Below are 225,019 nucleotides of genomic sequence, written 5' to 3'. Positions count from 1 at the left end.
ACGGCCTGCAACTCAAGCACCTGAGCCTGCGCCTGGGCGACGGCAGCGTGCTGCTGGAGCCCGCCGACCTGGCCCTGCGGGCCGGCGAGCACGTGCTGATCAGTGGCCCCTCCGGCGCCGGCAAGAGCACCCTGCTGCGCGCCATGAGCGGGCTCTGGCGCTACGGCGCCGGGCAGGTGCAGATGCCCGCGGCGCGCACGCTGTTCCTGCCGCAGAAGCCCTACCTGCCGATCGGCAGCCTGGCCACGGCCCTGAGCTATCCGGAGGAGCCCGGCCGGCACAGCCCCGAGCGCCTACGCGAAGTGCTGCGCCTGTGCCGCCTGGAGCACCTGGGCGAGCGCCTGGACGAAGCCCAGCACTGGCAGCGCCTGCTCTCGCCGGGCGAACAGCAGCGCCTGGCCATCGCCCGCGCGCTGCTCTACGCGCCGGCCTGGCTGTTCCTCGACGAGGCCACCTCGGCGCTGGACGACAACGACGAAGCCGCGCTCTACCAGACCCTGCTGGAGCAACTGCCCGGCGTGACCCTGGTCAGCATCGGCCACCGCGCCGACCTCAGGCGCTTCCACGAGCGCCAGCTGCGCCTGGAGGATAGTCACCTGCGGGAGGTCGAGGCGGTGCTCCCGGCCTGAGGGGAGGTGCCTACCTGTCGCGGGGTAGGCCTCCTTCGATAGGATTTTGGGAAAGATCGTGCTGTGAATTCCTTCAGATTTTGCAGGAAAGCTCGCAATTGATTGGCAGTTTTGGGGACTGCTGCATCGTTCCCGGACCCATACCCGGTACCCTCGACGGCTTTGCGGTAAACAGCCCGTCGCATTCGGATTCCGGATATCGCCATGCATGGTCTTTCCCCTTCTGGTCAGGCGTTGACGCGCGAGGCATTGTGCCTGGTGAACCCGCGCCGCTTCCTTGGCCTCGCGCTCGCCGGCGCCGCGGCGCTGGCGCTGCTGGCCTTCGCCGCCGGCCTGTGGCTCGGCCGCGTCATGGCGCCGCCCGCGCCGCTGGCCGAGGCCGCCCCGCAGCAGACGCCGGAGCAGCGCTTCGCCGTGGCGCGCCTGGGCGAGCTGGCCGGGCGCCTGCAAGTGCTGGAAAAGGACGCCGCCTACCTGCTGAAAGTGGTCGACGGCCACGAGGACATCGCCCGCAAGCTGGCGCGCATCGACCCCGGCCTGGTGCCGGAGCAGGCACCGGCACGCGGCGCTGACGGGGAGGGCGGCCTGCTGCTGCCGCCGCGGCCATGCCAGGCCGCGCCGCTGGTCGACGTGCAGCAGGGTACCGCGGCCGCCCGTTGCCTGCGCCGCCAGCTCGACCTGCTGCTGGACGCGGTGTCGCGGCGCAACGCCGACTTCCTCGCCATCCCCACCCATCGCCCGGTGGCCAAGGCGCGCCTGGGCTCGGCCTTCGGCAACCGGGTGGACCCGTTCAACCGCCGCCTGGCCTTCCACTCCGGGCTCGACTTCGCCGCGCCCGGCGGCACCGAGATCCAGGCCGCCGCCGGTGGCCGGGTGGTCGCCGCCGGCCCCTTCAGCTCCTATGGCATCCGCGTGGAAATCGACCACGGCAACGGCCTGCTCACCCGCTATGCGCACCTGTCCAGGACCGAGGTGCGCGTCGGCGACGTGGTGATGCCCGGCCAGCGCATCGCCGCCATGGGCTCCACGGGACGCTCCACCGGCTCGCACCTGCATTTCGAAGTGCTCTACCGCGGCGAGTTCGTCGACCCGCAGCATTTCCTTTCCCTCGGCGACATGGAGAAGGCCCTCGATGCGCTGGCGCAGGACTAGGCCGGCGACCACCCGCGAACTGCTGCGCGCCGAGCACCAGCCGCGCGCCCAGGTGGCGCGCAGCTACCGGCCGCTGCTCTGGGCCGCGCTGGCGCTGGCCATGGCCTTCGCCGCGGTGCATTTCTGGCGCGGCTCGCAGCAGGCCGAAACACAGCAGCGCATCGAAGCGCTGCAGGCCGGCAATGCCGCGCTGGCCGCCGACCTGCAGCGCCAGCGGCTGCTGACCGCCGAGGCCCAGGCCACGCGCGAGCAACTGCAGCGGCGCATCGACCAGATGTCCGGGGAACTCAAGAAGCTCAAGACCGACCTGGCGTTCTACCGCCAGCAGAAACCCGCCAAGTGATCCGCAGGAGGACGAACATGTTCAGCAGCAACAAGAAGAAGGGGCCGCAGGTGGCGGTGGACAGGTTTTCCAGCCTGCTGTCGGGCAACCTGGCGCTGGTGGGCGACCTGGAGTTCGAGGAGGGCCTGAAGGTCCAGGGCCGCATCCAGGGCAACGTGCGCCACAAGCCGGGCACCCAGAGCCTGCTGGCCCTGGGCGCGGAAGGGCGGATCGAGGGCTGCGTCAGCAGCTACGACGCGCTGATCGACGGCACCATCGTCGGCGACCTCTACGTAGAGCACCTGCTGGAGCTGCATTCCAACGCCCGCGTCATCGGCAATATCCACTACCGCCAGCTGAGCATGGAGAACGGCGCCAGCGTCGACGGCAAGCTCACCCGCCTGGACGAGCAGCGTCCGCTGGAACTGCCGGCGCCCGCGAGCCTCCGGGCACGTGCCGAGGCCGAGGAAGCGGAGCCCGCCTGAGGCAAATCGTTAGCACGCGAAGCACCGCCCCTTGCTATGATCGCCGCAGTTCTTCCGCCGGCGTTTCCCCTCCATGCTCGCACTGCTGTTCCAGACCCTCGGCATCACCGCGCCGGTGTTCTCCATGCTGTTCATCGGCGTGCTGCTGCGCCGCGTCGGCTGGATCGACCAGGGCTTCATCCAGACCGCCTCGGCCCTGGTGTTCAACGCCACCATGCCGGTGATGCTGTTCCTCGGCATCTACCATTCCGACCTGCACCGCGCGGCCAGTCCGGCGGTGCTGACGTTCTTCTGCCTGGCCACCCTCGGCGGCTTCCTGCTCGCCTGGGCCTGGGCGCACTGGCGGGTGCCGCGGCAGGAGCGCGGCGTCTACGTGCAGGGCGCCTTCCGCGGCAACAACGGCATCGTCGGCCTGGCCCTGGCCACCAGCCTCTACGGCGAGCACGGCCTGGCCCTGGGCTCGGTGCTCGCGGCCCTGGTGATCCTCTGCTACAACACCCTGGCCACGGTGGTCCTGGCGATCTACAGCCCGGTGCTCAAGTCCGACCCGCTGAGCATCGCCCGCCAGGTGCTGGTCAACCCGCTGATCATCGGCGTGCTGGCGGCCTTCCCGTTCGCCTGGTGGGGCATCGCCCTGCCGGCCTGGGTGCTCACCTCCGGCGACTATTTCGCGCAGATGACCCTGCCCCTGGCGCTGGTCTGCATCGGCGGCACCCTGTCGCTGCCGGCCCTGCGCAGCAGTGGCAGCCTGGCCCTGAGCGCCAGCCTGATGAAAATGGTCTGGCTGCCGGCGCTGTGCACCGCCGCCGCCTGGCTCTGCGGCTTCCGCGGCGCCGAACTGGGCGTGCTGTTCCTCTACTTCGCCAGCCCCACGGCCGCCGCCAGCTACGTGATGGCGCGCGCCGCCCAGGGCAACGCCGAACTGGCGGCCTCGATCATCGTCATCACCACCCTGGCGGCGGCGCTGACCACCAACCTCGGGCTGTTCATCCTGCAGTGGGGTGGGTGGATCTGAGGTGCTCAACCCCGAATCGCAACGTCAGCCGGCAAGTTCGTAGGGCGTATAACCGTTCGCGGTTATACGCCGCTTCACCTAACTCATGCCCGGCGTTGCGGTCGAGCCCGGAGTGTCCCGAAACAGGCGCTCCGTGGCCGAACCCGAAGCGCGCCTGGGATCGAGGTCAAACGGCGGATAACGCCGTAGGCGTTATACGCCCTACGCCCAGCCCTCCCTCGGCGTAGGGCGTATAACCGTTCGCGGTTATACGCCGCTTCACCTAACTCATGCCCGGCGTTGCGGTCGAGCCCGGAGTGTCCCGAAACAGGCGCTCCGTGGCCGAACCCGAAGCGCGCCTGGGGTCGAGGTCAAACGGCGGATAACGCCGTAGGCGTTATACGCCCTACGCCCTGGACAACCTCCCGATGGGGGGCGACCTAAGCAGAATCTGAATTCGCAGACAACATCACTTACTCTGCCCGAAGGCCATTTCAAGCCGTTTTACAGGCGGTTACACTGTCCCCCTTCCAACGCGCGACAAAGGATTGCTCATGCGTTTCCAGGATTCCGCCCGCAGCCTCGCGCTGCTGCTCGGCCTGCTCTGGCTGGCGTCGTCGTATGCCGGGCCGGGGGCCGAACTGTCCAGCCCGGCCGCCGGCTGGCGCTACTCGGGGTTGCTCGACGACCTCGACAGCCCGCGCGTGGCCTATCCGACCCCGCCCATCGACCGTGGCGGCCAGCGCGGCCGCAGCCTGATCGAGGGCGACCTGAAGAACCTCGCCGGCACCGACCGCGCCCAGCGCCTGGTGGTCAACGGCAACCCGCTGCCTCTATACACCGATGCCCAGGGCCATTTCGTCCGCCCCTACGCCTTCGGCGCGGGCTCCAACAGCATCGAGGTGGCCAGCGCCGACGGCCAGTCGCTCAAGCGCGTGCAGTTCTACGAGGCCAACGCCGGGCGCGTGCCGCCGCGGGTGCGCGTGGCGCTGGGCTGGGACGACCCCAAGGCCGAGCTGGACCTGCACATAGTCACCCCCGACGGCCAGCACGCCTTCTGGGCGCGCCCACGGCTGAACAACGGCGGCGGCCTCGACCCGGATGGCGTCGACGGCCCCGGCCCGGAAATGTTCAGCATGGCCGCGCCGCTGCACGGCACCTACCTGGTCTACGTCAACTACTGGGGCAATTTCGGCGCGCAGGGCTATAACTTCCAGGCCGGCGCCAACCAGCAGGACGTGATCACCGCCCAGGTCAACCTGGTGTTCAACGAAAACAGCGTCGACGAGAAGCGCGAGACCTTCGTGGTGCCGCTGCGCACCATCGGCGACCTGGTCCTGGTCAAGACCTTCACCTACTGAAAGCTGTCCCCTGCCAGGGATGAAACGGGATCGAGCAAGCATGAGCGACAACACCACTCCCAGCCCCACTCCTTCCGCCGAAGCCGCACCGGTGAAGCGCTGGCCGCTGATCTTCGGCGGCCTGGTGCTGGCCCTGCTGGTCCTCGGCGGCCTGTTGGCGCGCTACGTCTGGCTGGCGCCGCCGAGCGGCCCGCTGGCCGGGCTGGAGGCGCCGCCGGCCAATGCCCCGGGCCGCGACATCAGGCACCCCGACGCGCTCATCGAAAGCGCCTCGCTCGCCCGCCTGCCCAAGGAACTGCTGGAGGTGCCGCTGCTGCGCGACACCCTCACCGAGGACTTCGTCTTCTACTACGAGAACGACGGCGACCGCCTCGGCCTGTCCGGCAGCCTGCGGCGCATCGTCTACGAGCACGATCTGACGCTGAAGGACAGCCTGGTCGAGGAACTGCTCGACCAGCCGGCCCAGGTCGCCCTGTGGCGCGGCGCCGACGGCCGCCTGCGCGACTTCCTGGTGGTGATGAAGCGCGGCGGCCTGGCCAGGCTGCTGGAGCCGCTGGCGCACATCGCCGCCGACGACAGCCAGCTGCGCAAGGTCGGCGAGCTGAAGGGCGGCGCCAATGTCTACCGCCTGCGCTACAACGCCCAGAAGACCCTGCTGTTCGCCTCCAGTGGCGACTACCTGGTGCTGCTGTCCAACCCGAAGATGCTGTTCCCCGACGCCAGCGACGAGGAGCCTGGCGCGGCCGACGCCCAGGTCAGCGCCGACCTGGCCGCCCTGCTCGGCGGTGACGACGCCTTCCCGCGCGCCTTCGGCCTGGGCCCGCGCGGCGAGCTGAGCCAGCGCATCAGCCTCGGCGCCGGCGCCCTGGCCATGGGCTACCAGCGCTTCATCCCGGCCTTCGCCGGGGTGCGTTTCGACAAGGATGCCAAGGGCTGGAGCAGCTACCTGGCGCTGAACGCGGTGGAGCGCCAGCCGGACCTCGACTTCAGCCCCGTGTGGCAGGCCATGCCCATGGGTGCCAGCGCCTGCGTGGCGCTGCCGCTGACCCCGGGCCTGTACGACAGCCTGCTGGTGCGCCTGGGCGCCGAGCAGAAGATGGCCGCGGCCTTCTCCGAACACCTCTCCGGCGCCGCCGGCCTGTGCTGGTACGCCGACTCGCGCCTGTACACGCCGCTGCTGGTGGCCACGCTCAGCGCGCCGCCCGGCCCGGAACTGGACGCCGACCTGGGCAGGCTGTTCGCCAGCCTGGTGGGTGCCTACGAGGCCAACGCCGAAGGCGGCAACTTCCCGGTGGACGAGCAGAACCAGGGCGAGACCCACAAGTGGCTGCGCCAGGTCAGCTCCAATTTCGGCCAGTACGCCGCCGCCGATGCGGCCGACCCGGACGCCGTCAGCGGCCGCGGCTTCTTCCGCGTCGGCCTGGCGCGGCAGGGCAGCACCCTGCTGTTCTCCCTCGACGACCAGTTGCTGGACAAGGCCCTGGGCACCCTCGACAAGCGCTTCCCGCCGCTGGCCGACGTGCTGCCCAAGGACGCCCTGGTGCCGGCCTACCTGGCGCCGCAGTCGCTGTCCACGCTGCTCCAGCGCGAAACCCTGGAGAGCCTGCCGCAGGACATGGAGCCGGTGTTCCGCAACGCCGCCGACAGCCTGCTGCTGCCGCGCCTGAAGGCCCTGGCCGGGCACGGCGGCTACGCCCTCGGCCTGCCCGCCGGCAGCCGCGCCGAACAACCCTGGCAATGGCTGCCGCTGCAGTGGCGCGCGCTGTGACGGCACGCGCCCTGCTGCTGGCGTTCGGCCTGTGGGCCGCCCAGGCGGCACAGGCCGGTAGCGCGTCGCTCGACCCGCAGCAGTCCCAGGTGTTCCGCGCCTGGTTCGTGCGCATCGCCGAGGAACAGCTGCGCCAGGGCCCCAGCCCGCGCTGGCACCAGCAGGACTGCGCGGGCCTGGTGCGCTTCGCCGCCAACGAGGCGCTCAAGCCCCACGACGCCAAGTGGCTGCGCGCCAACGGCCTGTCCAACCGCTACCTGCCGCCGGAGCTGGCGCTGAGCGACGAGCAGCGCGCCCTGGCGCAGAACTGGCGGCAGGGCGGCGGCCAGGTCGGCCCCTACGTCAACGCCATCAAGCTGATCCAGTACAACAGCACCCTCGTCGGCCGCGACCTCAACCAGGCGCGGCCCGGCGACCTGATCTTCTTCGACCAGGGCGACGACCAGCACCTGATGATCTGGATGGGCCGCAACATCGCCTACCACACCGGTACCAGCACGCCGACCGACAACGGCATGCGCTCGGTCAGCCTGCAACAACTCATGACATGGAAGGACACCCGATGGATACCCGACCCTGCCAACCCCAACTTCGTCGGCGTGTACCGCTTGTCGTTCCTCGCCCGATGAAGCTGCTCGCGCTGTGCGCCGGCCTGGCCCTGGGCGGCCTGCTGGCGGGCGCGCCGGCGCAGGCCCGGGCCGACGACGAGGTGCCGGCAAGCAACTACGCGCCGATCAGCGGCGAGTCGTTCTTCCTGCTCGCCGACAGCAGCTTCGCCCCCGACGAAGAGGCCCGCGTGCGCCTGGAGGCGCCGGGCCGCGATTACCGCCGCTACCGCATGGAGGCCTATGGCGGGGGGGACATGCGCGTCTACCGCATCGACAAGCCGCTGGACTTCCTCAAGCGCCAGAAGAACCTGCACCGGGTGCTGGCCGAGGGGCAGTTCAAGGGCGAGGGGCTGTCCAACACCCTGGCCTACCTGTGGGACAACTGGTACCGCAAGTCGCGGCGGGTGATGCAGCGCGCCTTCTCCTACGAGTCGCGCAAGCAGGTCACCGAGGTGGTGCCGGAGCTGAAGATGGGCCAGGCCATGGCCGCGCCCACGCCCTACGACGCCCAGCCGCAGTACGCGCCGATTCCCGGCCTGCCGCTGGTCGAGCAGTTCCGCTATCCGCTGTGGGACGCCAAGCCCATAGAGCCGCCGGCCGACGTCAAGCTGGCCGGTTCCTCCAGCGAGTTCATCAACGTCTCGCCGGGCAACGTCTACGTGCCGCTGGGCAAGCTCAAGCCGGGGCTGTACCTGGTCGAGGCGCTGGTGGGCAAATACCGCGCCACCACCGTGGTGTTCGTCTCCAGCACCGTGGCGGTGAGCAAGATCGCCGGCAACGAACTGCTGGTGTGGTCGGCGCGCAAGCACGAAGGCACCCCGGTGCCGGATACCCAGGTGCTCTGGACCGACGGCCTGGGCGTGATGAGCAGCGGCCGCACCGACGCCGAGGGCCTGCTGCGCCTGCAGCACGCCAGCCCGGAGCGCTCCTTCGTGATCGGCGAAGACCAGGAAGGCGGCGTCTTCGTCTCGGAAAACTTCTACTACGACAGCGAAATCTACGACACCAAGCTCTACGCCTTCACCGACCGCCCGCTGTACCGCCCGGGCGACTGGGTGGCGCTGAAGATCTACGGCCGCGAATTCAAGAACGCCCGCGACTCCGCCGCGCCCCAGGCCGCGCCGGTGAAGCTGAGCGTGATCGACGCCGCCGGCACCACCCTGCAGACCCTCGACCTGCAACTGGACCCCAAGGCCGGCGCCAACGGCCGCTTCCAGCTGCCCAGCAATGCCGTGGCCGGCGGCTACGAGCTGCGCTTCGACTACCGCGGGCAGACCTACAGCAGCGCCTTCCGCGTGGCCGAGTACATCAAGCCGCACTTCGAGATTTCCCTCGACCTGGCCAAGCCGGACTTCAAGACCGGCGAAGCGGTGAAGGGCAACCTGATCCTGCTCTACCCGGACGGCAAGCCGGTGGCCAACGCCAAGCTGCAACTGAGCCTGCGCGCCCAGCAGCTGTCCATGGTCGACAACGAGCTGCAGTACCTCGGCCAGTTCCCGGTGGAGCTGAGCAGCACCGAGCTTGCCACCGACGCCCAGGGCCGCGCCGCCCTCGAACTGCCGGCGGCGGACAAGCCCAGCCGCTACCTGCTGACGGTGTTCGCCAGCGACGGCGCGGCCTACCGGGTGAAGACCAGCAAGGAAATCCTCATCGAGCGCGGCGCCGCGCGCTATCGCCTGGCCGCGCCGCAGCGCTTCAGCGCGGTGGGCGACAAGGTCGAGTTCAGCTACGCGGCGGAACAGCCCACCGAACTCAAGCCCAAGAGCTATCGCTGGGTGCGCCTGGAGGACCGCTCCACGGGCGACGGCGAGGCCGGCGACGGCAAGTTCGTCATCGCCTTCGACAAGCCCGGCACCTACAGCATCGAGCTGCGCGACGCCCAGGGCCAACTGCTCGGCGGCACCGGCCACGCGGTGAGCGGGGAAGGCGTGAAGGCGGTGCCCGGCACCGTGGAAATCGTCCTCGACAAGACCGAGTACCAGGCCGGCGACGAAGCCCTGGCGCTGATCACCTTCCCCGAGCCGGTGGACGACGCCCTGCTATCCCTGGAGCGCGACAAGGTCGAGGCCACCGCGTTGCTGTCCAGGGGCGGCGACTGGCTCAAGCTGGAGAAGCTCAACCCCACCCAGTACCGCGCGCGCATCCCGGTGAAGCCGGACTTCTCGCCGAACCTGACCTTCTCGGTGCTCTACACCCGCGGCGGCGACTACAGCTTCCAGAACGCCGGCATCAAGGTGACGGTGCCGCAGGTGGAAATCGCCATCGCCACCGACAAGGAACGCTACGAGCCGGGCGACACCGTGACCGTCGACCTCTCCACCAGTTACGCCGGCAAGCCGGTGTCCAGCCAGGTGGCGGTGGGCGTGGTGGACGAGATGATCTACGCCCTGCAACCGGAGATCGCCCCGGGCATCGACCAGTTCTTCTACCACCCGCGGCGCAACAACGTGCGCACCAGCGCCAGCCTGTCGTTCATCAGCTACGACGTGGCCCTGCCGGGCAGCGCCAGCGCGCCGGGGCGCAGCAACCGCAGCGAGCGCGGGGTGAAGGTGCTGGAGCGGCCGCGCCGCGAGGACGTGGACACCGCCGCCTGGGAACCCAAGCTGGTCACCGACGCCGAGGGCAAGGCGCGCTTCAGCTTCCGCATGCCCGATTCGCTGACGCGCTGGCGCATCACCGCGCGGGCCATGGACGGCGACGGCCAGGTCGGTCAGAAGAAGCAGTTCATCCGCTCGGAAAAACCGCTGTACCTGAAATGGAGCGGGCCGAAGCGCTTCCGCGCCGGCGACAGGCCGGACCTCGGCCTGTTCGTGTTCAACCAGGGCGAGCAGGCCAAGGCCGAGCTGCTGGTGCGCTACGCCGGCCAGGAGCAGACCCAGGCGCTGGAACTGGTCAAGGGCGTGAACTACGTGCGCCTGCCGGCCCAGGCCCTGAGCGACGGCGAGTGGAGCGCCGAGCTGCGCCAGGACGGCCAGGTGCGCGACAGCCTGGCCGTGCGCTTCGCCCTGGCCGCCGACGGCTGGCAGGTGCTGCAAGCGCGCAGCCTGCAACTGGCCGGGCAGAACAGCCCGCTGCAATTGCCGGCGGACGCCCGCGACATCCGCCTGCGCCTGGACGACAGCGCCAGCGCGCTGTTCCGCGGCAGCCTCGACGACCTGCTGGCCTACCCCTACGGCTGCGTCGAGCAGACCGCCAGCCGCCTGCTGCCGCTGAGCGTGGCCTACCCGCTGCTGGCCGAGGGCGAGCCGCGGGTGCGCGACCGCCTGCGCCTGATCATGCAGAACAGCCGCCTGCGCCTGGTGCAGATGGCCGGGCCGAACGCCTACTTCACCTGGTGGGGCGACAACACCGACAGCGACGCCTTCCTCACCGCCTACGCCTACTACGCCGACTGGCACGCCAGCCGCGCGCTGCAGATCAGCCTGCCGCCGGAGCACTGGCAGCGCGTGCTCGACCTCTACGCCAAGTTGGCCGGGCAGACGCCGCTGCTGCAACGCGCGCTGATCCTCGGCTTCGCCCGCGACATGCAGCTGCCGGTGCAGACCCTGGTCGGCGGCCTGCTCGACGACCTGGCCAAGGCCGGGGCGGGCGAGGACGCGAAACTGCCGGCCGACGCCGAAGTCAGCCTGGTGATGGCCGAGCCGGACTCCAGCCTCGGCCTGGCCGTGGCGCGGGTGCTGGCCGCGAACCTTGCGCAGCAGGCCAAGGTGCCGCTGCCGGCGGCCTTCGCCAAGCAGTTGGATGCCGCTCGCTTCAAGGTCAACAACAGCGACCAGCCGTTCGCCCAGGCGGTGCAGCTGTCGCTGGCGGCGCCCGACGTCAACCGCGCCCGCGCCCTGCTGGCGCGCCTGGGGCCGCAGCAGTCGACCCTGGAACGCGCCCTGGCGCTGACCTGGCTGCAGCGCGCCCTGGCCCAGGCGCAGGCTCCCGAACCGCTCAAGCCGGGCAAGGACTGGGCCGAGCAGCAGGGCCCCAGCGGCGAGCGCTACTGGCAGTGGCAAGGCCAGGGCGTGCCCGCCGAGCTGACCCTGCAGACTCCGCCGTCGCGCCCGCTCAATGCCTCGCTCAGCTACCGCAGCGCCGAGGCCCCGGCCAGCCAGTTGCCGGTGAGCATCAGCCGCCGCCTGCTGCGCCTGGTGCCGGGGGACAAGGCGTTCGAGTTCAAGGTCGAGGAACTGGGCGACAAGCCGTTGTCCAGCGACGAGCTGTACCTGGACGAAGTGACGGTCAAGACCGAGCAGCCCACCGCGCTGCGCTACGGCATGCTGGAAGTGCCGCTGCCGCCGGGCGCCGACGTCGAGCGCACCACCTGGGGCATCCAGGTCAGCGGCCTGGGCGGCACCGAGGCCACCAGCCTGGAACGCGCGCGCAACGAGCCGGGCGACCTGCACTACGGCATCCCGGTGGACAGCCTGGCCGGCGAACTGCGCTTCCGCCACCTGGTGCGCTTCTCGCAGAAGGGCGAGTTCGCCCTGCCGCCGGCGCGCTATGTGCGCATGTACGCGCCGGCGGAGCAGGCCCTGGAGCAGAACCCGGCGCTGGCCAAGGTGAAGGTGCAGTAAATGGGACGGCGCCTGGCCTGGCTGCTGCTTCTGCTGCCGTTGTGCGCGGCGGCGCAGGCGCCCGTCGAGCTGGCCTGGCGCAGCCCCCAGGGCGACCTGCTGCTGCGCCTGGACCAGCAGCAGGTGCTCGCCCGCGAGCCCCTGCCGGCGGACCTGCGCACGCCGCTGGGCAGCCTGTGGAAACTCTTCGTCTTCGCCTGGCTGGTGGACAACGACCGGCACGAGCCGGAGTACGCCTGCAAGGGCCAGTCCCGCGAGGAGGTGTACTGCTGCTCGGCCGGGCAGAGCATCGGCCGCGACCAGGCGCTGGTGAAGTCCTGCGGCCTCTACTACCAGCCGGCGCGCCTCGGCCTGGACGCCGCCACCTGGCGCCGCTACTGGCAGGAACGCCAGGCGCCTGCCTGGCTGCTCGACCTCGAGCGCCTGCAACCACAGACCGAAGTGCCGGTGGCCGAACTGCTCGACATGCTGATGCGCCTGCCGGCCCAGGCCGAGGCGCGCCAAGTGCTGCTCGACGTGGTGGTCAACGCCGACGACGGCCGCGCCCTGGCCAGCCTGGGCGGGCGCCTGCGGGTGAAGACCTGGAGCTGGCTCGACGAGCACGACCCGCAGTCCCGCCGCGGCGGCTTCGCCGGCTGGCTGGCGGACGGCTCGGCGGTCTGGGCCTCCGGGCCCGGCACCAGCAAGACGGTGCTGGCGCACTACGCCGAAGCCCTCGGCGCCGCGCTGCCGGCGCCCTGGCCGCGCGAGCCGGGGCGCTGCGTGGCGGTGGCGCTGTTCGAGCGCTACCCGCTGCGCGAGGTCTTCGACGTCCAGGGCCGCCCGGCGGCGGCCGGCGGCCTCAGCGGCAGCTACCGGGCGAGCTTCGCGAACGGCAACGACCTGGATATCCACAGCGACGGCGAACTCTTCCTGCAGCGCGACGGCAAGCCGCAACTGGTGGCGCGCCTGGACCGCGAGGAATACGTTGCCCGGGTGCTGCAGCGCGAAGCCGCGGCGACCCCGGTCGAGGCCGCCCGCGCCCTGGCCGTGGCCATCCGCAGCTACCTGCTGCAGAACGCCGGGCAGCGCGGCGAGTGCCTGAGCATCGCCGACAGCAGCCAGCGCCAGCGCGTCGCGCCGCGCCCGGCCACGGCGCAGATGCGCGCCGTGGCGGCCTTCACCGACGGCCTGGTGCTGGCCGGCAGCCCGGTCACCTACCACGCCGACCAGGCCGGCCCGGCGAAACTCTCCTGGCAGGACGCCAAGGCCCAGGCGGTCAACGGCCTGCGCTTCGACGCCATCCTCGCCCGCGCCTTCCCGCAGGCCAGCCTCAGCGCCTGGAACAACCCGGTGGCCGCCTGCCAGCCGCTGCCGGCGGCCGAGGACTGGCTGCGCAAGCAGCGCCGCGCGTGGCGCACGAAGCTTGACGGTGAGCCGGGCTACGAGGAACTGCAAAGCTTCGCCGTGTGCCAGCTGTCCTCCGGGCGCCCCTACGTCGACCGTGAGCGCCAGCGCATCTACGTGCGCGGCCTGTACTCGCTGCAGGACCGCCTCGACCTCACCCACGAATACCTGCACCTGGCTTTCCAGGCGCACCCCAACGGCCAGGACGAGGGCTTCGTCGAAAGCCTCGCCCGCCGCCTGATACTGGAATGACCGCCATGAAGCTGCGTCCCTGCCTGCTCCTCCTCCTCATCACCGGGCTCGCCCAGGCCGCCGAGCCGGGCATCCGCCTGGACGCCCCGCTGGGCGGCTGGCGCCCCGGCAACGGCGAGGGCGCCAACTTCCGGCAGAGGGTGAACTACCCGGCGGCCTCGGTGAACACCCCGGCCGACCAGGCCATGACCGCGAGGATCAAGGGCGAGATCGCCAACGCGGCGAAGGACAAGCCGGCCACCCTGGTGGTCAACGGCGTGTCGATGCCGCTGAAGATCGGCGAGGACGGTGGCTTCGACCGCCCCTACGCGTTCCCGGCCGGCAGCAACAGCCTGGAAGTGATCAGCCCGGATGGCCAGCAGCGCAAGCGCGTGCAGTTCTACCACGGCGGTGGCGGCGGCGAGGTGCCGGCCAAGCTGCGGGTGATGCTGTCCTGGGACAGCGACAACACCGACCTCGACCTGCACCTGGTGACCCCCGACGGCGGCCACGTCTGGTACGGCAACCGCAGCCTGCCCAACGGCGCCACCCAGGACGTCGACGTGACCACCGGCTACGGCCCGGAAATCATCGCCACGCCTACGCCGCTGAAGGGCGCGTACCTGGTCTACGTGAACTACTTCGGCGGCGGCTACAGCCAGGACAGCGAGAGCGGCGACGTGGAAGCCGCCCAGCCGCTGACCACGGCCAGGGTGACGATAGTGACGGAGGAGGGCACGCCGAACGAGAAGCAGGAGAGCTTCCTGGTGCCGATGCGCCAGCCGGGGGAGCTGACGTTGGTGAAGCAGTTCAGTTATCCGTAAGGGCGGCTGGAGGCTGGAGGCTGGAAGCCGTAAGCAAAAGCGTTCCCTACGAAAGCGCCGGGGTTGCCGGCTGACTCTTGACCTTGAGCTTGCTCAGGACAGGCTCCCTCTCCCTTCAGGGAGAGGGCTGGGGAGAGGGTTACGGACTTCGCCCACACACCTCTGCCAACCCTGACTCCGCTCCCTCTCCCTAACCCTCTCCCTGAAGGGAGAGGGGACCGTCCGGAGCGAGCTGGAATCGCGGAGCTCCCGGTTATCCGCCATTGGCCCTGTCTCCGGCGTTCCGGCTGTCGTGGGAGCGAGCTTGCTCGCGAACGGTTTTGCTGCGAGGCGGGTTCGCGAGCAAGCTCGCTCCTACGAAAGCGCCGAAGTTGCCGGCTGACTCTTGACCTTGAGCTTGCTCAGGACAGGCTCCCTCTCCCTTCAGGGAGAGGGCTGGGGAGAGGGTTACGGACTTCGCCCACACACCTCTGCCAACCCTGACTCCGCTCCCTGAAGGGAGAGGGGACCGTTCGGAGCGAGCTGGAATCGCGGAGCTCCCGGTTATCCGCCATTGGCCGCGGTCTCCGGCGTTCCGGCTGTCGTAGGAGCGGACCTTGTCCGCGATAGCTGGACGTATCGGCGCGATTCGCGGATGAGATCCGCTCCTACGGGCTGCCCCAACACCATGCCCATGTAGGAGCGCGCCCTGCGCGCGATTCGCGGGCAAGGCCCGCGCCCGTCAGGCCTGCCGATCCGCCTGCCACGCCTCGATCACTTCCTGCGCCGCGCGGAAGGCGTCGATCGCCGCCGGCACCCCGGCGTAGACTGCGCAATGCAGCAGCGCCTCGCGGATTTCCTCCACCGTGCAGCCGTTGTTCAGCGCGCCGCGCACGTGGCCTTTCAGTTCCTGCGGGCATTTCAGTGCGGTGAGGGCGGCCAGGGTGATCAGGCTGCGGGTCTTGCGCGGCAGGCCGTCGCGGGACCAGACGCTGCCCCAGGCGTTTTCGTTGACGAAGTCCTGCAGCGGCTGGGTGAAGTCGGTGGCGTTGTTCAGGGCGCGGTCGACGAAGGCGTCGCCCATCACTTCGCGGCGAACCTGTTCGCCGGCCTTGCGCTTGTCGGTCATTCGGACTGCTCCTAATCGATGGCTTCCAGGCGCACCGGGGCGGTGCCGCTGCGCAACATGTCGAGGCGTTCCGCGGCCGCCCGCGACAGGTCGATGATCCGCCCGCGGCCGAAGGGCCCGCGGTCGTTCACCCGCACCACCACGCTGCGGCCGTTGTCGAGGTTGGTGACCTTCAGCCGCGTGCCGAACGGCAGGCTGCGGTGCGCGGCGGTCAGGGCGTGCTGGTCGAAGCGCTCGCCGCTGGCGGTTTTCTTCCCATGGTGCGCGCGGCCGTAGTAGGACGCGGTGCCCTCGGCGCGGTAGCCGCGCGCCGAGCCGCTTTCATAGGACGAGCTGGCGCAACCGGCCAGCAGGGCCAGGCCGCAGAGCAGGGCAGGCAGGGCGAGGGAACGCAGCATCGAACCTCCGGACGAAAAAACGCCGGGCAAGCCCGGCGTCAGGAAGAGTGGGCTCAGCCTTCGAGCTTTTTCTTCAGCAGTTCGTTCACCTGGCCGGGGTTGGCTTTCCCCTTCGAGGCCTTCATGGCCTGGCCGACGAAGAAGCCGAACATCTTGCCGCGCTTGGCTTCGTCGCTGGCACGGTACTGTTCGACCTGCTCGGCGTTGGCCGCCAGCACTTCGTCGAGCATCTTGTCGATGGCGCCGGTGTCGGTGACCTGCTTCAGGCCCTTCTTCTCGATGATCTCATCGGCCGAGCCTTCGCCGGCGGCCATGGCCTCGAAGACCATCTTGGCGATCTTGCCGCTGATGGTGTTGTCCTTGATGCGCAGGATCATGCCGCCCAGCTGCTCGGCGGAAACCGGCGACTGCTCGATCTCCAGGCCGTCCTTGTTGAGCAGGCTGGAAAGCTCGCCCATCACCCAGTTGGCCGCCAGCTTGGCGTCGGCGCAGATGCCCTGCACCTGCTCGAAGTAGTCGGCCATCTCGCGGCTGGCCGAGAGCACGCTGGCGTCGTAGGCGGACAGGCCGTACTGGCTCTCGAAGCGCTCGCGCTTCTGGTCCGGCAGCTCCGGCAGGCCGGCGCGCAGGTCGTCGAGGAAGCTGCGCTCGATCACCACCGGCAGCAGGTCCGGGCAGGGGAAGTAGCGGTAGTCGTTGGCTTCTTCCTTGCTGCGCATGGAGCGCGTCTCGTCCTTGTTCGGGTCGTACAGGCGGGTTTCCTGCACCACCTTGCCGCCGTCCTCGATCAGCTCGATCTGCCGCTGCACTTCGTGGTTGATCGCCTTTTCGATGAAGCGGAAGGAGTTGACGTTCTTGATCTCGGCGCGGGTGCCGAACTCGGCCTGGCCCTTCGGCCGTACCGAGACGTTGCAGTCGCAACGCAGCGAGCCCTCGGCCATGTTGCCGTCGCAGATGCCCAGGTAGCGCACCAGCGCGTGGATCGCCTTGACATAGGCCACCGCTTCCTTGGCCGAGCGGATGTCCGGCTCGGAGACGATCTCCAGCAGCGGCGTGCCGGCGCGGTTCAGGTCGATGCCGCTCATGCCGTGGAAGTCTTCGTGCAGGCTCTTGCCGGCGTCCTCTTCCAGGTGCGCGCGGGTGATGCCGACGCGCTTGACGGTGCCGTCTTCCAGGGTGATGTCGAGGAAGCCCTTGCCGACGATGGGGTGGTCCATCTGGCTGGTCTGGTAGCCCTTGGGCAGGTCCGGGTAGAAGTAGTTCTTGCGCGCGAAGACGTTGCGCTCGGCGATTTCGGCGTTGATCGCCAGGCCGAACTGGCAGGCCATGCGCACCGCCTCGGCGTTGAGTACCGGCAGGGTGCCGGGCATCGCCAGGTCGATCAGGCTGGCCTGGGTGTTGGGCTCGGCGCCGAAGGTGGTGGCGCTGCCGGAGAAGATCTTCGATTGGGTGGCGAGCTGCGCGTGGATTTCCAGCCCGATCACGGTTTCCCATTGCATGTGCGTCGTCCTCAGAATCCAGCCGGTGCTTGTTTGTGCCAGTCGGTCACCTGTTGGTACTGGTGCGCGACGTTGAGCAGGCGGCCTTCCTGGAAGTACGGGGCGAGCAGCTGCACGCCCACCGGCAGGCCATCGACGAACCCGGCGGGCATGGACAGCCCGGGGATGCCGGCGAGGTTGGCGGTGATGGTGTAGATGTCTTCCAGGTACTGGGCGACCGGGTCGTCGTTCTTGGTGCCGAGCTTCCAGGCCGGGTTCGGCGTGGTCGGGCCGAGGATGACGTCGACGTCGGCGAAGGCGCTGACGAAATCGTTCTTGATCAGCCGGCGAATCTTCTGCGCCTTCAGGTAATAGGCGTCGTAGTAACCGGCGGAAAGCGCGTAGGTGCCGACCATGATGCGGCGCTTCACCTCGGCGCCGAAGCCTTCGGCGCGGGAGCGCTTGTACAGGTCCTGCAGGTCCCTGGGGTTCTCGCAGCGGTAGCCGTAGCGCACGCCGTCGAAGCGCGACAGGTTGGAGCTGGCCTCTGCAGGCGCGATCACGTAGTAGGCCGGGATGGCGTGCTGCATGTTCGGCAGGGAGATGTCCTTGACCTGCGCGCCCAGTTGCTTGAGCTGCTCGACCACGGCCAGCACGGCGTCGGCGATGCGGCTGTCCAGGCCGGCGCCGAAGTATTCCTTCGGCAGGCCGATGCGCAGGCCGGCCAGGGGCTTGCCCAGGGCGGCCAGGTAGTCGTCCAGCGGCTGGTCGACGCAGGTGGAGTCCTTGGGATCGAAGCCGGCCATGGCGCCGAGCATCAGCGCGCAGTCCTCGGCGGTGCGGGCCAGCGGGCCGGCCTGGTCGAGGCTGGAGGCGTAGGCGATCATGCCCCAGCGCGAGACGCGGCCGTAGGTCGGCTTGATCCCGGTGAGGTTGGTCAGCGCCGCCGGCTGGCGGATCGAGCCGCCGGTGTCGGTGCCGGTGGCCGCCGGGATCAGGCGCGCGGCCACGGCCGCGGCTGAGCCGCCGGAGGAGCCGCCGGGCACGCGGCTGGTGTCCCAGGGGTTCTTCACCGCGCCGTAGTGGCTGGATTCGTTGGCCGAGCCCATGGCGAACTCGTCCATGTTCAGCTTGCCCAGGCTCACGGCGCCGGCGGCGGCCAGGCGCTCGACCACGGTGGCGTCGTAGGGCGAGACGAAGTTGTCGAGGATCTTCGAGCCGCAGCTGGTGCGCACGCCCTTGGTGCAGAACAGGTCCTTGTGGGCGATGGGCGCGCCGAGCAGGGCGCCAGTCTCGCCATTGGCGCGCCGTTGGTCGGCTGCCTTGGCCTGGGCGATAGCCTGGTCGGCGGTGACGCTGATGAAGCTGTTGAGCTGCGGGTCGAGCTGCTCGATGCGGCTCAGCAGGGCACGGGTCAGCTCTTCGGCGGAGAACTGTTTGTCGGCGAGGCCGCGGGCGACTTCGGCGAGGGTCAGTTGGTGCAGCATGGGTCCGTGTCCTTCCTTATTACTCGATCACTTTCGGAACCAGGTACAGGCCGTCTTCCACGGCCGGTGCGATGGCCTGGTAGGCCTCGCGCTGGTTGCTTTCGGTCACCAGGTCCTGGCGCAGGCGCTGGGTGGCTTCCAGGGGGTGGGCGAGGGGTTCGACGCCGTCGGTGTTCACCGCCTGCATCTGGTCGACCAGGCCGAGGATGTTGTTCAGGGTCGCGGTGGTCGGTTGGACGTCGGTTTCCGCCAGGCCCAGGCGGGCCAGGTGGGCGATTTTTTCCACGTCGGAGCGGTCAAGCGCCATCGGGGGTCTCCAGGCTAGAGCTGCCAGCGTCGATCGGACGCATGGCCGGACGAAACGTAGGCGGGGGAACGGAACCCGCGGCGGACGGTCCCAGGGACCGCGGGGACAGGCCTCAAAGGCACTGAAAGTCAAGCAATTTAACACAATGCCGCCTTGCCCAAAATCCCCGTCGTTGTTAGAGTTTGCCGCACTTTTTTACCCGCGCATTTTTCACCCACGCATCGTCCAGGGTTCCCTTTCCATGTTCAAAAAATTGCGTGGCATGTTCTCCAGTGATCTGTCGATCGACCTGGGCACTGCCAATACCCTTATTTATGTGCGCGAACGCGGCATCGTCCTCAATGAGCCTTCGGTAGTGGCCATCCGCAACCATGGCAACCAGAAGAGCGTGGTCGCCGTCGGCACCGAGGCCAAGCGCATGCTCGGCCGCACCCCGGGCAACATCTCGGCCATCCGCCCGATGAAGGACGGCGTCATCGCCGACTTCAGCGTCTGCGAGAAGATGCTGCAGTACTTCATCAACAAGGTGCACGAGAACAGCTTCCTGCAGCCCAGCCCGCGCGTGCTGCTCTGCGTGCCGTGCAAGTCCACCCAGGTGGAACGCCGCGCCATCCGCGAGTCGGCCCTCGGCGCCGGCGCCCGCGAGGTGTACCTGATCGAAGAACCGATGGCCGCGGCCATCGGCGCCGGCCTGCCGGTCGAGGAAGCCCGTGGCTCGATGGTCGTCGACATCGGCGGCGGCACCACCGAGATCGCCCTGATCTCGCTGAACGGCGTGGTCTACGCCGAGTCCGTGCGCGTCGGCGGCGACCGCTTCGACGAAGCCATCGTCACCTACGTGCGCCGCAACTACGGCAGCCTGATCGGCGAATCCACCGCCGAGCGCATCAAGCAGGAGATCGGCGCGGCCTTCTCCGGCGGCGAAGTGCGCGAGGTGGACGTCCGCGGCCGCAACCTGGCCGAAGGCGTGCCGCGCAGCTTCACCCTGAACTCCAACGAGGTCCTGGAAGCCCTGCAGGAATCCCTGGCGACCATCGTCCAGGCGGTCAAGAGCGCCCTGGAGCAGTCCCCGCCGGAACTGGCCTCGGACATCGCCGAGCGCGGCCTGGTGCTGACCGGTGGTGGCGCCCTGCTGCGCGACCTGGACAAGCTGCTGGCCCAGGAAACCGGCCTGCCGGTGATCGTCGCCGAAGACCCGCTGACCTGCGTGGCCCGTGGCGGCGGCAAGGCGCTGGACATGATGGACCGTCACTCCATGGACCTGCTCTCCACCGAGTGAGGTGGGAGCCTTGAGGGTGGTTGACGTTTTGTCGCGCGCGGCGAAACATCAACCGCCTTCAATCAGCTAGGAGCTGGTCATCAAACCGCTATTCTCCAAAGGGCCCTCGCTGGGCGTGCGCCTGCTGGTGCTCGCCGTGCTCTCGGTGGGCCTGATGGTGGTCGACGCGCGTTTCGACTACCTCAAGCCCGTGCGCAGCCAGATGGGCCTGGTGCTGACCCCCTTCTATGGCGTGGCCGACCTGCCGGTGCGCGCCTGGGAAGGCGTGCGCGACCAGTTCACCAGCCGCAGCGAGCTGCTCGCCGAGAACGAACGGCTGAAGGCCGAGTCGCTGCTGATGCAGCGCCGCCTGCAGAAGCTGGCCACTCTGACCGAACAGAACGTGCGCCTGCGCGAGCTGCTCAACTCCGCCGCCCTGGTGGACGACAAGGTGCTGGTCAGCGAGCTGATCGGCGTCGACCCCAACCCCTTCACCCAGCGCATCCTTATCGACAAGGGCTCGAAGGACGGCGTGTTCCAGGGCCAGCCGGTGCTCGACGCCAGCGGCCTGATGGGCCAGGTGGTCGAGGTCATGCCCTACACCGCCCGCGTGCTGCTGCTCACCGACACCACCCACAGCATCCCGGTGCAGGTCAACCGCAACGGCCTGCGCGCCATCGCCGTCGGCACCGGCAACCCGGAACGCCTGGAACTGCGCTTCGTCGCCGACACCGCGGACATCAAGGAAGGCGACCTGCTGGTCAGCTCTGGCCTCGGCCAGCGCTTCCCGGCCGGCTACCCGGTGGCGGTGGTCAAGGAAGTCATCCACGATTCCGGCCAGCCGTTCGCGGTGATCCGCGCCGTGCCCACCGCGAAGATGAACCGCAGCCGCTACGTGCTGCTGGTGTTCAGCGACAGCCGCACCCCCGAACAGCGCGCCACCGAGGCCGCCGAAGCCCAGGCCGAGGCCGACCGCAAGGCCGCCGAGGCCGACGGCCAGGCACCGGCGCCGAGCGCGCCTGCGCCTGCCGCTCCAGCCACGCCTGCCGCTCCGGCTGCCCCGGCCCAGGGCGCCGCTCCGGCACCCGCACCCGCCGCTACCCCCGCGCATCCGCCGGCGCCGGGCCAGGCCGCGTCACAAAGGAACCGTCACTGATGCCTGCCCAAGGACCGCGCAACGGCTGGCTGATCTGGGTCAGCCTGCTGCTGGCGCTGCTGCTGTCGGTGGCGCCGATGCCCAGCTTCACGGAAATCGGCCGGCCGCTGTGGCTGGCGCTGTTCCTCACCTTCTGGGTGCTGATGGTGCCGCAGCGGGTGGGCATGGTCACCGCCTGGGTCTGCGGCCTGGCCGAGGACGTGCTGTACGGCAGCCTGCTCGGGCAGAACGCGCTGATCCTCAGCTTCATCGTGTTCCTGGTCATGGCCCTGCAGCAGCGCCTGCGCCTGTACCCCGTCTGGCAGCAGTGCCTGGTGCTGATGGTGGTCTACGGCCTGGCGCAGCTGGTGCAGCTGTGGCTCAACGCCCTGACCGGCAACCGCCCGCCGACCCTGGCCTTCCTGTTGCCGGCGCTGGTCAGCGGCCTGCTCTGGCCCTGGGTGCTGGTGCTGCTCAAGGGCCTGGGCCAGCGCCTGAAGGTCTACTAATACCCGTCCCGCCGCTTCCCACCTGGCACGGGCCGGGGGAGGGGCGGCCGGGACTCTTCCGGGAGTCGCAGATGCCCCAGCTTTACCTGGCCTCCAGCTCGCCGCGCCGGCGTGAGCTGCTGACACAGATCGGCCTGTCCTTCCACCTGGTTTCCGGCAACATCGACGAAACCCCGCAGGACGGCGAGACGCCGGCCGCCTACGTCGAGCGCCTGGCGCGCGGCAAGGCCCTGGCCGGACTGACTATGCTTGCCCAGAGGCCCGACGTCTGCGTGCTCGGCGCCGATACCGCGGTGGTGCTCGACGGCCGCATCCTCGGCAAGCCGGCGGACCGCGAGGACAGCCTGGCCATGCTGCGCGCGCTGTCCGGCCGCCAGCACCAGGTGCTGACCGCGGTGGCGGTGGCCGACCGCGACCGCTGCGAGGTGCGGGTGGTGACCAGCCTGGTATCGTTCCGCAATGTTTCCGAGGCCGAAGCCGAGGCCTACTGGGCCACCGGCGAGCCCCAGGACAAGGCGGGCGGCTACGCTATCCAGGGGCTGGCGGCGATCTTCGTCAACCGCGTCGAGGGCAGCTACAGCGGGGTGGTCGGCCTGCCCCTGTGCGAGACCGCGGAACTGTTGGCTGACTTCGCGATCCCTTGCTGGCAGTCTTGAAGAAGTAGCGCTGCACACGGGCGCGATAAGGAAGGGCGCATGAGCGAAGAGATCCTGATCAATATCACGCCGATGGAATCGCGCGTGGCGGTGGTGGAAAACGGTGTCCTTCAGGAAGTCCACGTCGAGCGCACGCTGCGCCGCGGGATAGTCGGCAACATCTACAAGGGCAAGGTGGTCCGCGTGCTGCCGGGGATGCAGGCGGCCTTCGTCGACATCGGCCTGGAGCGCGCGGCCTTCATCCACGCGGCGGAAATCTCCACCCGCGAAGGCAGCGCGGTGGAAAGCATCGGCGCCCTGGTTCACGAGGGCCAGAGCCTGGTGGTGCAGGTCACCAAGGACCCGATCGGCACCAAGGGCGCGCGCCTGACCACGCACCTGTCGATCCCCTCGCGCTACCTGGTGTACATGCCGCGCACCAGCCACGTCGGGATTTCCCTGAAAATCGAGGACGAGCAGGAGCGCGAGCGCCTCAAGCAGGTGGTGGCCAAGTGCGTCGAGGCCGAGGGCATCGTCGAGAAGGGCGGCTTCATCCTGCGCACCGCCGCCGAGGGCGCCGGGGAGGACGAAATCCTCGCCGACATCCGCTACCTGCGCCGGCTGTGGGACCAGATCGACGCGCAGATGCAGACGGTCGGCGCGCCGACGGTGATCTACGAGGACCTGTCCCTGGCCCAGCGCACCCTGCGCGACCTGGTCAACCCGCGCATCGAGAAGATCCGCGTGGATTCCCGGGAGAACTTCCAGAAGATCACGCAGTTCGTCGACGAACTCATGCCGGAAATCGCCGACCGCCTGGAGCACTACCCCGGCGAGCGGCCGATCTTCGACCTCTACGGCGTCGAGGACGAGATCCAAAAGGCCCTGGAGCGCAAGGTGCTGCTCAAGTCCGGCGGCTACCTGATCATCGACCCGACCGAGGCGATGACCACCATCGACGTCAACACCGGCGCCTTCGTCGGCCACCGCAACCTCGAAGAGACCATCTTCAAGACCAACCTCGAGGCCGCCACCGCCATCGCCCGCCAGCTGCGCCTGCGCAACCTCGGCGGGATCATCATCATCGACTTCATCGACATGGAGGACGAGGAGCACCGCCGCCAGGTCCTGCGCACGCTGGAGAAGCAGCTCGAGCGCGACCACGCCAAGACCAACATCATCGGCATCACCGAGCTGGGCCTGGTGCAGATGACCCGCAAGCGCACCCGCGAGAGCCTGGTGCAGGTGCTCTGCGAGCCCTGCCCGTGCTGCCAGGGGCGCGGCATGCTGAAGACCCCGGAAACCATCTGCTACGAGATCTTCCGCGAGATCCTCCGTGAGGCCCGCGCCTACCAGGCCGACTCCTACGTGGTGCTGGCCAACCAGAAGGTGGTCGACCGCCTGCTCGACGAAGAGTCGGGCAACGTCGCCGATCTGGAGATGTTCATCGGGCGCACCATCAAGTTCCAGGTCGAGCCGATGTATTCCCAGGAGCAGTACGACGTGGTCCTGCTCTGAGGCGCGCGGCTGAGATGGACCGCTTCGGCCGCCTGTTCGCCCGCCTGCTGCGCCTGCTCCTGGGGCTTTGCGCCCTGGGCCTGGTGCTGCTGGCGCTGTACGTCAGCCTGGGGCGCCAGTTGGCGCCGCTGGTAGCGGAATATCGCGACGACCTGGCCGAGCAGGCCAGCGCGCGGCTGCACATGCCGGTGCGCATCGGCGCCCTGGAAGGCAGCTGGCGCGGCTTCGGCCCGATCATCACGGTGCGCGACATCCAGCTCGGCGAGGGCAGCGACGCCCTGCGCCTGGAGCAGGTGCGCCTGACCCCCGACCTCCCCGCCAGCCTGCTGGCGCGCCAGCCGCGCATCGACAGCCTGGAGCTGCAGGGGCTGCACCTGAGCCTGCGCGAGGGCGAGGACGGCCACTGGCAGGTCGAGGGCCTGCCGGCCAGCCCGCAGGGCAGCGACCCGCGCCAGCTCGTCGACCTGCTGCTGACGCCGCGCCGCCTGTCGCTGCTGGACAGCCAGCTGAGCCTGCTGCCGCGCGAGGGGCAGACGCTCAACCTGACCTATCTCGGCCTGACCCTGCACAGCGGCGTGTTCGGCCAGCGCCTGGATGGCCGCTTCAACCTGCCCGACGGCCAGCCGGTGGCGCTGCGGGTGGACACGCGCATCGACCGCGAGGACTGGAAGCGCAGCTCGGCCGACGCCTACCTCAGCCTGCCGCAGAGCGACTGGGCGAAGTGGCTGCCGGCGAGCCTGACGCGGCAATGGCGCATCCAGCGCCTGGAGGCCGGCGGCGAGTTCTGGGCGCGCATCGACAAGGGCCAGCCCAGCGCGGCGGTGGCCAGGCTCAATGCGCCGCAGGTGCAGGCCTCCTTCGATGGCCGCGAGGCGGTGAAGGTCGGCGACCTCGGCGTGGGGCTGTACTTCCAGCGCCAGGGCGAGGAAATGAGCCTGCGCGTCAGCGATCTGGCGGCCAACCTCGGCGAAAAGCGCTGGGGCGAGGCGGAACTGGAGTTGAACCGGCAGACCCGCGGCGAAGACCACTGGCGCCTGCGCGCCGACCGCCTGGACCTGGGCCCGCTGCTGCCGGTGGTGGAAAGCCTGGCGCCCTTGCCGGACAAGGCTGTGGAGTGGCTGCAGGGCCTGGCGCCGCAGGGCGTGCTGCACCACCTCAACCTCGATTACTGGCCGCAGCGCCAGGGCGCCGAGCGCCTGGCCTACGGCGTGAACCTGGAGAAGGTCGGCGTCAGCGCCTTCCACGAGGTGCCGGCGGTGGCCAACGTCGATGGCACCTTCAGTGGCAACCTCGGCGGCGGCCAGTTGGACGCCTCGGCCAAGGACTTCATGCTCCACCTGGCCGCCCTGTTCCCCGAGCCGTGGCGCTTCCGCAGCGCCAACGCGCGGCTGTTCTGGAAGTGGGACGACGAGGCCTTCACCCTCGGCAGCCACCTGATGAAGGTCGAGGGCGACGTCGGCCGCCTGGGCGGCGACATGCTGATCCGCCTGATGCACGACCACGACAAGGAAAGCTACATGGACCTGCGCGTGGGCCTGGAGGACGGCGACGGCAGCTACACCCCGCAGTTCCTGCCCACGGTGCTGCCGGAGATGAACAAGGACCTGGCCCGCTGGCTGGCCAGCGCCATCAAGGGCGGGCGCGTCGAGCAGGGCTACTTCCAGTGGCAGGGTTCGCTGAAAAAGGGCTCGGCGCCGGAAGACCACGCCATGAGCCTGTACTTCAAGGTCCACGACGGCGAGCTGGACTACCAGCCGGGCTGGCCGGCGCTGAGCCAGGCCGAGGGCGAGGTGCTGGTGGAGGACAGCGGCGTGCGCATCCGCGCGCAGTCCGGGCGCATCCTGCAGAGCCAGGTCCGCGACGTGCAGGTGGACATTCCCCACGTGCCCAAGGGCGAAGTCGCCCACCTGCATGTCGATGGCGACGTCGACAGCAGCCTGGGCGACGGCCTGAAGATCCTCCAGGACTCGCCCCTGGGCGTGCAGCAGGTCTTCGCCGGCTGGGAAGGCGAGGGCCCGCTCAAGGGCCACCTGAACCTGGACATCCCGCTGGCCAAGGAACAGGCGAAGCAGGCGCGGGTGGTGGTGGACTTCGCCACCGAGGGCGCGCGCCTGAAGATCGCCAAGCCGGCCCTGGAACTGGCCCAGCTCAAGGGCGACTTCCGCTACGACACCAACAGCGGCCTGAGCGCCAAGGGCCTCAGCGCCCAGGCCCTGGGCAGCCGCGTCAGCGGCAGCATCCGCGCCGAGGGCGGCCCGGGCAAGCCGCGCACCCGCGTGCTGGTGGGCGGCCAGGTGGCGCTGAAGAGCCTGCTCGATTGGGGCGGCGTGAAGCAGGCCGTGCCGGCCGCCGGGCGCCTGCCGTTCCAGCTCGACCTGCTGCTCGACGGCCATGACAGCCAGTTGCAGGTCAACTCCGACCTCAAGGGCCTGGCCATCGACCTGCCGGCCCCCTTTGGCAAGGCCGCCGACGAGACCCGCGCCAGCGACTGGCGCATGACCCTCGAAGGCCCCGAGCGGCGCTACTGGGCCAACTACGACAAGGTGGCCAGCCTGGCCTACGCCGCCCCCGCCGACAAACCCCTGGGCGGGCGCGGCACCCTGCGCCTGGGCGGCGACCCGGCGCTGCTGCCCAACTGGACCGGGGTGCAGGTGCGCGGCAGCCTGGACACCCTGGACGTCGAGCAGTGGCAGGCGGTGCTGAAGAAGTACGGCATCGGCAGCGTGCCCAGCGATAACCAGGGCCTGTTGCGCGGCGCCGACCTGCAGATCGGTCACTTCCGCGGCTTCGGCGCCAGCCTGGACAACTTCAAGCTCGACCTGGCGCGGGTTTCCGGCGGCTGGCAACTGGGCGTCGACAGCGCCCCGCTGGCCGGCCAGGCGGTGTTCCCGGACAGCGGCCAGCGGCCGATCCAGATCAACCTGGCGCGCCTGGACCTGCCGAAGAACCCCACCAACGACCTGGCCGCCGCGCCGACCATAGCCCCCGACCCGCTGGAAAAGGTCGACCCGCGCAGTATTCCGGCGATGGACGTGGCCATCCGCCAGATCTCCCAGGGCGGCAAGCCCATCGGCGCCTGGAGCTTCAACGTGCGCCCGACCACCAGCGGCATCGCCTTCAACAGCCTCAAGCTCGACCTGCGCGGCCTCAAGGTCGGCGGGACGCTGCGCTGGGAAGGCCTGGTGGGCTCCACGCGCAGTACCTTCCAGGGGCGCCTGGAAGGCAAGAACCTGGCCGACGTGCTCAAGGCCTGGGACTTCGCCCCCACCGCCACCAGCGACCGCTTCAGCCTGGACATCGACGGCAACTGGCCCGGCTCGCCGGCCTACATCAGCCTGCGCCGCTTCGGCGGGCGCCTGGAGGCCGACATGCGCAAGGGCCAGTTCGTCGACGTCGAGGGCAGCGCCCAGGCCCTGCGGGTGTTCGGCCTGCTCAACTTCAACGCCATCAACCGCCGCCTGCGCCTGGACTTCTCCGACCTGTTCGGCAAGGGCCTGAGCTACGACCGCGTGCAGGGCGTGCTGGGCGCCACCAATGGCGTCTACCTCACCCGCGAGCCGATCAGGCTCACCGGGCCGTCCAGCAACATCGAGATGAACGGCACCCTGGACCTGGCCCACGACCAGATCGACGCCAAGCTGCTGGTGACCCTGCCGCTGACCAACAACCTGCCGCTGGCCGCGCTCATCGTCGGCGCGCCGGCGGTGGGCGGCGCGCTCTTCGTGGTGGACAAGCTGCTGGGCGACAGGGTGGCGCGCTTCGCCAGCGTGCAGTATCGCGTCAAGGGCCCCTGGCAGAACCCCGAGATCGCCTTCGACAAACCGTTCGAGAAACCGCGGTGAGCAGAGCCGGCGGGCATCGGTTAGGATGAATCGCATCTGTCGTCGGAGAAACGCATGTCCCTCGCCGTGATCCAGATGGTCAGCCAGGACGACGTCCCGGCCAACCTCGCCGCCGCCCGTCGCCTGCTCGAACAGGCCGCCGAGGGCGGCGCGCGCCTCGCCGTGCTGCCGGAGAATTTCGCCGCCATGGGCCGCCGCGACCTGGCCGAGCTGGGCCGCGCCGAGGCCCTGGGCGAGGGCCCGATCCTGCCCTGGTTGAAAAGCGTCGCCCGCGACCTCAGGTTGTGGATAGTCGCCGGCACTCTGCCGCTGCCGCCGGACGGCCAGCCCGAAGCCAAGGCCAACGCCTGCTCGCTGCTGGTCGACGAGCGCGGCGAGCGGGTGGCGCGCTACGACAAGCTGCACCTGTTCGACGTGGACGTCGCCGATGCCCGCGGCCGCTACCGCGAGTCCGACGACTACGCCTTCGGCGGCCAGGTGGTGGTGGCCGACACGCCGGTCGGCCGGCTGGGCCTGACGGTGTGCTACGACCTGCGCTTCCCCGAGCTCTACACCCGGCTGCGCGAGGCCGGCGCCGAGCTGATCACGGCGCCCTCGGCCTTCACCGCGGTGACCGGCCAGGCGCACTGGGAAGTGCTGATCCGCGCCCGCGCCATCGAGACGCAGTGCTACGTGCTGGCGGCGGGGCAGGGCGGCACCCACCCGCGCGGCCGCGAGACCTGGGGCCAGTCGGCCATCGTCGACCCCTGGGGGCGCATCCTCGCCGAGCGCGACAAGGGCGAGGCGGTGCTGCTGGCCGAACGCGACAGTGAAGAACAAACGGCGCTCCGGCAACGCATGCCGGTGGTCCGCCATCGAAGATTCTACCCGCCGGCCGTACCCGGACCGGCGCCTACGGAGTAGCCATGAGCGAGTTGTTGTCATCCGTCAGCCAGCACCTGCTGGCCCCCGGCGGCCTGGACGTCGACGGCCTGCAGCCGATCCTGCACGAGCTGAGCGGCCCGGGCATCGACGCCGCCGACCTGTACTTCCAGAGCCAGGTGTCCGAGTCCTGGATGCTCGAGGACGGCATCGTCAAGGAAGGCAGCTTCCACATGGACCAGGGCGTGGGCGTGCGCGCCCAGTCCGGCGAGAAGACCGGCTTCGCCTACAGCAATGCCATCACCCCCGATGCGCTGTCCCAGGCGGCGCTCGCTGCGCGCTCGATCTCCCGGGCCGGGCAGAACGGTAGGGTGCAGGCGTTCAAGGCGGTCGCGCCGACGCGCCTGTACGCCGGCGAGAACCCGCTGGACGTGCTCAGCCGCGCCGAGAAGGTCGAGCTGCTGAAGAAGATCGACGCCGCCACCCGCGCCCTCGACCCGCGCATCCAGCAGGTCACCGTGAGCCTTGCCGGCGTCTGGGAGCAGGTCCTCATCGCCGCCGCCGATGGTTCCCTGGCCGCGGACATCCGCCCGCTGGTGCGCTTCAACGTCAGCGTCATCGTCGAGCAGAACGGCCGCCGCGAGCGCGGCGGCCATGGCGGCGGCGGGCGCACCGACTATCGCTATTTCCTCTCTGAAGACCGCGCCATGTCCTACGCCCGCGAGGCGCTGCGCCAGGCTTTGGTCAACCTCGAAGCGGTCCCCGCGCCGGCCGGCACCCTGCCGGTGGTGATGGGCGCCGGCTGGTCCGGCGTGCTGCTGCACGAGGCGGTGGGCCACGGCCTGGAAGGCGACTTCAACCGCAAGGGCAGCTCGGCCTACAGCGGGCGCATCGGCGAGAAGGTGGCCTCCAGCCTGTGCACCATCGTCGACGACGGTACCCTGGCCGGGCGCCGCGGCTCGCTGTCGGTGGACGACGAGGGCACTCCCACGCAATACAACGTGCTGATCGAGAACGGCATCCTCAAGGGCTACATGCAGGACAAGCTCAACGCCCGCCTGATGGGCGTGGCGCGCACCGGCAACGGCCGCCGCGAGTCCTACGCGCACCTGCCGATGCCGCGCATGACCAACACCTACATGCTCGCCGGGCAGAGCGACCCGGCGGAGATCATCGCCTCGGTGGAGAAGGGCATCTACTGCGCCAATCTCGGCGGCGGCCAGGTGGACATCACCAGCGGCAAGTTCGTCTTCGCCACCAGCGAGGCCTACCTGATCGAGAACGGCAGGATCACCCGCCCGGTGAAGGGCGCGACCCTGATCGGCAACGGGCCGGAAGTGATGAGCCGGGTGTCCATGGTCGGCAACGACATGGCCCTGGACAGCGGCGTGGGCACCTGCGGCAAGGATGGCCAGTCGGTACCGGTGGGCGTCGGCCAGCCGACGCTGAAGATCGACGGCATCACCGTGGGCGGGACCGGCGCCTGAGGCGCCGGGGAGCATTTGGAAAGTCTGCTCACGGCCTCGCGAGCTAGAGCAGAACAAGGCAAAAACAGGTGAGGAAGCGCAGTTTACTGATGCTAAATGAGCATTTCTCACCTGTTTTTAACGCAGTTATGCCGACGCGCAGCAGGTCGTGGGTAGGCTTTCAGCGGAGGCCGCGCTTGAGCTCGTCCAGTTCGCGGATGTATTTGAAGATTTTCCGCGCCGCGGCCGGGGGCTTGTCGTGAGCGGCCTCGTGCTGGGCGTGGCGGATCAGCTGCAGCAGGTGCTGGCGGTCGCTGTCCGGGTATTCGGCGAAGAAGGCGGAAAGGGCCTCGTCGCCGCCGGTGACGAGGCGGTCGCGCCAGCGCTCCAGGGCGTGGAAGCGCTCGTTGTACTGGCGCGTGGAGCTGTCGAGCTGGTCGAGCAGGGCGACGATGGCGTCGAGGTCCTGGTCGCGCATCAGCTTGCCGATGAACTGCCGGTGGCGTTTGCGGGCGGCATTGGCCTTGTGCTTGGGCGCCTCGTCGATGGCGCGGCGCAGCGGCTCGGTGAGCGGCAGGCGGTCGAGCATGTCCGGCTTGAGCGCGGTCAGGCGCTCGCCGAGGTCCTGCAGGGCGTGCAGCTCGCGTTTTACTTGCGACTTGCTCTTCTCTTCGAACAGCGAGTCGTCGTCTTGATATTCAGCCATGGCGGTGGTCCAGTGGAAAACGCCGCCATGATAACGAGTCGAGGGTCGCTTGTCCGGCCCGCCCGCGATGCCACGGGGCCCGTCGCCCCGTCCGCGGAACAGAACAGGAGAGTTTGGCAATGAGCGAACAGGCCAAGGCAGTCGGCCCCGAGGCACTTCCGGCGCTGCGCGAGCAGGTCGAGCGGATCGTCGCCGAGGCGAAGCGCCAGGGCGCCACGGGCTGCGAAGTGGCGGTGTCCCTGGAGCAGGGGCTGTCCACCAGCGTGCGCCAGCGCGAGGTCGAGACGGTCGAATTCAACCGCGACCAGGGCTTCGGCATCACCCTCTACGTCGGCCAGCGCAAGGGCTCGGCGAGCACCTCGGCGACCGGCGACGAGGCCATCCGCGAAACCGTGGCGGCGGCCCTGGCCATCGCCAGGCACACCTCGGAGGACGACTGCGCCGGCCTGGCCGATCCCGCGCTCATGGCCCGCGACCTGCCCGACCTGGACCTCTACCACGCCTGGTCGCTGACCCCGGACCAGGCCGTGGAGCGCGCCTTGGCCTGCGAAGCCGCGGCCTTCGATGCCGACCCGCGGGTGACCAAGGCCGACGGCACCACCCTGAACATCCACCATGGCTGCCGCGTCTATGGCAACAGCCATGGCTTCATCGGCGGCTACGCCAGCACCCGTCACAGCCTCAGCTGCGTGATGATCGCCGAGGGCGAGGGGCAGATGCAGCGCGACTACTGGTACGACGTGAAGCGCCGCGGCGAACTGCTGGATAGCCCGGAAAGCATCGGCCGCCGCGCCGCCCTGCGCGCCGCCAGCCGCCTGGGCGCGCGCCCGGTGCCGACCGCCGAGGTGCCGGTGCTGTTCGCCCCGGAAGTCGCCGTCGGCCTGTTCGGCCACTTCCTCGGCGCCATCTCCGGCGGCAGCCTGTACCGCAAGTCGTCGTTCCTCGAAGGCTGCCTGGGCCAGCGCCTGTTCCCCGAGTGGCTGACCCTCGACGAACGCCCGCTGCTGCCCGGCGCCCTGGGCAGCGCCTCGTTCGACAACGACGGCCTGGCCACCTACGCCAAGCCCTTCGTGGAGAACGGCACCCTGGTTTCCTACGTGCTCGGCACCTACTCCGGGCGCAAGCTGGGCATGCCCAGCACGGCCAACGCCGGCGGCGTGCACAACCTCTTCGTCAGCCACGGCGACGAGGACCAGAAGGCCCTGCTGCGGCGCATGGGCCGCGGCCTGCTGGTCACCGAACTGATGGGGCAGGGCGTCAACCTGGTCACCGGCGACTACTCCCGCGGCGCCGGCGGCTACTGGGTGGAGAACGGCGAGATCCAGTTCCCGGTGCAGGAAGTCACCATCGCCGCCAACCTCAAGGACCTGTTCGCCAGCATCCTGGCCATCGGCAACGACGTGGAGAACCGCGGGAACCTGCATACCGGGTCGGTACTGGTGGAAAGGATGATGGTGGCTGGTAACTGATAGCAGGCTGTGGTTCTGGAGAACGCCGTTTCCTGCAGAGGGAAGCGGCGTTTCTTTTTTCGTGGGAGCGAGCTTGCTCGCGAATGGCGTTCTGCCGGCTAGGCTCGGCGTTTGCTCCAAGAGCGCCCTCTCCCCAGCCCTCTCCCTGAAGGGAGAGGGGGCAGTCCGTGCCGAGAGGAGGAATGGTTTCAGCCGGTCATCTCTGTGCTAGCCGGCTAACGCCGAAACATCAGCATCTGCCCAACGGTTCCCTCTCCCTTCAGGGAGAGGGTTAGGGAGAGGGGCGGCCTTGATCCAATGCACCTCAGCCACCAGCAACTTCCCTTCGCAAGCAAGCCCACTCCTTACCATACGATCAGGCACGGCTTCTCGTAGGAGCGAGCTTGCTCGCGAACACACTTCGCTGCGGGGCCCATTCGCGAGCAAGCTCGCTCCTACGAAGAGCACCCGGCGCATACCACCCCCGATTTGCCCTACTCCCTTGCTCTGACTTGTATTTTCTTTCTCTCGTAACGATAATCAATCTCATTATCGTTCGAGAGCCAGCCATGTTCGTCGAAACCCACACCTCCCTGCTCGACCGCTGGTACCGCCTGGGCACCCGCATCCGCTGCGCGCTGGAGCCCGACGAGCCGCGCCTGCTGGAGCTTTACCTGTTCGAGACGCGCTACCTGGTGGCCTGGGAGCCGCTGCCGGCCTGGCAGCTGTTCGAGAAGAGCTTCCAGTTGCTGCTCGACACCGCCGCCGACGTCGCCCTGCCGTGGCATTGGCGCGGGCTCTGCCTCGACCACGCCTATCGCCCGCTCTGCGACCTGCGCCGCCTCGCCGGCGATGCCGAACGCAGGCAGCGCCTGCAACAGCTTTCGCGCCGGCTGGCCACGCAGCCGATGGCGCCTTCCCTGACGTACCACGACCTGTAAGCGAGAAAGCAGAATGACTGACAGCCGTATCGAACGCGACAGTATGGGTGAACTGGCGGTGCCGGCCGCGGCGCTGTATGGGGCCCAGACCCAGCGTGCGGTGAACAACTTCCCGGTCAGCGGCCAGCGCATGCCCGCCGCCTTCATCCGCGCGTTGCTGCTGGCCAAGGCTGCCGCGGCGCGGGCCAACGTCGCCCTGGAGCAACTGGACGCCGAGACCGGCGCGGCCATCGTCGCCGCCTGCGAGGAACTGCTGGCCGGCGACTTCATCCAGCACTTCCCGGTGGACGTGTTCCAGACCGGTTCCGGCACCAGCTCCAACATGAACGCCAACGAGGTGGTGGCGACCCTCGCCGGTCGTCGCCTGGGCCGCGCGGTCAACCCCAACGACCAGGTCAACTGCGGGCAGAGCAGCAACGACATCATCCCCTCGACCATCCACATCAGCGCCGCCCTGGAAATCCACGAGCGCCTGCTGCCGGCGCTGCGCCACCTGCAGGCCACCCTCGAGCGCAAGGCCGGCGAGGTGCAGCAGTACGTCAAGACCGGGCGTACCCACCTGATGGACGCCATGCCGGTGCGCCTGAGCCAGGTGCTCGGCGGCTGGGCCCAGCAGGTACGCCAGGCCACTGCCAACCTCGAAGCCCTGCAGCCGGCGCTGCAGCAGCTGGCCCAGGGCGGCACCGCCGTCGGCACCGGGGTGAATGCCCACCCGCAGTTCTCCGCGCGCTTCTGCCAGGAACTCAACGGCCTGACCGGCCTGGCCTTCCGCCCGGGCGACGACTTCTTCGCGCTGATCGGCGCCCAGGACACCGCCGTGGCCGTCTCCGGCCAGCTCAAGACCCTTGCCGTGGCGCTGATGAAGGTCGCCAACGACCTGCGCTGGATGAACTCCGGCCCGCTCGCCGGCCTCGCCGAGATCGAGCTGGAAGCCCTGCAGCCGGGCTCCTCGATCATGCCCGGCAAGGTCAACCCGGTGATCCCCGAGGCCACCGCCATGGTCGCCGCCCAGGTGATCGGCAACGACGCCACCATCGCCGTGGCCGGGCAGTCCGGCAACTTCGAGCTGAACGTGATGCTGCCGGTGATCGCCGACAACTTGCTGCAGAGCATCCAGCTGCTGGGCAACGTCAGCCGTCTGCTGGCCGACAAGGCCATCGCCAGCTTCAAGGTCAACGAGGCGCGCCTGCGCGAAGCGCTGTCGCGCAACCCGATCCTGGTCACCGCGCTGAACCCGATCATCGGCTACCAGAAGGCCGCCGAGATCGCCAAGCAGGCCTACCGCGAAGGCCGCCCGATCATCGAGGTCGCCCTGGAGAACACCGATCTCGGCCGCGAGCGCCTGGAGGCCCTGCTGGACCCCGAGAAACTCACCGCCGGCGGCCTCTGAGGCCGCGCCACCATGGAGGTATGTGACATGCGCCATTGGCAACAGACCATCGAACTGGGCAACCGCTGCTTCATCCGCAACGAGTTGATCGATGCCCGCGAGCACTACCTCCACGCCCTGGCCCACGCCCAGTTGCTGCTGGGCCGCTGGCACGACCCGGACGAGGCGGTGATGGCTTTCGTCATCTCCCACCACAACCTGGGCGACCTGCACGTGCAGCTGGGCCAGCCGGAAGAGGCCGCCGAATACCTGTGCAACTGCCACGAGCGGCTGCTGGAGCTGAGCATCGACCCGCGGCAGAGCCGCGACATGCGCGAGGCCGCGCTGCGCCACAGCCGGCGCAGCTACCTCGAACTGCTCAACTTCATCGGCGAGCACGGCAACTACCCGCGCACCCGCGAGCTGCTGCACCAGCAGGGCGAAGTGGAGCTGCGCCCCGGCCTCTTCGCCACCCCGCAATCCATGCGCTACCACTAGGAGCGACCATGCCCCACAGTCTTCCCGCCTTGCCCTACGCCTACGACGCCCTGGAGCCGCACATTGATGCGCGGACCATGGAGATCCACCACAGCAAGCACCACCAGACCTACGTCAACAACCTGAACGCCGCGCTGGAGGGCACGCCTTTCGCCGAACTGCCGGTGGAGGAACTGCTGCAGCAGCTCAACCGCCTGCCGGAGAAGCTGCTCGGCGCGGTGATCAACAACGGCGGCGGCCATGCCAACCACTCGCTGTTCTGGCAGGTGATGTCGCCGACCGGCGGCGGCGAGCCCGACGGCGCCCTGGCCCGCGCCATCGAGACCGAACTGGGCGGCTACGCGGCCTTCCGCGAGGCCTTCACCAAGGCCGCGCTGACCCGCTTCGGCAGCGGCTGGGCCTGGCTCTGCGTCGACAGCCAGGGCCGCCTGAAGGTGGAAAGCAGCGCCAACCAGGACAGCCCGCTGATGCAGGACCTGATCCCCATCCTCGGCCTGGATGTCTGGGAGCACGCCTACTACCTGCAGTACCAGAACCGCCGGCCGGAATACATCGCGGCCTTCTACGAGGTCGTCGACTGGTCGGAAGTGGCGCGCCGCTACCGCCTGGCCCTGGAGCAGCGGGGGCTCGCCTGATGCCCGCCGCGGAAGTGAAGCCATGCGCCCGCTAGAGGCAAGCACGCGGCAGGGCGGCGCGCGCAGCCTGCGCTGGCTGCTCGGCCTGGGGATAGTGTTGCTGGGCAGCGGCCTGCTGTTCAACCACCTGTTGCTGCTGGCGCGCCTGCAATTGCCGGCGCCGCTGTACCAGGCGCTGAGCGGCGGCCTGATCTGCGCCCTGGGCACCGCCCTGGGCGCCGTGCCCGTGCTGCTGATCCGCAGCATGCCGGCGCGGGTCGCCGATACCCTGCTGGGCTTCGGCGCCGGAGTGATGCTGGCGGCGACGGCCTTTTCCCTGCTGCTGCCGGCCCTGGAGGCGGTCGAGGCGGGCGGACGCTCGCCGCTGTACGCCGCGTTGCTGGTCAGCTTCGGCATGGCCCTGGGGGTACTGGGGCTGATGCTGGCCGGGCGGATGCTGGACGATGCCCAGCATGACCTGGACGACGCGCCGACCCCCGCCATTCCCGCCCGCATCCTGCTGTTCGTCGCGGCCATCGTCCTGCACAACATTCCCGAGGGCATGGCCGTGGGCGTCGCCGCCGGCGGCGAGGTCCAGGGCGCCGGCGGCCTGGCGCTGGGCATCGCCCTGCAGGACGTGCCCGAAGGCCTGGCCATCGCTCTGGTGCTGGCCGGCGCGGGGATGTCGCGGGTGCGGGCGATGCTGGCCGGCGCGGCTTCCGGGCTGGTCGAGCCGCTGTTCGCGGTGCTCTGCGCCTGGCTGGTGGGGGTGTCGCGGATGCTGCTGCCCTGGGGCCTGGCCCTGGCGGCGGGGGCGATGCTCTACGTGGTGGTGCGGGAGATCATTCCCGAATCGCAGCGGCGCGGCTATGCCGGGGAGGCGACCCTGGGCCTGATCGTCGGCTTCTGCCTGATGATGGTGCTGGATACGTCGCTGGGCTAGCGCCCGGCGCTGTGCGGACAGGCGGTCACTCGCCTTCGTCGAAGTAGTTGTTGATCAGGTCGACGAGAGCCTGGAGGGCCTCGTCGGCCTGCTCGCCCTCGGCGTTCAGGTGCAGGTTGGTGCCCTTGCCCGCGGCCAGCATCATCACCGCCATGATGCTCTTGCCATCCACCGTGCTCTCCGGGCTGCGACCGACGCGGACCTGGCACGGGAAGCGGCCGGCCACGCCGACGAATTTGGCCGCCGCGCGGGCGTGTAGGCCGAGCTTGTTGATGATGGTGATCTCGAGGGCGGGCATCGCGAGGGGGCTGTCCTTTCGTTATCTGCTGCTAGCTCAGGTCGCGGTGGCGAATCTGCACGTTCTTCAGGGTGGCTTTCAGGGCATTGCCGATGCGCTCGGCGAGGTAGACCGAGCGATGATGGCCGCCCGTGCAGCCGATGGCAATGGTGACGTAGGCGCGGTTGCTGGCGGCGAAGCGCGGCAGCCATTTGTTCAGGTAGCCCAGGGTGTCCTGGTACATCTCTTCCACGTCGGCCTGCTCGGCGAGGTATTCCTGCACGCCCTTGTCCAGGCCCGACTGCTCGCGCAGCTCGGGTTTCCAGTAGGGGTTGGGCAGGCAGCGCACGTCGAACACCAGGTCGGCGTCCACCGGCATGCCGCGCTTGAAGCCGAACGACTCGACGAGGAAGGCGGTGCCCGGCTCGGGTTTGTTCAGCAGGCGCAGCTTGATGACGTCGCGCAACTGGTAGAGGTTGAGGCTGGTGGTGTTCAGCTTGAGGTCGGCGAGGTCGGCGATCGGGCTGAGCAGTTGCTCCTCGTCGGCGATGGCCTCGGCGAGGGAGCGGGTGTCGGTGGTCAGCGGGTGGCGCCGGCGCGTCTCGGAGAAGCGCTTGAGCAGCGTCTCGTCGTCGGCGTCCAGGTACAGCACGTCGCACTGGATGTGCTTGTCGCGGGCTTCCTGGAGCAGTTCGGGGAAGCGCTTGAGCTGGCTGGGCAGGTTGCGCGCGTCGATCGACACGGCCACCTGCGGGTGCATCAGCTCGGTGTGCAGCAGCGCGCGCTGGGCCAGGTCCGGCAGCAGGCTGGCCGGCAGGTTGTCGATGCAGTAGAAGCCGTTGTCCTCGAGGACGTTGAGGGCGGTGCTCTTGCCGGAGCCGGAACGGCCGCTGACGATGATCAGGCGCATGCTAGTGGCCGTTCTGCACTTCCACGACTATCTGGTACAGCGCCTCGCCATCGCTCGCGCGGCGCAGGCGTTCGCGCACCTCGGCGCGGTCGAGCATCGAGGCGATCTGGCGCAGCAGCTCCAGGTGCTCCTCGGTGGCGGCTTCGGGTACCAGCAGGACGAACACCAGGTCGACCGGAGCGCCGTCGAGGGCGTCGAAGTCCACCGGCGCATCGAGGTGAAGGATGGCGCTGATCGGCGCCTTGCAACCGGTCAGGCGGCAGTGGGGAATGGCGATGCCATTGCCGAAGCCGGTGGAGCCCAGGCGTTCGCGGGCCACCAGGCTTTCGAAGATGTCTTGCGCGTCGAGGCCGGGAAGGTCTTTCACGACCAGGTTGGCGATCTGTTCGAGTACGCGCTTCTTACTGCCGCCCGGCACGTTCACCAGGGAACGGCCGGGGGACAGGATCTGCTCAAGTCGGATCATAGGGGAGGGGGGTTAGCGGACTCCAACGCCCTGTTGGCGTTCGAGGTACTTTTCCTTGTGTTTGATCAGTTGTCGATCGAGTTTGTCGGTCAGCAGGTCGATGGCGGCGTACATGTCTTCGTGTTCTGCACAGGCCACGACTTCGCCACCGGAAATGTGCAGCGTGGCTTCGATACGCTGTTTCAGCTTTTCGACCTCCATGATGACCTGAACATTGGTGATCTTGTCGAAGTGGCGCTCCAGTCGGCCGAGTTTCTCGACCACGTAGTCGCGCAGGGCGTCGGTCACATCCAGTTGATGGCCACTGATGTTGACTTGCATACCGCTTTCTCCTTATTGCCCGTGTATAAGTGGCAGGTTATGGGGCCTGCCGCCGGAACACCTTGGCTTGGGTCAATCAGACCAGTCGCTTGCGCTCGCTCGATGGAGCTATTCCGAGAGATTCCCGGTACTTGGCGACTGTCCGACGTGCCACTTGAATGCCCTGTGCCTCCAGTAAACCAGCGATCTTGCTGTCGCTCAACGGCTTTTTCGGACTTTCTGCCGCGACCAGTTTCTTGATGATCGCGCGGATCGCCGTGGACGAGCATTCGCCGCCCTCGGAAGTGCTCACGTGGCTGGAGAAGAAGTACTTCAGCTCGAAGATGCCGCGCGGGGTGTGCATGAATTTCTGCGTGGTGACCCGCGAGATGGTCGACTCGTGCATGCCCACCGCCTCGGCGATGTCGTGCAGGACCAGCGGCTTCATGGCCTCCTCGCCGTACTCGAGGAAACCGCGCTGGTGCTCGACGATCTGCGTCGCCACCTTCATCAGCGTCTCGTTGCGGCTCTGCAGGCTCTTGATGAACCAGCGGGCTTCCTGCAACTGGTTGCGCATGAAGGTGTTGTCGGCGCTGGAGTCGGCGCGGCGCACCAGGCCGGCATACTGCGAGTTGACGCGCAGGCGCGGCACCGCTTCCTGGTTCAGCTCCACCAGCCAGCGCTCGTTGTGCTTGCGCACTATCACGTCCGGCACCACGTACTCGGCCTCGCCGGACTCGATCTGCGAACCCGGGCGCGGGTGCAGCGACTGGATCAGCTCGATGGTCTCGCGCAGCTCGTCTTCCTTGAGCTTCATGCGCCGCATCAGCTGGGTGTAGTCGCGGCTGCCGAGCAGGTCGAGGTGGTCGGCGACCAGGCGCAGGGCCTCGCTCAGCAGGTGGGTGTTGGCGGGCATCTGGCGCAGCTGCAGCAGCAGGCATTCGCGCAGGTTGCGCGCGCCGACGCCGGCCGGCTCCATCTGCTGGATGCGCCGCAGCACCACTTCCACCTCGTCCATCTCGATGCCCAGCTCGGGGTCGAGGGAGGTGAGGATGTCTTCCAGGGACTCTTCCAGGTAGCCGTCGTTGTTGATGCCGTCGATGATGCTCAGGGCCACCAGGCGGTCGCTGTCGGACATGGGGCAGAGGTTCAGCTGCCACAGCAGGTGGCTCTGCAGGCTTTCGCCGGCGGAGGTGCGGGCGGTGAAGTCCCATTCGTCGTCATCGTTGCTGGGCAGGCTGCTGGCGCTGGTCTGGTAGACGTCTTCCCAGGCGGTGTCGACTGGCAGCTCGTTGGGGATGCGCTCGGCCCACTGGTCTTCGTCCAGGCTGTCGGCGCTGGGCGTGGTGGTTTCCTGGAAGCTTTCGCTCTGCGAGTTGACGTTGGTATTGGTGGGGGTTTCCGCGCCCTCGGCGTAGGGGTCGCTACCGTCGAAGTCTTCGCCTTCTTCCTGGCGCTCGAGCATCGGGTTGGATTCCAGCGCCTCCTGGATCTCCTGTTGCAGATCCAGGGTGGAGAGTTGGAGCAGTCGGATGGCCTGTTGCAGCTGCGGAGTCATCGTCAGCTGCTGGCCCATCTTGAGGACGAGCGATGGTTTCATGGCTGGAACTTGGCACCTTGTCCGCGGGCGTGTAGCGCACCCAATCCACGACTACGGGCGCCTGGACCCAAATTCCCGGACGCCGCTAGGAAGCAAATTATATGCCTGAATTCTCAGACTTTGCCTAGGGGCGTTTGCGCATAATTCGCTGCCTGTCCGTCGGCGCGACATGAGGTTGCGCCCCGGCGCGACGGCCGGGGCAGGACTTCAGAGGCGGAACTCGTGGCCCAGGTAGACTTCCTTGACCAGTTCGTTGGCCAGAATGGCCGCGGAATCGCCCTCGGCGATCAACTGGCCGTCGTTGACGATGTAGGCCGTCTCGCAGATGTCCAGGGTCTCGCGCACGTTGTGGTCGGTGATGAGCACGCCGATGCCCTTGGCCTTGAGGTGGTGGATGATCTGCTTGATGTCGCCCACCGAGATCGGGTCCACGCCGGCGAAGGGTTCGTCGAGGAGGATGAACTTCGGCGAGCTGGCCAGGGCGCGGGCGATCTCCACGCGGCGGCGCTCGCCGCCGGACAGGCTCATGCCGAGGTTGTCGCGGATGTGGTGGATGTGGAACTCCTCCAGCAGGCCCTCCAGGGCCTCCTTGCGGCCGTTGCGGTCGAGGTCGGCGCGGGTTTCGAGAATGGCGCCGATGTTGTCCGCCACCGACAGCTTGCGGAAGATCGAGGCTTCCTGCGGCAGGTAGCCGATGCCGGCGCGGGCGCGGCCGTGCATGGGCAGGTTGGTGACGTCCTGCTCGTCGATGCGGACCACGCCCTGGTCGGCGCGGACCAGGCCGACGATCATGTAGAAGCAGGTGGTCTTGCCGGCGCCGTTGGGGCCGAGCAGGCCGACGATCTGCCCGCTGTCGATGCTCATGCTGACATCGCGGACGACCTGGCGACCCTTGTAGCTCTTGGCGAGGTGCTGTGCGGTGAGCGTGGCCATTACTGGGCTTGATCCTGCTTCTTCTTGGGCTGGATGACCATGTCGATGCGCGGGCGCGGGGTGGTCACCTGGGTGCCGGTGGCGCGGCCGGCGTTGACGATCTGCCGTTCGGTGTCATAGACGACCTTCTCGCCTTCGAAGGTGTTGCCTTCCTGGATCACCTTGGCCTGGTCGATCAGGATCACCCGGTTCTGGGTGACGAAGTACTGGATGGTCAGGCCGTAGGCCTTGGTGATTTCCTTGTCCGGCGCCGGCTTCTGCTCGAAATAGGCGGGCTTGCCGACCGAGGTGACCACCTCGATCTCGCCGTCCTTGTTCTGCTTGAGGGTGACGGTGTTGCCGGTCAGCTTCATGCTGCCCTGGGTCACCACCACGTCGCCGCGGTACACGGCGACGCCCTGCTTGTCGTCCAGCTCGGCGCTGTCGGCCTGCACGCGGATCGGTTGTTCGCGATCCGTCGGCAGCGCCCAGCCAGCGCTGCTGCCCAGGGCGGCGACGAGGCCGAGGAAAAGGGGGAAGGTTTTAACGAACCTCATGCTGACCTCTTACGTTGGACAGCAGGGTCATCCGGCTGTCTTTCAGATACGCTTTCATGCCTACCGCCGTGGTCACCCCTTGGGGCTCGGTGATCTTAACGGGTTGACTGGTCTCGGCATAATCCTTGTCCGGGAACACCGTCATGCGCGTGGTGGTGAGCAGCAGGGTGCGGTTCTGCGCGTCGGTGCGCTGGACCCGGACGTTGTCGATCAGTTCGACCTGCTTGCCTTCCGGGCCGACCTCGGCGCGCACGCTCTGCACGTGCCACGGCTGTGGCTCGCCCTCGCGGAAGAAGAACAGGTCCGGCGTGGTGACGTTGGTGACGTCGGTGGCTTTCATGTGCTCCAGGCGATCGGCGGTCATCTCGTAGGCCAGGCTGCCATCCTCGCGGTACTGCAGGCTGTGGGCATTGGCCGCGTAGAAGTCGATGGCGTCGTTGCTCGGCGCGACCTGGCGCTCGTTGAAGTCCAGGCGCACGTTCCAGTAGTAGCCCAGTGCGACCAGCAGGACCGCGATCAGGGCGAGGAGGAGCTTCTGGCGAAGGGTCTTCGGCATGTCTGGCTCTACAGGTAGGCGCTTTGCGCCGCCTCGAGGTTGCCCTGGGCGCGCAGGATGAGTTCGCAGAATTCACGGGCCGCGCCTTCGCCGCCGCGCGCCTGGGTCACGCCGAGGGCGTGCTGGCGAACGAAGGCGTCGGCGCTGGCCACCGCCATGCCCAGGCCGACCCGGCGGATGACCGGAAGGTCCGGCAGGTCGTCGCCCAGGTAGGCGACCTGTTCATAGCCTAGCCCGAGTTCGGCGAGCAGTTGGTCGAGGACCACCAGCTTGTCCTCGCGGCCCTGGAACAGGTGCTCGATGCCCAGGTTCTGCGCGCGGCGCTCGACCACGGCGCTCTTGCGGCCGCTGATGATGGCGGTGCGCACGCCCGAGGCGATGAGCATCTTGATGCCGTGGCCGTCGAGGGTGTTGAAGGTCTTGAACTCGCCGCCGTCGGGCAGGAAGTAGAGCTTGCCGTCGGTCAGCACGCCATCCACGTCGAACACCGCCAGGCGCACGCCACTGGCGCGTTGCAGCAGGTCTGCGGTCATTCAGATGACTCCGGCGCGGGTCAGGTCGTGGACGTGCAGCACGCCGACCGGGCGGTCGTCGCCGTCGACCACCACCAGGACGTTGATCTTGTGGTCGTCCATGATCTTCAGGGCTTCGGCGGCGAGCATGTCCGGGCGCACGGTCTTGCCGTGCGCGGTCATCACCTGGTCGATGGTGGCGCTGCGCACGTCCACGCCCTTGTCCAGGGTGCGGCGCAGGTCGCCGTCGGTGAACACGCCGGCCAGGCGGCCGTCCGCGCCGAGGACGATGGTCATGCCCAGGCCCTTGCGGGTCATTTCCAGCAGGGCGCCGCTGAGCGAAGTGCCGGGGGAGACCTGCGGCAGTTCTTCACCCACGTGCATGATGTTTTCCACTTTCAGCAACAATCTCCGGCCCAGGGCGCCGCCCGGATGGGAGAAGGCGAAGTCCTCGGCGGTGAAGCCGCGGGCTTCCAGCAGGGCCACGGCGAGGGCGTCGCCGAGCACCAGGGAGACGGTGGTGGAGGAGGTCGGCGCCAGGTTCAGCGAGCAGGCCTCGTGTTCGACGCTGGCGTCCAGGTTCACCGCGGCGGCCTTGGCCAGCGGCGACTCGGGGTTGCCGGTCATGCTCACCAGGGTGATGCCCAGGCGGGCGATCAGCGGCAGCAGGGTGATGATCTCGGCGGTGGAGCCGGAGTTGGACAGCGCCAGGACCACGTCGTCCCTGGTGATCATGCCCATGTCGCCGTGGCTGGCCTCGGCCGGGTGCACGAAGAACGCCGGGGTGCCGGTGCTGGCCAGGGTGGCGGCGATCTTGCGGGCGATGTGCCCGGACTTGCCCATGCCGACCACCACCACGCGGCCGGTGCAGCCGAGCAGCAGTTCGCAGGCCCTGGAGAAATCGGCCCCGATGCGTGGCAGCAGGGCATCCACCGCATCGCGCTCGAGGCCGATGGTGCGTTGTGCCGACTGGATGAAATCGTGATTCTGGCTCATGTTCCGATCGCGTGGGGCGAAGTGAAGGGCGAGATTATAACGGTAAAGCGGTCCGGGCTTCACCCTGCCGATACCGGATCTTGCACAGGGAAAGCTGAATCCGAGCTGAATCGCCGGCGGCGGGCCTTGGGCCGCCGCGCGCGCCAATGCTATAGTTCGCCGCCGTTCGGCCTGTCTTGCGTTACCGTGTTCCGACGGTTCGACGGGGCATTGCAGGGACAGGGCCGTCATGCAAGGAGTTCTATGAGCACCGATGAAAAATACGCTGTCGAGCTGAAGGGGGTCACCTTCAAGCGCGGTACCCGCGCCATCTTCGACAACGTGGATATCCGTATTCCGCGCGGCAAGGTCACCGGCATCATGGGGCCGTCGGGTTGCGGCAAGACCACCTTGCTGCGCCTGATCGCCGCACAGCTGCGCCCGGTCAAGGGCGACGTCATGGTCAACGGGCAGAACCTGCCGAAGCTGGCCCGCGCCGACCTGTTCGACCTGCGCAAGCAGTTCGGCGTGCTGTTCCAGAGCGGCGCGCTGTTCACCGACCTGGACGTGTTCGAGAACGTCGCCTTCCCGCTGCGGGTGCACACCGACCTGCCCGAGGAGATGATCCGCGACATCGTCCTGATGAAGCTGCAGGCCGTGGGCCTGCGCGGGGCGCTGGAGCTGATGCCGGACGAGCTGTCCGGGGGCATGAAGCGCCGCGTGGCGCTGGCCCGGGCGATCGCCCTGGACCCGCAGATCCTCATGTACGACGAACCCTTCGTCGGCCAGGACCCGATCGCCATGGGCGTGCTGGTGCGGCTGATCCGCCTGCTCAACGATGCCCTGGGCATCACCAGCATCGTGGTCTCCCACGACCTGGCGGAAACCGCCAGCATCGCCGACTACATCTATATCGTCGGCGACGGCAAGGTGCTGGGGCAGGGCACGCCGGCGGAGCTCAAGGAGCTCGACGATCCGCGCGTGCGCCAGTTCATGAAGGGGATTCCGGATGGTCCGGTGCCCTTCCACTATCCCGCGCGCGACTATCGCGCCGACCTGCTGGGGGAACGCTGATGCGCAAGACTTCACTGCTCGAGCGGATTCGCCTGCTCGGGCGGTCGGGCCTCGACGTGCTCGAGGCGCTCGGCCGTTCCACGCTGTTCCTCGGCCACGCCATGCTCGGCCGCCGGGTGCCCGGCGGCATGGGCCAGCTGCTGGTCAAGCAGCTGTACTCGGTGGGCGTGCTGTCGCTGGCGATCATCGTGGTTTCGGGCGTCTTCATCGGCATGGTGCTGGCCCTGCAGGGCTACAACATCCTCAAGGACTATGGTTCGGAGCAGGCGGTGGGGCAGATGGTGGCCCTGACCCTGCTGCGCGAACTGGGCCCGGTGGTGACCGGCCTGCTGTTCGCCGGCCGCGCCGGTTCCGCGCTGACCGCCGAGATCGGCAACATGAAATCCACCGAGCAGCTCTCCAGCCTGGAGATGATCGGCGTCGACCCGCTGCGCTACGTGATCGCGCCGCGCCTGTGGGCCGGCTTCATTTCGATGCCGCTGCTGGCGGCGATCTTCAGCGTGGTCGGCATCTGGGGCGGCGCCGCCGTCGCCGTCGACTGGCTGGGCGTATACGAGGGTTCCTTCTGGTCGAACATGCAGAACAGCGTGCAATTCGGCGAGGATGTGCTCAATGGCGTGATCAAGAGCGTGGTGTTCGCCTTCGTGGTGACCTGGATCGCCGTGTTCCAGGGCTATGACTGCGAGCCGACCTCCGAAGGGATCAGCCGCGCAACGACTCGAACCGTGGTCTATGCCTCCCTGGCGGTACTGGGGCTGGACTTCATACTGACCGCTTTGATGTTTGGAGACTTCTGATGCAAACCCGCACCCTGGAAATCGGTGTAGGCCTGTTTCTTCTCGGCGGCCTGCTGGCCCTGCTGCTGCTGGCGCTGCGTGTCAGCGGCCTGACCATCGGGCATTCCAATGACACCTACCAGCTGTATGCCTACTTCGACAACGTCGCCGGCGTGACCGTGCGCGGCAAGGTGACCATGGCCGGCGTGACCATCGGCAAGGTGGTCGCCGTGGACCTGGACCACGACAGCTACCGTGGCCGGGTGACCATGGAAATCAACAAGAGCGTCAACAACCTGCCGGACGACTCCACCGCGTCTATCCTCACCGCAGGCCTGCTGGGCGAGAAATACATCGGCATCAGCGTCGGCGGCGACGACAAGATGCTCACGGACGGCGGCGTCATCCACGACACCCAGTCCGCGCTGGTGCTGGAGGACCTGATCGGCAAGTTCCTGTTGAACTCGGTCAACAAAGAAGAGCCCAAGAAGCAATGAGGATGATGAGGATGAACGCCATGCTGACTCTCCTGCGCCGCGGCCTGCTGGTCCTGCTCGCAGCACTGCCGCTGATCGCCAGCGCTGCGCCCAATGCGCAGCAAGTGGTGCAGCAGACCGTCGACAACCTGCTGTCCGACCTCAAGGCCAACAAGCCGGCCTACCGTGCCGATCCCAAGCAGCTCTACGCCGCCCTGGATCGCATCCTCGGCCCGGTGGTGGACTCCGAGGGCATCGCCAGGGGCGTGATGACCGTCAAGTATTCGCGCCAGGCCTCCCCGGAGCAGATCAAGCGCTTCGAGACGGTGTTCAAGAACAGCCTGATGCAGTTCTACGGCAACGCCCTGCTCGAGTACGACAACCAGGACATCCGCGTGCTGCCCTCCACCGGCAAGCAGGACCCGGAGCGCTCCAGCGTGAACATGGAGATCCGTGACAGCAAGGGCACCGTCTATCCGGTGCAGTACACCATGGTCAACCAGTCGGGGACCTGGCGCCTGCGCAACGTGATCATCAACGGCATCAACATCGGCAAGCTGTTCCGCGACCAGTTCGCCGACTCCATGCAGAAGAACGGCAACGACCTGGAGAAGACCATCGCCGGTTGGGACCAGGTGGTCGCCCATGCCAAGGATGCCGCCAAGGGCAACCCGGACGAGGGTGGCGCGCAATGACCAGCGCCGCCAGCATCAGCGAGGGCGCGGCCGGCGAGCTGCGCCTGGCCGGGGTGCTCGACTACCGCAGCGGCACGCAGCTGCGCGAGCAGGGCAAGGCCCTGATCGCCGCGAGCGGCGCCCAGCAGCTGGTGGTGGATTGTTCGGCGGTGGAGAAGTCCAGCAGCGTCGGCCTGTCGCTGCTGCTGGCCTTCCTGCGCGATGCGCAGCAGGCGGGCAAGAGCCTGCAGGTCCGTGGCTTGCCGAAAGACATGCAAGACATCGCCAAGGTCAGCGACCTCGACGACATCCTGCCGCTGCAGGGCTGATCGGGGCGCTCGAAAGGCCCTCCGTCCGCGACTTCCCCTGGCGGGGTTCGCAGGCGGGGGGCTTTTTTGTATCATTGCCGGCCCGCGCGCGTTGAGCGCCGATCGAGGTCGAGCATGCAGGCGATTGAAGTCAAGAACATCCTGGAAGCCAAGCTCCCGGGTACCCAGGTCGAAGTGGAAGGCGAAGGCTGCAACTTCCAGCTGAACCTGATCAGTGACGAACTGGCCGGTTTGAGCCCGGTGAAACGTCAGCAGCAGATCTACGCGCACCTTAACGAGTGGATCGCCAGTGGCGCCATCCATGCCGTGACCATGAAATTCTTCAGCCGCGCCGCCTGGGCCGAGCGTTCCTGAGCCGCCGGGGATATACCTGCTATGGACAAACTGATCATTACCGGCGGTTCCCGTCTCGACGGCGAAATCCGCATCTCCGGCGCCAAGAACTCCGCGCTGCCGATCCTTGCCGCCACCCTGCTGGCGGATACTCCGGTCACCGTGTGCAACCTGCCGCACCTGCACGACATCACCACCATGATCGAGCTGTTCGGTCGCATGGGCGTGCAGCCGGTGATCAACGAGAAGCTCAACGTCGAAGTCGACGCCAACAGCATCAGGACCCTGGTCGCGCCTTATGAATTGGTGAAGACCATGCGCGCCTCGATCCTGGTGCTCGGCCCCATGGTCGCGCGCTTCGGCGAGGCCGAGGTGGCCCTGCCCGGCGGCTGCGCCATCGGCTCGCGTCCGGTCGACCTGCACATCCGCGGCCTCGAGGCCATGGGCGCGCAGATCACCGTCGAGGGCGGCTACATCAAGGCCAAGGCCCCGGCCGGCGGCCTGCGTGGCGCGCACTTCTTCTTCGATACCGTGTCCGTGACCGGCACCGAGAACATCATGATGGCCGCGGCCCTGGCCAACGGCCGCACCGTGCTGGAAAACGCCGCCCGCGAGCCGGAAGTGGTCGACCTGGCCAACTGCCTGATCGCCATGGGCGCGCAGATCCAGGGCGCCGGCACCGACACCATCGTCATCGATGGCGTGAAGCGCCTGGGCGGCGCCAAGTACAACGTGCTGCCCGACCGCATCGAGACCGGCACCTACCTGGTCGCCGCCGCCGCCACCGGTGGCCGCGTCAAGCTCAAGGACACCGACCCGACCATCCTCGAGGCGGTGCTGCTGAAGCTGGAAGAGGCCGGTGCGCACATCAACACCGGCAACGACTGGATCGAGCTGGACATGAAGGGCAACCGGCCGAAGGCGGTGAACATCCGCACCGCGCCGTACCCGGCGTTCCCCACCGACATGCAGGCCCAGTTCATCTCGCTGAACGCCGTGGCTGAAGGTACCGGCGCAGTGATCGAGACCGTGTTCGAGAACCGCTTCATGCATGTCTACGAGATGAACCGCATGGGCGCGCAGATTCTCGTCGAGGGCAACACCGCCATCGTCACCGGCGTGCCGCAGCTCAAGGGCGCCCCGGTCATGGCCACCGACCTGCGCGCTTCCGCCAGCCTGGTGATCGCTGGCCTTGTGGCCGAGGGCGACACCCTGATCGACCGCATCTACCACATCGACCGTGGCTACGAGTGCATCGAAGAGAAGCTGCAACTGCTCGGCGCCAAAATCCGCCGCGTACCGGGCTAGGGCTGACCAGACATGCTGACCATCGCCCTGTCCAAGGGCCGGATCCTCGATGACACCCTGCCGCTGCTCGCAGCGGCAGGCATTGTGCCGACCGAGAACCCGGACAAGAGCCGCAAGCTGATCATCCCCACCAGCCTCGACGACGTGCGCCTGCTGATCGTCCGCGCCACCGACGTGCCGACCTACGTCGAGCACGGCGCCGCCGACCTCGGCGTGGCCGGCAAGGACGTGCTGCTCGAATACGGCGGCCAGGGGCTGTACGAGCCGCTGGACCTGAAGATCGCCAACTGCAAGCTGATGACCGCCGGCGCGGTCGGCGCGGCCGAGCCCAAGGGGCGCCTGCGGGTGGCCACCAAGTTCGTCAACGTGGCCAAGCGCTACTACGCCGAGCAGGGCCGCCAGGTCGAGGTGATCAAGCTGTACGGCTCCATGGAGCTGGCGCCGCTGGTCGGCCTGGCCGACAAGATCATCGACGTGGTCGACACCGGCAACACCCTGCGCGCCAACGGCCTGGAACCCCAGGAGCTGATCGCCCACATCAGCTCGCGGCTGATCGTCAACAAGGCCTCGATGAAGATGCAGCACGCGCGCATCCAGGCCCTGATCGACACTCTGCGTGAAGCGGTGGAGTCTCGACACCGGGCGTAATTCCCTGCGCGGCCTTCCCGCCGCGCCCGCCTATCCGTGTCATAGCCAAATTTTCTCGGGTGCCCGCACGGTGGGCTTGCTAGTCTAGCGGCGCCCGAGATCACGCCAATTTTAAGAGGCCAGCTATGACCGCACCCTTCGCCATCCGTCGACTCAACGCCGCCGATCCGGACTTCGCGCGTCATCTGGACCATCTGCTGTCCTGGGAAAGCGTGTCCGACGACGCCGTGAACCAGCGCGTGCTGGATATCATCGCCGACGTGCGCAGCCGTGGCGACGCCGCCCTGGTGGAGCTTACCCAGCGCTTCGACGGCCTCGCGGTCGCCAGCATGGCCGACCTGATCCTGCCGCGCGAGCGCCTGGAACTGGCCCTGACGCGCATCACCCCGGCCCAGCGCGAGGCGCTGGAAACCGCCGCCGAGCGCGTGCGCAGCTACCACGAGAAGCAGAAGCAGGACTCCTGGCGCTACACCGAGGCCGACGGCACCGTGCTCGGCCAGCAGGTCACCCCGCTGGACCGCGCCGGCCTGTACGTGCCCGGCGGCAAGGCTTCCTACCCGTCCTCGGTGCTGATGAACGCGATTCCAGCGAAGGTCGCCGGCGTCGCCGAAGTGGTGATGGTAGTGCCGACGCCGCGTGGCGAGATCAACGAGATCGTCCTCGCCGCCGCCTGCATCGCCGGCGTCGACCGCGTCTTCACCATCGGCGGCGCCCAGGCCGTGGCCGCGCTGGCCTACGGCACCGAGAGCGTGCCCCAGGTGGACAAGATCGTCGGCCCGGGCAACATCTACGTGGCCACCGCCAAGCGTCACGTGTTCGGCCAGGTGGGCATCGACATGATCGCCGGCCCCTCGGAAATCCTCGTGGTCTGCGACGGCGGCACCGACCCGGACTGGATCGCCATGGACCTGTTCTCCCAGGCCGAGCACGACGAGGACGCCCAGTCGATCCTGGTCAGCCCGGACGCCGCCTTCCTCGACAAGGTCGCCGCCAGCATCGAGAAGCTGCTGCCGACCATGGAGCGCGCCGAGATCATCCGCACCTCGCTGGGCAATCGCGGCGCGCTGATCCAGGTCGCCGACCAGGCCCAGGCCTGCCAGGTGGCCAACCGCATCGCCCCGGAGCACCTGGAATTGTCGGTGGCCGACCCGGAAAGCTGGCTGCCGAACATCCGCCACGCCGGCGCCATTTTCATGGGCCGCTACACCGCCGAGGCCCTGGGCGATTACTGCGCGGGCCCGAACCACGTGCTGCCCACCTCCGGCACCGCGCGCTTCTCCTCGCCGCTGGGCGTGTATGACTTCCAGAAGCGCTCGTCGATCATCTTCTGTTCGGCCGACGGCGCCTCGGTGCTCGGCAAGACCGCCTCGGTCCTGGCTCGCGGCGAGTCGCTGACCGCCCACGCGCGCAGCGCCGAATACCGGATCAAGGGCTGAAAAGCCGATAAAAACCGATAAAAGCCGCTGGAGGCTTGAGGCTGGACGAAGTGGGTTTCGCTTTTTCGTTCAGCCTCAAGCCCTCCAGCCTTCAGCGAATCTTTTAAAGGAGCGAGGGCGATGAGCAAGTTCTGGAGCCCCTTCGTCAAGGACCTGGTGCCCTACGTGCCGGGTGAGCAACCCAAGCTGGCCAGGCTGGCCAAGCTGAACACCAACGAGAACCCCTACGGCCCGTCGCCCAAGGCGCTGGCCGCCATGCAGGCCGAGTTGGGCGACGCCCTGCGGCTGTACCCGGACCCCAACGCCGAGCCCCTGAAGCAGACCATCGCCGATTACTACGGCGTGCGCCCGGGCCAGGTGTTCGTCGGCAACGGCTCCGACGAGGTGCTGGCCCACGCCTTCCACGCGCTGTTCCAGCACGACGGCCGGCCGCTGCTGTTCCCCGACGTGACCTACAGCTTCTACCCGGTGTACTGCGGCCTCTACGGCATTCCCTTCGAGGCGCTGGCGCTGGACGAGCAGTTCCAGATCCGCGTCGAGGACTACGCCCGCCCCAACGCCGGCATCATCTTCCCCAACCCCAACGCGCCGACCGGCTGCCTGCTGCCGCTGGACGCCATCGAGCGCCTGCTGCTGGCCAACCCGGACAGCGTGGTGCTGGTGGACGAGGCCTACGTCGACTTCGGCGGCGAGACGGCCATCGGCCTGGTGGAGCGCTACCCGAACCTGCTGGTGGCGCAGACGCTGTCCAAGTCGCGTTCCCTGGCCGGGCTGCGCGTCGGCCTGGCGGTCGGCCACGAGGACCTGATCGAGGCCCTGGAGCGGGTCAAGAACAGCTTCAACTCCTACCCGCTGGACCGCGTGGCCCAGGCCGGCGCCATCGCCGCCTTCGAGGACCGCGAGTACTTCCAGCGCACCTGCCAGGCGGTGATCGACAGCCGCGAGAAGCTGGTCGGCGAACTGAGTGGCATGGGCTTCGAGGTGCTGCCGTCGGCGGCCAACTTCATCTTCGCCCGCCACCCGCGCCACGACGCCGCCGAACTGGCCGCCGGCCTGCGCGAGCAGGGTGTGATCGTCCGCCACTTCAAGCAGGCGCGCATCGCCCAGTTTCTGCGCATCAGCATCGGCACCGAGGAGCAGAACCAGGCGCTGCTGGACGCCCTGCGCACGCGGCTCTGAGCCACGCCCGGCGGAAAAGCAACGGCGCCCTCGGGCGCCGTTCTTCGTTACTGCTGCTGCGGTTGCTGCACCGGCGGAGTGGGCGGCGGGCGCAGGCCCACTTCCGCCTCCAGGGTGACGTGCTTGCCGTTGCGCAGCACCTGGATGCTGATCTTCTCGCCCGGCTTGGTGCGCGCCACCTGGTTCATCGCGGTGCGGCCGTCGGCGGCCTTCTTGCCGTCGATGTCGAGGATGATGTCGCCCGGCTGCATGCCGGACTGGGCGGCCGGGCCGTCGCGGTAGACACCGGCGACCACCACCCCGCCCTGGTCCTGCAGGCCGAAGGACTCGGCCAGCTCCGGCGTCAGCGGCTGCACCTCGACGCCCAGCCAGCCGCGGATCACCGAGCCGTGCTCGACGATCGACTTCATCACCTCCAGCGCCAGCTTGATCGGGATGGCGAAGCCGATGCCCTGGGAGCCGCCGGACTTGGAGAAGATGGCGGTGTTGATGCCCACCAGGTTGCCGCTGGCGTCGACCAGGGCGCCGCCGGAGTTGCCCGGGTTGATCGCCGCGTCGGTCTGGATGAAGTCTTCGTAGGTGTTCAGCCCCAACTGGTTGCGGCCGGTGGCGCTGATGATGCCCATGGTCACCGTCTGGCCCACGCCGAAGGGGTTGCCGATGGCCAGGCAGACGTCGCCGGTGCGGATGCCGTCGGAGCGGCCGAGGGTCATCACCGGCAGGTCCTTGAGGTCGATCTTGAGCACCGCGAGGTCGGTTTCCGGGTCGCTGCCGACCAGGCGCGCCGTGGTTTCGCGGCCGTCGCGCAGGGCCACGACTATCTGGTCGGCGCCGGCGGTGACGTGGTTGTTGGTCAGCAGGTAGCCCTCGGGGCTCATGATCACCGCCGAGCCCAGGCTCGACTCCATGCGCTTCTGCTGCGGCAGGTTGTCGCCGAAGAAGCGGCGGAACAGCGGGTCGTCGAGCATCGAGTTGCCCGGCCGGCTGACCATCTTGGTGGTGTACAGGTTGGCCACCGCCGGCGCGGCGCGGGTCACGGCGTCGGCATAGGTTCCGGGGCCCTGCTGCAGGCGGCTGAGCAGGGGCGCCTGCTGCAGGTGGACTTCCTGTTCGGGCAGGCCGACCCATTCGGGGTTACGCTGGATGATCAGCAGCGCCAGCAAGACGCCGACAAGCGCGGGCCAGCCGAGAAAACGCAGGGCCTTCAGCATCGGAGGACGATCCTTGGGGGTTGCTCGGCCTGGGGAAGGCCGCTAGGGTGGCCGCCATTATACGGGCGGCGTGGCAAGAAAATAGCCGTCTCCCCTAATGCCTGGAGGAAATTCGATGGCGATCGATCTGACCGAGCTGGTCGAAGAGGCCGACCGCTACCTGGACGCCGCGCGCATTCAGGACTACTGCCCCAATGGTCTGCAGGTGCAGGGCCGGCCGCAGGTGCGGCGCATCGTCAGCGGCGTGACCGCCAGCCAGGCGCTGCTGGACGCGGCGGTGGCCGCGCAGGCCGATGCGGTGCTGGTCCACCATGGCTACTTCTGGAAGGGCGAGAACCCTTGCGTGGTGGGCATGAAGCAGCGCCGCCTGAAGACCCTGCTGGCCCACGACATCAGCCTGATCGCCTACCACCTGCCGCTGGACCTGCACCCGCAGGTGGGCAACAACGTGCAGCTGGGCCAGCAGCTCGGCCTGGACATCGAAGGCCCGCTGGAGCCGGGCAACCCGCGTTCCATCGTGCTGCTGGGCGCGCCCGCGGCACCCGTGGCGCCGGCCGATTTCGCCGCCCACGTGGCCCGGGTGCTGGGCCGCGAGCCGCTGCTGGTGGAAGGCGAGCGGCCGATCCGGCGCATCGCCTGGTGCACCGGCGGCGCCCAGGGCTACATCGACCAGGCCATCGCGGCGGGCGTGGACGCCTACCTCACCGGCGAGGTCTCCGAGCAGACGGTGCACAGCGCCCGCGAGAACGGCATCACCTTCATCGCCGCCGGCCACCACGCCACCGAGCGCTACGGCGTGCAGGCGCTGGGCCGCTACCTGGCCGAGCGCTTCGGCATCGAGCACCGCTTCATCGACTGCCCGAACCCCGCCTGAGCGCCGCGGGCGCTCACGGCGTCGAGGCGTAGCGGCGCCGGGCCTGGTCCACGGCCGCGCCGAGCTGCCAGACCGCCATCGCGTAGTGGGTGCTGTGGTTGTAGCGGGTGATCACGTAGAAGTTCGGCAGGCCGTACCAGTACTGGTAGTTGCGGCCCATGTCCAGGCGCAGCAGGCTGGCGCTCTGGTGCTTGCCCAGCGGCGCCTGCGGGCGCAGCCCGGCGGCGCTCAGCGTCTGGAGCGGATACTGCGTCTTGAAGCCATCCTCGAGCCCGCGCGCCTGGCCGCTGGCCGGCACGGCGATGCTGTCGTGGGTGACCCAGCCGTGCTGCTGGAAATAGTTGGCGACGCTGCCGATGGCGTCCTGCGGGTCCCACAGGTCGACGTGGCCGTCGCCATCGAAGTCCACCGCGTAGCGGGCGAACGAGGTCGGCATGAACTGGCCGTAGCCCATGGCGCCGGCGTAGGAGCCGCGCAGGGCCAGCGGGTCGTCGCGCTCCTTGCGCGCCAGCAGGAGGAACTGCTCCAGCTCGCCGGTGAAGAAGTCGGCGCGCCGCGGGTAGTCGAAGGCCAGGGTGGCCAGGGCATCCATGATCCGCGTCTTGCCCATCACCCGGCCCCAGCGGGTTTCCACGCCGATGATGCCGACGATGATCTCCGGCGGCACGCCGTAGGTCTTCGAGGCGCGTTCGAGGGCGTCTTCGTACTGGTTCCAGAAGGCCACGCCGTTCTGGATGTTGTCCGGGGTGATGAACTTCTTGCGGTAGCGCAGCCAGGCGCCGTTCGGCCCGCTAGGCGCCTGGTAGGTCGGCGCCTGGCGGTCCATCAGGCGGATCACCCAGTCCAGGCGCTGGGTGCGGCCCAGCACGTCCTGCAACTGCTGGCGATCGAAGCCGTGCAGGCTGACCATCCGGTCGACGAAGCGCTGGGCGTTGGGGTTGTTGGCGAAGTCGCCGGTCAGCGGGCGGATCGGCTGCACCGGGTTCGCCGGGGTGTACAGGCGCGTCGTGCCGGTGGCGGCGCTTTTCTGCGGGGCGGCTGCCGGCGTCGGCGCGGTGGGCTTGCTGCTGCAGGCGGCGATGAGGAGGAACAGGGGCAGGAGCGGAGCGATGCGGCGCATGGGAAATCTGCTGGGGCGTGGGGAATGAGGAATAGGGTAGCGCAGATGGGGGCGCTTACCGGGGCCTACTCTAGCGGAGGGCGGGATGCGCTTCCTCCTGAATCTGTTTCCGGGCTCGGAGCGGGTGGCGGCTTTGCGGGTGAAGGGCAGTTCGTCGGAGAGGCGGGCGTCTGTGGATATCTCGTTTCCAGCGGCGCGCCCCATCCGCCCGGCCAAGCCCGGGGCCTTAGTCTCCTGGGCGCTGGCGCGGTCTGACAAGTGGCTATATGGGTATATTCTTTCGGTATAAGTGGCCGCCCGGTTAGAGTCTGACGTTGTGGTAGAGTGCGCCCTCGTCTACGGCCCGAAGGCCGTCCATAAGCAATTCCGTGAGTAGCCATGGTCGACAAACTGACGCATCTGAAACAGCTGGAGGCGGAAAGCATCCACATCATCCGCGAGGTGGCCGCCGAGTTCGACAACCCGGTGATGCTGTACTCGATCGGCAAGGACAGCGCGGTGATGCTGCATCTCGCGCGCAAGGCCTTCTTCCCCGGCAAGCTGCCGTTCCCGGTGATGCACGTCGACACCCGCTGGAAATTCCAGGAGATGTACCGCTTCCGCGACAAGATGGTCGAGGAGATGGGCCTGGACCTGATCACCCACATCAACCCCGATGGCGTGGCCCAGGACATCAACCCCTTCACCCACGGCAGCGCCAAGCACACCGACATCATGAAGACCGAGGGCCTCAAGCAGGCGCTCGACAAGTACGGCTTCGACGCCGCCTTCGGTGGCGCCCGCCGCGACGAGGAGAAGTCCCGCGCCAAGGAGCGCGTCTACTCCTTCCGCGACAGCAAGCACCGCTGGGACCCGAAGAACCAGCGCCCGGAGCTGTGGAACGTCTACAACGGCAAGGTGAAGAAGGGCGAGTCGATCCGCGTCTTCCCGCTGTCCAACTGGACCGAGCTGGACATCTGGCAATACATCTACCTGGAACAGATCCCGATCGTCCCGCTGTACTTCGCCGCCGAGCGCGAAGTCATCGAGATGAACGGCGCGCTGATCATGATCGACGACGAGCGCATCCTCGAGCACCTCAGCGACGAGCAGAAGGCCAGCATCCAGAAGAAGATGGTGCGCTTCCGTACCCTGGGCTGCTACCCGCTGACCGGCGCGGTGGAATCCACCGCCACCACGCTGCCGGAAATCATCCAGGAAATGCTGCTGACGCGCACTTCCGAACGCCAGGGCCGGGTCATCGACCACGATCAGGCAGGTTCCATGGAAGAGAAGAAGCGGCAGGGGTATTTCTAAGCTTGAAGCTGAAAGCGGGAAGCTTGAAGCAAGAGCGGCAGGGATGGCTGCATGGATTTCGAAAAACTGGATGTGTGGAAGCGGGCGGCCCGGCTCTCGGCAAATCTTTATCGAGAACTGGGTAGCCTGAGAGACCTGGGGTTCAGGGACCAGATCACTCGAGCTGGGCTTTCGATTCCGAGCAATATTGCCGAGGGCATGAGCCGGGACGGGGCTCGGGAGAAGGTCAGGTTCCTGCTGATCGCGAAAGGCTCCTGTGCGGAGCTACGAACCCAACTGTACATCGGACTGGATGTTGGTTTTGTGCCGAGGGATTTTGCGCAGACCAGTATTCAGGAAACCCGGGAAATCGCCGCCATGCTGTCCAGTCTGATTCGCGTGATACGCCAAGACTGATACTGCGATGCGCTGTTGGCTTCAAGCTTCCAGCTTCAAGCTTCCAGCTCGGAGAATGCAATGAGTCACCAATCCGATCTGATCAGCGAGGACATCCTCGCCTACCTGGCCCAGCACGAGCGCAAGGAACTGCTGCGCTTCCTCACCTGCGGCAACGTCGACGATGGCAAGAGCACCCTGATCGGGCGCCTGCTGCACGACTCCAAGATGATCTACGAAGACCATCTGGAAGCTATCACCAAGGATTCCAAGAAGGTCGGCACCACCGGCGACGAAGTCGACCTGGCGCTGCTGGTCGACGGCCTGCAGGCCGAGCGCGAGCAGGGCATCACCATCGACGTGGCGTACCGCTACTTCAGCACCGCCAAGCGCAAGTTCATCATCGCCGACACTCCCGGCCATGAGCAGTACACCCGCAACATGGCCACCGGCGCCTCCACCTGCGACCTGGCCATCATCCTGATCGACGCCCGCTACGGCGTGCAGACGCAGACCCGCCGGCACAGCTTCATCGCATCCTTGCTGGGCATCAAGCACATCGTCGTCGCCATCAACAAGATGGACCTGAAGGACTTCGACCAGGGCGTCTTCGAGCAGATCAAGGCCGACTACCTGCAGTTCGCCGAGAAGATCAACCTGAAGACCAGCTCGTTGCACTTCGTGCCCATGTCGGCGCTCAAGGGCGACAACGTGGTCAACAAGTCCGAGCGTTCGCCCTGGTACACCGGCCAGTCGCTGATGGAAATCCTCGAGAGCGTCGAGATCGCCGGCGATCGCAACCTGGACGACATGCGTTTCCCGGTGCAGTACGTCAACCGCCCGAACCTGAACTTCCGCGGCTTCGCCGGCACCCTGGCCAGCGGCATCGTGCGCAAGGGCGACGAGGTCGTGGCACTGCCGTCGGGCAAGGGCAGCAAGGTCAAGTCCATCGTCACCTTCGAGGGCGAGCTGGAGCACGCCGGCCCCGGCCAGGCCATCACCCTGACCCTGGAAGACGAGATCGACGTCTCCCGCGGCGACATGCTGGTGCATGCCGACAACCGCCCGCTGGTCACCGACGGTTTCGACGCCATGCTCGTGTGGATGGCCGAGGAGCCCATGCTCCCGGGCAAGAAATACGACATCAAGCGCGCCACCAGCTACGTGCCGGGCTCGATCCCGAGCATCGCCCACAAGGTGGACGTGAACACCCTGGAAGAGACCGCCGCCAGCGAACTCAAGCTCAACGAGATCGCCCGCGTGAAGGTCAGCCTGGATGCGCCCATCGCCCTCGACGGCTACGCGCAGAACCGCACCACCGGCGCCTTCATCGTCATCGACCGGCTGACCAACGGCACCGTCGGCGCCGGCATGATCATCGCCGCGCCGCAGGCCGGCCAGAGCCATGCCAGCCATCACGGCCAGGGCGCCCACGTGAGCCGCGAGGAGCGCTCCGCACGCTTCGGCCAGCAGCCGGCCACGGTGCTGTTCAGCGGCCTCTCCGGCGCCGGCAAGAGCACCCTGGCCTACGCCCTGGAGCGCAAGCTGTTCGACATGGGCCGCGCAGTCTACGTGCTGGACGGCCAGAACCTGCGCCACGACCTGAACAAGGGCCTGCCGCAGGACCGCGCCGGGCGCACCGAGAACTGGCTGCGCACCGCCCACGTCGCGAGGCAGTTCAACGAGGCCGGGCTGATCAGCCTGTGCGCCTTCGTCGCCCCCAGCGCCGAAGGCCGCGAGCGGGCCAAGGCGCTGATCGGCGACGAGCGCCTGATCACCGTCTACGTCCAGGCCTCGCCGCAGGTCTGCCGCGAGCGCGACCCGCAGGGCCTGTACGCGGCCGGCCAGGACAACATCCCCGGCGAGTCCTTCCCCTACGACGTGCCGCTGGATGCCGACCTGGTGATCGACACCCACCACCAGTCGGTGGAAGAGGGCGTGAAAGCGGTCCTCGACCTGCTGCGCCAGCGCGGCGCGATCTGATCGCGACGGCGTTGTGAAAAGCCCCGCCTAGCAGGCTGTGTGAAAACCTCCGGATCGGTCCAGCTGGTTAAAAAACAACCTGGATTTCGCGTTTCTACGCGGATTCTGGGTTGGCTGAATAGCCAAGCCTTTTCAGATTTCACGTAGGAACGCACTCTTCGAAGAGCCGCTCGGGTTTTCACACAGCCTGCTAGGCGGGGCTTTTTCTTTGGTGCTCGGTGGGGGCCGGAACGCCACGCCTCACGGTGAGCTGTAGGAGCGGACTCCGTCCGCGATTCGCGCGCAGGGCGCGCTCCTACAAGGGGTGCGAAAGGTAGGATGTTGCGCTCCCTGGTTTGCCTGGCCTCTCTGTAGGACGCCCTGCTAAGACGATATTTGGTATCCGAAGGTCGTGTACTGGTTTGGCTACGAGTGCGTGAGTAGTAAGCCGATGGCCATTTGCCGAGGGTAGGCGGGGTCGGGGACTGGAAAGCATCCAGGTTAATGGTGTAATTTCACCCGGTTGATGGATGAATTTACACAATGTACCCACGCAAAATCCGCCAGTACACGCTTGAAGCTTTGGATGACTCTCCGGTCGTTCTGATCAATGGCGCCCGCCAGACAGGCAAGAGCACCCTGGTTCGAACTCTGGAGCAGGATGTCCGCTATTTCACCTTTGACGATCCGGCTGTGCTGGCGGCTGCTCAAGCCGACCCGTTCGGCTTCATCGGGGCGCTCGAAGGGGCGGTCTGCCTGGATGAAGTGCAGCGAGCTTCCGGGATTTTTCTGGCCATAAAGGCCGAGGTGGACAAGGATCGTACGCCCGGCCGTTTCCTACTGACCGGATCGGCCAACGTCCTGCTACTGCCCCAGATTGCCGATTCTCTGGCCGGGCGTATGGAGGTGCTGACGCTCTGGCCGCTGGCGCAGAGTGAAATTGCCGGCCGGCCAATCAGCATGATCGATAGGCTGTTCGACGGAGAGTTCCCGGATCGCTGTGCCTATCAACGCGATGACTTCATCGGGCGGCTGATGGCTGGGGGCTATCCGGAGGCATTATCGCGTACGAGCGAGCGCCGGCGCGAAGCCTGGTTCGACAACTACCTGAGCACCATCCTGTTGCGTGACGTTCGTGATCTGGCCCAGATCGAGGGGCTGACGGAGCTGCCCCGGTTGATGCAGTTGCTGGCCGCGCGTAGTGGTGGCCTGCTCAACGCTGCTGAGCTGTCCCGCGCCACAGGTATTCCGCAGACGACTTTGAAGCGCTACCTGACGCTGCTGGAAACACTTTTCCTGATTCGCCAGGTTCCGGCCTGGTCCTCCAATCTGGGCAAACGCCTGCAGAAGTCCCCCAAGCTATTCGTGACGGACTATGGGCTGATGGCTCACCTGCTGGGGGTGAGCAAATCCGGCGTATCAGCTTCGCTCGGTTTGCCGGGTGACCTAGTGGAGGCCTTTGTATATGCGGAGCTGGCCAAGCATCAGGCATGGGCGGAGATACGCACGACATTGATGCACTATCGAACTTCCACGGGGATGGAGGTCGACTTTGTCCTGGAGAACCGGCGGGGTGATCTGGTCGGGGTAGAGGTCAAGGCGGCTACCACGATCAGTGCGAAGGACTTCAAAGGCCTGCGTCACCTGCGTGATACGACCCCTCGGCAGTTCAAGCGAGGAATCGTTTTCTACACGGGGGAGCAGGTGGTGCGTTTCGACCAGCAACTGACGGCCGTTCCGCTTTCTCTGTTCTGGGGATGATTGGCTGAAACGGTTCTTCAGATGCGCAATTGCACTTCTCTTGACTGTCCATTGACCACACATTGCGCCTCCCCTGGCTCGTGGCTCGCTCAGGGACTTTTGCGGGGAACCGTCGGAAATCGTCTGACATTGTTGGGCATCGATTGCAGCGAGCGCCATTTTTAGTGTTTAAAAATCAAAGCCTTACAGTCTAAATGCGTAGATGGGGTGCATGGTGGGGGCGGCGTAGGACTTCATCCGTGATCCGCGCCGACATCTTCGATCATCGCGGACAAAGTCCGCTCGCTGTGCTCTGTCCATGAATCAGCCTCCGAGTGGAGGGCTGACTATCGCGGACGGAGTCCGCTCCTACAGGGGATGCTCGTCGCCAGTGCCTGTAGGTCGCTTCTGAAATGAAAAAGCCCCGTCATGGCGGGGCTTTTCTGCGGGCGCTGCGGGCTCAGAGCTTGCGCTTGAGGCCGTAGGTCTCGTCCAGGGTGCCGGGGCCTTCGCCGCTCTTCGGCGCGTAGTCCTTCGGCGCTTCCTGGCTGGCCGGCGGGGTCAGGCGCTCGCGGCGTTCGGGGTAGCCGTCCTCTGCGTGCAGGGCGGCCAGCAGGCGCTGCTTGGTCTGCTCGTCCAGGGCCAGGCGCTCGGCGCTCTCGGACAGGTGTTCCTGGACGTCCTGGTAGCTCTGAGTGAGCTTCTTCACCAGGCTGGCGGTGGTGTTGAAGTGCGTCACCACCTCGCGCTGGTAACTGTCGAAGCGTTCCTGCAGGTCATCGACCTGGCGTTGCATGCGGTTGGGTGCGGCGCTGGGCAGCAGGCGGGCGATCAGGAAGCCGACAGCGGCCCCGACGAGCAGAGCGATGACCGGGACCAACCAGGTGGTGAGGGACTGTTCCACGCGAATCCTTCCTCTATAGACGGCTTTGCTTTACGTTAGCGGCTTGCACCTGCGCTGTATACCACGGGGCGAGGCCTCGGTGTCTGCGCGGTATCGAGCTAGACGAGACGACCCGCTTCGGGGTCACGGAGTTGTTGTTTGTCCACCCGCGAAATCCCCCTGTTCATCGACGGCCCGGATGGCCCCCTGGAAGCCCTGCACCTGGACACCCCCGACGCCATCGGCGTGGCGCTGATCTGCCATCCGCACCCGCTGTTCGCCGGCACCATGCAGAACAAGGTGGTCGCCACCCTGCAGCGCATCGCCCGTGACGCCGGCTACGCCACCCTGCGTTTCAACTTCCGTGGCGTCGGCCAGAGCGCCGGCAGCTACGCCGAAGGCCGTGGCGAAATCGACGACGCCTTGGCCGTGGCCCGCTGGCTCGGCGAGCAACATCCCGGCCTGCCGCTGACCCTGATGGGCTTCTCCTTCGGCTCCTGCGTGGCCGGCAATGCCGCGGCGCGCCTGGAAGGGCAGGGCGTGGCCCTGCGTCACCTGTTCATGCTGGCGCCGCCGGTGGAGCGCTTCGCGGTCGAGCTGCCGCGGCAGTGCCCCATCACCGTGGTACAGCCCGAAGATGACGAAGTGGTGACCCCGGCCCGCGTCTACGCCTGGAGCGAGTCGCTGGCGTTGCCCCACGAACTGCTGCGCGTACCCGGGTGCAGCCACTTCTTCCACGGCAAGCTGATCGAGCTCAAGGACCTGCTGCAGCCCCGGCTCGCGCCGGCCGGCGCCGCGGGTTAACATCCAGGCCGCTCATTTTTCCCGCGCTGATTTCTGGTATCCCATGACGACCCGCATCCTCACCGGCATCACCACCACCGGCACCCCGCACCTGGGCAACTACGCTGGCGCCATCCGCCCGGCGATCGTCGCCAGCCGCGACCCGCAGGCCGACTCGTTCTACTTCCTGGCCGACTACCACGCGCTGATCAAGTGCGACGACCCGCTACGCATCCAGCGCTCGCGCCTGGAGATCGCCGCCACCTGGCTGGCCCTGGGCCTGGATACCGACAAGGCGACCTTCTACCGCCAGTCCGACATTCCCGAAATCCCCGAGCTGACCTGGCTGCTGACCTGCGTCACGGCCAAGGGCCTGCTCAACCGCGCCCACGCCTACAAGGCCTCGGTGGACAAGAACGTCGAGGCCGGGGAAGACCCGGACGCCGGCGTCAGCATGGGCCTGTACAGCTACCCGATCCTGATGGCCGCGGACATCCTGATGTTCAACGCGCACAAGGTGCCGGTCGGCCGCGACCAGATCCAACACGTGGAAATGGCCCGCGACATCGGCCAGCGCTTCAACCACCTGTTCGGCAACGGCAAGGAGCTGTTCACCCTGCCGGAAGTGGTGATCGAGGAAGAAGTGGCGACCCTGCCGGGCCTGGACGGGCGCAAGATGTCCAAGAGCTACGACAACACCATTCCGCTGTTCGGCAGCAGCAAGCAGCTCAAGGACGCCATCGCCCGCATCGTCACCGACTCCCGCGCCCCCGGCGAGCCGAAGGACCCGGACAATTCGCACCTGTTCACCCTCTACCAGGCCTTCGCCACGCCGGCGCAGCTGGCCGAATTCCGCGCCGCGCTGCTCGAAGGCCTGGCCTGGGGCGAGGCCAAGCAGCGCCTCTACGAGCTGCTGGAAGCCGAGCTGGGCGAGGCCCGCGAGCGCTACCACACGCTGATCACCCGCCCGGGCGACCTGGAGGACATCCTCCTGGCCGGCGCCGCCAAGGCCCGCCGCATCGCCACCCCATTCCTCGGCGAGCTGCGCGAAGCAGTTGGTCTGCGCTCCTTCCGCGAGCAGGTGCAGGTGGCCGGCGAGGGCAAGAAGAAGGCCGCCAAGAGCGCGCGCATCGTCAGCTTCCGCGAGGACGACGGCAGCTTCCGCTTCCGCCTGCTGGACGCCGCCGGCGAGCAGCTGCTGCTGTCCAGCGCCTTCGCCGACGGCAAGTCCGCCGGTGCGGTGAGCAAGCGCCTGCAGGGCGGCGAGGCGCTGGACCTGCGCGTCGAAGGCAATGCCTTCGCCCTGTGGCTGGATGGAGCGGCCGTGGCGCAGAGCCCCGAGTTCGCCGACGCAGCCAGCCGCGACGCCGCCATCGAGCGCGTGCGCGAGGCCCTGGCGCCCCAGGAGTAAGCCCGCACACGGCCATCCTCGACGGATGGCCGATTGCCAAGAAGCGGGGCCGTCGCTAAAGTGTCGGCCCCGTTTTCGTTGCCTTGCTACCGATCATGACGCCCCTTCAGCGCTACCAGGAAGACCTCAAACGTCCCGATTTCTTCCACGATGCGGCCCAGGCCAATGCCGTGAAGCACCTGCAGCGTCTATATGACGACCTGCTGGCGGCCGACCAGGCCAAGCCCGGGCTGTTCGGCAAGCTGCTCGGCAAGAAGTCCAACGGGCCGGTCAAGGGCCTGTACTTCTGGGGCGGCGTGGGACGCGGCAAGACCTACCTGGTGGACACCTTCTTCGACGCGCTGCCGTTCAAGCAGAAGATGCGCACGCACTTCCACCGCTTCATGAAGCGCGTGCACGAAGAAATGAAGACCCTCAAGGGCGAGAAGAACCCGCTGACCATCATCGGCAAGCGCTTCGCCGACGAGGCCCGGGTGATCTGCTTCGACGAATTCTTCGTCTCCGACATCACCGACGCCATGATCCTCGCGACCCTGCTGGAGGAACTGTTCAAGAACGGCGTCAGCCTGGTGGCGACCTCCAACATCGTGCCCGACGGCCTGTACCGCGACGGCCTGCAGCGCGCCCGCTTCCTGCCGGCCATCGCCCTGCTCAAGGAGCACACCGAGGTGGTCAACGTCGACAGCGGCGTGGACTACCGCCTGCGCGCCCTGGAACAGGCCGAGCTGTATCACTGGCCGCTCACCGAGCAGGCCGAGCAGGCCATGGCCCGCGACTTCCGCAAGCTCACCCCGGAATGCGCCGCGGCCACCCGCGACGACGTGCTGATGATCGAGAACCGCGAGATCCGCGCGCGCCTGACCTGCGACGACGTGGCCTGGTTCGAGTACCGCGAGCTGTGCGACGGCCCGCGCAGCCAGAACGACTACATCGAGCTGGCGAAGATCTTCCACGCGGTGCTGATCTCCAACGTCGAGCAGATGAACGTGGCCAAGGACGACATGGCCCGCCGCTTCATCAACCTGGTGGACGAGTTCTACGACCGCAACGTCAAGCTGATCATCTCCGCCGAGGTGGAGCTGAAGGACCTGTATACCGGCGGGCGCCTGGAGTTCGAGTTCCAGCGCACCCTGAGCCGCCTGCTGGAGATGCAGTCCCACGAGTTCCTCAGCCGGCCGCATCGGCCTTGATGGGGTCGTGCTGATGCGAAAAGGGCTGCCGGATGGCAGCCCTTTTTCGTTTCTGGCTCTACGAAAAGCGTTCAGCGCTGCGCCGTCTGCGCCTCCGCCTTCTGCAACAACTGCTTCGCATGCGCCACTTCCAGCGCCTCCATGGCATTGATCGGCTTGATCGCCACCGCTTTCCTCAACTGTTCCAGCGCCTTGTCCTGTTCGTCATCGCCATACACGTAGCCCAGCGCGTTGGCATATTCGTAGTGCCCGATGGGCAGGTCGTCGCTGGCGCGGAAGGAACGGGCGAAGTAGGTCTCCATCTTGTCCGCGCTGACGCCGTAGGTCATGCGCCCGACCAGCTTGCCGACCTTGCGGATCACCCCGGCCTCGTAGCCGCCGTACAGCGCCAGGGCGAAGGGCTGGCCGGGCTGCCTGGCGAGGATGGCGTCCAGTTCCCTGGGAATGTCACTGGTGTAGCCGCGCTTGAGCACCACCGGCACCGGCAGTTCCTCGGCGAGCCTGGCCTTGGCGTAGGCGCGGCCGAACTGGGCGATGGGGTCGGCGTTGAGCAGCGGGCCGGCCTGGTCGGTATAGCTGATCACCTCTTCCAGCAACTGCTGCTTGTCCGCCGCCGGGGCGAGGAACATGGCGTAGAGCACCTGGGCGAACATCGCCGGCACCTGGCCGCCGACGCCCAGGGCCAGGCCGTCCTGTTTTGCCTGGGCGAAGTCGCCGCGGAACAGCTTGCGCCAGACGTCCTGCAGCTTCTCGGCATAGGCCTGGGCTTCCTCGGGCTTGCCGCTGAAGCCGCTGCCGGCGGCGACGGTCTTCGCCACCGCGTCCGGGTGGGTGGCGGCCATCGTCGTCACCCAGGCGGCGTCGGGGAAGGGGTAGCCGCCGAAGCCGCGGGTCAGCCGTGGCCAGGCGCTGCGCAGCTTGTCGCCGGAGTAGTCGAAGGCGCTCTGGTCGTAGGGGAAGGGTTTCCAGTCGCCCGCGGCGAAGGTGGGCAGGCAGAAGCAGGCGAGCAGGACGAGCAGTAGGCGGCGCATGAGGGAATCCCGTGTTCTTGTTCTGGAAGGGCAGCCCCGATCATAGGGAGCTGCCCGCAGGCACGGGACCTATCCTATGGATAGCGTGTTTCAGGCCTCTTTCCGCCGGTACTGGTTGCGGTAGTGGTTGGGCGACAGCTTGGTGTGCTGGCGGAACAGCCGGGCGAAGAAGCTGGCGTCGTCGTAACCCACCTCGTAGCTGATGGTCTTGATGCTCTTGCGCGAGGTCGACAGCAGGCTGCGCGCCGTCTCGATGCGCAGGCGCTGCAGGTAGTGCAGCGGCTTGTCGCCGGTGGCGGCCTGGAAGCGGCGCATGAAGTTGCGGATGCTCATGCCGTGCTCGCGGGCCACGTCCTCGAAGCGGAACTTGTCCGCGTAGTGCTCCTCCAGCCACTGCTGGACCTGCAGGATGGCCGGGTCGTGGTGCAGCTTCTGGCCGCCGAAGCCCAGGCGCCCGGGGGTGTAGCTGCGCTGCACCTCGAAGAGGATGTCGCGGGACACGCCCTGGGCCACGCTGGCGCCGCAGAAGCGCTCGATCAGGTACAGGTAGAGGTCGCGGGCCGAGGTCACGCCGCTGGCGGCGTAGAGATTGTCGGCGTCGGTGATGTGCTTCTCGCGGTTGAGCAGCACCTTGGGGTAGCGCGCGGCGAAGTCGTCGAAGAAGCGCCAGTAGGTGGTTGCCTCCTTGCCGTCCAGCAGGCCGGCCTCGGCCAGCCAGAACACCCCGGTGGCCTCGCTGCCGATGGCGCTGCCGGCGGCATGGCGTTCGCGCAGCCAGGGCACCACCTGCGGGTAGCGCGCCAGGAGCTGGTCGAAGTCGCCCCAGAAGGCCGGCAGTATCACCAGGTCGGATTCCTCGAGGGCGCCGTCCACCGCCAGCAGGTCGCCGCTGAAGGCGCGCACCGGCTGGCCGTCGGGGCTGACGATGCGGCTTTGCAGCAGCGGCGTGAGGCCCAGGCCTTCCTGCCTGCCGAAGCGCAGGCTGGCCATGTGCAGGAAGTCCCGCGCCTGCATGAGGGTGGAGGCGAAGACACCGTCGGTCGCCAGGATGCAGACCCTTTTCAGGGAAGATTCGGATTGTTCGGACATCGTTCTTATCATTGTTGTGGAGGGCTGCATTCGACGCCTAACCGGTCAAATGGCGGCTGGATCGTCTTATTTTTTGGCGCAAGTGTCCAGTAGGCGCCGCTCGGCGGGCTGACCTACATTCGGCCCTCCAGCGAGGCGCCAGGAGGCGAGCATGATCCCCAGAACCCTGTTCAGTTCCGACCACGAGCTTTTCCGCGACAGCGTGCGCAAGTTCCTCGAGCAGGAAGCCGTGCCCTTCCATCACCAGTGGGAAAAGGACGGTCACATCGACCGCGCCCTGTGGAACAAGGCGGGGGAGGCGGGGATGCTCTGCTCGCACATCCCCGAGGCCTACGGCGGCATGGCCGCGGACTTCCTCTACAGCGCCGTGGTGATCGAGGAGATCGGCCGTTTCGGCCTGACCGGCATCGGCTTCTCCCTGCACTCGGACATAGTCGCGCCCTACATCCTGCATTACGGCAGCGAGGCGCAGAAGCAGCACTACCTGCCCAAGCTGGTTTCCGGCGAGATGGTCGGCGCCATCGCCATGACCGAGCCGGGCGCCGGCTCCGACCTGCAGGGGGTGAAGACCACCGCGGTGCTGGATGGCGACGAGTACGTGATCAACGGCTCCAAGACCTTCATCACCAACGGCTTCCTCGCCGACCTGGTGATAGTGGTCGCCAAGACCGATCCCAAGGCCGGCGCCAAGGGCACCAGCCTGTTCCTGGTCGAGGCCGGCACCCCGGGATTCGAGAAGGGCAAGCGCCTGGAGAAGGTCGGCATGAAGGCCCAGGACACCTCGGAGCTGTTCTTCCAGGATGTCCGCGTGCCCAAGGAGGCGCTGCTCGGCCAGCCGGGGCAGGGCTTCATCTACCTGATGCAGGAACTGCCCCAGGAGCGCCTGACCGTGGCCCTGGGCGCCCTGGCCTCGGCCGAGGCGGCGCTGAAGTGGACGCTCGACTACACCCGCGACCGCAAGGCCTTCGGCAAGGCCGTGGCGGACTTCCAGAACACCCGCTTCAAGCTGGCCGAGATGGCCACCGAGATCCAGATCGGGCGCACCTTCGTCGACCGCTGCCTGGAGTTGCACCTGGAAGGCAAGCTCGACGTGCCCACCGCGGCCATGGCCAAGTACTGGACCACCGACCTGCAGTGCAAGGTGCTCGACGAGTGCGTGCAGTTGCACGGCGGCTACGGCTTCATGTGGGAATACCCGGTGGCCCGCGCCTGGGCCGATGCGCGGGTGCAGCGCATCTATGCGGGGACCAACGAGATCATGAAGGAAATCATCGCCCGGGCGCTGTAAGCGGCAAGGCCCTCCTGCGAGGTGCAGGAGAAACGCCACCGTAGGATGGGTTGAGCGAAGCGATACCCATCGCCACCACCGCATGGGTTTCGCAGGCTCAACCCATCCTGCGAAGAGCGCAGTCGGCAAGACAGTCGCTCCTACAGGCGGCAGGCTCTTGCCTGCAGCCTATGGCTTGTAGCCTGCCGCCGCTTTTTCAGGGCGCCGGGTTCGGCTGGTCCTTGTGGATCGCCTCGATGCCGGCCAGGACTTCCTCGGAGAGTTGCAGCTGGAAGCTGGCGAGGTTGCTTTCCAGCTGCTCCAGCGAGGTCGCGCCGATGATGTTGCTGGTCACGAACGGCTGGCGGGTGACGAAGGCCAGGGCCATCTGCGCCGGGTCCAGGCCGTGCTCGCGGGCCAGGGCCACGTAGCGGGCGCAGGCGCGCTCGCTCTGCGGGTTGGTGTAGCGGGTGAAGCGGCTGAACAGGGTGATGCGGGCGTTGGCCGGGCGCGCGCCGTTGTCGTACTTGCCCGAGAGCATGCCGAAGGCCAGCGGCGAGTAGGCCAGCAGGCCGCAGCGCTCGCGGATGGCGATTTCCGCCAGGCCCACTTCGAAGCTGCGGTTGAGCAGGTTGTAGGGGTTCTGGATGGAGACCGCGCGCGGCCAGCCGCGCTCCTCGGCCAGCTGCAGGAAGCGCATGGTGCCCCAGGGCGTCTCGTTGGACAGGCCGACGTGGCGGATCTTGCCGGCGCGCACCTGCTCGTCGAGCACTTCCAGGGTTTCCTCCAGCGGGGTGAAGTCCTGTTCCTTGTGCTGGTAGCCGAGCTGGCCGAAGAAGTTGGTGCTGCGCTCGGGCCAGTGCAACTGATAGAGGTCGATCCAGTCGGTCTGCAGGCGCTTCAGGCTGGCGTCCAGGGCCGCGACCAGGTTCTTGCGGTCGTGCTTGAGCTGGCCGTCGCGGATGTGGCTGATGCCGTTGCCGGGGCCGGCCACCTTGCTGGCCAGGATCCAGTCGGCGCGGTCGCCGCGCTGGCGGAACCAGTTGCCGATGATCTGCTCGGTGCGCGAGTAGGTCTCCGCGCGCGGCGGCACCGGGTACATCTCGGCGGTGTCGATGAAGTTGACGCCGGCGGCCTTGGCCAGGTCGATCTGGGCGAAGGCCTGGGCCTCGGTGTTCTGCTCGCCCCAGGTCATGGTTCCCAGGCACAGGGCGCTGACTTTCAGTTCGGTGCGGCCGAGCGGGCGGTACTCCATGGCGTCTCCTCGTGAAATCAAGTGGTTAACAAGGTTGTAAATTCTGCCGGAATCTGCATAATTCGGCAGCCTTTCATCGGTAGGGGATGCCTAGCCTGCCGATTGATACATCTAGTCGTTACGGACGCACACTGACCCGAGCCCCAAATCGTGTCTGTTTCTGGCTGTCCTTGACTTGTCAAGGCAACCACTGTCCAGTAAGATTCGCCGTCTTATTTTCAGGCGGCCCCTGAGGCTATAACGAATGAAAACTTTCACCGCGAAACCAGAAACTGTTAAGCGCGACTGGTTCGTCGTCGACGCTGCTGGCCTGACCCTGGGTCGTCTGGCTACCGAAATCGCTACCCGCCTGCGCGGCAAGCACAAGCCGGAATACACCCCGCACGTTGACACCGGCGACTACATCGTCGTGATCAACGCCGAGCAGGTTCGTGTCACCGGCGCCAAAGCCACCGACAAGATGTACTACCATCACTCGGGCTTCCCGGGCGGTATCAAGTCGATCAACTTCGAGAAGCTGATTGCCAAGGCTCCCGAGCGCGTCATCGAGATCGCGGTCAAAGGCATGCTGCCGAAGAACCCGCTGGGTCGCGACATGTACCGCAAGCTGAAAGTGTACAAGGGTGCCAACCACCCGCACACCGCTCAGCAGCCTCAAGAACTGAAGATTTAACGGGATAGCTCATCATGTCGGCGACTCAAAATTACGGCACTGGCCGTCGTAAGACCGCTACCGCACGCGTATTCCTGCGTCCGGGTACCGGCAATATCTCCATCAACAACCGCAGCCTGGACGTGTTCTTCGGCCGCGAAACCGCTCGCATGGTCGTGCGTCAGCCCCTCGAGCTGACCGAGAACACCGAGAAGTTCGACATCTACGTCACCGTCGTCGGTGGTGGTGTCAGCGGCCAGGCCGGTGCGATCCGTCACGGTATCACCCGCGCCCTGATCGAATACGACGAGACCCTGCGCAGCGCCCTGCGCAAAGCCGGCTACGTCACCCGCGATGCCCGTGAGGTCGAGCGTAAGAAAGTCGGTCTGCGTAAAGCGCGTAAGCGTCCGCAGTACTCCAAGCGTTAATACGACGCTTCGAAAAAAACGCCCAGCGCCGAGAGGACTGGGCGTTTTTTTATGCCTAGGATTAAGGGGGCCGGTAATTTATGCGGCAAGGTGTCGCACGGTCTGGGAGCCGCATGGCGCAAGGGTTCCAGCTTCCTGCTCGGGGGTAATTACCTTGTCAGGTACAGGGCTTTTCTTTACCATTTGGCGAATTTTTCTGCGGCACAACTTTTACTCTAAGGCCCGAGAAGATAACGGGCTAAAGCTGATGGGAGACGACTGAATGAGTAATGACGGCGTGAATGCAGGCCGGCGTCGCTTCCTCGTCGCGGCCACTTCGGTGGTCGGCGCCGCGGGAGCTGTCGGAGCTGCGGTCCCGTTCGTGGGGTCATGGTTCCCCAGTGCCAAGGCCAAGGCGGCCGGCGCGCCGGTGAAGGTGAACGTCGGCAAGATCGAGCCAGGACAGCAGGTCATCGCTGAATGGCGCGGCAAGCCGGTGTTCCTGGTTCACCGAACCAAGGAAATGCTCGATGCCCTGCCGACCCTCGAAAGTCAGCTGGCCGACCCGGAGTCCAAGGCCTCCGACCAGCCGACCTACGTCGATCCCAAGCTGCGCTCCATCAAGCCGGAACTCGCCGTCATCGTTGGTATCTGCACCCACCTGGGCTGCTCGCCGACCTTCCGCCCGGAAGTCGCTCCCGCCGACCTCGGCCCGGACTGGAAGGGTGGCTACTTCTGCCCCTGCCACGGCTCCCACTACGATCTGGCCGGTCGCGTCTACAAGGGCCAGCCCGCGCCCCTGAACCTGCCGATTCCGCCCTATAGCCTCGATGGTGATGTGCTGACCATCGGTGTGGACCAGGAGAAAGCCTGATGAACAAGTTCATGGCTTGGGTCGATGCCCGCTTCCCCGCGACCAAGATGTGGGAAGACCATCTGAGCAAGTATTACGCCCCGAAGAACTTCAACTTCTGGTACTTCTTCGGCTCCCTGGCACTGCTGGTGCTGGTCAACCAGATCCTCACCGGTATCTGGCTGACCATGAGCTTCACGCCGTCCTCGGAAGAAGCCTTCGCCTCCGTGGAATACATCATGCGCGATGTGGACTACGGCTGGATCATCCGCTACATGCACTCCACCGGTGCATCGGCGTTCTTCATCGTGGTCTACCTGCACATGTTCCGCGGCCTGCTCTACGGCTCCTACCAGAAGCCGCGCGAACTGGTCTGGCTGTTCGGCATGCTGATCTACCTCGCCCTGATGGCCGAGGCCTTCATGGGCTATCTGCTGCCCTGGGGCCAGATGTCCTACTGGGGCGCCCAGGTGATCATCTCGCTGTTCGGCGCCATCCCGGTGGTGGGCGAGGCGCTGGCGCAGTGGATCCGCGGTGACTTCCTGATCTCCGGCATCACCCTGAACCGCTTCTTCGCCCTGCACGTGATCGCTCTGCCGATCGTTCTGCTCGGCCTGGTCGTGCTGCACATCCTGGCGCTGCACGAAGTCGGCTCGAACAACCCCGACGGCGTGGACATCAAGAAGAAGAAGGACGAGAACGGCATCCCGCTGGACGGCATCCCGTTCCACCCGTACTACACCGTCAAGGACATCCTCGGCGTGGTGGTCTTCCTGTTCGTGTTCTGCACCGTGATCTTCTTCTTCCCGGAAATGGGCGGGTTCTTCCTCGAGAAGCCCAACTTCGAGATGGCGAACCAGTTCAAGACCCCCGAGCACATCGCCCCGGTGTGGTACTTCACCCCGTTCTACGCGATCCTGCGCGCGGTTCCGGACAAGCTGATGGGCGTCATCGCCATGGGCGCCGCCATCGCCGTGCTGTTCGTCTTGCCGTGGCTCGACCGTAGCCCGGTGCGCTCGATCCGCTACAAGGGCTGGCTGAGCAAGATCTGGCTGGTGATCTTCGCGGTGTCCTTCGTGATCCTCGGCTACTACGGCTCGCAAGCGCCGTCGCCGCTGGGCACCACGCTGTCGCGTCTGTGCACCATCCTGTATTTCGCGTTCTTCATCCTGATGCCGTTCTACACCCGGATGGAGAAAACCAAACCGGTTCCGGAAAGGGTGACTGGCTGATGAAAAAGCAATTCGCAGCATTGATTCTGGCCCTGGTGCCCCTCTTCGGCTTCGCCGCCGAGGGCCATGGACCGGCCCTCGATCACGTCGACATCGACCTGACCGACAAAGCAGCCATGCAGGACGGCGCGCGTACCTTCGCCAACTACTGCATGGGTTGCCACAGCGCCAAGTTCCAGCGCTACGAGCGCGTTGGCCGTGACCTCGGGATTCCCGAGGAGCTGATGCTCAGCCACCTGGTGTTCACCGGGGCGAAGATCGGCGACCACATGGACATCGGCATGAAGCCGGCCGACGCCAAGGTCTGGTTCGGCGCCGCGCCGCCGGACCTGACCCTGGTGGCCCGCGTGCGTGGCACCGACTGGCTGTACACCTACCTGCGCTCCTTCTACGAGGATCCCAAGCGCCCGTGGGGGGTGAACAACAAGGTGTTCCCCAACGTCGGCATGCCCAACGTGCTGGGTAGCGTGCAAGGCCGCCAGGTTATCGGTTGCAAGCAGATTCAGGTCGTGGAAAATGGCAAGAAGCAGTTCGATCCGCTGACCGGTACGCCGCTGACCCACGAGGCCTGCGACCAGCTCACCGTGGTGCCGAAGACCGGCCAGCTGACCGAAGCGCAGTTCGACGAGAAGGTGAAGAACCTGGTGACCTTCCTGGCTTACTCGGCTGACCCGAACAAGCTGGATTCCCACCGCATCGGCACCTACGTCCTGCTGTACCTGGCCTTCTTCTTCGTGTTCGCCTACCTGCTCAAGCGCGAATACTGGAAGGACGTGCACTAAGCACAAGCCAGTTCCAAGCGTTGAAGCGCGCGCGCCCCACGGGGCGCGCGCGTCTTTTTAGCTCCCTGAAATGCTGTTGCGAGGAGGCCCGGCATGGCCGCAGTCAATAAGCTCACCTGTTACTCCGACCCTGCCGATCACTACTGCCATCGTGTGCGTCTGGTCCTGGCGGAAAAGAACGTCCAGGCCGACATCGTCGAGGTCCAGGCCGGGCGCTGCCCGCCGAAGCTGGCCGAGGTGAACCCCTACGCCAGCGTGCCGACCCTGGTCGACCGCGACCTCGTGCTCTACGAGTCGACGGTGATCATGGAGTACCTGGAGGAGCGCTATCCGCACCCACCACTGATGCCGGTGTACCCGGTGGCGCGGGCCAACACCCGCCTGCTGGTGCATCGCATCCAGCGCGACTGGTGCGCCCTGGTCGACCGCATCCTCGACGATCGTCAGAAGGATGGCGATCGCGCCTTGGCGCGCAAGGAGTTGCGTGAGAGTCTAACGGGTGTGTCGCCGCTGTTCGCCGAGAAGCCTTTCTTCCTCAGCGAGGAGTTGAGCCTGGTCGACTGCTGCCTGCTGCCGATCCTCTGGCGCCTGCCGCTGCTCGGCATCGAGCTGCCGCGCCAGGCCAAGCCGTTGCTCGACTACATGGAGCGGCAGTTCGCCCGCGACAGCTTCCAGGCTAGTCTGTCCTCCATCGAACGTGATATGCGCTAAGGAAACCGATGATGAATTCCAGTCGACCCTACCTCGTACGAGCCCTCTATGAGTGGATCGTCGACAACGGCTGTACGCCGCATATCCTGGTGAACGCCGAATATCCAGGGGTCAGGGTGCCGCCGGGATATGCCAGCGATGGCCAGATCGTCCTCAATGTGTCGCCCACGGCGGTGCGCCACCTGCAGATGGACAACGAGGCGGTGAGTTTCGAGGGGCGCTTCGGCGGCGTGGCGCAGAGCCTGTACATCCCGTCCCAGGCTGTGATGGCGGTCTACGCGCGGGAAAACGGCCAGGGCATGGTCTTCGACCTGGAGCCGCCGGTGCCGGCGGACGACGAGGAACTGCAGGACGACGACGGCCCCAGCGACGAGCCGCCACGGCCCAGCGGGCGGCCCAGCCTGAAAGTGGTCAAGTAGGAAAAAAGGCGATCCGAGGATCGCCTTTTTCATGCCCGCGCGGTCGCGATGGTTCGCCGCCAGGTGGCATTTCTCCGGTGTGCCAACGTCTACGGGTTATCCGCCGAATTGCGGACAGAGTCCGGGCAAACACAACGCCCCGTAGGATGGTGTTGAGCGAAGCGATACCCATCGCCACGACCGCATGGGTTTCGCCCAGGCTCAACCCACCCGTTGAGGCGCACCTCGGCGCGGCCTGCAGGACAGTTGCTCCTACGGTTCCAGGGAAGCACGGGTGTAGGAGCGGACTCCGCCCGCGATTGGTTTCGCCGGCCACGCCGGACACCTCGGCGGCACGGCCAACGGCGGATAACCGCGAACGGTTATTCGCCCTACGTTCCTGCCAAGGAAAAAGCCCCGCATGGCGGTAATGCTGTTCACTTAAGAAGGGATGCCGTTTCTCTGCCTGGGGGAAACGGTATTTTTCATTTGGGGTTATGGCTTGGCTCGCGAAGCTTGCCCCACTCCGGCCTTAACCTCGTCATTGCCGCGAACAATACTGAAGGGGAATAACCCAGTTGCCTTGGCTTGGGTGTTTCTGCGCCGCACCGAGTCTGCCCGACCGTCTTGTTTCGCCCCCTCGGGCGAGTCCCTTTTGTCAAACGGTGGAAGGCCACCCCCGCAAAAAGGAACCAAAAAGGCTTGCCCCGACATACGGGCCCGACACAGTCGGGCTACCCTCGCGAATTCCCCCGCCACGGAGGCCCGAACTAGGCGTCCCCCCCGAGCGTACGTCCCTGTAGCCCATCGGGGCTCTCGCGACATCCATGTCGCATGACCTCCTGAGCGCGGGTTTCGCTCGGCCTTCTGAAGGGGCGTTCCGGTGCGCTCGGGTATTTCTCTGGAAGTCCAAAAGCCAGAGCGAATGCGCTTTGGCTTTTCGTAGGAGCGAGCTTGCTCGCGAACCCAGGGTTCGCGTTCGCGGGAATGACGGGGTGGGGTTAGGCGTTTCAGGAAGACTCCGAGCTCTCCAGCCACTCAGGACAGCCCCCTCTCCCTTCAGGGAGAGGGCTGGGGAGAGGGTGCTCTTGAGTCCAGCACCTACGCGACCGACAAACCCCGTTCGCGAGCAAGCTCGCTCCTACAGGGAAGACGCCATGCCTTCCGCTGGACTGTAGATGCCCCGGTGGCACGGCCGACGGCGGATAACCGCGAACGGTTATGCGCCCTACAGCGGTCGCGGTAGCAAGAAAAAAGCCCCGCGTGGCGGGGCTTTTTCAACTGGCTGAAGTCGCTCAGTCGATGTACTCGAACAGCCGCACGATCTTCTGTACGCCATTGACGTTCTGCACCACCTGGGTGGCCAGGTCGCCTTCGCGGCGGGTCACCAGACCCAGCATGTAGACGATGCCGTTCTCGGTGACGACCTTGATGCGCGAGGACGGTACGTTGGCGTCGGTGAGCATCTGCGTCTTGATCTTGGTGGTCAGCCAGGTGTCGTTGTTGCGCGCCAGCAGCGAGGAGGGCTGCAGGACCTGCAGCTCGTTGTGCACGGTCTTGACCTTCTGCACGTTGCGCGCGGCCTGCTCGGCCTTGTTCTTCAGGTCGGCGCGCGGCGTCTGGCCGGCCAGCAGGACCACGCCGTTGTAGCTGATGACCACGATGTGCGAGTTGCGGTCCAGGTCCGGATCGGCCTTGGCGACGTTGACCGCGACCTTGGTCTCGATCAGCGAGTCGTCGATGGTGCTGCCGATGGTGCGGGTGCCGCGGTTGTCGTCGATGGGCTCCTCGCGGGTGGCGCTGAGGAAGCTGCTGCAGCCGCCCATGACCAGGGTCAGGGCAAGGAGGCCGGCGAGGGTCAGCGGACTACGACTCATTCTTCACTCCCGAACAGTTGACGATCGATGAGGTCGCACAGGCAGTGGATCACCAGCAGGTGCACTTCCTGGATGCGTGCGGTCACCTTGGCCGGCACGCGGATTTCGACGTCCTCCGGCAGCAGCAGCGAGGCCATGCCGCCGCCGTCGCGGCCGGTCAGGGCCACCACCACCATCTCGCGGTCGTGGGCGGCCTGGATGGCCTGGATGACGTTGGCCGAGTTGCCGCTGGTGGAAATCGCCAGCAGCACGTCGCCGGGCTGGCCGAGGGCGCGGATCTGCTTGGAGAACACCTCGTTGTAGCTGTAGTCGTTGGCGATCGAGGTGATGGTCGAGCTGTCGGTGGTCAGGGCCACTGCGGGCAGGCTCGGGCGCTCGCGCTCGAAGCGGTTGAGCAGTTCCGAGGAGAAATGCTGGGCGTCGCCCGCCGAGCCGCCGTTGCCGCAACTGAGGATCTTGCCTTCGTTGAGCAGGGCATTGACCATCACCATGCTGGCCTGTTCGATATGCGGAATCAGCACTTCCGTGGCCTGCTGCTTGGTCTCGATGCTGGCATGGAAGAGCTGGCGGATACGGGATTGCATGTCCATCAGGTGTGACCTTTCGTCGAGCGTCTGATCAGGTGTCAAAGGCGTTGGTGATCCAGTTCAGTTGAGCGGGTGGGGTTCCCGCGGAGGGCTGCACCGCTATTACGTCGAACCGGCAAGGGTGCCGGGACCAGCGGGCTTCCTGTTGCAGAAAATGTTCGGCGGCGGCGATCAGCCGTTGGCGCTTGTGCGCGTCCACGCTTTCCAGGGCGCCGCCCCAGGCCTGGTGCCGGCGGCAGCGAACTTCGACGAATACTACTGTATCGCCGTCCAGCATGACCAGATCGAGCTCGCCGCGGCGGCACCGCCAGTTCTGCGCCAGCAGGCGCAGGCCATGGCGCTGCAGATGCTCGCGGGCGAGCTGCTCGGCGCGGCGCCCGAGTTCCTGCGAGTCGCCGCGCCGTCCGCTCAAAGGCCGCCGTTCTCCAGCGGCTGCGCCTGGCCATTGCGGAATTCCGCCCAGGGCAGCTGGCGCTGGATGCGCTGGTTGGGCGCCAGGCTCAGGTTGCCGGTGAAGCCGTCGAGCTGCATGCTCGGCAGGGCCTTGAGTTCCGGCAGGCGCGGCGCCAGGCGATAGGCGTCGGCGCCCATGGCGTAGAGCCGGCCGAGGCTGCTGGCGGCCTGCGGCCACTGGGCCACGACCTGCTGGCGCAGCGGGTTGCCGGTCTGCAGCAGCCAGGGCGTCTCGCAGAAACGGATGCCGTTGAGGTCCTGGTCCTGCGCCGGGTTGTTCTGCCCGGTGTAGAGGTTGGAGGTGGCGTAGACCGGCAGGTCGCCGGCGTACTGGAAGGCCAGGGTCGGCTTGATCTGGCGCGCCTGCTGCGGGGTCGAGGCGAGGAAGATGAAGTCGATGTCCTGGCGCCGCGAGGGCTGGGTGTCGACGTTGCTGTCGAGCACGCCCTGCAGGCGCTTGGCGCGGCCTTCGCTCTGGCGCAGCTGGAGCAGGTCGGCGATCTGCTGGGCCAGCTCCACCGGCTGGTCGACGTGCTCGGCGGCGATCAGGGTGCCGCCGCGGGCCTGCCAGTCACGGCTGAAGGCGGCCAGCACGCGGTCGCCCCAGTCGCCGCGCGGCACCAGCGCCACGGCGCGGCGCATGCCGTCGTCCCAGGCCTTGCGGGCCACTTCGCGGGCCTCGTCCTCGGCCGACAGGCCGAACTGGAACAGCTGGGCCGGGCCGGTCTGGGCGCTGTCGGTGTAGTTCAGCGCCAGGGTGGTGATGGGCAGCTGCGGGCGGTCGCCGAGCTGCTTGACCAGCGGCTTCTCCAGCGGGCCGACCACCAGTTGCACGCCGTCGGCCTGGGCCTGGCGGTAGAAGTCGTCCAGCGAGCGCACCTGGCTGCTGTCGTAGAGCTGGATGGTCGGTTGCTGGCTGCCGCTCTGCTGGGCCTGGTAGTAGGCGGCCATGAAGCCGTCCTGCAGGGCTCGGGCGACGCCGGCCAACTGGCCCTGCTGGGGCAGCAGCAGGCCGATCTTGTTCAGCGGCTGGGCGGCCAGCGACTTGAGCTTCTCCAGGGCGTCCGGCAGTTGCTTGGCCGCCGGGTGCTGCGGGTTCTGCTGGCGCCAGGTGTCGATGTTGGCCTGCTGCTCCTGCAGGGTCGAGGCGCTCTTCACCACGCGGGCCAGCTCCATCCAGCCGTTCAGGTCGCCTTCGTTGGCCACGGGTTGCAGCTGCTCCACCGGCAGGCTGGAGACCAGGCCCCAGATGGCCTCGTGGTTGGCCTTGCTGGCCTCGGCGTTGAGCAGCGGGTCGACGAACACGCGTTCGCGGGCGGCGGCCAGGGTCTGGCCGTCGGCGGCCAGGGCCTGGGCCTTGACCAGGCCGCTGCGCGCCTGCTGTTCCACCGGCAGTTCGCCCAGGTGGGTGAAGCTGGGGTGATCGAAGGCCTTGAGGGCGGCCTTGGGCTTGTTGCGGGCCAGGGCGATCTGCGCGTCCAGGGTGCTGGCGAAGATCTGCTGCGCCGGCTTCAGGCTATCCATCGGGATCTGTTCGAGGATCTGCGCGGCGCGGCCGACGTCCTTCTGCTGGTAGGCCAGGTCGGCGGCCGACAGCTTCAGCAGCACGGCTTCCTCGGGCTTGGCGGTGGCGGCCTGCTGCAGCAGTTGCTCGATGCTGGCGTTCGGGGTGCGCGGCAGTTCGCCGAGGTTGGAAGAGGGCGAACTGGCGCAGGCGGCCAACAGGGTGGCCAGGCACAGGGCGGAAAGCGGACGCAGTCGAGCGATCATCATCGGGCTTCTCGTGGCGCATTCAAAAAGAGTCGGCAATTGTACCCAAGGCGGCTGGCCGAGGCGATGGCGGGTGCCGGAAACGGGATACAATGGGGAATTTTCCGGTTCGGCTTTAAGGAGTGCTGCGTGTCCCTCGGTACCTTGTATGTGGTGGCTACGCCCATCGGCAACCTCGACGACATCAGCGCCCGCGCCCAGCGCACCCTGCGCGAGGTGGCCCTCATCGCCGCCGAGGACACCCGCCATTCGATCCGCCTGCTGCAGCACTTCGGCATCGAGACGCCGCTGGCCGCCTGCCACGAGCACAACGAGCGCGAGCAGGGTGGGCGCTTCATCACCCGCCTGCTGGCGGGGGAAGACGTGGCGCTGGTCTCCGACGCCGGCACGCCGCTGATTTCCGATCCCGGCTACCATCTGGTGCGCCAGGCGCGCGCCGCGGGTATCCGGGTGGTCCCGGTGCCGGGGGCCTGCGCGCTGATCGCCGGGTTGTCGGCTGCGGGCCTGCCGTCGGACCGCTTCGTCTTCGAAGGGTTCCTGCCGGCGAAGACCGCCGGGCGCAAGGCGCGCCTGGAGGCGCTGCGCGAGGAGCCGCGCACGCTGATCTTCTACGAGGCGCCGCACCGCATCCTGGAGTGCATCCAGGACATGGTCGAGGTGTTCGGCGAGGCGCGCCAGGCGGTGCTGGCCCGCGAGCTGACCAAGACCTTCGAGACACTCAAGGGCCTGCCCCTGGGCGAACTGCGCGACTGGGTGGCGGCGGACGCCAACCAGCAGCGTGGCGAGTGCGTGCTGCTGCTGGCCGGCTGGGAGGCGCCTGAGGAAGAGGGCATCGACGCCGAATCGCTGCGGGTGCTCGACCTGCTGCTGGCGGAGCTGCCGGTCAAGCGCGCGGCGGCGCTGGCGGCGGAGATCACCGGGGTGCGCAAGAACCTGCTGTACCAGGCGGCGCTGGAGCGCAAGGCGGACTGAAGCGTCGGTTCGCGATTTTAAGACCTTCGTACCAGGCTGGCGGATTGCCCTTGCGGCTGGCCGCCGCTGTCGCTAACCTTGGCGGCGGAGAGTCGATTGGACAGTCGCTGCTTCGTGGTTCGCCACGGGGGGGAGGAAAGTCCGGGCTCCATAGGGCAGAGTGCCAGGTAACGCCTGGGAGGCGCGAGCCTACGGAAAGTGCCACAGAAAATAACCGCCTAAGCGCTACAGCGCCGGTAAGGGTGAAAAGGTGCGGTAAGAGCGCACCGCACGGCTGGCAACAGTGCGTGGCTAGGTAAACCCCACTCGGAGCAAGACCAAATAGGAATCCGTTGCGTGGCCCGCGCTGGATTCGGGTAGGTCGCTTGAGGCGTTCAGTGATGGATGTCCCAGAGGAATGGCTGTCCTCGACAGAACCCGGCTTACAGATCGACTCTCTCCTCTTTTCCCACTTCTTCCCACAACGACCATTTGTCGCGCGATGGAAGAAGCATAAATCTTAAGAAGTTGCTTTAAGTAGAAAAGCCCAGTGTTTTGAAAACACTGGGCTTTTTGCCTTTCAAGGTGGCGTCAAAAACGCTGCGAAACCTCTTAAAAGCACGCTAAATCTCCGTCCTATAAGGATTTTTCCCTCCAGCCTCGCCTTGACGGTGGGGAGCGCGCATTTCTATAGTGTGCGCAAGTGGTATGAAGTGGGTAAAAGTGGGATCAACTGGCAAGGAAAGCCAACCACCGGGGGAAACGCTGACGTGTTTCGCGGAGCTAACGCCATCAGTCTCGACGCCAAAGGGCGCCTCGCGATGCCGAGTCGGTATCGTGACGAGCTCGTTTCGCGTTGCAATGGCCAGCTCATCGTCACCATCGATGCCGTCGACCCCTGCCTGACCGTCTACCCCTTGCCCGAATGGGAAATCATCGAAGCCAAGCTCCGCGAGCTGCCCTCGCTGCGTGAAGAGACGCGGCGCTTGCAGCGTTTGCTGATCGGCAACGCGGTGGACCTGGAACTGGATGGCAACGGGCGTTTCCTGGTGCCGCCGCGGCTGCGCGAGTACGCCAAGCTGGACAAGCGGGCGATGCTCGTCGGCCAGTTGAACAAGTTCCAGTTGTGGGACGAAGACAAGTGGAATGCGGTGGCCGAGGCCGACCTCGCCGCCATCAAGGAACCCGGCGGACTGCCGGACGAACTACGCGACCTTATTTTGTGAGCCTGCCTGTGAACGCCACCTACCAACACATCACCGTACTGCTCGAGGAGGCCGTCGAAGCGCTGGCCCCAAGGGCGGGCGGCTGCTATGTGGACGGTACCTTCGGCAGGGGAGGGCACAGCCGGGCCTTGCTTGGCAGGCTGGACCCGGGCGGGCGGTTGCTCGGGTTCGACAAGGACCCCCAGGCGATAGCCACGGGTCAAGCACTGGCGGCCGAAGATGGCCGCTTCGTCGTTGTACAAAGGTCGTTCGCCGAGATGGGCGAAGAGCTGGCCGCGCGCGGCCTGACCGGTCAGGTCGACGGCGTTCTGCTGGACCTGGGCGTGTCCTCGCCGCAGCTGGACGACCCCGAGCGCGGCTTCAGCTTCCTCAACGACGGCCCGCTGGACATGCGCATGGACCCCAGCCGCGGCGTCAGCGCCGCCCAGTGGATCGCCAGCGCCGCCGAGGACGAGATCGCCCGGGTGTTCAAGGAGTACGGCGAGGAGCGTTTCGCCAAGCGCATGGCCCGCGCCATCGTGCAGCGCCGGGCGGAGAAACCCTTCGTGCGCACCGCCGACCTGGCCGCCGTGATCACCGAGGCCAACCCGGCCTGGGAAAAGGGCAAGAACCCGGCCACCCGGGCCTTCCAGGGCCTGCGTATCCACGTCAACAACGAACTGGGCGACCTCGAGCGCGGCCTGGACGCCGCCCTGGAGGCCCTGGCCATAGGCGGCCGCCTGGTGGTGATCAGCTTCCACTCCCTGGAAGACCGCATCGTCAAGCAGTTCATGCGCAAGCACGCCAAGGGCGAGGCGGACAACCTGCCGCGCGACCTGCCGATCCGCGCCAAGGCCTTTGAGCCGCGCCTGAAGCTGCTGGGCAAGCCGCAGTACGCTTCCGAGGCCGAGCTCAAGGCCAACCCGCGCTCGCGCAGCGCGGTGATGCGCGTGGCGGAGAAGCTGCGATGAGCCGCCTGTTCGCCAAGCGCCTGCCCACCGGCAGCTTCATCATGCTGCTGCTGTTCATCGGCGTGCTGCTGTCGGCGATTTCCGTGGCCTACAGCGCCTACTGGAACCGCCAGTTGCTGAACACCCTGTACACCGAGCTGAGCGTGCGCGACAAGGCGCAGGCCGAGTACGGCCGGCTGGTCCTGGAGCAGAGCACCTGGACCGCCTACAACCGCATCGAGACCCTGGCCACCGGCCAGTTGAAGATGCGCGTGCCGGACCCGGCGGAAATCATCATGGTGGCGCCATGAAGAACCTCAACGGCGCGCTCTACCCCTGGCGTTTCCGCGTCGCCGTCGGCCTGTTGCTGGCGATGGTGTCGGCCATCGTCTGGCGCATCGTCGACCTGCACGTGATCGACCACGACTTCCTCCAGGAGCAGGGCGACGCGCGCAGCGTGCGGCACATCTCCATTCCGGCCCACCGCGGGCAGATCACCGACCGCAACGGCGAGCCGCTGGCGGTGAGCACCCCGGTCGCCACCCTTTGGGCCAACCCCAAGGAACTGGTCCTCGAACGCGACAAGTGGCCGATCCTTGCCCACGCCCTGGGGATCAACCGCGATGCGCTGAGCGCACGGCTGGAGCAGATGGCCGACAAGGAATTCATCTACCTGGTCCGCGGGCTGACGCCCGAGCAGGGCGAGGCGGTGATGGCCGAGGTCAAGGCCAACAGGATTCCCGGCGTCTACTCCATCGAGGAGTTTCGTCGTTTCTACCCGGCCGGCGACGTCACCGCCCAGGTGGTCGGCTTCACCGACGTGGACGACCGCGGCCGCGAGGGCGTCGAGCTGTCCTACGACAGCTGGCTGGCCGGCGTGCCGGGCAAGCGCCAGGTGCTCAAGGACCGCCGCGGCCACCTGATCCGCGACCTGCAGGTCACGCGCAACGCCAAGGCCGGCAAGACCCTGGCGCTGTCCATCGACCTGCGCCTGCAGTACCTGGCCAACCGCGAGCTGCGCAACGCCATCGTCGAGAACGGCGCCAAGGCCGGCAGCCTGGTGATCCTCGACGTGAAGACCGGCGAGGTCCTGGCCATGGCCAACCAGCCGACCTACAACCCGAACAACCGCCGCGACATGCAGCCGGAGATGATGCGCAACCGCGCCATGATCGACGTCTTCGAGCCGGGTTCGACCATGAAGCCGTTCTCCATGAGCGCGGCCCTGGAAACCGGACGCTGGAAGCCCAGCGACACCGTCGAGGTCTACCCCGGCACCCTGCAGATCGGCCGCTACACCATCCGCGACGTGTCGCGCACCGAAGGCCCGGTGCTGGACCTCACCGGTATCCTCATCCGCTCCAGTAACGTGGGCATGAGCAAGGTCGCCTTCGACATCGGCGGCGAAGCCATCTACCAACTGATGCAGAAGGTCGGCCTCGGCCAGGACACCGGCCTTGGCTTCCCCGGCGAGCGCGTCGGCAACCTGCCCAACTACCGCGAGTGGCGCAAGGCCGAGACCGCGACCCTGTCCTACGGCTACGGCCTGTCGGTCACCGCTATCCAACTGGCCCATGCCTACGCGGCCCTGGCCAACAACGGCCAGACGGTGCCGCTGACCATGGTCCGCGCCGACCGCCTGCCGACCGCCACCCAGGTGATCCCGGAGCCGGTCGCCAAGACCATGCAGGGCATGCTGCAGCAGGTGGTCGAGGCGCCGAACGGCGTCTACCGCGCCCAGGTCCCCGGCTATCACGTGGCCGGCAAGTCCGGTACCGCGCGCAAGACCCAGACCGGCGCCAAGGGCTACGCCGAGAATTCCTACCGCTCGCTGTTCGCCGGCTTCGGGCCGATGAGCAACCCGCGTTTCGTGGTCGTCGTGGTGATCGATGAACCCAGCAAGGCTGGCTACTTCGGTGGCCTGGTCTCGGCCCCGGTGTTCAGCAAGGTGATGTCCGGCACGCTGCGCTTGATGAACATTCCGCCAGACAACCTGCAGACGACCCCGCAGCAGCAAGCCGATGCTGCGCCCACGAAAGGAGGGCGTGGCTGATGCCGATGAGCCTTAACCAACTGCTGCCGCAGGCCGAAGCCGGCGTGCTGATCCGCGAGCTGACCCTGGACAGCCGCGCGGTCAAGCCGGGCGACCTGTTCCTGGCCATTCCCGGCGCCCAGCATGACGGTCGCGCGCACATCGCCGATGCCGTCGCCCGTGGCGCCGCCGCCATCGCCTACGAAGCCGAGGGCGCGTCCGTCGCGCCCATCGGCGATACGCCGCTGGTCGCCATCAAGGGCCTGGCCGCCCAGCTCTCGGCCATCGCCGGGCGCTTCTACGGCGAGCCCAGCCGCGGCATCGAGCTGATCGGCGTGACCGGCACCAACGGCAAGACCAGCGTCAGCCAGCTGCTGGCCCAGGCCCTGGACCTGCTCGGCCAGCGCTGCGGCATCGTCGGCACCCTCGGCAACGGTTTCCACGACGCCCTGGAAAGCGGCAAGCACACCACGCCCGACGCCCTGGCGCTGCAGGCCACCCTGGCGCGGCTGAAACAGGCCGGCGCGCGCGCCGTGGCCATGGAAGTGTCCTCCCATGGCCTGGAGCAGGGCCGCGTGGCCGCCCTCGAATTCGACGTCGCGGTGTTCACCAACCTGTCCCGCGACCACCTCGACTACCACGGCACCATGGAAGCCTATGGCGCCGCCAAGGCCCGGCTGTTCGCCTGGCCGGGCCTGAAGTGCCGGGTGATCAACCTGGACGACGCCTTCGGCCGCCAACTGGCCGGCGAAACCCATCCCTCGCGCCTGATGGGCTACAGCCTGGAAGACGCCAGCGCCTTCCTCTATTGCCGCGAGGCGCGCTTCAGCGACGCCGGCGTCGAAGCCCTGCTGGTCACGCCCAAGGGCGAAGGCGTGCTGCGCAGTTCGCTGCTCGGCCGCTTCAACCTGAGCAACCTGCTGGCGGTGGTCGGCGCGCTGCTCGGCCTGGACTACCCGCTTGGCGACATCCTCAAGCTGCTGCCGCAGCTGCAAGGCCCGGTGGGCCGCGTGCAGCGCCTGGGCGGTGGCGACAAGCCTCTGGTGGTGGTGGACTACGCCCACACCCCCGACGCCCTGGAGAAAGTCCTGCTGGCGCTGCGTCCGCACGCCCACGGCAAGCTGCTGTGCCTGTTCGGCTGCGGCGGCGACCGCGACCGCGGCAAGCGCCCGATCATGGCCCAGGTGGCCGAACAGCATGCCGACGGCGTGCTGGTGACCGACGACAACCCGCGTAGCGAAGACAGCGCGCGGATCATCGACGACATCCGCGCCGGTTTCGCCAGGCCCGAGGCCGTGCGCTTCGTGCCGGGCCGCGGCCAGGCCATCGCCGAGCTGATCGCTAGCGCCAGCGCCGACGACGTGGTGCTGCTGGCCGGCAAGGGCCATGAGGATTACCAGGAGATCGCCGGCGTCCGCCATTCGTTCTCCGATCTGCAAGAAGCCGCCAAGGCGCTGGCTGCCTGGGAGGTGAAGAAAGATGCTTAAGCCGCTGCTGCTTAGTGAAGTCGCCGCCGCCCTCGAGGGCCGCGTGCTCGGCGCCGACGTCGCCTTCGACGCGGTGAGCACCGACAGCCGCGCCATCGAGGCCGGCCAGCTGTTCGTCGCCCTCGCCGGGCCGCGCTTCGATGGGCACGACTACCTCGCCGAGGTCGCCGCCAAGGGCGCCGTCGCCGCCCTGGTGCAGCGCGAAGTGGCGGATGCGCCGCTGCCGCAACTGCTGGTGGCCGATACCCGCGAGGCCCTTGGCCGCCTGGGCGCGCTGAACCGCGCCGGCTTCACCGGCAAGGTGGCGGCGGTCACCGGCTCCAGCGGCAAGACCACGGTCAAGGAGATGCTCGCCAGCATCCTGCGCACCCAGGGCGAAGTCCTGGCCACCCGCGGCAACCTGAACAACGACCTGGGCGCGCCCCTGACCCTGCTGCAGATCGGCCCGCAACACGCCAGCGCGGTGATCGAGCTGGGCGCCTCGCGCGTCGGCGAGATCGCCTACACCGTCGGCCTGACGCGCCCGCAGGTGGCCATCATCACCAACGCCGGCACCGCCCACGTCGGCGAGTTCGGCGGCCAGGACAAGATCGTCCAGGCCAAGGGCGAGATCCTCGAAGGGCTCGACGATACCGGCACCGCCGTGCTCAACCTCGACGACCGCGCCTTCGACACCTGGAAGAAGCGCAATGGCGAACGCCGCGTGCTGAGTTTCGCGCTGAACAAGACCAGCGCCGACTTCCACGCCCGCGACCTGCAGCGCGACGCCCGCGGCTGCGTCGGCTTCACCCTGCTGGGGCTGGCCGGCGAGGCGCGCATCCAGCTCAACCTGCTGGGCGAGCACAACGTCGCCAACGCCCTGGCCGCCGCCGCCGCCGCCCACGCCCTTGGCGTGCCGCTGGTCGGGATCGTCCAGGGCCTTGCGCAACTGCAGCCGGTCAAGGGCCGCGCGGTAGCCCAGCTGGCGACCAACGGCATGCGGGTGATCGACGACAGCTACAACGCCAACCCGGCGTCAATCTGCGCGGCCATTGATATACTCGCCGGCTTTTCCGGCCGGACCGTCCTGGTCCTCGGGGACATGGGCGAACTGGGCGCCTGGGCCGAGGCCGCGCACCGCGAGGTGGGCGCCTACGCTGCGGGCAAGGTCGGTGCGCTCTATGCCGTGGGGCCGCTGATGCGCAACGCCGTCGAGGCGTTCGGCGCGGCGGGCCGGCACTTCGCCGACCAGGCCAGCCTGATCCAGGCCCTGGCCGGCGAACCCTCCACCACCACCATTCTGATCAAGGGCTCGCGCAGCGCGGCGATGGACAAGGTCGTCGCGGCGCTGTGCGCGTCCCCCGAGGAGAAACATTAATGCTGCTGCTGCTCGCCGAGTACCTGCAACAGTTCTACAAGGGCTTCGGCGTCTTCCAGTACCTGACCCTGCGCGGCATCCTCAGCGTGCTGACCGCGCTCGCCCTGTCGCTGTGGCTGGGCCCGTGGATGATCCGCACCCTGCAGATCCGCCAGATCGGCCAGGCCGTGCGCAACGACGGGCCGCAGTCGCACCTGTCGAAGAAGGGCACCCCGACCATGGGCGGCGCCCTGATCCTCACCGCCATCGCCATCAGCACCCTGCTCTGGGCCGACTGGTCGAACCGCTACGTCTGGGTGGTGCTGGCCGTGACCCTGCTGTTCGGCGCCATCGGCTGGGTCGACGACTACCGCAAGGTGATCGAGAAGAACTCCCGCGGCCTGCCGAGCCGCTGGAAGTATTTCTGGCAGTCGGTGTTCGGCCTGGGCGCCGCGGTCTTCCTCTACCTGACCGCCGAGACGCCGGTGGAGACCACGCTGATCCTGCCGCTGCTGAAGAACATCGAGATTCCCCTGGGCATCTTCTTCGTGGTGCTGACCTACTTCGTCATCGTCGGCTCCAGCAACGCGGTGAACCTGACCGACGGCCTGGACGGCCTGGCGATCATGCCGACGGTGATGGTCGGCGGCGCCCTGGGCATCTTCTGCTACCTTTCGGGCAACGTGAAATTCGCCGAATACCTGCTGATCCCCAACGTGCCGGGGGCCGGCGAGCTGATCATCTTCTGCGCCGCCATCGTCGGCGCCGGGCTGGGCTTCCTGTGGTTCAACACCTACCCGGCTCAGGTCTTCATGGGCGACGTCGGCGCGCTGGCCCTGGGCGCCGCGCTGGGCACCATCGCGGTGATCGTGCGCCAGGAAATCGTGCTGTTCATCATGGGCGGGGTGTTCGTCATGGAAACCCTGTCGGTGGTCATCCAGGTCGCCAGCTTCAAGCTGACCGGGAAACGGGTGTTCCGCATGGCGCCCATCCACCACCACTTCGAACTCAAGGGCTGGCCGGAGCCGCGCGTGATCGTGCGCTTCTGGATCATCACGGTGATTCTCGTGCTGATCGGCCTGGCCACGTTGAAACTGCGTTGAGGGCAGAGCGAGCATGAGCCTGATCGCTTCGGACAATTTCCGCATCGTTGTCGGCCTCGGCAAGAGCGGCATGTCGCTGGTGCGCTTCCTGGCGCGCCAGGGCGTGCCTTTCGCCGTGGCCGACACCCGCGAGAATCCGCCGGAGCTGGCCACCCTGCGCGCCCAATACCCGCAGGTGGAAGTCCGCTGCGGCGAGCTGGACGCCGGCTTCCTCTGCCGCGCCAGCGAGCTGTACGTCAGCCCCGGCCTGTCGCTGCGCACGCCGGCGCTGGTCGAGGCCGCCGCCCGTGGCGTGCGCCTGTCCGGCGACATCGACCTGTTCGCCCGCCATGCCAAGGCGCCGATCGTCGCCATCACCGGCTCCAACGCCAAGAGCACCGTGACCACCCTGGTCGGCGAGATGGCCGCGGCGGCCGGCAAGCGCGTGGCCGTGGGCGGCAACCTGGGCACCCCGGCCCTGGACCTGCTGGCCGACGACGTCGAGCTGTACGTGCTGGAGCTGTCCAGCTTCCAGCTGGAGACCTGCGAGCGCCTGGGCGCCGAGGTCGCCACCTGCCTGAACGTCAGCGAAGACCACATGGATCGCTACGACGGCATGGCCGACTACCACCTGGCCAAGCACCGCATCTTCCGCGGCGCCCGCCAGGTGGTGGTGAACCGCGCCGACGCCCTGAGCCGGCCGCTGATCGCCGACTCGGTGCCGTGCTGGAGCTTCGGCACCAACAAGCCCGACTTCAAGGCCTTCGGCCTTGTGGAAGAGGGCGGCGAGAAGTACCTGGCCTTCCAGTTCGAGGCGCTGATGCCGGTGCGCGAGCTGAAGATCCGCGGCGCTCACAACCAATCCAACGCCCTGGCCGCCCTGGCCCTGGGCCACGCCGTGGGCCTGCCGTTCGTGCCCATGCTGCGGACCCTGCGTGAATTCGCCGGCCTGGCCCACCGTTGCCAGTGGGTCGGCGAGCGCGCCGGGGTGAGCTTCTACGACGACTCCAAGGCCACCAACGTCGGCGCCGCGCTGGCCGCCATCGAAGGCCTGGGCGCCGACATCGACGGCAAGCTGGTGCTGCTTGCCGGCGGCGACGGCAAGGGTGCGGACTTCAGCGCCCTGCGCGAGCCGGTGGCGAAGTTCTGCCGCGCCGTGGTGCTGCTCGGCCGTGATGCCGAGCTGGTCGGCGCCGCGTTGAGCGACGAGACGCCGAAGGTGCGCGTGCAGACCCTGGACGAAGCCGTGCGCAAGGCCGCCGAGCTGGCCAGGCCGGGCGATGCCGTGCTGCTGTCGCCGGCCTGCGCCAGCCTGGACATGTTCAAGAACTTCGAAGAGCGCGGCCGCCTGTTCGCCAGGGCCGTGGAGGAGATCGCCTGATGTTCTCCTTCCTGCGCCCATACCCGTCCCCGCTGATCAGCCGCAACGGCATCGATCTGGACTTCCCGCTGCTCGCCGGTTGCCTGGCGCTGCTCGGCCTGGGTCTGGTGATGGTGACCTCGGCGTCCTCGGAAGTGGCGGCGGCGCAGTCGGGCAACCCGCTGTACTTCTCGGTGCGCCACCTGATCTACCTGGCCATCGGTTTCGTCGCCTGCGGCGTGACCATGCTGACGCCAATGGAGACCTGGCAGCGCCACAGCTGGAAGCTGCTGGGCGTGGCCTTTCTGCTGCTGGTGGCGGTGATCACCCCCGGCGTCGGCCGCGAGGTCAACGGTTCCATGCGCTGGATCGGCTTCGGCCTGTTCAACATCCAGCCCTCGGAGATCGCCAAGGTCTTCGTGGTGGTGTTCATGGCCGGCTACCTGGTGCGCCGCCAGCACGAGGTGCGCGAGAGCTGGATCGGCTTCTTCAAGCCCTTCGCCGTGCTGCTGCCGTTCGCCGGCCTGCTGCTGCGCGAGCCGGACTTCGGCGCCACCGTGGTGATGATGGGCGCCGCGGCGGCCATGCTGTTCCTCGGCGGCGTCGGCCTGTTCCGCTTCGGCCTGATGGTGGCCCTGGCGGTGGGCGCGGTGGCCCTGCTGATCTGGACCCAGCCCTACCGGATGGCGCGTCTGACCAACTTCAGCGACCCCTGGGCCGACCAGTTCGGCGCCGGCTACCAGCTCAGCCAGGCGCTGATCGCCTTCGGCCGCGGCGGCTGGACCGGCATGGGCCTGGGCAACAGCATCCAGAAGCAGTTCTACCTGCCCGAGGCGCACACCGACTTCGTCTTCGCCGTGCTGGCCGAGGAACTGGGCATCGTCGGCGCCCTGGCCACTGTCGGCCTGTTCGTCTTCGTCGGCCTGCGCGCGCTCTACATCGGCATCTGGGCCGAGCAGGCCAAGCAGTACTTCTCCGCTTACGTGGCCTACGGCCTGGCGTTCCTGTGGATCGGCCAGTTCCTGATCAACGTCGGGGTGAACGTCGGCCTGCTGCCGACCAAGGGCCTGACCCTGCCGTTCCTCAGCTACGGCGGTTCCTCGCTGGTCATCTGCTGCGGCTGCCTGGGCATGCTGCTGCGCATCGAATGGGAGCGGCGCACCGCGGTGGGCAGCGAAGAGTACGAATTCACCGAGGAGGACTTCGCCGATGAAAGGTAACGTCCTCATCATGGCCGGCGGCACCGGCGGCCACGTGTTCCCGGCCCTGGCCTGCGCCCGCGAGTTCCAGGCCCGCGGCTATGCCGTGCACTGGCTCGGCACCCCGCGCGGCATCGAGAACGACCTGGTGCCCAAGGCCGGCCTGCCGCTGCACCTGATCAACGTCAGCGGCCTGCGCGGCAAGGGCCGCCTGGCCCTGCTGCGCGCGCCCTTCGACCTGCTCAAGTCGTTGTTCCAGGCCCTGGGCGTGGTGCGCAAGCTCAAGCCGGTCTGCGTGCTCGGACTGGGCGGCTACGTCACCGGCCCCGGCGGCGTGGCGGCGAAGCTGAGCGGCGCGCCCCTGGTGATCCACGAACAGAACGCCGTCGCCGGCACCGCCAACCGTGGCCTGGCGCCGTTGGCCAAGCGCGTCTGCGAGGCCTTCCCGGACACCTTCCCGGCCAGCGCCAAGCGCCTGACCACCGGCAACCCGGTGCGCGCCGAGCTGTTCCTCGAGGCCGATGCCCGCGCCGAGCTGGCCGGCCGCAAGGTCAACCTGCTGGTGCTGGGCGGCAGCCTGGGCGCCGAGCCGCTGAACAAACTGCTGCCCGAGGCGCTGCGGCTGATTCCTGCCGAGCAGCGCCCGGCCATTCGCCACCAGGCCGGTCGTCAGCATGCCGAAGTCACCGCGGAGCGTTACGCCCAGGCCGGTGTCCAAGCCGACGTCGCTGCGTTCATCGGCGACATGGCCGCGGCCTACGCCTGGGCCGACCTGGTGATCTGCCGCGCCGGCGCCCTGACCGTCAGCGAGCTGACCGCCGCCGGCCTGCCGTCTTTCCTGGTGCCGCTGCCCCACGCGATCGACGACCACCAGACGCGCAATGCCGAATTCCTGGTACGGGAGGGCGCCGCCCGCCTGCTGCCGCAAAAGTCTACCGGCGCCGCCGACCTGGCCGCGCAGCTGTCCGAGGTATCGATGCATCCCGAATCCCTGAAGCAGATGGCCGCCAGCGCCCGCCGCCTGGCCATGCCCGAGGCTACCCGCACGGTAGTCGATGCCTGCCTGGAGGTGGCCCGTGGTTAAGGAACCCAACGGCATCACCCGCACCATGCGGCGCATCCGCCGCATCCACTTCGTCGGCATCGGCGGCGCGGGCATGTGCGGCATCGCCGAAGTGCTGCTGAACCTCGGCTACGAAGTGTCCGGTTCCGACCTCAAGGCTTCGGCTGTGACCGAGCGCCTGGAGAAGTTCGGCGCCCAGGTATTCATCGGCCACCGCGCGGAAAACGCCGACGGCGCCGACGTGCTGGTGGTTTCCAGCGCGGTGAACAAGGCCAACCCGGAAGTCGCCGCCGCCCTGGAGCGCCGCGTGCCGGTGGTGCCGCGCGCGGAAATGCTCGCCGAGCTGATGCGCTACCGCCACGGCATCGCCGTTGCCGGCACCCACGGCAAGACCACCACCACCAGTCTGATCGCCTCGGTGTTCGCCGCCGGTGGGTTGGACCCGACCTTCGTCATCGGCGGCCGCCTGAACGCCGCCGGCACCAACGCGCAGCTGGGCACCAGCCGCTACCTGGTGGCCGAGGCCGACGAGAGCGACGCCAGCTTCCTGCACCTGCAGCCGATGGTCGCCGTGGTCACCAACATCGACGCCGACCACATGGCCACCTACGGCGGCGACTTCAACAAGCTGAAGAAGACCTTCGTCGACTTCCTGCACAACCTGCCGTTCTATGGGCTGGCGGTGATGTGCGTGGACGACCCGGTGGTCCGCGAAATCCTCCCGCAGGTGGCGCGCCCGACCGTCACCTACGGCCTGAGCGAGGACGCCGACGTCCGCGCCATCAACATCCGCCAGGAAGGCATGCGCACCTGGTTCACCGTGCTGCGCCCGGAGCGCGAGCCGCTGGACGTCTCGGTGAACATGCCCGGCCTGCACAACGTGCTGAACTCCCTGGCGACCATCGTCATCGCCACCGACGAAGGCATCTCCGACGAAGCCATCGTCCAGGGCCTGTCCGGCTTCCAGGGCGTGGGCCGGCGCTTCCAGGTCTACGGCGAACTGCAGGTCGACGGCGGCAGCGTGATGCTGGTCGACGACTACGGCCACCACCCGCGCGAAGTCGCGGCGGTGATCAAGGCCGTGCGCGGCGGCTGGCCGGAACGGCGCCTGGTGATGGTCTACCAGCCGCACCGCTACACCCGCACCCGCGACCTCTACGAAGACTTCGTGCAGGTGCTCGGCGAAGCCAACGTGCTGCTGCTGATGGAGGTCTACCCGGCCGGCGAGGAGCCGATCCCCGGCGCCGACAGCCGCCAGCTGTGCCACAGCATCCGCCAGCGCGGCCAGCTCGACCCGATCTACCTGGAGCGTGACGGCGACCTCGCCGCGCTGCTCAAGCCGCTGCTGCGCGCCGGCGACATCCTGCTCTGCCAGGGCGCCGGCGACATCGGCGGCCTGGCCCCGGCGCTGATCAAGAACCCGATGTTCGGCGGCGACGCCCCGAGGAAGGCGTGATGAACGACGCACTCAAATCCACCCTCGAGCCCCGCGCCTTCGGCCGCGTCGCCGTGCTCTACGGCGGCAGGAGCGCCGAGCGCGAGGTGTCGCTGAAGTCCGGCGGCATGGTCCTCAAGGCCCTGCAGGACGCCGGGGTGGACGCCTTCGGCATCGACGTGGGCGACGACCTGCTGCAGCGCCTGCTGAGCGAGAAGATCGACCGCGCCTTCATCATCCTCCACGGCCGTGGCGGCGAGGACGGCAGCATGCAGGGCCTGCTGGAAGTCGCCGGCATCCCCTACACCGGCAGCGGCGTGCTGGCTTCGGCCCTGGCCATGGACAAGCTGCGCACCAAGCGCGTGTGGCTGAGCCTGGGCCTGCCGACGCCGGCCTATGCCGTGCTGGCCAGCGAGGACGACTGCCGCCGTACCGCGGCGGAACTGGGCTTCCCGCTGATCGTCAAACCGGCCCATGAAGGCTCCAGCATCGGCATGGCCAAGGTCGACGGCGTGGACGCGCTGATCGCCGCCTGGCGCAGCGCCGCCGAATACGACTCGCAAGTGCTGGTCGAGCAGTGGATCAGCGGCCCCGAGTTCACCGTGGCCACCCTGCGCGGCCAGGTGCTGCCGGCCATCGGCCTGGGCACTCCGCACAGCTTCTACGACTACGACGCCAAGTACCTGGCCAGCGACACCCAGTACCGCATCCCCTGCGGCCTGAGCCCCGAGAAGGAGCGCGAGCTGCAGGACCTGTGCGCCCGCGCCTGCGAGGCCCTCGGCATCCAGGGCTGGGGGCGGACCGACGTGATGCAGGACGCCGAGGGGCGTTTCTGGCTGCTCGAAGTCAACACCGCACCGGGCATGACCGACCACAGCCTGGTGCCCATGGCCGCGCGCGCGGCCGGCCTGGATTTCCAGCAACTGGTGCTGGCGATCCTCGCCGACAGCGTCGAGGCAAGGGGGTAAGACCATGAACGGCGCGATGCTCCGCCACTCGCAACCCGGTATCGGCCGCGTGCCCGCACGCAAGCCGGTGCCGCGCGGCGCCAGCCGCCTGGTGGCGAAGGAGCCGATCAGCGCTCGCCTGCCCAGGCCCAGCTTCGGCTTCCTGCGCATGCTGATGTGGCCGGTGCTGCTGGCCGTGCTGGGCTTCGGCGCCTACCAGGGCGCGCAGTACGTGCTGCCCTACGCCGACCGCCCGATCGCCAAGATCAGCGTCGAAGGCGACCTCAGCTACATCAGCCAGCAGGCGGTGCAGCAGCGCATCGCACCGTTCGTCTCGGCCAGCTTCTTCAGCATCGACCTGGCCGGCATGCGCCAGGAACTGGAGCAGATGCCCTGGATCGCCCACGCCGAAGTCCGCCGCGTCTGGCCGGACCAGGTGGTGATCCACCTGGAGGAACAGCTGCCGGTGGCCCGCTGGGGCGACGAAGCGCTGCTGAACAACCAGGGCCAGGCCTTCGCGCCCCACGAGGTGTCGCACTACGAACACCTGCCGCGCCTGTCCGGCCCGCAGTTCGCCCAGCAGAAGGTGATGCAGCAGTACCAGATCCTCAGCCAGTTGCTGCGGCCACTGGGCTTCACCATCGCCAGCCTGGAGATGAGCTCGCGCGGCGCCTGGACCCTGGATACCGCCCAGGGCGTGCAGATCGTCCTGGGCCGCGACCACACGGTCGAACAGATCCGCCGTTTCGTGACCATCTACGAAAAGGCCCTGAAAGAACAGATATCGAAGATTGCGCGCATCGACATGCGCTACCCCAACGGCCTGGCCGTGGCGTGGCGCGACCCGCTGCCGCAGACGGACGTGGCCCAGGCCGCGCCCGCGCAGTGATTTGAGGAGACAGCAATAAACATGGCAAGCGTGCAGAGCGGCAAGATGGTCGTCGGCCTGGACATCGGCACCTCCAAGGTGGTGGCGCTGGTGGGCGAGGTCGCGGCCGACGGCAAGCTGGAGATCGTCGGGATCGGCACCCATCCGTCGCGCGGCCTGAAGAAGGGCGTGGTGGTGAACATCGAGTCCACCGTGCAGTCCATCCAGCGCGCCATCGACGAGGCGCAGCAGATGGCCGGCTGCCGGATCCACTCGGCCTTCGTCGGCATCGCCGGCAACCACATCCGCAGCCTGAATTCCCACGGCATCGTGGCGATCCGCGACCGCGAGGTGAGCCCGGCCGACATCGACCGCGTGCTCGACGCCGCCCAGGCCGTGGCGATCCCGGCCGACCAGCGGGTGCTGCACACCCTGGCGCAGGACTACGTGATCGACAACCAGGAAGGCGTGCGCGAGCCGCTGGGCATGTCCGGCGTGCGCCTGGAAGCCAAGGTGCACGTGGTGACCTGCGCGGTGAACGCCGCGCAGAACATCGAGAAGTGCGTGCGCCGCTGCGGCCTGGAAGTCGACGACATCATCCTCGAGCAACTGGCTTCGGCCTACTCGGTGATCACCGAGGACGAGAAGGAACTGGGCGTGTGCCTGGTGGACATCGGCGGCGGCACCACCGACATCGCCATCTTCACCGAGGGCGCCATCCGCCATACGGCGGTGATCCCGATCGCCGGCGACCAGGTCACCAACGACATCGCCATGGCCCTGCGCACGCCCACGCAGTACGCCGAGGAAATCAAGATCCGCTACGCCTGCGCACTGGCCAAGCTGGCCGGCGCGGGCGAAACCATCAAGGTGCCCAGCGTCGGCGACCGGCCGCCGCGGGAGCTGTCGCGCCAGGCCCTGGCCGAGGTCGTGGAGCCGCGTTACGACGAGCTCTTCACCCTGGTCCAGGCCGAGCTGCGCCGCAGCGGCTACGAGGACCTGATCCCGGCCGGGATCGTCCTGACCGGCGGCACCGCCAAGATGGAAGGCGCCGTGGAGCTGGCCGAAGAGATCTTCCACATGCCGGTGCGCCTGGGCGTGCCGCATGGCGTCAAGGGGCTGACCGACGTCGTGCGCAATCCTATCTATTCCACTGGCGTGGGCCTGCTCATGTATGGCCTGCAGAAGCAATCCGACGGCATCTCCATGTCCGGCGGCAGCTTCAGCGATGAACCCAAGACACCTGTTCTGGAACGGCTCAAACGCTGGGTCCAGGGCAATTTCTGATTTACCGGCGCGGTAAAACGTAGGCGACACAACTAGAAAGGAAGGAGAGGGGAAAATGTTTGAACTCGTCGATAACGTCCCACAAACGGCAGTAATCAAAGTCATCGGTGTCGGTGGCGGCGGCGGCAACGCCGTGAACCACATGGCCAAGAACAACGTCGACGGCGTGGAGTTCATCTGCGCCAACACCGACGCTCAGGCGCTGAAGAACATCGCGGCGCGCACCGTGCTGCAGCTCGGCCCGGGCGTGACCAAGGGCCTGGGCGCCGGCGCCAACCCTGAAGTCGGCCGCCAGGCCGCGATCGAGGATCGCGAGCGCATCGCCGAGGTGCTGGAAGGCGCCGACATGGTCTTCATCACCACCGGCATGGGTGGCGGCACCGGTACCGGTGCGGCGCCGATCATCGCCGAAGTGGCCAAGGAAATGGGCATCCTGACCGTTGCAGTGGTCACCCGTCCGTTCCCGTTCGAAGGCCGCAAGCGCATGCAGATCGCCGACGAGGGCATCCGCTCCCTGGCGGAAAGCGTCGACTCGCTGATCACCATCCCCAACGAGAAGCTGCTGACCATCCTCGGCAAGGACGCCAGCCTGCTGGCAGCCTTCGCCAAGGCGGACGACGTGCTGGCCGGCGCCGTGCGCGGCATCTCCGACATCATCAAGCGTCCGGGCATGATCAACGTCGACTTCGCCGACGTGAAGACCGTGATGAGCGAGATGGGCATGGCCATGATGGGTACCGGCGCCGCCAGCGGCCCGAACCGCGCCCGCGAGGCCACCGAGGCGGCGATCCGCAACCCGCTGCTGGAAGACGTCAACCTGCAGGGCGCGCGCGGCATCCTGGTGAACATCACCGCCGGTCCCGACCTGTCCCTGGGCGAGTACTCCGACGTGGGCAACATCATCGAGCAGTTCGCCTCCGAGCACGCCACCGTCAAGGTGGGCACCGTGATCGATCCGGACATGCGCGACGAACTGCACGTCACCGTGGTCGCCACCGGCCTGGGCGCACGCCTGGAAAAACCGGTCAAGGTGGTCGACAACACCGTGCAGACCCAGGCGGTCAGCAGCCAGGCTCCGGTACAGCGCGAGCAGCAATCGGTGAACTACCGCGACCTGGACCGCCCGACCGTGATGCGCAACCAGGCGCACGGCAGCGCGGCCACCGCGGCCAAGCTCAACCCGCAGGACGACCTGGACTACCTGGACATCCCGGCATTCCTGCGTCGCCAGGCCGATTGAGGCAATTTATCAGGAGTATGAATGTGATTGGTGTTCAGCAAAGGGCGGTTCTGCTATCATCGCCGCCCATTGTTGACAACAGTTCGCAACTTGCGCGAAAGCGGCCAAAGCCATGATCAGACAACGCACCTTGAAGAACATCATCCGGGCCACCGGCGTCGGTCTGCACTCGGGGGAGAAGGTCTACCTCACCCTGAAGCCGGCTCCGGTGGACAGCGGTATCGTGTTCGTCCGTACCGACCTCGACCCGGTGGTGGAAATTCCGGCTCGGGCCTCGAACGTCGGCGAGACCACCATGTCGACCACCCTGGTCAAGGGTGACGTCAAAGTGGATACGGTGGAGCATCTGCTCTCGGCCATGGCTGGCCTGGGCATCGACAACGCCTATGTCGAGCTGTCCGCCTCGGAAGTGCCGATCATGGACGGCAGCGCGGGGCCCTTCGTATTCCTGATCCAATCCGCCGGCCTGCAGGAGCAGGAGGCGGCCAAGAAGTTCATCCGCATCAAGCGTGAAGTGACCGTGGAAGAGGGCGACAAGCGCGCCACTTTCGTTCCCTTCGACGGCTTCAAGGTGAGCTTCGAGATCGATTTCGATCACCCGGTCTTCCGTGGTCGCACCCAGAAGGCGACGGTGGACTTCTCCAGCACTTCCTTCGTCAAGGAAGTCAGCCGTGCGCGGACCTTCGGGTTCATGCGTGACATCGAGTACCTGCGTTCGCAGAACCTGGCGCTCGGTGGCAGCGTGGAGAACGCCATCGTGGTCGACGAGTATCGCGTGCTCAACGAAGACGGCCTTCGTTACGAGGACGAGTTCGTCAAGCACAAGATCCTGGACGCCATCGGTGACCTGTACCTGCTTGGTAACAGCCTTATCGGCGAGTTCCGCGGCTTCAAGTCCGGCCATGCCCTGAACAACCGCCTGCTCCGCGCACTCATCGCGGACAAGGAGGCCTGGGAAGTGGTCACCTTCGAAGACGCGAGCACCGCGCCGATTTCCTACATGCGGCCCGCTGCGGCCGTTTGAGGAAACCTCCTCCTTTCAAGCTGTACATATTGAAGGCCACCCCCGGGTGGCCTTTTTTTATGCGCGCGAAATGGCGCGGGCAGGAGGCTTGGAGTTTGGAGGGGGAAAGTTCTCACGAGTTCATCGGCAAGCGCCGACGAGGGGCGTTATGAGACCGGCGGTAGGCGAGGGGTTCAGTCTTCGCGCGGGCGGCTGCGGCTGGCCAGGCGTTCCAGGGCCGCGCGCAGGCGCGGGTTGGCGATGCCTTCGGCGGCCTCCTGCAGGGCCTCGGCGGCGGCGGGGGAGAGCTGGTGGGTGTGCACCGGCGCCTGGCGCTCGACCTGGGGCTGGACCTTGAACAGGATGTGCTGCAGCCCGGCGAACTCGTCGAACATCTGCAACTGGCGCAGCAGGCGCTTCTGCTGGTAGCGCAGGCGCGTGGCCCAGTGCGCGTCGGTGAGCACCAGCAGCAGGTTGCCGCCGCGCCAGGAGGCGACCCGGCAATGCGGGCGCGCGGCCGGCTGCAGCTGGCTGTCGAGCAGCTGTTGCAACTGGGCGAGGCGCTGGGCCTCGTTGAACAGCGACTGCAGCGGCTTGGCTTCGCGCAGCAGCTTGGTGGTGGCCTGTGCGGGCAGCGGGCGGAACGCCATGGTGAAAATTCCGGGGTTGTTGAGCGCCGATGGTATCAGAATGCGGTCGTCGCAGGCCGTCGCGCCGACGCCCGCCGGCGCCGAGCCTTGAACTTTGCCGGCGCGACACAATATAAAGCAGGCGGACTGCCAGTCCTCCCCCGAGTTCCTGCCGGGCAATGTGCGCGCATGGAAAGTCCCCGGCATGACCTGGGCACTTCTTTCGTTCACGTTTCCGAGTAGAATGCCCCCTTTGCCGTCGATGCAAGCCGCGGCCAGCCAGTCGGGCAGCCCTCCATTCCCCAAGTTCGGATGACCCAGTCGATATGTTTGCGCCTTTGTTGAAAAAACTCTTTGGAAGCAAGAACGAGCGTGAAGTGAAGCGCATGGCCAAGCAGGTCCAGGCCATCAATGCGCTCGAACCACAGATGGTGGCGCTTTCCGATGAGCAACTGAAGGCCAAGACCGAGGAATTCAAGCAGCGCCTGGCCAAGGGCGAGACCCTCGACCAGATCCTCCCGGAAGCCTTCGCCGTGTGCCGCGAGGCGGGCAAGCGGGTGATGGGCATGCGTCACTTCGACGTCCAGCTGATCGGCGGCATGACCTTGCACGAGGGCAAGATCGCCGAGATGCGCACCGGCGAGGGCAAGACCCTGGTGGGCACCCTGGCGGTGTACCTGAACGCGCTGTCCGGCAAGGGCGTGCACGTGGTCACCGTGAACGACTACCTGGCCCGCCGCGACGCCAACTGGATGCGTCCGCTGTACGAGTTCCTCGGCCTCTCGGTGGGCATCGTCACGCCCTTCCAGCCGCCGGAAGAGAAGCGCGCGGCCTACGCCTCGGACATCACCTACGGCACCAACAACGAATTCGGCTTCGACTACCTGCGCGACAACATGGCCTTCAGCCTGCAGGACAAGTTCCAGCGCGAGCTGAACTTCGCCGTGGTCGACGAAGTGGACTCCATCCTCATCGACGAGGCGCGGACCCCGCTGATCATCTCCGGCCAGGCCGAAGACAGCTCCGAGCTGTACATCAAGATCAACAAGCTGATCCCGCGCCTGAAGCGCCACATCGAGGAAGTCGAGGGCCAGGTGACCCAGCAGGGCCACTACAGCATCGACGAGAAGACCCGCCAGGTCGAACTCAACGAGCAGGGCCACGCCTACGTCGAGGAACTGCTGAGCCAGGCCGGCCTGCTCGGCGAGGGCGAGAGCCTCTACTCGGCGCACAACCTCAGCCTGCTGACCCACGTCTACGCCGCGCTGCGCGCCCACACGCTGTTCCACCGCAACGTCGAGTACATCGTCCAGGGTGACCAGGTCCTGCTGATCGACGAGCACACCGGCCGCACCATGCCCGGCCGCCGCCTCTCCGAGGGCCTGCACCAGGCCATCGAGGCCAAGGAAAACCTGCCGATCCAGGCCGAGAGCCAGACCCTGGCCTCCACCACCTTCCAGAACTACTTCCGCCTCTACACCAAGCTGTCCGGCATGACCGGCACCGCCGACACCGAGGCCTTCGAGTTCCGCCAGATCTACGGCCTGGACGTGGTGGTGATCCCGACCCACCGGCCGGTCGCCCGTAAGGACTTCAACGACCTGGTCTACCTGACCCAGGAAGAGAAGTACGCCGCGATCATCACCGACATCCAGCAGAGCCAGGCCCTGGGCCGGCCGATCCTGGTCGGTACCGCTTCCATCGAAACCTCCGAATACGTGTCCAAGCTGCTGGAGCAGGCCGGCATCGAGCACAAGGTGCTCAACGCCAAGTACCACGAGAAGGAAGCCGAGATCATCGCGCAGGCCGGCGCGCCGGGCTCGGTGACCATCGCCACCAACATGGCCGGCCGTGGTACCGACATCCTCCTGGGCGGCAACTGGGAAGCCGAGATCGCCAGCCTGGAGAACCCCAGCGACGAGCAGATCGCCCAGATCAAGGCCGAGTGGCAGAAGCGCCACCAGCAGGTGATCGAGGCCGGCGGCCTGCATGTGATCGCCTCCGAGCGCCACGAGTCCCGCCGTATCGACAACCAGCTGCGGGGCCGTTCCGGCCGCCAGGGCGACCCGGGTTCCAGCCGCTTCTACCTGTCGCTGGAAGACAACCTGATGCGCATCTTCGCCTCCGACCGGGTGAAGAACTTCATGAAGGCCCTGGGCATGCAGCCGGGCGAGGCCATCGAGCACCGCATGGTCAGCAACGCCATCGAGAAGGCGCAGCGCAAGGTCGAAGGCCGCAACTTCGACATCCGCAAGCAACTGCTCGAATTCGACGACGTGGCCAACGAGCAGCGCAAGGTGATCTACCACATGCGCAACAGCCTGCTGGCCGCGGAGAACATCGGCGACACCATCGCCGAGTTCCGCGAGGAAGTGCTGAACAACACCATCAGCCAGCACATCCCGCCGCAGTCGCTGCCCGAGCAGTGGGACATCGCCGGCCTGGAAGCCGCGCTGTACAGCGACTTCGGCCTGAAGCTGCCGGTCCAGCAGTGGCTGGACGACGACGAGAAGCTCTACGAGGAGACCCTGCGCGAGAAGATCCTCGCCGAGCTGGTCGCCGCCTACAACGAGAAGGAAGACCTGGCCGGCGCCGAGGCCCTGCGCACCTTCGAGAAGCAGATGCTGCTGCGCGTGCTGGACGACCTGTGGAAGGACCACCTGTCCACCATGGACCACCTGCGCCACGGCATCCACCTGCGCGGCTACGCGCAGAAGAACCCGAAGCAGGAGTACAAGCGCGAGTCCTTCAACCTGTTCCAGGAACTGCTGGACTCGATCAAGCGCGACACCATCCGCGTGCTGTCCTTCGTCCAGGTCCGCCGCGAGGACCCGGCCGAGGAAGAGGCGCGCCTGCGCCGCGAAGCCGAGGAAATGGCCAAGCGCATGCAGTTCCAGCATGCCGAGGCGCCGTCCATCGACCAGGCCCCCGATGCCGAGGAAGGCGAAGAGGGCGAGCAGGGCCCGGGCCAGGTCGTGCCGCTGGAGCCGGTGCGCGCCGAGCCGAAGATCGGCCGCAACGAGCTGTGCCCCTGCGGCTCCGGCAAGAAGTACAAGCATTGCCACGGCCAGGTGAACTGATCCGCCTGCCGTCGTAACCCCCGACGCCGCGACCGGCCCTGCCGCTCGCGGCGTTTTTCACATTCGATCCACCCTTTTTCCTGAGGAGCACATCCATGGCTGTCGGTCTCGGCCCCATCTCCACCCTGCACCCGGTCCCCGGCTTCGAACTCGGCATCGCTTCCGCCGGCATCAAGCGCCCCGGTCGCAAGGACGTCGTGGTGATGCGATGCGCCGAAGGCTCCAGCGTGGCGGGTGTGTTCACCACCAACGCCTTCTGCGCCGCGCCCGTGCTGCTGTGCAAGCAGCGCTTCCTCGGGCCGGTGCGCTACCTGGTAACCAACACCGGCAACGCCAACGCCGGCACCGGCGAGCCGGGCCTGGCCAACGCCTCGGCGGTGTGCGCCAAGCTGGCCGAACTGGCCGGCGTGGACGAAAGCCAGGTGCTGCCGTTCTCCACCGGGGTGATCGGCGAGCCGCTGCCGGTGGCCAAGATCGAAGCCGCGCTGCCGGCCGCCCTGGCCGCCCTGGGCCCGGACAACTGGGCCGAGGCCGCCGCCGGCATCATGACCACCGACACCCTGCCCAAGGGCGCCAGCCGCCAGTTCGTGCACGACAGCGTCACCGTCACCGTCACCGGCATCAGCAAGGGCGCCGGCATGATCAAGCCGAACATGGCCACCATGCTCGGCTACATCGCCACCGACGCCAAGGTCGCCCAGGGCGTGCTGCAGGACCTGCTGCGCGACGCGGCGAACAAGTCGTTCAACCGCATCACCATCGACGGCGACACCTCCACCAACGACAGCTGCATTCTGGTCGCCACCGGCCAGGCCGCGCTGCCGGAGATCACCCAGGCCAGCGGCGCGCTGTTCAGCGCCCTGAAGCAGGCGGTGATCGAGGTGTCCATGGAACTGGCCCAGGCCATCGTCCGCGACGGCGAGGGCGCTACCAAGTTCGTCACCGTGCAGGTCAACGGCGGCGGCACCCACCAGGAGTGCCTGGACGTCGGCTACGCCGTGGCCCACTCGCCGCTGATCAAGACCGCGCTGTTCGCCTCCGACCCTAACTGGGGCCGCATCCTGGCCGCGGTCGGCTACGCCGGCGTGCCGAACCTGGACGTCAGCAGGATCGACGTCTTCCTCGACGAAGTCTGCATCGCCAGCCGCGGCTGCCGCGCCGCCAGCTACACCGAGGACCAGGGCGCGCGGGTGATGGCCCAGGAAGAGATCACCATCCGCATCGAGCTGGGCCGCGGCGACTGCAGCGAGACCATCTGGACCACCGACCTGTCCCATGAGTACGTGAAGATCAACGCGGAATACAGGACTTGATGGGAGCGGGAAGCTGGAAGCTGGAAGCTTGAAGCCGGAAGTGAAAGGCGCCACGCTCTCTAGCTTCTAGCTTCTAGCTTCTAGCTTCTAGCTTCTAGCTTCTAGCTTCTAGCTTCTAGCTTCTAGCTTCTAGCTTCTAGCTTCGTAGCGGAGAAACGAGCGATGAAACTGGTCATTGGCAGCAAGAACCTGTCGTCCTGGTCGTTGCGCGGCTGGCTGGCCATGCAACTGACCGGTGCGGAATTCGAAGAAGTGCTGATCCCGCTGGGCGGCGTCGACACTGCGCGGCGCATCCGCGAGCACTCGCCCACCGGCAAGGTGCCGGTGCTCAAGTGCGAGGACGGGGTGATCTGGGATTCCCTGGCGATCGCCGAATACCTGGCCGAACGCTTCCCCGAGGCGCACCTGTGGCCGCGCGGCGAGGCGGCCCGGGCGCTGGCGCGGTCGATCTGCGCGGAGATGCACAGCGGCTTCCTCGCCCTGCGCTCGCACATGCCCATGGACCTGCAGCGGCACAAGCCGCTGGCCAAGGTGCCGCCCGAAGTGCAAACCGACATCGCCCGCGTCATCGAGCTGTGGACCCTGTGCCGCCAGGGCTTCGGCCAGGACGGGCCGTTCCTGTTCGGCCACGCCAGCATCGCCGACGCCTTCTACGCGCCGGTGGCCACGCGCCTGCGCAGCTACGCCGTGGAGCTGCCGCCGCTGGCCAAGGCCTACGTGGACACCATCTACCAGTGGGCGGCCTTCCAGCCCTGGCTGCAGGCCGCGCTGGCCGAGCGCCCCTGAGCGCCGGCAACCGACGAGGAGTAATGCTGTGAAACGAGTACATGTCGCCGCCGCCGTGATCCGTGGCGTCGATGGCCGCGTGCTGATCGCCCGGCGCCCGGACGACAAGCACCAGGGCGGCCTGTGGGAGTTCCCCGGCGGCAAGGTGGAGGAGGGCGAGCCGGTGCAGGCCGCGCTGGCCCGCGAGCTGGAAGAAGAGCTGGGCATCCGCGTCGAGCGCGCCCGGCCGCTGATCCGCGTGGCCCACGACTACCCGGACAAGCAGGTGCTGCTGGACGTCTGGGAAGTCTCGGCGTTCTCCGGCGAACCCCATGGCGCCGAGGGCCAGCCGCTGGCCTGGGTGGCCCCGCGGGAGCTGCCCGACTACGACTTCCCCGCCGCCAACCGGCCCATCGTGCAGGCCGCGCGGCTGCCCGAACGCTACCTGATCACCCCCGACGGCCTGGAGCCGCAGGAAGTCCTGCAGGGCATCCGCGCCGCCGTGGCGGGCGGTATCCGCCTGATCCAACTGCGCGCGCCGAACATGTACAGCCCGGAGTACCGTGACATGGCGGTGGACGCCGTCGGGCTGTGCGCCGGCAAGGCGCAACTGATGCTCAAGGGCCCATTGGAATGGCTGGGCGACTTCCCCGCCGCCGGCTGGCACCTGACCGCCGAGCAACTGCGCAAGTACGCCCCCAACGGTCGCCCGTTCCCCCAGGAGCGCCTGCTGGCGGCGTCCTGCCACGGCGCCGAGGAACTGGCGCTGGCCAGCGCCATGGGCGTGGACTTCGTCACCCTGTCGCCGGTGCAGCCGACCGAGAGCCATCCGGGCGAACCGGCAATGGGTTGGGACGTGGCGCAGCAACTGGTGGAAGGCTTCAACCAGCCGGTATTCCTGCTCGGCGGCCTGGGCCCGCAGGACCTGGAACGCGCCTGGCAGATAGGCGCCCAGGGCGTGGCGGGCATCCGCGCGCTCTGGCCGAAGGCCGGGGCGTAGGCCGTCGTAGGTGCCGCTTTCTTTCCGGCTGCACCGGGGTGCTCTTCGTAGGATGGCTTGAGCGAAGCGATACCCATCACCATGGCCGATGGGTATCGCTTCGCTCAACGCCATCCTACGGGGCTTCAGGGAGACACGTTCGTAGGAGCGGACCTTGTCCGCGATAGCCGGACGTATCGGCGCGGATCGCGGATGAGATCCGCTCCTACAATCGCTCCCACGTCATTCCCATTGTAGGAGCGCGCCCTGCGCGCGAATCGCGGGCAGGGCCCGCTCCTACAGTTTCGACGTGAGGCATGGCGTTTCCCCGTAGGAGCGGACTCTGTCCGCGATAGCCGGACGTATCGGCGCGGATCGCGGATGAGATCCTACGCTGCCCCACCCATGCCATTCCCACTGTAGGAGCGCGCCCTGCGCGCGAATCGCGGGCAGGGCCCGCTACAGTTTCGCCGTGAGGCATGGCGTTTCCCCGTAGGAGCGGACCTTGTCCGCGATAGCCGGACGTATCGGCGCGGATCGCGGATGAGATCCGCTACGCTGCCCCACTCATGCCATTCCCATTGTAGGAGCGCGCCCTGCGCGCGAATCGCGGGCAGGGCCCGCTCCTACAGTTTTGCCGTGAGGCATGGCGTTTCCCCGTAGGAGCGGACCTTGTCCGCGATTAGCCGGAACCTCCGGCGCGATTCGCGGATGAGATCCGCTACGCTGCCCCACCCATGCCATTCCCATTGTAGGAGCGCGCCCTGCGCGCGAATCGCGGGCAGGGCCCGCTCCTACAGTTTTTTGCCGTGGGGCATGGCGTATCCCCGTAAGCGGACCTTGTCCGCGATAGCCGGACGTATCGGCGCGGATCGCGGATGAGATCCGCTCCTACGCTGCTCCACCCATGCCATTCCCATTGTAGGAGCGCGCCCTGCGCGCGATTTCGCGGGCAGGGCCCGCTCCTACAGTTTCGCCGTGAGGCATGGCGTTTCCCCGTAGGAGCGGACCTTGTCCGCGATAGCCGGACGTATCGGCGCGATTCGCGGATGAGATCCTACAACCGCCCCCACGCCATTCCCATTGTAGGAGCGCGCCCTGCGCGCGAATCGCGGGCAGGGCCAGCTCCTACAGTTTGTTTCAGGCGGGCTTTTCCGCCGCCTTCCACAGCACCTCGGCGACGCCCTGGCGCTTGGCGGCTATGCGGGCTGCCACGAACAGCAGGTCCGACAGCCGGTTCAGGTAGCGCAGCCCGGCGCCTTCCAGGGGCTCCTCGGCGTTGAGCTGCTGGCAGCGGCGCTCGGCCTTGCGCGCCAGGGCGCGGCATACGTGGATCTGCGCCACCAGCCGGGAGCCGCCGGGGAGGATGAAGTCCTTCAGCGGTTCCAGCTCCTCGTTCCAGGCGTCGATGGCCTGTTCCAGGCGCGCCACCTCGTAGTCGCCCAGGGCGCGGTATTCCGGCATTGCCAGTTCGCCGCCGAGGTCGAACAGGCGGTGCTGCACCGGCGCCAGCACCGTCAGCAACTGGTCCAGCGCGGCGCTGCGGGCTTCCTGCAGGTCGGCCAGCAGCAGCCCCAGCTGGCTGTTCAGCTCGTCCACGCAGCCGATGGCTTCGATCCGCGGGTGGTGTTTCGGCACCCGGCTGCCGTCGGCCAGGCCGGTCTCGCCGGCGTCGCCCGTGCGGGTGTAGATCTTCGACAGGCGATAGCCCATGCCTCAGAGCTCCTTGTTCTGCGGGGGCGGCAGCGCCACCGGCGCCACGGGCTCGTCGCCCAGCGGCAGGCGCAGGGTGAAGCAGGTACCCTGGCCGAGTTCCGATTGCACTTCCATCTGCCCCTTGTGGTTGTTGGTGATGATGAAATACGACACCGACAGGCCCAGGCCGGTGCCCTGGCCCACTTCCTTGGTGGTGAAGAAGGGCTCGAAGATGCGCTTGCGCACCGTTTCCGGCATGCCGCAGCCGTTGTCTTCCACCTGCACTTCCGCCCACGGCGGGTTGAGCCGCGTGCGCAGGACGATGCGGCCATGTTCGCCTTCCTCCTCGTCGTCGCGCAGGTGGATGGCCTGGGCGGCGTTCTTCAGCAGGTTGAGCAGCACCTGCTCGAACTCGTTGGCGATCACCGGCACCGGGCCCAGGCGCGGGTCGAACTCGTGGACGATCTCCAGCGACTTGAAGTCGAAGCCGCCGGCCAGGTCGAAGTCGTTGCCGGCGATCTCCACCGCCTGCTCGATCAGCGAGGGCAGTTCGCAGGGCGCCATCTGCCGGTGGCTGCGGCGGCTGAAGGCGAGCATGTGGGTGACGATCTTGGCGGCGCGCGAGCCGGCGTACTGGATGCCGTCCATCAGCTTGGGAATCTCCCGCGCCTCCAGGTAGTGGTTGAGGTCGTCCAGGGCGACGCCCACCTCGGCCGCCACTTCCAGGTTCTTCGGCAGTTCCGGCGACAGCCGCCGGCGAATGTTCTGCACGTTGTGCAGGATGGCCCCCAGCGGGTTGTTGATCTCGTGGGCCATGCCGGCGGCCAGGCCGCCCACCGAGAGCATCTTCTCCGACTGCACCATCAGTTCTTCCATGCCCAGGCGCTCGGTGATGTCGTCGATGCGGATCACCGCGCCGCGGCCGGTGCCGCCCATCAGCGGGTAGAAGGTCAGGGCGTAGTGCCGTGGCGAGTCGATCAATGCCCAGGTGACGCGCTCCACGCGTTCCACCTTGTGCTGCTCGGCGGCGCGGGTCAGTTGCAGCAGGAAGGGCTTGAGCGAGGGGAAGGCGAGGAACACCGGCTGGTTCACCGCGTCGTCCAGGCTGGTGCCGGAAAGCCGGCTGGCCTCCTGGTTCCACTGGGTGACGTAGAGCTGCTCGTCCACCGCGATCAGCGCCGAGGGCATGGAGTCGATGATGCTGTTGAGGTAGTGCTGGAAGCCGGTGAGCTTCTTCTCGATCTTGCTGCGCACCTGCACTTCCAGCTCCAGCTTGCGGTTGGAGCGGCGGGTTTCCTCGGCCAGGTCCTGGGCCTGGGCCATGGCGTCCTGGGCGTCGTCGCGGGCGCGCTTGAGCTGCTGCTCGCGAGCCTCGATACGGGTGAGCATGGTGTTGAAGGCGTCGGACAGGCGGCCGATCTCGTCGGCATTGCCGCGTTCGGCGCGCAGCGAGTAGTTCTCCTCGCGGGTGACCTGGCGCGACAGCTCTTCCAGGCTGCGGATCGGCCGGGTGATCAGGCGGCGGATCTGCCGGGCGATGAGCATCCACAGCAGCACGCTCACGGCCAGGATCGCCAGGCTGGCGGTCAGCGTGCCGGTGTAGAAGGCGCCGGGCAGCTCGCTGCTGGCCACCAGCAGCAGGTAGCCGTTGCGCCCGCCGGGCTGCGGCAGTTCGAACAGGGCGTTGAGGCGGTATTCGTGGGCGCGCCAGCGCTCCAGGTCCTCCAGGTGCCTGGGCAGCGAGCCTTCCCGGGGCGACTGGGCGATGCGCGTGCCGTTGGCGTCGTAGAGCGCGGCGGCGCGCAGCGGCTGGTAGTCGTCGAGCTGGTGCAGCAGGGTGTCGGCCTGCTCCGGGGAACTCAGCGCCGGGTAGCTGAGCGCCGGGTTGGCGATCAGCCGGCCGATGGTCTGCAGGGCCTGGGGCGCCACGCTGTCCTGGGAGATCCAGTAGGCCGCGCTGATGAACGCCAGGTTGGCCGCCAGCAAAACAGTGGCCAGCAGCACCAGCAGGGCGGCGAGAATCTTCTGGCCGACCGGCAGGTTTTCCAGGCGCTGGCGCAGGTTGATGAAGGACAGCATAGGGGCTCGGCGATCGAAAGCGTGGCGGGCAGGTTAGCCCGCCGCTCAGGCCTCGGGCAATCCGCGTTGGCGCAGCGCGTCGCGCAGGCGCCGGTGCAGGGCGTTCAGCCCGGGCAGCGCCAGGTGGCGGCGCTGGCCCTCGGCGCAGGCATGGCCGAGCAGGTAGGCGATTTCGGTGCGCCGACCGTTGGCCACGTCCTGGTACATGGAGGAATAGTTGGCCGCGGTGGCGGCGATCACCCGTTCCACTTCGCCCTGCAGCTCCCGCGCCGCCGTGTCGTAGCCACAGGCGTGGAGCAGTTGGCCGAGTTCGTCGCACAGGCCGGCGACTTCCTCGGCATGGCCGGCCAGTTCGCCGTTGCGGCAGTGGTGCAGCACGCTCAGCGGGTTGATCGCGCAGTTCAGCGCCAGCTTGCGCCACAGCCGTTCGAGGATGTCGCCGCTCCACTGCACGGGGATTTCGGCGCGGGCCAGCTCGTCCAGCCAGGCCGGCGCAGGGCCGCCGCGCTCGTCGCCGAGCCAGGTCTGCCCGCGGCCGGCGAAGACCACGCGGAAATCGCCGTCGCGGAATGCCCCTTCGGTGCTGGAGGCGTACAGGCAGCGCGCCCGCGGCAGGTGCGCGGCCACCGCCTGCTGGCTGCCCAGGCCGTTCTGCAGGAGGATGATCTCGGCGCCGGGCGCCAGGTGCGCGGCCACGCTGGCGGCGGCTTCCTCGGCGTCGTAGGCCTTGCTGGCCAGGAGCAGGCGCTGGATCGGCGCGTTCAGGTGCCCGGCGGTTTCCGCCGGGATCGGGTAGAGGCTCTCGCGGCCGTCCTCGCAGAGGGTGAGGCCGCCGCGGGCGCGGTAGGCCGCCAGGCGCTGACGGTCACGCAGCAGCAGCTGCACGGGCAGGCCGGCGCGGGCCAGGCGGGCGGCCCAGAGGCTGCCGAGGCTGCCGGCGCCGAGAATGGTCCAGTTCATGGTGGGCTTCGCGTGTCGATGGGCGTACAGCGAAGTCTAGCGCACCCCGGGCAGCCGGCTGGCGTTGATTCGCCCGCTGGCATAGGCGTCGGGCAGCAACTGGCGGGCCTGTTCCATCACCTCTTCGGCCTGCAGCGGCAGGGACTTGGCGTCCAGCCCCACCAGGCCGATGCCGGCCTTCAGGCTGACGAAACCGCGGCTGGTCTTGAAGGCCTTGAGGTTGAGCCCTTCGTGCAGGCGGCGGAAGCTGCTCGGCGAGCATTCCTGGAGGTCGTCGATCAGGGTGATGAGGCCGAAGTGCTGTTCGTCGATGCGTGTCAGCACGTCCAGCGGCCGCACCAGTTGCTGCAGGCGCCGGCCGATGCCGTGCAGCAGCTCCTGGTGGAAGCCGGGGAAATGCTGGCCGTCCTGCTCCAGCAGGACGGGAATGCCGATCAGCAGGTAGCACACCGCGCCGCCGCGGGATTCCACCTGGCGGATGCTGTCGGCGAGCTTCTGCCGCAGGTAGCGCAGGTTGCCCAGGCCGGTGGCGGCGTCCACCAGGTTGCGCTCTTCCAGGCGGTTGATGTTCTCGGTGAGCAGGCGGTTCTCCACCAGCAGGCGCTGCAGGGTGTTGCACAGGCGGTCGGCGGCCAGCACCCGCGGCACCAGTTGCTCGCTCATCGCCGTCTTGCTGACGAAGTCGTCCACGCCGCGGTCGAAGGCCTCGGCCAGGGCGTTGTCGCCCTCCTTGCCGGTGAGCAGCATGATGTAGGTGTAGTGGTCGCCGCTTTCGTCCAGCTGGCGTACCCGCGCGGTGAGCTCCAGGCCGTCCATCTCCGGCATCAGCCAGTCGGCCAGGAGCACGCTCACCGGTTCCCGTTCCAGCAGTTGCAGGGCCTCGCTGGCGCTGCTGGCGAAGCGCACGTTCTGGTAGCCGGCCTGGCTCAGCGCCCGGCCGATCATGGCGCTGGAGAATTTCGCGTCGTCGACCACCAGGATGCTCAGATGGTTGGTTGGCATGGGGCAGGGGACTCGGAGGAGGCGGGGATTCGCCGGTTCTGGGCCGGGCGCGTGCTTGTGGCTCAGTTATAATGAGCGCGCATTTTTACCGTCAAGCCAGGCGCGTGCCCGAGTGTGAACCGGATCGCGCCGTCCATCTGGAGAGATGACATGCCTTCGTTCGACGTGGTGTCCGAACTGGACAAGCACGAACTGACCAACGCCCTGGACAACGCCGGCAAGGAGCTCGAGCGCCGCTTCGACCTCAAGGGCAAGTGCAGCTTCGAGCCCAAGGACAAGTCGGTTACCTTGACCGCCGAGGCCGATTTCATGCTGGAGCAGATGCTCGACATCCTGCGCAGCAACCTGATCAAGCGCAAGATCGACATCCAGTGCATGGAGCTCAAGGATGCCTACCCCTCTGGCAAGGTGGTCAAGCAGGAAGTGAACTTCCGCGAGGGCATCGACAAGGACCTGGCGAAGAAGATCGTCGGCCTGATCAAGGACCGCAAGATGAAGGTCCAGGCCGCCATCCAGGGCGAGCAGGTGCGCGTCACCGGCAAGAAGCGCGACGACCTGCAGGAAGTGATCGCCATGCTGCGCGGCGAGTCCCTGGGCATGCCGGTGCAGTTCAACAACTTCCGCGATTGAGCGGAACCTCGTTGTCCGGGCGGCGTCGCAAATAGAGCGCCGCTCGGCGAATACCGATCGCCATGGTTCGCCATGGCGTTCGTATTTCTAATAATCGAAAACCAAGGGGGCCCCATTCCATGGACATGAATTACGACCAGCTAGTACGGAGCGCAGAGGCCTGGATGCCGGTGGTGCTGACTTACCTGGGCAACGCCGTGCTGGCGCTGATCACCCTGCTGATCGGCTGGTGGCTGATCAACCTGCTGACCCGCCGGGTGGGCGGGCTGATGGCCAGCCAGCGGGTGGACAAGACTCTCCAGGGCTTCATCGGCAGCCTGGTGAACGTGGCGCTGAAGATCCTCCTGGTGGTCAGCGTGGCCTCGATGATCGGCATCCAGACCACCAGCTTCGTCGCCGCCATCGGCGCCGCCGGTCTGGCCATCGGCCTGGCCCTGCAGGGCAGCCTGTCGAACTTCGCCGGCGGCGTGCTGATCCTGCTGTTCCGTCCGTTCAAGGTCGGCGATGCCATCGAGGCGCAGGGCGTTTCCGGCACCGTGGACAGCATCCAGATCTTCCACACCGTGCTGCGCACCGGCGACAACCGCACGGTCATCATGCCCAACGGCGCGCTGTCCAACGGCATCATCACCAACGTCTCGAGCCAGGCCACGCGCCAGGTGATCTTCGACATCAAGCTGGCCTTCGACGCCGACCTGGACGCGGCCCGCGGCATCCTCCTGGAACTGGCCCAGGACCCGCGCGTGCTCAAGAACCCGGCGCCGGTGGTGGTGGTCTCGGCCCTGGGCGAGAACTCGGTGACCTTGTCGCTGCGCCTGTGGACCGCCAACGCCGACTTCGGCGCGGTGACCTTCATGCTCAACGAGCAGGTGCGCCTGTGCCTGCGCGACCGCGGCATCGACCTGGCCCTGCCGAGCCGGGTGGTGCGGGTGGTCAGGGGCTCGGAGGAAGAAGCATTCGCCGAATAAAGGCGAATCCATCCATGGAAAAGGCCGGCGATATGTCGGCCTTTTTCGTTTCTGGGCCGGCTTTGCCGGCGCAATCGCGGGCAGGGCCCGCTCCTACAGGTCGAGGGAGAGTTCTGGCGTAGGATGGGTTGAGCGAAGCGATACCCATCGCCACGACCGCATGGGTTTCGCAGGCTCAACCCATCCTACGAAGGCGCCTCGGTGCAGATTCCCCTGTAGGAGCGCGCCCTGCGCGCGAATCGCGGGCAGGGCCCGCCCAAGGCAGCTCAGCCGCTGCGCTCGGCGCTGTGCCGCGTGGCTACCGGCTCTTCCGGCTCGCTTGGCACGCCGTCGGGCATGCCCTTGTCGCGGCGCAGCCACAGCCAGCCGATCAGCAGCAGGGTGGGGATGCCGAGCACGGCGGTGACGAAGAAGAAGTGCTCGTAGCCCATGTATTCGACCATCTTGCCCGAGTAGCCGCCGATGAAGCGCGGCAGCAGCAGCATGGTGGAGCTGAGCATCGCGTATTGGGTGGCGGAGAACTTCAGGTTGGTCAGGCTCGACAGGTAGGCGACGAAGGCCGAGGCCGCCAGGCCGCCGCTGAAGTTGTCGAGCATGATGGTCAGCACGAACATGCTGACGTGGGGCTCGAATTCGCGCAGCAGGGTGAAGACGTCTTCGCTGATCACGCTCGGGTCGGTGATCGGCCCCATGTGCGCGAGCATGGCGAACAGCAGGTTGGTGCCGGCCGAGGCGGCGCCGGCGAGGAGCAGGATCGGCAGGATGCTGAAGCGGGCGATGAGCAGGCCGCCGGCCGCCGCGCCGACCAGGGTCATGATCACCCCGAACAGCTTGCTGACGGTGGCGATCACTTCCTTGGAGAAGCCCATGTCGATGTAGAACACCCCGGCCATCACCCCCATCACGGTGTCGGAGAGCCGGTAGGTGGAGATCAGCCCGAGCAGCAGCAGCGCCTGCCAGCGGTAGCGGCGGATGAACTCGGTGATGGGCGTGAGCACCGGCGCCATCAGCAGGCGGCCGGGGGCCGACAGGCAGCTCAGGGCGATCAGCAGGTAGAGGCTGGCCAGCCACCATTTGCCGGCGCCCGCGGAGTTGGTCATGGCGGTGCCGGTCACCAGCAGGATGATCAGCACTATCACCGACACCGCCTGGTGGACGAAGTCGAACTGCGGCACGCCCTTGCCGTGGGCGGCGATCAGCAGCGGCCGGCGCACCCGAGAGAGCAGCTCGCGCACCGGGCGGATCTGCTTGCGCCCGCGCGGGCTCAGGCAGAGGACGATGAACAGGGCGTAGAGCGCCGCCCGCGGCCAGGCCTGGTTGGTCAGCGCGGTGAGCATGGCCGGCACCGAGATCAGCAGCACCAGCAGCTGCAGCACCGAGAGCAGCTGGTGGTTGAAGGCGTAGGCGGAGTTGCCCACCGCCTGCGGCTGGACGTTCACCTCGGGCTCGCGGATCAGCAGACTGGTGACCAGCCCGGGGAGGATCAGCAGGGCGAACAGCGCATAGGTCAGGCCCCAGGCCGCCTGGCTGTAGTGCAGGCTGCTGGAACCCAGCCATTCGGCGAGGAACAGCGCGCCGGCGCTGGCCAGCAGCACGGCGCCGCGGTAGCCGGTCATGTAGCAGGCGGCCAGGGCGGCCTGGCGGGTGTTCTCGGCGATCTCCAGGCGGTAGGCGTCGATGGCGATGTCCTGGGTGGCCGAGGCGAAGGCCACCACCAGGGCCAGGCCGATCAGCCACGGCAGGTGGCTCTGCGGGTTGCACAAGGCCATGCCGAGCAGGCCGATGGCGATCAGCGCCTGGGAGAACACCAGCCACGAGCGGCGCCGGCCGAGCCGGCCGACGACGGGCAGGCGCCACTGGTCGAGCATCGGCGACCACACCCACTTGAACGCGTAGACCAGCCCCAGCCAACTGGCGAAGCCGATGGTTTCCCGCGCCACGCCGGCTTCCCGCAGCCACACCGAGAGGGTGGTGAAGACCAGCATCGTCGGCAGCCCGGCGGCGAAGCCGAGCAGCAACAGCGCGAGACTGGCGGGAGACTTGTAGGCAACCAGTGCCTCTCGCCAGGAGTGCTTCTTCATGAAAGGTTTCCAGCACGCAAAAAATTATCGCGAACTCTACTAGCAGAGCCCGGCGTGAAGCCAGCCATGCCGACGTATGTCCACCCGATCGTTGTGGATTCGGACTCCCTCGGCGCGCAATCGTGCCCGTTGTTCGTCGCCGCCCGGGCTGCCCAACGGCAGGCTGATGCGCCCGCCAGCGGCGATCACCCGGTGCCAGGGCAGGCGCGAGCCCTCCGGCAACTGGCTGAGCACGCGGCCCACCAGGCGCGCGGCGCGGCCCAGGCCGGCCATGCGGGCCAGCTCGCCGTAGCTCACCACGTAGCCTTCGGGCACCTGGGACAGCGCCAGGTAGATGGCTTCGCGGCGCACCTGCAGGCTTTCCAGGCCGAGGTCGGCGACATTTTCAGGGGTGGGGGCGGGCGGTTTTCTCGAAGGCATGGGGCGGCTTTCCGATGGCTGCGGGCCAGGTCGACAGCATATCGCCAGGCACCGTCGGGACAATGATGCAGGAGGTACCCTTCATCCATCCAGTTGAACTCCCTGCATGGGGCCCGGTCAGTCGTTGCTCTGGTGTCGGGTATGCGGATAATGCCCGGCTTTTTTTCCAGCCATCCGAATTGAATGCCGCTCATGCTGTCGAGAACCCTGCTGTGCCTTGCCGTCGCCGCCGCTCCCCTGACTTCCCTGGCCGATACCGTCTGGTTGAAGAACGGTGACCGGCTGACCGGCAAGATCAAGCTCTACGATGGGGGCCGCCTGGTGCTGGCCACCGACTATGCCGGCGAGGTCACCCTGACCGGCGACAAGATCGCCACCCTGCAGACCGAGCAGAACCTGCTGGTCAAGCACGACGAGGACGCCACCGGCGAGCACTCCAAGGGCCTGAAGGCCGCCGAGCCGGGCAAGGTCACCCTGGTCAACGGCGCCGAGGAGACGATACCGCTGGCCAGCATCGAGCAGATAGTGCCGCCGCGCCCGCTGCTGCAGGACTGGGTATGGAAGGGCCAGGTGGACTTCTCCGTCGACCACACCATGGCCGAGAACGACGTCGAGGACTACGACGTCGACTTCAAGACCAACGCCCGCCACGGCATGTGGCGGCACAACCTGCAGGGCGAGTACAACCGCGAGAAGAAGGACGACTCGGTCAGCGTCAACAACTATTCCGCCGAATACGCCCTGGACCGCTTCCTGGACGAGCACTGGTTCTGGCAGGGCAAGGTGGAATACAAGCGCGACTGGGTCGAGGACCTGGAGAAGAAGCGCACCGTCGGTACCGGCCCCGGCTACCAGTTCTGGGACAACGAACTGGGCGCCTTCTCCCTGGCCACCCTGGTCAACCGCAACGACTACGACTTCGTCGATGGCGAGAAGGACCACTTCTATTCGGCGAGCGTGAAGTGGGACTACAACCGCTACCTGTTCGCCAAGCAGTTCGAGATCTTCACCAACGGCGAGGTGGGCAAGCCGCTGTCGTCGAAGGTGGACTACGAGGTGGAGAGCGAGGCGGGCGTCCGCTACAAGCTGACCTCCTGGGCGGCGCTGAGCCTGAAGGGCGAATGGGACCGCCTGAGCGCCGAGGACGGCGGGGTGAACCAGCGGCGCTATACGCTGGGGATCGGGGTGGGGTGGTAAGTAAATTAGCTGGAGGCTAGAAGCTAGAAGCTAGAAGCTGGAGGCGGGAGGGCGCTTCCAGCTTCCAGCTTCCAGCTTAGGGCTTAGGGCTTAGGGCTTAGGGCTTTACAATCTCAACCCGCCATCCAGCTCCAGCACGCGGCCGGTGTAGTAGTCGTTCTCGAGGATGTAGGCCACCGAGTGGGCGATCTCGTCCGGGCGGCCCAGGCGCTTGAGCGGGATGCCGCTGGTCATCTTCTCCAGGGCCTCGGGCTTCATGCTGGCGACCATGTCGGTCTCGATGAAGCCCGGCGCCACGCCGGCCACGCGGATGCCGTAGCGCGCCAGTTCCTTGGCCCAGACCACGGTGTCGGCGGCGACGCCGGCCTTGGCCGCGGAGTAGTTGGCCTGGCCCATGTTGCCGGCGCGGGAGATGCTGGAGATGTTGACGATCGCGCCCTGGTTGTCCAGCTCGATCATCTTCGCCGCCACTTCGCGGGTGCAGAGGAACACGCCGGTCAGGTTGACGTCGATCACCGCCTGCCACTGGGCCAGGCTCATCTTGCTCAGCTGGCCGTCCTTGACCTTGATGGTCAGGCCGTCGCGCAGGATGCCGGCGTTGTTCACCAGGCCGTTGATGGCGCCGAAGTCGCTGGCCACCTGGGCCACCATGTGGCTAACCTGTTCCTCGTTGGCCACGTTGCACAGGTAGGCGCGGGCGTCGCCGCCGGCGGCCTTGCAGGCGGCGACGGCCTCGTCCAGTTTCTCCTGGTTCAGGTCGACCAGCGCCAGTTTCGCTCCCTTGGCGGCGAGGAACTCGCCCATGGCGCGGCCCAGGCCCTGGCCGCCGCCGGTGATGATGATGACCTTGTCTTGCAATTGCATGGTTGGAATCCCCACGGCAATGTCGAGTGATTGGCCTCGCCGGCAACGGTGAACGAATTTTCTGTGCCCGTCCGTTTGCGACGGATTCTTAGCGAGGAGTCATAAGGTGAGCGTGAAAGCTGCCAAGAATGCCCGAGAATTGCTGCTCAAGGAATACCGGGCAGTGCTTTCCACCCAGTCGAAGAAGTGGCCGGGCTACCCCTTCGGCTCGGTGGTTCCATACTGCCTGGACGGCGCCGGCCGGCCGCTGATCCTGATCAGCCGGATCGCCCAGCACACCCACAACCTGCAGGCTGACGCCAAGTGCTCGCTGCTTGTCGGCGAGCGCGGCGCCGACGACATCCAGGCCGCCGGCCGCCTGACCCTGCTGGCCGAGGCCCGGCCGCTGGAAGACGTCGAGGAGATCGAGGCCGCGGCGGAGCGCTACTACCGCTTCTTCCCCGGCTCGCGCGACTACCACACGGCCCACGACTTCGACTTCTGGGTGCTGCAGCCGGTGCAGTGGCGCTTCATCGGCGGCTTCGGCGACATCCACTGGCTGGGCGCCGACAGCGTGCCGCTGGCCAACCCCTTCGTCGGCGAGGTGGAGCGGGGCATGGTCGGGCACATGAACCAGGACCACGCCAACGCCATCGTGCATTACCTGGAGCTGGCCGGCCTGCCGGTGGGCGAGGCCCCGGAGCTGGCGGGAATCGATACGGAAGGTTTCCACCTGCGCGTCGGCTCCATCCTCCACTGGCTGCCGTTCCCGGCGCCCTGCGCCAACCCCGGCGAGGTTCGCCAGGCGCTGGTGCAACTGGCGCGGGCGCAGGCCTGGCCGGGTACCGAGGTGATCCAGGCTTGAAATAGGCGGGTGTCGGCGCCAACTACTGAATATCCGGGCCGACGCCCCGCCAAGGACCCCTGAAATGCGAGTTACCCTGTTCTTCCTGCTGCTCTTCCCGCTGATCGAACTGGCCGTGCTGATCAAGGTCGGCAGCGTCATCGGCGTGGGCTGGACCCTGCTGCTGCTCATCGCCGGCGCCTTCCTTGGCGCGGCGCTGCTGCGCGTGGCCGGGCTGGCCACCCTGTGGCGCGCCCGCGAGCGCCTGGCCCGCGGCGAGCTGCCCGAGCAGGAAATGCTCGAGGGCCTGTTGATCGCCGTCGGCGGCGCCCTGCTGATGCTGCCGGGCTTCATCAGCGACGTCATCGGCCTGCTCTGCCTGCTGCCGTTCACCCGCAGCCTGCTGCTGGGCGGCCTGCGCCGGCGCATGCGCGAGCAGGAAGAGCGGCGCCGCGCCTTCGCTGGCGACCCGTCGGCGCAATCCCGCGGCCCGCATGGGCCGAACGTGATCGAGGGCGAGTTCGAACGCCGCGACAACGATCGCCTGCGCTGAAAATTTTTTCTTCACGGCCTTGAAATGCCCCACGACGACCTCATGTAGCAGGCACCGCAAGGTCCCTGTCATTCGGACAGGCTGTCTTACGCGGCTCGCCCGTCGGGCCGCAAACCGGCGAAGCCGGCTTCAACAAAACCTGCCGGACACTGATCCGGCCGTTGTAAACCACTGTTTGGGAGAGTTACGACTATGAAGCTTCGTCCTCTGCATGATCGCGTCGTCATCCGTCGCAGCGAGGAAGAAACCAAGACCGCAGGCGGCATCGTGCTGCCGGGTTCCGCCGCCGAGAAGCCGAACCGTGGCGAAGTCGTCGCCGTCGGTGCCGGCCGCGTGCTGGACAACGGCGAAGTTCGCGCTCTGGCAGTGAAAGTGGGTGACAAGGTGGTGTTCGGCCCCTACTCGGGCAGCAACGCCATCAAGGTCGACGGCGAAGAACTGCTGGTGATGGGCGAGTCCGAGATCCTCGCCGTCCTGGAAGACTGATCAGTCCGCCCCAACCCCACTGAATTCGATTTAGAGGAAACAGAACATGGCTGCTAAAGAAGTCAAATTCGGCGATTCCGCTCGCAAGAAAATGCTGGTCGGCGTGAACGTCCTGGCCGATGCCGTCAAGGCCACCCTCGGCCCGAAAGGCCGTAACGTGGTGCTGGACAAGTCCTTCGGCGCACCGACCATCACCAAGGATGGCGTGTCCGTCGCCAAGGAAATCGAACTGAAGGACAAGTTCGAGAACATGGGCGCCCAACTGGTGAAAGACGTTGCCTCCAAGGCCAACGACGCCGCCGGTGACGGCACCACCACCGCCACCGTCCTGGCCCAGGCCATCGTCAACGAAGGCCTGAAGGCCGTTGCCGCCGGCATGAACCCGATGGACCTGAAGCGCGGCATCGACAAGGCCACCATCGCCATCGTCGCCCAGCTGAAGGACCTGGCCAAGCCCTGCGCCGACTCCAAGGCCATCGCCCAGGTCGGCACCATCTCCGCCAACTCCGACGAATCCATCGGCCAGATCATCGCCGAAGCCATGGACAAGGTCGGTAAAGAAGGCGTCATCACCGTAGAGGAAGGCTCGGGCCTGGAAAACGAACTGTCCGTCGTCGAAGGCATGCAGTTCGACCGCGGCTACCTGTCGCCCTACTTCATCAACAAGCCGGACACCATGGTGGCCGAGCTGGAAAACCCGCTGCTGCTGCTGGTCGACAAGAAGATCTCCAACATCCGCGAAATGCTGCCGGTGCTGGAAGCCGTCGCCAAGGCCGGCCGTCCGCTGCTGATCGTCGCCGAGGACGTCGAGGGCGAAGCCCTGGCCACCCTGGTGGTCAACAACATGCGCGGCATCGTCAAGGTCGCCGCCGTCAAGGCCCCGGGCTTCGGCGATCGCCGCAAGGCCATGCTGCAGGACATCGCCGTCCTGACCGGCGGTACCGTCATCTCCGAAGAAGTCGGTCTGAGCCTGGAAGGCGCCACCCTGGAGCACCTGGGTAACGCCAAGCGCGTGACCATCAACAAGGAAAACACCACCATCATCGACGGCGCTGGCGCCCAGGCCGACATCGAGGCCCGCGTCGCCCAGATCCGCAAGCAGGTCGAAGAGACCTCCTCGGACTACGACCGCGAGAAGCTGCAAGAGCGCCTGGCCAAGCTGGCCGGCGGTGTTGCCGTGATCAAGGTCGGCGCTGCCACCGAAGTCGAGATGAAAGAGAAGAAAGCCCGCGTCGAAGACGCCCTGCACGCTACCCGCGCTGCGGTGGAAGAGGGCGTGGTCCCCGGCGGTGGCGTGGCCCTGGTGCGCGCACTGCAGGCCATCGAAGGCCTGAAGGGCGACAACGAAGACCAGAACGTCGGCATCGCCCTGCTGCGCCGCGCCGTCGAATCCCCGCTGCGCCAGATCGTCGCCAACGCCGGCGACGAGCCGAGCGTGGTGGTCGACAAGGTCAAGCAAGGCTCCGGCAACTTCGGCTTCAACGCCGCTACCGGTGTCTACGGCGACATGATCGAGATGGGCATCCTGGACCCGGCCAAGGTCACCCGTTCGGCCCTGCAGGCCGCTGCCTCCATCGGCGGCCTGATGATCACCACCGAGGCCATGGTTGCCGAAGTGGTGGACGACAAGGCCGCTCCGGCCATGCCGGACATGGGCGGCATGGGTGGCATGGGCGGCATGATGTAAGCCTCCCGGCCCCAGGCTGAGAAATAGCCCCGCTTCGGCGGGGCTTTTTCGTTTCCGGCCCTTTGTGCCAAGATGTGCCGCGCAGGAGATGGCATTCCTCCTTCAACCGCCCCCGTGGCTGATGATGCCTACGCATTCACCTGGACCAGGCGCGTAGGCGTTCGCCTGCGGCCTGTCCGAAAGCCCCTCAAGGACAGGATCATGTGGAAACCCGTTCTCGCCATCGCCCTCGGCGCCGCCATCGGCGCGTTGCTGCGCTGGTACCTCGGCCTCAAGCTGAACAGCCTGATGCCCAACGTTCCTCCCGGCACCCTGGCCGCCAACCTGATCGGCGGCTACATCATCGGCGTCGCCGTCGCCTACTTCGCCAGCGCCCAGGGCATAGCGCCGGAGTGGCGGCTGCTGATCATCACCGGCTTCTGCGGCGGCCTGACCACCTTCTCGACCTTCTCCGCCGAGGTCGTCACCCTGCTACAGGAAGGCCGCCTGGCCTGGGCCATGGGCGCGGTCGCCGTGCATGTCTGCGGCTCCCTGGCGATGACCCTGCTCGGCCTGTTCAGCGGCAACTGGCTGATGGGCAAGTGAGGCGCTGCAAGTTCGCCTCTGCAGGCCTTCGCAACACCTCCCCTGCGATCCCCTTGACGCCCCGGCTGGCGCGGCCTGGCGCTTTGTGAAAAAAACGTCAAAGACGCTTAAGTTCCAATTAAGCGAGCTAGTCTAGGGTGCCCTGCAAAGCGGAGAGGAACATGCGGATTCTGTTGGTGGAAGACAACCGGGACATCCTGGCCAACATGGCGGATTACCTGGGGCTCAAGGGTTACACGGTGGATTGCGCGCAGGACGGCCTGTCTGGCCTGCACCTGGCGGCCACCGCGCACTACGACCTGATCGTCCTGGACGTGATGCTGCCCGGCCTGGACGGTTTCACCCTGTGCCGGCGCCTGCGCGAAGACGCGCGGCGCGACACCCCGGTGATCATGCTGACCGCCCGCGACCAACTGGATGACCGCCTGCAAGGCTTCCGCTCCGGCGCCGACGACTACCTGCTCAAGCCCTTCGCCCTGTCGGAGCTGGCCGCGCGCATCGAGGCGGTGCTGCGCCGGACCCAGGGCGGCGGCCGCCGCGAGCTGCAGGTGGCGGACCTGAGCTACAACCTCGACACCCTGGAAGTGAACCGTGCCGGCAAGGCGCTCAAGCTCAACCCCATCGGCCTCAAGCTGCTGGCCGTGCTGATGCAGAAGAGCCCCCACGTGGTGCGCCGCGACGTGCTCGAGGAAGCCGTCTGGGGCGACGACTGCCCGGACAGCGACAGCCTGCGCAGCCACGTGCATCAACTGCGCCAGGTGATCGACAAGCCTTTCGCCCTGCCGTTGCTGCACACCGTCCACGGTGTCGGCTACCGCCTGGCGGAGGAAACGAATGGAGTATAGGCAGAGCCTTTCCCGCCGGATCGTCTTTGCCTTCGTGTTCATGACCGCGCTGGTCGGCGGCCTGTTTTCCCTGAGCATCGTCGGCGTGGTGCACGTGGTCGAGGAACGCCTGATCTCCCGTGACCTGGGCGGCGAACTGGACCGCATCATCAACGAGGACCTGCACAGCGGCAGGGGTCCGCGGCTGGACCCCGGCATGCGCTTCTTCGTCAGCGACGGCGTCGGCATCTACGCCATGCCGCCGGCGCTGCGGCGCCTGGAGTCGGGCTTCCACGAAGTGTTCGACGGCGAGCTGTCGTTCCACGCGCTGGTGCGCGACACCGACGGCCGCCGCTACGTGCTGCTGCAGGACCAGAGCGATTTCGAGGCGCGCGAGCAGGTGCTGTACGCCGCCGTGGTGACCGGCTACGTGCTCAGTCTGGCGCTGGCCGGCCTGCTCGGCTGGCTGCTCTCGCGCAAGGTGATGGAGCCGGTGGTGCGCCTGGCGCGCCAGGTGCGCCACCGCGACCAGTTGCTGGACCTGGCGCCGCCGCTGGCGCCGGACTACGCCCACGACGAGGTCGGCGAACTGGCCGAGGCCTTCGACTATGCGATCGGCCAACTGCACCAGGTGCTGACCCGCGAGAAGCTGTTCACCAGCGACGTCAGCCACGAACTGCGCACGCCGCTGATGGTGATCGCCACCAGCAGCGAGCTGCTTGCCGAGGAACCGGGCCTGAGCCCGAAGGCGCGCACCCAACTGGCGCGGATCGCCAGCGCCAGCGAGGAAATGCGCGACCTGGTGCAGACCTTCCTGATGCTGGCGCGCTCGCGCACCAAGGAACTGGACATCGCCCCGCGGGCCGGCCTGCAGCGCATCGCCGACGACCTGGCCGGGCAATGGCGCGGGCCCATCGAGGCCAAGGGGCTGCAGCTGATCTACGAGGTGCAGGGCGTGCCGCCGGAGGAATACAACGCGGCCTTCCTGCGCTCGGTGATGAGCAATCTGTTGCGCAACGCCATGCACTACACGGACGCCGGACATATCCGCTTGCAATTGACCGACAGCGGTTTCGTCGTCGAGGACAGCGGCCAGGGCATCCCCGAGGAGCAGCGCGAACGCATGTTCCAGCCCTTCGTCCGCGGCCCGCAACAGCGCGGCGAGGGCCTTGGCCTGGGCCTTTCGCTGGTGAAGCGGATCTGCGCGGCGGAAGGCTGGGAAGTCGACCTGACGCCGGCGCAGCCGCACGGATGCCGTTTCGAGGTTCGCCTGGTGGGCGAGCCTTGACGAATTTTTCACATGCGCATGACCGCATGGATACAGAATCACCCTTAGTTTCGTATAAAAAATGAGCAGGAACCCCATCATGAGCGACAAGCCCGTCGAGCTTGAGTTTTCCCAGAAGTACGACCGTCAGCATGCCGAGCGCTACCTGCGCAAGCATCGCAGTGGGCTGTCCCGGAAACTTTCCCATTGGCGCGATGTCCAGATCGCCCGCCAGGCACTCAAGCTGGCCGGCCAGCCGAACCTGGTGCTGGACCTGCCGTGCGGCGCCGGGCGCTTCTGGCCGATGCTGGCCGAGAAGGACAACCGGGTGATCATCGGCGCGGACAATTCCGCCGACATGATCGCCGTGGCCTGCGCCGGCCAGCCGGAGGAGGTTGTCAAACGCGTGCGGCCTTTGCAGACTTCGGCGTTCGCCATCGATCTGCCGGACAACGCCGTCGACAGCATCTTCAGCATGCGCCTGATGCACCACATCGGTGAGCCGAGCGACCGCATGACCATGCTGCGCGAGTTCCACCGCGTGACCCGCGACAGCGTGATCCTCTCGCTGTGGGTCGACGGCAACTTCAAGGCCTGGAAACGCCGTCGCGCCGAGGAAGGGCGCAAGAAGCACGCGTACCAGAACCGCTTCGTGATTCCTGCCCGCAGCATCGAGGAGGAGTTCCGCCAGGCCGGTTTCTCGGTGCAGGACCATATCGATTTCGTCCCGCTGGTGCACATGTGGCGGGTCTACATTCTGCGTAAGGAGTAATGATGGGCGCTGATTTGGCAGCTCTGCAGCGAATTTCCGGTGAAGATGCCATCGATCGCTGGTTGCAGATTCCCGGCAAATGGGTAGAGGAGCCGAATCGGCGGCGGGGCGGCGAAAGCGGGGTCCAGCGCGTGCTGACCGACGATGGCCGCCTGCTCTACCGCAAGCAGCAGGTCGGGCATATCTACCGCGACCTGCTGCACCCCTTCGGCTACCCGACCGCCATCCGCGAGCGCGATGCGCTGCAGGCCGCCGCGAGCCTGGGCGTCAAGGTGCCGACCCTGGTCTACGCCGGCTGCCGCAAAGTGGACGGCGAATGGCAGGCGCTGCTGGTCACCGAGTCGCTGGACGGCTATTCGAGCCTGGAAGACTGCTACGCCCGCGGCGACCACGAGCGCTGGGGCGAGGCCGTGCACCAGCGCATCCTGCAGCAGTACGGCAAGACCCTCGCCAGGCTCAACCTGGGCCGCTGGCAGCATGGCTGCCTGTACCTCAAGCATGTCTTCGTCAAGGTCGAGGGCGAGCAGATCGACGTCGCCCTGATCGACCTGGAAAAAGCCCGCCAGCGCTTCAGCGCCCGCCGCGCGGCCCGCCACGACCTGCGCCAGGTGAAGCGCCGTTCGTCGTGGACGGAAGCGCAATGGCAAGCCTTTGTCTATGGTTACGAGGCGGCGTTTGGCAGCGCCATCAAAGGGTTGCAGGCATGAAACTAGAAATCACACGAAGTTTGCTCCTCGTTGGCGCCCTGGGCGTGGCAACGCTGGCGGCGGCTGCCTGGCATGAGCCGGGTCCCGAGGTGATCGGCTCCCATGGCGAGCAGGCCAGCTGCCGTGTGCCGGCGAACGTGCAGGCCAAACAGGCGGCGCGGCCGGACCACGATCTGCTGCTGTTCCTCTTTGGCATGTCGCAGGGTGGTGTCAGCGCGCCACGTTGAGCAGGGTCCGCCTCGGCGGTGAAGAAAAGAATGCCGTTTCTCCCTATGGGGGAAACGGCATTTTTCATGATGCACCGGGGCCCGGCGTGGCCGGTGAATCCAATCGCGGACAAAGTCCGCCCGTGTCTCCCTGAACTCGTAGGAGCAACTGTCTTGCCGGCTGCGCCAAGGCGCGCCTCAACGGATGGGTATCGCTCCGCTCAACGCCATCCTACGGGTCTTGTGTTTGCCGGAGGGCTACGGATTTTCTGCGCCTGCCGAACACATCCCGTTAGACTGCAAGCTGACGACAAGCGAGAGGCGAGCATGGCTGAGTCCGCATTCACCCCCTTCGGCGTGCAGAACCTGCTGGATACCGACTTCTACAAGTTGAGCATGATGCAGGCGGTGTTGCACAACTACCCCAACGTCGAGGTGGAGTGGGAGTTCCGTTGCCGCAACCGCGAGGACCTGCGCCCCTACCTGGCGCGCATCCGCGAGCGCATCGAGGCGCTGGCCGGGTTGAGCTTCAGCAGCGAGCAACTGGCCTTCCTCGAACGCATTCCCTTCTTCAAGCCGGACTTCATCCGCTTCCTCGGCCTGTTCCGCTTCAACATGCGCTACGTGCAGACCGGCATCGAGAACGACGAGTTCTTCCTGCGCCTGAAAGGCCCCTGGCTGCACGTGATCCTCTTCGAGGTGCCTGTGCTGGCCAGCATCAGCGAGGCGCGCAACCTGCAGCGTTATCCACAGGTGACCCTCGACCTGGTGCGCGAGCGCCTGAGCGACAAGCTCGACTGGCTGCGCCGCGAGGCCAGCGCCGAGGAACTGGCCGGCTTCAAGATGGCCGACTTCGGCACCCGTCGGCGCTTCTCCTATGCTGTGCAGGAATGCGTGGTGCGCGAGCTGAAGGCGAGCTTCCCCGGGCGCTTCGTCGGCACCAGCAACGTGCACCTGGCGCGCAAGCTCGACCTCAAGCCGCTGGGCACCATGGCCCACGAATGGCTGATGGCCCACCAGCAGCTCGGCCCGCGGCTGATCGACAGCCAGGCCGCCGCGCTGGACGCCTGGGTCCGCGAGTACCGCGGCCAACTGGGCATCGCCCTGACCGACGTGATCACCATGGATGCCTTCCTGCGCGACTTCGACCTGTACTTCGCCAAGCTCTTCGACGGCCTGCGCCACGACTCCGGCGACCCGCTGGTCTGGGCGGAGAAGGCCATCACCCACTACGAGAGCCTCGGCATCGACCCGCGCAGCAAGACCCTGGTGTTCTCCGACGGCCTCGACCTGCCGCGGGCGCTGCACATCTACCGCTCGCTGCGCGGGCGCATCGACGTCAGCTTCGGCATCGGCACCCATTTCACCTGCGACATCCCCGGCGTCGAGCCGATGAACATCGTGCTGAAAATGACCGCCTGCAATGGCCAGCCGGTGGCGAAAATCTCCGATACCCCGGGCAAGATGCAATGCAACGACGAGAATTTCGGCCGCTACCTCAAGCACGTCTTCCGCGTCGACGAGGCCCGCGGCTGAAAAGCGCTGCGGCGCCGTTGCGCTCGGGCGCGCGAAGCGCCAGTCTTGCCGGGTGACCTTCCGTTCACCAGGGGAGCAAGGATGTCAGCAAGCAACCAACTCATCATCGGCGCCGGTCCCGATGGCCAGCCCGTCAGCCAGCCGTGGAAGCTGGCCAACCGCCACGGCCTGATCGCCGGCGCCACCGGCACCGGCAAGACGGTGACCCTGCAGCACCTGGCCGAGAGCTTCAGCGATGCCGGCATCGCGGTGTTCGCCGCCGACATCAAGGGCGACCTCTGCGGCCTGGGCGCGGCGGGCAACCCGCAGGGCAAGGTGGCCGAGCGCATCGCCTCGATGCCCTGGCTGGGCTACCAGGCCCAGGCCTACCCGGTGAGCCTGTGGGACGTCGCCGGCCACAGCGGCCACCCGCTGCGCACCACCCTCAGCGAGATGGGCCCGCTGCTGCTGGGCAACCTGCTGGAGCTGACCGACAGCCAGCAGGCCGCGCTCTTCGCCGCCTTCAAGGTGGCCGACCAGCAGGGCCTGCTGCTGCTCGACCTGAAGGACCTCAAGGCGCTGCTCAATTACCTCAAGGACCACCCGGAAGTGCTCGGCGACGACCGCGCGCTGTTCACCGGCGCCTCGTCCCAGGCGCTGCTGCGGCGCCTGGCGACCCTCGAGCAGCAGGGCGCCGAGGCCTTCTTCGGCGAACCGGCGCTGCAGCTGGAAGACATCCTGCACCCGGATTCCGACGGCCGCGGGCGCATCCACCTGCTCGACGCCAGCAAGCTGGTGCACGAGGCGCCCAAGGTCTACGCCACCTTCCTGCTCTGGCTGCTGTCGGAGCTGTTCGAGCAACTGCCCGAGCGCGGCGATGCCGACAAGCCGGTGCTGGCGCTGTTCTTCGACGAAGCGCACCTGCTGTTCAACGGCACGCCCAAGGCCCTGCACGACCGCCTGGAGCAGGTGGTGCGGCTGATCCGCTCCAAGGGCGTGGGTGTGTACTTCGTCACCCAGTCGCCCAGCGACCTGCCGGACGACGTCCTGGCCCAGCTCGGCCTGCGCATCCAGCACGGCCTGCGCGCCTTCACCGCCAAGGAGCAGAAATCCCTGCGCGCGGTGGCCGACGGCTTCCGCCCGAACCCGACGTTCGACACCCTGAAGGTGCTCACCGAACTGGGCATCGGCGAAGCGCTGGTGGGCACCCTGGAAGAGAAGGGCACCCCGGCCATGGTCCAGCGCGTGGCCATCGCCCCGCCGCAGTCGCGCATCGGCCCGCTGACCGACGCCGAGCGCGCGCAGATCATCCGCACTTCGCCCCTGGCCGGGCGCTACGACAAGCCGATCGACCGCGAATCGGCCTACGAGCGCCTGACCGGGCGCACCGACGAGAAGATGGCGCCCAGCGAAACCAAGGCCGACGCCGGCAGCAGCCTGGGCAGCATGGCCGGGGAAATCCTCGGCAACCTGGCCAGCCAGACCATGAAGACGGTGGTGCGCCAGGCCGCCAACCAGATCGGCCGCGAGCTGGTGCGCGGGCTGATGGGCTCGCTGCTGGGCGGCAAGCGGCGGTAGGTGGGCATATCGCTTACAGCCGGCGCCGCGATGCTCTTCGTAGGATGGGTTGAGCTTGCGAAACCCATGCGGTTGCGCTGATGGGTATCGCTTCGCTCAACGCCATCCTACGAAAAGCCGTGCTTCCTGGAACCGTAGGAGCGGACTCCGTCCGCGATGGGCCGGGCATGAGATCGGTGTATCGGCGTATAACCGCGAACGGTTATTCGCCCTACGGGTGCCCATGCCCCGCACCCCTGTAGGAGCGCGCCCTGCGCGCGATTCGCGGGCAAGGCCCGCTCCTGCAGGTGGCCTCTTGCGAACATGAAAAAGGCGCCCGCAGGCGCCTTGTTCATGGATGGCGGTTCAGATACGGAAGCTGTCCACCAACTGCCGCAGCCGCCCGGCCTGGGTCTCCAGGTCGGCGCAGGCGCGCAGGGTGGCCTTGAGGTTCTCCACGCCTTCCTGGTTGAGGGTGTTGATCTCGGTGATGTCCATGTTCAGCGAGTCGACCACCGCGGTCTGCTCTTCGGTGGCGGTGGCAACCGACTGGTTCATCGCATCGATCTCGCTGATCCGCCCGGTCACGCTGGCCAGGCGCTGGCCGGCGCGGTTGGCGATCTCCACGCTCTCCAGGCTGTAGCGCTGGCTTTCGCCCATGGTGGTGACCGCCTCGCGGGCGCCCACCTGCAGTTCCTCGATCATGCCCTGGATCTGCTGCGCGGCCTCCTGGGCGCGGTGCGCCAGGTTGCGCACCTCGTCGGCCACCACGGCGAAGCCGCGGCCCGCCTCGCCGGCGCGGGCGGCTTCGATGGCGGCGTTGAGCGCCAGCAGGTTGGTCTGCTCGGAGATGCCCTTGATCACTTCGAGAATCTGCCCGATGTTCACCGTGCGGCTATTCAGCGACTCGATGTGGGTGCTGGCGTAGCTGATCTTCTCCGACAGCTGGTTCATCGCGGCGATGGTCTGCTCCACTACTTGACGGCCGTCGCCGGCCTGGTGGCTGGCGTCGCTGGCGTGGTGCGAGGCATCGGCGGCGTTGCGGGCGATCTCCTGGGCGGCGGCGCCCAGCTCGTTGATCGCCGCGGCCACGCTGTTGGTGCGGTTGGCCTGCTCGTCGGAGTTGGCCATGGACGAGTTGGAGGCGTTGACCACCAGTTGCGACACGTCATGCAGTTGGCGCGCGGTGCCGGCCACTTCGCGGATGGACTCGTGGATACGCTCGACGAAGCGGTTGAAGGCTTCGGCCAGGGCGCCGAACTCGTCGCGGCTGTGCACCGCCAGGCGCTTGGTCAGGTCGCCTTCGCCCTGGGCGATGTCCTGCATGGCGCGGCCCATGGCGGTGAGCGGCTGCATCAGCACGCGGATCAGCATGCCCAGCAGCAGAAGGATCGCGACTATGGCGACCAGCGCGGCTATCACCGCCGAGGTGCGGAAGTCGCTGAGCATGGCGTAGGCCTTGTCCTTGTCGATGGACAGGCCGATGTACCAGTTCACTGAAGGCAGGCCCTTGACCGGGGCGAAGGCGAGGATGCGGGTAGAGCCGTTGAGCTCGCTCTCGCTGAAGCCGCTGCCGATCCGCGGGGTGTTCTGTGGGTAGATTTCGCTGAGGTTCTTCATCACCTGCTGCTTGTCCGGGGCGACCAGCACCTTGCCGTCGCCGCTGACCAGGAAGGCGTAGCCCATGCCGCTGAAGTCCAGCGAGTTGATGATTTGCACGATGGCCTGCAGGTTGAGGTCGCCGCCGACCACGCCCACGGTCTTGCCGGCGGCCTGGGCCGGCGTGGCGATGGTGATGATCAGTTGGCCGGTGGCGGCATCGACGTAGGGTTCGGTCAGGGTGGTGCCGCCGGCGGCCAGGGCGTCCTTGTACCAGGGGCGGGTGCGCGGGTCGTAGCCGTCGGGCATCTTGTCGTCCGGGCGCATGGTGAAGGTGCCGTCGGCCTGGCCGAGGTAGGTGAAGCTGAAGGTCGAGGTCAGCGCCTTCTGCTCCAGCAGGCCGCCGAGGCTGGCCGGCGCGCTGTCGCGGCCGATGCTCTGGGCGGTGTGCTCCACCAGCAGGATGCGCCCGCTGAGCCAGTTCTGGATGTTGCTGGCGGTGACTTCACCCATTTCCTGCAGGTAGGACTCCAGGTCCGCGCGGATGGCGTTGCGCTGCAGGGAGTCGTTGTACAGGGTGAAGAGCGCGAATGCGGCGAAAACCACCAGAGAAGCGGCCAGCAGTATTTTGTGGCTGAACTTCAGGTTCTTCATCATCTTGTTTTTGCATCCAGGGATGGGGCCAGTGATTTGGGGGCCTCGGCGATGGTTCCGAGCCCCCGGACTACAGACCGCGCGCCGGGTGGGGCGGCGGTGGGGCCGTCCGCGGGTGACGTGCGGCCGGTGGCACTCCTGTGCCGGGAAGCCCTTGCCCGGGGCTGAAGCGCCGGCTGATGCGGCCTTCAGACAAGAAGTCGGCATTTTCTGTAGGAAGCTTTAGCGAGGCGGACGAACGGTAGCGGTCGGAGGGTGAAAGGCAGAGAAGTGTGTAGGGCGTATAACGCTCCGCGTTATACGCCGCTTGGCCTTGGTTCCAGGCCCTTGCATGGTCGAGCCCGAACCTCTGTTTCCGCGCATTCCGGGCTCGGCCATGAGATGGCCTGTGGATGAGGTGTATCGGCGTATAACCGCGAACGGTTATACGCCCTACGGGTGCCCATGCCTCGCACCCTTGTAGGAGCGCGCCCTGCGCGCGATTCGCGGGCAGGGCCCGCTCCTACAGATGGCATCTTGCGAACATGAAAAAGGCGCCCGCAGGCGCCTTGTTCATGGATGGCGGATCAGATGCGGAAACTGTCCACCAACTGCCGCAGCCGCCCGGCCTGGGCCTCCAGGTCGGCGCAGGCGCGCAGGGTGGCCTGGAGGTTTTCCACGCCTTCCTGGTTGAGGGTGTTGATCTCGGTGATGTCCATGTTCAGCGAATCGACCACCGCGGTCTGCTCCTCGGTAGCGGTGGCCACCGACTGGTTCATCGCGTCGATCTCGCTGATCCGTCCGGTCACGCTGGCCAGGCGCTGGCCGGCGCGGTTGGCGATCTCCACGCTTTCCAGGCTGTAGCGCTGGCTTTCGCCCATGGTGTTGACCGCCTCGCGGGCGCCCACCTGCAGTTCCTCGATCATGCCCTGAATCTGCTGCGCCGACTCCTGGGCGCGGTGCGCCAGGTTGCGCACCTCGTCGGCCACCACGGCGAAGCCGCGGCCTGCCTCGCCGGCGCGGGCGGCTTCGATGGCGGCGTTGAGCGCCAGCAGGTTGGTCTGCTCGGAGATGCCCTTGATCACTTCGAGGATCTGCCCGATGTTCACCGTGCGGCTGTTCAGCGCCTCGATGTGGGTGCTGGCGTAGCTGATCTTCTCCGACAGCTGGTTCATCGCGGCGATGGTCTGCTCCACCACCTGGCGGCCGTCGCCGGCCTGGTGGCTGGCGTCGCTGGCGTGGTGCGAGGCATCGGCGGCGTTGCGGGCGATTTCCTGGGCGGCGGCGCCCAGTTCGTTGATCGCCGCTGCCACGCTGTTGGTGCGGGTGGCCTGCTCGTCGGAGTTGGCCATGGACGAGTTGGAGGCATTGACCACCAGCTGCGACACGTCATGCAGCTGGCGCGCGGTGCCGGCCACTTCGCGGATGGACTCGTGGATGCGCGCGACGAAGCGGTTGAAGGCCTCGGCCAGCAGGCCGAACTCGTCGCGGCTGTCGACCTTCAGGCGCTTGGTCAGGTCGCCCTCGCCCTGGGCGATGTCCTGCATGGCGCGGCCCATGTCGGTGAGTGGCTGCATCAGCACGCGGATCAGCATGCCCAGCAGGAAGATGATCGCGACGATGGCGACCAGGGTGGCGATCACCGCCGAGGTGCGGAAGTCGCTGAGCATGGCGTAGGCGGCGCTCTTGTCCAGCACCAGGGCGACGTACCAGGACACCCCCGGCAGGCCCTCGACGCGGGTCATGGAGACCAGTTGCGTATGGCCGTCGACTTCCACTTCCTGCACGCCGGGGCGGACCTGCGGCGCGCCGTGCGGGTAGACCTCGGCGAGGTTCTTGAACACCTTCGCGTCGTCCGGGTGCAGGAGGATCTTGCCGGCGTCGCTGACCAGGAAGGCATAGCCGTCGCCGTCGAACTTCAGCGAGTTGAGGATGGCGGTGATGGTCTGCAGCTTCATGTCGCCGGCGGCCACGCCGACCAGTTGGCCGTTGCGCATGACCGGCATGGACATGGCGAGGATCTGCTCCTTGGTGCCGGCGTCGAGGAAGGGCTCGGTGACGATCAGCCGGCCGGCGGCCGCGGCGTCCTTGTACCAGCCGCGCTGGCGCGGGTCGTAGCCGTCGGGCATGGGCGAGTAGGGGCGCATGGTGAAGACGCCGCTGGCGGCCTCGCCCAGGTACACCGATTCGAAGTTCCGCTGCAGCACCTGCTGCTCCAGCACGTGCTGGATGCGCTCGGCGGTGGGCTCGCCATCGGCCAGTTGCGCGGCTTCCATCTCCACCAGGTGGATGCGGCCTTCCAGCCAGCTCTGGATGTTGCTGGCGGTGAGGCTGCCGATCTCGCGCAGGTAGGAGTCGGTGTCCTCCTGGATGGCGCGGCTCTGGCGGAAGTCGTTGAAGAGAATGAAGCAGGCGAAGGCGAAGATCACCACGAGGGAGGCCGCCAGAAGGATCTTCTTGGCGAAGGACAGCGAGCGAAGCATGGGTAGAGCATCCTGCAGGAACGACGGTGTGGGCAGGTTGTATCGGCCGTCTTCTGTAGGACTTTAGCTTTGTGATGGGAAAATGACGTCAGAAAAGAATGACGGATCTCGCGGGCATCGTTCAGGTGAATGCCAGTTGCAGCAGATAGCCGGCAAAGATCGAGAAAACGAAGGGAAATGACTTGGAACGGCTGGCATCGAAGGATTTCAGCCGCGCCACGACGGGCTGCGGAAGCCTGTTCGAGTCGATCGAAAGCCTGCTGCCCAGCATCAGCAGCAGCGTCGCCAGGCAGGCCAGGCCCAGGCTGTAGAGCAGGGTGTCGGGGTCGCTGGCCAGGCCCAGCGCGGCCAGCAGCTTGACGTCCGCCGCGCCCAGCTTGCCGAGCCGGTAGCCGGGCAGGCTCAGCGCGAGGCCCAGGGCCGCCGCGGCAAGGGCGGCCGCCACGGAATGCTGGGTCAGGCTGTGGCCGTGCAGGTACAGGTAGGCGGCGGCCGCGGCCAGGCCGCCGAGGGTCAGCAGGTTATCCACCTTGCGGCGGCGCAGGTCCTGGTAGGCACAGGCGGCCAGCCAACCGAGCAGCATCCATGTCGCCAGCATTCGCTCGTGTCCTGCTCAGGTCAGGCCCGGATGGCCAGGCGACGCCTGCGCGGGGCAGGCGTCGGCGGGGCCGTCAGTAGAAGCGCGAGGCCAGCCAGAACAGGCCGGCGGCCAGGGCCATGGAGGTGGGCAGGGTGAGGATCCAGGCCATCAGGATGTTGCGCACGGTGCCGCCCTGCAGGCCGCTGCGGTTGGCGACCATGGTGCCGGCCACGCCCGAGGACAGCACGTGGGTGGTGGACACCGGCAGGCTGTAGAGGTTGGCCATGCCGATCGCCGCGGTGGCGGTGAGCTGGGCGCTGATGCCCTGGGCGTAGGTCATGCCCTGCTTGCCGATCTTCTCGCCGACGGTGAGCACCACGCGCTTCCAGCCGACCATGGTGCCCACGCCCAGGGCCAGGGCCACCGCGATGATCACCCAGAAGGGCGCGTATTCGGTGGTGCTGGTCAGGTCCTTGCGCAGCTTCTCCAGGTCGGCCTTCTCGCGCGCCGGCAGGCTGTCGAGCTTGCCGACCTTCTTCGCGGTGTCGTCCAGGCACAGCAGGTAGCGGCGCACCTGCACGCGGCTGTCGGCGGACAGCTCGTTGTAGCTGGAGATGCCCTTGATGTCGCTCAGCAGGCCCTTGAGGGTGGATTCGGTCTGTTTCGCTTCGCAGCGGTACAGCTCGGGCATCTCGCCGTCGGCGCCCTTACCCAGGGCGAGCATGTCGCCGAGCACGTCGGTGTGGCGCTGGTAGAACTGGCTGAGGTGGATGGCGGCGTCGCGGGTGCGTTCGATCTGGTAGGTGGTGCTGTTGAGGTCGAGGACGAACTTGGCGGGGACGATGCCGATCAGCACCAGCATGATCAGGCCGATGCCCTTCTGGCCGTCGTTGGAGCCGTGGACGAAGCTCACGGTCATGGCCGAGAGCACCAGCACCAGGCGGTTCCAGAACGGCGGGTGCTTCTTCTCGTCGACTTCGCGGCGGGTTTCCGGGGTCTTGTGCATCTTCGACAGCGGGTACATCCACTTCAGGCCGATCAGCACCAGGGCCGCGACGATGAAGCCGGCCAGCGGCGAGAAGATCAGCGACATGGCGATGTCGATCGCCTTCTGCCAGTTCACCCCGTCGGCCAGCGGCACGCCGGTGATGACGGCGTTGGCCAGGCCCACGCCGAGGATCGAGCCGATCAGGGTGTGCGAACTGGAGGCGGGGATGCCGAAGTACCAGGTGCCCAGGTTCCAGGCGATGGCCGCGGCCAGCAGCGAGAACACCATGGCCAGGCCGTGGCCGCTGTTGACGTTGATCAGCAGTTCCACCGGTAGCAGGTGCACGATGGCATAGGCCACGCCGACGCCACCGAGCAGCACGCCGAGGAAGTTGAAGATGCCGGAGAGGATGACCGCGCGGTAGGGCGACATGGCCTTGGTGTAGATCACCGTGGCCACCGCGTTGGCGGTGTCATGGAAGCCGTTGATGAACTCGAAGGCCAGGACGAAGCCCAGCGCCAGCACCAGGCTGATGCCTACCCAGAGGTCGAGTCCGCTGAAGAGATCGAACATGAAGTTTCTGTGACCGGTCGGTGACGGGGCGGCGATTATGCCAGAAGCGATAGGATGTCGTCTGAAACCTGAAGCGATTCTCGGAATCCAGCGACACCCGGTCGCACGGGGCTTGCAGCGCTGCGGGCAATGCGCTGCAACGTTTTCGGGGGGCCGTTGCGGCTCAGTTCGCGTCCTGTTCGGCCTGGCGTTGCTGGGCCTTCTGCAGGTCGGTCTGCATCTTCTCCAGTTCCCGGTCGAAGGCCTTGTCCTGCACGGTCGGGCGCTTGCGCCAGGGCTTCTTGTCGGGGTCGGGCTGGGCGGCGTAGAGGGTGACCTCGCCGCCATAGACATCCTTGTAACGCTGTTCCTGGCGCTCCAGTTCGGCGCGCAGTTCGTCTTTCGTCACCTGTGTTCCTGATGGCGTGTGGCTGATGGGGGGATATGCGGGGAAAGCATAGCAGGCGCGATTATAACCGCTGGCGGGGCGCTGTCAGCCGTGACCGGGGCACGCGGGTGGGCTCGCACAAATGTAACAGCAGGCTACGCTCAGGAAGCGATCAACATTCGAGGAGACCGCTCCATGATCAAGCTCCGCCTTCCCCTGCTGCTGTGCGCGCTGTTGTTCTCGGTGCAGGGTTTCGCCGCCAACACCGCCCAGCAGGAAAAGATGAAGACCTGCAACGCCGACGCCACCGCCAAGTCGCTGAAAGGTGATGAGCGCAAGACCTTCATGAGCAGCTGCCTGAAAGCCGGCGGCGGCGATACCGGCAAGAAGCTGACGCCGCAGCAGGAGAAGATGGCCCAGTGCAACAAGGACGCCGCGGCCAAGGCGCTGAAGGGCGATGAGCGCAAGACGTTCATGAGTGGGTGCCTGAAGAAATAGCGGGGGCGGGGCGCAGGTGTGGCCGGGGCGTCCGGCGTGGCCGGTGAACCCGATCGCGCTTCCCTGGGGCCGTAGAAGCAACTGGCGCTCTTCGTAGGATGGGTTGAGCCTTGGCGAAACCCATGCGGTCGTGGTGATGGGTATCGCTTCGCTCAACACCATCCTACGGGGCATTACGTTTGTCGGAGGGATAGGACTCTGTCCGCGGTGGAGCCGCGTTCCGCGTTCGTGGGAATAGCGAGGTGGACGGTGCGAGAGGACAAGGCCCGCTCGCTCAAACTCCCGAGCACAACAACCAGGCCACCGCCAGCAGATAGAACAACACCGACCCATCTTCGCTCAACGGCGACTGGACGTAATGACGTGCGTTCATGCCTTCACCTCCGCCGACCAGTAGCCCTGGGCGTTGCGGAAGGGCTGCCGGGCCATCTGCTCCGGGCGGGTGATGCCGTTGGCGCGCAGGGCGTTGACCAGCGCCGAGAAGGACTTCGCGGTATAGCTCATGGCGGGCTCCTTGCGTTCCGTCAGTGGGGGACGGAGCTATGAAAACGCAACGGCCACCATCAACGGAAATGGAACTTCCTGCTTTCGACTATTGATGAAATCGATGAAAGACCCGGCTTACCAGTCCAGCTGCAACTGGCTGTCGAACTGCCGCGGCCGGCCCGTCAGCGGGTCGTCGAAGGCCAGGTGCCGGGCCAGCAACTGCAGTGGGCGGGAATAGTCGTCGCTGCGCCGCTGCTCTTCCGGCAGTAGCTGTGGATAAAGCGGATCGTTGCGCAGCGCCGCACCCAGGGCGGCCATGTGCACGCGCAACTGGTGGCGCTTGCCGCTCACCGGGTAGAGCGCGTAGCGCCACCAGTGCTCGCGGCGCTCCAGCACCTCGATGCGGGTTTCGCTGTTGATCGCGCCCTCGGCCTCGCGCATGAGGATGAAGGGCTCGCCGTCCACCAGGCGGCTGCGCCGCACGTGGGGGAAGTCCAGCTGCGGCAGCGGCGGGGCGATGGCCTCGTAGCGCTTGTGCATGCGCCGCTCGCGGAACAGCGCCTGGTAGGCCGCGCGGCTGGCCGGGTTGGCGGAGAACAGCACCAGCCCGGCGGTGGGCCGGTCGATGCGGTGCAGCGGCACCAGCAGCGGGTTGTCCAGGCGCCGGGCCAGGCGCGCCAGCAGGGTCTGCTCGACGTACTGGCCGGAGGGCGTCACCGGCAGGAAGTGCGGCTTGTCGGCCACCACCAGGTGTTCGTCGACGTGCAGGATGCGTTCTTCGAAGGGGATCGGCGTTTCCGCCTCCACCTCGCGGAAGTAGTGCACGCGCAGGCCCTCGCGGTGCGGTGTGCTGGCGTCCAGCGGCTTGCCCTCGGCGTCCAGCACGCGGCCGCGGGCCAGGCGCTGCAGCCAGGTCTCGCGGGGGATCGCCGGGAAGCGCGCGCACAGGCAGTCGAGCACCGTCGACCAGGGCCCGGCCGGCAGGTGCAGGGTGCTGGCGCGGTGCTGGGCGGCGGAAAACGGCTTCTCGGACATGGTCGGCGGTGGCGATCGGGGGCGTGCATTAGGCCGCAGATGGGAGTCGCCGTCAAAGGCCGCCCGGCGCTCAGTGGGACAGCCGCGCGGCCAGTTCGTCGACTTCCTCGGCCCAGTCCGAGTCCTCTTCCAGGGCCTCGCGGATGAAGGCCGCCTGGGCCTCGTTCCAGAAGGGCGCGTCGGCCAGGGCCTGGTCCGCGGGCAGGCGGTGCGCGGCGAGGAAGGCGTCGATCTCCTGGCGGCCGCTGGGCAGGCCCAGTTGCTTGAACAGTTCGGCGAAGGTGTGGGGTGTGGTGTCCATGGCGGGCCTCCTGTGGTCGGTCGTGCATCAACTATAGGCGTTCGGCGCGGGCCGGTCGGCCGCGGAATCGATAGGTGGCTTTCAATTTTCCCGGCATCGGGCAATGATGGCGCAGTCCCTGACATCCCCTCGCGCCAGGCCCGTTCATGAGCTCTCCCGAGCAGCGTCCGCACGCTGTCACCCTGCAGATCGTCTCGATCGTCGGTTTCACCTTCCTGCTGTTCCTGTGCATCGGCTTTCTGCTGCCGGTGCTGCCCGGCTTCGTCCACCACGACCTGGGCTTCGACGCCACCACCGCCGGCCTGGTGATCGGCGCACAGTACCTGGCGACCCTCGCCTCGCGGCCGCTGGCCGGGCGCCTGACCGACACCCTGGGGGCCAAGCGCGCGGTGATCTACGGCCTGTTCAGCCTGGCCGGCGGCGGGGCGCTGGTGCTGCTGGCCACCAGTCTGCAGGCGCTGGCCTGGACGAGCCTGGCGCTGCTGCTGGGCAGCCGCCTGCTGATCGGCTTCGCCCAGGGCCTGATGGGCATCGGCACGGCGAGCTGGGGCATCGCCCGGGTCGGCGCGCAGAACACCGCGCGGGTGATCTCCTGGAACGGCATCGTCTGCTACGGCGGCATCGCCCTGGGCGCGCCGCTGGGCGTGGGCATGGCCGCGCAGCTGGGGCTGTGGAGCCTGGGCGCCGGCATCCTGGCGCTGGCCGGGCTCGGCCTGCTGCTGGCCCGCGGCAAGGCGCCGGCGCCGATCATCGCCGGCACGCGCATGGCCTTCTTCGCCGTGCTCGGCCGGGTACTGCCCTACGGCATGTGCGTGGCCCTGGGTTCCATCGGCTTCGGCAGCCTGGCCACCTTCATCACCCTCTACTACGGCAGCCGCGGCTGGGCCGACCCGGCCTGGTGCCTGAGCCTGTTCGGCATCAGCTTCGTCGGCGCGCGGCTGCTGCTGTCCTGGACCATCAACCGCTTCGGCGGCTTCAACGTGGCGGTGCTCTGCCTGCTGGTGGAAAGCGCCGGCCTGCTGCTGTTGTGGCAGGCGCCGAGCCCGGCCTTCGCCCTGCTCGGCACGGCGCTGACCGGCGCCGGGCTGTCGCTGGTGTACCCGGCGCTGGGCGTCGAGGCGGTGCTGCGCATCCCCGCCGTCAGCCGCAGTTCGGCGCTGGGCGCCTACGCGCTGTTCTTCGACCTGGCCCTGGGCCTGGCCGGCCCGCTGATGGGCGCGGTGGCCGCGCACTCGGACTACGCCAGCATCTTCCTGGTGGCCGCGCTGCTGGCCGCCTGCGGCTTCCTCATCTGCCTCTGGCTGCTGCGCTTCACCCGCCAGCGCCACGAGGAACTGGACTTCGACTAGACTGCGGCATCCCCCGCCGTGACCGCTTCCCATGGACATCGAACTGGCGCGCACCTTCCTGGAAATCGCCCGTGGCGGCAGCTTCGTCGCCGCCGCGCAGCGCCTGCACGTGACCCAGACCACGGTTACCGCGCGGGTGCACAACCTCGAGACGCAGCTGGGCTGCCGGCTGTTCCAGCGCAGCCGCGCCGGCGCCCGGCTGACCGATGACGGCGAGCGCTTCCTTGGCTACGCCAACCAACTGGTGCAGACCTGGGACGCGGCGCGCCGCGACCTGCCGCTGCCGGCGGGTTACCGCGAGGTGCTCAACATCGGCGGCGAGCTGAGCCTGAGCAACCCGCTGATGCTCGCCTGGACGGTGCGCCTGCGCCAGCGCATGCCGGCCCTGGCCCTGCACGCCGAGATCGGCAGCGGCGAGCGCCTGCAGAAGCAGCTGGAGCTGGGCGTGCTCGACGCCGCGCTGGTCTACCGCCCGGACTACTGGCCGGGCATGCAGGTGGAGCAGTTGCTGGAGGAGAAGCTGATCCTGGTGCGCTCGACGCAGCAGCCGGAGCCCTACATCTACATCGACTGGGGCGAGGAATTCCGCCGCCAGCACGACGCCGCGCTGCCCGACCGGGCCCACGCCGCCACCAGCTTCAGCCTCGGCCCGCTGGCCCTGCAGCACCTGCTGCAATGCGGCGGCAGCGGCTACTTCCGCACGCGGGTGGTGCACAGCTACCTGCAGGCAGGGGTACTGGAGCGGGTGCCGCTGGCGCCGGAATTCATCTACCCGACCTACCTGGTGTATTCCCGCGAGAAGGATTCGCCGGCGCTGCAGAACGCCCTGGCCATCCTCCGCGAGGTGGTGGCCGGGGACATCGACTGGTCGCAGCGCTGGGACTACGAGGCCTAGACCGCCACCTGCAGGGCGCGCTCGGCCTGCACCTGCGGCTGCAGCCAGAGGTGGCGGAAGGCGGCGATCAGGTCGGTCTGGCTGAGCATGCCGACCAGCCGGCCGGCGCCGTCGACCACCGGCAGGCAGTGCCGGCCCTGGTCGGAGAGCAGCTGGATCAGCTCCGGCAGTTGGGCGTCCTCGCGCAGCGATTGCACGCGGTGCGTCATCAGGTTGCCGACGCGCTGGCCGAAGGGCGAGCGCAGGCGGCGCTGGCCGCGGAACAGGTCGCTCAAGGTGAGGATGCCCACCAGGTGGCCGCGGTCGAGCACCGGCAGGGCCTTGAGGTGGTGCTTGTCGAGCAGGCCCCAGGCCTCCTCGATGCGCGCGTCCGGGCTGACCGAGCGGATGTCGCGGGACATGATGTCGCGCGCGCGGATGCCGCCCAGCAGGCGTTCGCTGGCGTGCTTCTCGGCGGCCAGCAGCAGGCGTTCGAGGTCCTCGGGCGTCACGTCGACGAAGCCGCCGGCGCTGGCCAGGGCGCTTTCCAGGTCGTCGGCATGCAGGCCCAGGCGCTCGCCGGGCAGCGGGTCGGCGGTCAGGTGCGGGTTGCTGGCCGGGACGGCGAGCTTGCGCGGGTAGGGCGCGCGGGTGAGGTTGTTGTAGACCAGGGCCACGCCGATCAGCGCCAGCGAGGCCACGCCCACCGGCAGCAGCAGGTGCAGCAGATGCTGGTCCACCAGCGGCCCGCCCACGGCCAGGCTGAAGGCCATGGCCGTGCTCGGCGGATGCAGGCAGCGCAGGCCGAGCATCAGCAGCACCGCCACCACCATGGACAGCGACGCCTGCGGCCAACTGTGGCCGAGCCAGTGGCCGAGCAGCAGGCCCACCAGCGCCGCCACCAGGTTGCCGCCCAGCAGCGACCAGGGCTGCGCCAGCGGGCTGGACGGCACGGCGATGGCCAGCAGGGCCGAGGCGGCCAGCGGCGGGCCGATGCGCAGCATGGTGTCGACGCCGAACAGCCAGGCGCACAGGGGCATGCACAGGCCCAGGGCGAACCCGCAGCCGAGCACGGCGCGCAGCCAGTCGCGGTTGGACGAGGGGCCGGCGCAGGGCGCCAGGCGGTGCAGCCAGGAACCGAAGGCAGCGGCTTTCATCGCGGCACCTCGCGGGAGGCGCCGGGAAGGGGGGCAGTCAATGGATGCATGTCACGCAGGCACCGCGCATCACGATTCCGGGCTGGGCCGGTCGGGCGGGCGCTTCCTTATGGTTGGTCGAGCGGCGTTCTGTCGCAGGGGCGAGGCCGACGGCCATCCTAGACAGCGTGACGATCCATATCCAATGAATGTTATTGCTGTTTGAGTGCAATATCGGTGAAGTGTGGGCTCGCCCGCGCGGGCCTCACACCGGCGGGAAGGCCTTGAACGCCTCCAGTGTCTCGGCATGGGCGGTCCAGTCGCGCAGGGCCGGGTAGTCGTCGGCGGCCACGCGCTCGGCATGCACCAGCTGGATGAAGGTCCAGGCCACGGCGGCGCTCAGGCCGGCCTGGTCGAGGCGGCCGTCGCGCGGCAGCGGCTGCGTCAGCAGCTCCAGCTCCAGGCCGGCGCAGGCGGCGCGCAGCTGCTGGTCCACCCGGGCGTACCAGGCGGCGTCGCGGCGGGCCTCGTCGCGCTGCAGCTCGTAGTACAGCTGCACGGCCTTCTCGCAGGCCACCAGGGCCAGGCCCAGCAGGCGCGTGGCGCGCACCCGTTCGGCCGGCTCGGCGGGCATCAGGCTGCGCCCGGCCTGGTGTTCGGCCAGGTCGATGATCAGGCTCGAATCCATCAGCACCTGGCCGTCGTCCAGCACCAGGCTGGGCGCCTTGACCACCGGGTTGATGGCGCGGAACTCCTCGACGTGGCGGAACACCGAGAGCGAGCGGTGGCTGAAGTCGACGTCCAGCAGGCGCAGGCTGATGGCCACGCGGCGGACGTAGGGCGAGTCGAGCATTCCGATCAGTTGCATGGAGGCATCCTGTTATTGGAGATTACATGGGGTGGCCGGCTGCGAAGGCCGCATGGCAGCGCTGCTGTCGCTAAATCTAGCGGCTGGAAAGGCCGGGAAAAATCGATGATTTATAACTGCAAGGGTTAGTAGAACTTACATGAGCGCCTATCCACCCCTGTCCGCGCTGCGCAGCTTCGAGGCCGTGGCCCGGCTCGGCAGCGTGACCCAGGCCGCCGCCGAACTGCACGTCACCCACTCGGCGGTCAGCCAGCAGGTACGCCAGCTGGAGGAACTGCTCGGCGTCACCCTGCTGCAGCGCGAGGGCCGCGGCCTGCGCCTGAGCGAGGAGGGCCGCCTCTACGCCCTGCAGGTACGCCGTGCCCTGCGCGACATAGCCGAAGCCACGCGCCTGGCGCGGGCGCGGCCCAGCGAGGGGGAACTGGTGGTGGCGGTGCTGCCGTCCTTCGCCCAGCAATGGCTGCTGCCGCGCCTGCCGGCGTTCCGCGAACGCCATCCCGAATACCGCCTGCGCCTGCTGGCCAGCCTGGAAGTGATCGATCTGCGCCAGGGCCTGGCCGACGTGGCCATCCGCATCGGTCAGGGGCACTGGGAGGGCCTGGCCCAGCAACGCCTGTTCGACGACGAACTGCTGGCGGTCTGCGCCCCGCACTTCAACGGCGGGCGCCTGCCGCGCACGCCGCAGCAGATCCTCGCCGGCCCGCTGATCCACGGCTTCGAATCCTGGCTGCCCTGGTGCCAGGCGGCGGGCGTGGCGCTGCCCGAAGGCGACGGCCTGTTCACCGTCAACGACTCCAACCTGGTGGTGGAGGCCCTGCGCCTGGGCCTGGGCATAAGCGTCGAACGCCGCAGCCTGGTGGCCGGCGCCCTGGCCCGCGGCGAACTGGTGCAACTGGGCGAGGTCAGTGCGCCCTACGCCTACCCCTACTGGCTGGTGTGGCCGCAGCGGGAGGAGACGCGGACCAAGGTGGCGGTGTTCGCACAGTGGTTGGCGGAGGAGGTGGATGGGTATTTGGGGCGGGGGTGATGCGCGTCCAGCGTAGGGCGAATAACCGTTCGCGGTTATCCGCCGTTTCACCCAGCTCATGCCCGGCTTCGCGGTCGAGCCCAGAGTGCCCGGAAGCAGGTGATCCGTGACCGAACCCGAAGCGCGCCTGGGGTCGAGGTCAAACGGCGGATAACGCCGTAGGCGTTATGCGCCCTACACCTGCCCCAGCCTTGGCGTAGGGCGAATAACCGTTCGCGGTTATCCGCCGTTTCCTCCAGCTCATGCCCGGCTTCGCGGTCGAGCCCGGAGTGCCCGGAAGCAGGTGCTCCGTGGCCCAACCCGAAGCGCGCCTGGGATCGAGGTCAAACGGCGGATAACGCCGTAGGCGTTATGCGCCCTACACCTGGCCCAGCCAAAGCACGCGCTTCGCGACACAGAACGTCGCCCCACCCCGATAAAATCCCCCCTCGCAGGAAAAACCCTCCCACCCCACCCCGGCTTCTGCTCAAATTGCCGGGCCCCCCGGTAAACCTGGAGAAACGATGAGCGAAGCCCTGAGCCCCGGCCTGATGGTCATCCACGGCAACCACCCCGAGGCGCTGCGCGACCTGCTGGTGGCCTGGATGGCGCGCTACCCGCTGGCGCCGCTGGAAAGCGAAACCATCCTGGTGCAGAGCAACGGCATCGCCCAGTGGCTGAAACTGGCCCTGGGCCGCGACGTCGCCGACGGCGGCTGCGGCATCACCGCGGCGCTGGACGTGCAGCTGCCCGCGCAGTTCCTCTGGCGCGCCTACCGCGGCGCGCTGGGCAAGGACCAGGTGCCGGAAGTCTCGGTGCTGGACAAGGCGCCGCTCACCTGGCGCCTGATGCGCCTGCTGCCGACCCTCCTGGCGCGCGAGGAGTTCCAGGCTCTGCGCCGCTTCCTCGCCGACGATGCCGACCTGCGCAAGCGCTACCAACTGGCCGAGCGCCTGGCCGACCTGTTCGACCAGTACCAGGTGTACCGCGCCGACTGGCTGGAGGACTGGAGCGAGCACCGCGACCAGTTGCGCACCGCCGGCGGCAACCTTCGCCCGCTGAACGACGACGAACGCTGGCAGGCCGAGCTGTGGCGCGCCCTGCTGGCGGAGGTGGGCGAGGACGGCCTGGCCGGCAGCCGCGCCGGCGTGCACCGGCGCTTCCTCGAACGCCTGCGCGAAGGCGCGCCGCCCAAGGGGCTGCCGCGCCGGGTGGTGGTGTTCGGCATCTCCGCCATGCCGGCGCAGACGGTGGAGGCCTTGGCCGCGCTGGCGCAGGTGGCCCAGGTGCTGCTGTGCGTGCACAACCCCTGCCGCCACCACTGGGCCGACATCGTCGCCGACAAGGACCTGCTGCGCCACGAATACCGCCGCCAGCAGCGCCGCCCCGGCGTGCCGCTGCAACTGGACGACGACCTCCAGCACCAGTATGCCCAGCCGCTGCTGGCCGCCTGGGGCAAGCAGGGCCGCGACTACATCAACCTGCTCGACCAGTACGACAACCCCGAGAGCTACCGCAGCCGCTTCGGCGAGGTCAGCGGCGGGCGCATCGACCTGTTCAGCGAGGAGTCGCCGGCGCACCTGCTCGGCCAGTTGCAGGACGACATCCTCGAACTGCGCCCGCTGGCCGAGACCCGCACGCAATGGCCGGCGCTGGAGCCGGCGCGGGACCGCTCCATCCGCTTCCACCTGGCCCACAGCGCCCAGCGCGAGGTGGAGGTGCTGCACGACCAACTGCTGGCGCGCTTCGACGCCGACCCCACGCTGCGCCCGCGCGACGTCATCGTCATGGTCCCCGACATCGACGCCTACGCGCCGCACATCCAGGCGGTGTTCGGCCAGCTCGGGCGCGACGACCGGCGCTTCATCCCCTTCACCCTGGCCGACCAGGGCCAGCGCGGCCGCGAGCCGCTGCTGGTGGCCCTGGAGCACCTGCTGCAACTGCCCGACAGCCGCTTCGCGGTGAGCGAAATCCTCGACCTGCTGGACGTCGGCGCCCTGCGCGCGCGCTTCGGCATCGGCGAGGCCGACCTGCCGCTGCTGCAACGCTGGATCGACGGCGCCGGGGTGCGCTGGGGCCTGGACGGCGAGCAGCGCGAAGACCTCGGCCTGCCCGCCGCCGAAGAGGCCAACACCTGGCGCTTCGGCCTGCGGCGCATGCTGCTGGGCTTTGCGGTGGGCGAGGGCGAGGCCTTCCAGGGCATCCAGCCCTATGCCGAGATCGGCGGCCTGGACGCCGCCGTGCTCGGCCCCCTGGCCGGCTTGCTGCAACGCCTGGCCGAGGCCTGCGAGCGCCTGGCCGAGCCGGCGCCGCCGGAGGTCTGGCGCGAGCGCCTGCGCCAGCTGCTCGACGACTTCTTCCTGACCCGCGACGAGCACGACGAACTGCTGCGCCAGCAACTGCTGCAACTGCTCGAACGCTGGCTGGAAACCTGCGGGCGCGCCGCCTTCGGCGAACCGCTGCCGCTGTCGGTGGTGCGCGAGGCCTGGCTCGGCGGCCTCGACGCCGGCGGCCTGAACCAGCGCTTCCTGGCCGGCGCGGTGAGCTTCTGCACGCTGATGCCGATGCGCGCCATTCCCTTCCGCGTGGTCTGCCTGCTGGGCATGAACGACGGCGACTACCCGCGCCAGCAGCCGCCGCTGGACTTCGACCTGATGCGCAACGACTACCGCCCCGGCGACCGCTCGCGGCGCGAGGACGACCGCTACCTGCTGCTCGAAGCCGTGCTCTCGGCGCGCGACCAGCTGTACGTCAGCTGGGTGGGCCGCAGCATCCGCGACAACAGCGAGCGCCCGCCCTCGGTGCTGATCGGCCAGCTGCGCGACCACCTGGCGGCCGGCTGGTCGCTGGCCGGCCAGCCCGGCGACGGCAAGGCGCTGCTCCACGCGCTGACCACCGAACACCCGCTGCAACCCTTCAGCCGCCGCTACTTCGAAGGCCGGGGCGAGGGCGTCGACGGCTTCTACACCTACGCCCGCGAATGGCGCGAGGTGCACCGCGACGACGAGCCGGCGGCACAGGCCGAGGCGCCGCTGCCCGAACTGCTGCCGGACGCGCCCATCGGCCTGCGCGTGCTCGCCGACTTCCTCGCCAGCCCGGTCAACGCCTTCTTCCAGCAGCGCCTGAAGGTGCGCTTCGCCGAGGAAGACCTGACCGGCCACGACGAGGAAACCTTCGCCCTCGACGGCCTGCAGGTCTGGCAGCTGCAATTCGAACTGTGCGAGCGCCTGCGCCCGTGGATCGAGCAGCACTGGGCCGACGGCGAGCTGCCCGGCCGCATCGAGGGGCAGCTGGCGCGCCTGCGCGGCGAGGGGCGCCTGCCGCTGGCGGCCTTTGGCGCCTTCAGCGCCCGCGAGTTGAGCGCGCCGCTGGGCGAACTGCTGACGCGCTACCGCGAGGAACTGGAGCACTGGAGCGAGGCCGAGGAAGGCCAGCGCGAGCTTATCCACAGCCACGCGGCCAGCGGCGTGGAACTGGGCGACTGGCTCGGCGGCCTGCGGCGCAACGCCGAGGGCCACTGGGCCAGCGTGCAGCTGGTCAGCGGCAAGCTGCACGAAGGCCGCGGCTACAAGTGGCACAGCCTGGTGCGCCACTGGGTGCGCCACCTGGGCCTGCAACTGTGCGGCGCGCCGGTGCGCAGTCTGCTGGTCAGCCAGACCGGCACCCTGGAACTGCCGCCGCTGTCCGTGGACATCGCCCGCGGCCACCTGGACGCGCTGATCACCGCCTGGCTCGAAGGCCTGCGCCGGCCGCTGCCGGTGGCCTGCAAGGCGGCCTTCGCCTGGCTGGGCGCCGCCGGTGACGAAGCCCGCGCCGCCAGCGAGGCGGCCAAGCGCTACGACGGCGGCTTCGGCAGCAGCGGCGAGGCGGCTGCCTCGCCGGCCCTGGCGCGGGTCTACCCGGACTTCGCCAGCCTCAGCGCCAGCGGCGAATTCGCCACCTGGGCGGAAAACCTCTACGGCCCGCTGTACCAGCTGCTGCAACGCCGCGACGACGAGGAGCAAGGCCAATGAGCCGCGAACTGCGCGCCCTGGAATTCCCCCTGCACGGCAGCCGCCTGATCGAGGCCAGCGCCGGCACCGGCAAGACCTTCACCATCGCCCTGCTGTACCTGCGCCTGGTGCTCGACCACGGCGGCGAACTGGCCTTCGGCCGGCCGCTGAGCCCGCCGGAAATCCTCGTGGTGACCTTCACCGACGCCGCCACCCAGGAACTGCGCGAACGCATCCGCGCGCGCCTGGGCGAGGCCGCCGCCTGCTTCGCCGAGCCGGCGCTGCAGCACGACGCGCTGCTGGTGGAGCTGCGCGCCAGCTACCCGGAGCAGCGCTGGCCCGGCTGCGCGCGCCTGCTGCGCCTGGCCGCCGATTGGATGGACGAGGCCGCCGTGTCGACCATCCACAGCTGGTGCTACCGCATGCTCCGCGAGCACGCCTTCGACAGCGGCAGCCTGTTCACCCAGGACCTGATCACCGACCAGAGCGAACTGCTCGCCGAAGTGGTGCGCGACTACTGGCGGCGCAACTTCTATCCGCTGCCGGCGCCGGCGGCGAAGGTGGTCGGCGACATCTACAAGGGCGGCCCCGAGACCCTGGCGCGCCTGCTGCAGCCCTTGCTGGCGCAGCAGGAAGCCGGCTTCCGCTATGCCGACCAGCCGCTGAGCGCGCCCGGCTCGCTGCGCGAGCTGCTGGAGGAAACCGGCGCCTTCTACGCGCGCCTGGACGAACTGGAGCAGCAGGCCCGCGCCGCCTGGGCCGCCGACGCCCAGGGCCTGCGCCAACTGCTGATCGACCTGCGCCCGCAGCTCAACGGCAACAGCTACCGCAACAAGGACGACGACGCCGTGTTCGAAGGCTGGCTGCAGGCACTGGAAGCCTGGAGCCTGGGCGGCGAAGCGCCGGAAAACCTCCACCGCTTCGGCCAGACGCGGATCAAGGTGAAGGCCAAGACGCAGGTGCCCGAGCACGCCGCGTTCCAGGCCATCGATGCTTGGCTGGAGGCCGCCGAGCAGCAGCCGGACATCGCCCCGCAACTGCTGCTGCACGCCCTGGGCGAAGTCAGCCGCGCCCTGGAGGCGGAGAAGCAGCGCCGCGCCGAACTGGGCTTCGACGACCTGCTGGCGCGCCTGGACCGCGCCCTGGCCGGCCCCGGCGGCGAGCACCTGGCCGAGCGCATCCGCCTGCAGTTCCCGGTGGCGCTGATCGACGAATTTCAGGACACCGACCCGCTGCAGTACCGCATCTTCGAGCGCATCTACCGCATCGCCGACAACCCTAGGGATTGCGGCCTGTTCATGATCGGCGACCCCAAGCAGGCGATCTACGCCTTCCGCGGCGCCGACATCCACACCTACCTGCGCGCCCGCGCCGCCACCGCCGGGCGCCACTACACCCTGGGCACCAACTACCGCTCGACCCTCGCCGTGGTGGAGGCGGTGAACCACTGCTTCGCCTTCGCCGAGGGCCACGAGCGCAGCGCCTTCCGCTTCGCTGCGCAGGGCGACAACCCGGTGCCGTTCCAGGCGGTGGCCGCCAAGGGCCGCGACGAGCGCCTGCTGATCGACGGCGAGGAAGCCGCGGCGCTGACCCTCTGGCAGTTGGAGAACGACGGCCAGGTGGTCGGCAGCCGGCTCTACCGCGAGCAGATGGCCGCCGGCGCCGCCAGCGCCATCCGCCACTGGCTGAGCCTGGCCCAGCAGGGCCGCGCCGGGCTGTACAAGGCCGATGGCACGGGCCGCGCGCTGCGCCCGGCGGACATCGCCATCCTGGTGCGCGGGCGCAGCGAGGCCGAGGCGGTGCGCGCGGAACTGGCGGCGCGGCGCCTGGCCAGCGTCTACCTGTCCGACCGCGACTCGGTGTTCGACAGCCCCGAGGCCGGCGACCTGCTGCACTGGCTGCGCGCCTGCGCCGAGCCGGGCAACGACGCCCTGCTGCGTAGCGCCCTGGCCACCCGCACCCTGGGCCTGGGCTGGCAGACCCTGGAGCGGCTGAACCAGGACGAACAGTTCTGGGAAGGCATGCTCATGCGCTTCCGCGACTACCGCAGCCAGTGGCAGCAGCAGGGCGTGCTGCCCATGCTGCGCCGGCTGCTGGCCGACTTCGAACTGCCGGCGCGGCTGCTGCGGCGCGCCGACGGCGAGCGCAGCCTGACCAACCTGCTGCACCTGGCCGAATGGCTGCAACGCGAGGCCGCCGAGCTGGACGGCGAGCATGCCCTGCTGCGGGTGCTGGCCGAGCAGCTGGCCAGCCCGTCGAGCGAGGAAATCCTCCGTCTGGAAAGCGACGCCGACCTGATCAAGGTGGTGACCATCCACAAGTCCAAGGGCCTGGAATACCCGCTGGTGCTGCTGCCGTTCATCTGCAGCTGGAAGGAGCTGGACGGCAAGAGCCAGACGCCGCCCAGCTTCCAGGGCGAGCACGGCAAGGTGATCGAGCTGGCGCGCGGCAAGGACCTGGCCGAGGCCGCCTACCGCCTGGCCAACGACGAACGCCTGGGCGAGGACATGCGCCTGCTCTACGTGGCCCTGACCCGCGCCCGCCACGCCCTATGGCTGGGCGTGGCGCCGCTGGTGGCGGGTAACGCGAAGAACCCCGAGCTGCACAAGGGCGCCTTCGGCTACCTGCTCGGTGGCGGCGCGGCCATCGCCCTGGACGGCTTCGCCGGCTGCCTGCAGGCCCTGGGCGGCGGCTGCCCCGGCATCCGCATCGAACCGGTGCCGGCGGTGGACGCCACGGCCTACGACGAGGCCCGCGCCGGCCAGCTCGGCCAGGCCCGCGAGCCGCAGCGGCGGGTGGCGGAGAAATGGTGGATCGCCAGCTATTCCGCCTTGGCCACCCTGGACGCCGAAGGCGACGCCCCGGCACCGGCCAGCGAACCCATCAGCGCCGAGGAAGCCACCCTGCGCGAAGGCGACGCCGACAGCGCCGCGGCCGAACTGGCACAGGCCGCGCCGGCCGCCGGCAGCCTGCACGCCTTCCCGCGCGGGCCCAACCCCGGCAGCTTCCTCCACGGCCTGCTGGAATGGGCCGCCGACGAGGGCTTCGCCGCCGTGGCGGAGCAACCCGAGGCGCTGCGCGACCTGATCGCCCGGCGCTGCCAGCTGCGCGGCTGGGAAGCCTGGATCGAGCCCCTGGCGCAGTGGCTGCCGGCCTTCCTCCAGGCCAGCCTGGCGGTGCCCGGCGCGGCGCCGGTGCAACTGGCGGCGCTGGCCAGCTACCAGAAGGAAATGGAGTTCTGGTTCGCCGTGAAACCCACCGACAGCATCCGCCTCGACGCCGCCGTGCGCGCCCACGTGCTGCCCGGCGAGGCGCGCCCGGCGCTGCAGCCGACGCAGCTGGGCGGCATGCTCAAGGGCTTCATCGACCTGGTCTTCGAACACGAGGGGCGCTACTACGTGGCCGACTACAAATCCAACTGGCTCGGCCCCGACGCCGCCGCCTACACCGCGCCGGCCCTGCGCGCGGCGGTGCTGGAGCACCGCTACGACCTGCAGTACGCGCTCTACCTGTTCGCCCTGCACCGCCTGCTCAAGGCGCGCCTGGCGGACTACGACTACGACCGCCACGTCGGCGGCGCGCTCTACCTGTTCCTGCGCGGCGGCGAGCACGGCGTGTTCCACGAACGCCCGCCGAAGGCACTGATGCAGGCGCTGGAGGCGCTGTTCAGCCAGCACGCGGAGGAGGTGCCGGCATGACCCGCGAGCAACTGCTGGAACTGCTCGGCCAATGGGCCGGACGCGGCTGGCTGCGCGAGCTGGACCGCGCCTTCGCGGCCTTCCTGGTGGAGCAGGCGCCCGACGCCGAGCCGCTGCTGATCCTCGCCGCCGCCCTGGCCAGCCACCAGCTGGGCCGCGGCCACGTGTGCCTGGACCTGGCCGCGACCCTCGCCGACAGCCGCTTCGCCCTGTCGCTGCCGCCGGACGGCGAACTGGAGGGCACGCCGCTGACGTTGCCCGGCGAACTGCTCGACGGCCTCGACCTGGCCGCCTGGCAGGCCGCCCTGGCCGACCCGCGCCTGGTGGGCGAGGGCCCCGGCGCCACGCCGCTGGTGCTGGCCGGCCCGCGCCTGTACCTGCGCCGCTACTGGCAGTACGAACGCGAGGTGCGCGCCGGCATCGACCAGCGCCTGGCCCGCGGCGAGGCCCTGCGCGCGGCGTTGCCGGTGGATGCGTTGCGCCAGGCCCTGGACGCGCTCTTCCCGAAACGCCCCGGCGCCCCGGCGGACTGGCAGAAACTGGCCTGCGCCCTGGCCGCCGGCAACGCCTTCGGCATCGTCACCGGCGGCCCCGGCACCGGCAAGACCACCACCGTGGTGCGCCTGCTGGCGCTGCTGCAGAGCCTGGCCCTGGGCGGCGAGGGCGGGCGGCCGCTGCGCATCCGCCTGGCGGCGCCCACCGGCAAGGCGGCGGCGCGGCTCAACGAATCCATCGCCAACGCCGTGGACCGCCTGGACCTCGGCGCCTTCGCCAACGGCGAGCAGATACGCCAGCAGGTGCCCAAGGAAGTCACCACCCTGCACCGCCTGCTCGGCAGCCGCCCGGACAGCCGGCAGTTCCGCCACCACCCCGGCAACCCGCTGGCGCTGGACCTGCTGGTGGTGGACGAAGCCTCCATGGTCGACCTGGAAATGATGGCCGCGCTGCTCGGCGCGCTGCCGGACAAGGCGCGGCTGATCCTGCTCGGCGACAAGGACCAACTGGCCTCGGTGGAAGCCGGCGCGGTGCTCGGCGAACTGTGCAGCCGCGCCCGCGAGGGCCACTACCGCGCGGCGACCCGCGACTGGCTGCAGGCGGTCAGCGGCGAGCAGGTCGACGATGATCTGCTCGACGCCCACGGCCAGCCCCTCGACCAGGCCGTGGCCATGCTCCGCCACAGTCACCGCTTCAGTTCCGCCAGCGGCATCGGCCAGCTCGCCGAGGCGGTCAACGCCGGCGACGTGGCGGCCATGCGCGCGGTCTGGGAACGGGGCTACGCCGACCTGGCGCGCCTGGCCCTGGACGCCCGCGACGACCGCGGCCTGCGCGAACTGGTGGTGGAAGGCGGCGGCCGCTACTTCCTCGACGCCGCCGCCCGCCCGGATGTGGCCCCGCCCCAGGGCTACCGCCACTACCTGCAGGTGCTGCGCGACGCCCGCCCGGCGCCGGACGCCGCCCAGGCCGAGTTCGACGCCTGGGCCGCCCGCGTGCTCGCCGCCCACTGCCAGTTCCAGGTGCTCTGCGCCCTGCGCCGCGGCCCCTGGGGCGTGGACGGGCTGAACCTGCGCATCGCCGACCTGCTGCAGGACGAAGGGCTGATCCAGCCCCACAGCGGCGCCTGGTACCTCGGCCGCCCGCTGCTGGTCACGCGCAACGACTACGGCCTGGGCCTGATGAACGGCGACATCGGCATCACCCTGGCGCTGCCCCGGGAGGAGGGCGGCGAGCGCAAATGGCCGCTGCGCGTGGCCTTCGCCGACGGCCGCGGCGGCATCAAGTGGGTGCTGCCCAGCCGCCTGCAGGCGGTGGAAACGGTGTTCGCCATGACCGTGCACAAGTCCCAGGGCTCGGAGTTCACCCACGCTGCCCTGGTGCTGCCCGACGCGCTCAACCCCATTCTCACCCGCGAGCTGGTCTACACCGGCATCACCCGCGCGCGCAGCTGGTTCAGCCTGGCCAGCGCCGGACGCGGCCAGTGGGTGCTGGAGGCGGCGATCGAGCGGCGGGTGCAGCGGGCCAGCGGGTTGCTGGAAGCTTGAGGGGCAGAATTGCGATAGGCATCACAATTAGAATTGTCTGATGTCAGTTTGAGGTCATTGCCTACAAGCTGATGGGATGAAGTTAGGACAATTCCTTCGTCCGCTGGACGCCTCCTTTTCCACTCCCAGCGCCGCCCGCAAACTGCTGCGCCTGCTCAGCGGCGCGCTGCTGCTGTGCCTGCTGTGCAGCCTGGCGTTCGCCCTGAGCATGGCGTTCAACCATGAGGTGTCGATCCGCCGCCGCGACATGAACGCGGCCATGTACGAGGCGCAGCTGTATTTCAGCCAGCGCGAGTCGTTGCTCGACTACCTCGGCCGCGGCCATGTGCCGCTGGCCACGCCCGTCACCGCGGCCACGCGGCTACCCGCCTGGCCCGGCGAAGGGCCGGCGCCGTTGCTGCTGCCGCTGCCCGGCGCCGCGCGGGCGCTGCTGCTGTTCCCCGGCGACCTGGCTGAGCTGCGCGACAAGCGCCTGGGGCTGATCCACGTGGCGTCCGGCGCTACGCCGCAGGTCAGCCGGCTCAACGAGGCGGGCCACCCCGACGCCGCGCTGCCGGCCGGCGTGCTCGCCGCCCTGGCGGGCAGGGCCGGGGCGGGGCCGGGCACGCGCTGGCTGGCCGACCCCGGCGACCCGCTGGGGCGGCTGTTTCTGTTCAAGCGCCTGGATGACGGCTGGCTGGGTCTGGAAATCCGCGGCGACGACCTCGACGCGGCGCTGCAGCGGCCCGAGGCCGGCGACTACCTGCTGCTGGACCGCCGGCACCGGGTGGTGTTCTCCAGTCCCGCCGAAAGCCCCGACGGCGAAGTGTTCCGCAACCTGTGGAATGGCGACTGCTTCGACTTCGTCGGCCTGGGGCCGATTCCCCAGCAGGTGGCCCTGCTCAAGCACCTGGGCGCCTCGAACTGGGCGCTGGTCTACCACCAGGGCGTCGGCCAACTGCTGGTTGCCCTCTGGTTGCCGATCCTGCTGGCCAGCGGCCTGGCGCTGGCCGCCGGCCTGCTGCTGCAGCGCCTGGGGCAGCGCATCGACCAGCGCCTGATCCGCCCGGCGCAGCAGCGCCTGGAGGCGCTCAAGGAAAGCGAAGCCTTCTCCCGCGCGGTCATCCGCGCCGCCCCCGTGGCGCTGTGCGTGCTGCGCCGCGCCGATGCCGCGGTGGTGCTGGAGAACCCCCAGGCCGAGCAATGGCTGGACGGCGGCCAGGTGATCCCCCGCGATGGCGCGCGCTGGATCGCCCAGGCCTTCGCCAGTGACGGCGGCGCGGCCTGCGAGGAACTGGCGGTGGGCGGCGGGCGCCACCTGTACCTGAGCTACACGCCGACGCGCTACAACGGCGAGGACGTGTTGTTCTGCGCCTTCAGCGACATCAGCGCGCGCAAGCAGGCCGAGGCCGAGCTGTCCCGCGCCAAGCAGCTGGCCGACGCCGCCAACCAGGCTAAGACGCTGTTCCTGGCCACCATGAGCCACGAGATCCGCACGCCGCTGTACGGCGTGCTGGGCACCCTGGAACTGCTCGGCCGCACCCGCCTGGACCTGCAGCAGACCGGCTACCTGCAGGCCATCCAGCGTTCCTCGTCGACCCTGCTGCAGCTGATCAGCGACGTGCTCGACGTGTCCAAGATCGAGGCCGGGCAACTGGTGCTGGAGCCGGAGGAATTCTCGCCCCTGGAGCTGACCGAGGAAGTGGTCCAGTCCTTCGCCGGCGCGGCGCGGGCCAAGGGCCTGCAACTGTTCAGCTGCATCGACGCGCAACTGCCCCTGCGCCTGTCCGGCGACGCCACGCGCATCCGCCAGATCCTGGGCAACCTGCTGAGCAACGCGCTGAAGTTCACCGACAGCGGCCGCGTGCTGGTGCGCGTGCGCCAGCGCGGCGAGGAGGGCGGCAAGGCGATCCTGGACTGGCAGGTGATCGACAGCGGCTGCGGCATCGCCGCCGAGGAGCAGGTGCGGCTGTTCGAGCCCTTCTACCAGGTTGGCGGCAGCGCCCGCCAGGTGGGCGGCACCGGCCTGGGCCTGTCGATCTGCAAGCGCCTCACCCGCCTGATGCACGGCCGCCTGCGGGTGGTCAGCGACCTCGGCCTGGGCAGCAGCTTCACCCTGAGCCTGCCGCTGGAGCCGGTCGAGGCCGCGGCGGCGCAACCGATTCTGGAGGACGGCCCGGTGCTGGTGCTCTCGCCCATGCGCGAGCTGGGCGAGGCGCTGTGCGGCTGGATCGCCCGCTGGGGCGCGCGGGCGCGGATGGCCACGCCGCAACTGCTGGCCGAGGCCGACGACCAGTCGGTGCTGGTGGAGGTCCGCCTGCACGGCCCGGCGGCGCCGCCGCTGGAGGGCTGGCCGGGCTGCCGCGTGGTGCTCAGCGCCGAGGGGCACCTGCAGCCGGCGCGCCTGGGCTGCGACTGGCTGGTCGGCCTGCACAGCCTGGGCGCCCTGGGCCGGGCCATCGGGCTGGCCCAGGGCTGCCTCAGCGGCGGCGCCCAGCGCGAACGCCCGGCGGGCGCCGCACGCGACCTGCAGGGGCTGCGCGTGCTGGTGGTGGAGGACAACCAGATCAACCAACTGATCCTGCGTGACCAGCTGAACGCCCTGGGCTGCCGCGTGGAGCTGGCCGGCAACGGCCAGGAAGCCCTGCAGCGCGGGCGCGCCGAAGACATCGACGTGGTCCTCACCGACCTCAACATGCCACGCATGGACGGCTACCAACTGGCCAGCGAACTGCGCCAGCGCGGCTGGCAGCAGCCGATCATCGGGGCCACCGCCAATGCCATGCGCGAGGAGCGCGAGCGCTGCCTCGCCGCCGGCATGGATGACTGCCTGCTCAAGCCGGTGGACCTGGAGACGTTGTACCGCTGCCTGGCGGCAGCGAAGGAGATTTCATGAACCCCCTGCCTTACCGGGTGCTGGTCGTCGAAGACCAGGCCTTCCAGCGCGAGTACCTGCTGGAGCAACTGCGCACCCAGGGCGTGTGCTACCTCGAGGCGGCCGCCGACGGCGCCGAGGCCATCGAGCGCCTGGAGCGCCAGCGCTTCGACCTGGTGCTCAGCGACCTGCTGATGCCGGGGATGGACGGCGTGCAGCTGATCCAGCACCTGTCCACCCTGGAGTGGCGCCCGCAGCTGGCACTGATGAGCTCGGCGCCGCAGCGGGTGCTCGGCGGCGCCTGCCAGGCGGCCCGGGCGCTGGGCCTGACGGTGCTCGACCTGATCGCCAAGCCGGCGCCGCCGGCGGCCATCGCGCGGCTGCTGGAGCGCCTCGGCCAGCGCCAGGGCGCCGCGCGCGAACCGGGCCGGCAGGCGACCTGCTTCAGCCGCTCGCAACTGCTGCTGGCCCTGGCGCGGGGCGAGCTGCAGGCCTGGTTCCAGCCGAAGAAGTCGCTGCGCGACGGGCGCATCGTCGCCGCCGAGGCCCTGGTGCGCTGGCTGCACCCGGAGCACGGCCTGCTGCTGCCCGGCGCCTTCATCGACGACCTGGCCCGCCACGGCCTGGAGCAGGTGCTGCTGTGGACCATGATCGAGCAGTCGCTGCGCGCCCAGGCCGGCTGGCGCCAGCAGGGCTACCGCATACCGGTGTCGGTGAACCTGCCGACGCACCTGCTGGACGACCCCGGCCTGCCCGACCGCCTGGCCGACTTCGTCGTGCTGCAGGGCGGCGAGCCGGCCTCGCTGTGCTTCGAGTTGACCGAAAGCAGCACCACGCGCCGGCCCGGCAACTACCATGCCGGGGCCTGCCGCCTGCGCATGAAGGGCTTCGGCCTGGCCCAGGACGACTTCGGCCAGGGCTACAGCTCGCTGTACAACCTGGTGTCGACGCCCTTCACCGAACTGAAGATCGACCGCGCCCTGGTGCACGGCAGCGTCGAGGACGAATCCCTCGCCGCGGCCCTGGAGAGCACCGTGGCCCTGGGCCACCGGCTGGGCCTGGAAGTGGTCGCCGAAGGCGTGGAGAGCACCGCCGAGCTGAGCCTGCTGCGGCGCCTGGCCTGCGACCGGGTACAGGGCTTCCTGATCTCCGAGGCGGTGTGCGCCGAGGCCTTCGACCGCCTGCTGCACGAAGACGGGCCGGCGGGGGCTCCCTGAGCCTCGTCCGGCGCCGCGCCGGCGGCGCAGCCTCGCGGGCTCGCCCGGGGCCATCTACAGTCAGCGAATCATGTTCTGCATGTTTCATGCGCGGAGCCCATTGCACCTTGGAACACAACGAAGGCTCGATCGGCAAGCTGGCCCGCAGCTCGCAGCGCCTGAACTTCTGGCTGTTCGGGCTGCTGGCGCTCAGCCTCGGGCTGGTGGGCGTGAGCTTCTGGGCGATCAAGCGCGTGCTGCAGGAGGAGTACGACAAGATCGACTTCCACTTCTCCCGGCTGATGGGCGACATCCGCGAGCACGAGGCGTTCCTGCTGCGCATCGCCCAGCAGAGCGACGAGGCCACGCGCAAGCGCGACCAGGACGTGGTGCCGCTGCAGCTCTCGCTGCAATGGCGCGAGGGGCCGATGGAGGTCTACGAGGGCCGCGAGTTCTCCTTCGCCATGCCCTTCACCCTGGCCGCCCGCGACCACGCGCCGGCGGACGGCGTCTCCACCGGGCCGTTCTCCCTCGGGGTGATGCTGGCGAACTTCTACTCCAGCGTCTGGAGCACTTCCAGCTACCCGGCGCCGCAGGCGCTGCTGTTCGACCTGGACGGCACCACCAGCATCGCGGTGCCGGCTCTGGCCAGCTCCCCGGGGCGCGGCGGGCTGGCCCGCGACACCTTCCTCGAAGTGGCCGCGCGGGTCGCCGCCGGCGTGCGCGAGCGCCCGCCCCCCGCGCACGACTACCAGGTGCACTGGGGCCGCGCCGACACCTACCACGGCGACAGCCGCGCGCTGCTCGGCTACGTCACCGTCGACCTGCCGGACAGCCTGTGGTGGGAAGGCGAGCGCGAGCGCCAGGTGATCGCCGCCAGCCTGCTCGACCTGGACCGCATCAACGACTACGAGCAGACCCTCCTGCGCCCGCTGTTCGGCCAGCTGACCCTGCTGGCGCCGGACGGCCGCCAACTGATGGGCCCACCGCGTCCGGCGGAGCTGGACGACGGCCTGAGCCTGGGCAGCCGCGGCATGCTGTTCAAGCTGCGCAGCCAGCCCCACGGCGGCTGGGTGGCCGTCTACGGGGTGGACTACACGCTGTTCTTCCGCAACCTGGAGTGGCTGTTGCTGAGCCTGCCGGCGCTGGTGCTGACGGGCGTGGGCATCGGCCTGTACAGCGTGCGCTGGTACGCGCGGCGGGTGGTGGGGCCGGCCAGCGCGGCGCACCTGCGGGTGGTGGAGAGCGACGCCTTCAGCCGCACGGTGATCGACACCGCGCCGGTGGCCCTGTGCGTGCTGGGCCGCCACGGCCAGCAGCTGATCATCCACAACCAATTGGCCGCGCAGTGGCTGGGCAGCGAGGCCGACATCCTCGCCCTGGCCCGCGACTGGCGGCTGTTCGACGGCGGCTGGCAGCACGGCGAGCTGTGCATCCGCAACGACGGCCTGTACCTGCAGGCGGCCTTCGCCGCCACCCGCTACCACGGCGAGGAAGCGCTGCTCTGCGTGTTCCGCGACATCACCGCCTACCACCAGGCCCAGGGCGCGCTGGCCGAGGCCAAGCGCGCGGCGGACTCGGCCAACGCCGCCAAGACGCTGTTCCTGGCCAACATGAGCCATGAGATCCGCACGCCGCTGTACGGCGTGCTGGGCACCCTGGAACTGCTCGCCCTCACCAGCCTGGACGTGCAGCAGCGCGGTTACCTGCAGGCCATCCAGGGCTCCTCGACGACCTTGCTGCAACTGATCAGCGACATCCTCGACGTGTCCAAGATCGAGGCCGGGCAGATGCTCCTCACCGAGGAGGACTTCAGCCCCCTGGACCTGGCCGAGGAAGTGATGCGCGGCTTCGCCGTCGGCGCCGCCGCCAAGCACCTGCAGTGGTACGCCTGCATCGACGCCGAGGTGCCGGCGCGCCTGCACGGCGACGCGGCGCGCCTGCGCCAGGTGCTGAACAACCTGCTGAGCAACGCGCTGAAGTTCACCGACGTCGGCCGCGTGGTGCTGCGCCTGAAGGTGCTCGGCCACGATGGGCCGCGGGTGCGCCTGCAATGGCAGGTCACCGACACCGGCATCGGCATTCCCGAGCACCTGCAGCCGCGCCTGTTCGAACCCTTCTTCCAGGTCACCGAGGGCCACGGTAGCCTGGGCGGCACCGGCCTGGGCCTGGCCATCTGCTCGCGGCTCACGCAACTGATGGGCGGCGAGCTGCGCCTGGTCAGCGAGCCGGGCCTGGGCAGCAGCTTCTCGCTGTTCCTCGACCTGCCCGAAAGCGGCGAGGGCGGCAGCGCCCTGGCCGAGGTGCAGCTGCAATCCGGGCCGGTGTACCTGCGCGGCGCCGTGCGCGAGCTGGCCGGCTGCCTGGAGGCCTGGCTGCAGCGCTGGGGCTGCCTGGTGCTGCCCGGCGAGCCGCCGCCCGGCAGCGAGGCGACGACGGTGCTGCTGGAGCTGTTTCCCGATGCCCTGGAGCGCTGCGACTGGTCGGGGCCGCGGGTGCGCGTCCTGGCCGAGGCCGCCGGCCAGCCGCAGTTCGAGCGCGGCGCCTGGTGCGTCAGCCCGCTCAGCCTGCGCGGCATCGCCCGGGCCCTGGCGCTGGCGCAGAACGGCGAGGAGCAGCTGCCGGCGGTGGCCGAGCCGCCGCGCTTCGGCAAGCTCGGCCTGCGGGTGCTGGTGGCCGAGGACAACCCGGTCAACCAGGTGCTGCTGCGCGAGCAGCTGGAGGAGCTGGGCTGCCAGGTGCGCCTGGCCGGCGACGGCCGCGAGGCGTTGCGGCAGTTCGAGGGCGAGACCTTCGACGTGCTGCTCACCGACGTCAACATGCCGCACTGCAACGGCTACCAGCTGACCCGCGAATTGCGCGAGCGCGGCCTGGCGCTGCCGATCATCGGCGTGACCGCCAACGCCATGCGCGAGGAGGGCGAGCGCTGCCGGGCGGTGGGGATGAACGCCTGGCTGGTCAAGCCGCTGAGCCTGCAGGTGCTGCACGACACCCTGCGCGCGCTGGCGGCGCCCGGCGTGGCGGCTGGCATTGCGCAGGCGCCGCAGGCCGCGGCGGGGCTGCAGGTGCCGGCGCACATGCTGCGGCTGTTCGTCGACACCATGCGCCAGGACCTGGAAAGCGCCGCCCAGGCCCGCCAGGCGGGCGACGCGGCAGCGCTGTGCCAGGCCCTGCACCGCATGGCCGGGGCCCTGGCGGTGGTGCGCGGGCAGGCCCTGGTGCGCAGCTGCCGGCTGCTGGAGGAGGGCCTCGGGGAAGGCCGCGTGGACTGCGACGATCCGCGGGTGGAGCGCCTGCTGGCGCGGATCGACGAGGCTCTGCGCAGCCTCTGAGGGCTAAGCTGAGAAGGACGGCCCGTCGCTGCGGCGGGCAACAGGCATGACCAAGAGACCGTTATGGAAAAACTCAGAATCGTGGTGGCCGATGATCATTCGATCGTACGGATGGGCGTGCGCGAAGTGGTGCAGGGGGACCCGCGCTTCTCCATCGTCGGCATGGCCGCCAACTCCAGCGAACTGGTGCGCCTGTACGGCGAGCTGGCGCCGGACATCGTCATCGCCGACTACAACATGCCCGGCGACGAGCAGTACGGCGACGGCCTCAAGCTGGTCGGCTACCTGCTGCGGCAGTTCCCGGGCACCCGCGTGCTGATCTACACCATGCTCAGCAACAACCTGATCTTCTCCAGCCTCTACGACCTGGGCGTGGCCGGGGTGGTGCCCAAGAGCAGCGACCCGGAGGAAATCCTCGCGGCGCTCGACGCCATCGCCGGCGGGCGCATCTACCGCGGCGCCTGCATGCAGGACCCGAACAGCGTGCTGCCCGGCGGCGACGACATCGAGGGGCGCATCGCCAGCCTCTCGACCAAGGAGTACGAAGTGCTGCGCCACTTCGTCTCGGGTCTGAGCGTGCGCGACATCGCCCGGGTGCTCAACCGCAGCGTGAAGACCGTCAGCGCGCAGAAGATCGCCGCCATGCGCAAGCTGGAGGTGGACAGCGACCAGGCGCTGCTGACCTTCTGCATCAAGGCCGAGCTCTTCCAGTGAGAGGCTGTAGGAATCTTCTCGTTCCATCCATAGGAAGAGTTTGAAATTCCTTTGAGATTTGTCTGATTAAAGCCTTTCTACGCACTCCCTAAAGTATGCGGCGTCGAGGCTGCCGGCCCTCCATCGCCACTGCGCTGGAAGGCGGTGGCGAGGAACCTTCGAGTGGCTCGGGTTCCTCGGGCGGGCCATTGCCGCTCGGCAGGCAGCCAGCGCAACCGCATTCAATTGGAGTTCGATCATGCACAAGAACCTGCTCGCCGCCCTGATCGTGGCCGGCGCCGGCCTGTCGCTAAACGCCCAGGCGGCCCAGACCGGGCAGATCCAGATCACCGGCAAGGTGGTGGACACCACCTGCTCGGTGGACGCCGGTTCGGGCAATGTCCAGGTGACCCTGCCCAACGTCGACAAGTCGCTGCTGCAGAACCCGGGCAGCAACACCGGCATCACCCCGTTCTCGGTCAAGGTCTCCGGCTGCACCGGCAGCTCCGGCGCTGGCGCCGACGTCGTGTCCGTCGCCTTCGTCCCGGATGCCAACGTCGACATGAACGGCAACCTGGTCAACACCGGCGGCGCCAGCGCCGTGGCGGTGCAGCTGCTGGACAAGAACCAGCAGCCGATCAACATCCACAACGACAGCTACAGCGCCCAGGTGGCCCGCGGCGAGTCCACCGACGTGTCCGGCGGCGACATCAACCTGAACTACTACGCCCGCTACTTCTCCGCGGCCGGCGGGGCTGGCGCGGGTGACGTCGCGACCCAGGCGAACTTCCAGCTGATCTACCAGTGATCCACCCGTGATCGACCTGCCCGAGGCTCCGCCCCGGGCATCGAGGTACCCATGAAACAAGTCTTCCCCTCGCTGCGGCCGGCCTGGCTGCTGGCCGGCCTCCTGCTGCTCGCCTTCGGCGCGCCCCTGGCCCGCGCCGGGGTGGTCATCGACGGCACGCGGGTGATCTACCCGGCGAAGGAACGCGAGGTCACCCTGCGCCTGACCAACCAGGGCAAACAGCCGGTGCTGATGCAGGTCTGGGCCGACCGCGGCGACGAACGCTCCACGCCGCAGACCGCCAACGCGCCCTTCCTCATCACGCCGCCGATCTTCCGCCTGGACCCGCAGAAGGGCCAGAGCGTGCGCCTGATGTTCACCGGCGAGAAGCTGCCGCAGGACCGCGAGTCGCTGTTCTGGTTCAACGCCCTGGAAGTGCCGCCCATGCCCCAGGGCGCCGAGGCCAATTACATGCAGATCGCCGTGCGCTCGCGGCTGAAGCTGTTCTACCGGCCGGCCGGGCTGCCCGGCGACGTGGGCAGCGCGGTGGGCCAGGTGCGCTGGCAGCTGGTGCGCCAGGGCGCGGGCTATGCCCTGCGCGGTGACAATTCCAGCCCCTACCACCTGTCCTACAGCGGCCTGACCCTGGTCCAGGGCGGCCGCGACTACAAGGCGGCGGGCGGGATGATCGCGCCCTTCGCCAGCCAGACCTTCGCCCTCGACGGCTTCGCCGGCGGTACGGGCGCCGGGCAGGTGCGCTACCGCTGGATGAGCGACTACGGCGCCGCCCCGGAACGAACCGCCAGCCTGCATTGACCCCGGCCGCGCCTGGCGCGCGAGGGCCGATCCGACAAGGTACATCGATGTCTCGTCATTCCCGCCGTATTCCGGCCGCGCGCCGGCGCGCCTGGCCGTGCCCGGGGCCGCTGGCCCTGGCCATCGCCGCGGCCTGGGCCGCCTTCCCGGCAGACGCGCCGCGGGCCGCCGAGGACGCGCTCTATGCCGCCTTCAACCCGGCCTTCCTGCGCGGCCCCGACGGCCGCCCGCTGGACGTCACGCGCTACGAGCACGGCAACCCGGTCACCCCGGGCAGCTACCGGGTGGACGTCTACGTCAACCAGACCTGGACCGGCCGCCAGGAACTGCGGGTGCGCGGCGGCGAGGGCGACGCCCCGCCCAGCTACTGCTTCAAGCGCAGCCAGTTGCCGGCCCTGGGCCTGGACAGCGCCCGGCTGCCGGACGCCAAGGCCGCCGCGCGCGCCCTTGAGGACGCCGACTGCGTGGACGTGGTGCGCCTGGTGCCCGGCGCCCGCGCGGACTTCGTCCAGGGCGACCTGCGCCTGGACCTGAGCATTCCCCAGGCCTACCTGGGCCGGGTGTCGCGCGGCTACGTCGATCCGCGCGACTGGGACCGCGGCGTCACCGCGGCCTTCGTCGACTACAACGCCAACGCCTACCGCACCGAGGCCGGCGGCACCCAGGACCAGTACTACGCCGGCCTCAACGCCGGGCTCAACCTGGGCGACTGGCGCCTGCGCCACAACGGCAGCTACAGCCAGAGCCAGGGCGACCGGCAGAAGAGCACGCGGCACTACGACGCGATCAGCAGCTACGCCCAGCGCGACGTCACCGCGCTGAAATCGCAGCTGACCCTGGGCGAATACTTCACCCCCGCCGACCTGTTCGACAGCGTGCCCTACAGCGGCGTCCAGCTGGCCTCGGACGACCGCATGCTGCCCGACTCGCAGCGCGGCTTCGCCCCGGCCATCCGCGGCACCGCCGAGACCAACGCCAAGGTCACGGTGCGCCAGGGCGGCAACGTCCTCTACGAAACCAGCGTGGCGCCCGGGCCCTTCGTCATCGACGACCTGTACAACTCCGGCTACGCCGGCGACCTGGAAGTGACGGTGACCGAGGCCGACGGCCGCGTGCGCCAGTTCACCGTGCCCTTCGCCAGCGTCGCGCAGCTGCTGCGCCCGGGCGTGTCGCGCTACAGCGTCACCGCCGGCAAGTACCGCGACGACCGCCTGGACGACACCCCGAACTTCGTCCAGGGCACCTACCAGCGCGGCATCTCCAACCTGTGGACCGGCTACACCGGCAGCATAGTCGCGGAGAACTACCTGGCGCTGCAGGGCGGTCTGGCCCTGAGCACGCCGGTGGGCGCCTTCGCCTTCGACGTCACCCAGTCCCACGCCAGCGGCCTGAAGGCCGGCGACCAGGGCGGCAGCGCCAGCGGCCAGAGCTTCCGCCTGAGCTACAGCAAGCTGCTGGAGTCCACCCGCACCAACTTCGCGGTGGCGGCCTACCGCTTCTCCAGCGACGGCTACCTGAACTTCGCCGACTTCGCCTACGCGCGCTCGCCGGAAGACGCCAACTACATCGCCTGGCGCCAGCGCAACCGCTTCCAGGTCAACCTCAGCCAGCCCCTGGGCGAGCGCCTGGGCAGCCTGTACCTGAGCGGTTCGGCGCAGAACTACTGGAACACCGGCAAGGGCAGCGACATGAGTTACCAGGCCGGCTACTCCAACAGCTTCAGCTGGGGCAGCCTGAGCCTGTCGGCCAACCGCACCCGCGCGCTGTCCGGCGAGACCGACACCCAGTACATGCTCAACCTGTCGCTGCCGCTGGGGCGCTCCAGCCACGCGCCGTATCTGAACAGCACCACCACGCGCAACAGCAACGGCGATATCAACAGCCAACTGAGCGTGGCCGGCTCGCTGGGCGACTACAACCAGTTCAGCTACGGCGTGTACGGCTCGCGCAGCCGCATCGACGGGCAGAGCAGCAACACCGGCGGCGCCAACGTGCAGTACCGCGCGCCGCAGACCAACCTGTCGGCCAGCTACAGCGAAGGCGAGGGCTACCACCAGTACGGCCTGGGCCTGACCGGCAGCGTGGTGGCGCACCCGGGCGGGATCAACTTCAGCCAGGCCCAGGGCGAGACCCGCGCGGTGATCGAGGCCAGGGGCGCGGCCGGCGCGGCGCTGGTCAACAGCAGCGGCGGCGCGGTCGGCGGCAACGGCTACGGTGTGGTCTCCAGCCTGATGCCCTACCGCGAGAACCAGGTGGCGCTCGACCCCAAGGGCCTGCCCGACGACGTCGAGCTGCAGACCACCGCGCAGAACGTGGCGCCTCGCTACGGTGCGGTGGTGATGCTCAAGTACCCCACCGTCAGCGGCCAGCCGCTGCTGCTGCGCCTGCTGGACGAGCAGGGCAACAGCCTGCCGGTAGGCGCCGAGGTGCTCGACGCCCAGGGCAATAGCCTGACCCTGGTGGGCCAGGGCAGCCGGGTGTTCCTGCGCCTGCGCGACACCAGCGGCGAGCTGCAGGTGCGCTGGGGCGAAGGCCCGCAGCGGCAATGCCGGGCGCGCTACCAGGTGCCGGCCGCGGCCGGCGACGGCAAACCCTTCCAGCAGGCCGAGGCGGTGTGCGTGCGCCCGTCCGCCGGCGGTGAACTGGCGGCCCGCTAGGCGGCCGCGTTCGACGAGGTATCCATGAAGAAGATTTTCCTGTTCTGCCTGCTGCTGTTGCTCGGCGGCCTGTCGACCACGGCCTGGGCGAGCTGCAGCTTCGACTCCGGCTACATGACCTCGCAGCTGAACATCAGCCTGCCGGCGACCATCAGCGTGCCCGTCGATGCCACGCCGAACACCGAGCTGTGGAGCAGCGGCTGGGTCTCCGCCAGCGGCAACAACATCAGCTGCAACAGCACCGGCGTCGTCTCCGGCGTGCTGGCCGCCGGCATCGGCGCCGCCGTGCCGGGCTTCACCAACAGCAACGGCTTCCCCTCGGTGTTCAAGACCAACATCGACGGCATCGGCATCTCGGTCTACTGGTGCAACAACGCCAACTGCAACCCGAACTACAACAACGTGACGCCCATCGCCAGCCTGGCCTGGCCGGTAAGCGCCACCCAGTACCCGCTGAAGAACTCCTGGTGGGTGCGCCTGGTGAAGACCGGGCCGATCCTCAACGGCGGCCAGCTGCAGGTCAGCGGCACCTCCACGGTGTCGTACCAGAACCTGCAGGTGGCGCAGCTGACCTTCACCGGCGCCACCGCGGTCACCTCGCGGGCCTGCGAGATCAACCCCGACAGCCAGGGCATCACCGTGCCGCTGCCGACCGTGCTCAAGAGCGACTTCCCCGCCGGCCTCGGCGTGCTGGCCGACAACGGCAAGGCCCGCGCCTTCCACATCAACCTGCGCTGCGACAGCGGGGTGCAGGTCTGGTACCGCATCGACGGCGCCAGCAGCGGCAACCAGGTCCTCGACAACGCCAGCGGCGCCGGCATGGCCGGCGGCGTCGGCGTCCAGCTGTTCTATGGCGACGTAAGCAGCACCCTGGTGCAGCCCCTGGCCACCCGCGCGCTGCAGACCACCACCACGGGCGCCGGCCAGGCGGTGAGCATCCCGCTGGCGGCCAAGTACTACAAGACCGCCAGCACGGTGACGGGCGGGCAGGTTGCGGTCACCGCGACCTTCACCATGACCTACGAATGAGCGACCGTTCGTCCGTTGGCGGGGGATAAAACCGACCTGCTGTCGATCCCTGTATGTCCGGCGCGACTATAGGTATCTGCGTCCCACTGCCGGAGGAGCCGAGGATGAAATACCTATGCCTGATCTACCTGGACGAGAAAGCCGCCGCGCAGCTGCCCGCCCATGACTACCGCGCCGTGGTGGAAGAGTGCCTGGGCTACGAGCAGCAGCTGCGCGAGCGCGGTCAGCTGCTGGCGGTGGAGGCCCTGCAGTCGGTGGAGAACGCCACCACCCTGCGCCACCGCGACGGCCAGCTGTCGGTCACCGACGGGCCCTTCGCCGAGACCCGCGAGCAGCTCGGCGGCTTCTACCTGATCGAGGCGCGCGACCTCAACGAGGCCATCCAGATCGCCGCGAAGATCCCGCCGGGGCGCCTGGGCTGCATCGAGGTGCGGCCGATCCGCGACTGGGAGCAGCACTTCGCCGCCCGGGGCTGAGCCCCGCCATCCGCCGCGGCGGCGAGCCGCTCGAAGAGGAGAGCCAAGCATGAGCATCGACAACTTCACCCTGCCGCCCGTGGTGCCCCGCGAAGACTGGCTGGCCGCGCGCAAGCGCCTGTGGCAGCTGGAGCGCGAGGCCACCCACGCCCGCGACGCCCTCAACGCCGAGCGGCGCAAGCTGCCGCTGGTGCGCATCGACAAGGACTACCGCTTCGAAGGCCCCAACGGCCCGCTGCGCCTGCTCGACCTGTTCGAGGGCCGGCCGCAGCTGATCGTCTACCACTTCATGTTCCACCGTGACCGTGGCGAGGGTTGCGAGGGCTGCTCCTTCCTGGTCGACAACCTCGGCCGCCTGGAGCACCTGCACGCCCGCGGCACCACCCTGGCCCTGGTGTCCCGCGCGCCGCTGGCGGAGATCGCGCCGTTCCGCGCGCGCATGGGCTGGCGGCTGCCCTGGTACTCGTCCTTCGGCAGCGACTTCAACTACGACTTCCACGTCACCCTCGACGAGAAGGTGGCGCCGATCGAATACAACTACCGCGACCTGGACGAACTGCGGCGCCTGGGCCAGGACTACCACATCCAGGGCGAGCAGCCGGGCCTGAGCGTCTTCCTGCGCGACGGCGACAGCGTCTACCACAGCTACTCCGTCTACGGCCGCGGGCTGGAGGCGCCGCTGTTCACCTACCACCTGCTCGACCTCACGCCCCTGGGCCGCGGCGAGGGCTGGGGCGGCATGGCCGACCTCGACGGCAAGGGCATGAACTGGCTGCGCTACCATGACCGCTACGACGACGAGCAACCGCCGCACGGCTGCTGCGCATCCTGAAGAGGAGGAATCGCCATGGGAAGTCCCATCGACCCGGCCATCCAGCGCCTGCTGGACGGCTGGCTGGAAGCGGCACAGGCCGGCGACGTGGCGGCCATCGTCCGCCACTACAGCGACGACGTGCTGGCCTTCGACGCCGTGGCCCAGCTGCAGTTCGTCGGCCGCGAGGCCTACGCGCAGCACTGGCGCGCCTGCCTGCAGGCCTGCCAGCAGACGCGTTTCGAGCGCCACCACCTGGCGGTGGAGCAGGGCGGCGACGTCGCCTTCGGCCACTACCTGTCGTACTGCGGCGGCAAGGACGAGAAGGGCGAGGAGAAGGCCTCCTGGGCGCGGGCGAGCTTCGGCCTGCGGCGGGTGGACGGGGAATGGAAGATCGTCCACGAGCATTTCTCCATTCCCTTCGACATGCACACCGGGCAACTGCTGTTCGACGCCCAGCCATGAGCCGGCCGCATGCATGACTACGCGCCGCCGTCGCTGCGCGATACGGTGGATGAAATCTACCGCCGCGAATCGCGGCGCGTGCTGGCCACGCTGATCCGCCTGCTGGGCGACTTCGACCGCGCCGAGGAGGCGTTGCACGACGCCTTCGCCGCCGCCGTGGAGCAGTGGGGGCGCGATGGCCTGCCGCACAACCCGCGGGCCTGGCTGGTCTCCGCCGGGCGCTTCAAGGCCATCGACCACCTGCGCCGGCGGGTGCGCTTCGACGCCTCGCTGGAGCAGATCGTCCGCCAACTGGAGATCGACGCCCAGGGCGAAGAAGAGGCCGAGCATGAAGGCCTGGAGGACGACCGCCTGCGCCTGGTGTTCACCTGCTGCCACCCGGCGCTGGCCGCCGACGCCCAGGTGGCGCTGACCCTGCGCGAAGTCTGCGACCTGCGCACCGAGGAAATCGCCCGGGCCTTTCTGGCGCAGCCCGCGACCATCGCCCAGCGCATCGTCCGCGCCAAGCAGAAGATTCGCGATGCGCGCATTCCCTACCAGGTGCCGGAGCCGACCGAGTTGCCTCAGCGCCTGGCCAGCGTGTTGCGCGTGGTGTACCTGGTGTTCAACGAGGGCTACGCGGCCTCCAGCGGCGAATCCCTGACCCGCGCCGAGCTTTCCGCCGAGGCCATCCGCCTGGGCCGGCAACTGCTGGAGCTGCTGCCGGAGCCGGAAGTGCTGGGCTTGCTGGCGCTGATGCTGCTGCAGGAATCGCGGCGCGCCGCGCGCAGCGACGAGCACGGCGAGCTGGTGCTGCTGGAGCACCAGGACCGCTCGCGCTGGGACGCCGGGCTGATCGCCGAGGGCCAGCGCCTGGTCGGCCTGGCCCTGGCCAGCCACCGCTTCGGTTCCTACACCTTGCAGGCGGCCCTGGCCGCGGTGCACGCCGAGGCGGCGGACCTGGCCAGCACCGACTGGCCGAGGATGGTGGCGCTGTACGACGCGCTGCTGCAACTGCAGCCCTCGCCGGTGGTGGAACTCAACCGCGCCGTGGCCCTGGCCATGCGCGACGGCCCCGAGGCCGGGCTGGCAGCGGTGGATGCCATCCTCGCCCGCGGCGAACTGGCCGACTACCACCTGGCCCACGCCGCCCGCGCCGACTTCTGCCGGCGCCTGGACCGCCCCGCCGAAGCCCGCGAGTCGTACCAGCGCGCGCTGGCGCTGACGCGCCTGGAACCGGAACGACGCTTCCTCGAACAGCGCCTGCGGGAGTTGGAAACGTAACCGCGCCAAGCCCGATCACGACGTAGGGCGGATAACGCCTACGGCGTTATCCGCCGTTTGACCGTGATCCAGGCGGCTCCAAGGCTGACCTTGGCGTGGCTGTGACCTGGGCCAAACGGCGGATAACCGCGAACGGTTATACGCCCTACGCCCAGCCCATCCTTTACGTTTGCGCCGCCATCTCCCGCAGCCGCTCCAGCGAGACGATGCGCAGTTGCCGGTAGCCCAGCTCCAGCGCGCCGCCGGCCACCAGCTCGCGCAGTTCCAGGGACAGCGTCTGGCGGCTGATGCCGAGCATCATCGCCAGCTCGTCCTGGCTGATGCGCACCAGCTGGCGCTGCTCGCCGTCGATGCTGCCGTCGCCGCGCGCCAGCTGTTCCAGGCGGCTGGCGATGCGGGCGCGGGTGGAGCGCAGCATGGCGTCTTCCAGCAGGCGGTAGACCAGGCGCGTGTGCTGCGCCTGGAGCACGCAGACGGCGCGGGCGAAGCCGTTGTCGAGCATCAGCCGGTCGAAGGTCGCCTGGTCCACGCCCAGCACCTCGCTGTCGCGGCTGGCGAGCACGTCGTGGGTGCGCGGCAGGCCGTCGAGCATCGAGGCCTCGCCGAACCAGTGGCCCGGCTCCAGCACCGCGAGGATCGCTTCCTTGCCGTCCTCGCGCAGGGTCGAGGCCTTCAGCTTGCCGTGCAGCAGGGTGAGGAAGTGCTCGCCGCGGTCGCCCTGGCGGAACACGAACTCGCCGGCGCGCAACGGCTGGCGCCGGCCCTCGGCGGCCAGGGTGCGGCGCACCGTGGGCGCCAGGCGGGCGAACCAGGGGTTGGCGCCCAATTGCTGCAGGAGGTCTTCGGTATCGGGCATGGGACGGGTTCGGGCAGTGGGTCGAGGCACTTTGACCGCCTTGCCCGGCCGCTGCAAGCCAGGGCCAATTGTCGGGTTTCCGGCAGTCCTGCGCCGCGCGCTGGCCTAGCCTGCCTGGCAACGCGGGCGGCGTGCGCCCGTAGGCCAAGGAGAACAACAAGATGAGTTTCGCAGCCAAGGTAGTGTGGATAACCGGCGCCTCTTCCGGCATCGGCGAGGCGCTGGCGCTGGCATTGCTGGAGCAGGGCGCCGAGGTGATCCTCTCCGGCCGCCGCGTCGAGGCCCTGCAGGCGCTGGCCGGACGCGCCCCGCAGCGGGCCCTGGTGCTGCCCTTCGAAAGCACCGACTACGAGCGCCTGCCGGCCCTGGTGGAGCAGGCCTGGGCCTGGCGCGGGCGCATCGACCTGCTGGTGAACAACGCCGGCGTCAGCCAGCGCAGCCTGGCCCTGGATACCGGCCTTGCGGTCTATCGCCAACTGATGGAAGTGGACTACCTGGCCCCCGTGGCCCTGACCCAGGCCCTGCTGCCGCGCCTGGTGGAGCAGCGCGGCGGGCAACTGGCGGTGGTCAGCTCGGTGGCCGGCAAGGTCGGCGCGCCGCTGCGCACCGGCTACTGCGGCGCCAAGCACGCGGTGGTCGGCTACTTCGAGGCGCTGCGTGCGGAAGTGGAGGCGGCCTACGGCATCGGCGTCAGCGTGATCCTGCCGGGCTCGGTGCGCACCGCCATCGCGCTGAACTCCCTGGAAGGCAACGGCACCCAGCGCGGCCGCTCGGACACCAACATCGACAACGGCATCGACCCGGCGGTGGCGGCCCAGACCATCCTCGCCGGCCTGGCTGCGCGGCAGCACGACATCGTGGTGGCCGAGGGGATGGAGAAGCTGGCCTTGCAACTGCGGCAGGCTGATCCGGAGAAGCTTTTTGCGCTGACTGCGCAGGAGGGGGTGCGTCTGGCGCAGCAGCGGGAGGAGTTGGGAGCTGGGGCTTCTATCGATCCGGGGGATGTGAGTCGGTTGCAGGGGTGATGTTGTCTTGCCCGCGAATGGTGCTTCCAGGGGAGTGGGTGGTTGGGTTCTAGAGCGCCCTCTCCCCAGCCCTCTCCCTGAAGGGAGAGGGGGCTTGTCCGTGCCGGCGGAGAGAATGGCGTTTGCCGGCTGACTCAGGAGTACCCAAGCATGCCGAACGGTCCCCTCTCCCTTCAGGGAGAGGGTTAGGGAGAGGGGGGGAGCAAAACCACAGCACCGAACTCACCAGCAAGCACCAACCCCCTACACCCCCAACCTCTTTGCTAAGCTGCCGGGTTTGCTAAGCTGCCGGGCGCCGCAATCCATTCGAGGTTCCGCCATGCGCCGTTCCCCCCTGTTCGCCACCCTTGGCCTGCTCGCCCTTCTCAACGCCCCCGCCGTCTTCGCCCACGCCCACCTGAAGAGCGAAACCCCCGCCGCCGACAGCACCGCCGCCGCCCCCAGGGAGCTGCGCTTGACCTTCTCCGAGGGCGTCGAGGCGAAGTTCACCAAGGTCACCGTCACCGCCGCCGACGGCAAGGCCGTGAAGGTGGCCGGCATCGCCACCACCGAGGGCGACGCCAAGGTGCTGGTGGTGACCTTCGACCAGCCGCTGCCCGCCGGCGAGTACAAGGTGGAATGGCACGCCGTTTCGGTGGACACCCACAAGAGCAACGGCAGCTACGCCTTCAAGGTCGCGCCCTGAACCATGAGCCGCATCCGCCATGGATGACGCCCTGGTCTTCTGCCGTTTCCTGCATCTCGCCCTGACCCTGACGCTGTTCGGCGTGGCGCTGTTCCGTGCGGTGCTGCGCCGCCAGGAGCCCGCCGTGCTCGCTGCGCTGGACGGCCGCGTGCTGGCCGGGCAACGCATCGCCGCCGCGCTGGCGCTGCTCAGCGGCCTGGCCTGGCTCGGCCTGGTGGCGGCGAGCATGGCCGGCGACTGGTCCGCCGCGCTGGACGGCCCGACGCTGCGGCTGGTGCTGGGGCAGACCTTCTTCGGCCAGGTCTGGGCCTGGCACCTGCTGGCGAACGTCGCGCTGCTGGTTGCGCTGTGCCTGCCGCTGTCGGCGGACAACCCGCTGCGCGTGCTGCTGGCCGGCGCCGTGCTGGCCAGCCTGGCGCCGGTGGGCCATGGCGCCATGCTCGACGGCTGGGCTGGTGTCGGACTGATGCTCAACCAGGCCCTGCACCTGCTCTGCGCCGGCGCCTGGCTCGGCGGCCTGCTGTTGCTGGCGGCGCTGCTGTACCGCGCGCCGGATTCCACCCATGGCGAGGCGCTGCGGCGTTTCAGTGGCGTCGGCTACCTGTTGGTGGCCGGGGTTGCGGCCAGCGGGCTGGTGAACGTCTGGGCGCTGGTCGGGCAATGGCCGGACCCGCGCACTTCCACCTTCGGGCTGGTGCTGACGATCAAGCTGCTGCTGGTGGCGGGGATGTTCGCCCTGGCGCTGCTCAACCGCGTGGCGCTGGCCTTCCGCGAGAAGCGCCTGCTGGCGCTGCGGCGCAGCGTGGTGCTGGAGTGGGTGTGCGGGGTGGCTGCGGTGGCCGTCGTGTCGCTGTTGGGGACGTTGTCACCGGCGGGGTAGAGGGACGCCAAGGTTGGCTCCGCGCGATGCGGGGCCAAGGTCAGGCGGCGGATAACCGCGAACGGTTATTCGCCCTACGTCAAGGTCGGGCCTGGCGTAGGGCGCATAACGCCTACGGCGTTATCCGCCGTTTGGCCTTGGTTCCCGGCGGCTCCGGGGTTGACCTGGGCGTTGACTGTGGCCCCGGTGTATCGGCGGATAACCGCGAACAGGTGTTTCAACGCGCCGGCAGGATGACTCCGCGGCACTCGCCGAAGCCGATGCGCGGGTAGCCTTCGCGTTCGCACCAGGCGCGGAAGATCACTTCATCGCCGTCCTGCAGGAAGGTGCGCTGCTCGCCGCCGGGCAGCTGCAGCGGCTGCTTGCCGCCGAAGGTGCTCTCCAGCAGGCTGCCGAAGGCTTCCGGCGCGGGCCCGGAGAGGGTGCCGGAGCCGAACAGGTCGCCGGCCTGCAGCTTGCAGCCGCCGACGCTGTGGTGGGCGACCATCTGCGCCACCGTCCAGTACATGTTCTGCGTGTTGCTCAGCGCCAGGCGCAGCGGCTCGATGCCCTGCTCGCGCATGGCGGCGGTCTGCAGCAGCACTTCCAGCTGGATGTCGAACGCGCCCTGGGCCTGGTCGTGCTCGTCCAGCAGGTAGGGCAGCGGTTGCGGGTCGCCTTCCGGGCGCGCCGGCTGGGCCTTGCGGAACGGCGCCAGGGCCTCGGCGGTGACCACCCAGGGCGACACGCTGGTGGCGAAGTTCTTCGCCAGGAACGGGCCCAGCGGCTGGTACTCCCAGGCCTGTACGTCGCGCGCCGACCAGTCGTTGAGCAGGCAGTAGCCGGCCACGTGCTGCTCGGCCTGGCCGATGCCGATGGCCTCGCCCATCTCGTTGCCCGGGCCGATCCAGATGCCCAGCTCCAGTTCGTAGTCCAGCCGCTTGCTCGGGCCGAAGCCCGGGGCCTCGGCGCCCGGCGCCAGGGTCTGGCCGTTGGGCCGGCGCACCGCGGCGCCGGAGGCGACCACGGTGGAGGCGCGGCCGTGGTAGCCGATGGGCACGTGCTTGTAGTTGGGCAGCAGCGGGTTGTCCGGGCGGAACAGGCGGCCGACGTTGTTGGCGTGGTGGATGCCGACGTAGAAGTCGGTGTAGTCGCCGACCTGGGCCGGCAGGTGCAGCTGGCAACTGGCCTGGGCCGGCAGCAGGCTGGCGCCCAGTTCCTGCATCCGCGCCTGCTGCGGGCTGCCTTCGGCCAGCAGCGCCTGCAACTGCTCGCGCAGCACGCGGCGCGGGCCGGCGCCCAGGGCGAAGAAGGCGTTGAGGCTGGCGCCGCTGGCGGCTTCGGCGGCGTGGCGGGCCTCGCCTTCGAACAGGTCGGCGGCCAGCGCCGCCTTCAGGTCGAGGATGTGCTCGCCGATGGCCACGCCGCCGCGCGGTTCGCGGCCGGGGCTGCTGAACACGCCCAGCGGCAGGTTCTGCAGGGGGAAGTCGGGGTGGCCGTTGGCGGAGTCGAGCCAGCTGCGGCGGGTGTCTGCCTGGTTCATGGGGTTCAGTTCCTCTGGAAGGTCTTGGCCATGCCGCTCCAGCAGGCGTCGTAGTCGCGCTGCAGTTGCGGGCATTCGAGAGCGTAGCGGCTCGGGCGCAGCACGCGGCCGGTCTCGAACATGAAGGCCATGGTGTTTTCGATCTTGTGCGGTTTCAGCTCGGCGGCGATGGCCTGCACGGTGCTGGCGTTGTCCGGGCCGTGGGCGCTCATGCAGTTGTGCAGCGAGGCGCCGCCGGGGGCGAAGCCGTCGGCCTTGGCGTCGTAGGCGCCCTGGAGCAGGCCCATGAATTCGTTCATCAGGTTGCGGTGGAACCACGGCGGGCGGAAGGTGTTCTCGGCCACCATCCAGCGCGGCGGGAAGATCACGAAGTCGACGTTGGCCATGCCGTGGGTGTCGCTGGGCGAGGTGAGCACGGTGAAGATCGACGGGTCCGGGTGGTCGTAGCTGACCGTGCCGAGGGTGTTGAACAGGCGCAGGTCGTACTTGTAGGGCACGTTGTTGCCGTGCCAGGCGACCACGTCCAGCGGCGAGTGGTCCAGCTCGGCCGCCCAGAGTTCGCCGAGGAACTTCTGCACCAGTTGCACCGGCGCGTCGACGTCTTCGTAGTGGGCCACCGGGGCGAGGAAGTCGCGCGGGTTGGCCAGGCCGTTGCTGCCGATCGGGCCCAGGTCGGGGATGCGCAGGGCGGCGCCGTGGTTCTCGCAGATGTAGCCGCTGGCGCTGGCGTCGAGCAGTTCGACGCGGAACTTCATGCCGCGCGGGATCACCGCGATCTCCAGCGGCTCGATGTCCAGCCGGCCCAGCTCGGTGGCCAGGCGCAGGCGGCCCTGTTGCGGGACGATCAGCAGCTCGCCGTCGGCGTCGTAGAACACCCGGTCCATGGAGCGGTTGGCGCGGTACAGGTGCACGCTGACGCCGCTGGCCTGCTCGGCGTCGGCGGTGGCGGCGAGGGTCAGCAGGCCGTCGAGGAAGTCGGTGGGCTCGCCGGGGATGTCCTGGGGGTTCCAGCGCAGGCGGTTGGGGTTCACCTGGCCCAGTTCGCGGCCGGGAATCTGCCGCGCCAGGCGCTCGAAGCGCGGGTGGCTGGCCGAGGGCTTGATGCGGTACAGCCAGGTGCGCCGGGCCTCGCTGCGCGGCACGGTGAAGGCGGTGCCGGAAAGCTGCTCGGCGTAGAGCCCGAAGGGCACCTGCTGCGGCGAATTCTGCCCCTGGGGCAGGGCGCCGGGCAGGGCCTCGCTGCTGAACTGGTTGTTGAAACCCGACAGGTAGGTGAGCGATTCGGCGGACGACATGGCGACCTCGTTGTTTTTGTAATCGAATTACGAATAACGTAATTTGAACGCCGGAAGGGGTCAAGCTATAACAGCGCCTCCATCGACGAACGAGTCATTGCATGGCCATTCCCAGGGACACCGGCGACGCGCCGAAACGCCAGAAAGTGCAGGCCGCCGAAGTCGGCACCGACATCCTCAAGGGCCTGGCCGACCTGGCCCCGGCCACCTCGCTGTCGCGCCTGGCCGAGCACGTGGGCATGCCCGCGGCCAAGGTCCACCGCTACCTGCAGGCGCTGATCGCCAGCGGCTTCGCCGAGCAGGACGCGGCCACCAACCACTACGCCCTGGGCCCGGAGGCGCTGTTCGTCGGCCTGGCCGCCATCGGCCGGCTGGACGTGGTGCGCGCCGCCACGGCGCACCTGAGCGCGCTGCGCGACGAGCTGAACGAAACCTGCTTCCTCGCCGTGTGGGGCAACAAGGGGCCGACCGTGGTGCAGGTGGAGCAGCCGCTGCGCGCGGTGACCCTGGTCACCCGGGTGGGCTCGGTGCTGCCTCTATTGGGCTCGTCCACCGGCCTGGTGTTCAACGCCTACCTGCCCGACGGCGAGACCGCGCCGCTGCGCGAGGAGGAGAAGGGCATGCCTGGTGCGTTGGACGAGGCGGAACTGCACAAGCAGACGGCGGAGATCCGGGCTTCCGGCTTGCACCATGTGCATGGGCTGTTGATGCCGGGGGTGAATGCCCTGTCGGCGCCGGTGTTCGCGGTGGGTGAGCAACTGGCGGGGGTGGTGACGGTGGTGGGGGCGGCGAGTGCCTTTCGTGCGGAGACCCAGGGGCGGGCGGCGGAGTTGCTGAAGGAAGCGGCGGCCGCGATTACCGCGCGGATGGCGGGGCGCAAGCCGGAGTAGGGCGGATAACCGTTCGCGGTTATCCGCCGTTGGCCGGAACACCGTTGCCGGGGACGATGGCGGATAACGCCGTAGGCGTTATGCGCCCTACGGGGCCAAACAAAGCTCCGTAGGATGGGTTGAGCGAAGCGATACCCATCACCGTGGCCCGATGGGTATCGCAAGCTCAACCCATCCTACGAGAGCGCTTCGGAGCGGTGGGTCTGGCTCACTTCGTCTCCAACACCCCACGGCGAATCTGGTCGCGCTCGATCGACTCGAACAGCGCCTTGAAGTTGCCTTCGCCGAAGCCGTCGTCGCCCTTGCGCTGGATGAACTCGAAGAACACTGGGCCCATCAGGGTTTCCGAGAAGATCTGCAGCAGCAGCCGGCGGCTGCCGCCCTCGGAGGTGCCGTCGAGGAGGATGCCGCGGTTGCGCAGTTCCTCCACCGGCTCGCCGTGGTTGGGCAGGCGCTCTTCGAGCATCTCGTAGTAGGTCGCCGGCGGCGCGGTCATGAAGCGCATGTCCAGGCCCTTGAGGGCATCCCAGGTCTTCACCAGGTCGTCGGTGAGGAAGGCCACGTGCTGGATGCCCTCGCCGTTGAACTGCATGAGGAATTCCTCGATCTGCCCGGCGCCCTTGGAGGATTCCTCGTTGAGCGGGATGCGGATCATGCCGTCCGGCGCGGTCATGGCCTTGGAGGTCAGGCCGGTGTACTCGCCCTTGATGTCGAAGTAGCGGATCTCGCGGAAGTTGAACAGCTTCTCGTAGAAGTCCGCCCAGTAGGCCATGCGCCCGCGGTACACGTTGTGGGTGAGGTGGTCGATGATCTTCAGGCCGGCGCCTTTGGGGTGGCGGTCCACGCCTTCGATGAACTCGAAGTCGATGTCGTAGATCGACGAGCCCTCGCCGAAGCGGTCGATCAGGTACAGCGGCGCGCCGCCGATGCCCTTGATCGCCGGCAGGCGCAGCTCCATCGGCCCGGTGGGGATTTCCACCGGCTGCGCGCCCAGCTCCAGGGCGCGGGCGTAGGCCTGGTGGGCGTTCTTCACGCGGAAGGCCATGCCGCACACCGAGGGGCCGTGCTCGGCGGCGAAGTAGGCCGCCAGGCTCTTGGGCTCGTTGTTGAGGATCAGGTTGATCTCGCCCTGGCGGTACAGGTGCACGTCCTTGGAGCGGTGGCTGGCCACCTTGGTGAAGCCCAGACTGGCGAAGATGGGTTCCATCACGCCGGGGGTGGGGGAGGCGAATTCGATGAATTCGAAGCCCATGAGGCCCATGGGGTTGTCGAAGAGGTCTGCCATGTTCGTGTTCCTCGCGGTGGACGCGCTTCTGGTATGCGTCCGGGATTCGGAAAGTCGTGGGGAGTCAGCTACGCGGCTGGCGCGGCGGCGAGCAGGGCACGCCGCGTACGCTGCGGGCGAGGAAGTCGCCGATGGTGACTTTGAATCCGAGGCTGTGCATGGCGCGCTCCTCAGGCCGGCTTGTCGGCCTGGACGTCCGGGTGGGCCTGGCGGAAGGCTGGGTGCTCCAGGGCCAGGCGCTCTACCCTGAGTATGCGCGGGAATGGGCTCAGGTCCACCTCGAAGCGGCGGGCGGCGTACAGCTGCGGCAGCAGGTAGACGTCGGCCAGGCCCGGCTGCGGGCCGCAGCAGAAGCCTTGGTCGCCGATCAGCGCTTCCACGGCCTTCAGCCCTTCGCCGATCCAGTGGGCGATCCACTGGTTCACGCCGTCTTCGTCTATGCCCAGGGCGCGCAGGCGGTTGAGCACGGCGACGTTGTGCAGCGGGTGGATGTCGCAACCGATGAGCGCCGCCACGCCGCGCTGGTGGGCGCGCTGCAGGGCGTCGGCCGGCAGCAGGGCGGGCTCGGGGTAGCGTTCTTCCAGGTATTCGATGATCGCCGGCGACTGGATCAGCAGCTCGCCTTCGTCGGTGCGCAGGGCCGGCACGCGGCCTTGCGGGTTCAGCGCCAGGTAAGCGCCTTGGCGGTGCTCGCCCTGCAGCAGGTTGACCGGGACGTGCCGGGGCTGCAGGCCCTTGAGGGCCAGGGCGATGCGCACGCGGTAGCTGGAGGTGGAGCGGTAGTAGGTGTAGAGGTCCATGGACTCTCACTCGCAGGCAGCGTGCGCGTCGTGGCGGGCACTGTTGTTTTCGTAATTGCCTTACACTCTGCGTAATTTTTCCGCCGAGGGCAAGCCCCCGCCTCCTTCGGGGGCTCGCCGTGCTGCCTTCAGTCGATGCGTTCGAAGGGCAGGCCGACGTAGTTCTCGGCGATGCAGGTGCGCCCGGCCTGGGAGTCGAGGAAGTAGGCCAGTTCAGTATCGAGCATCTTCTGGGTGAAGGCGTCGTTGTCGGGGAATTTGTGCAGCATGCTGGTCATCCACCAGCTGAAGCGCTCGGCCTTCCAGATGCGCCGCAGGGCGACCTCCGAGTAGCGCTGCAGCAGCTCGACGCGGCCTTCGCCGTAGACCTTGACGAGGATGCGGTACAGGGCGTCGACGTCGCTGGCCGCCAGGTTCAGGCCCTTGGCGCCGGTGGGCGGGACTATGTGCCCGGCGTCGCCGACCAGGAACAGCTTGCCGTACTGCAGCGGCTCCACCACGAAGCTGCGCAGCGGGGCGATACTCTTCTCCAGCGACGGGCCGGTGACCAGGCGCGCGGCGGCGTCGGCCGGCAGGCGGCGCTTGAGTTCGTCCCAGAAGCGCTCGTCGGACCAGTCCTCGACCTTCTCGTCCAGGCCCACCTGCAGGTAGTAGCGGCTGCGGGTGGCCGAGCGCATGCTGCTGAGGCTGAAGCCGCGCTCGCTGCTGGCGTAGATGAGTTCGTGGTTGACCGGCGGGGTGTCGCTGAGCAGGCCGAGCCAGCCGAAGGGGTAGACGCGTTCGTAGCTCTTCAGCTTGTCCGCCGGGATGGTCTGCCGCGATACGCCGTGGAAGCCGTCGCAGCCGGCGATGTAGTCGCAGTCCAGGCGCGCCGTCTCGCCGTCCTTGCTGAAGGTGACGTAGGGTTTCTCGCCCTGCACCTCGTGCAGCTGCACGTCGCCGGCTTCGTAGATGCTCAAGGCGCCGCTGGCCTGGCGCGCTTCCATAAGGTCGCGGGTGACTTCGGTCTGGCCGTAGACCATCACGTTCTTGCCGCCGGTCAGGCCCTTGAGGTCGATGCGCTCGCGGCGGCCGTCCAGCACCAGCTCGAAGCCGTCGTGGGGCAGGCCCTCGGCGTCCATGCGGGCATTGGCGCTGGCCTCGCGCAGCAGGTCCACGGTGCCCTGTTCCAGCACCCCGGCGCGGATGCGGCCGAGCACGTAGTCCGGGCTCTGGCGTTCGAGGATGACGTTGTCGATGCCGGCGCGTTGCAGCAGTTGGCCGAGCAGCAGGCCGGAAGGGCCGGCGCCGATGATGGCAACCTGGGTTTTCATTGTTGTTTTCCTCGTCGTCGCGGGCCGGGGCCTGGTCTTAGGCACGCCCCCTGGCCGCATAGTTGTTATTGGCACCTGCATTTTTGGTGGATGAATCGCCGCGCAGAAGGCAATATCCAACAGATAACCTGGATTTTTCGTGGATAGCCCCGGCGGCCTATAAATGCACAAGACGCCCGCTTCGAATCCGGTCCCGGTGTTCCAGCTCTACGGCGAGACCCACGCCTGGCCGACACCCGACCCCCTGCACTGCGAGACCATCCCGTCGCGCAGCAGCCTCTACGACTGGGAGATCCGCCCGCACCGCCACGCCGACCTGGTGCAGCTGCTCTACGTGCGCGCCGGCGAAGCCGAGCTGGAAGTGGAGGGCAGCGTCACCCGCGTGCGCGAGGCCACAGTGCAGGTCTCGCCGCCCCTGTGCGTGCACGGTTTCCGCTTCACCGCGCAGATCGACGGCTACGTCCTCAGCCTGGCCCAGCCCTTCGCCGAGGAACTGCTGCGCCAGTTCGACCGCGCCGTGCTGGAGCAGCCGCAGTGCTACGCGGTGGGCGAGGACGAGCGCTACCTGAGCACCCTGTTCGACTCCATCGAGCGCGAATACGCGCGCCAGGAGCCGGGCCGCGAGCTGATGCTGCGCTCGTTGGTCAGCGCCCTGCTGGTGTGGCTGGGCCGCCGCCACCTGCAGGCCAGCCACGCCGCCAGCGCCGCGCCGGACCGTGGCCGCGAGCACCTGCAGGCGTTCCGCCGGCTGGTGGAGAAACACTTGCGCGAGCACCTGCCGATCGAGCGCTACGCCGAGCGCCTGGGCATCAGCGCGGCGCACCTCAACGCCCTGTGCCGGCGCCTGGCCGGCGTCTCGGCGCTGCAGCTGATCAGCCAGCGCCTGCTGCTGGAGGCCAAGCGCAACCTGGTGTACACGGACATGACCGTGCAGGAGGTCTCCGACCAGCTGGGCTTCTCGGAGCCGGCGTACTTCTCGCGATTCTTCAAGCGCGGCACCGGGCAGTCGCCCAGGGCCTTCCGGGGTAACCGATGAACATCGACTCACGCATCAAGTTCCGCCACCTGCTGTGCTTCCTCGAAGTGGCCCGCCTGGGTAGCCTGGCGCGCGCCGCCGACCGCCTGGCGGTGAGCCAGCCGGCGGTGTCGAAGACCCTCAAGGAGCTGGAAGAGGTGCTAGACGCCAGCCTGTTCGAGCGCGGCAAGGGCGGCGCCGTGCTGACCGAGGCCGGCATCGCCTTCCTGCGCTATGCCGGGCCCTGCGTGCAGGCCCTGCGCGACGGCGTGGAGAGCCTGCGCGGCGGCGAATACGCGGCCAGCAGCGCGCGCCTGGGCGTGCTTTCCACCGTGGAGGGCGCCTTCCTCCCGGAAGTGGTGCGGCGCCTGCACGCGCGCCACGGGGCGCTGGTGGTCAGCGTGGTCACCGGGCCCAGCGCGCACCTGCTCTCGCAACTGCGCGTCGGCGAGCTGGACCTGGTGGTCGGGCGCATGACCGACAGCCCGCAGATCCAGGGCCTGACCTTCGAGCACCTGTACAACGAGCCGCTGACCCTGGTGGTGCGCGCCGGCCACCCGCTGCTGGGCCGGCCGCTGGACGCGGCGGAGCTGGAGGAATACCCGCTGGTACTGCCGACCGCCGGCACCACCATCCGCAAGCGCGTCGACAGCCTGTTCGTCGAGCACGGCCTGCGCCAGTCGTCGCGGCGCCTGGAAACCCTCTCGCTGAGCCTGAGCCGGCGCTACGTCGACGACAGCGACGCGGTCTGGATGGCGCCGCTGGACGCGGTGCGCGCGGCCCTGGGCAAGGGCGAGCTGGCCGAGCTGGCGCCGCAGTTGCAGGAGGCCGGCGGCTCGGTGGGCATCTGCAGCAACGCCTCGCTGCCGCTGTCCCTCGGTGCGCACTGGTGCCAGGAGGTGCTGCGCGAGGTGGGGCAGGAATACCGCGAAGGGGTTTATCCATAACCATTTGGTTAAGGGTGGCGGGCAGCTTTTCAATTTTCCTGCGCGCCGAGCTGGCGGAAACTGCGGAGCACATGCCTGATGCTCTACAGGCTCCTATAACTCCAACAACAGGAGACCGCCATGTCCGAAGTGGACAACAGCCGGTTCGTCATCCGTGACCGCAACTGGCACCCCAAAGCCCTCACCCCCGACTACAAGACCTCCGTCGCCCGCTCCCCGCGCCAGGCGCTGGTGAGCATCCCGCAGTCGATCTCCGAGACCACCGGCCCGGACTTCTCGCACCTGAAGTTCGGCGAGCACGACAACGACCTGCTGCTCAACTTCAACACCGGCGCGCTGCCCATCGGCGAGCGCATCGTCGTTCACGGCCGCGTCGTCGACCAGTACGGCAAGCCGGTGCCCAACACCCTGGTGGAAATGTGGCAGGCCAACGCCGGCGGCCGCTACCGGCACAAGAACGACCGCTACCTGGCGCCGCTGGACCCTAACTTCGGCGGCGTCGGCCGCGCCATCACCGACAGCGACGGCCGCTACATCTTCCGCACCATCAAGCCCGGCCCCTACCCGTGGCGCAACGGCCCCAACGACTGGCGCCCGGCGCACATCCACTTCTCCATCAGCGGCCCGTCCATCGCCACCCGGCTGATCACCCAGCTGTACTTCGAGGGCGACCCGCTGATCCCGATGTGCCCCATCGTCAAGTCGATCGCCAACCCCGAGGCCGTGCAGAGCCTGATCGCGCGCCTGGACATGGGCATGGCCAACCCCATGGATTGCCTGGCCTACCGCTTCGACATCGTCCTGCGCGGCCAGCGCCAGACCCACTTCGAGAATCGCTGAGGAGGTTCGCCATGCCCGTTCAACTGCTCCCCGAAACCCCCTCGCAGACCGCCGGCCCGTACGTGCACATCGGCCTGGCCCTGGAAGCGGCCGGCAACCCGACCCGCGACCTGGAAATCTGGAACCAGATGGCCAAGCCCGGCGCCGCCGGCGAGCACATCCTGCTGCTGGGCCACGTCTACGACGGCAACGGCCACCTGGTGCGCGACTCCTTCCTGGAGTTCTGGCAGGCCGACCACGAAGGCAACTACGACAGCCGCTACGACGCCGAGAAGGCGTTCAACGGCTTCGGCCGCACCGCCACCACCTTCGATGCCGGCGAGTGGACGCTCAAGACCATCAAGCCGGGCGTGACCAAGGCCGCCGACGGCCGCCCGCAGGCGCCGCACATCAACGTGTCGCTGTTCGCCCGTGGCATCAACATCCACCTGCAGACGCGCCTGTACTTCGAGGACGAAGCCGAAGCCAACGCCAAGGACCCGGTGCTCAACCTGATCGAACAGGCGCCGCGCCGCGAGACCCTGGTGGCCCGCCGCTGCGAAGTGAACGGCCAACTGGCCTATCGTTTCGACATCCGCATCCAGGGCGAAGGCGAGACGGTGTTCTTCGATTTCTGATGCGTTCCGGCGCCTGAACGGGCGGGCCGCGCGAGCGGTCCGCCCGTCGGCGTTCACGGCATGGCGTAGGCTGTGCCTGATGACGAAGAAAACTGGAGCCCTTGCGTGAGCAACCGACTTTTCGACGCCTACTTCACCCAGCCGGCGATGCGCGAGCTGTTCTGCGACCGCGCGCGCCTGCAGGGCATGCTCGACTTCGAGGCCGCCCTGGCCCGCGCCGAGGCGCGCTGCGGGGTGATCCCGGCCAGCGCGGTGGCGCCCATCGAGGCCGCCTGCCGCGCCGAGCTGTACGACTTCGACGCCCTGGCCACGGCCATCTGCAGCGCCGGCAACTCGGCCATCCCCATGGCCAAGGCGCTGGGCCGCCAGATCGCAGCGACGGACGCGGAAGCCGAGCGCTATGTGCACTTCGGCGCCACCAGCCAGGACGCCATGGACAGCGGCCTGGTGCTGCAACTGCGCGCCGCCGTCGGCCTGCTGGAAGACGACCTGGCGCGGCTGGGCGCGGCCCTGGCCGAACAGGCGCGCCAGCACGCCGACGTGCCCATGGCCGGGCGCACCTGGCTGCAACACGCCACCCCGGTGACCCTGGGTATGAAGATCGCCGGCTGGCTCGGCGCGGTCACCCGCCACCGCGAGCGCCTGGCCGAACTCAAGCCGCGCCTGCTCAGCCTGCAGTTCGGCGGCGCCTCCGGCAGCCTGGCGGCGCTGGGCGACGACGGCTTCGCCGTGGCCGAGGCGCTGGCCGAGGAACTGCGCCTGCAACTGCCGGAACAGCCCTGGCACACCCAGCGCGACCGCCTCGTCGAATTCGCCGCCTGGCTCGGCCTGGTGGCCGGCAGCCTGGGCAAGCTCGGCCGCGACCTCAGCCTGCTGATGCAGACCGAGGCCGGCGAGGTCTTCGAACCTTCCGCGCCGGGCAAGGGCGGCTCCTCGACCATGCCGCACAAGCGCAACCCGGTGGGTGCCGCCGTGCTGATCGGCGCCGCCACCCGCGCGCCGGGCCTGGTGGCGACCATGCTGAGCGCGATGCCCCAGGAACACGAGCGCAGCCTCGGCCTGTGGCATGCCGAATGGGAAAGCCTGCCGGAGCTTTGCTGCCTGGTCTCCGGCGCGCTGCAGCAGGCGCTGCTGGTAGTGCCGGGCCTGGAAGTGGACGCCCAGCGCATGGCCCGCAACCTCGATCTGACCCGCGGCCTGGTACTGGCCGAGGCGGTGAGCATCGCCCTGGCCCGGCGCATCGGCCGCGACGCCGCGCACCACCTGGTGGAGCAGTGCTGCCGCCAGGCCGTGGCCGAAGGCGCGCACCTGCGCCAGGTGCTGGGCGGCAACGCCGAGGTCTGCGCGCAATTGAGCGAAGCCGAGCTGGACCGACTGCTGGACCCGGCCCACTACCTGGGCCAGTGCCGCCGCTGGGTGGAACGCGCCCTGGAAGAACACGCGCGCCTCGGCTGAGGCGCGACAGACAAGCGAGAGAGAACCCGATGGACGAGAAACAACGCTACGAAGCCGGCATGCAGGTCCGCCGCGCGGTGCTGGGCGACGCCCACGTCGACCGCAGCCTGCAGAACCGCACCACCTTCAACGAAGAATTCCAGGAAATGATCACCCGCCACGCCTGGGGCGACATCTGGACCCGCCCCGGCCTGCCGCGCCACACCCGCAGCCTGGTGACCATCGCCATGCTCATCGGCATGAACCGCGAAGGCGAACTGAAACTGCACCTGCGCGCCGCCCGCAACAACGGCGTGAGCCGCGAGGAGATCAAGGAAGTGCTGCTGCAAAGCGCGATCTACTGCGGCATCCCGGCGGCCAACGCCACCTTCCACCTGGCGGAGGAAGTGTGGAACGAGCTGGGGACGGAGTCGCTGGAGGGGTGAGCCCGATCTAACGGCGTATAACCGCGAACGGCCCTACGCTATGGCGCTTTTCGTAGGAGCGAGCTTGCTCGCGAATGGTGTCTACCTTCGGCGATGGAGTATCAGAGGGATTCCGGCCCCCTCTCCCCAGCCCTCTCCCTGAAGGGAGAGGGGGCTTGTCCGTGCCGAGAGGAGGAATGGTTTCAGCCGGTAATCACTGTGCTAGCCGGCTAACGCCGAAGTATCAGTATCTGCCCAACGGTCCCCTCTCCCTTCAGGGAGAGGGTTAGGGAGAGGGCGTTCTTGAGGATGCGCTCCGGACCTCCCGGTAGAACTCCATTCGCGAGCAAGCTCGCTCCTACAACCACCAATCCCCTCACGGCATCCGATCCGCCACGAAATCCGCCTTCGAACGCACCTCCAACTCCGCAACTGCCGGCTAACTCCAGCGTTCCCGTTTCTGCCCAACGGTCCCCTCTCCCTTCAGGGAGAGGGTTAGGGAGAGGGCGCTCTTGAAAATGCACACCAAACCTGCCCGGTAGAACTCCATTCACCAGGCGTAGGGCGGATAACGTTCCACGTTATCCGCCGTTTGGCCTTGGTTCCCGGCGGCTCCGAGGCTGACCTTGGCGTTGGCTGTGGCTTCGGTGTATCGGCGTATAACCGCGAACGGTTATACGCCCTACGGCATCCGATCCGCGACGAAATCCGCCTCCGAACGCGCCTCCAGCTGCCCCTTGCGGCAAGCGCGCTGGAAGCGCTCGAAGTCCCGCTCGTTCTGCAGCGCGTAAGCCTTGGCGTAATGCACCAGCGCATCGTTCAGCGCATCGCTCTTGCCGATGTAGCCGGCGATCCGCGCCGCCTGGCCGCCGGACTTGGCGTGGGCGCAGGCCAGGGCCCGGCCGCACACGCGGGCGTAGGCGAGGAAGGCGTTTTCGTCGAAGGTCTCCAGTTCCGCCGAGACCTTCATGTCGCGCAGCTGGCGCACGTAGAAGTGGCGGCCGCCGGGGCCGGTGGTCCAGCCGAGGAAGAGGTCGCTGGCCGACTGCATCAGGCGCTGGCCGTCCACCACCCGCTGGCCCTGGTGGCGGGTGCGCAGCTTGCTGCGCACGTAGCCGGACAGCACCGAGGGGCGGGCTTCCTTGAACTGCAGGAACAGCGGCTGCTCCTGGGGATCGGTGAGCAGCGCCACCAGGCAGCGGGTGCCGACGCTGCCCACGCCCACCACCTTGAACACCAGGTCCTGCACCTCGAAGCGGTCCAGCAGGTCGCGGCGGTCGGCCTGCAGGGTGGCGCGATAGTCGCGCATGAAGGTGTCGTGCAGGTCCTGCCAGTGCTCCAGGTCCATCCAGTCGTCGTCCTTGTCCAGCAGCGAGGTCGAGGCGTGCAGGTGGAAGATTTCCGGCAGGTCGTCGCGGATCTGCAGGCGGCCCTTGGCGTCGCGCTCGGCGATCTTCGGCAGCAGCTCGGCGTGGGTGCGCCGGTTGGCCTTCTCGATGGCGCGCTGCACGTGCTCGCGCAGGTCCTTTTCCTTCTCCTGCTCCAGCGCCACCTCGTAGTCGATGCGCCCGTACCACAGCTCCAGGGCGCCCATCTCGGCGCACTCGGCCATGTTCTGCTGGTAGGAGGCGACCAGCTCGTGGCAGGCGTTCTCTTCCACGCTCTCGCCGTGGCGCAGGTCGCGGGCGGCGATGAGGAAGCTCGCCACCAGGCGCTTGAGGTCCCATTCCCAGGGGCCGGGGTGGACCTCGTCGAAGTCGTTGACGTTGAACAGCAGGTTGCGCTCGGGGGAGGCGAAGCCGCCGAAATTCATCAGGTGGCAGTCTCCGCAGATCGGCAATTCCATGCCCATGTCCGGGGTGCCCGAGAGGTCGTGGGCCTGGAGCAGGGCGCTGCCGCGGAAGAAGGTGAAGGGCGACACCAGCATGCGCCCGTAGCGCAGCGCCACCAGCGACTGCACGCGGCCGGCGCTGGAGGCCTCGATCAGCGGCAGCGGGTCGCGGTCGATTTTCCCGGGTTCGGAGTGGCTGCTGCGCGGGCACTTATCGCGGGCGTCCTTGCCCTGCTTGCGGAGTTCCTTGATGTCCATCGTTCACCTCCAATCCCGGGGCCATGAGTTCGAGCTTAGAGGCTGGCCAGGGGCCTGCAAGTCGGCGCCTTGGGCTGGCCTGGAAAGGGCATTTCTGCGATGGTCGCGGCGTCTCGTCGTCAGGAAGCGTCCATGTCCGCCATCGCCATTGTGCTCGCCCGTCCCGCCAAAATGCCCTGGCGCGCCCTGGGCATCGCCCTCGGCCTGCTGGCCCTGGCCGGCTGCAGCTCGCAGTCCGCCCGCCAGGCGCCGGAGCCGACGCCGGCGCAGGTGCGCGCCACCCTGGCGCAGTTGCTGCCGGCCAAGGTGAGCGACCGCAGCGGCTGGGCCACGGACATCCAGGCGGCCTTCGCCGCCCAGCGCATCCGCCCGAGCACCGAGAACCTCTGCTCGGTGCTGGCGATCACCGAGCAGGAGTCCAACTTCCAGGCCGACCCGCAGGTGCCGGGCCTGGGCCGCATCGCCCGCGGCGAGATGCAGAAGCGCGCCGCGCGCCTGCACGTCCCCAACTTCCTGCTCGAAGCCGCCCTGGCGCTGAAGTCGCCCACCGGCAAGAGCTACAGCCAGCGCCTGGCCACGGTGCGCAGCGAGCGCGAGCTGAGCGCCATCTTCGACGACTTCATCGGCATGGTGCCGCTCGGCCAGCAACTGTTCGGCCGCTTCAACCCGGTGCGCACCGGCGGGCCGATGCAGGTCAGCGTGGCCTTCGCCGAGCAGCACGCCGAGGGTTACCCGTACCCGCTGAAGGGCAGCGTGCGCCAGGAAGTGTTCAGCCGCCGCGGCGGCATGTACTTCGGCATCGCCCACCTGCTGGGCTACCCGACGGACTACCAGCGGCCGCTGTACCGCTTCGCCGACTTCAACGCCGGCTGGTACGCCAGCCGCAACGCCGCCTTCCAGCGCGCCGTGAGCCTGGCCACCGGCATCCCGCTGGCGCTGGACGGCGACCTGATCCGCTACGACTCCAGCGCCGCGGGCGCCACGGAGCTTGCGGTGCGCACCCTGGGCCCACGCCTGGGCCTGAGCGACAGCCAGATCCGCCGCGACCTGGAACAGGGCGAGCACGCCGAATTCGGCGAGACGAAGCTCTACGCCAAGGTCTTCGCCCTGGCCGAGAAGAACGAAGGCAAGCCGCTGGCCCGGGCGGTACTGCCGGGCATCACCCTGCACAGCCCGAAGATCACCCGCAACCTCACCACCGCCTGGTTCGCCCAGCGCGTGGACGAGCGCTACCAGCGCTGCCTGGCGCGGGCGGGGAAGGGTTGAGATAGCGCACGTCGCGTGACGCTCAGGCGCGGCCCAGGCGCGCCAGTAACGCGGCCTTCACCGCCGGCCATTCGTCGTCGATGATGCTGAAGCGCACCGAGTCGCGCTTGCGCCCGTCGGGCATGATCCGTTCGTGGCGGACGATGCCCTCCTGCACCGCGCCCAGGCGCAGGAGGGCGGCGCGGGACTTCTCGTTGAGCACGTCGGTGGTGAACTGCACGCGCACGCAGTGCATGACTTCGAAGGCGTATTCCAGCAGCAGGAACTTGGCCTCGGTGTTGATCGCCGTGCGCTGCGCCGAGGCGGCCAGCCAGGTGTGGCCGATCTCCAGCTTGCGGTTGGCGCGGTCGATCTTCCAGAAACGCGTGCTGCCGACGATGCGCCCGCTGTGCCGGTCGCGGATGGCGAAGGGCAGCACCGTGCCGGCGTCGCGCCCGGCCAGGGCCTTGTCCAGGTAGGCGTCGATGCTGCCCGGCCCCGGCACCACCGTGACCTTGAGCTTCCACAGCTCGCCGTCGGCCGCCGCGGCGAGGAGTTCGCCGGCCTGTTCGCGGGCCAGGGGCAGGAGTTCGGCGTGCTCGCCGGTGAGGCGTGGCTGGGGCTCGGGGGCGGTCATGGCGGTTTCCTTGGCTGGGCCCCCGAGCTTGCCGCGTCCGGGCGCGGAAGCAAAGCCGCACGCTAGACGTGGCTCAGCTGCAGGTCATGGATGATGCACACCGAACCGTCCGTGGCCAGGGTGGCGCTGGTGTAGTCGACCTGGTTGTACACCCCGCCGTGGAAGTCGAAGGCGTGGCCGGCCCAGTCCGGGTCGAGGGTCATGGGCGCGAGGTCGGAGGTGCGCCCGTCGCAGCTGGCCTGCACCGTGATCACGGCCGAGGCGGTGGCGTGGATGAGGATGCTGAAGCGCGCGCCCAGCGGCACCTTGTCCAGCACCGTGCTGTTCACCGGGTCGGGCTGGTCGAAGTGCTGACGAAAGCCCAGGGTGATCTTGCCCTTGTTCCAGAACACCTTGACCACCGGGCTGTCGTCGTTGAGCACGTGCATCTGCGAGATCACCACCTTCTGCGCCGAGTTCACCCGCGTCAGCGTCATCTCCTGGCGGTTGCTGTGCTCGCGCGCGCTTTCCAGCAGCCAGTACTTCGCCTCCTTCCATTCGCAGCGGGTGCGCTGGGTGCTCTTGCTGGATGCGCCGAGGGTCGGCGCGGTGAACTGCACGCTGCCGTCGGGCTGGCGCGTGACCAGCTCCGGGTACTGCTGCAGCGCCTGGCTGCCGGGGATCTCCAGGGCCACCGGGTTGGTGGCCGAGCGGGGGACGGGCAGGCCGATGGTCAGGTTGTCGATGTTCACGCTCATGTCGTCAGTCCTCTGCTGTGGGAAGGGCGCAAGCGAAAAGGCAGGCGCGGGGCCTGCCTGATGGATGCGACTGACGACGGCGGCGAATGCTCAGGATTTCCGCATGAGCGGTAGGCCGGGGCAGGGCGCCGGGGTGGCCGGGGCCCTGCCCGCGAATCGCGCGCAGAGCGCCTGCTCAGCGCCCGCCCAACTGGCCGCGGCGGTATTCGCCCTGGCGCTCGAGCATCCAGCCGGGGTACTCGGCCGGCAGCGCGCTGACCTGGGCGAGGGTGGCCAGTTCTTCGGCGCTCAGCTCGACCTGGGTGGCGGCGATGTTGTCCTCGAGCTGCTCCAGGCGCTTGGCGCCGATGATTACGCTGGTCACCGCTTCCTGGTGCAGCAGCCAGGCCAGGGCCACCTGCGCCACCGACGCGCCCTTGGCCTCGGCGATGCCGCGCATGGCGTCGATGCAGTCGTAGGCGCGTTCGCGGTTCACCGGCGGGAAGTCGAACTGGGTGCGCCGGCTGCCGGCCTCGGCCTCGACCTCGCGGCCGTACTTGCCGCTGAGCAGGCCGCCGGCCAGGGGGCTCCAGACCATCAGGCCGATCTTCTCGCTGCGCAGCAGCGGCACCAGTTCGCGCTCCAGGTCGCGGCCGGCGATGCTGTAGTACGCCTGCAGAGACTCGAAGCGGGCCAGGCCGAGGCGCTCGGCGGTGCCCAGGGCCTTCATGATCTGCCAGGCCGCCCAGTTGGAGACGCCGACGTAGCGCACCAGGCCCTGGCGCACCAGGTCGTCGAGGGCGCGCAGGGTTTCCTCGATCGGCGTGGCCGGGTCGAAGCCGTGCACCTGGTAGAGGTCGATGTGGTCCAGTTGCAGGCGCTCCAGGCTGGCCTGCACGCCGCCGGCGATGTGGTAGCGCGACAGGCCGCGGGAGTTGGCGCCGCGGGTGCCGGTCTCGCCGAACACCTTGGTGGCGATCACCACGTCCTCGCGGGGCACGCCGAGGTTCTTCAGGGCCTGGCCGGTGATGACCTCGGAGCGGCCCTCGGAATACACGTCGGCGGTGTCGATGAAGTTGATGCCGGCCGCCAGGGCCGCGCCGACCAGCTGCTCGGCCTCGGCCTGCTGTAGCTTGCCGATCTGGCTCCACAGCTGGCCTTCGCCGCCGAAGGTCATGGTGCCCAGGCAGAGTTCCGAGACGAACAGACCGGTGTTGCCGAACTTTCTGTAGCGCATGGCGAGCAATCCTCGGGAAGGGGCAGGGAAGGCGCCGCTGCCTCGCGCAGCGGCGGACGCCACCAGTATGGGCGCCGCGCCCAGGAAGGACGGCGCTCGATGCTGCCGCATTCTTGCCTATTGCTGCCGGCGCCCGCCTCAGGCCATGGGCGGCAGGCGGCGCTTGACCGGGGTCTTCTTGACGATGGCGGTGCTGGTCTCGGCGTAGGCGTTGAGGCGGTCGAGCAGAGTGTCCAGTTGCTCCATGTCGCGCACGCACAGGCGGGCGACGAAGCAGTCGTCGCCGGTGATCTTGTCGCACTCGGTGAACTCGGGGATGGCCTGGATCTGCCGTTCCACCTCGTGCAGCCGGCCGGGCAGCGGGCGCACGCGGACGATGGCCTGCAGCAGGTAGCCGAAGGCCTTCGGGTCCACCTCCAGGGTGTAGCCGCGGATCACCCCGCGTTCCTCCAGCTTGCGCAGGCGTTCGCCGACGCTGGGCGCGGAGAGGCCGCTGACCTGGGCCAGGGCCTTGAGCGACAGGCGCGAGTCTTCCATCAGGGCGGCGATCAGCAACTGGTCGATTTCGTCGGTCATTTTCGGCTCGTTAGGCGATTGCGGGTGGATGCCTTGATAGTAAAGGCGATATTTGGCGGATGCCTTCCGTTTGCGATGGAGGGGCGGGGTGGCGCCTTGTCATGCTGTAGGCACACCTTGCAGGAGGAAGCCCCATGGACAAGTCCCTTCAACGCGGCACCCTGGAGATGACCGCGGCCATGCTGATCTGCGGCACCATCGGTTGGCTGGTGCTGGTGTCCGGCCAGCCGGTGCTGGACGTGGTGTTCTGGCGCTGCGTGTTCGGCGCCGCCACCTTGCTGGTCGCCTGCGCCCTGCTCGGGATGCTGCGCCCGGGCGTGCTGAGCCTTTCCGCCTTCGGCCTGGCGCTGCTCAGCGGGGTGGCCATCGTCGGCAACTGGGTGCTGCTGTTCGCCTCCTATTCGCGGGCGTCCATCGCCATCGGCACCGCGGTGTACAACACCCAGCCCTTCATGCTGGTGTTGCTGGCCGCGGTGTTCCTCGGCGAGAAGCTCAGTGCGCGCAAGCTCGGCTGGCTGGCGCTGTCCTTCGCCGGCATGCTGGCCATCGTCAGCGCCCACGGCAGCGGCGGGCCGGGCAGCGACTACCTGGGCGGCATCGCCCTGGCCCTGGGCGCGGCGCTGCTGTATGCCTTCGCGGCGCTGATCGTCAAGCGCCTGCAGGCGGTGCCGCCGCACCTGATCGCGCTGGTGCAGGTTTGCAGCGGCGTGCTGCTGCTGGCGCCCCTGGCCAATCTCTCGGCGCTGCCGCAGCAGCCGTCGGCCTGGGCCTGCATGGCCACCCTTGGCATCGTCCATACCGGGCTGATGTACGTGCTGCTCTACGGCGCCATCCAGAAGTTGCCGACGGCGCTGACCGGCGCGCTGTCGTTCATCTACCCGGTGGCGGCGATCCTGGTGGACTGGGTGGTGTTCGGCCACCGCCTGGACCTGGCGCAGTGGCTGGGCGTGGCAGCCATCCTCCTGGCCGCGGCGGGCATGCAGCGCGACTGGGGGCTGCCGCGGCGGTTGGCTGCGCGCTTCGCATTGCGTGGGACGGATTACGGAAAGCGCTGGGGCGTGGGAATTTTTCCACGGGCGCCGACTCAAACTCCCACCAAGTCACGCCATGGGTGAATGATGAACTACAAGCTGTTGCCAATGATCGGTGTCGCGGTGCTGCTCGGCGCCTGCGGCGGCAAGGAGGCGGAGGTGTGCGCCAGCAAGGACATGCGCGACCAGTTGGTGAAGGTGTTCACCGACGGCCCGCTGTCCGGCCGCGGCGACCTGCTCAAGGACGTGGAGCTGCGCGACGCGGCCATCCTCGAGAAGGACCCGGACAGCGGCGTGCTCGAATGCGTGGCCACCTTCCGCGTGCCGGTGGGCCAGCAGGTGGTGCAGGGCCCGCTGGAATACCGCATCGCCCCGGCGGCCAAGTCCGATCATGACTACCTGCTGCTGTTCACCAAGAGCGAGCGGGCGTTGGCGCTGGCCGATCGGATTCAGCGGGTGTTCCCCGCGGCGGGGACGTCGCAGTGATGATGGGAGTGTAGGAGCGAGCTTGCTCGCGAACCTCCTGGCGGTTGCGGTGTATTCGGTTGACTCCGTTCCCTCACCCCAGCCCTCTCCCGGAGGGAGAGGGGGCCGTTTGGCGTGAGTGGTAAATCCAGAGTCAGCCTGAAATGCCTGTCTGTCCCTGCGTTCGCGGGAATGGTGAAGGTAGGAGCGAGCTTGCTCGCGAAGGGTGCTTCCTTGCGACTGCGGTGTATTCGGTTGACTCCGTTCCCTCACCCCAGCCCTCTCCCGGAGGGAGAGGGGGCCGTTTGGCGTGAGTGGTGAATCCAGAGTCAGCCTGAAACGCCTGTCTATCCCAGCGTTCGCGAGAGTGGCGAAGGGGAAGGATGGTGCCTGACCTCCAGGCCGCTCAGGACAGCCCCCTCTCCTGCTTGCGGGAGAGGGTTGGGGAGAGGGTGCTCTTGAGCCTGGCACCTGCGCCACCGGCAGCTTCCATTCGCGAGCAAGGACCAGGCGTCCCCCTTGCTCCTACGAAAAGCCGCGCTCGCCTGCAACGTAGGCGCAACTGTCTTGGCGGCTGCGCCGAAGCGCGCCTCAACGGATGGGTTGAGCCTTGGCGAAACCCATGCGGTGGTGGTGATGGGTATCGCTTCGCTCAACACCATCCTACGAAAAGCCATGCTCGCTTATCCGCGAATCACGCCGATATCACCGGCTATCGCGGACGCGCAGGCAACTGCCAGCCTCTGCAGTGGCCCGAACGCCGCACAAACGAAAAAGCCGCTCCCCCATGAGGAGGAGCGGCTTTTTCATCAGCGCCTTTCGGCGCCCGCTCAGGCAGCGTTGCCGTAGCGGGCCTGTTTCTTCTTGACCTGCTGGCGGCACGCGTCGCCGAAGGCCTGGAAGATCTTCACCGAATCGGGGTTCTTCAGCGCCTGCCATTCCGGGTGCCACTGCACCGCGAAGAGGAAGGGCGACAGGCTCGGCGCGTGGACCGCCTCGACCAGGCCGTCTTCGGCGTGGGCGATGGGCTCCAGGCCCTTGCCGAGGTTCTTCAGGCCCTGGCCGTGCAGCGAGTTGACCTGGATCGAGTCGGTCTGCAGCAGTTTGTGCAGCCAGGTGTTCTGCGCCACGCGCACGCTGTGCGCCGGGGCGTACTGCACCTCGACCGGGTCTTCGGGGTTTTCCCGGTGGTCGTTGAAGCCGGGCTCGGCGTAGACCTTCTGGTAAATGTCGCCGCCCAGCGCCACGTTGATTTCCTGCATGCCGCGGCAGATGCCGAAGATCGGCAGGCCACGGGCGATGGCGGCCTTGATCAGGGGCAGGTCGAAGAGGTCGCGCTGCTTGTCCTGGGCCTTGCCGGGGGTTTCGTTTTCCTGGCCGTAGAGGGCCGGGTCGATGTTGCTGCCGGCGCCGGTGAGGTAGACGCCGTCGGCCATGTCGAGGTACTGCTCGAGATCGTCGATGCCGCAGCAGGTCGGCACCAGGACCGGCACGCAACCGGCGATGTCGCTGATCGGGGTGATGTACTTGTGGGTCATCACCTGATAGTCGTGGCCCTTGCGTTCCTGGGCGCCCATGGACATCAGGACGACGGGCTTGCGGAGTTTCTGATTGTTATTGCCAATGTTGCTGTTGGACATATGTCACCTTGGGACAGGCTCGGCCTGTCGTTTATGTGCAGGCGCGGCCGGGAGGGCGCTACCTGGGGCTCCGAGCACTGCCGTAGCGGGGCTGGAAGCGCCCGCAAACGGTCGAAGCCTGCCCACCAGCCTGCCAGAGCCGTAAAATATGTCAAACAATTTCGCTTTCGATCGTTAAAAATAATGGCCGAAATTCATGGCGATTTCGTTTTCAAGTAGCTGTATTTAAAGGGTTTTTTATTTAATTCGATAAATATCGGTCCATTATTTTTTACGGACCAGGCCTTTTCGTGAAAATTATACTGAACATTTTCACGGAAGATCGCCGGGCACGCGCCGGCCGTGCCCTTGAGCGGGTGCCGCGTCTGAAGCTTTCCTGCGGGGGCGCTGGCGCCCGGCCCGTCAGCCGGGCAGTTCGACCTTGCCGGGCGGCAGCGGCGCCTTGGCCGGGTCGCCGCTGAAGGCTTCCACCCGGTTGCGCCCGCCGTGCTTGGCGGCGTACAGGGCCACGTCGGCGTTGCCCACCAGGGCTTCCTGGCTGGCCACCGGGCCCTGGGCGGTGGAGGCCACGCCGATGCTCACCGTCAGGTGGCCGCAGGCGGCCCAGGCGTGGGGCAGTTGCAGGGCCTCGACGGCGGCGCGGATGCGCTCGCCGATGGCGCAGGCGCTGGCCAGGTCGGCGCCGGGCATGACCACGGTGAACTCCTCGCCGCCGAAGCGCGCGACGAAGTCGCAGTGCTCGCGCACGTTGTCGCGGATGGCCTCGGCCACGCGGCGGATGCCGACGTCGCCGGCGAGGTGGCCGTAGCCATCGTTGTAGAGCTTGAAGTGGTCGATATCCAGCATCAGCACGCTAAGCGGCTCGGCGTGCCGTGCACAGCGGTGCCATTCGCGCTTGAGCGTCTCGTCCAGGTGGCGCTTGTTGGCGATGCGGGTGAGGTCGTCGGTGCGGCTGAGCACCGCCAACTCCTGGTTGGCCAGCGCGTACTTGTGCGCCAGCACCTGGTGTTCCCAGGCCAGCTTGAGCGCCTCGTTGAAGCGGATCTGCAGGCGCCGGCCCATTTCCGCGATGAACGGGCAGACCACCCAGGCGGAGACCGCCAGGAAGGTCGCCTGGGGTTCGGGGTCGCGGAAATAGGCGATGCCCAGGAAGAAGAACATGGGCACGTGGAAGGCCAGGTGCGCCGGCCAGTAGGACACGTTGCTCATGGCCACCATTACCGAGGCCAGGGCGATGCAGCCGTAGATCACGTCCTCGTAGGGCGTGCCGTAGCTCATCAGCCAGATGGCGCCGATGCCCCAGGCCAGCCCCACGGCGCCGCACTGCAGCATGGTCAGGCGCGCCCAGGTCTGCGGCGCCAGGCGCTGCGGGTTGCGCCGCCAGGCGTACACCAGGCCCAGGCGCACGCTCATCAGCAGCACCAGCACAGCGAGCCACAGGCAGCGCCCGAGCAGGGGCGCGCTGGCATGGTAGACGCCGAACACCATGGTGCCGGAGAACACGTTGCCCACCGCGGTGGATGGGCTGGTGGAGAACAGCGTGGCGACGCGCTCGGCCAGGTAGTCCTCGGCGGGGCGCTCGGGCAGCGGTGGCGGGTTGGTGTCGGGGTAGGCGGTCATGCCTGGGCTCCTGGGTGCGCCCCGGGACGGTGCGGCGGGGGCGGGCGCAGGCACGCGCCGGCCCGGCGCGCTGGCGCCTCGGTCCATGGCGGTGCGCTTGCCCGGCCCGACCGATGGCTTCCGTTGCGCGGGAAAATGCAGTGATGTCTCAGTGCCATCATGCCTGGAGTGCGCTTGGAATTCGAGCCCGCGGACGACGGAAGGCAGCGCCGCCGGGCGGGAAGCGGAAAGCGAGACGCCCCCTCTCGCTGGGCGAAAAGGGGGCGTTTTTCTTGCCATTGCACCATCCTGGTGCGTTATCTCCCGGGTGCGGCTTACTTGCCGGTCTTGATGGTGGTCCAGCTGCGGGTCATCAGGCGCTGGGTGTTGGCCGGCAGGTCCGGGAAGGCGTACAGCTTCTTCATCACCTCTTCCTTCGGATAGATGCCCGGGTCGTTGCGGATTTCCTCGTTCACCAGCGCGGTGGCGGCAGCGTTGCCGTTGGGGAAGGAGGTGACGTTGCTGATCTCGGCGATCACCTGCGGCTCGAGCAGGAAGTTGACCCACTGCAGCGCGCCTTCGGGGTTCTCGGCGTCCTTCGGAATGGCCACGGTGTCGAAGAAGGCACCGGCGCCTTCCTTCGGAATGTTGTAGAGCACGTGGACGTTGTTCTTCGCTTCCGCGGCGCGGGCCTTGGCCTGGTAGACGTCGCCCGAGTAGCCGACGGCGACGCAGATGTTGCCGTTGGCCAGGTCCGAGATGTACTTGGAGGAATGGAAGTAGGTGATGTACGGGCGGATCTTCTGGTACAGCGCGGTGGCCGCCTTGATCTCCTTCGGATCATTGCTGTCGGGCTTGTAGCCCAGGTAGTGGAGGGCCGCCGGCAGCATCTCGGTGGGCGAGTCGAGGAAGCTCACGCCGCACTGCTTGAGCTTCTGGATGTTCTCGGGCTTGAACACCAGGTCCCAGGAATCCACCGGGGCGTTGTCGCCGAGCACGGCCTTGACCTTGTCCGGGTTGTAGCCCAGGCCGATGGTGCCCCACATGTAGGGGATGGCGAACTTGTTGCCCGGGTCGCTGATCTCGAGGGTCTTCATCAGGTCCGGGTTGAGGTTCTTCCAGTTCGGCAGCTTGGACCTGTCCAGCGGCATGTAGACGCCGGCCTTGATCTGCTTGGCGAGGAAGTTGTTCGACGGCACCACCACGTCGTAGCCGGACTTGCCGGCCAGCAGCTTGGCTTCCAGCACTTCGTTGCTGTCGTAGACGTCGTAGACGACCTTGATGCCGGTGGCCTTGGTGAACTTGTCGACCGTGTCAGGGGCGATGTAGTCGGACCAGTTGTAAACGTGCAGCACTTTGTTGTCCGCCTGCGCCATACCAGCCACAGCGCCCGCCAGAGTCACGGCGAGCAGGGTCTTGCCGAAGGTCTTGAACATGCAGGTTGCTCCGATTTTCTTCTATCCGTGCGTAAGTTGGGTCTTCCGCACGGATCGACAGCAAGAACCATTCCCGATAATGGCCCCCGGCCATTTACCGGCGGCCGGCCCCCGGCGGCTCTAGCCTGGCGCCAAGGGGCGGGAGGAGGGCAGGCGGGCGCGGCGACGGAATCCCGGCGCGGGCTGTTACAAGGCGTACCGTCGTGCCAGGTGGCTCAATCGAGCCGGTAACGCGCGAGGTCCTGCGCGGAAAGCACGCGCATGCGCCCCGGCTCGATGGCCGCCATGTCGTCCAGCAGGGCGACGGGCACATCCATCTCGCGCAGATAGGCGGCCGGGCTGTAGCGGCTGGCGCCGTCGGCCAGCCAGGAATCGCCGCCGGGGAAGTAGGGACGGTGCAGGCCGACATAGCCGCGCACCCGGCGCGCATGCCCGGCGGCCAGCAGGTAGACGCAGGTGCCCTGGCACACGCTGTTGCGCGGCACCCAGGTGTCGAACCCGGCCTCGCGCAGCAGCCGGCCCATCTTGATGGCCTCGCCCAGGCTGCCGCCGATGGAATCGAGCAGGGCGATCCTGCGGGCGAACTTGCCGGGGTTGCGCTTCAGCCCCTGCAGCAGGCGCTCGTAGTCCCCCGGCGCGATGTCCTCGGTGACGCGCACCGCCAGGGTGAGCCCCAGCGACTTGTTCTGCACCGGCGCAACCTCGACCCGCGCGAACGCCGCCGTCGAACACAGCACCGAAAGACCGAGCACGGCCGCGCGCACCAGGGTATTGCCCATGAACCTGCCTCGCCTTGAACCCAGCGGGAAATCGATGGGAGCGGAAGATACCGCCGATGCTGGCATTTGGCATCCCCCGGCACAGCCGAATCGGCGAATGCCCCGAAGTGCAGCACCAAGGCTTCACTCCGCCCGCGCCTTCTGGTAAAAAGGCACCCCCAAGCGGGCGTCGTATAATGGCATTACCTGAGCTTCCCAAGCTCATGACGAGGGTTCGATTCCCTTCGCCCGCTCCAGATTCCACGGGCTTCTCAGCGGCCCAGCGAGACCTTTGCGAACAGCTGGGGGCCGTTTCTGTGAGTCTGTGCCAGCGTGCGCCGGTGTGTGAGCGCGGCAGAGTGGACCAGGCTTACAACCCAGCGGCCGAAGGCATGATCTTCGTTTTATGTTGACCCATCGAAATTGGGTAATTTTGGTAATTTCATTTTTGAAATACCGTTTTTCCCTTTTTTTCAATGGATTGCAACGATTTCTTAAAGGTAATAATAGGGTAATTTTAGGGTAATCGAATTACCTTTCCCCAAGGTAAGTTTTCGGTTTTATCAAACCCTTGTAAATCAATCACTTACAGAAAAATTACCTTTCCAATTACCTCAAATTACCTTTCAAGGTAATCGCCTAAAGCCAGTAACGACGTGGCTTCCAGGGGTGTTCGAACCCCGAATTACCAAAATTACCTTTTCCCGAGGCCTCAACCGAAAACACGGTCTGGGACAGCCCTCTGCCGCGCCCAGGAAAAGGGGCTCCGGTGCAGGGATTCGCAGGTATTCCCCACCGCCGAAACGTGCAGCCAGCGCCCAGCCTGGGCCGCCTGGAGGGCTGCGCAGGGGTGAAGAAAAAGTGCCCCCTTTAGCCCGCAGGCGTGGCGGGGGGACGACTGCGCGCGCCGGGTGATTTAGGATCGAAACTTTCCGTTACTGATAAACAATCTCGTTTGCGGTAGTCGTTTAGCCTGCCCACGAGGTAAAAGGCGGCCTTCAACCGCTGGAGAGCGATACGCTGGTCATTCGTCAGGACGGGTACGGAAGGGGAAGGCTGGAGCGGAAGGTCAGTTCTTCCGGTGCGCACGGGATATGGGAGTGTTCCCCGTGGATGCGGGGATGAACCGGCGAATAGGCTGTATAGCGAAGGCCCGCAGCAGCAGGCCCTGTGATTTTAACCGATCAGATCTGCCGCTTGAGCGCGAGAAAGGAGTTGGCCGATTGCTTTAGCCGCGGCTCCCCGAACTGCTGCCGTTCCATCAGTTGTCATGGCCTTGCGCAGGGCGGACAAAGCTCCGGGGCCACCACAGTGACCAAGGCCCAAAGCCGCGCCGGCCCTTGCGTCAGGATGGCCATGTAGAGGATGAAGCCGGCGTGGCTGCCGTTGTCAGACTTGATGAGCGAAGCGGCGCCCGCGCCGGCAGCGGTGATCAACGCCTGCGATCCCAGGTACTGCTGGGCGTTGCTGCGGCGCTCGCCCGAGACGCACGGGATGCCGTAGGGATCGCTGATCCAGCTCAGGCCGTCCAGCAGACTGGTGCTGTCCTGGCTTCGACTGCGCTTGCCGTCTTCCTCCGGCACCGTGCGGATGGTGCCGTCGCTGAACACGAAGGTGATGGAGCGGACCTGCCCACGCACGCACGAGAGCGTCCAGTCGCCCGAGGCCGTGCCGCTGACCACCGCACCGGCCACGTCGGGAATCTCGATGCCGTTGGCCGCCAGGTTGTCGGCCCCGATCAGCACCTTGAAGGGAAACGGGTCGTTGACGGTGCCGTCGATGGGAATGCGCCCGATCAGCGCGGTCATGGCGACCGAGCCCATGAGTGTGGCATTGGCGGGCACCGTATAGACCGCCCGGGTGGTGTCGGCAACGGCCTGCGCCGTCCTGTCGCTGACGGCTTCCGCCGCGGCCGACAGCTCCGGCGAGGCCGGGCCGAAGCTGGAGGGAAAGGCGGGCAAGCGCGGGCTGCTCGAACCGCCCTTCGGATCGGGCCGGGCGTCATCCGGTTCGATCCAGCGCATGCCGCCATCCTTGAGCGGCCCGCCGTCGTGCCCGTCCAGTCCAAGGCCGATCGGCAGGTCGGCGACATCGCCCTTGCCGGACAGCTCGTCCAGGCGGCGCTGCAGTTCCTGCATCAGCCCTTGCGTCTGCTGCCGGTCGCTGGCGGCCTGGGTGCGCTCCTGTTCCAGGCGACGGCGTTCGCTGTCGAGAGCGTTTTGGATGCGCTGGTCGATCGCACCCTCGCGGGTACGCAGGCGCTCGTTCTCGGCCTTGTGCTGGCGGTTGTCGCTCAGCGCGGTCTGCAATTCGGTACGGAGTTGCTTGACCTGCGCGACCAGGGTGGCGACGGTGTCGCGCGGGGTGTCGCCCGCGATGCCGAGCGCCTTCATTTCCTCCGGAGTGAGCTGCCCGGGGACATCCGGCTTGCCAGGTGCGGCGTCGCTGCCCGAGAACAGCCTGGCACCGACGAACACCAGCAACAATGCCATCGGAATCAGCAGCCACTTCAACAGGGGATTACTCCTCATCGGACGTCCTCCCCGCAGCGGCGGCCGGCGGCAAGTTCGTGCCGGCATCGATGGGGCTGAGCACCGGCATCAGGGACTCGGCCAGGCCGCGGTCGCGCGTGACCAGATAGACCATCGTGGTGTCGGTCGAAGCGCCCGCTGGCCCCAGGTCGGGATGCTGGAAGGTCGCGGCCACGAAGTCGCCTTGCAGCGCCCTTGGATCGAGATCGATACGGTGAGGCGAGGTGTTGGTCAGGCGCACCGCGGTGACCCACTGGTCTTCGAGTCGCCAGGCTGCCAGCGCCCGCGCCTTGAGCGGCAGCGTTGGCAGCAGTGTGTCCAGCGCGAGCGGGCGCCGCAGCGGCACGCGCCCGATGCCGGCCACGGGCTCGACGGTGCGCAGCGGTGCGTAAAGGTTCTGCGCAGCGTAGCGCGTCAGGACAACGGCTACCGGCGTCTGCCGATGCTTGGCGGGTTGCGCTGCTTGGCTCGGACCGGCGGCGGTGTCTTTGCTGGCCTCCGCGGCGGCGTCCTGCAGGACGATGCGTACAGGCTCCAGCGGCTGCTCGCCTTCCCGGGCGTCCGTGGCGGCGATGTCGACCAGCACGATGGCACCGGATTCCACGTCCTGTAGTTGCAGCCGCGTCGGCGCGATGGTCTCGCTGGCGCGCAGGTAGATGGCTCCACCCGCGCTCTGCACGCGCAGCCGCTCGCCCAGGCTCGGGGGCAGGCCGACACGCACGTTGCGGTCGATGAAGACCACGCGCTCCTGGCCGACGACCAGCGGGACGGCCAGCGGCAGCCGCTGCCAGCGCAGGATCTCGATGGCATGGCTGTCCGGTACCAGGCCGAAGCCAAGGGCCAGGCTCGCCACGATGGTGAAGACGTGGTGTTTCAAGGGTTGCCTCCCTGCGAAAGGCCGCCGCCGGGCGTGCCGGACGGAGGCACTGCCTGCGACGGTGCCTCGATCCGCTGCGGCGCGCCGTCATAGCAGTCCAGCGCAAGGCCGAAGGGGTTGCGCGGGGGATCGACGTCCAGCCGCACTACTTTCAGTGGATAGCGCACCAGGGCCCGCTTGACCTGCTCGGCGCCGTAGTACTCGTCCGCGCTGACATCGAGCGTGACGATCCAGTCGCGACTGGAAACCGTCTTTACCCGCATCGTGGGGTTGTCGCCGAAGCCGCGCCCCGGAATCTCGTAGATGCCGCGCACCCGCTGGCGCAGTTCGCCGCTGCTGCGCCGGTGCTCGTAGTCCTGGCGCAGGAAGGCCTGGCAGGCCGGTGTGAAATAGGCCGACAGCGCGTGGAGGTTGCGCGGGTAATCCTGTTCGCCATCCGTCGGCCAGCGCTGGACCTGCTGCCAGACGTAGAAGGCGAAGGCATAGACACTCTCGGGCGGCACATCCCACCAGGCGCGGGTGCTGCCCGAGCGCAGATCGGGGGGGCACATGGATCGTCAGTTGCCTCCCTGGCGCCCGAGCAGGGTGAACAGCCGGCTCAGGTTCATGCCGATCAGCCAGTCGGCGCGCGATCGGGCGAGTGCGGAGAAATACAGTGGCAGCGTCTCGGCGGACGGTTTGAGCGCGCCCAGCGCCTTGCGGATCGACGCATCGTTGAGCGCCGACAGCCACAGGCGCTGAATCGGCCCGTGGTAGCCGCACAGGTCGATGATCTCGCGGGCGATCATCTCGCCCTCGCGGTTGGCGTCAGTCGCGATCACCAGTTCGCTTGCCTTGGCGACGAGTTGCCGCACGACCTTGAATTGCGCCGCGGTCGCCGCCTTGGGCTCGACACGCCAGCGCTCGGGAAGAATGGGCAGTTGCTCGATGGCCCAGCGCTTGTATTGTTCGCCGTACCCTTCGGGCGGAACCGCCTCGACCAGATGACCGATGCACCAGGTCACGACGACCGCGGCACCGCTGTAGCAGCCGTTGCCGCGTTGGCCAGCGCCCAGCACACGGGCAATGTCCTTGCCCTGGGACGGCTTCTCGCACAGGAATACGCGCATGAAGCCTCCTCGGAAATATGCGGTTCATCGGATGGGCGTCAGCTTGGCAGGGCCAGGAGATGCCGGCAGCAAGGAAGCCGATTGAAGCAGGCGCCGCTTTGTGATCGGCAGGCAGTCCGTTGCCGCAGCGGTGCGCATAGACCGCAGGATCTGGCGCAGCAAGGACGTCGTTTCGGGAGGGGCGGCTGGAACTCCGTGGACGACCTTGGAGCCCCCCCTGGGGATGGCTCGCTGGTGCATCGCGGGCGCATGACGGTTGCTACAGCCGCCCTCGGGGGAACGGCGATGGGCGAATTACTGTCCGGCGGCGGGCCTGGCGCTGAGCGCCACCGACTCGATGCGGTACGGCAGGATGCCCACGCGCCTCGACCTTGAACGTGACGCGCTCGTTCTCGTCGGCGTCCTCCCATTCGTCGCGCACGGTGCGGCCCTCGACCAGCACCCGCATGCCTTTCTGGTACAGCGTCTTCCAGTGCTCGGCGTCGCGATGCCACAGCTCGACCGGTGCCCAGTAGCCGCCGCGATCTTCGTACTCGCCGTCCTTCTTCGGGATCGGGTTGTCGAAGTAGACGTTCAGGCGAAGCAGCCGGCGCGGCTCGTCGTTGCCGTTCGGAAATTCGCGATAGTCCGGCGCAGAACCGATGTTGCCCTCGCCGACGAAGTGCGTGCTCATGGTGACTCCTTGGTGGTGGGTGGAACGGCCGCGGTATGCCCGTGGACACGCCGCAGGTAAGCCGCTTCCGCCTGGGCGGCCTTGCTGGCGCATTCCAGGGCTTGGCGAGCGATGCTGTGGGTCAGGCTGATCTGCATGTTCAGCACGATGCGCTGCAGTTCCATCGCGTACAGTTCGTCGATCAGCGACGCCGGCGTCGCGGGGTTGGCCAGCAGGGCCTCCCACAACGACACGCCCATGGAGGAACGGTCCAGATTGCGCCAGCGCAGGAAGGTCGTCCCTGCGCCAGTGGCCTGCTGGGCCAGTTGCACGTCGAGCAGGCTGAAGGGGTAGGCGCGCGCCTGGGGCAGCACGCGCCGCTGCGCCAGGCCAATCACGTCGTCGCGCAGCGCTGCGCACTGGCTGGCCCAGGTCTCCAGACTCCCCTTACCCTTAAAAGGCTGTAAAAGGCCTTTTAGGTAGCCTGCGTGTTCCAGCCGCTGGAAGTCCGCCTGTTCCAGCGCCACGAAGCGCGTGGAGTGGCTGATGGGGGGCGATGCGGTCATGCGCCAGCCCCCTTGTCGCCCGCCGCACCATCGGCTGCGCCGTCCGTGGGAACCGGCGCATCGGGCTCGATGGCAGGCGCAACAGGCGGCATTCCGGGCTTGGTTGTCCGCCGCGCGATCGGTGGCGCGAAGCGCGAGCGGCGCGTGCCTTCCAGCACGTCCTGCGGCAGTTCGCCGAACTTCTCCAATGCCGCTCTCGCCGCGGCGTTCTTCGCCGCGAAGTCGTCGCGCGTCGTGCCCGAGTAGCGGTACTGCTGGGCCAGCGAGAAAAGGCTGCGCAACGCGTGCGCGCCATCATTGAGCCAGCGCTCCAAGGTGCTGCGGTCGATCAGCGCCGTGTGGTGCGCCAGGATGAGTTTGCGTGCCAGGTCGTCGTAGTCGGCCAGCAGGTACACCGCCATGAAGCCGAGTTGGGCGTTCACGAACAGCGGCAGCTTCACTGGCTGCACGTTCATGTTCTCGCCCAGCGACAGCGCCGGGGGTACATCGGCCAGCGCCTGGTCCACCTGCTCGCGCAGCGCCTGCAGCGTACTCTTGGTCTGCTCCAGCTTGTCTTCGATACGCAGCATCCAGAAATCGGAGTACGGATCATCCTGCTCGGAACCGCGCTTCATCTTGTTCATCGCGCTGATGAAGCCGTTGAGGCCGATGATGCCGGCGCGTCCCTCCGCCGGTGCGCGGCCGTGCCAGATGCGCGAAGCGTGATGAGTGTGCAGCGTCAGCGACATCGCGCTGCGCAGCGATCCGAGATTCAGTTGCAGGGGTTCTGTGCGTTCGTTGGCCATGGGAGCGACTCGCGGTGAAGGGGCGAGTCGCCAGCATCGGCATCGGCAGGAAGGCCGTCAGTCAACAAACCGCAGCCCATGCGCGCCCGGTTTGTTCCGCACGGAAGGCTGTGTGTGCCGGCTATCCCCTGGGGATAGGTGTGCCGCAGGAGGTGCCGGTTATTCCCAGGACGCCTCGGGGTCGAGGTGTCGTGCCAGCTCCATCGCGTCGTGAAGCACACGACCGACGACGGTCACGTCGGTCTCCGTGCGGTAGATCAGGAAATGCCGCGGCCGACGTACGATGCCGCTATCGGTGCGGCCACGCTCCCGGCTCAAGTGCAGATGCCAGGAGCGCACGCCGTCGCCAAGCTCCGGTCGTTCGATACTACCGGGCCGGTCAGGTTGGGCGGAAACATCGCGCAACGCGGCCACGATCAACGCCTCGTAGCGCTTGCGTGCTACGTCGCCGAAGTGTTCGTGCGTCCAGGCCAGGATGTCGATGAGGTCCGTCTGTGCCGCAGCGGATAGTCGATATCGCGCCATCAGCGAGCTGTCTGCACCCGACCGGCGGCTTGTTGCCCCAGCTGCCCGATGAAGTCTTCGAGCTTGTCATCGTCCACATCCGTATAGCGGCCGGCGGCCACATCGGCCCAGCCCGTCTTGGCGGCTTTCTGCAGCGCCTTGAGCTTGGTTTCTTCGAGTTGCTCGCGCCGCTCGATCAGGCGCAGGCCTTCGCGCAGCACTTCGCTCGCGTTCTGGTAACGCCCGGACTGAACCAGGGCCTCGACAAAAGCGTGTTGATGCTCACTGAGCACCACATTGCGGGTGGGCATGGTCTTGGCCTCCACGATGAAACAGCGTCAGAATAGCAGTGTTGGCATTTTATGCCAATGAGCCTCCCGGAAGGCTCCCTGTCCCAGCCATCCCCTGGGGATAGCCCGCTCGGTCAGGGGTCGCGCAGCGCCGCCCGCAGCCGTGCCAGGTGGGCACGCACCACCTCGGGGGATGCCGGTGCCGGTGCGGATGGCGGTGGACGAACTGCTGGCGCTACTGTGGCACCGTCGCCCGCCCACGCCTTGAACTCCCCGCGGATCGCCTTCTGGATGATGCCGAAGAGATAGCCGGCCGGGTTGCGCACCGCGCCGTTTCGGCAGCGTGCCGCCCACTCGTCGAGTACGGCCTGCCACTGGGCCTCGTCCACCTGCTGCAGTGCCACCAGCGCACCGGCCTGCTGCTCGTCCTTCAGGCGCAGGAAACGCTCGGGTAGCCGCAGGTTCTGCAAGGCCCTCGCGCGCGGTACTGTACGTACTTCATTTATACGATCACTACGTACTGTACGGTCCTCCTTCGGAATCCGAAGAGAGCCGTCCGGCGCGGGTTTCGGCCCTGCTTCGGATTCCGAAGACGGGCGCGCAGCATTCCGAAGATGGGCTTCCTGGCCTTCTTCGGATTCGTGGTCCGCACCCTCCTGTGGATAACCTGGCGTCGTCCGGCCATGCAGCGCCATGCGCTGCGCCAGCACCTGCAGGCGGGTCGGCAGCGTGCGGCCGCTGAGCAGCGGGTCTTCGGCAATCTCCTTGAGCGTGTTCATGCCCACGATCTGCACCGCCTTGGCGGCATGGGTCAGCGCCTGGCTGACCAGGCCGAGGTAGTCGGCATCGAGCTGCATCGCCTCGAAGGGCGACAGCGGTTCGTCGTGCAGCACATAGAGGTTGCCTTGGATGCGGCCGGTCTTCGGGTCGCGCCGTCGTCGCACCAGGCTCAGCCAGCGCGTCAGCCGCAGCAGCGTCAGGGCGCGCGCCACGGTCTCGTGCGATGCCTGCGCCCCGCAGGGCATCGAGGCCAGGTAGGGGCGCAATTGGTCGTAGGTGGGAAAGGCGGTCACGCCGTCGTCGTTGAGCTGCAGGCGGAACACCTGCCAGGCGTTGCGCTCCAGCGGGGTCAGGCGCCGGTCGAGGAACAGTCGGCGCGGCACGCTCTCATGGCGGTTGCCGCTGTAGAGAAACCCGTCCTGGCTTGGCGCCGTGCCCTGCGCCGGTTCCTTCGGATCAAGGTGCCGCAGCGCCTCGTCGAACACCGCCGACAGCGCAACCGGGCCTTCGCGCCGTGGTGCGCCGGCCGTGGTCATGGCTACACCAGCCCCTGGTCGATCCAGTTCCGTATCGCCGACCAGATCACCGACATCGGCAGCCGGTTCATCCCCCTGGCGAGATCGAGGATGCGGCGCTCGAAGCGTGACAGCCCCGTCCACTGGATGGCCGCCTCGATCGGACGGTAAAAGACCTTGGCTTGGGGGCCGGATGAAGGTGGCTTTCGCATGGCTGCTCCCTGGTAACCGGATTCAGGACATCTGTTTCCCTCGTTGATTGGAATCGCTGCCGGCACGCACCTTCACGGCGCGAGACGGTGGCGGCTTGGCTTGTGGGAAAGGCCGGGATGACGGATGTTCACCAGAGCAGCCGCCTGTCGATATGGCACTTGTCCACCAGCACCGAGCCTCTGCGTGGCGGTATGCTTCAAGGGGTTGACTGCTCATGGCAGGATGGCTCGATAACGAGGTTTTGCTACAGACGCCATCAAGGCGAAAGACGGATTCGGTCTTCTCGCGTTAGAGCCTGGTCGTCACCGGCATGCAAGACAGCGACGGTCTGTCAGCAGACGCGGTTCGGGCGGAATCAGGTGTAGTGATGCCGCTTAGACGGGGTGCGACGAGGTTTCGGGCAAGACTCCAGCGGTCTGCCTCCAGATCGACAAAGCATGCCCCCCGTTTCTCGCACGCGTGCGAAAGAGCCGTTTGGTGGCTCCTGCAACGCAATCGAGCGGTGAAGAGGCGAGATCACCCGTCGGATTTCAAATGGTGCTGGCAGCCCGTTGTTACCTCCCCCGAACAGGACCGCTCGCAATGGAACAGCGCGGTCACCGGAACTGCAAGGGGCAGGCATGGGCTGGATTGACCGCCCTCCATTTTTGCGTTCAAATATGAACGATTATTTGGTAAATAAGCTCATATTTGAGGCCGTAAAAGATGTCTTCTTCCGAGCAAAAGCGTTCTGGCGCGCAGGTGGCGATGCCGCAGCCTGTCGCGCGCGCATTGCGCCGCCTAGGGCAGGACATCTCGGCGGCGCGGCGCATGCGCCGCCTGAGCCAGGAAGACCTTGCTCAACGCATCGGCACGTCCCTGAGCACCGTCAGGCGCATGGAAGATGGCTATCCCGGCACCGCGCTGCACACCTTCCTGCGCGCGCTGCACGTGCTGGGCCGGCTCGATGAACTGACCCAGGCGATGACCCTGGAGAACGACGCGCTCGGCATGGAACTGGTGCGGGAGCAACTGCCGCAGCGGGTACGCACCTCTGCCGGCAGGAAGCGGCAGGCAGCCCCCGTCGTCGACAAAGGCGATGTGCCCGCGCCGGCCGATGACCTGAAGGGATTCTGATGGCAGCGCCTCGGCCCACACGACGTCCGGACCTCGAAGTCCACCTGGGGGCGAGCGGCCTGGTCGTGGGGCGCCTACATCTGGGCAGCGGCCGGCGCAGCGCGTTCAGCTACGACGAAGGCTGGCTGCGGGATGCCCGTTTCTTCACGCTGTCGCCCGATCTCCGGCCGGTGGCCGGCGTGCAGCACCCCCGGCAGGTGTTCTTCCTCGCGCTGGAGGACACCGCGCCCGACGCCTGGGGCGAGCGCGTGATCCGGCGCGCCCATGCGAAGCTGCGGCAGGAAGACCGCGACACGCCCGCCCTGGACCCGGTGGACTTCGTGATGTGGGTGGATGACGAGGCGCGCATCGGCGCGCTGCGCCTGTTCGATCCGCAATCTGGCGCCTACCTGCGCGCCGGAGGAGCGAATCGGCGTGTACCGCCCCTGGTGGAACTGGACAAGGTGCTCCACGCGGCCCGCGCCCTGGAAGACGGAACGGAAAGCGTGCAGGACCTGCGCTACCTGCTGGGGCAAGGCACCTCGCTGGGTGGTGCCAGGCCCAAGTCCACGGTGCGCGATACCGATGGACGCCTGGCGGTCGGCAAATTTCCCAGCCAGGCGGATCGGCGCGACGTGATCCGGGGCGAAGTGCTGGCCATGCAACTGGCGGACGAGGCCGGCATCCGCGTGGCGCCGGTGCGCGTGGAAGTGATCGGCGGCACGGCGGTCGCCGTCATCCGGCGTTTCGACCGCACCGACGACGGCGCTCGCATCCCCTACGTGTCGGCCGCGACGATGCTCCAGTCCGATGGCCGAGACGCGACGCATGCCTACACCGAACTGGTGGATGTGCTGCTCCAGACCGGCGCCGATCCGATTGCCGACATCCATGAGCTGTGGCGCCGGCTGGTCTTCAATTTCCTGATCTGCAACACCGACGACCACCTGCGCAACACCGGCTTCCTGTACGACGCGCGCCAGCGCGGCTGGCGCCTGTCGCCGGCCTTCGACCTGAACCCGATGCCGGGCGACCGTCGGGAGAGCAAGACCTGGCTGACCGAGGATGCGGGCGTCATCGATAGTCGGGACATGCTGATGGCCGCGGCGCCGTATTTCAGGCTGGATCCAGCGCAAGCGGGAGCGATCTGGAACGAGGTGGCCCAGGCCGTGGCGGGCTGGCGCGCGGTGGCCCGGGGCTTGGGCATGCGCGGCACCGACCTGCTGGACTTCGAGCCGGCGTTCGTCGAATCGACCACGCCCTGACAACGCCGGCAGGAAATGCCGCTACGGCCGGAAATCGTCCCGGACTGTTGCGACCAACGCCGCGCACAGCCAGCGATAGCCGATGCGTTCCTGTTCCAGCCGCAGTTGTGGCCGGATTCGATCACCGCGCAAGTCGTCGTAGAGAGCGGGTTCATCATCGACCAGTCGGGACAAGGGCAACGTATGGCGTTTGTCGAGGGGCTCCTCACCCCATTGAAGTGCGTGGGCCATCAGGGTGGAGCGGTCCATGAGAAACGAAGCGGCCAGCGGGAAATACTTGCGCAGGCTGTCCAGAATGGCAAAGCCATGGGTATCGATGTCTCCCCAATAGTGCAGAGAGGCGCGATGCAGCCAGTCGGCCCGGGCGAGCGCTCCCCAGCCATAGCCAGCACCGAACACGACGATGGCACCGGACACCGGCGGAAAGGCCAGGAAGTTCACCTCGTTTTCGGTGATGAAGACACGCTGCGCAGGCAGTGCGAGCGCGGCGAAGCTGTCCTCATCCAGGGTGATGTCGGTCAGGCCGGTGCAGCCGGGAAGTTGGGGCAGTTGCGGATCGAGCAAGCGCAGGCGGATGCGAACGGGCTTTTCCAGAAAGCCGTAGCGACGGGCAAACCCGGTCATCCCGGTTGCAGCAGGCTCAATGGCTTCAGTCGGCAAGGCCAGGTCCAGCCACTGAGCCAGCGTACCGCGATGCGCTTCAATGAACTTGCTGTCCACGCCCGGAGCATCGACCTGCCGAAGATAGACGCCGGGGCGCGGATGGGTTTGCACCCAGGCCACCACGGCCAGCAGGCGCGGCCAGTGTTCGGCCAGTGCCAAGGTCTGCAACGGTGCTCTGTGCAGCCACGGCAGCAGTGCGGGTTGCGCTTCGGCAGTTTGCTGCCAGAGCGCCTGGAATCGGTGGGCATCGCCGGTCTTACCGATCATCGCCAGCGCGTCTTCCAGCGTATCGATCCAGAGCGTATCCGGCAGGCGCTGCCGTCCCTGCACCCGGTGCGTCCACTCGCGCCATTCGATGCGCACGAGTGGCATGGCGCTGATGTCGCGCACCCAGCCGCGCACGGCATCGAAACGGTTGCTGAGATCGGCGGCGGACGGCGATTTCAGCGACAGACGCAACGGCCAGCCCAGCGTGCCGTCGCCGACCACGGCACGCAGCAACTCGCCGCGCTGCCACAGCCGTTCGATCTGCGCGCGAAGGTCGGCGGGCTGGCTCCATGTCATACAGCGCCGCCCCTGGCGGCAGCCTTCTGTGCCCGGTATTCCTCGATGCTCAGGCTGCGCAGCCGCGACTCACGGCCGCCTTCGTTGTGCACGAAGCCGACGCTGGACACGTATGGCTCGATGATGTGGATCTTCTGCAGCGGCGTGATGATCAGCAGTTGCAGGTTGAGCTGGCGGAACAGTTCCAGCCCATACTGGGCCGATTCATCCGAGCCGCGCCCGAAGGCTTCGTCGATCACGACAAAACGGAACGAGCGAGAGCGCACCGCCCCCCATTCCAGGCCGAACTGGTAGGCCAGGCTGGCGGCCAGCACGGTATAGGCCAGCTTCTCCTTCTGCCCGCCGGATTTGCCGCCGGAGTCGGAGTAGTGTTCGTGCTCGGCATCGTCCTCGCGCCAGCGCTCGCTGGCGGAAAACAGGAAGCCGTTGCGCACGTCGGTCACCTTCTGCATCCAGCGCCGGTCGATCTCGGCCAGTCCCTCACGCCCCCGGAAGCGGTCGATGATGGCTTTGACCTGCAGGAACTTGGTCTCGGAATACTGTTCGTCTTCCGAGCCGCTCAGCGCGCCTTCGGTGCAGGCACGCAGATCCTGCAGGAAGTCGCGGATCTCCGCATCGGGGCTGGGTTGCGCCAGCAGCCGGATGTAGCGTCCGGGGTTGTAGTCGATCACCTGCAAGGATTGGTTGATGACATCGACCCGCTCCTTGATCGTTTCCCGCTCGCGCGCGAGCTGGGCATTGAAGTTGGCGATCTCGTTGATGGTATTGACGTTGAGCAGTTCCTTGAAACGCGCTTCGAAGCGCGGCAGGTCGTCGTGCTGCAAATCCTTCATCAGTCGCTCGAACTCGGGCAGCGCGGCCAGGCTGATGTCGATCTCGGCGGTCTCTGCCTTGAAGGCCTCCTTGAAACCGCGCATGGCGTTGATGATGCGTTCGGTCAAGCGTGAGAGACGCTTGTCTTCGGCATCGATGCGCGCCTGCAAGCCATTGCGCACGTCCTGTTCGCGGTTGTCGCAGGACTCCACCGTGAGCTGGTGGTCGCCCAGGACTTCGGCGCGCCAGCCCTCAAGAGATTGCAGCAACATGTCGTCGAGTGCGGCTTGCGTCTGGATTTCGAGAGCCTGCGCATGCTGTGCCTGGGCAGTTTCGTGTTTGCTGCGGATTTCTCCGCGTTTGCCTTGTGCCTCGCCAAGATCGTCTTCGATCTCCTTCAGGCGCTCAACGACCTGCGCCAGTTGGCTTTCCAGTTCCCGCAGGGTATCGGAGGCCGCCTTGAGGCGGTCGCGTTCCTCGGTCAGCCGGGCAATCTCGCGTGCCGGTGCCTGCCAGTCGATTTCGCTGTAGCGGGTGAAGACTTCGAGCTTGGCCAAGGCCTCCAGTTGCGCCTGGCATTGCCCGCGCAATCGCTGTGTGTTGGCAATGCGCAGACCGATGTCGCCCAGTTGCTGTTCCAAGCCCTCGCGTTCGTCGCGCAAGATGCGCAGCTTGTCGGCGTTGCTCCAGCCCAGCACGTAGCGGCTGCGGTCGTCGATGCGGCGGCGGTCGTCCTTTTCGTGGCGTCCGCTCGGGTCCTTGATCTGTCCGGCGCGGGTGATGGCGCGGGTCTCGCGGCGGAACTGCTCGGTGTTGTCGCAGCAGGCCAGGTCGAAGCGGTGGTGCAGTTCGCGTTCCAGCCAATCGTAGTGCGGCGTGTCGGGCTTGATGAGCAGCTTGCGCACCAGCGACTGGGGGGGCAGGCTGACGGCCTGCGTGGACTTGCGCGCACGCACGTGGAAGTACACCAGACGCGTGCCAAGGTGCTGGCGTTCCACCCAATCGGCCACGTCCTTGTAGTGCACATCCGGCACCAGCAGGGACAGGCCGAAGCCATGCAGCAGGCGTTCGGCCGCGCCCTCCCAGTCGCGTTCGTCCTCGCGCACCTGGATCAGTTCACCGGCAAAGGGCAGGTCTTCCTCTGCGATGGACAGGGCGGTGCACAATGCCTCGCGGATACGCACTTGGGCCGCGTCGATATTGCTCTTGCGACGCGCAAGGCTGTCGATCTCGTCGCTGAGCGCTTTGTGTTCTTCCTGACCCCGCCGCAGCGCATAGCCGTCTTCATTGATCTGCGTATCGTGGTCCGCAATGCTTGTACGCAGCGCTTCGGCGTGTTCTCCGATGGTGGATCTTTGTGTCATGAAAGCAGCTTCGTCTCCCGGCGCTGCTTCGCCAATGCACGTCAATAGCGTGGTGTACGCGTCGGCTTTCTCCTGCCGTTGCTGTTTCTCGGCCTCCTGCTGCTGAATGGCGGCAGCGAGTTGTTGCAGCCGGTCGCCGCCGTTCTCGCGCAGTGCGCCTTCGAGTTTCCCCTGCTCGATTCGGGCGTTGTCTCGTTGCTCTCCCAATTGCTTGATGCGGGCATCCCAGCGCGTCGCATCCTGAGTCAACAATTCCAGGCGCCTCTCCAGCAATGCTGCCTTCAAACCGGCAAAGTACGGGCGTAATGCATCGCGTCCTTGGCGCAGCGCCTGGATCTCGCCGGTGATTTGCCCGTGGCGAAGGCCATCCTCCACCAGCGGAGCCAACAACTCGATCTGGCGCTTGGCCTTGAGTACCGACTGGTGGGCGCGGTCGAGGTCATCGAAATGGCCGAGCAGTGCCTCGATGCGGCGCCCTACGTCGAACGGTTCGAGCATGTGGCTGCGCACGAAATCGGTCAGATTGCCAACCGATTTCATGGAAACCGTCTGATGGAACAGTTCCAGTGCCTGCTCGTGCTCGATGCCGAAGCGGCGGCGGAACCAGGCGCCGTAGGGCGGGAAGCTGTCGTTCAGTTCGCAGCCCATCGCGCGTAACTTCTTGCGCAGGCCGTTGATGTCGCTGCCGAATCCGGAAAAGTGCTCGGTGATGGACAGTTCCCGCTCTACAGCCACGAACAAGCGCGCAGGCTGGCCCTGTGGTTCGCGAAACCAGAAGACTTGCGCCAGTGTGACCGCCTGGCCGTAGCCTTCGTTGCGGAATACACCCAGGATCACGCTGTAGCTGGTGGTGTCGCGTAGCGCCACCGGGCGGGTGCTGCCGGTGGTTTCGTTGCGCTCGCTCTTGTAGTGGCCCAGCACGTAGGACCGCAGTGATCGTTCACGCGTCTCGGCGCCTGCAGCCTTGTTGTAGGCGATGCGTTGCGCCGGCACCAGCAGCGTGGTGACGGCATCGACCAGGGTGGATTTGCCCGAACCGATGTCGCCAGTCAGCAGGCCGTTGCGCCCATCGAGTTCATAGCGCCAGACACGCCGGTCGAATGTGCCCCAGTTCAGGACTTCCAGCCGCTGCAGGCGAAAGCCGACGCGGCTGTCGTCGGCCACGAAATCGAGCTCCTGTGGCGAAAAATCGTTCATCGGCCGGCTTCCTTGTCGCGATCGGCACCTGACAATGCGGTGCGATAGCCCTCCAGGCGTGCATCGAAGTCGGCCAGCCACTGTGCATCGACGAACGCCTTGAGGATGCGCCGTACCTCGTAGCGAGTTGCCTGCTGAGCTGCGCCAGCAGCGGGCTTGAGCTTGCGCAGATAACCCAGTTCCACCACCTTGGTGATGGTCGAATCCACTTGGTCGATGAGGCGCGCCTCGTTGGTGCCGTCCGGCAGGAACACGCGCATCAATTCGGCGATCTCCTCGCGCGACAGCACCAGCCGGGTATCGCCGCCGCTGGCGTCGGATTCGGCCATGCGCTTGCGCAGCAAGGCCAGCATCAGGCTGACCGGGTAGGACAGCGGCCGTCGCGCGATCAGGCGTGGCGGACGGGGTGTGGCGTCCGCATGCTCCGGCTCCGGCTGACTTTTGAGGAAGGCGTAACCCTCGGCTTCGTCCAGTACCAGATCCAGCAACAGCACCGCCGCCTGCTCCCGCACCCGCGCTTGCAGGCTCAGCAGGCTGGCCCACAGGCGCTCGTCGTCCTGACGGTACAACACGCCTTTGAGCAAATGCACCATCAGTTGCGAGAGTTCCGCGACAACGGGCGGGCGGGACTCGGTACTGCCTTCTGGATCATCCTGGTGCATGTCGTTCATGGCTCTTCGCTCTATCCGTCGCAGCTTGCATTCAACGCGCAAAAATAACGCGGGGCATTCGCGCCCGCCGTCGTACCGTTGAGCCATCGCTGTCCTGCATGGCCCATTCGACGATCTCCTGCACATCGTCATCCACCGTGGCCCTGAGGCCATCCAGCCCGCGGCTGCCCGCGTGCGCCAGTTCCAGCCAGGTCACCAGCTCGGCCAATCCCTGTTGCAGCGGCTGCGTCTCCAGCAACGCGCGCAAGCTGATCTGCGACTGCTGCCGCAATGCCTGCCGCAGGGCCTGACGCAGGCGGGTCTTGTCCACGACGTGCTGGTCGAACAGGCGTGCGGTGTCGATGTCGTCGTCACCGTCCTCAAGGACCAGTTCCGCCAGGCGTGGCTTGGCATGAAGCGCGAACAGGGGGCGTTCCTGCGGCAAGGCGATGTCCGCGCCCATCTCGTCGAGGCGTATCACGTCGCCGGCCGGAGGCATGTCGCGCAAGGCCAGCGCCTTGGTTTCGATGCCGTGCAAGAGTTCGAGGATGCGGCGGTTTTCCTGGAAGGCCCGGTCATCCAGGAAGCGGCGCAGTTGTTGCGACAACTGCGCTACCGTGCGTTGGGTATGTTCGCCCGCTTCCAGCCAATCGTGGTGCACCCGGCGGGTGCGCGGCTCCGGCTTGAGCGCAACCACGGCGGGCAGGCCGAGGATCTGGTCGAGCCGTGCGGACAGTTCTTCCTGGCGACGGCTGGACATCAGGAAGTCCCAGAATGCACGGAAGCTGCGCCCCTGGTCGGAATCCCCGATGGCGTCGCGCTCGCCCATGACCTCGTCGAGCAGCGCCCCCTTGCTCCCGTCCCACAACGCGATCTTCTCGCGGACGCTGCGGTCGAGTTGGCGGAAGTTGTGTTCCACCTGGCGAAAATCGCTCAGCAGTTCGCGCGCCAACTGCTGGAATTGCAGGAAGCGATCCTTGATGGCCGTGTCATCCATGAGCGGCACATCGCCGGACAGGACGCGGCCAATCTCGGCGTCGATCTCATCGCGCTTGCGGCGCAGTTCCTCCAGGCGCTTGGCTGGATCGGCCTCGCTTCCGGTGCTGATCTGCTCCAGCAGCGCGAACAAGGTCAGCAGGCGCGATTCGGTACCGACGAAAGGCCGTTCGGTCAGCGACACCAGCCAGGCGATGGCCTTTTCCGTGGCAGGGGTGAGATCGAACTGGGCCTCGTCGGTGCCGGGCTTGTAGAATTTGCGCAGCCAGCCCTTGTCCGGCGCGCACCAGTCATTCAGGTATTCGGTTGCGGCTTTCGGATACGCCTCGGCACCGAGCTGTTCGCGCAGGGCAAACAACTCGTCTTCCAGCATTTCGGCCAGATCCGCTTCGCTCGTCAGCCGCACGTTCGGTGCAACGAACACCCGGTACAGGAAGCTTGCTACCAATGGCGCATGTGGCGAGGCGAGCAATCGCCATGCAGGATGCCGATCGCGGTATGTCGTGAGCGTGAGGTGGTCCAGTGCCATGATGGGCTGCCTATTCGAGCCGTTCGTTGACAACGACGTCTCGATCCGAATTTACGGATCGGCTCGCCCGGCAAGCGTGAATCAAGGCAGCGTGGTCACTCATGCGAAACCGCCTCCAGGTAAGGACGCATGACATTTGCGACCCGACAGACCTTGGCATGGCGCCATAGGTCATCGGCTGAAGCCTTGCGTGTCCTCCAGGCAGCTGCCTCAATGGCCACGTCCAGGCCGATCTGGTTGCGGTGCTTGAAGCAGTCCGCCACGGTTTTTGCGGTACTGTAGATCCGCAGTCTAGCGCCGTCGCGTTCGTGCTCATCAATGCCCGAGGCATAGGCATCACCCGCCATCTGCACCATCTTGATCGGCGGCTGCTCGATACGTGGGGTGTGGCTGCCGCGAGGCATGGCAATCCAAACCTGGCGAGGCAGTTGCGTGGTCAGTTCGTGGAACTGGAGTGCCGTCAGCAAGCAGAACACGGCTTTGGGAACCTTGACTGCAATCGTGGCAAGGTCCTCGTGCTCGGACATGGGGGTGCCTGGCAAACGGTAGAGGCCGCGCCCGACACGCTCCAACTGCCCGGAAGTAGACAGACGTGTCAGCACCACCCGCGGCGCGCCGATGGTGTCCAAGTCGCTGGTGCGCAGGAAGCCCTGCTTGTGGAGCAGGGCAAGAGCGCGCTGGGCATGTGAGGATCTTTCCATCGTCCCAAAGGTGTTCCTTGATTTCGTTGATCTTATACATCAAACGATAGAATGAAACTCGCCTGCCTGGAGCGCGCGTTGAGGACTGATCGCGAATGTCCGCAGACAAATGCGGACAGGATCTGGTTGCCGATGCGGTTCGACCGGTACATGATCTGGCCTGATTCCGTAGCGCCAACGGAATAAACCCGTTATCAATCAACGATATGAGTGCGGCGTGATGTTCCCTTCGCCCGCTCCAGAACACCCTGCCAAGCCCCTGAAATGCCTAGCGTTTCGGGGGTTTTGCTTTTTCGGGGCCAGGAAGGTGTCGAAAAAGTGTCGAGGCATACTTGCTCATACGCACTCGGGCGCAGAGAGCCATCACCCGATAGGCCCCACCAAGCAGTAGCGAATCAATTGCTGTTCCACACTCTGCTTCTGGCGTAAGACCAGGATAACCGCGACCTCGCCTTGCTCTTCGTGTAGTTCGTAAAAGACGCGATAAGGGCCGGTATTGAGTTCGCGATAGTTCAACACCCCCAAAAGGCTTGCCTGCTGGCTGATTGGGTAACCTTGGGGTGTAAGAGAAATCTTCTCTTCAATCTCATCCAAAAGGCTCAGCACTGACTGGAGTGCAGCCTGCGAACCTTGGAATTGAGCCAAGTGGTGTACTTGGTCTTCGATGCTTTGTTCTGCGGTATCGGTGAGACGGATGACGAGCTTGGACATCGAGCCTCCTTATTCTGGTTGATCGAACCTCCTGGAAAGACGAGCTTTCAGCTCATCTACAGAGCGATGTTTGCCTTCTGCGTATTGACGAGAGCCGATCGCAAGCAGCTTCACCAACGCAATTGCTTCGTCACGTTGCTTTCGTTCTGCATATGACTCAATCACGTAGGCAGGAACACCGTTCTGTGTGACGACCATTGGCTCGGATAAATCCAGGTCGGCCGCATGGCGTTTCAAATAACTAATTGTCTCGACTCGCATGAGTCGGTACCTCCATTGCTGTGGGAACACTCAAGGCCTGGAACTCAGGTTCTACGGTGTTCGAACTCCACCAGGCTCCATATCCAGGCAACTGATGGGATTCACACGTCGACAGTTGAACCTGCCGATCGGTTTCGTATCGTAGCCTGAATTCGGACCGAATTTGAACCGTCTGCGGACGCTTTTTTCTTTGCCTCTGCCAACACTGTGACGTTCAGCCTATGAGCGGGTTGAATCGCGCATCACTACCCAAATGGCGATTGCTTCAATGAGCAGCGCGGCTCCGACTGCACCGAGTCCTTCGGCTATCCCTCATCCCTAGCTGTGAACCCAGTTCACAGCCCCTATGCCACCAACAGGGATTATCACCCCGCCCCCGGCTCCCTACCCTGCGCAGACCAAGGCCCATGAGGCCCTGGACAATCACAAGAACAATCCTGCGTGCCGAGGTGCTGTCGATGAACGCGACGCCTGAGAACCCACCCAAGAACCGCCTGGGCCACGGCCTGAAGAGCCGCCAGGTGACCATGATTTCCATCGGCGGCGTGATCGGCGCCGGGCTTTTCGTCGGTTCCTCCAATGCCATCGCCACTGCCGGGCCGGCGGTGTTGCTGGCCTATCTGCTGGCTGCGGTCATCGTCGTGCTGGTGATGCAGATGCTCGGCGAGATGGCCACCGCGCGGCCGGACACCGGCTCCTTCTCGTCCTATGCCGACCAGGCCATGGGGCGCTGGGCCGGGTTTTCCATCGGCTGGCTGTACTGGTGGTTCTACGTGCTGGTGATCAGCATCGAGGCCATAGTCGCCGGCAACATCCTCGCGCCCTGGCTGGGCGTGGCGCCCTGGGTGGCGGCGCTGGGCATCACCCTGGCGCTGACGCTGTGCAACTGCCTGAGCGTCGGCAACTTCGGCGAGCTGGAGTACTGGCTGGCGTTGTTCAAGGTGGTTTCCATCGTCGGCTTCATCGTCCTCGGCGTGCTGGCGATCTTCGGCTTGCTGCCGGGTTCTTCCACTTCCGGCGTGCAGCACCTGTATGCCGACGGCGGTTTCATGCCCAAGGGCCCGGTGTCGGTGGTGGCGGCCATGCTCACGGCGATGTTCAGCTTCCAGGGCAGCGAGATCGTGACCATCGCCGCCGCCGAGACCAAGGAGCCGCGCGCCAATATCCGCAAGGCGATCCGCGCGGTGGTCTGGCGCCTGGGCCTGTTCTACCTTGGCTCGATGCTGGTGGTGGTGTGCCTGGTGCCGTGGAATGCCCCGGGGCTGGCGCAGGGTTCCTACCAGTCGGTGCTGGCGGCGATGAACATTCCCTACGCGCCGCAGATCATGAGCGTGGTGGTGCTGGTGGCGGTGAGCAGTTGCCTGAACTCGGCGATCTACACCGCCTCGCGCATGGCCTACTCGCTGGCCTATCGCGGCGATGCGCCGCGCGCCTGGGGCCGCACCAACCGCCGCGGCGTGCCGCTGGGCGCGGTGCTGAGCACAGCCGGCGCGGCCCTGCTGGCGCTGGGCGCGAACTACCTGCCGCCCAAGGAGGTGTTCGACTTCCTGCTCGCCTCCAGCGGCGCCATCGCCCTGCTGATGTACCTGGTGATCGCCATCACCCAGCTGTGCATGCGCCGCAAGCTGCGCGCCAGCGGCGAGCCCCTGGCGGTGGAGATGTGGGCCTTCCCCTGGCTGACCCTGGCGACCATCGCGCTGATCGTCGGCATCCTGGCGATCATGTCGGTGTTCCCCGGCCACCGCGGAGAACTGCTCACCACCCTGGGCCTGAGCGCCGTGCTGGCGGGCATCGGCCTGTACCTGCAGAAGCGCCAGCCGCAGCTCTCCGCGCAGCGCGCACAGGGCGGCTTCGGCAAACTGGCGGCGCTGTGACGCCGCTTCACAACGCCTGTGCCGGCGGCCCGGTTTTTCCGCCGTCGGCGCACACCTAACCTGCCCGTGGCGCGGCTCGCCGAGCCCGCCGTGGCCTTCCCCAACTGCCTGATAGAGAGTGATCGATGAGCATCGCGATGAAGCCGGACGAACTGGCGATTCCCTACCAACTGCCGCAGGTGCCGTTCATGGCGCCGGACATGGTCCTGCCCGGCGTGCTGGACCAGTGGCTGGAGGACGACCGGCTGTGGGTCCCGGTGACCGCCAGCGTCTCCTTCAAGCCGCTGCTGCTGAGCGTGAGCGGCGGCTACTACATCAACCTGCTGCGCGTGCGCCAGAGCGGCGTGCTGTCGCGCCATCGCCACACCGGCGGCGTGCACGCGCTGGTGCTCAAGGGCCGCTGGTGGTACCTGGAGCACGACTGGATCGCCGAGCAGGGCTCCTTCGCCTTCGAGCCGCCGGGCGAGACCCACACCCTGTTCGTGCCCGAGGACGTCGAGGAAATGATCACCTGGTTCCACGTCCAGGGTGGCTACACCTACGTCGACCCGCAGGGCGTGGCGGTGGGCTACGAGGACGTCTTCACCAAGCTGGAGGCGGCGCGCCGGCACTACGCATCCATCGGCCTGGGCGAGGACTACGTCGAGCGCTTCATCCGCTGAAGCGGGCCGGCACGGCGGGCGCTATGCTCGCCGCCACGGCGCATCGAGGACCGGACATGGACAACTATTCGCAACTGCTGGCCTTCATCTGGGCGGTCGAACACGGCAATTTCTCCGCCGCGGCGCGCGCCCACGAGATGACGCCTTCGGCGGTCAGCAAGCTGATCGGCCGCCTGGAGGATCGCCTGCAGGTGCGCCTGTTCCAGCGCGGCACGCGGAGCCTGACACTGACCGAGGAGGGCGCCGCCTACCTGCGCAGCGCCCGCGCCGTGGTGGAGGCGATGGCCGAGGCGGACTCGCTGGCCGAGGCGCTGCCGACGCGGGTCAGCGGCACCCTGCGCATCCACACCATGACCACCTTCGCCAAGCACCAGATAGCGCCCTGGCTGCCGGAGTTCCTCGACCGCTACCCGGCGCTGCAGGTGGAGATCCAGGTCGGCGCGCAGTACGTCGACCAGTTCGAGCAGGGCCTGGACCTGGCCATCCACAGCGGCGTGCTGCCGGACTCCAGCCGGGTGACCCGGCGCCTGGGCGAGACGCAGTGGATCACCTGCGCCGCCCCGGCCTACCTGGCGCGCTGCGGCACGCCCCGCCACCCGCAGGAGTTGCTGCGCCACCGTTGCTTCCAGTTCAGCTTCGACAGCCCGTGGAACCGCTGGAGCTTCCGCGCAGGCCCGGAGCGCCTGAACGTGCCGGTGATGCCCGCGGCGACCTTCGCCCAGGGCGACCTGTTGCGCGACATGGCCCTGGCCGGCGCCGGCATCGTGCGCCTGGCCGACTTCCACATCGGCGCCGACATCCGCGCCGGCCGCCTGGTGCAGGTGCTGGAGGAATACCCCAGCGATTTGTGCGAGCCGGTGTACCTGATCTATGCCAACCGCAAGCACCTGAGCCCGAGGATCAAGGTCTTCCGCGACTTCCTCGAACAGCGCCTGCGGGAGGCACCCTGGCGCCTGTCCTAGGGCAGGCCGTTACGACCCATTCACGAGGCGCCCGCACGGCGGGCGCGATGCAGGAGTAGACCATGGCCCATCTGGTGGGTGACGTATCCAGCGCCGCGCGCATTCTTCCCGACCTGGACGGCGAGAAGCTGTTCATCCAGCGGGGCAGGGGAGCCTACCTCTGGGATGCCCAGGGGCGGCGCTACATCGATACCGCGCTGGGCTTCGGCGCGGTGCTGCTCGGCCATTCCGAGCCGGCGGTGATCGAGGCGGTGGGCACTGCCCTGCAGGATGCCGCCGCGCCGTCCTGGGCCCACGTGCGCGAGCATGCCGCCGCCGACTGCCTGGCGCGCCACGGCGGCGCGCTCGACAAGGTGATCTTCACCAACTCCGGCAGCGAGGCGGTGCACCTGGCCTGCCGCGCGGCGCGCGCCTACACCGGCCGGCCGCGCATCGCCAAGATGGCCGCCGGCTTCGACGGCTGGTTCGACGAGGTGACCCTGGGCAACGTCGGCTCCGCCGAAGCCACCTTCGCCCCTGGCGAGCGCCCGGCGAGCGAGCGCCTGACGCTGCTGCGCTACAACGATTTCGACGACGTCGAGCGGCTGTTCGCCGAGCACCACGACATCGCCGCCGTACTGCTCGAACCCATGCTGGCCAACGCCGGCTGCATCATGGCCGCGCCCGGCTACCTGGCGCACGTGCAGCGTGTGGCCCACGCCCATGGCGCGCTGGTGATCAGCGACGAGGTGCTGATGGGCTTCCGCCGTCACGCCGGGCTGAGCAGCCTGTACGAGGGGCTGGACCCGGACCTGGCCAGCGTCGGCAAGGCCATCGGCAACGGCGTGCCGGTCGCGGCGGTGCTGGGCAAGGCGCACATCCTGGCCGGCTTCGAGGAAGGCCGGGTACTGCGCGGCGGCACCTTCAGCGGCAACCCCATGGCCTGCGCGGCGGTGCAGGCAACGCTGGCGCAGTTCGAAGACGCCGACTACGCCGCGCTGATGGCGCGTGGCGAGGCGCTTCGCAGCTGGATCGAGCGGCTGTTCCGCGAACACGGCCTGCCCCTGTCCACCAGCGGCTACGGCAACGTCTTCGGCCTCTGGCCGGCCGAGCGGGCGCCGCGGGATTTCGACGAAGCCGCGCGCATCGCCAACCCCGGCTTCAGCAAGGCGCTGCATCTGGAACTGCGCCGCGCGGGCCTGCTGCTGATGCCGTCGCCCTATGGCCGGCTGTACCTGTCCTTCGCCCACACCGATGCGGTGGTCGAGGAGATGAAGGCGGCGTTCGAGCAGGCGGTGGGGCGTTTGGCCGAGGTGCTCTTGTAGGAGGGAGCTTGCTCGCGAACAAGCGCGGTGCCATGCGGTTCGCGAGCAAGCTCGCTCCTACGAAAAGCCGTGCTCGCCTGCAACGTAGGAGCGGAGCTTCTCCGCGATAGCCGGAGGCTCCGGCGCGCTTCGCGGATGAGATCCGCTCCTACGCTGCCCCACCTGCGCCATTCCCTTGTAGGAGCGCGCCCTGCGCGCGAAATCGCGGGCAGGGCCCGTGCGGGAATGCGTGGTGTTTTTCCCGTAGGAACGGAGCTTCTCCGCGATAGCCGGAGGCTCCGGCGCGATTCGCGGATGAGATCCGCTCCTACGCTGCCCCACCTGCGCCATTCCCCTGTAGGAGCGCGCCCTGCGCGCGAAATCGCGGGCAGGGCCCGCTCCTACAGGTTGTGGGCTTTCAGGCTTGCTGGCGGGCGCTTTCCTGCAGCCGCCGGGGCTCGGCGATGGCTTCTTCCCCGGCCAGCTTCTGCGCCGCCGGCTCGTCGTCGGCGTTGACCGAGCGGCGGAAGCCCTTGATGGCTTCGCCGAGGTCGCTGCCCAGGTGTTTCACCCGCTTGCTGCCGAATACCAGCAGCGCCACCAGCAGCAGGACCAGCCAGTGTTTCCAGTCGAATATGCCCATCACCATGTCTCCAGATCGCGGTTCGGTTGTTGTTATTGGCGCCTGCATTTTTGGTGGGTGGGTTCTGGGGAAGAAGGCACTATCCAACAGATAACCTGGACTTTTCGTGGATCGTGCGGGTGGCCGATCTACGGCGGGAGGGCAGGGCTGGAGACTTTTCCGCGAGGAGTGGAATTTTCTTAAGAGTATTCGCTTGGCTTGTCCGCTGAATATTTATAACTAATTGATTTTTAAGTGTTTAACTCGTGGCATGGTAATTGATTGGGGATCGCCGGCGCGGCACGCAAGTGGCCGCGCGCCAATCCGATAACAACAAAAGGCCGGCACTCCCATGTTCGATCAATCCGTTCGCCTTCGCGTATCCCGCCTCGCCTGCGCCATGCTCCTGGCCGGCGCCGCCACCTCGGCCCTCGCCACGGAGGGCGGCACCTCCTCCTGGCCCATGGGCATCGAGATCTACGGGATGGGCATCCTTCCACCGCCTGGCACCTACGCCCAACTGTTCGCGGGCAACTACCTGGCCGATACATTGCGCGACAACGGCGGCCACAAGGCCGCCGACATCGACCTGCGTGTCTCCACCCTGGTGCCGCGTTTCGTCTGGGTGACCGAGCAGAAGGTGCTGGGCGGCGACCTCGGCTTCCATGCCCTGCTGCCGCTCACCGACATGCGCCTGAACATCAAGAATGGCCCCCACGACCACAAGCGCGGCATCGGCGACGCCCACCTGGGGCCGGTGATCGGCTTCCACCCGAGCGAGAAGTTCCACGTGGCCACCGGCGTCGACTTCGTGCTGCCCACCGGCAGCTACGACAAGGACGACATCATCAACCTGGGCACCCACTACTACACCGTGCAGGCGGTGCTGGCGATGACCTACGTGGACCCGGCGGGGCCCAACGCCGACATCCGCCTGATGCACGACTACAACTTCGAGAACCGCGCCACCGACTACCAGTCCGGCCGCGAACTGCACGCCGACTACACCCTCGGCTGGGGCATGGGCAACGGCTGGGTGCTCGGCGTCGGCGGCCACGCCTACCAGCAGATCAGCGACGACAAGCTCGATGGCCATACCGTCGAGGACTCCCGCGGACGGACCTTCTCCATCGGCCCGGCGGTGCAGTATGCGAGCAAGGACGGCTGGTTCTTCAGCGCCAAGTGGCAGGACGATACGGGCGTGCGCAACCGGCCGGATGGGCAGACCTTCTGGTTCAAGTTCACTACGCCGCTCTAAAAGCCCGAGGGCTTTTCGTAGGAGCGGAGCTTCTCCGCGATAGCCGGGACCATCGGCGCGATTCGCGGATGAGATCCGCTCCTACGCTGCCCCGCCTACGCCATTCCCCTGTAGGAGCGCGCCCTGCGCGCGAATCGCGGACAAGG

201 protein-coding genes, 1 tRNA gene, 1 other RNA gene, 6 pseudogenes and 1 riboswitch (1 of these 210 cut by a window edge) are annotated in these 225,019 nt (G+C 67.7%); of the genes and pseudogenes, 129 read left to right on the top strand and 80 right to left on the bottom strand.

Annotated features, from left to right (window positions below):
* The 11 genes from RN02_RS15965 to RN02_RS15915 form a co-directional block, all read left to right on the top strand.
* Positions 1-629, top strand: partial view of an ABC transporter ATP-binding protein/permease gene (locus RN02_RS15965; RefSeq protein WP_043315242.1) — the 3' portion only. 1,105 nt of this gene lie to the left of the window's left edge; the window shows 629 of its 1,734 coding nt (coding positions 1,106-1,734); its start codon lies off the left edge, out of view; its stop codon occupies positions 627-629.
* Between the two features lie 204 nt (positions 630-833).
* Positions 834-1,781: a M23 family metallopeptidase gene (locus RN02_RS15960; protein ID WP_043315241.1), complete on the top strand. Its 948-nt coding sequence runs from the start codon at positions 834-836 to the stop codon at positions 1,779-1,781.
* Positions 1,762-2,124, top strand: coding sequence for a hypothetical protein (locus RN02_RS15955; RefSeq protein WP_043315240.1), 363 nt, complete (start codon positions 1,762-1,764; stop codon positions 2,122-2,124). Before RN02_RS15960 ends, RN02_RS15955 begins: the two co-directional genes overlap by 20 nt.
* A 17-nt stretch (positions 2,125-2,141) precedes the next feature.
* The gene (locus RN02_RS15950) at positions 2,142-2,588 is read left to right on the top strand and encodes a bactofilin family protein (RefSeq protein ID WP_043315238.1); all 447 of its coding nucleotides are present in this window, start codon (positions 2,142-2,144) and stop codon (positions 2,586-2,588) included.
* A gap of 73 nt (positions 2,589-2,661) precedes the next feature.
* Positions 2,662-3,603, top strand: coding sequence for an AEC family transporter (locus RN02_RS15945; protein WP_043272334.1), 942 nt, complete (start codon positions 2,662-2,664; stop codon positions 3,601-3,603).
* Between the two features lie 533 nt (positions 3,604-4,136).
* Positions 4,137-4,943 (top strand): YfaP family protein, encoded by an 807-nt coding sequence (locus tag RN02_RS15940; RefSeq protein WP_043315237.1) that lies wholly within the window; start codon positions 4,137-4,139, stop codon positions 4,941-4,943.
* A 40-nt stretch (positions 4,944-4,983) separates the two neighbouring features.
* Positions 4,984-6,711: a DUF2138 domain-containing protein gene (locus RN02_RS15935; protein WP_043315236.1), complete on the top strand. Its 1,728-nt coding sequence runs from the start codon at positions 4,984-4,986 to the stop codon at positions 6,709-6,711.
* Complete coding sequence (locus RN02_RS15930; RefSeq protein ID WP_043315235.1) at positions 6,681-7,340, top strand: DUF1175 domain-containing protein; 660 nt, start codon at positions 6,681-6,683, stop codon at positions 7,338-7,340. The genes RN02_RS15935 and RN02_RS15930 overlap by 31 nt, the downstream gene beginning before the upstream one ends.
* Positions 7,337-11,881: an alpha-2-macroglobulin family protein gene (locus RN02_RS15925; protein WP_043315233.1), complete on the top strand. Its 4,545-nt coding sequence runs from the start codon at positions 7,337-7,339 to the stop codon at positions 11,879-11,881. The genes RN02_RS15930 and RN02_RS15925 overlap by 4 nt, the downstream gene beginning before the upstream one ends.
* Positions 11,882-13,519: a DUF2300 domain-containing protein gene (locus tag RN02_RS15920; RefSeq protein WP_043315232.1), complete on the top strand. Its 1,638-nt coding sequence runs from the start codon at positions 11,882-11,884 to the stop codon at positions 13,517-13,519.
* A 5-nt stretch (positions 13,520-13,524) separates the two neighbouring features.
* The gene (locus RN02_RS15915) at positions 13,525-14,322 is read left to right on the top strand and encodes a YfaP family protein (RefSeq protein WP_043315231.1); all 798 of its coding nucleotides are present in this window, start codon (positions 13,525-13,527) and stop codon (positions 14,320-14,322) included.
* Between the two features lie 721 nt (positions 14,323-15,043).
* Here the strand turns inward: RN02_RS15915 and RN02_RS15910 are convergent.
* The 5 genes from RN02_RS15910 to gatC are packed head-to-tail and all read right to left on the bottom strand — an operon-like array spanning position 15,044 to position 19,100.
* Positions 15,044-15,430, bottom strand: a complete 387-nt coding sequence (locus RN02_RS15910; protein ID WP_043272341.1) for a carboxymuconolactone decarboxylase family protein — start codon at positions 15,428-15,430, stop codon at positions 15,044-15,046.
* A gap of 11 nt (positions 15,431-15,441) precedes the next feature.
* Positions 15,442-15,828 (bottom strand): septal ring lytic transglycosylase RlpA family protein, encoded by a 387-nt coding sequence (locus RN02_RS15905; protein ID WP_009617764.1) that lies wholly within the window; start codon positions 15,826-15,828, stop codon positions 15,442-15,444.
* 53 nt (positions 15,829-15,881) lie between these two features.
* On the bottom strand, positions 15,882-17,327 hold the full coding sequence (gene gatB / locus RN02_RS15900; RefSeq protein WP_043315230.1) for an Asp-tRNA(Asn)/Glu-tRNA(Gln) amidotransferase subunit GatB: 1,446 nt from the start codon (positions 17,325-17,327) through the stop codon (positions 15,882-15,884).
* An 11-nt stretch (positions 17,328-17,338) separates the two neighbouring features.
* The gene (gene gatA / locus RN02_RS15895; RefSeq protein WP_009617766.1) at positions 17,339-18,793 is read right to left on the bottom strand and encodes an Asp-tRNA(Asn)/Glu-tRNA(Gln) amidotransferase subunit GatA; all 1,455 of its coding nucleotides are present in this window, start codon (positions 18,791-18,793) and stop codon (positions 17,339-17,341) included.
* A gap of 19 nt (positions 18,794-18,812) precedes the next feature.
* The gene (gene gatC / locus RN02_RS15890; RefSeq protein ID WP_009617767.1) at positions 18,813-19,100 is read right to left on the bottom strand and encodes an Asp-tRNA(Asn)/Glu-tRNA(Gln) amidotransferase subunit GatC; all 288 of its coding nucleotides are present in this window, start codon (positions 19,098-19,100) and stop codon (positions 18,813-18,815) included.
* A gap of 241 nt (positions 19,101-19,341) precedes the next feature.
* Here gatC and mreB point away from each other — a divergent pair, with 241 nt between their 5' ends.
* From mreB to tldD, 8 genes are all read left to right on the top strand, one after another.
* Positions 19,342-20,379, top strand: coding sequence for a rod shape-determining protein MreB (mreB, locus tag RN02_RS15885; protein ID WP_043315229.1), 1,038 nt, complete (start codon positions 19,342-19,344; stop codon positions 20,377-20,379).
* 79 nt (positions 20,380-20,458) lie between these two features.
* Positions 20,459-21,514 (top strand): rod shape-determining protein MreC, encoded by a 1,056-nt coding sequence (mreC, locus tag RN02_RS15880; protein WP_082033818.1) that lies wholly within the window; start codon positions 20,459-20,461, stop codon positions 21,512-21,514.
* Positions 21,514-22,002 carry a rod shape-determining protein MreD gene (gene mreD, locus RN02_RS15875; protein WP_009617770.1) on the top strand — a complete coding sequence of 163 codons (489 nt, stop codon included), beginning with the start codon at positions 21,514-21,516 and terminating at the stop codon, positions 22,000-22,002. The genes mreC and mreD overlap by 1 nt, the downstream gene beginning before the upstream one ends.
* A 71-nt stretch (positions 22,003-22,073) precedes the next feature.
* Entirely contained in the window at positions 22,074-22,658 is a 585-nt protein-coding gene (locus RN02_RS15870) for a Maf family protein (protein WP_009617771.1), read from the top strand.
* 39 nt (positions 22,659-22,697) lie between these two features.
* Entirely contained in the window at positions 22,698-24,155 is a 1,458-nt protein-coding gene (gene rng, locus RN02_RS15865; protein WP_009617773.1) for a ribonuclease G, read from the top strand.
* A gap of 14 nt (positions 24,156-24,169) precedes the next feature.
* On the top strand, positions 24,170-27,997 hold the full coding sequence (locus RN02_RS15860) for a YhdP family protein (protein ID WP_043315228.1): 3,828 nt from the start codon (positions 24,170-24,172) through the stop codon (positions 27,995-27,997).
* A gap of 54 nt (positions 27,998-28,051) precedes the next feature.
* On the top strand, positions 28,052-28,900 hold the full coding sequence (locus RN02_RS15855; protein ID WP_043272345.1) for a carbon-nitrogen hydrolase family protein: 849 nt from the start codon (positions 28,052-28,054) through the stop codon (positions 28,898-28,900).
* 2 nt (positions 28,901-28,902) lie between these two features.
* Positions 28,903-30,345 carry a metalloprotease TldD gene (gene tldD, locus RN02_RS15850; protein ID WP_043315227.1) on the top strand — a complete coding sequence of 481 codons (1,443 nt, stop codon included), beginning with the start codon at positions 28,903-28,905 and terminating at the stop codon, positions 30,343-30,345.
* A gap of 160 nt (positions 30,346-30,505) precedes the next feature.
* Here the strand turns inward: tldD and yjgA are convergent, their stop codons facing one another.
* Entirely contained in the window at positions 30,506-31,030 is a 525-nt protein-coding gene (gene yjgA / locus RN02_RS15845) for a ribosome biogenesis factor YjgA (protein WP_009617781.1), read from the bottom strand.
* Between the two features lie 119 nt (positions 31,031-31,149).
* On the opposite strand from yjgA, the gene pmbA reads away from it, so the two are divergent.
* From pmbA to RN02_RS15815, 6 genes are all read left to right on the top strand, one after another.
* Positions 31,150-32,499 (top strand): metalloprotease PmbA, encoded by a 1,350-nt coding sequence (gene pmbA, locus RN02_RS15840; RefSeq protein ID WP_043272348.1) that lies wholly within the window; start codon positions 31,150-31,152, stop codon positions 32,497-32,499.
* Positions 32,500-33,047: 548 nt separating this feature from the next.
* Positions 33,048-33,419: a hypothetical protein gene (locus RN02_RS15835; protein ID WP_009617785.1), complete on the top strand. Its 372-nt coding sequence runs from the start codon at positions 33,048-33,050 to the stop codon at positions 33,417-33,419.
* Between the two features lie 13 nt (positions 33,420-33,432).
* Positions 33,433-34,809 carry a class II fumarate hydratase FumC gene (fumC, locus tag RN02_RS15830; protein WP_043315226.1) on the top strand — a complete coding sequence of 459 codons (1,377 nt, stop codon included), beginning with the start codon at positions 33,433-33,435 and terminating at the stop codon, positions 34,807-34,809.
* 27 nt (positions 34,810-34,836) lie between these two features.
* A complete protein-coding gene (locus tag RN02_RS15825) occupies positions 34,837-35,286 on the top strand; it encodes a tetratricopeptide repeat protein (protein ID WP_009617791.1) in 450 nt (149 codons plus the stop codon).
* Between the two features lie 8 nt (positions 35,287-35,294).
* On the top strand, positions 35,295-35,921 hold the full coding sequence (locus RN02_RS15820; protein WP_043315225.1) for a superoxide dismutase: 627 nt from the start codon (positions 35,295-35,297) through the stop codon (positions 35,919-35,921).
* 22 nt (positions 35,922-35,943) lie between these two features.
* Positions 35,944-36,843, top strand: coding sequence for a ZIP family metal transporter (locus RN02_RS15815; RefSeq protein WP_043315224.1), 900 nt, complete (start codon positions 35,944-35,946; stop codon positions 36,841-36,843).
* 25 nt (positions 36,844-36,868) lie between these two features.
* Here RN02_RS15815 and RN02_RS15810 read toward each other — a convergent pair whose 3' ends face one another.
* From RN02_RS15810 to RN02_RS15765, 10 genes are all read right to left on the bottom strand, one after another.
* The gene (locus RN02_RS15810) at positions 36,869-37,141 is read right to left on the bottom strand and encodes an HPr family phosphocarrier protein (protein ID WP_009617794.1); all 273 of its coding nucleotides are present in this window, start codon (positions 37,139-37,141) and stop codon (positions 36,869-36,871) included.
* 31 nt (positions 37,142-37,172) lie between these two features.
* The gene (gene rapZ / locus RN02_RS15805) at positions 37,173-38,030 is read right to left on the bottom strand and encodes an RNase adapter RapZ (protein ID WP_043315222.1); all 858 of its coding nucleotides are present in this window, start codon (positions 38,028-38,030) and stop codon (positions 37,173-37,175) included.
* A 1-nt stretch (position 38,031) separates the two neighbouring features.
* A complete protein-coding gene (gene ptsN / locus RN02_RS15800) occupies positions 38,032-38,496 on the bottom strand; it encodes a PTS IIA-like nitrogen regulatory protein PtsN (protein WP_009617799.1) in 465 nt (154 codons plus the stop codon).
* Between the two features lie 12 nt (positions 38,497-38,508).
* Positions 38,509-38,817 carry a ribosome hibernation-promoting factor, HPF/YfiA family gene (hpf, locus tag RN02_RS15795; protein WP_009617801.1) on the bottom strand — a complete coding sequence of 103 codons (309 nt, stop codon included), beginning with the start codon at positions 38,815-38,817 and terminating at the stop codon, positions 38,509-38,511.
* 76 nt (positions 38,818-38,893) lie between these two features.
* Complete coding sequence (locus RN02_RS15790) at positions 38,894-40,396, bottom strand: RNA polymerase factor sigma-54 (RefSeq protein ID WP_024128165.1); 1,503 nt, start codon at positions 40,394-40,396, stop codon at positions 38,894-38,896.
* Positions 40,397-40,603: 207 nt separating this feature from the next.
* The gene (gene lptB / locus RN02_RS15785; protein WP_009617805.1) at positions 40,604-41,329 is read right to left on the bottom strand and encodes an LPS export ABC transporter ATP-binding protein; all 726 of its coding nucleotides are present in this window, start codon (positions 41,327-41,329) and stop codon (positions 40,604-40,606) included.
* Positions 41,329-41,865: a lipopolysaccharide transport periplasmic protein LptA gene (lptA, locus tag RN02_RS15780; protein ID WP_009617806.1), complete on the bottom strand. Its 537-nt coding sequence runs from the start codon at positions 41,863-41,865 to the stop codon at positions 41,329-41,331. The genes lptB and lptA overlap by 1 nt, the downstream gene beginning before the upstream one ends.
* A complete protein-coding gene (lptC, locus tag RN02_RS15775; RefSeq protein WP_009617808.1) occupies positions 41,852-42,421 on the bottom strand; it encodes an LPS export ABC transporter periplasmic protein LptC in 570 nt (189 codons plus the stop codon). Before lptC ends, lptA begins: the two co-directional genes overlap by 14 nt.
* A gap of 8 nt (positions 42,422-42,429) precedes the next feature.
* Positions 42,430-42,954 (bottom strand): KdsC family phosphatase, encoded by a 525-nt coding sequence (locus tag RN02_RS15770; protein WP_043315221.1) that lies wholly within the window; start codon positions 42,952-42,954, stop codon positions 42,430-42,432.
* The gene (locus tag RN02_RS15765; protein ID WP_043315220.1) at positions 42,955-43,929 is read right to left on the bottom strand and encodes a KpsF/GutQ family sugar-phosphate isomerase; all 975 of its coding nucleotides are present in this window, start codon (positions 43,927-43,929) and stop codon (positions 42,955-42,957) included.
* Between the two features lie 243 nt (positions 43,930-44,172).
* Between RN02_RS15765 and RN02_RS15760 the strand changes: the two genes are divergently transcribed.
* From RN02_RS15760 to hisC, 10 genes are all read left to right on the top strand, one after another.
* Positions 44,173-44,982: an ATP-binding cassette domain-containing protein gene (locus RN02_RS15760; protein WP_009617813.1), complete on the top strand. Its 810-nt coding sequence runs from the start codon at positions 44,173-44,175 to the stop codon at positions 44,980-44,982.
* Complete coding sequence (gene mlaE / locus RN02_RS15755; RefSeq protein ID WP_009617815.1) at positions 44,982-45,779, top strand: lipid asymmetry maintenance ABC transporter permease subunit MlaE; 798 nt, start codon at positions 44,982-44,984, stop codon at positions 45,777-45,779. Before RN02_RS15760 ends, mlaE begins: the two co-directional genes overlap by 1 nt.
* Positions 45,779-46,255, top strand: coding sequence for an outer membrane lipid asymmetry maintenance protein MlaD (gene mlaD, locus RN02_RS15750; RefSeq protein WP_009617817.1), 477 nt, complete (start codon positions 45,779-45,781; stop codon positions 46,253-46,255). The genes mlaE and mlaD overlap by 1 nt, the downstream gene beginning before the upstream one ends.
* Before the next feature lie 20 nt (positions 46,256-46,275).
* Positions 46,276-46,929, top strand: coding sequence for an MlaC/ttg2D family ABC transporter substrate-binding protein (locus RN02_RS15745; RefSeq protein WP_043272555.1), 654 nt, complete (start codon positions 46,276-46,278; stop codon positions 46,927-46,929).
* Positions 46,926-47,237: an STAS domain-containing protein gene (locus RN02_RS15740; protein ID WP_043315219.1), complete on the top strand. Its 312-nt coding sequence runs from the start codon at positions 46,926-46,928 to the stop codon at positions 47,235-47,237. Before RN02_RS15745 ends, RN02_RS15740 begins: the two co-directional genes overlap by 4 nt.
* Before the next feature lie 114 nt (positions 47,238-47,351).
* A complete protein-coding gene (locus tag RN02_RS15735; RefSeq protein WP_009617824.1) occupies positions 47,352-47,591 on the top strand; it encodes a BolA family protein in 240 nt (79 codons plus the stop codon).
* A 21-nt stretch (positions 47,592-47,612) separates the two neighbouring features.
* Positions 47,613-48,878 carry a UDP-N-acetylglucosamine 1-carboxyvinyltransferase gene (gene murA, locus RN02_RS15730; protein ID WP_009617826.1) on the top strand — a complete coding sequence of 422 codons (1,266 nt, stop codon included), beginning with the start codon at positions 47,613-47,615 and terminating at the stop codon, positions 48,876-48,878.
* Between the two features lie 12 nt (positions 48,879-48,890).
* Entirely contained in the window at positions 48,891-49,526 is a 636-nt protein-coding gene (gene hisG, locus RN02_RS15725) for an ATP phosphoribosyltransferase (RefSeq protein ID WP_009617828.1), read from the top strand.
* 125 nt (positions 49,527-49,651) lie between these two features.
* Positions 49,652-50,962 carry a histidinol dehydrogenase gene (hisD, locus tag RN02_RS15720; RefSeq protein ID WP_009617836.1) on the top strand — a complete coding sequence of 437 codons (1,311 nt, stop codon included), beginning with the start codon at positions 49,652-49,654 and terminating at the stop codon, positions 50,960-50,962.
* A 120-nt stretch (positions 50,963-51,082) separates the two neighbouring features.
* Entirely contained in the window at positions 51,083-52,141 is a 1,059-nt protein-coding gene (gene hisC, locus RN02_RS15715) for a histidinol-phosphate transaminase (RefSeq protein ID WP_043315218.1), read from the top strand.
* A 47-nt stretch (positions 52,142-52,188) separates the two neighbouring features.
* Here hisC and algW read toward each other — a convergent pair whose 3' ends face one another.
* On the bottom strand, positions 52,189-53,352 hold the full coding sequence (algW, locus tag RN02_RS15710; RefSeq protein ID WP_009617842.1) for a Do family serine endopeptidase AlgW: 1,164 nt from the start codon (positions 53,350-53,352) through the stop codon (positions 52,189-52,191).
* A gap of 115 nt (positions 53,353-53,467) precedes the next feature.
* Between algW and RN02_RS15705 the strand changes: the two genes are divergently transcribed.
* Positions 53,468-54,226: a Nif3-like dinuclear metal center hexameric protein gene (locus RN02_RS15705; protein WP_043272354.1), complete on the top strand. Its 759-nt coding sequence runs from the start codon at positions 53,468-53,470 to the stop codon at positions 54,224-54,226.
* A gap of 13 nt (positions 54,227-54,239) precedes the next feature.
* On the opposite strand, the gene mltB is transcribed toward RN02_RS15705, so the two are convergent.
* Positions 54,240-55,346: a lytic murein transglycosylase B gene (gene mltB, locus RN02_RS15700; RefSeq protein WP_043315216.1), complete on the bottom strand. Its 1,107-nt coding sequence runs from the start codon at positions 55,344-55,346 to the stop codon at positions 54,240-54,242.
* Between the two features lie 378 nt (positions 55,347-55,724).
* Here mltB and cysD point away from each other — a divergent pair, with 378 nt between their 5' ends.
* The 4 genes from cysD to RN02_RS15675 all read left to right on the top strand — a co-directional run bounded on the left by cysD (position 55,725) and on the right by RN02_RS15675 (position 60,740).
* Positions 55,725-56,642, top strand: a complete 918-nt coding sequence (cysD, locus tag RN02_RS15690; protein ID WP_043272357.1) for a sulfate adenylyltransferase subunit CysD — start codon at positions 55,725-55,727, stop codon at positions 56,640-56,642.
* Between the two features lie 51 nt (positions 56,643-56,693).
* Positions 56,694-57,038 (top strand): four helix bundle protein, encoded by a 345-nt coding sequence (locus RN02_RS15685; RefSeq protein WP_043272358.1) that lies wholly within the window; start codon positions 56,694-56,696, stop codon positions 57,036-57,038.
* Positions 57,039-57,098: 60 nt separating this feature from the next.
* Positions 57,099-59,000, top strand: a complete 1,902-nt coding sequence (gene cysN / locus RN02_RS15680) for a sulfate adenylyltransferase subunit CysN (protein WP_043315214.1) — start codon at positions 57,099-57,101, stop codon at positions 58,998-59,000.
* 522 nt (positions 59,001-59,522) lie between these two features.
* Positions 59,523-60,740: an ATP-binding protein gene (locus tag RN02_RS15675; RefSeq protein ID WP_052267750.1), complete on the top strand. Its 1,218-nt coding sequence runs from the start codon at positions 59,523-59,525 to the stop codon at positions 60,738-60,740.
* A gap of 439 nt (positions 60,741-61,179) precedes the next feature.
* On the opposite strand, the gene RN02_RS15670 is transcribed toward RN02_RS15675, so the two are convergent.
* Entirely contained in the window at positions 61,180-61,623 is a 444-nt protein-coding gene (locus tag RN02_RS15670; RefSeq protein ID WP_009617861.1) for a YhcB family protein, read from the bottom strand.
* Between the two features lie 138 nt (positions 61,624-61,761).
* Here RN02_RS15670 and RN02_RS15665 point away from each other — a divergent pair, with 138 nt between their 5' ends.
* From RN02_RS15665 to zapE, 3 genes are all read left to right on the top strand, one after another.
* On the top strand, positions 61,762-62,406 hold the full coding sequence (locus tag RN02_RS15665) for an alpha/beta hydrolase (protein WP_043315212.1): 645 nt from the start codon (positions 61,762-61,764) through the stop codon (positions 62,404-62,406).
* A 43-nt stretch (positions 62,407-62,449) separates the two neighbouring features.
* A complete protein-coding gene (locus tag RN02_RS15660; RefSeq protein ID WP_043315210.1) occupies positions 62,450-63,796 on the top strand; it encodes a tryptophan--tRNA ligase in 1,347 nt (448 codons plus the stop codon).
* 95 nt (positions 63,797-63,891) lie between these two features.
* Positions 63,892-64,986 (top strand): cell division protein ZapE, encoded by a 1,095-nt coding sequence (gene zapE / locus RN02_RS15655; RefSeq protein ID WP_043272363.1) that lies wholly within the window; start codon positions 63,892-63,894, stop codon positions 64,984-64,986.
* 71 nt (positions 64,987-65,057) lie between these two features.
* Here the strand turns inward: zapE and RN02_RS15650 are convergent, their stop codons facing one another.
* On the bottom strand, positions 65,058-66,017 hold the full coding sequence (locus tag RN02_RS15650) for a hypothetical protein (RefSeq protein WP_043315208.1): 960 nt from the start codon (positions 66,015-66,017) through the stop codon (positions 65,058-65,060).
* Positions 66,018-66,107: 90 nt separating this feature from the next.
* A complete protein-coding gene (locus RN02_RS15645; protein WP_161788523.1) occupies positions 66,108-67,007 on the bottom strand; it encodes a GlxA family transcriptional regulator in 900 nt (299 codons plus the stop codon).
* A gap of 250 nt (positions 67,008-67,257) precedes the next feature.
* Here RN02_RS15645 and RN02_RS15640 point away from each other — a divergent pair, with 250 nt between their 5' ends.
* Positions 67,258-68,394: an acyl-CoA dehydrogenase family protein gene (locus RN02_RS15640; protein ID WP_009617873.1), complete on the top strand. Its 1,137-nt coding sequence runs from the start codon at positions 67,258-67,260 to the stop codon at positions 68,392-68,394.
* A 196-nt stretch (positions 68,395-68,590) separates the two neighbouring features.
* Here RN02_RS15640 and RN02_RS15635 read toward each other — a convergent pair whose 3' ends face one another.
* Positions 68,591-69,628: an NADP(H)-dependent aldo-keto reductase gene (locus tag RN02_RS15635; RefSeq protein ID WP_043272366.1), complete on the bottom strand. Its 1,038-nt coding sequence runs from the start codon at positions 69,626-69,628 to the stop codon at positions 68,591-68,593.
* A gap of 244 nt (positions 69,629-69,872) precedes the next feature.
* On the opposite strand from RN02_RS15635, the gene rplM reads away from it, so the two are divergent.
* The 7 genes from rplM (at position 69,873) to RN02_RS15600 (ending at position 74,684) form a co-directional block, all read left to right on the top strand.
* Positions 69,873-70,301 (top strand): 50S ribosomal protein L13, encoded by a 429-nt coding sequence (gene rplM, locus RN02_RS15630; protein WP_009617884.1) that lies wholly within the window; start codon positions 69,873-69,875, stop codon positions 70,299-70,301.
* A 14-nt stretch (positions 70,302-70,315) separates the two neighbouring features.
* Positions 70,316-70,708 carry a 30S ribosomal protein S9 gene (rpsI, locus tag RN02_RS15625; protein WP_009617885.1) on the top strand — a complete coding sequence of 131 codons (393 nt, stop codon included), beginning with the start codon at positions 70,316-70,318 and terminating at the stop codon, positions 70,706-70,708.
* 262 nt (positions 70,709-70,970) lie between these two features.
* A complete protein-coding gene (gene petA, locus RN02_RS15620) occupies positions 70,971-71,561 on the top strand; it encodes a ubiquinol-cytochrome c reductase iron-sulfur subunit (protein ID WP_043315207.1) in 591 nt (196 codons plus the stop codon).
* Positions 71,561-72,772, top strand: coding sequence for a cytochrome b (locus RN02_RS15615; RefSeq protein WP_009617889.1), 1,212 nt, complete (start codon positions 71,561-71,563; stop codon positions 72,770-72,772). Before petA ends, RN02_RS15615 begins: the two co-directional genes overlap by 1 nt.
* On the top strand, positions 72,772-73,554 hold the full coding sequence (locus RN02_RS15610; protein WP_009617891.1) for a cytochrome c1: 783 nt from the start codon (positions 72,772-72,774) through the stop codon (positions 73,552-73,554). Before RN02_RS15615 ends, RN02_RS15610 begins: the two co-directional genes overlap by 1 nt.
* Positions 73,555-73,647: 93 nt before the next feature.
* Positions 73,648-74,265, top strand: coding sequence for a glutathione S-transferase N-terminal domain-containing protein (locus RN02_RS15605; protein WP_009617896.1), 618 nt, complete (start codon positions 73,648-73,650; stop codon positions 74,263-74,265).
* Between the two features lie 11 nt (positions 74,266-74,276).
* Positions 74,277-74,684 (top strand): ClpXP protease specificity-enhancing factor, encoded by a 408-nt coding sequence (locus RN02_RS15600; RefSeq protein ID WP_043315205.1) that lies wholly within the window; start codon positions 74,277-74,279, stop codon positions 74,682-74,684.
* A gap of 1,274 nt (positions 74,685-75,958) precedes the next feature.
* On the opposite strand, the gene RN02_RS15595 is transcribed toward RN02_RS15600, so the two are convergent.
* The 4 genes from RN02_RS15595 to RN02_RS15580 are packed head-to-tail and all read right to left on the bottom strand — an operon-like array spanning position 75,959 to position 79,350.
* The gene (locus RN02_RS15595; RefSeq protein ID WP_009617898.1) at positions 75,959-76,540 is read right to left on the bottom strand and encodes a BON domain-containing protein; all 582 of its coding nucleotides are present in this window, start codon (positions 76,538-76,540) and stop codon (positions 75,959-75,961) included.
* Entirely contained in the window at positions 76,537-77,130 is a 594-nt protein-coding gene (locus RN02_RS15590; protein ID WP_009617899.1) for a phosphoheptose isomerase, read from the bottom strand. Before RN02_RS15590 ends, RN02_RS15595 begins: the two co-directional genes overlap by 4 nt.
* 28 nt (positions 77,131-77,158) lie before the next feature.
* Entirely contained in the window at positions 77,159-77,539 is a 381-nt protein-coding gene (locus RN02_RS15585; RefSeq protein WP_043315204.1) for a YraN family protein, read from the bottom strand.
* Positions 77,536-79,350, bottom strand: a complete 1,815-nt coding sequence (locus tag RN02_RS15580; RefSeq protein ID WP_043315279.1) for a penicillin-binding protein activator — start codon at positions 79,348-79,350, stop codon at positions 77,536-77,538. The genes RN02_RS15585 and RN02_RS15580 overlap by 4 nt, the downstream gene beginning before the upstream one ends.
* A gap of 129 nt (positions 79,351-79,479) precedes the next feature.
* Between RN02_RS15580 and rsmI the strand changes: the two genes are divergently transcribed.
* The 18 genes from rsmI to lpxC all read left to right on the top strand — a co-directional run bounded on the left by rsmI (position 79,480) and on the right by lpxC (position 98,816).
* On the top strand, positions 79,480-80,322 hold the full coding sequence (gene rsmI / locus RN02_RS15575; RefSeq protein WP_043315203.1) for a 16S rRNA (cytidine(1402)-2'-O)-methyltransferase: 843 nt from the start codon (positions 79,480-79,482) through the stop codon (positions 80,320-80,322).
* An 88-nt stretch (positions 80,323-80,410) separates the two neighbouring features.
* Positions 80,411-80,763: RNase P RNA component class A (gene rnpB / locus RN02_RS31695), an RNA gene on the top strand.
* Positions 80,764-81,071: 308 nt separating this feature from the next.
* Positions 81,072-81,527 carry a division/cell wall cluster transcriptional repressor MraZ gene (mraZ, locus tag RN02_RS15570; protein ID WP_043272369.1) on the top strand — a complete coding sequence of 152 codons (456 nt, stop codon included), beginning with the start codon at positions 81,072-81,074 and terminating at the stop codon, positions 81,525-81,527.
* Between the two features lie 8 nt (positions 81,528-81,535).
* Positions 81,536-82,477 (top strand): 16S rRNA (cytosine(1402)-N(4))-methyltransferase RsmH, encoded by a 942-nt coding sequence (rsmH, locus tag RN02_RS15565; RefSeq protein WP_043315278.1) that lies wholly within the window; start codon positions 81,536-81,538, stop codon positions 82,475-82,477.
* On the top strand, positions 82,474-82,767 hold the full coding sequence (gene ftsL / locus RN02_RS15560) for a cell division protein FtsL (protein WP_009617905.1): 294 nt from the start codon (positions 82,474-82,476) through the stop codon (positions 82,765-82,767). The genes rsmH and ftsL overlap by 4 nt, the downstream gene beginning before the upstream one ends.
* Positions 82,764-84,509, top strand: a complete 1,746-nt coding sequence (locus tag RN02_RS15555) for a peptidoglycan D,D-transpeptidase FtsI family protein (protein ID WP_043272370.1) — start codon at positions 82,764-82,766, stop codon at positions 84,507-84,509. Before ftsL ends, RN02_RS15555 begins: the two co-directional genes overlap by 4 nt.
* On the top strand, positions 84,509-85,975 hold the full coding sequence (locus tag RN02_RS15550; RefSeq protein WP_043272371.1) for a UDP-N-acetylmuramoyl-L-alanyl-D-glutamate--2,6-diaminopimelate ligase: 1,467 nt from the start codon (positions 84,509-84,511) through the stop codon (positions 85,973-85,975). Before RN02_RS15555 ends, RN02_RS15550 begins: the two co-directional genes overlap by 1 nt.
* Entirely contained in the window at positions 85,968-87,332 is a 1,365-nt protein-coding gene (locus RN02_RS15545; RefSeq protein ID WP_043272372.1) for a UDP-N-acetylmuramoyl-tripeptide--D-alanyl-D-alanine ligase, read from the top strand. Before RN02_RS15550 ends, RN02_RS15545 begins: the two co-directional genes overlap by 8 nt.
* Positions 87,332-88,414 carry a phospho-N-acetylmuramoyl-pentapeptide-transferase gene (gene mraY / locus RN02_RS15540; protein WP_009617910.1) on the top strand — a complete coding sequence of 361 codons (1,083 nt, stop codon included), beginning with the start codon at positions 87,332-87,334 and terminating at the stop codon, positions 88,412-88,414. Before RN02_RS15545 ends, mraY begins: the two co-directional genes overlap by 1 nt.
* Before the next feature lie 13 nt (positions 88,415-88,427).
* The gene (gene murD, locus RN02_RS15535; RefSeq protein ID WP_043315202.1) at positions 88,428-89,774 is read left to right on the top strand and encodes a UDP-N-acetylmuramoyl-L-alanine--D-glutamate ligase; all 1,347 of its coding nucleotides are present in this window, start codon (positions 88,428-88,430) and stop codon (positions 89,772-89,774) included.
* Positions 89,774-90,973 (top strand): putative lipid II flippase FtsW, encoded by a 1,200-nt coding sequence (ftsW, locus tag RN02_RS15530; RefSeq protein ID WP_009617913.1) that lies wholly within the window; start codon positions 89,774-89,776, stop codon positions 90,971-90,973. The genes murD and ftsW overlap by 1 nt, the downstream gene beginning before the upstream one ends.
* Positions 90,963-92,036, top strand: a complete 1,074-nt coding sequence (gene murG, locus RN02_RS15525) for an undecaprenyldiphospho-muramoylpentapeptide beta-N-acetylglucosaminyltransferase (protein WP_043315201.1) — start codon at positions 90,963-90,965, stop codon at positions 92,034-92,036. The genes ftsW and murG overlap by 11 nt, the downstream gene beginning before the upstream one ends.
* Positions 92,029-93,471: a UDP-N-acetylmuramate--L-alanine ligase gene (gene murC, locus RN02_RS15520; protein ID WP_009617917.1), complete on the top strand. Its 1,443-nt coding sequence runs from the start codon at positions 92,029-92,031 to the stop codon at positions 93,469-93,471. Before murG ends, murC begins: the two co-directional genes overlap by 8 nt.
* Complete coding sequence (locus RN02_RS15515) at positions 93,471-94,418, top strand: D-alanine--D-alanine ligase (protein WP_043315200.1); 948 nt, start codon at positions 93,471-93,473, stop codon at positions 94,416-94,418. The genes murC and RN02_RS15515 overlap by 1 nt, the downstream gene beginning before the upstream one ends.
* 4 nt (positions 94,419-94,422) lie before the next feature.
* Complete coding sequence (locus RN02_RS15510) at positions 94,423-95,286, top strand: cell division protein FtsQ/DivIB (protein WP_043272377.1); 864 nt, start codon at positions 94,423-94,425, stop codon at positions 95,284-95,286.
* A gap of 21 nt (positions 95,287-95,307) precedes the next feature.
* Positions 95,308-96,552, top strand: a complete 1,245-nt coding sequence (gene ftsA, locus RN02_RS15505) for a cell division protein FtsA (protein WP_043272378.1) — start codon at positions 95,308-95,310, stop codon at positions 96,550-96,552.
* Positions 96,553-96,607: 55 nt separating this feature from the next.
* Entirely contained in the window at positions 96,608-97,792 is a 1,185-nt protein-coding gene (gene ftsZ, locus RN02_RS15500; protein WP_009617925.1) for a cell division protein FtsZ, read from the top strand.
* A 112-nt stretch (positions 97,793-97,904) separates the two neighbouring features.
* Positions 97,905-98,816 (top strand): UDP-3-O-acyl-N-acetylglucosamine deacetylase, encoded by a 912-nt coding sequence (gene lpxC / locus RN02_RS15495; RefSeq protein ID WP_009617927.1) that lies wholly within the window; start codon positions 97,905-97,907, stop codon positions 98,814-98,816.
* Between the two features lie 173 nt (positions 98,817-98,989).
* Here lpxC and RN02_RS15490 read toward each other — a convergent pair whose 3' ends face one another.
* Complete coding sequence (locus RN02_RS15490; RefSeq protein WP_043272379.1) at positions 98,990-99,445, bottom strand: DciA family protein; 456 nt, start codon at positions 99,443-99,445, stop codon at positions 98,990-98,992.
* Positions 99,446-99,750: 305 nt separating this feature from the next.
* Here RN02_RS15490 and secA point away from each other — a divergent pair, with 305 nt between their 5' ends.
* The 4 genes from secA (at position 99,751) to RN02_RS15470 (ending at position 105,582) form a co-directional block, all read left to right on the top strand.
* Positions 99,751-102,504 carry a preprotein translocase subunit SecA gene (secA, locus tag RN02_RS15485; RefSeq protein WP_009617931.1) on the top strand — a complete coding sequence of 918 codons (2,754 nt, stop codon included), beginning with the start codon at positions 99,751-99,753 and terminating at the stop codon, positions 102,502-102,504.
* Positions 102,505-102,599: 95 nt separating this feature from the next.
* A complete protein-coding gene (gene argJ, locus RN02_RS15480; RefSeq protein WP_043315198.1) occupies positions 102,600-103,817 on the top strand; it encodes a bifunctional glutamate N-acetyltransferase/amino-acid acetyltransferase ArgJ in 1,218 nt (405 codons plus the stop codon).
* 162 nt (positions 103,818-103,979) lie between these two features.
* Positions 103,980-104,603, top strand: a complete 624-nt coding sequence (locus RN02_RS15475) for a glutathione S-transferase family protein (protein WP_043315197.1) — start codon at positions 103,980-103,982, stop codon at positions 104,601-104,603.
* 28 nt (positions 104,604-104,631) lie between these two features.
* Positions 104,632-105,582 (top strand): Nudix family hydrolase, encoded by a 951-nt coding sequence (locus tag RN02_RS15470; protein ID WP_043315196.1) that lies wholly within the window; start codon positions 104,632-104,634, stop codon positions 105,580-105,582.
* Between the two features lie 1,119 nt (positions 105,583-106,701).
* Here RN02_RS15470 and RN02_RS15465 read toward each other — a convergent pair.
* From RN02_RS15465 to RN02_RS15450, 4 genes are read right to left on the bottom strand one after another with little or no spacing between them, the layout of a single operon-like run.
* Positions 106,702-107,274 carry a cob(I)yrinic acid a,c-diamide adenosyltransferase gene (locus RN02_RS15465; protein ID WP_043315195.1) on the bottom strand — a complete coding sequence of 191 codons (573 nt, stop codon included), beginning with the start codon at positions 107,272-107,274 and terminating at the stop codon, positions 106,702-106,704.
* 3 nt (positions 107,275-107,277) lie between these two features.
* Positions 107,278-109,323: a sensor histidine kinase gene (locus RN02_RS15460; protein WP_024128173.1), complete on the bottom strand. Its 2,046-nt coding sequence runs from the start codon at positions 109,321-109,323 to the stop codon at positions 107,278-107,280.
* Positions 109,324-109,380: 57 nt separating this feature from the next.
* Positions 109,381-110,295 (bottom strand): putative 2-dehydropantoate 2-reductase, encoded by a 915-nt coding sequence (locus RN02_RS15455; RefSeq protein ID WP_043315194.1) that lies wholly within the window; start codon positions 110,293-110,295, stop codon positions 109,381-109,383.
* A 36-nt stretch (positions 110,296-110,331) separates the two neighbouring features.
* Positions 110,332-111,297, bottom strand: a complete 966-nt coding sequence (locus RN02_RS15450; RefSeq protein ID WP_043272385.1) for a response regulator — start codon at positions 111,295-111,297, stop codon at positions 110,332-110,334.
* Positions 111,298-111,447: 150 nt separating this feature from the next.
* Here RN02_RS15450 and RN02_RS15445 point away from each other — a divergent pair, with 150 nt between their 5' ends.
* Positions 111,448-111,927 (top strand): YajQ family cyclic di-GMP-binding protein, encoded by a 480-nt coding sequence (locus RN02_RS15445; RefSeq protein ID WP_009617950.1) that lies wholly within the window; start codon positions 111,448-111,450, stop codon positions 111,925-111,927.
* A 119-nt stretch (positions 111,928-112,046) separates the two neighbouring features.
* Positions 112,047-112,895, top strand: coding sequence for a mechanosensitive ion channel family protein (locus RN02_RS15440; RefSeq protein WP_009617952.1), 849 nt, complete (start codon positions 112,047-112,049; stop codon positions 112,893-112,895).
* Between the two features lie 266 nt (positions 112,896-113,161).
* Here RN02_RS15440 and ampG read toward each other — a convergent pair whose 3' ends face one another.
* The gene (gene ampG, locus RN02_RS15435) at positions 113,162-114,976 is read right to left on the bottom strand and encodes an MFS transporter AmpG (protein WP_043315193.1); all 1,815 of its coding nucleotides are present in this window, start codon (positions 114,974-114,976) and stop codon (positions 113,162-113,164) included.
* A 39-nt stretch (positions 114,977-115,015) separates the two neighbouring features.
* The gene (locus RN02_RS15430) at positions 115,016-115,396 is read right to left on the bottom strand and encodes an MGMT family protein (RefSeq protein WP_052267749.1); all 381 of its coding nucleotides are present in this window, start codon (positions 115,394-115,396) and stop codon (positions 115,016-115,018) included.
* A 192-nt stretch (positions 115,397-115,588) separates the two neighbouring features.
* Between RN02_RS15430 and RN02_RS15425 the strand changes: the two genes are divergently transcribed.
* Positions 115,589-116,593: a DUF481 domain-containing protein gene (locus tag RN02_RS15425; protein WP_009617960.1), complete on the top strand. Its 1,005-nt coding sequence runs from the start codon at positions 115,589-115,591 to the stop codon at positions 116,591-116,593.
* Between the two features lie 105 nt (positions 116,594-116,698).
* Here the strand turns inward: RN02_RS15425 and RN02_RS15420 are convergent, their stop codons facing one another.
* Positions 116,699-117,457 carry an SDR family oxidoreductase gene (locus RN02_RS15420; RefSeq protein WP_009617962.1) on the bottom strand — a complete coding sequence of 253 codons (759 nt, stop codon included), beginning with the start codon at positions 117,455-117,457 and terminating at the stop codon, positions 116,699-116,701.
* Positions 117,458-117,563: 106 nt separating this feature from the next.
* On the opposite strand from RN02_RS15420, the gene RN02_RS15415 reads away from it, so the two are divergent.
* The 12 genes from RN02_RS15415 (at position 117,564) to RN02_RS15360 (ending at position 128,460) form a co-directional block, all read left to right on the top strand.
* A complete protein-coding gene (locus tag RN02_RS15415) occupies positions 117,564-118,301 on the top strand; it encodes a HugZ family pyridoxamine 5'-phosphate oxidase (RefSeq protein ID WP_043315192.1) in 738 nt (245 codons plus the stop codon).
* A 64-nt stretch (positions 118,302-118,365) separates the two neighbouring features.
* Entirely contained in the window at positions 118,366-118,833 is a 468-nt protein-coding gene (locus tag RN02_RS15410) for an FxsA family protein (protein WP_043315191.1), read from the top strand.
* 192 nt (positions 118,834-119,025) lie between these two features.
* Entirely contained in the window at positions 119,026-119,319 is a 294-nt protein-coding gene (locus RN02_RS15405; protein ID WP_009617968.1) for a co-chaperone GroES, read from the top strand.
* A gap of 46 nt (positions 119,320-119,365) precedes the next feature.
* Positions 119,366-121,006, top strand: a complete 1,641-nt coding sequence (gene groL, locus RN02_RS15400) for a chaperonin GroEL (RefSeq protein WP_009617969.1) — start codon at positions 119,366-119,368, stop codon at positions 121,004-121,006.
* A 75-nt stretch (positions 121,007-121,081) separates the two neighbouring features.
* A riboswitch (Fluoride riboswitch) is annotated at positions 121,082-121,144 on the top strand.
* Between the two features lie 63 nt (positions 121,145-121,207).
* Positions 121,208-121,591 (top strand): fluoride efflux transporter CrcB, encoded by a 384-nt coding sequence (gene crcB / locus RN02_RS15395; RefSeq protein ID WP_043315190.1) that lies wholly within the window; start codon positions 121,208-121,210, stop codon positions 121,589-121,591.
* A gap of 161 nt (positions 121,592-121,752) precedes the next feature.
* Positions 121,753-122,436, top strand: a complete 684-nt coding sequence (locus RN02_RS15390) for a response regulator transcription factor (RefSeq protein WP_009617976.1) — start codon at positions 121,753-121,755, stop codon at positions 122,434-122,436.
* Positions 122,426-123,703, top strand: coding sequence for a sensor histidine kinase (locus RN02_RS15385; protein ID WP_043315189.1), 1,278 nt, complete (start codon positions 122,426-122,428; stop codon positions 123,701-123,703). Before RN02_RS15390 ends, RN02_RS15385 begins: the two co-directional genes overlap by 11 nt.
* 79 nt (positions 123,704-123,782) lie before the next feature.
* Positions 123,783-124,454, top strand: coding sequence for a class I SAM-dependent methyltransferase (locus RN02_RS15380; RefSeq protein WP_009617980.1), 672 nt, complete (start codon positions 123,783-123,785; stop codon positions 124,452-124,454).
* Between the two features lie 2 nt (positions 124,455-124,456).
* Positions 124,457-125,161 (top strand): lipopolysaccharide kinase InaA family protein, encoded by a 705-nt coding sequence (locus tag RN02_RS15375; RefSeq protein ID WP_009617981.1) that lies wholly within the window; start codon positions 124,457-124,459, stop codon positions 125,159-125,161.
* Positions 125,158-125,388: a hypothetical protein gene (locus tag RN02_RS15370; RefSeq protein WP_009617982.1), complete on the top strand. Its 231-nt coding sequence runs from the start codon at positions 125,158-125,160 to the stop codon at positions 125,386-125,388. Before RN02_RS15375 ends, RN02_RS15370 begins: the two co-directional genes overlap by 4 nt.
* A gap of 306 nt (positions 125,389-125,694) precedes the next feature.
* Complete coding sequence (pncB, locus tag RN02_RS15365; RefSeq protein WP_043315187.1) at positions 125,695-126,903, top strand: nicotinate phosphoribosyltransferase; 1,209 nt, start codon at positions 125,695-125,697, stop codon at positions 126,901-126,903.
* Positions 126,904-126,984: 81 nt separating this feature from the next.
* Positions 126,985-128,460: a helicase HerA-like domain-containing protein gene (locus tag RN02_RS15360; protein ID WP_043315186.1), complete on the top strand. Its 1,476-nt coding sequence runs from the start codon at positions 126,985-126,987 to the stop codon at positions 128,458-128,460.
* A gap of 345 nt (positions 128,461-128,805) precedes the next feature.
* On the opposite strand, the gene RN02_RS15355 is transcribed toward RN02_RS15360, so the two are convergent.
* The 6 genes and pseudogenes from RN02_RS15355 to RN02_RS15335 all read right to left on the bottom strand — a co-directional run bounded on the left by RN02_RS15355 (position 128,806) and on the right by RN02_RS15335 (position 135,683).
* Positions 128,806-130,695, bottom strand: a complete 1,890-nt coding sequence (locus RN02_RS15355; RefSeq protein WP_043315185.1) for a methyl-accepting chemotaxis protein — start codon at positions 130,693-130,695, stop codon at positions 128,806-128,808.
* 563 nt (positions 130,696-131,258) lie between these two features.
* On the bottom strand, positions 131,259-132,023 hold the full coding sequence (locus RN02_RS34720; RefSeq protein ID WP_407733517.1) for a methyl-accepting chemotaxis protein: 765 nt from the start codon (positions 132,021-132,023) through the stop codon (positions 131,259-131,261).
* A gap of 90 nt (positions 132,024-132,113) precedes the next feature.
* Positions 132,114-133,154 (bottom strand): annotated as a pseudogene (locus tag RN02_RS34715) (HAMP domain-containing protein); the annotation flags it as partial.
* A gap of 121 nt (positions 133,155-133,275) precedes the next feature.
* Positions 133,276-133,752: a prepilin peptidase gene (locus RN02_RS15345; RefSeq protein ID WP_043315183.1), complete on the bottom strand. Its 477-nt coding sequence runs from the start codon at positions 133,750-133,752 to the stop codon at positions 133,276-133,278.
* A gap of 73 nt (positions 133,753-133,825) precedes the next feature.
* Positions 133,826-135,295, bottom strand: a complete 1,470-nt coding sequence (locus RN02_RS15340; protein ID WP_009617996.1) for an inorganic phosphate transporter — start codon at positions 135,293-135,295, stop codon at positions 133,826-133,828.
* Between the two features lie 163 nt (positions 135,296-135,458).
* Complete coding sequence (locus RN02_RS15335) at positions 135,459-135,683, bottom strand: hypothetical protein (RefSeq protein WP_009617998.1); 225 nt, start codon at positions 135,681-135,683, stop codon at positions 135,459-135,461.
* A gap of 174 nt (positions 135,684-135,857) precedes the next feature.
* Between RN02_RS15335 and RN02_RS15330 the strand changes: the two genes are divergently transcribed.
* A complete protein-coding gene (locus tag RN02_RS15330) occupies positions 135,858-136,160 on the top strand; it encodes a PsiF family protein (protein WP_009618000.1) in 303 nt (100 codons plus the stop codon).
* A gap of 369 nt (positions 136,161-136,529) precedes the next feature.
* On the opposite strand, the gene RN02_RS34465 is transcribed toward RN02_RS15330, so the two are convergent.
* From RN02_RS34465 to RN02_RS15320, 3 genes are all read right to left on the bottom strand, one after another.
* Positions 136,530-136,664: a hypothetical protein gene (locus tag RN02_RS34465; protein WP_009618002.1), complete on the bottom strand. Its 135-nt coding sequence runs from the start codon at positions 136,662-136,664 to the stop codon at positions 136,530-136,532.
* Positions 136,665-136,781: 117 nt separating this feature from the next.
* Entirely contained in the window at positions 136,782-137,681 is a 900-nt protein-coding gene (locus RN02_RS15325) for a pseudouridine synthase (RefSeq protein ID WP_043315182.1), read from the bottom strand.
* Between the two features lie 70 nt (positions 137,682-137,751).
* On the bottom strand, positions 137,752-137,982 hold the full coding sequence (locus tag RN02_RS15320) for a DUF2789 domain-containing protein (protein WP_009618004.1): 231 nt from the start codon (positions 137,980-137,982) through the stop codon (positions 137,752-137,754).
* Positions 137,983-138,128: 146 nt separating this feature from the next.
* Here RN02_RS15320 and RN02_RS15315 point away from each other — a divergent pair, with 146 nt between their 5' ends.
* Positions 138,129-139,331, top strand: coding sequence for an MFS transporter (locus tag RN02_RS15315; protein ID WP_043315181.1), 1,203 nt, complete (start codon positions 138,129-138,131; stop codon positions 139,329-139,331).
* A gap of 31 nt (positions 139,332-139,362) precedes the next feature.
* Positions 139,363-140,226 (top strand): LysR family transcriptional regulator, encoded by an 864-nt coding sequence (locus RN02_RS15310; protein ID WP_043272399.1) that lies wholly within the window; start codon positions 139,363-139,365, stop codon positions 140,224-140,226.
* Here the strand turns inward: RN02_RS15310 and RN02_RS15305 are convergent.
* Positions 140,223-141,362 carry an HPP family protein gene (locus RN02_RS15305; RefSeq protein WP_009618007.1) on the bottom strand — a complete coding sequence of 380 codons (1,140 nt, stop codon included), beginning with the start codon at positions 141,360-141,362 and terminating at the stop codon, positions 140,223-140,225. The genes RN02_RS15310 and RN02_RS15305 overlap by 4 nt on opposite strands.
* A gap of 244 nt (positions 141,363-141,606) precedes the next feature.
* Positions 141,607-142,209, bottom strand: a complete 603-nt coding sequence (locus RN02_RS15300; protein ID WP_043315180.1) for a glutathione S-transferase family protein — start codon at positions 142,207-142,209, stop codon at positions 141,607-141,609.
* 139 nt (positions 142,210-142,348) lie between these two features.
* On the opposite strand from RN02_RS15300, the gene RN02_RS15295 reads away from it, so the two are divergent.
* The 16 genes from RN02_RS15295 to RN02_RS15220 all read left to right on the top strand — a co-directional run bounded on the left by RN02_RS15295 (position 142,349) and on the right by RN02_RS15220 (position 169,323).
* Positions 142,349-143,236 carry a LysR substrate-binding domain-containing protein gene (locus tag RN02_RS15295; RefSeq protein WP_043315179.1) on the top strand — a complete coding sequence of 296 codons (888 nt, stop codon included), beginning with the start codon at positions 142,349-142,351 and terminating at the stop codon, positions 143,234-143,236.
* A 503-nt stretch (positions 143,237-143,739) separates the two neighbouring features.
* Positions 143,740-147,228: an exodeoxyribonuclease V subunit gamma gene (gene recC, locus RN02_RS15290; protein ID WP_043315178.1), complete on the top strand. Its 3,489-nt coding sequence runs from the start codon at positions 143,740-143,742 to the stop codon at positions 147,226-147,228.
* The gene (recB, locus tag RN02_RS15285) at positions 147,225-150,905 is read left to right on the top strand and encodes an exodeoxyribonuclease V subunit beta (protein ID WP_043315177.1); all 3,681 of its coding nucleotides are present in this window, start codon (positions 147,225-147,227) and stop codon (positions 150,903-150,905) included. The genes recC and recB overlap by 4 nt, the downstream gene beginning before the upstream one ends.
* A complete protein-coding gene (recD, locus tag RN02_RS15280; RefSeq protein ID WP_043315176.1) occupies positions 150,902-152,944 on the top strand; it encodes an exodeoxyribonuclease V subunit alpha in 2,043 nt (680 codons plus the stop codon). The genes recB and recD overlap by 4 nt, the downstream gene beginning before the upstream one ends.
* 76 nt (positions 152,945-153,020) lie before the next feature.
* Positions 153,021-155,819, top strand: a complete 2,799-nt coding sequence (locus tag RN02_RS15275; protein ID WP_043315175.1) for an ATP-binding protein — start codon at positions 153,021-153,023, stop codon at positions 155,817-155,819.
* The gene (locus RN02_RS15270) at positions 155,816-157,015 is read left to right on the top strand and encodes an EAL domain-containing response regulator (RefSeq protein ID WP_043272406.1); all 1,200 of its coding nucleotides are present in this window, start codon (positions 155,816-155,818) and stop codon (positions 157,013-157,015) included. The genes RN02_RS15275 and RN02_RS15270 overlap by 4 nt, the downstream gene beginning before the upstream one ends.
* A 107-nt stretch (positions 157,016-157,122) precedes the next feature.
* On the top strand, positions 157,123-160,326 hold the full coding sequence (locus RN02_RS15265) for a hybrid sensor histidine kinase/response regulator (RefSeq protein WP_043315174.1): 3,204 nt from the start codon (positions 157,123-157,125) through the stop codon (positions 160,324-160,326).
* Between the two features lie 63 nt (positions 160,327-160,389).
* A complete protein-coding gene (locus RN02_RS15260) occupies positions 160,390-161,040 on the top strand; it encodes a response regulator transcription factor (protein ID WP_043272408.1) in 651 nt (216 codons plus the stop codon).
* A 238-nt stretch (positions 161,041-161,278) separates the two neighbouring features.
* On the top strand, positions 161,279-161,827 hold the full coding sequence (locus RN02_RS31690; protein ID WP_051879123.1) for a fimbrial protein: 549 nt from the start codon (positions 161,279-161,281) through the stop codon (positions 161,825-161,827).
* 51 nt (positions 161,828-161,878) lie between these two features.
* Positions 161,879-162,622: a fimbrial biogenesis chaperone gene (locus RN02_RS15250; RefSeq protein ID WP_043315172.1), complete on the top strand. Its 744-nt coding sequence runs from the start codon at positions 161,879-161,881 to the stop codon at positions 162,620-162,622.
* Between the two features lie 47 nt (positions 162,623-162,669).
* A complete protein-coding gene (locus RN02_RS15245) occupies positions 162,670-165,279 on the top strand; it encodes a fimbria/pilus outer membrane usher protein (protein ID WP_082033817.1) in 2,610 nt (869 codons plus the stop codon).
* Between the two features lie 24 nt (positions 165,280-165,303).
* The gene (locus RN02_RS15240) at positions 165,304-166,308 is read left to right on the top strand and encodes a fimbrial protein (RefSeq protein WP_043315171.1); all 1,005 of its coding nucleotides are present in this window, start codon (positions 165,304-165,306) and stop codon (positions 166,306-166,308) included.
* A gap of 104 nt (positions 166,309-166,412) precedes the next feature.
* Positions 166,413-166,784 carry a YciI family protein gene (locus RN02_RS15235; protein WP_043315170.1) on the top strand — a complete coding sequence of 124 codons (372 nt, stop codon included), beginning with the start codon at positions 166,413-166,415 and terminating at the stop codon, positions 166,782-166,784.
* Between the two features lie 49 nt (positions 166,785-166,833).
* Positions 166,834-167,616 (top strand): DUF899 domain-containing protein, encoded by a 783-nt coding sequence (locus RN02_RS15230; protein ID WP_082033816.1) that lies wholly within the window; start codon positions 166,834-166,836, stop codon positions 167,614-167,616.
* Positions 167,617-167,631: 15 nt separating this feature from the next.
* Positions 167,632-168,060 (top strand): YybH family protein, encoded by a 429-nt coding sequence (locus tag RN02_RS15225; RefSeq protein WP_043315168.1) that lies wholly within the window; start codon positions 167,632-167,634, stop codon positions 168,058-168,060.
* Between the two features lie 9 nt (positions 168,061-168,069).
* The gene (locus RN02_RS15220) at positions 168,070-169,323 is read left to right on the top strand and encodes an RNA polymerase sigma factor (protein WP_043315167.1); all 1,254 of its coding nucleotides are present in this window, start codon (positions 168,070-168,072) and stop codon (positions 169,321-169,323) included.
* 163 nt (positions 169,324-169,486) lie between these two features.
* Here the strand turns inward: RN02_RS15220 and RN02_RS15215 are convergent, their stop codons facing one another.
* Positions 169,487-170,179, bottom strand: coding sequence for a Crp/Fnr family transcriptional regulator (locus tag RN02_RS15215; RefSeq protein WP_082033815.1), 693 nt, complete (start codon positions 170,177-170,179; stop codon positions 169,487-169,489).
* 161 nt (positions 170,180-170,340) lie between these two features.
* Between RN02_RS15215 and RN02_RS15210 the strand changes: the two genes are divergently transcribed.
* From RN02_RS15210 to copD, 3 genes are all read left to right on the top strand, one after another.
* Entirely contained in the window at positions 170,341-171,204 is an 864-nt protein-coding gene (locus RN02_RS15210; RefSeq protein ID WP_043315166.1) for an SDR family NAD(P)-dependent oxidoreductase, read from the top strand.
* Positions 171,205-171,523: 319 nt separating this feature from the next.
* On the top strand, positions 171,524-171,889 hold the full coding sequence (gene copC, locus RN02_RS15205; protein ID WP_043272415.1) for a copper homeostasis periplasmic binding protein CopC: 366 nt from the start codon (positions 171,524-171,526) through the stop codon (positions 171,887-171,889).
* 19 nt (positions 171,890-171,908) lie between these two features.
* Entirely contained in the window at positions 171,909-172,769 is an 861-nt protein-coding gene (gene copD / locus RN02_RS15200; protein WP_043315165.1) for a copper homeostasis membrane protein CopD, read from the top strand.
* Between the two features lie 217 nt (positions 172,770-172,986).
* Here the strand turns inward: copD and fahA are convergent, their stop codons facing one another.
* Together fahA and hmgA are read right to left on the bottom strand one after the other, a co-directional pair.
* Positions 172,987-174,291 carry a fumarylacetoacetase gene (gene fahA / locus RN02_RS15195; RefSeq protein ID WP_009618033.1) on the bottom strand — a complete coding sequence of 435 codons (1,305 nt, stop codon included), beginning with the start codon at positions 174,289-174,291 and terminating at the stop codon, positions 172,987-172,989.
* Positions 174,292-174,296: 5 nt separating this feature from the next.
* Complete coding sequence (gene hmgA / locus RN02_RS15190; protein ID WP_043315164.1) at positions 174,297-175,586, bottom strand: homogentisate 1,2-dioxygenase; 1,290 nt, start codon at positions 175,584-175,586, stop codon at positions 174,297-174,299.
* Between the two features lie 101 nt (positions 175,587-175,687).
* Between hmgA and RN02_RS15185 the strand changes: the two genes are divergently transcribed.
* Positions 175,688-176,476 carry an IclR family transcriptional regulator gene (locus RN02_RS15185; RefSeq protein WP_043315163.1) on the top strand — a complete coding sequence of 263 codons (789 nt, stop codon included), beginning with the start codon at positions 175,688-175,690 and terminating at the stop codon, positions 176,474-176,476.
* 208 nt (positions 176,477-176,684) lie between these two features.
* On the opposite strand, the gene hppD is transcribed toward RN02_RS15185, so the two are convergent.
* The 3 genes from hppD to pobA form a co-directional block, all read right to left on the bottom strand.
* Positions 176,685-177,761: a 4-hydroxyphenylpyruvate dioxygenase gene (gene hppD, locus RN02_RS15180; protein ID WP_009618038.1), complete on the bottom strand. Its 1,077-nt coding sequence runs from the start codon at positions 177,759-177,761 to the stop codon at positions 176,685-176,687.
* Positions 177,762-177,931: 170 nt separating this feature from the next.
* A complete protein-coding gene (maiA, locus tag RN02_RS15175) occupies positions 177,932-178,561 on the bottom strand; it encodes a maleylacetoacetate isomerase (RefSeq protein WP_009618041.1) in 630 nt (209 codons plus the stop codon).
* 128 nt (positions 178,562-178,689) lie between these two features.
* Positions 178,690-179,874, bottom strand: coding sequence for a 4-hydroxybenzoate 3-monooxygenase (gene pobA / locus RN02_RS15170; RefSeq protein WP_043315162.1), 1,185 nt, complete (start codon positions 179,872-179,874; stop codon positions 178,690-178,692).
* A gap of 163 nt (positions 179,875-180,037) precedes the next feature.
* On the opposite strand from pobA, the gene RN02_RS15165 reads away from it, so the two are divergent.
* The 6 genes from RN02_RS15165 (at position 180,038) to pcaC (ending at position 185,173) form a co-directional block, all read left to right on the top strand.
* A complete protein-coding gene (locus RN02_RS15165) occupies positions 180,038-180,910 on the top strand; it encodes a helix-turn-helix domain-containing protein (RefSeq protein ID WP_043272423.1) in 873 nt (290 codons plus the stop codon).
* Positions 180,907-181,836 carry a pca operon transcription factor PcaQ gene (gene pcaQ / locus RN02_RS15160; protein ID WP_043272424.1) on the top strand — a complete coding sequence of 310 codons (930 nt, stop codon included), beginning with the start codon at positions 180,907-180,909 and terminating at the stop codon, positions 181,834-181,836. Before RN02_RS15165 ends, pcaQ begins: the two co-directional genes overlap by 4 nt.
* A 120-nt stretch (positions 181,837-181,956) precedes the next feature.
* A complete protein-coding gene (gene pcaH / locus RN02_RS15155) occupies positions 181,957-182,676 on the top strand; it encodes a protocatechuate 3,4-dioxygenase subunit beta (protein WP_009618056.1) in 720 nt (239 codons plus the stop codon).
* 11 nt (positions 182,677-182,687) lie between these two features.
* On the top strand, positions 182,688-183,293 hold the full coding sequence (pcaG, locus tag RN02_RS15150; RefSeq protein ID WP_009618058.1) for a protocatechuate 3,4-dioxygenase subunit alpha: 606 nt from the start codon (positions 182,688-182,690) through the stop codon (positions 183,291-183,293).
* A gap of 105 nt (positions 183,294-183,398) precedes the next feature.
* Positions 183,399-184,748, top strand: coding sequence for a 3-carboxy-cis,cis-muconate cycloisomerase (locus tag RN02_RS15145; protein WP_043315161.1), 1,350 nt, complete (start codon positions 183,399-183,401; stop codon positions 184,746-184,748).
* A 29-nt stretch (positions 184,749-184,777) separates the two neighbouring features.
* Entirely contained in the window at positions 184,778-185,173 is a 396-nt protein-coding gene (gene pcaC, locus RN02_RS15140) for a 4-carboxymuconolactone decarboxylase (protein ID WP_043272426.1), read from the top strand.
* 661 nt (positions 185,174-185,834) lie between these two features.
* On the opposite strand, the gene RN02_RS15135 is transcribed toward pcaC, so the two are convergent.
* Positions 185,835-187,241, bottom strand: coding sequence for a DUF2252 domain-containing protein (locus RN02_RS15135; protein WP_043272427.1), 1,407 nt, complete (start codon positions 187,239-187,241; stop codon positions 185,835-185,837).
* A 171-nt stretch (positions 187,242-187,412) separates the two neighbouring features.
* Here RN02_RS15135 and RN02_RS15130 point away from each other — a divergent pair, with 171 nt between their 5' ends.
* Positions 187,413-188,507, top strand: a complete 1,095-nt coding sequence (locus RN02_RS15130; protein WP_043315274.1) for a DUF1615 domain-containing protein — start codon at positions 187,413-187,415, stop codon at positions 188,505-188,507.
* A 22-nt stretch (positions 188,508-188,529) separates the two neighbouring features.
* Here the strand turns inward: RN02_RS15130 and RN02_RS15125 are convergent, their stop codons facing one another.
* From RN02_RS15125 to RN02_RS15110, 4 genes are all read right to left on the bottom strand, one after another.
* On the bottom strand, positions 188,530-189,123 hold the full coding sequence (locus RN02_RS15125) for a GNAT family N-acetyltransferase (protein WP_043315159.1): 594 nt from the start codon (positions 189,121-189,123) through the stop codon (positions 188,530-188,532).
* Between the two features lie 62 nt (positions 189,124-189,185).
* Positions 189,186-189,860, bottom strand: a complete 675-nt coding sequence (locus RN02_RS15120; RefSeq protein ID WP_043315158.1) for a polysaccharide lyase family 7 protein — start codon at positions 189,858-189,860, stop codon at positions 189,186-189,188.
* Positions 189,861-190,035: 175 nt separating this feature from the next.
* A complete protein-coding gene (locus RN02_RS15115; RefSeq protein WP_043315157.1) occupies positions 190,036-191,076 on the bottom strand; it encodes an aldo/keto reductase in 1,041 nt (346 codons plus the stop codon).
* A 138-nt stretch (positions 191,077-191,214) separates the two neighbouring features.
* On the bottom strand, positions 191,215-191,652 hold the full coding sequence (locus tag RN02_RS15110; RefSeq protein ID WP_043315156.1) for an Lrp/AsnC family transcriptional regulator: 438 nt from the start codon (positions 191,650-191,652) through the stop codon (positions 191,215-191,217).
* A gap of 134 nt (positions 191,653-191,786) precedes the next feature.
* On the opposite strand from RN02_RS15110, the pseudogene RN02_RS15105 reads away from it, so the two are divergent.
* From RN02_RS15105 to RN02_RS33750, 3 genes and pseudogenes are all read left to right on the top strand, one after another.
* A pseudogene (locus RN02_RS15105) lies at positions 191,787-192,671 on the top strand (DMT family transporter); the annotation flags it as partial.
* A 96-nt stretch (positions 192,672-192,767) separates the two neighbouring features.
* Positions 192,768-193,169, top strand: coding sequence for a hypothetical protein (locus RN02_RS15100; RefSeq protein WP_009618073.1), 402 nt, complete (start codon positions 192,768-192,770; stop codon positions 193,167-193,169).
* Between the two features lie 498 nt (positions 193,170-193,667).
* Positions 193,668-193,997: a hypothetical protein gene (locus tag RN02_RS33750; protein ID WP_161796248.1), complete on the top strand. Its 330-nt coding sequence runs from the start codon at positions 193,668-193,670 to the stop codon at positions 193,995-193,997.
* On the opposite strand, the gene RN02_RS15095 is transcribed toward RN02_RS33750, so the two are convergent.
* The 4 genes from RN02_RS15095 to RN02_RS15080 form a co-directional block, all read right to left on the bottom strand.
* Positions 193,979-194,788 (bottom strand): gamma-glutamyl-gamma-aminobutyrate hydrolase family protein, encoded by an 810-nt coding sequence (locus RN02_RS15095; protein WP_043315155.1) that lies wholly within the window; start codon positions 194,786-194,788, stop codon positions 193,979-193,981. The genes RN02_RS33750 and RN02_RS15095 overlap by 19 nt on opposite strands.
* A 402-nt stretch (positions 194,789-195,190) precedes the next feature.
* The gene (locus RN02_RS15090; protein WP_043315153.1) at positions 195,191-196,408 is read right to left on the bottom strand and encodes a GGDEF domain-containing protein; all 1,218 of its coding nucleotides are present in this window, start codon (positions 196,406-196,408) and stop codon (positions 195,191-195,193) included.
* 314 nt (positions 196,409-196,722) lie between these two features.
* Positions 196,723-197,823 (bottom strand): polyamine ABC transporter substrate-binding protein, encoded by a 1,101-nt coding sequence (locus RN02_RS15085; protein WP_009618079.1) that lies wholly within the window; start codon positions 197,821-197,823, stop codon positions 196,723-196,725.
* 215 nt (positions 197,824-198,038) lie between these two features.
* The gene (locus RN02_RS15080; RefSeq protein ID WP_051879125.1) at positions 198,039-198,602 is read right to left on the bottom strand and encodes a hypothetical protein; all 564 of its coding nucleotides are present in this window, start codon (positions 198,600-198,602) and stop codon (positions 198,039-198,041) included.
* A 162-nt stretch (positions 198,603-198,764) separates the two neighbouring features.
* Between RN02_RS15080 and RN02_RS15075 the strand changes: the two genes are divergently transcribed.
* Positions 198,765-198,838 (top strand) — tRNA-Gly (locus RN02_RS15075).
* Positions 198,839-199,757: 919 nt separating this feature from the next.
* Here the strand turns inward: RN02_RS15075 and RN02_RS34710 are convergent.
* The 12 genes and pseudogenes from RN02_RS34710 to RN02_RS33970 all read right to left on the bottom strand — a co-directional run.
* Entirely contained in the window at positions 199,758-199,907 is a 150-nt protein-coding gene (locus RN02_RS34710; RefSeq protein ID WP_082033814.1) for a hypothetical protein, read from the bottom strand.
* A 47-nt stretch (positions 199,908-199,954) separates the two neighbouring features.
* Positions 199,955-201,112 (bottom strand): annotated as a pseudogene (locus RN02_RS15070) (TIGR03752 family integrating conjugative element protein); the annotation flags it as partial.
* A complete protein-coding gene (locus RN02_RS15065) occupies positions 201,102-201,989 on the bottom strand; it encodes a TIGR03749 family integrating conjugative element protein (protein WP_043315152.1) in 888 nt (295 codons plus the stop codon). The gene RN02_RS15065 and the pseudogene RN02_RS15070, both read right to left, overlap by 11 nt.
* A pseudogene (locus RN02_RS15060) lies at positions 201,986-202,556 on the bottom strand (PFL_4703 family integrating conjugative element protein); the annotation flags it as partial. The pseudogene RN02_RS15060 and the gene RN02_RS15065, both read right to left, overlap by 4 nt.
* A pseudogene (locus tag RN02_RS15055) lies at positions 202,553-203,098 on the bottom strand (toprim domain-containing protein); the annotation flags it as partial. The pseudogenes RN02_RS15060 and RN02_RS15055, both read right to left, overlap by 4 nt.
* 259 nt (positions 203,099-203,357) lie before the next feature.
* Positions 203,358-203,771 (bottom strand): single-stranded DNA-binding protein, encoded by a 414-nt coding sequence (locus tag RN02_RS15050; protein ID WP_193395110.1) that lies wholly within the window; start codon positions 203,769-203,771, stop codon positions 203,358-203,360.
* Positions 203,768-204,316 (bottom strand): DUF3158 family protein, encoded by a 549-nt coding sequence (locus RN02_RS15045; protein WP_009618235.1) that lies wholly within the window; start codon positions 204,314-204,316, stop codon positions 203,768-203,770. The genes RN02_RS15050 and RN02_RS15045 overlap by 4 nt, the downstream gene beginning before the upstream one ends.
* Positions 204,313-205,101, bottom strand: coding sequence for a PFL_4669 family integrating conjugative element protein (locus tag RN02_RS15040; protein WP_043272437.1), 789 nt, complete (start codon positions 205,099-205,101; stop codon positions 204,313-204,315). The genes RN02_RS15045 and RN02_RS15040 overlap by 4 nt, the downstream gene beginning before the upstream one ends.
* A 159-nt stretch (positions 205,102-205,260) precedes the next feature.
* Positions 205,261-205,626 (bottom strand): type II toxin-antitoxin system RelE/ParE family toxin, encoded by a 366-nt coding sequence (locus RN02_RS15035; protein WP_043315149.1) that lies wholly within the window; start codon positions 205,624-205,626, stop codon positions 205,261-205,263.
* A complete protein-coding gene (locus RN02_RS15030) occupies positions 205,626-205,916 on the bottom strand; it encodes a type II toxin-antitoxin system ParD family antitoxin (protein WP_009618238.1) in 291 nt (96 codons plus the stop codon). Before RN02_RS15030 ends, RN02_RS15035 begins: the two co-directional genes overlap by 1 nt.
* 113 nt (positions 205,917-206,029) lie before the next feature.
* On the bottom strand, positions 206,030-207,211 hold the full coding sequence (locus tag RN02_RS15025) for an STY4528 family pathogenicity island replication protein (RefSeq protein WP_043315148.1): 1,182 nt from the start codon (positions 207,209-207,211) through the stop codon (positions 206,030-206,032).
* A 2-nt stretch (positions 207,212-207,213) separates the two neighbouring features.
* Positions 207,214-207,300: pseudogene (locus tag RN02_RS33970) on the bottom strand (coproporphyrinogen III oxidase); the annotation flags it as partial.
* An 808-nt stretch (positions 207,301-208,108) separates the two neighbouring features.
* Between RN02_RS33970 and RN02_RS15015 the strand changes: the two are divergent.
* Complete coding sequence (locus tag RN02_RS15015; RefSeq protein WP_009618242.1) at positions 208,109-208,519, top strand: helix-turn-helix domain-containing protein; 411 nt, start codon at positions 208,109-208,111, stop codon at positions 208,517-208,519.
* Entirely contained in the window at positions 208,519-209,763 is a 1,245-nt protein-coding gene (locus tag RN02_RS15010) for a type II toxin-antitoxin system HipA family toxin (RefSeq protein ID WP_043315147.1), read from the top strand. Before RN02_RS15015 ends, RN02_RS15010 begins: the two co-directional genes overlap by 1 nt.
* Before the next feature lie 21 nt (positions 209,764-209,784).
* Here RN02_RS15010 and RN02_RS15005 read toward each other — a convergent pair whose 3' ends face one another.
* The 7 genes from RN02_RS15005 to RN02_RS32365 form a co-directional block, all read right to left on the bottom strand.
* A complete protein-coding gene (locus RN02_RS15005; RefSeq protein WP_009618246.1) occupies positions 209,785-210,990 on the bottom strand; it encodes a DUF3322 domain-containing protein in 1,206 nt (401 codons plus the stop codon).
* Positions 210,987-214,364: an ATP-binding protein gene (locus RN02_RS15000; RefSeq protein ID WP_043315146.1), complete on the bottom strand. Its 3,378-nt coding sequence runs from the start codon at positions 214,362-214,364 to the stop codon at positions 210,987-210,989. The genes RN02_RS15005 and RN02_RS15000 overlap by 4 nt, the downstream gene beginning before the upstream one ends.
* Positions 214,361-215,035, bottom strand: coding sequence for a DUF4194 domain-containing protein (locus tag RN02_RS14995; RefSeq protein ID WP_009618249.1), 675 nt, complete (start codon positions 215,033-215,035; stop codon positions 214,361-214,363). Before RN02_RS14995 ends, RN02_RS15000 begins: the two co-directional genes overlap by 4 nt.
* Positions 215,036-215,066: 31 nt before the next feature.
* Positions 215,067-216,539 carry a DUF3375 domain-containing protein gene (locus tag RN02_RS14990; protein WP_009618251.1) on the bottom strand — a complete coding sequence of 491 codons (1,473 nt, stop codon included), beginning with the start codon at positions 216,537-216,539 and terminating at the stop codon, positions 215,067-215,069.
* Between the two features lie 95 nt (positions 216,540-216,634).
* Positions 216,635-217,240 carry a type IV toxin-antitoxin system AbiEi family antitoxin domain-containing protein gene (locus RN02_RS14985; RefSeq protein WP_043315145.1) on the bottom strand — a complete coding sequence of 202 codons (606 nt, stop codon included), beginning with the start codon at positions 217,238-217,240 and terminating at the stop codon, positions 216,635-216,637.
* 363 nt (positions 217,241-217,603) lie between these two features.
* Positions 217,604-217,951: a type II toxin-antitoxin system RelE/ParE family toxin gene (locus RN02_RS14980; protein ID WP_009618255.1), complete on the bottom strand. Its 348-nt coding sequence runs from the start codon at positions 217,949-217,951 to the stop codon at positions 217,604-217,606.
* A gap of 9 nt (positions 217,952-217,960) precedes the next feature.
* Positions 217,961-218,212 carry a type II toxin-antitoxin system Phd/YefM family antitoxin gene (locus RN02_RS32365; protein ID WP_082033812.1) on the bottom strand — a complete coding sequence of 84 codons (252 nt, stop codon included), beginning with the start codon at positions 218,210-218,212 and terminating at the stop codon, positions 217,961-217,963.
* A gap of 458 nt (positions 218,213-218,670) precedes the next feature.
* Between RN02_RS32365 and RN02_RS14975 the strand changes: the two genes are divergently transcribed.
* The 4 genes from RN02_RS14975 (at position 218,671) to RN02_RS14960 (ending at position 223,014) form a co-directional block, all read left to right on the top strand.
* Positions 218,671-220,086: an amino acid permease gene (locus RN02_RS14975; protein WP_043315144.1), complete on the top strand. Its 1,416-nt coding sequence runs from the start codon at positions 218,671-218,673 to the stop codon at positions 220,084-220,086.
* A gap of 125 nt (positions 220,087-220,211) precedes the next feature.
* Positions 220,212-220,748 (top strand): 2,4'-dihydroxyacetophenone dioxygenase family protein, encoded by a 537-nt coding sequence (locus RN02_RS14970; protein WP_009618259.1) that lies wholly within the window; start codon positions 220,212-220,214, stop codon positions 220,746-220,748.
* Positions 220,749-220,804: 56 nt separating this feature from the next.
* A complete protein-coding gene (locus RN02_RS14965) occupies positions 220,805-221,710 on the top strand; it encodes a LysR family transcriptional regulator (RefSeq protein WP_043315142.1) in 906 nt (301 codons plus the stop codon).
* Between the two features lie 62 nt (positions 221,711-221,772).
* The gene (locus tag RN02_RS14960) at positions 221,773-223,014 is read left to right on the top strand and encodes an aspartate aminotransferase family protein (protein WP_043315141.1); all 1,242 of its coding nucleotides are present in this window, start codon (positions 221,773-221,775) and stop codon (positions 223,012-223,014) included.
* Between the two features lie 397 nt (positions 223,015-223,411).
* On the opposite strand, the gene tatA is transcribed toward RN02_RS14960, so the two are convergent.
* Positions 223,412-223,636, bottom strand: a complete 225-nt coding sequence (tatA, locus tag RN02_RS14955) for a twin-arginine translocase TatA/TatE family subunit (RefSeq protein ID WP_043315140.1) — start codon at positions 223,634-223,636, stop codon at positions 223,412-223,414.
* A 331-nt stretch (positions 223,637-223,967) separates the two neighbouring features.
* Here tatA and RN02_RS14950 point away from each other — a divergent pair, with 331 nt between their 5' ends.
* Positions 223,968-224,873, top strand: coding sequence for a SphA family protein (locus RN02_RS14950; protein WP_009618267.1), 906 nt, complete (start codon positions 223,968-223,970; stop codon positions 224,871-224,873).
* The last annotated feature ends 146 nt before the right edge of the window (positions 224,874-225,019 follow it).

The organism is Pseudomonas sp. PI1 (genome assembly GCF_000812405.1).
GTDB lineage: Bacteria > Pseudomonadota > Gammaproteobacteria > Pseudomonadales > Pseudomonadaceae > Pseudomonas > Pseudomonas citronellolis.
This window is presented reverse-complemented; position numbering and strand designations above follow the sequence as displayed.

What these genes read in the sequence shown, in the direction of transcription:
- RN02_RS15960 (WP_043315241.1), top strand. Translation starts at nt 834, where the DNA reads ATGCATGGTCTTTCCCCTTCTGGTCAGGCGTTGACGCGCGAGGCATTG.
- RN02_RS15955 (WP_043315240.1), top strand. Translation starts at nt 1,762, where the DNA reads ATGCGCTGGCGCAGGACTAGGCCGGCGACCACCCGCGAACTGCTGCGC.
- RN02_RS15950 (WP_043315238.1), top strand. Translation starts at nt 2,142, where the DNA reads ATGTTCAGCAGCAACAAGAAGAAGGGGCCGCAGGTGGCGGTGGACAGG.
- RN02_RS15945 (WP_043272334.1), top strand. Translation starts at nt 2,662, where the DNA reads ATGCTCGCACTGCTGTTCCAGACCCTCGGCATCACCGCGCCGGTGTTC.
- RN02_RS15940 (WP_043315237.1), top strand. Translation starts at nt 4,137, where the DNA reads ATGCGTTTCCAGGATTCCGCCCGCAGCCTCGCGCTGCTGCTCGGCCTG.
- RN02_RS15935 (WP_043315236.1), top strand. Translation starts at nt 4,984, where the DNA reads ATGAGCGACAACACCACTCCCAGCCCCACTCCTTCCGCCGAAGCCGCA.
- RN02_RS15930 (WP_043315235.1), top strand. Translation starts at nt 6,681, where the DNA reads ATGGCTGCCGCTGCAGTGGCGCGCGCTGTGACGGCACGCGCCCTGCTG.
- RN02_RS15925 (WP_043315233.1), top strand. Translation starts at nt 7,337, where the DNA reads ATGAAGCTGCTCGCGCTGTGCGCCGGCCTGGCCCTGGGCGGCCTGCTG.
- RN02_RS15920 (WP_043315232.1), top strand. Translation starts at nt 11,882, where the DNA reads ATGGGACGGCGCCTGGCCTGGCTGCTGCTTCTGCTGCCGTTGTGCGCG.
- RN02_RS15915 (WP_043315231.1), top strand. Translation starts at nt 13,525, where the DNA reads ATGAAGCTGCGTCCCTGCCTGCTCCTCCTCCTCATCACCGGGCTCGCC.
- RN02_RS15910 (WP_043272341.1), bottom strand. Translation starts at nt 15,430, where the DNA reads ATGACCGACAAGCGCAAGGCCGGCGAACAGGTTCGCCGCGAAGTGATG.
- RN02_RS15905 (WP_009617764.1), bottom strand. Translation starts at nt 15,828, where the DNA reads ATGCTGCGTTCCCTCGCCCTGCCTGCCCTGCTCTGCGGCCTGGCCCTG.
- gatB (WP_043315230.1), bottom strand. Translation starts at nt 17,327, where the DNA reads ATGCAATGGGAAACCGTGATCGGGCTGGAAATCCACGCGCAGCTCGCC.
- gatA (WP_009617766.1), bottom strand. Translation starts at nt 18,793, where the DNA reads ATGCTGCACCAACTGACCCTCGCCGAAGTCGCCCGCGGCCTCGCCGAC.
- gatC (WP_009617767.1), bottom strand. Translation starts at nt 19,100, where the DNA reads ATGGCGCTTGACCGCTCCGACGTGGAAAAAATCGCCCACCTGGCCCGC.
- mreB (WP_043315229.1), top strand. Translation starts at nt 19,342, where the DNA reads ATGTTCAAAAAATTGCGTGGCATGTTCTCCAGTGATCTGTCGATCGAC.
- mreD (WP_009617770.1), top strand. Translation starts at nt 21,514, where the DNA reads ATGCCTGCCCAAGGACCGCGCAACGGCTGGCTGATCTGGGTCAGCCTG.
- RN02_RS15870 (WP_009617771.1), top strand. Translation starts at nt 22,074, where the DNA reads ATGCCCCAGCTTTACCTGGCCTCCAGCTCGCCGCGCCGGCGTGAGCTG.
- rng (WP_009617773.1), top strand. Translation starts at nt 22,698, where the DNA reads ATGAGCGAAGAGATCCTGATCAATATCACGCCGATGGAATCGCGCGTG.
- RN02_RS15860 (WP_043315228.1), top strand. Translation starts at nt 24,170, where the DNA reads ATGGACCGCTTCGGCCGCCTGTTCGCCCGCCTGCTGCGCCTGCTCCTG.
- RN02_RS15855 (WP_043272345.1), top strand. Translation starts at nt 28,052, where the DNA reads ATGTCCCTCGCCGTGATCCAGATGGTCAGCCAGGACGACGTCCCGGCC.
- tldD (WP_043315227.1), top strand. Translation starts at nt 28,903, where the DNA reads ATGAGCGAGTTGTTGTCATCCGTCAGCCAGCACCTGCTGGCCCCCGGC.
- yjgA (WP_009617781.1), bottom strand. Translation starts at nt 31,030, where the DNA reads ATGGCTGAATATCAAGACGACGACTCGCTGTTCGAAGAGAAGAGCAAG.
- pmbA (WP_043272348.1), top strand. Translation starts at nt 31,150, where the DNA reads ATGAGCGAACAGGCCAAGGCAGTCGGCCCCGAGGCACTTCCGGCGCTG.
- RN02_RS15835 (WP_009617785.1), top strand. Translation starts at nt 33,048, where the DNA reads ATGTTCGTCGAAACCCACACCTCCCTGCTCGACCGCTGGTACCGCCTG.
- fumC (WP_043315226.1), top strand. Translation starts at nt 33,433, where the DNA reads ATGACTGACAGCCGTATCGAACGCGACAGTATGGGTGAACTGGCGGTG.
- RN02_RS15825 (WP_009617791.1), top strand. Translation starts at nt 34,837, where the DNA reads ATGCGCCATTGGCAACAGACCATCGAACTGGGCAACCGCTGCTTCATC.
- RN02_RS15820 (WP_043315225.1), top strand. Translation starts at nt 35,295, where the DNA reads ATGCCCCACAGTCTTCCCGCCTTGCCCTACGCCTACGACGCCCTGGAG.
- RN02_RS15815 (WP_043315224.1), top strand. Translation starts at nt 35,944, where the DNA reads ATGCGCCCGCTAGAGGCAAGCACGCGGCAGGGCGGCGCGCGCAGCCTG.
- RN02_RS15810 (WP_009617794.1), bottom strand. Translation starts at nt 37,141, where the DNA reads ATGCCCGCCCTCGAGATCACCATCATCAACAAGCTCGGCCTACACGCC.
- rapZ (WP_043315222.1), bottom strand. Translation starts at nt 38,030, where the DNA reads ATGCGCCTGATCATCGTCAGCGGCCGTTCCGGCTCCGGCAAGAGCACC.
- ptsN (WP_009617799.1), bottom strand. Translation starts at nt 38,496, where the DNA reads ATGATCCGACTTGAGCAGATCCTGTCCCCCGGCCGTTCCCTGGTGAAC.
- hpf (WP_009617801.1), bottom strand. Translation starts at nt 38,817, where the DNA reads ATGCAAGTCAACATCAGTGGCCATCAACTGGATGTGACCGACGCCCTG.
- RN02_RS15790 (WP_024128165.1), bottom strand. Translation starts at nt 40,396, where the DNA reads ATGAAACCATCGCTCGTCCTCAAGATGGGCCAGCAGCTGACGATGACT.
- lptB (WP_009617805.1), bottom strand. Translation starts at nt 41,329, where the DNA reads ATGGCCACGCTCACCGCACAGCACCTCGCCAAGAGCTACAAGGGTCGC.
- lptA (WP_009617806.1), bottom strand. Translation starts at nt 41,865, where the DNA reads ATGAGGTTCGTTAAAACCTTCCCCCTTTTCCTCGGCCTCGTCGCCGCC.
- lptC (WP_009617808.1), bottom strand. Translation starts at nt 42,421, where the DNA reads ATGCCGAAGACCCTTCGCCAGAAGCTCCTCCTCGCCCTGATCGCGGTC.
- RN02_RS15770 (WP_043315221.1), bottom strand. Translation starts at nt 42,954, where the DNA reads ATGACCGCAGACCTGCTGCAACGCGCCAGTGGCGTGCGCCTGGCGGTG.
- RN02_RS15765 (WP_043315220.1), bottom strand. Translation starts at nt 43,929, where the DNA reads ATGAGCCAGAATCACGATTTCATCCAGTCGGCACAACGCACCATCGGC.
- RN02_RS15760 (WP_009617813.1), top strand. Translation starts at nt 44,173, where the DNA reads ATGAGCACCGATGAAAAATACGCTGTCGAGCTGAAGGGGGTCACCTTC.
- mlaE (WP_009617815.1), top strand. Translation starts at nt 44,982, where the DNA reads ATGCGCAAGACTTCACTGCTCGAGCGGATTCGCCTGCTCGGGCGGTCG.
- mlaD (WP_009617817.1), top strand. Translation starts at nt 45,779, where the DNA reads ATGCAAACCCGCACCCTGGAAATCGGTGTAGGCCTGTTTCTTCTCGGC.
- RN02_RS15745 (WP_043272555.1), top strand. Translation starts at nt 46,276, where the DNA reads ATGCTGACTCTCCTGCGCCGCGGCCTGCTGGTCCTGCTCGCAGCACTG.
- RN02_RS15740 (WP_043315219.1), top strand. Translation starts at nt 46,926, where the DNA reads ATGACCAGCGCCGCCAGCATCAGCGAGGGCGCGGCCGGCGAGCTGCGC.
- RN02_RS15735 (WP_009617824.1), top strand. Translation starts at nt 47,352, where the DNA reads ATGCAGGCGATTGAAGTCAAGAACATCCTGGAAGCCAAGCTCCCGGGT.
- murA (WP_009617826.1), top strand. Translation starts at nt 47,613, where the DNA reads ATGGACAAACTGATCATTACCGGCGGTTCCCGTCTCGACGGCGAAATC.
- hisG (WP_009617828.1), top strand. Translation starts at nt 48,891, where the DNA reads ATGCTGACCATCGCCCTGTCCAAGGGCCGGATCCTCGATGACACCCTG.
- hisD (WP_009617836.1), top strand. Translation starts at nt 49,652, where the DNA reads ATGACCGCACCCTTCGCCATCCGTCGACTCAACGCCGCCGATCCGGAC.
- hisC (WP_043315218.1), top strand. Translation starts at nt 51,083, where the DNA reads ATGAGCAAGTTCTGGAGCCCCTTCGTCAAGGACCTGGTGCCCTACGTG.
- algW (WP_009617842.1), bottom strand. Translation starts at nt 53,352, where the DNA reads ATGCTGAAGGCCCTGCGTTTTCTCGGCTGGCCCGCGCTTGTCGGCGTC.
- RN02_RS15705 (WP_043272354.1), top strand. Translation starts at nt 53,468, where the DNA reads ATGGCGATCGATCTGACCGAGCTGGTCGAAGAGGCCGACCGCTACCTG.
- mltB (WP_043315216.1), bottom strand. Translation starts at nt 55,346, where the DNA reads ATGCGCCGCATCGCTCCGCTCCTGCCCCTGTTCCTCCTCATCGCCGCC.
- cysD (WP_043272357.1), top strand. Translation starts at nt 55,725, where the DNA reads ATGGTCGACAAACTGACGCATCTGAAACAGCTGGAGGCGGAAAGCATC.
- RN02_RS15685 (WP_043272358.1), top strand. Translation starts at nt 56,694, where the DNA reads ATGGATTTCGAAAAACTGGATGTGTGGAAGCGGGCGGCCCGGCTCTCG.
- cysN (WP_043315214.1), top strand. Translation starts at nt 57,099, where the DNA reads ATGAGTCACCAATCCGATCTGATCAGCGAGGACATCCTCGCCTACCTG.
- RN02_RS15675 (WP_052267750.1), top strand. Translation starts at nt 59,523, where the DNA reads ATGTACCCACGCAAAATCCGCCAGTACACGCTTGAAGCTTTGGATGAC.
- RN02_RS15660 (WP_043315210.1), top strand. Translation starts at nt 62,450, where the DNA reads ATGACGACCCGCATCCTCACCGGCATCACCACCACCGGCACCCCGCAC.
- zapE (WP_043272363.1), top strand. Translation starts at nt 63,892, where the DNA reads ATGACGCCCCTTCAGCGCTACCAGGAAGACCTCAAACGTCCCGATTTC.
- RN02_RS15650 (WP_043315208.1), bottom strand. Translation starts at nt 66,017, where the DNA reads ATGCGCCGCCTACTGCTCGTCCTGCTCGCCTGCTTCTGCCTGCCCACC.
- RN02_RS15645 (WP_161788523.1), bottom strand. Translation starts at nt 67,007, where the DNA reads ATGGCCAGCCTGCGCTTCGGCAGGCAGGAAGGCCTGGGCCTCACGCCG.
- RN02_RS15640 (WP_009617873.1), top strand. Translation starts at nt 67,258, where the DNA reads ATGATCCCCAGAACCCTGTTCAGTTCCGACCACGAGCTTTTCCGCGAC.
- RN02_RS15635 (WP_043272366.1), bottom strand. Translation starts at nt 69,628, where the DNA reads ATGGAGTACCGCCCGCTCGGCCGCACCGAACTGAAAGTCAGCGCCCTG.
- rplM (WP_009617884.1), top strand. Translation starts at nt 69,873, where the DNA reads ATGAAAACTTTCACCGCGAAACCAGAAACTGTTAAGCGCGACTGGTTC.
- rpsI (WP_009617885.1), top strand. Translation starts at nt 70,316, where the DNA reads ATGTCGGCGACTCAAAATTACGGCACTGGCCGTCGTAAGACCGCTACC.
- petA (WP_043315207.1), top strand. Translation starts at nt 70,971, where the DNA reads ATGAGTAATGACGGCGTGAATGCAGGCCGGCGTCGCTTCCTCGTCGCG.
- RN02_RS15615 (WP_009617889.1), top strand. Translation starts at nt 71,561, where the DNA reads ATGAACAAGTTCATGGCTTGGGTCGATGCCCGCTTCCCCGCGACCAAG.
- RN02_RS15610 (WP_009617891.1), top strand. Translation starts at nt 72,772, where the DNA reads ATGAAAAAGCAATTCGCAGCATTGATTCTGGCCCTGGTGCCCCTCTTC.
- RN02_RS15605 (WP_009617896.1), top strand. Translation starts at nt 73,648, where the DNA reads ATGGCCGCAGTCAATAAGCTCACCTGTTACTCCGACCCTGCCGATCAC.
- RN02_RS15600 (WP_043315205.1), top strand. Translation starts at nt 74,277, where the DNA reads ATGAATTCCAGTCGACCCTACCTCGTACGAGCCCTCTATGAGTGGATC.
- RN02_RS15595 (WP_009617898.1), bottom strand. Translation starts at nt 76,540, where the DNA reads ATGAGTCGTAGTCCGCTGACCCTCGCCGGCCTCCTTGCCCTGACCCTG.
- RN02_RS15590 (WP_009617899.1), bottom strand. Translation starts at nt 77,130, where the DNA reads ATGGACATGCAATCCCGTATCCGCCAGCTCTTCCATGCCAGCATCGAG.
- RN02_RS15580 (WP_043315279.1), bottom strand. Translation starts at nt 79,350, where the DNA reads ATGATCGCTCGACTGCGTCCGCTTTCCGCCCTGTGCCTGGCCACCCTG.
- ftsL (WP_009617905.1), top strand. Translation starts at nt 82,474, where the DNA reads ATGAGCCGCCTGTTCGCCAAGCGCCTGCCCACCGGCAGCTTCATCATG.
- RN02_RS15555 (WP_043272370.1), top strand. Translation starts at nt 82,764, where the DNA reads ATGAAGAACCTCAACGGCGCGCTCTACCCCTGGCGTTTCCGCGTCGCC.
- RN02_RS15550 (WP_043272371.1), top strand. Translation starts at nt 84,509, where the DNA reads ATGCCGATGAGCCTTAACCAACTGCTGCCGCAGGCCGAAGCCGGCGTG.
- RN02_RS15545 (WP_043272372.1), top strand. Translation starts at nt 85,968, where the DNA reads ATGCTTAAGCCGCTGCTGCTTAGTGAAGTCGCCGCCGCCCTCGAGGGC.
- mraY (WP_009617910.1), top strand. Translation starts at nt 87,332, where the DNA reads ATGCTGCTGCTGCTCGCCGAGTACCTGCAACAGTTCTACAAGGGCTTC.
- murD (WP_043315202.1), top strand. Translation starts at nt 88,428, where the DNA reads ATGAGCCTGATCGCTTCGGACAATTTCCGCATCGTTGTCGGCCTCGGC.
- ftsW (WP_009617913.1), top strand. Translation starts at nt 89,774, where the DNA reads ATGTTCTCCTTCCTGCGCCCATACCCGTCCCCGCTGATCAGCCGCAAC.
- murG (WP_043315201.1), top strand. Translation starts at nt 90,963, where the DNA reads ATGAAAGGTAACGTCCTCATCATGGCCGGCGGCACCGGCGGCCACGTG.
- RN02_RS15515 (WP_043315200.1), top strand. Translation starts at nt 93,471, where the DNA reads ATGAACGACGCACTCAAATCCACCCTCGAGCCCCGCGCCTTCGGCCGC.
- RN02_RS15510 (WP_043272377.1), top strand. Translation starts at nt 94,423, where the DNA reads ATGAACGGCGCGATGCTCCGCCACTCGCAACCCGGTATCGGCCGCGTG.
- ftsA (WP_043272378.1), top strand. Translation starts at nt 95,308, where the DNA reads ATGGCAAGCGTGCAGAGCGGCAAGATGGTCGTCGGCCTGGACATCGGC.
- ftsZ (WP_009617925.1), top strand. Translation starts at nt 96,608, where the DNA reads ATGTTTGAACTCGTCGATAACGTCCCACAAACGGCAGTAATCAAAGTC.
- lpxC (WP_009617927.1), top strand. Translation starts at nt 97,905, where the DNA reads ATGATCAGACAACGCACCTTGAAGAACATCATCCGGGCCACCGGCGTC.
- RN02_RS15490 (WP_043272379.1), bottom strand. Translation starts at nt 99,445, where the DNA reads ATGGCGTTCCGCCCGCTGCCCGCACAGGCCACCACCAAGCTGCTGCGC.
- secA (WP_009617931.1), top strand. Translation starts at nt 99,751, where the DNA reads ATGTTTGCGCCTTTGTTGAAAAAACTCTTTGGAAGCAAGAACGAGCGT.
- argJ (WP_043315198.1), top strand. Translation starts at nt 102,600, where the DNA reads ATGGCTGTCGGTCTCGGCCCCATCTCCACCCTGCACCCGGTCCCCGGC.
- RN02_RS15475 (WP_043315197.1), top strand. Translation starts at nt 103,980, where the DNA reads ATGAAACTGGTCATTGGCAGCAAGAACCTGTCGTCCTGGTCGTTGCGC.
- RN02_RS15465 (WP_043315195.1), bottom strand. Translation starts at nt 107,274, where the DNA reads ATGGGCTATCGCCTGTCGAAGATCTACACCCGCACGGGCGACGCCGGC.
- RN02_RS15455 (WP_043315194.1), bottom strand. Translation starts at nt 110,295, where the DNA reads ATGAACTGGACCATTCTCGGCGCCGGCAGCCTCGGCAGCCTCTGGGCC.
- RN02_RS15450 (WP_043272385.1), bottom strand. Translation starts at nt 111,297, where the DNA reads ATGCCAACCAACCATCTGAGCATCCTGGTGGTCGACGACGCGAAATTC.
- RN02_RS15445 (WP_009617950.1), top strand. Translation starts at nt 111,448, where the DNA reads ATGCCTTCGTTCGACGTGGTGTCCGAACTGGACAAGCACGAACTGACC.
- RN02_RS15440 (WP_009617952.1), top strand. Translation starts at nt 112,047, where the DNA reads ATGGACATGAATTACGACCAGCTAGTACGGAGCGCAGAGGCCTGGATG.
- ampG (WP_043315193.1), bottom strand. Translation starts at nt 114,976, where the DNA reads ATGAAGAAGCACTCCTGGCGAGAGGCACTGGTTGCCTACAAGTCTCCC.
- RN02_RS15430 (WP_052267749.1), bottom strand. Translation starts at nt 115,396, where the DNA reads ATGCCTTCGAGAAAACCGCCCGCCCCCACCCCTGAAAATGTCGCCGAC.
- RN02_RS15425 (WP_009617960.1), top strand. Translation starts at nt 115,589, where the DNA reads ATGCTGTCGAGAACCCTGCTGTGCCTTGCCGTCGCCGCCGCTCCCCTG.
- RN02_RS15420 (WP_009617962.1), bottom strand. Translation starts at nt 117,457, where the DNA reads ATGCAATTGCAAGACAAGGTCATCATCATCACCGGCGGCGGCCAGGGC.
- RN02_RS15410 (WP_043315191.1), top strand. Translation starts at nt 118,366, where the DNA reads ATGCGAGTTACCCTGTTCTTCCTGCTGCTCTTCCCGCTGATCGAACTG.
- RN02_RS15405 (WP_009617968.1), top strand. Translation starts at nt 119,026, where the DNA reads ATGAAGCTTCGTCCTCTGCATGATCGCGTCGTCATCCGTCGCAGCGAG.
- groL (WP_009617969.1), top strand. Translation starts at nt 119,366, where the DNA reads ATGGCTGCTAAAGAAGTCAAATTCGGCGATTCCGCTCGCAAGAAAATG.
- crcB (WP_043315190.1), top strand. Translation starts at nt 121,208, where the DNA reads ATGTGGAAACCCGTTCTCGCCATCGCCCTCGGCGCCGCCATCGGCGCG.
- RN02_RS15390 (WP_009617976.1), top strand. Translation starts at nt 121,753, where the DNA reads ATGCGGATTCTGTTGGTGGAAGACAACCGGGACATCCTGGCCAACATG.
- RN02_RS15385 (WP_043315189.1), top strand. Translation starts at nt 122,426, where the DNA reads ATGGAGTATAGGCAGAGCCTTTCCCGCCGGATCGTCTTTGCCTTCGTG.
- RN02_RS15380 (WP_009617980.1), top strand. Translation starts at nt 123,783, where the DNA reads ATGAGCGACAAGCCCGTCGAGCTTGAGTTTTCCCAGAAGTACGACCGT.
- RN02_RS15375 (WP_009617981.1), top strand. Translation starts at nt 124,457, where the DNA reads ATGGGCGCTGATTTGGCAGCTCTGCAGCGAATTTCCGGTGAAGATGCC.
- RN02_RS15370 (WP_009617982.1), top strand. Translation starts at nt 125,158, where the DNA reads ATGAAACTAGAAATCACACGAAGTTTGCTCCTCGTTGGCGCCCTGGGC.
- pncB (WP_043315187.1), top strand. Translation starts at nt 125,695, where the DNA reads ATGGCTGAGTCCGCATTCACCCCCTTCGGCGTGCAGAACCTGCTGGAT.
- RN02_RS15360 (WP_043315186.1), top strand. Translation starts at nt 126,985, where the DNA reads ATGTCAGCAAGCAACCAACTCATCATCGGCGCCGGTCCCGATGGCCAG.
- RN02_RS15355 (WP_043315185.1), bottom strand. Translation starts at nt 130,695, where the DNA reads ATGATGAAGAACCTGAAGTTCAGCCACAAAATACTGCTGGCCGCTTCT.
- RN02_RS34720 (WP_407733517.1), bottom strand. Translation starts at nt 132,023, where the DNA reads ATGGCCAACTCCGACGAGCAGGCCACCCGCACCAACAGCGTGGCAGCG.
- RN02_RS15345 (WP_043315183.1), bottom strand. Translation starts at nt 133,752, where the DNA reads ATGCTGGCGACATGGATGCTGCTCGGTTGGCTGGCCGCCTGTGCCTAC.
- RN02_RS15340 (WP_009617996.1), bottom strand. Translation starts at nt 135,295, where the DNA reads ATGTTCGATCTCTTCAGCGGACTCGACCTCTGGGTAGGCATCAGCCTG.
- RN02_RS15330 (WP_009618000.1), top strand. Translation starts at nt 135,858, where the DNA reads ATGATCAAGCTCCGCCTTCCCCTGCTGCTGTGCGCGCTGTTGTTCTCG.
- RN02_RS34465 (WP_009618002.1), bottom strand. Translation starts at nt 136,664, where the DNA reads ATGAGCTATACCGCGAAGTCCTTCTCGGCGCTGGTCAACGCCCTGCGC.
- RN02_RS15325 (WP_043315182.1), bottom strand. Translation starts at nt 137,681, where the DNA reads ATGTCCGAGAAGCCGTTTTCCGCCGCCCAGCACCGCGCCAGCACCCTG.
- RN02_RS15320 (WP_009618004.1), bottom strand. Translation starts at nt 137,982, where the DNA reads ATGGACACCACACCCCACACCTTCGCCGAACTGTTCAAGCAACTGGGC.
- RN02_RS15315 (WP_043315181.1), top strand. Translation starts at nt 138,129, where the DNA reads ATGAGCTCTCCCGAGCAGCGTCCGCACGCTGTCACCCTGCAGATCGTC.
- RN02_RS15310 (WP_043272399.1), top strand. Translation starts at nt 139,363, where the DNA reads ATGGACATCGAACTGGCGCGCACCTTCCTGGAAATCGCCCGTGGCGGC.
- RN02_RS15305 (WP_009618007.1), bottom strand. Translation starts at nt 141,362, where the DNA reads ATGAAAGCCGCTGCCTTCGGTTCCTGGCTGCACCGCCTGGCGCCCTGC.
- RN02_RS15300 (WP_043315180.1), bottom strand. Translation starts at nt 142,209, where the DNA reads ATGCAACTGATCGGAATGCTCGACTCGCCCTACGTCCGCCGCGTGGCC.
- RN02_RS15295 (WP_043315179.1), top strand. Translation starts at nt 142,349, where the DNA reads ATGAGCGCCTATCCACCCCTGTCCGCGCTGCGCAGCTTCGAGGCCGTG.
- recC (WP_043315178.1), top strand. Translation starts at nt 143,740, where the DNA reads ATGAGCGAAGCCCTGAGCCCCGGCCTGATGGTCATCCACGGCAACCAC.
- recB (WP_043315177.1), top strand. Translation starts at nt 147,225, where the DNA reads ATGAGCCGCGAACTGCGCGCCCTGGAATTCCCCCTGCACGGCAGCCGC.
- recD (WP_043315176.1), top strand. Translation starts at nt 150,902, where the DNA reads ATGACCCGCGAGCAACTGCTGGAACTGCTCGGCCAATGGGCCGGACGC.
- RN02_RS15275 (WP_043315175.1), top strand. Translation starts at nt 153,021, where the DNA reads ATGAAGTTAGGACAATTCCTTCGTCCGCTGGACGCCTCCTTTTCCACT.
- RN02_RS15270 (WP_043272406.1), top strand. Translation starts at nt 155,816, where the DNA reads ATGAACCCCCTGCCTTACCGGGTGCTGGTCGTCGAAGACCAGGCCTTC.
- RN02_RS15260 (WP_043272408.1), top strand. Translation starts at nt 160,390, where the DNA reads ATGGAAAAACTCAGAATCGTGGTGGCCGATGATCATTCGATCGTACGG.
- RN02_RS31690 (WP_051879123.1), top strand. Translation starts at nt 161,279, where the DNA reads ATGCACAAGAACCTGCTCGCCGCCCTGATCGTGGCCGGCGCCGGCCTG.
- RN02_RS15250 (WP_043315172.1), top strand. Translation starts at nt 161,879, where the DNA reads ATGAAACAAGTCTTCCCCTCGCTGCGGCCGGCCTGGCTGCTGGCCGGC.
- RN02_RS15245 (WP_082033817.1), top strand. Translation starts at nt 162,670, where the DNA reads ATGTCTCGTCATTCCCGCCGTATTCCGGCCGCGCGCCGGCGCGCCTGG.
- RN02_RS15240 (WP_043315171.1), top strand. Translation starts at nt 165,304, where the DNA reads ATGAAGAAGATTTTCCTGTTCTGCCTGCTGCTGTTGCTCGGCGGCCTG.
- RN02_RS15235 (WP_043315170.1), top strand. Translation starts at nt 166,413, where the DNA reads ATGAAATACCTATGCCTGATCTACCTGGACGAGAAAGCCGCCGCGCAG.
- RN02_RS15230 (WP_082033816.1), top strand. Translation starts at nt 166,834, where the DNA reads ATGAGCATCGACAACTTCACCCTGCCGCCCGTGGTGCCCCGCGAAGAC.
- RN02_RS15225 (WP_043315168.1), top strand. Translation starts at nt 167,632, where the DNA reads ATGGGAAGTCCCATCGACCCGGCCATCCAGCGCCTGCTGGACGGCTGG.
- RN02_RS15220 (WP_043315167.1), top strand. Translation starts at nt 168,070, where the DNA reads ATGCATGACTACGCGCCGCCGTCGCTGCGCGATACGGTGGATGAAATC.
- RN02_RS15215 (WP_082033815.1), bottom strand. Translation starts at nt 170,179, where the DNA reads ATGCCCGATACCGAAGACCTCCTGCAGCAATTGGGCGCCAACCCCTGG.
- RN02_RS15210 (WP_043315166.1), top strand. Translation starts at nt 170,341, where the DNA reads ATGAGTTTCGCAGCCAAGGTAGTGTGGATAACCGGCGCCTCTTCCGGC.
- copC (WP_043272415.1), top strand. Translation starts at nt 171,524, where the DNA reads ATGCGCCGTTCCCCCCTGTTCGCCACCCTTGGCCTGCTCGCCCTTCTC.
- copD (WP_043315165.1), top strand. Translation starts at nt 171,909, where the DNA reads ATGGATGACGCCCTGGTCTTCTGCCGTTTCCTGCATCTCGCCCTGACC.
- fahA (WP_009618033.1), bottom strand. Translation starts at nt 174,291, where the DNA reads ATGAACCAGGCAGACACCCGCCGCAGCTGGCTCGACTCCGCCAACGGC.
- hmgA (WP_043315164.1), bottom strand. Translation starts at nt 175,586, where the DNA reads ATGTCGTCCGCCGAATCGCTCACCTACCTGTCGGGTTTCAACAACCAG.
- RN02_RS15185 (WP_043315163.1), top strand. Translation starts at nt 175,688, where the DNA reads ATGGCCATTCCCAGGGACACCGGCGACGCGCCGAAACGCCAGAAAGTG.
- hppD (WP_009618038.1), bottom strand. Translation starts at nt 177,761, where the DNA reads ATGGCAGACCTCTTCGACAACCCCATGGGCCTCATGGGCTTCGAATTC.
- maiA (WP_009618041.1), bottom strand. Translation starts at nt 178,561, where the DNA reads ATGGACCTCTACACCTACTACCGCTCCACCTCCAGCTACCGCGTGCGC.
- pobA (WP_043315162.1), bottom strand. Translation starts at nt 179,874, where the DNA reads ATGAAAACCCAGGTTGCCATCATCGGCGCCGGCCCTTCCGGCCTGCTG.
- RN02_RS15165 (WP_043272423.1), top strand. Translation starts at nt 180,038, where the DNA reads ATGCACAAGACGCCCGCTTCGAATCCGGTCCCGGTGTTCCAGCTCTAC.
- pcaQ (WP_043272424.1), top strand. Translation starts at nt 180,907, where the DNA reads ATGAACATCGACTCACGCATCAAGTTCCGCCACCTGCTGTGCTTCCTC.
- pcaH (WP_009618056.1), top strand. Translation starts at nt 181,957, where the DNA reads ATGTCCGAAGTGGACAACAGCCGGTTCGTCATCCGTGACCGCAACTGG.
- pcaG (WP_009618058.1), top strand. Translation starts at nt 182,688, where the DNA reads ATGCCCGTTCAACTGCTCCCCGAAACCCCCTCGCAGACCGCCGGCCCG.
- pcaC (WP_043272426.1), top strand. Translation starts at nt 184,778, where the DNA reads ATGGACGAGAAACAACGCTACGAAGCCGGCATGCAGGTCCGCCGCGCG.
- RN02_RS15135 (WP_043272427.1), bottom strand. Translation starts at nt 187,241, where the DNA reads ATGGACATCAAGGAACTCCGCAAGCAGGGCAAGGACGCCCGCGATAAG.
- RN02_RS15130 (WP_043315274.1), top strand. Translation starts at nt 187,413, where the DNA reads ATGCCCTGGCGCGCCCTGGGCATCGCCCTCGGCCTGCTGGCCCTGGCC.
- RN02_RS15125 (WP_043315159.1), bottom strand. Translation starts at nt 189,123, where the DNA reads ATGACCGCCCCCGAGCCCCAGCCACGCCTCACCGGCGAGCACGCCGAA.
- RN02_RS15120 (WP_043315158.1), bottom strand. Translation starts at nt 189,860, where the DNA reads ATGAGCGTGAACATCGACAACCTGACCATCGGCCTGCCCGTCCCCCGC.
- RN02_RS15115 (WP_043315157.1), bottom strand. Translation starts at nt 191,076, where the DNA reads ATGCGCTACAGAAAGTTCGGCAACACCGGTCTGTTCGTCTCGGAACTC.
- RN02_RS15110 (WP_043315156.1), bottom strand. Translation starts at nt 191,652, where the DNA reads ATGACCGACGAAATCGACCAGTTGCTGATCGCCGCCCTGATGGAAGAC.
- RN02_RS15100 (WP_009618073.1), top strand. Translation starts at nt 192,768, where the DNA reads ATGATGAACTACAAGCTGTTGCCAATGATCGGTGTCGCGGTGCTGCTC.
- RN02_RS15095 (WP_043315155.1), bottom strand. Translation starts at nt 194,788, where the DNA reads ATGTCCAACAGCAACATTGGCAATAACAATCAGAAACTCCGCAAGCCC.
- RN02_RS15090 (WP_043315153.1), bottom strand. Translation starts at nt 196,408, where the DNA reads ATGACCGCCTACCCCGACACCAACCCGCCACCGCTGCCCGAGCGCCCC.
- RN02_RS15085 (WP_009618079.1), bottom strand. Translation starts at nt 197,823, where the DNA reads ATGTTCAAGACCTTCGGCAAGACCCTGCTCGCCGTGACTCTGGCGGGC.
- RN02_RS15080 (WP_051879125.1), bottom strand. Translation starts at nt 198,602, where the DNA reads ATGGGCAATACCCTGGTGCGCGCGGCCGTGCTCGGTCTTTCGGTGCTG.
- RN02_RS15050 (WP_193395110.1), bottom strand. Translation starts at nt 203,771, where the DNA reads ATGAGCACGCACTTCGTCGGCGAGGGCAACATCGGTTCTGCGCCGGAC.
- RN02_RS15045 (WP_009618235.1), bottom strand. Translation starts at nt 204,316, where the DNA reads ATGACCGCATCGCCCCCCATCAGCCACTCCACGCGCTTCGTGGCGCTG.
- RN02_RS15040 (WP_043272437.1), bottom strand. Translation starts at nt 205,101, where the DNA reads ATGGCCAACGAACGCACAGAACCCCTGCAACTGAATCTCGGATCGCTG.
- RN02_RS15035 (WP_043315149.1), bottom strand. Translation starts at nt 205,626, where the DNA reads ATGGCGCGATATCGACTATCCGCTGCGGCACAGACGGACCTCATCGAC.
- RN02_RS15030 (WP_009618238.1), bottom strand. Translation starts at nt 205,916, where the DNA reads ATGCCCACCCGCAATGTGGTGCTCAGTGAGCATCAACACGCTTTTGTC.
- RN02_RS15025 (WP_043315148.1), bottom strand. Translation starts at nt 207,211, where the DNA reads ATGACCACGGCCGGCGCACCACGGCGCGAAGGCCCGGTTGCGCTGTCG.
- RN02_RS15015 (WP_009618242.1), top strand. Translation starts at nt 208,109, where the DNA reads ATGTCTTCTTCCGAGCAAAAGCGTTCTGGCGCGCAGGTGGCGATGCCG.
- RN02_RS15010 (WP_043315147.1), top strand. Translation starts at nt 208,519, where the DNA reads ATGGCAGCGCCTCGGCCCACACGACGTCCGGACCTCGAAGTCCACCTG.
- RN02_RS15005 (WP_009618246.1), bottom strand. Translation starts at nt 210,990, where the DNA reads ATGACATGGAGCCAGCCCGCCGACCTTCGCGCGCAGATCGAACGGCTG.
- RN02_RS15000 (WP_043315146.1), bottom strand. Translation starts at nt 214,364, where the DNA reads ATGAACGATTTTTCGCCACAGGAGCTCGATTTCGTGGCCGACGACAGC.
- RN02_RS14995 (WP_009618249.1), bottom strand. Translation starts at nt 215,035, where the DNA reads ATGAACGACATGCACCAGGATGATCCAGAAGGCAGTACCGAGTCCCGC.
- RN02_RS14990 (WP_009618251.1), bottom strand. Translation starts at nt 216,539, where the DNA reads ATGGCACTGGACCACCTCACGCTCACGACATACCGCGATCGGCATCCT.
- RN02_RS14985 (WP_043315145.1), bottom strand. Translation starts at nt 217,240, where the DNA reads ATGGAAAGATCCTCACATGCCCAGCGCGCTCTTGCCCTGCTCCACAAG.
- RN02_RS14980 (WP_009618255.1), bottom strand. Translation starts at nt 217,951, where the DNA reads ATGTCCAAGCTCGTCATCCGTCTCACCGATACCGCAGAACAAAGCATC.
- RN02_RS32365 (WP_082033812.1), bottom strand. Translation starts at nt 218,212, where the DNA reads ATGCGAGTCGAGACAATTAGTTATTTGAAACGCCATGCGGCCGACCTG.
- RN02_RS14975 (WP_043315144.1), top strand. Translation starts at nt 218,671, where the DNA reads ATGAACGCGACGCCTGAGAACCCACCCAAGAACCGCCTGGGCCACGGC.
- RN02_RS14970 (WP_009618259.1), top strand. Translation starts at nt 220,212, where the DNA reads ATGAGCATCGCGATGAAGCCGGACGAACTGGCGATTCCCTACCAACTG.
- RN02_RS14965 (WP_043315142.1), top strand. Translation starts at nt 220,805, where the DNA reads ATGGACAACTATTCGCAACTGCTGGCCTTCATCTGGGCGGTCGAACAC.
- RN02_RS14960 (WP_043315141.1), top strand. Translation starts at nt 221,773, where the DNA reads ATGGCCCATCTGGTGGGTGACGTATCCAGCGCCGCGCGCATTCTTCCC.
- tatA (WP_043315140.1), bottom strand. Translation starts at nt 223,636, where the DNA reads ATGGGCATATTCGACTGGAAACACTGGCTGGTCCTGCTGCTGGTGGCG.
- RN02_RS14950 (WP_009618267.1), top strand. Translation starts at nt 223,968, where the DNA reads ATGTTCGATCAATCCGTTCGCCTTCGCGTATCCCGCCTCGCCTGCGCC.